Genomic DNA, 230686 nt, shown 5'->3' with positions numbered 1-230686 from the left:
GTCGGCGCTGGCGCCGTGGTGCTGGGCGATCAGCTGGCCGGCCGCAGCAGCCGCGGCTGCAGCCGCGCGGGCACGCAGTTCCTCGACCGCAGCGCGTTCGGCAGCGGCGATTTTGTCGGTCGCCATCTTCTCGCGCCGCGCGATCATCGCGGTGGTGTCCACCTCGGCCTTGGCGATGATCGCCTGGGCCTCGTGGCGGGCATGCTCGACCATCGCCGCAGCGTCGGCTTCGGCGCCGGCGATCTTGGCGGCATATTCGGACCGCAGCGCCTCTGCCTCGGCACGAAGGGCCTTGGCGGCGTCCAGTTGCGCGCGGATCGCGGCAATCTTGGCATCAAGTCCGCCGGCAATCGCGCCGGGGACCTTCTTCCAGATGACGATCGCGAGGAACGCGGTCATCGAGAGCGCAACCCACATGCCAGGGGTAATGAACCCGAAAGCCACTGGCTCAGCGTGCTCCGCACCGTGCTCGGCGATATGTTCGGCGGCAGCCGCCAGCAGAGCAAAATTAGCCATGGAGAACGTCCTTCACCGCCGCGCGAGCGGCATCGGCCGCAACCGTCAGCCCGGCAACGCGGGCGGCGATGTCGGCAGCGGCTTCGGCCGCCACGGTTTCGATTTCAGCCAGCGCGCCGGCACGAGCAGCGGCAATTCGCCCCTCGGCTTCGGCGATCTTCGCCTCGGCGTCGGCACCAGCGACCGCGAGCCGCGCTTCGGCCGCCTTGGCGGCGTCGGCCTTGGCCGCAGCGATCAACGCCTGTGCTTCGCCCCGCTGCTTGGCGGCAGCGGCTTTCCACGCATCGTCCTGTGCTTCGGCTTCGCGGCGTGCCGCTTCTGCGGCCGCGAGGTCCGACGCGATCTTCTGATCGCGGCCTTCCATGGTCTCGAGGACCTTGGGCGCCATGCCCCGGCCAACGAGAAAGAAGACGGCGCCGAAAATGACCAGCATCCAGAAGATCTGGCTGGAGTACGTCGCGGCAAGCTGCGAAATCTGGGGCATTGGAGTTCCCGGGCGAACAGAACGATTGGCAGGTCGCTGAAAAACGGTGGAAGGGCCCGTGCTCCGGACCGAGATCCGGAGCACGGGCCCTTTCCGCAAGATCAGGCGACGAAGATCAGGATCATCGCCACGACGAACGAGAGCAGACCGAGAAGTTCGGCGGCCGCGAAGCCGATGAACAGTCGACCCTGCTGGCCGTCGGCAGCGCCCGGGTTGCGCAGCGCGCTCTCGAGGAACGAACCGAAGACGTTACCCACGCCGATGGCGGCCATGCCGGCGCCGATCGCAGCGAGACCCGCACCGATGAGCTTGGCGCTTGCAGGTTCCATGACTTAAACTCCCTTTTCTCTTAAAATCAGATGGATGGATACGATACTCAAGAACTCAGTGCAGATGCTCGGCGTCGTTGATGTACAGCGACGTGAGCAGCGCAAAGACGTAGGCCTGGATGCCAGCGACGAGGATCTCGAGCGCGCAGATGGCAACCATCAAAATGAAGCTGGGGATCGAGACGAGCCCCATGAAGAACGCGCCGGCGTTGGCGCCGCCTATCACGAAGCTGGAGAGCACTTCGAGCAGCACGTGGCCGGCCATCATCGCAACGAAGAGACGCAGGCCAAGGCTGAACGGGCGAACGAGGAACGAGACCAGTTCGATCACGAAGATCAGCGGGATCATCGGCAGCGGCGTGCCGTGTGGCACGAACAGCGAGAAGAAGTGGAAGCCGTGCTTCCAGAAGCCCACGACCAGAACGATCGCGAACGACATGATCGCCAGCACGCCCGTCGCGGTGAAATGGCTGGTGAAGGTGAAGGGGTGCACGCCGACGAGGCCGAGCGGCAGCAGGCCGAGCAGGTTCGCAAAGAGGATGAACATGAACAGCGAGAAGACGTAAGGAAGGTACTTGCGGCCTTCCTTGCCGACGTTCGCCGAAAGCATGTTTTCGATGAAGCCGGTCATCGTCTCGACCATCATCTGCCAGCGGCCGGGGACGAGCTCGCGCTTCATCCCGCCGAGCATGAAGGCGTAAAGCACCACCGCGGAAATCAGCATCCACAGCGCCGAATTGGTGAACGCGATGTTGAAACCGCCAAGGGCCCAGTGATCGGTGCCGAACAGCGGCTCGATCGTGAACTGGTGCATCGGATCAACTTTGGCTTCGGTTGCCACGCGCGAAAATCCCGTTTCCTGTTATGCCAAAACGGCCTTCCGATGCGGCCCCCGGTCCTGGGGCTCAATCGGAACGCCGGTTCGCAATCCGGATGATGTTTCTGAAGGCGACTGCGATCCCGAGGAACAGCATCACCATCAGGCCCCAGTGGCCGCGTCCGACGAACCAGTCAATGGCCACGCCAACCGCCGCACCCCCGATCATTCCCCCCAGCAGCTCGGCCAGTACCTGGTTGCCAAGGCGGTAGCCCGCGTCGGCGCCTTGCTGGCCGCTGCGCGTCCGCTCCGCTTCGTGACGCTTGGCCGCGGCAAGCCGCGCTTCAAGCGATGCGATCCGGGCATCCGCGCCGATGGGGTCCTCACGGTCAGGGTCGTCAACCATGCCAGCCTTCTTTCGCCTTCAAGCAGCGCAAGGGGCCTGGCGCGGGAAACGGTCCCCCGTCAAGGGCACCGGCCCTTTAGGAAGGGCGGCTTGGCAAGTCAACCGCAGCAGAAGGTGCTGTAAACGGCGGAATTGCGGCATGTGCGAAGACGCGCCCTGGATCATCGACCTGGCGCGCGTCTGTTTTTACCGCGATTTGAACTCAGGGGCAGCGCGAATCGCGCAGCGGCGGTGCGGACGTGCGCGTCTGCCAGCTGCCGTCGGGGCCCTGGTACTTCTCGCCCGGCGTCGTCTGCGAGATCAGCAGGCATCCCGATGTCAGCGCATATTCCTCCACCGTCGCATGGGCTGCAGCGGCCTTGTCGGCATAGACGGCCTTGCGCTTGATGTTGAGCTCGTCGATCACCGCCTTGAGCGAGGGGCTCGGGGGCATGACATAGCCGAGGTAGCCATCAACCTTCTCGCCCACCTGCCCGGCCGCGCGCGCCGCGGCATAGGCCGGATCGCGCTGCGCCTGCGCGGCGGCAGGGATCATGCCGGCCACGGCCAGTGCGGCGCCCGCCAGCCCGAGTTTTCCAAATGTGCGTGCCATCTCAGAAAATGTCCTTGTTATTGTCGATCGTCTGGCTGGCGTCTCCGGCCAGGCGATAGACCACTTCCTGCTTGATGTTGATGTTGAGCTCGATGACGATCGGCTTGTCGGGCGCCTTCACGGTAATGCACCCGCCCGTCAGCATCGAGCCTGCCGCCAACACGGCCGCGAGGCGCAATTGCCGCAGTCGTCTGCCTGTCCCCGCCATTCTGCCCAGCCCCTCAACCTTGATGGGCCACGTGGTTGCAGGGTTGCTGATCAACGTCAATTGCCGGCTCCTTTTGGCGTGGAACTGCTGACCGAAGGCTGAACGCCGCTGGCAGGTGGCTGCAAGGTTCTGGGAAGACCGCGGAACGCTCCCGGCGGCGGCTGCGGGTTCATCGAACTGATCAGGCTGTAGAATGGCGCGTGGATGTTGACGTTGAACTGCAGCGGCACCCTGGCGATCTGCCGGGTCAGGAAATTCTGCTTGGCATCCTTGCCCTGGCGGATGCCACTGAACTGGACGCGCGTGATCACGTCTCCGGCCAGATTGCCGTCCATGCCGATCGTCATGCTCGAATAATCCAGCGATTTCAGCGCGTCGAACGCGAAGTTCGCCATCATCGACAAGTCCTTGTAAGACAGGGCACCGACATAGGAGACGGTGCCGCCGGGCAGGCGCGACACCAGTTCGCCGCCGATGATGCGCCCCCCGCTGGCATCGAATTCCAGCGGCAGCACCCCGTCGAACACGCCGGTCGCCGAAAGGTTGGCCAGTTCCATCCGCTCGAGGAACTTGGCCGCATCGAGGTTCTCGATCTCGATCCGGAAGCGGCGCGGCTCGTTGACCGTCAGCCTGAGGTCCCCCGGTGACAGGCGCAACTTGCCGCCGAGGAACGGCCAGACGCCGCCGTTGATGCGCACGACCTGTCCCGGCAGCAGTTCGATATCGACCACGCCGTCGTTCACTTCGATCCCCGGGTTGGCCGAACCCACATGGAGGATCTGGTGCGGGGCCGTGGCCATGCCGATCAGATCGGTGAAGTGGAGCGTACCCGAAACGGCCTTCACCGGGCCGAATGCCGCCGCGAAATCGAACCCATCGGTGCCGAACGTGCCGGTGCTGGTCAGGGTCCTGTCCGTCCAGTCGACCCGCCCGGTCCCGCGCACCGTTCCTTCGGCGAGCGCGATCACGCCCTTGAACTGCGGCGCCAGCGTATCGACCTGCAGCCCGCCGACCTTGCCGGGCACGATCTTGCGCTTGTCGAAGACAAGGCCATCGACCGCGAGATCGGCGTGGCCGCGTGCCGTGGCGAGATCATGCGCCAGGCTGACCCGCACCACCTCGGCCCTCGAATCCGGTTCGCGCAGCACCGCCTCGGCGGCGATGCGGTTATCCTTCAGCGTGAGGACAGCATTCTCGCCGGCCAGCGTCTTGAACCGCGCCGGCTGGAACCGGTCGGCGGCGGCAAAGTGCACACCGCTGAGGGTCAGCGCGCCCTCGGCAAAGCGCCAGTCGCCCGCCGCATCGGTCAGGTCGATCGGCACGGCGGCGAGCCTCGCGTCGACGCCGCCGAACGTGCCTGCGAAGTCCTTGCCGAGGCGCGCGACCAGATTGGCCAGCTTCACCCGCGTCGCCGCCTCGCCCTGCCCCAGCGTGACGTCCGCGCCGCGCAGCGTCAGCGTGCCGGGCCAGGCAAGGCCAACCGGCCCGGTGCTCAAAACCAGCGGTGTTTCGCCAAGCCGCCCGCTGAGCGCGAGGGCGGACATGCCAAGGGCCGCGCTGAAGCCCCCCGCGCCATAGCGCACGATCGCCTGCCCCCCTGCCGGACAGACCGTCAGCTGCCGCCGGTCCAGCGTGACGGCCCCCACCTGGAGGCTGGTGAACGCCGGCGTCACGCAGCGCTCCCACAGCGCGAGATCGCCGCGCGGGCTGATGGTTCCGGCAATCGGCAGGCTGAGGCCGCTCACCGCGCCGCCGGGGATCGCGCCCGATGCCTCGGCGATACCGCTGAAGGTCAGCGCGCCGCCCGGCCCCTGTGCCACCTCGAGCAAGGGCAGCGCCAGCATGTCCGCCCCGCTGCGATAGGCGGCCATTCGCAGCTTCAGCGCCGGCCGGCCGCCCGCACCCGGCTCCATCCGCCCGGTGATCGGCGGCAGGCCCTCGCCCGCCATCGCGAAATTGCCCGCAAGGCTCGGCAGGCGGCCCGGCTGCGAGGCGACCTGCAGGCGCGACACCGAGAGCAGCGCCGCCCCGCTGCCGCCGCGCACCGCCGCGCTCGGCGCAACGAGGCTCCATTTCACGCCCTCGCGGCGCAGCACCACATCGCCCGCCAGCCGGCTGCCGCGCTCCTCGCGTGCCAGCGCGCCGCGCAGCCGGGCGAGCAACGGCGCGGCCAGTGTGCCTTCTGCGGCGGCGGCGGCCCCGGCAAGGGCGCGTTCGGTCGCGGCCCCTCGCGCGAGTCCCCGGCCCGAAACCGCGCCGCGCAGCACCACGCTCTCCCCGCCCGCCTTCACATCGAGATCGCCGTCAATCCCGAGCGTTCCTGCCACCAGACCTGCCGTGCGCACCCCGGCAGCTTCGCTCACCACGTGCCCGCGCAGTTCGCCCAGCTTGAACACGAGTTCGCCGCCAAGCGCGAGGCGCGAGGCGGCCATGCCCCGCGCGGCCAGCGTGCCCGCTTCCAGCTTGCCCCTGATCGCCGCGCCGCCAAGGTCCTTGTCGCCCGTCACGTCGAGCGCCAGCGCGGCAGGTCCGGTGGACAGGTCCTTGCCGCAGGTCAGCCCGTTCAGCCGCACCGGCCCGGCAAAACGCGGCCGGCCGTCCGCCACCGAGATCGCGCCATAGGCCGTCAGCCGCGCGCCGCTGCATCCGCCCGCCGCCACCTGCGGCATGATCGCGGCCAGCGTGCCCTTGAAACCGCCGGCCAGATTGCCCGTCCCGTCTGCCTTGACGGCCAGACGGCCAAATTCGCTTTCGAGCACGGCGCGGCCGTCGATCACCGTGAGGTCAAGATCGGGCAGTCCTGGCGCGTTGCCCGATGGCGCGTTGGCCAGCACCACCTTGTCGAGCGCGCCAAGGCTCAGGTGGCCCTGGCGGTATGCGCCGTAAAGCCTTGGCCGCACGAGAATGATCTGCCCGATACGCGGCCCCGTCAGCCCATAGGCCAGCCGCACTTCGGCACGCTCGACGGTGAGATCGGGATGTGCAGGATCGCCGATCACGATGCCCCGCAGGATCTGCCGGTCCGCACTGATCGACTCGATCGTATAGCGCCCCGGCAGGCCCATCTGCGCCAGTTGGCGGTCGATCAGGCCACCGGCGATCTGCTCGCGCGCCGACCACAGGCCCACGGCAAGCGCCGCCAGCACTCCCGCCGAAACCAGCGCAAGCCGGCGCCGCTTTCCGGTTTGCCGCACCGCCGGCGCACCGCCCGGCGATTCGTTCATAGGCTCTGCATCGTCCGGCATTGCCGCTCTTGTTGCCCAGCCGGACGGGCGACGCAATGCCGCGGCTTGCACCGCGCGGCAGAGGCAGGCACATTCGCGTTCAGCCCATGGACGATCCGCCCAGCCTCTTTCCCCAGCCCGCGCGCACCCTTTCTGACAAGGACCGCGTGCGCGAAGCGGGGCTCGATCCGTCCGGTCACCGCGCGCGCCTCAGGAAGCGGCTGCTCGAGGGCGGGGACGATGCGCTGGGCGATCACGAGGTCATCGAATATCTCCTGATGACCGCGATCCCCCGGCAGGACGTCAAACCGCATGCGCGCATGCTGCTCCAGCGCTTCGGCAGTCTGGCCGGGGTGCTCAACGCCGATGCGCAGACGCTCATGGGCGTGCCGGGGATCAAGGAGGCGGCGGCGGCCGCGCTCAAGATCGTCGGCATTTCGGCGCGGCGTCTCGCCCGGCAGACCGTGCGCGAGGAGCCGGTCCTGTCCAGCTGGCAGGCGCTGCTCGATTATCTCCACATCGACATGGCCCACCTCAACCACGAACGGGTGCGGGTGCTCTATCTCAACACGCAGAACCGGCTGATCCTCGATCAGATCGTGAGTGACGGCACGCTCGATGAATCGGCGATCTACACGCGCGAGATCATCGCCAAGGCGATGGCCATCGGCGCTGCCGCGCTGATTCTGGTGCACAATCACCCCTCGGGCAGCCCGGAGCCCAGCCGCGCCGATATCCAGATCACGCAGAAGATCATCGAGGCCGGCCGGTTGCTGGGCGTCACGGTCCACGATCACGTGATCATCGGGCGGCAAGGCCATGTCAGCCTCAAGGCCAAGGGCCTGATCTGACATGTGCGTCGCCGCTGCCGCCTTCCGCGTGCACCCGCGTTGGCGCCTTGTCGTCATCGGCAACCGCGACGAGTTCCACGTACGCCCCACCGCGCCGCTGGCCCGCTGGGACAACGGCGTGATCGCCGGGCGCGATCTGCAGGCCGGCGGAACCTGGCTGGGTGTGAATGACGCGGGCCGCTTCGCGCTCGTCACCAACCTGCGCGTCGATGGCTACCCCCTCCCCCACCTCGCCTCGCGCGGCGCACTGGTCACCGACTGGCTGGCGGGACACGAACCCGCCGCGCCGGAAACCATGAACCCGTTCAACCTCTTCATGGCCGATGCTCAGGGGGCCTGGCACCTCACCAACCACCCAGCAGTCCGCCGTCGCTCCCTCGCCCCCGGCATCCACGGACTCTCGAACGGCCCGCATGAGCAGCCCTGGGCCAAGACAACTGCACTCCAGTCTGCGCTCGGCCGGTGGCTGGATACGGGCCGCGATGATCCCGACCCCCTCCTTGCCGCGCTGGCGGATCAGACCGAGCTTGCCGGAGAGGGCCCCGAAGCCCGTTTCTCCTCCGTCTTCATCCGCAATCCGCTCTACGGCACGCGCTGTTCCACCATTCTCACCATCGCGGCAGACGGCGCCGCGCGCATCATCGAGCGCCGCTTCGATGATGCTGGCCAGACCACGGGCGAGACCGACCTCACCTTCACAACCTGAAGCGTGCCCCTCTTGCCTTCCCGGCCACCGCCTCCTAGCGGCTCCCCCACGTAAGCCCGCTTGAGGAGTCGCCCATGGTCCCCCGTTATGCCCGCCCCGCGATGACCGCGATCTGGGAGCCGGAAGCGCGCTATCGCATCTGGTTCGAGATCGAGGCGCACGCGACCGAGAAGCTCGGCGAGCTTGGCGTCGTCCCGCCGTCCGCCGCCAAGGCGCTGTGGGACTGGTGGGCCACCAATCCGGCCATCGACGTTGCCGCCATCGACGCGATCGAGGCGGTCACCAAGCACGACGTCATCGCCTTCCTCGATTGGGTGGCCAAGGAAGTCGGCCCCGAAGCCCGCTTCATGCACCAGGGCATGACAAGCTCCGACGTGCTCGACACCACGCTGAACGTCCAGCTGACGCAGGCCGCCGATATCCTCATCGCGGACATCGACGCGCTGCTGGACGCCATCAAGCGCCGCGCGGTGGAGCACAAGTACACGCCCACCATCGGCCGCAGCCACGGCATCCATGCCGAGCCGACCACCTTCGGCCTCAAGCTCGCGCAGGCCTATGCCGAGTTCGACCGCTGCTGGGCGCGCCTCGTCGCCGCGCGCGCCGAAGTCGCCACGTGCGCCATTTCGGGCGCCGTCGGCACCTTCGCCAACATCGACCCTGCCGTCGAAGCCCATGTCGCCGAAAAACTTGGGCTGAGCGTCGAACCCGTCTCGACGCAGGTCATCCCGCGCGACCGGCACGCCATGTTCTTCGCCGTGCTCGGCGTGATCGCCAGCAGCATCGAGCGCCTCGCCACCGAAGTGCGCCACTTGCAGCGCACCGAAGTGCTGGAGGCGGAGGAATACTTCTCGCCCGGCCAGAAGGGCTCCTCGGCGATGCCGCACAAGCGCAACCCGGTGCTGACGGAAAACCTCACCGGCCTCGCCCGCGTGGTCCGCTCCGCCGTCACGCCTGCGCTGGAGAACGTCGCCCTGTGGCACGAGCGCGATATCTCGCACTCCTCGGTCGAGCGCTACATCGGCCCGGACGCGACGATCACACTCGATTTCGCGCTCGCCCGCCTCACCGGCGTGATCGACAAGCTGCTCGTGTACCCTGAGCGGATGCAGAAGAACCTCGACCGCATGGGTGGCCTCGTCCACTCGCAGCGTGTGCTCCTCGCGCTCACCCAGGCGGGCCTCACGCGCGACGATTCCTACCGGCTCGTCCAGCGCAACGCGATGCAGGTCTGGCAGTCGGACGGCCAGCTCTCGCTGCTCGAACTGCTGAAGGCCGATCCCGAAGTCAGCGCGGTGATGAGCGCGCAGGAACTCGAGGACAAGTTCAACCTCGATTACCATTTCAAGGCCGTCGACACGATCTTCGCCCGCGTTTTCGGGGCGTAAGGCAGGACTCGCCTTGCGCGCCAAAGCGGACTAGCTTGGTCCGAAACAACGCGAGGGGACCCGCATGAAATCACTGCGCACGATCCTGTGGCTTGTGATCGTGGCCGCGCTGGCCGCCTTTTCCGCCGCGAACTGGCAGCCGGTCGAACTTCACGTCTGGCAGGGCCTCGTTCTCGATACCAAGCTGCCCGCGCTCGTCATCGCCGCGTTCCTCCTCGGCCTCGTCCCCATGTGGCTGATCCACCGCACCACGCGCTGGCGGCTCTCGCGCCGCATCGCCAATCTTGAAACCACGCTGGCCGGAAGCGCCTCGCTCTCCTCCACCCAGCTCGACGCCGCATCGAAGAAAGCAAACGAAGCCCCATGAGCAATCCCGTCTATCTCGCGCTTGATCTCCCGCGTCTCGATGCCGCCATCGCGCTGGCGCAGAAGGTCAGGGGCCATATCGGCGGGGTGAAGCTCGGCCTCGAATTCTTCTGCGCGCACGGCCACCACGGCGTCCACGAAGTGGCAAAGCTGGGCCTTCCGGTTTTCCTCGACCTCAAGCTGCACGACATCCCCAACACTGTCGCCGCCGCGATGCAGTCGATCCACGTGCTTGAACCCGCGATCGTCACGATCCACGCCGCCGGCGGCCGTGCGATGATGGAAGACGCCAAGGCCGCTGCGGGCGAGCACTGCAAGGTTGTCGCGGTCACCGTCCTCACCAGCCTCGATGACGATGACCTCGCCGGTGTCGGCGTTCCGGGCGGCGCGCACGATCAGGCGCTGCGGCTGGCCGATCTGGCGCAGGAAGCCGGGCTCGATGGCATCGTCTGTTCGGGCCACGAAGTCGGCGCGATCCACAAGCGCTGGAAGAACGGCTTCTTCGTCGTCCCCGGCCTTCGCCCCGATACCGGGCATACCGCGGACCAGAAGCGCATCGTCACCCCCGCCGCCGCCCGCCGCGATGGGGCCAGCGTCCTCGTCATCGGCCGCCCGATCAGCCGCGCCGAAGACCCCGTCGCCGCGGCCCGCGCCATCGAAGCCACGCTCTGAGTCAGCCCGCCATGATCGCCTACCGGATTGCACAAGCATCTGACGCGCAAAAGCTGCGCGCCCTGATCGAAAGCGGCTACAGGGGCGAAAGCGCGAGACAAGGTTGGACAAACGAGGCCGATCTGCTCGACGGAAACCGCACCACGCCCGAGGAAGTCGCCGCGATGATTGCGGCGCCCGAGAAACGCGTCCTTCTGGCCGAACAGGATGGCACACTGATTGGCACGGTCACGGTCACCGATCTAGGCGACGGCCGCGCGTATATGGGTTTGCTTTGCGTTTCTCCCACCTTGCAGGCCGGTGGCCTTGGGAGCGCCCTACTCAGCGAAGGGGAGGGTCTTGCCGTCAGGGAATTCGGCGCGCGGGTCGTTGAAGGCATGGTACTTCATGTCCGCACCGATCTCATCGCGTACTACGAACGGCGCGGCTACAGCCGCACCGGCGAACTGCGGCCCTTCCCGCTGCCGATGGATGTGCCCTACAAGATGGTCGTGCTCGAGCGGTCCATCTCCTGAAGCACTTCTGTCATCGCGGTTCAGCCCCGCGAAAGGCCCCTCGCCCCACATGGGCGGCCACTTCTCAAGGGGACAAACCGATGACAACCACCTCCACCTCGCTCCTGATGGCCGCCGCGCTTGCTGCTGCCGGTGCCGCCTCGCCCGCCATGGCGCAGAGCATGTCCTCCGCTCCGGTGGTCGCCCCCGGCAATGCGGTTCTGACCCTCAGCGCCGATGGCAAGTCGACCCGCACGCCCGATCTCGCCGTGTTCAGCGCAGGCGTCACCACGCAGGCCAAGACCGCGTCGGCCGCCCTCTCGCAAAACGCCGAGCAGATGAACGCGGTGATTGCCGCGCTCAAGGCCAGTGGCATTGCCGAGCGCGACATCCAGACCAGCAACCTCTCGGTCAATCCGCTCTACGGCCAGCCCCGCGCCGATGCGAACGGCAACGTTTCCGGCGATCCCGTGATCATCGGCTATCAGGCGAGCAACCAGGTCGAGGTCAAGCAGCGCAAGATCGGCAACTACGGCAAGACGATCGACACGCTGGTGAACGCCGGGGCCAATCAGATCAGCGGCCCCTCGTTCCAGCTGGAGAGCCCCGACGCCGCCAGCGACGAGGCCCGCCTCGACGCGATGAAGAAGGCCCGCGCCCGCGCCGAACTCTATGCCAAGGCGGCCGGCCTCACCGTCAAGCGCATCCTCACCATCAGCGAGAGCGGCGGCTATGCCCCGCAGCCGATGGTGATGTTTGCCCGCGCCGAAAAGATGATGGCCGCCGCGCCCAGCCCGGTTGCGGCAGGCGAAGTGCAGGTTGCTGCATCCGTGACGGTGACGTTCGAGCTGGGACAGTAAGGGAAAGCCCACCCCTTCCCCCTCCCGCAAGCTGGAGGGGGAGGGGTGGGACAGCGGTCAGGCGACAGGATTTGACCCGCAAACCCCGACCCCCTATCCGCACGCCATGCCTGCCCCCGAAATCAAGATCTGCGGCCTCACCTCCCCCGCAGCCCTCGAGGCCGCCATCGCCGCGCGCGCCGATTACGCTGGCCTCGTCATCTTCCCGCCCAGCCCGCGGCACCTCGCACTCGCCGATGCCGCCGCACTCGCCGCGCGCGCCGCGGGCCGGATCAAGCTCGTCGGCCTCTTCGTCGATGCCGCCGAAAGCCTTGTCGCCGAAGTGGTCGCCGCAGCCTCGCTCGATGTGATCCAGCTTCACGGCAAGGAAGACCCGGCGCGCGTCGCCGCGATCCGCGCCGCTTTCGGCAAGCCCGTCTGGAAGGCCACCGCCGTCTCCGCCCGTGACGACATCACCCGCGCCGAAACCTTCGCCGGTGCCGCCGATCTCGTCCTGTTCGATGCCAAGCCCCCCAAGGGTGCGGCGATGCCCGGCGGCCTCGGCCTCGTGTTCGACTGGACCTTGCTCGCCGGCTACAAGGCCCCGCTCCCCTGGGGCCTCGCTGGCGGCCTCTCCCCCGCCAACGTCGCCGAAGCCGTCCGCGTGACCAAGGCCCCGCTGGTCGACGTCTCTTCCGGCGTCGAAAGCGCGCCCGGGGTGAAGGACGAGGCCCTGATCAAGCAGTTCTGCCGCGAAGCCCGCGCCATCTGATTGCCCTAAAGCCGCACAAATCTGGACAAGCGCGCGCCCCTCTGCCAAGCGAGGCCGCATGAACGCGCCCATCCCCAACAGCTTCCGCAACCAGCCCGACGCACAGGGCCATTTCGGCCAATTCGGCGGCCGCTATGTCGCCGAAACGCTGATGCCGCTGATCCTCGATCTCGAAGCGGAATATCGCAAGGCCAAGGCCGATCCCGCCTTCCACGCCGAGTTCGATGATCTGCTCGAGCACTATGTCGGCCGCCCCAGCCCGCTCTATTTCGCCCCGCGCCTGACGGAAGAACTGGGCGGCGCGCAAGTCTGGTTCAAGCGCGACGAGCTCAATCACACCGGCGCGCACAAGATCAACAATTGCATCGGCCAGATCCTCCTCGCCATCCGCATGGGCAAGACGCGGATCATCGCGGAGACGGGCGCAGGCCAGCACGGCGTCGCCACCGCCACCGTCTGCGCGCGCTTTGGCCTGCCCTGCACGATCTTCATGGGCGCGACCGACGTTGCCCGCCAGCAGCCCAACGTGTTCCGCATGAAGCTGCTGGGCGCCGAAGTCGTCCCCGTCACCGCTGGCGCCGCCACGCTCAAGGACGCGATGAACGAGGCGCTGCGCGACTGGGTCGCCAATGTCCACAACACCTTCTACATCATCGGCACCGCCGCCGGCCCGCACCCCTATCCGGAGCTTGTCCGCGATTTCCAGAGCGTGATCGGCAAGGAAGCCCGCGCCCAGATGCTTGCCCGCGTGGGCCGCCTCCCCGATCTGCTCGTCGCGGCGATCGGCGGCGGCAGCAATGCCATCGGCCTGTTCCACCCCTTCCTCGATGATCCCAGCGTCAAGATGATGGGCGTCGAAGCTGCGGGCCACGGGCTTGATCAGCTCCACGCCGCCAGCCTCGCGGGCGGCCGCCCGGGCGTGCTCCACGGCAACAAGACCTACCTCCTGCAGGACGAGGACGGCCAGATCCTCGAAGGCCACTCGATCTCGGCGGGCCTCGATTATCCCGGCATCGGCCCCGAACACGCCTGGCTCAAGGAAACCGGCCGCGTGCAGTATACCTCGGTGACCGACACCGAAGCGCTCGATGGCTTCCAGCTGCTCTGCCGCACCGAAGGCATCATCCCCGCGCTGGAACCCGCCCACGCCATCGCCGCGGTCAAGAAGATTGCGCCGACGATGGACAAGGACGCGATCATCCTCGCCAACCTCTGCGGCCGCGGCGACAAGGACATCTTCTCTGTCGCGGAGCATCTGGGGGTGAAGCTGTGACCCGCCTCGCCTCCGCCTTCGCCAAGGGCCACCCCGCGCTCGTCTGCTTCGTCACCGCGGGTGATCCGACGCCCGCCGCCACGCCCGCCATCCTCGACGCGCTCGTCGAGGGCGGCGCCGATGTGATCGAGCTGGGCATGCCCTTCACCGATCCGATGGCCGATGGCCCGGCGATCCAGCGCGCCAATCTGCGCAGCCTCGCCGCCGGGACCAAGACCGCTGATATCCTGCAGATGGCCACCGATTTCCGCGCGCGCCATCCGGATGTGCCGCTGGTCCTCATGGGCTATGCCAACCCGATGATCACGCGCGGGCCCGAATGGTTCGCCGCCGAAGCCGCCAAAGCCGGTGTGGACGGCGTGATCTGCGTCGATATCCCGCCCGAGGAAGACGGCGAGCTCGGCCCCGCCCTGCGCGCCGCCGGGATCAGCCCGATCCGCCTCGCCACCCCCACCACCGATCACGCGCGGCTGCCCGCTGTGCTCGATGGCTCTTCGGGCTTCCTCTACTATGTCTCGGTCGCGGGCATCACCGGCAAGCAATCCGCCGCGCTCGCCTCGATCGAGGAAGCCGTCACCCGCATCAAGCAGACCGCGACGATCCCCGTCGCCGTCGGCTTCGGCGTGCGCACGCCCGAACAGGCCGGCCCCATCGCCCAGGTGGCGGACGGCGTCGTCGTCGGCTCGGCGCTTATCGACATCATCGCCGAACATGGCGACAAGGCCGCCGGCCCGGTGCGCGAACTCGTTGCCGCGCTCGCCCATGCGGTCCACAATGCAAGAAAGGTCGAAGCATGAGCTGGCTGACCCGCGTCCGCAATTCGCTGCCCTTCTCGCCCAAGCGCGACACGCCGGACAACCTCTGGATCAAGTGCCCTTCGTGCAGCGAAATGCTGTTCACCAAGGAGTACGAGGAAAACCTCTCGGTCTGCCCGCGCTGCGATCACCACGGCCGCATCGGCGCGACAGAGCGGCTGTCGCAGCTGCTCGATGCCGGGTTCGAGGTGCTGCCCGCTCCCAAGGTGCGTGAAGACCCGCTCAAGTTCCGCGACACCAAGCGCTATACGGACCGGCTCAAGGCCGCCCGCGCCGCCAACCCGCAGCCCGATGCGCTCACCGCAGCCGTCGGCAAGATCGAGCGCCACAAGGCCGTCGTCGGTGTGCAGGATTTCGGCTTCATGGGCGGCTCGATGGGCATGGCCGTGGGCGATGCCTTCATCGCCGCCACCGAAGCCGCGATTGCCAACAAGTGCCCCTTCATCGCCGTGACGGCGGCGGGCGGCGCGCGCATGCAGGAAGGCATCATCAGCCTCATGCAGATGCCGCGCACCACTGTCGCCATCAACCGCATGCGCGCGGCGGGCCTGCCCTACATTGTCGTCCTCACCGATCCGACCACCGGCGGCGTGACGGCCAGCTATGCCATGCTGGGCGACATCCAGATCGCCGAACCCGGCGCGCTCATCGGCTTTGCCGGCCAGCGCGTGATCCAGGACACGATCCGCGAAAAGCTCCCCGAAGGCTTCCAGCGCGCCGAATACCTCCACGCACACGGCATGATCGATATGGTCGTGAAACGCCACGAGCTGAAGGCCACGCTGGCGAAGACCATCGGCTACCTGATGGCCGCGCAGGCCGCGTAAGCCAGATCCTCCCCATTTTCACAAAGTGCAAATGGGGAGGTGGCAGCCCGAAGGGCTGACGGAGGGGTAAACCTTGCGCGACTTCGCCATTTCCGAAAACCCGCGCGTGCAGGCGCAGCTGGACCGTCTCGGCGCGCTCTCCCTCCCGCAAGGCCGCCTCGGCCTCGATACCGTGCGCGACATCTGCGCCCGCCTCGGCAATCCGCAGCGCCGCCTGCCGCCGGTGTTCCACGTCGCCGGCACCAACGGCAAAGGCTCGACCTGCGCGTACCTGCGCGCGATCCTCGAAGCGCAGGGCCTCGTGGTCCACACCGCCACCAAGCCGCACCTCGTCCGCTACAACGAACGCATCCGCGTCGCCGGCAAGCTCATCAGCGACGGAAGCCTCGCCGATCTCCTCGAACGCGTGCTCGATGCCTCCGCAGACCTCGGCCCCAGCTTCTTCGAAGTGACCACCGTCGCCACTTTCCTCGCGTTTGCGGAAACCCCGGCGGACGCCTGCGTCATCGAAACCGGCCTCGGCGGCCGCCTCGATGCCACCAACGTCCTCGAAAACCCCGCCGTCTGCGGCATCGCCACGCTGGGCATCGATCACGAGGCCTTCCTGCTGGTGCCCGAAGCAGGCACGCCCGCCGATCCGCTAGCCCGCATCGCCTTCGAGAAGGCCAGCATCGCCAAGCCCGGCGCGCCGCTCGTCGTCCAGAGCTACGCCGAAAGCCCCCTCGCCAGCGTCCTTGCCACGGCCAGCCACATCGGCGCGCCCGTCGCCCTGCGCGGCCGCGACTGGTGGGCTGAAACCGGCGAGACCATCGCATACCGCGACGCGAGGGGCACCCTCAGCCTTCCCCTGCCGACGCTGGCAGGCTCGCACCAAGCCGACAACGCCGCTCTCTCCGTCGCCATGCTGCGCCACCAGAACATCGTTCCGGTCAGCCCCGAAGCCATGGCCGAAGGGATCAAGGCCGCCCGCTGGCCCGCCCGCCTGCAGCGCCTCGGTGCGGGGCCGCTCACCGCGCTCGCAGGCCAGCGCACCGTCTGGCTCGACGGCGGCCACAACCCCGACGCCGGGCAGGCCATCGCCCGCCACTTTGCAGACTCCGCGCCGCTTCACCTCGTCATGGGCATGCTGACAAGCAAGGACCCCAGCGCCATCCTGCGCCCGCTCGAAGGCAAGCTCGCCTCGGTCTCCATCGTCCCCGCCCCCGGCCACGAAGCCCACAGCCCCGCAGACTTCGCGCCCTTCACCGCGCTTCCGGTGCGCAGCTTCGCCAATGTTGCCGAAGCCCTCGCCGCACTGCCGGCGGAGGGCGATGTGCTGATTGCAGGCTCGCTCTACCTCGCAGGCGATGTGCTCAAGCGGAACGACGAAGCGCCGGACTAAGCTGCTGCTTCATCAGGGGGTCGCACTGCCGTGTCCCGCGCCACCCGCACCCATTCCGCGCACACGAACAGCACCGCCACCAGCCCCGCCGCCGCCGTCCAGCGAAACACCGTGGCATAGCCGTAGAGGTCAAACGCCTCCCCCGCGATCCCGCGCCCCAGCGAGCCGATCAGGAACGTCAGCGAAGACATCAGCGCATATTGCACCGCCGTGTACTGCTTCGAAACGATTCCGGAGAGATAGGCCACGAAGGCCGCCCCCGCGATACCGGTCGAGATATTCTCGAAGCTGATCGCCAGCAGCAGCCGGATCATGCGCGGATCGAAGCCGAACAGCGCGAAGAGCGTGTGGAGGCCGATGGCCTTGCCCACCGCATCGATATGCACCGCGCCCTCGGCCAGATCGGCATAGACGAAGTTGCCCAGCATCGGCAGCACCGCCCCGATCAGGATCGTCGGCATCCGCCCCAGCCGCAGGAACAGATAGCCGCCCAGGCTGATCCCCGCGATGGTCATGAAAATGCCGAAGACCTTGGAGGCAAACGCCACCTCGTCCTTCGAATAGTGCAGGAAATCGAGGTAGAACGGGAAGGCGAAGCTCGACCACACGTTGTAGCACAGCGTGTAGGTGAGGATCATGCCGATCACCACCAGCACCCCCCAGCCCAGCCGCGCGACCAATTCCGCCAGCGGTGCGATCAGTGCCACGTAAAGGTGGTTCGCCGCCGTCCGCGCCGCCGAACGCCGCGTGTCGGGCGCGGTCAGCACGGCGCGGCCCTGCCTGCGCATGGCATTGGTCACCGCCGCCACCATGAGCGGCACGGCCACCGTCGCCGCCACGATCAGCGGCCCGAACTCGCGCGTGAAATCACCGACCGAGGGGTGCTTCTCCCCCGGCCCCAGCGGGCTCAGCATCACCACCATGAAGCGCACGATGGTGCCGATGGCCCAGGCCCAGCTCGTGCCCACGATCAGCAGCGCGATCCCCCGCGCATTGGGGGTCAGCTCGCCCGGCTGCGCCAGCGCGGCGTGGAGCGTGCCCTGCTCCGGCCTTGGCGTATCGGGCGCGCGCAGGGTCACCACGCAGATTAGGCCGATCAGCCCCGCCATCAGCAGATAAACGAGCGGCCACGACATCCGCCCCGCCATGACCAGCGCCAGCGCGCCCCCGACAATCGAGGCAATCCGGTATCCGAACTGGTAGATCGAAGAGAGCAGCTCGACCGGCGTATCCACGTCAGCCACGTCGATCCGCCAGGCATCGACCGCCACGTCCTGCGTCGCAGACGCCAGCGCGGCGAGAAACGCGAACAGCGCGAACGTCCCGATGGCCTGCGCGGGATCGGTCGCCGCCAACCCCGCAAAGCCCAGCACCAGCACGATCTGGCACAGCAGGATCCAGCTCTTGCGCCGCCCCAGCGCCTCCAGCCCCGGCAGCGCCATGCGGTCCACCAGCGGCGACCACAGGAACTTGAACGAATAGGAAAGCCCGATCCACGAAAGCACGCCGATGGTGGCAAGGTCGATCTTCACCTCGCCAAGCCACGCGTTGAGCGTGCCCAAGAGCAGCGCATAGGGCAGGCCGGAGGAAAAGCCGAAGCCCAGCATGGTCGCAGACTTGCGCGTGCGCAGCGCCACCATCAGCAGGCGAAACCCCTTGGGGCGCGGCGGCTTTTCCGCTTCCGTCGCTGTGGATACCCCGGTCGAAGCCATGCGAAACCCTTGTCCCCGCTGTCAATTTACCCTGCATGCTAAGCGGCAAATTGCGCTATGCCTAGCGCCGGAGAGTGATGAAACCGGGGGAGAGCCGCGAAATGGCCACCACTGAACGAGCGATGCGGCCCACCGTTGGCCAGCTGGAACTGGCCCGCCTGGTCGCGGCAGGCGTCGGCCGCAAGGCTGCCGCGATCACCCACGTGCCCGCCAGCGTCTATACCGATCCCGCCCACTGGGCGCGCGAGAAGGCCGCGCTGTTTGACCGCGCCCCGCAAGTCGTCGCCCCTTCCGCGCTGCTGCCCGATCCCGGCATGGCCGTGCCCCACGATGCCACCGGCAGGCCCCTGCTCCTCACCCGCGACGCCGCCGGCAAGGCGCATGTCTTCCTGAACGTCTGCCGCCATCGCGGCACGCGGCTCGTCGAAGGCGGCGAAGTCCAGTGCACCAAGCGCCTCGTCTGCCCCTATCACGCCTGGACCTACAGCACCGATGGCAAGCTCCTCGCCCTGCCCCGGCCCGATACCTTCCCTGCCTTCGATCAGTCGTCCCACGGTCTGATCGAGCTCCCCAGTCTCGAAGCCGGCGGCCTGATCTGGTTCGCGCCCCAGCAGGCCGATTTCATGCAGGCCGATTTCGCGCAGGCCGCCGAAATCAGCGCCGATTTCGCGGCGGCAGACCTTGGCGCGCACCATCTCTATGCCCGCCGCACGCACCGGGTCGCCTCCAACTGGAAGCTGATCATGGATGCCTTCCTTGAAAGCTACCACGTCCAGCGCCTCCACGCCCGCACCATCGGCCCCTATTTCAAGGACGGGGTGACGGCGGGCGACGAGGTCGGCCCGCACATGCGCTCGCTCGTCGGCCGCGCGACCGAACTCGAGGGCGTCGACCTTGCCGATTGGCCGGCCCTGCGCCGCGTCGCCACGTTCGCCTACCAGCTCTTCCCTGCCACTGTCATCGTCATCAGCCCGGACTACGTGAACCTGATGACGATCATGCCGCAGGCGCACGATCTCACCCTCGTCGAGGATTTCATGCTGATCGCCGAGGCTCCGCAGACCGAAAAGGCGGAGGACCACTGGCGCCGCAGCTGGGACTTGCTGGACGGGCAGGTCTTCGGCGCCGAAGACTTCCGCGCCGCCGAACTTGGCCAGCAGGGCCTGACCTCAGGCGCAATCACGGAGCTTACACTTGGCACGCTCGAAGGCGGCATCCGCCGCTTCCACGAGATCTGCCAGCGCGAGATTGCCGCCTACGAAGCCCCCTGACACGAAGCAGGGTGACGCGGCGCGCGCTCCGGCGTAAGGGCAAGCGATGGCATTCCCCCCCAAAGACAGGAGCGGCCGCCCGGGAAGGCCCGTGGCTCCGACCGGCTCAGGCAAAGGCACCGGCTCGCGCCGCAACCCGGCAGCGCCTGCTCCCTACAAGATCCCCAAGCCGCGCCTGCCCAAGGCGCCAGCGGTTCCGCAGACCCGCGCGCCCGCCGATGATGGCACCCCGCGCGAGGGCGACCGCATCGCCAAGCTCCTCGCCCGCGCCGGCGTCGCCAGCCGGCGCGAGATTGAGCGCTACATCACCGAAGGCCGCATCGCGCTCGATGGCGAGGTCGTGACCACCCCTGCCACGATCCTCAGGAACCTGCGCGGTGTCACTGTCGACGGCAACCCCGTCGCCGCGGCCGAACCGCCACGCCTGTTCATGTTCCACAAGCCTTCGGGCCTGATCACGGCAGAGCGCGATCCCACCGGCCGCCCCACGATCTACACCGCGCTGCGCAATGCCCTGCCCCAGGGCGCGGGCCGCGTGATGCCGGTCGGCCGGCTCGACATCAACACCGAAGGGCTGCTGCTCCTCACCAACGATGGCGAGCTGAAGCGCGCGATGGAGCTGCCTGCCAACGCCGTCCCGCGCACCTACCGCGCGCGCACGTTCGGCGATGTGGCGCAGGGCCAGCTTGACGAGCTGATGCAGGGGATCGAGATCGAGGGCATCCGCTATGGCCCGATCAACGCCAATCTCGAACGCAGCGCGGGCCGCAACAAGTGGATCGAGCTGACCCTCACCGAAGGCAAGAACCGCGAAGTGCGCCGCGTGCTCGAGCATCTCGGGCTCGAAGTCTCGCGCCTTCTGCGCCTGCGCTACGGTCCGTTCGATCTGGGCGAGCTGCCGCGCGGCGCGGCAGAAGAAGTGCCGCAAGTTGTGGTCGAGCGTTTCCGCAAGGGCCTTGCGGGCGATCACGCGACCCGCGTGCAGCAGGCCGTCCACGCCGGCAAGGCGGCGCCGCCGCGCGCGCCCAAGCCCGCGCCGGTTGCCCCGGTGCCCGAACGCGAACCCGAACGCCCCCGCCGCGCCAGCGCGCAGCGCGTCCGTCTCAGCCCCGATGCGGGCAAGCTGGTAGACAGGCCCAGCGGCCGCCCGCCCCGCCGCAGCGGCCCCGGGCCAGCGGGCAAGAGCGGCGGCAAGCCGGGGGCAAAGCGCTGATGCTCAGGATCATCGCCGGCACGTGGCGCGGCCGCAAATTGCAGGCTCCCGCGGGCGACACCACCCGCCCCACCGCTGATCGCACGCGCGAGACGTTGTTCTCGATGCTCACCAGCCGCCTCGGCAGCTGGGAGGAGCTCGCCGTGGCGGATCTCTTCGCCGGCTCCGGCGCGCTCGGCCTCGAGGCGCTCTCGCGCGGGGCGGCCAAGGCCCTGTTCGTGGAGCAGGACGCCGCCGCGATCCGCGCGCTGCGCGCCAATATCGCCGCGCTCCAGGCGCAGGCGCAGTGCGACGTACGCGCGGCCTCGGTCCTCGCGCTCGGCCCTGCGCCCGCGCCGCTCGATGTGGTGATGCTCGATCCGCCATATGGCTCTGGCGCGGGCGCGGTCGCCATAGACCGCCTGCTGCGGCTCGGCTGGATCGGCCCGGGCACCTGGGTCAGCCTCGAAACCCACGCCGATGAACCCGCCGGGGTGCGCGCGCTGGAAATGGATGCGGAGCGCAAGGTCGGCAAGGCGCGGCTCACGCTGATGCGGGTGGGTTCCTGATCCTCCCCGGTTTTGCGCAGCTCGAATGGGGAGGTGGCCTGCCGCCGGCAGGTCGGAGCGGCAATTACCCTCGCGGCGCCGCCAGCACGCCAACCAGCGTCACCAACCCGGCAACCGTCAGCACAAGGCCGGTCCAGATCACCCCGCCATGGGTCGCCAGCCACGCCGCGCCCAGCGGTGCCAGCGCGCCGCCCACGATCCCGCCCATGTTGAACGCCAGCGATATCCCGGTGTAGCGCACCGAAACCGGATAGAGCGAAGGCAGCCACGCGCCGATCGGGCCATAGCATAGCCCCATCACGAACAGCGCGGCCGAGAGGGTCAGGAACAGCACGAGCAGCGATCCCGCCGCCAGCCCCGCGCCAAACACGAAGCCGACCAGCGCGGTGAGCCCTGCGCCTACCGCCATCACTGTGCGCGGGCTTGCGGCATCGGACCACCAGCCCGAAACCACGATGCCGATGGCAAACACCACGTCTGCGCCCAGCTGGATCGCCAGCACCGTCTCGCGTGGGTAGCCCAGCTTGGTCGTCGCGAAGGAAAGCGCGAAAGTCGTCGCGAGGTAGAACAGCGCAAAGCACGCGATCACCCCCATCGTTCCCGCCAGCACCGCGCCGGGATACTCGGCCAGCAGCGTGCCCAGCGGTACGCGCGGCGGCGGCGCGGCATGGAGCGCCGCCTTGAACGCCGGGGTCTCGCCAATGCTGAGGCGGATCCACAGCCCCAGGATCACCAGCAGCGAACTCGCCAGGAACGGCACGCGCCAGCCCCAGCTCAGGAAGTCCGATTCGCTGAGCGTGAGGCCCAGCACCAGGAAAAGCCCGTTGGCGAACAGGAACCCCAGCGGCGCACCCAACGGGGCGGCAATGCCGAAACGGGCCTCCATGCCCTTTGGTGCATTCTCTACCGCGAGCAGCGAGGCACCGCCCCATTCGCCGCCCAGACCAAAGCCCTGGCCAAAGCGCAGCAGGCACAGCAGCGCAGGCGCCACCCAGCCCGCAACCGCGTAACCGGGCAGGAACGCGACCAGAAACGTGGAGATGCCCATCAGCAGCAGGCTCGCCACCAGCGTCGATTTGCGGCCCACCCTGTCTCCGAAATGCCCGAACGCCACTGCGCCTACAGGTCTGGCAAAAAAGGCAATTCCAAAGGTCATCAGCGCCAGCAGCGTCTGTGCCGCCTGGCTTTCGGCGGGAAAGAACAGCGGCCCGATCACCAGCGCGGCAGCGGTGCCGAAGATGTAGAAATCATAAAACTCGACCGCCGTGCCGACGAGGCTGGCCATGAGCACGCGCGCATGGACCACGAACGGATTTTTCGAAGCGGCCATGGCCTTGCTGATCCCCCGCGCTGAAAGGTTAACCTAGTTCTAAGGCCCTTCCCAGCACGTGCCGCTATGCCATCGTTTCCCACATCGTCAATCACCCCGGCCTAGAGGTCCGCGTCGGATCCACGATCGGCTGGGAGAGTTTGGCGACCATGAGCAACTGGTTTGAAAGGCAGGCGCCGATCCGCGCCAAGTTCATGGCCATGTTCTGGGTACATCTCGCTTTCGTCGGCACGGCCGGCCTCGGCACCGCCCTCGCGCTCGCCGGCTTCGGGGCGGCGGCTTTCCTCGCGCCCGCTGCCGCTCTCGCCCTCACCGCCGTGTTTGTCCTGCAAACGCGCCGGATGATCTGCGATCCCTATGTCGCAACCGTCGTCCGCACCGAAGCGCTCGCCGCCGGCGATCTCGACAGCCCGATCGGCCACACCGATTACGGTGATTGCGTCGGCCGCCTCTCCCGCGCGCTCGGCGTGTTCCGCGATCAGGCCGTCGCCTTGCGTGAGGCAACCCGCGTGGAGCGCGAGATCGTCTCGGGCGAACTGACCCGCGCGATGGGCGAGCTGGCGCGCGGCAACCTTGCCTACCGGATCACCAAGCCCTTCCCGGGCGAGACCGAACGCCTGCGCGAGGATTTCAACGCGGCGCTCGGCACGCTCGCCGGCGCCATGGGGGAAGTAACCTCCTCTGCCGGCTCGATCGACACCGGTGCCGCAGAGATCCGCGCTGCCTCGGATGATCTTGCCGCCCGCACCGAACAGCAGGCCGCCCGGCTCGAGGAAGCCAGCGCCGCCATGCAGCAGGTTACCGCCCTTGTCGGCGAAAGCGCCGGGCGCGCGGCCGAGATCACCCGCGCCGTTTCCGAGGCGCGCGGCGAGGCCGCCAGCGGCGATTCTGTCGTCGTCCGCGCGGTCGAGGCGATGAATGCGATCCAGCGCTCCTCGCAGGAAGTCGCCCAGATCATCAGCGTGATCGATGGCATCGCTTTCCAGACCAACCTCCTCGCCCTCAATGCAGGGGTCGAGGCCGCCCGCGCCGGCGAGGCTGGCCGCGGTTTCGCCGTCGTCGCCACCGAAGTGCGCGCGCTCGCCCAGCGGTCGGCTGATGCGGCGCGCGAGATCGGCCAGCTCATCACCACCTCGACCAGCCAGGTCGAGCGCGGCGTCGCGCTCGTGGGCGAAACCGGCGAGGTCCTGCGCCAGATCGTCGGGCGCGTGGGCGAAGTCAGCGTGCTGATCGAAGGCATTTCCGAAAGCGCCCAGCGCCAGTCCGCCATGCTCGCCGACGTTGCCGGCACGGTTGGCGAGCTTGATCGCATGACCCAGCAGAACGCCGCGATGGTGGAGGAAAGCACCGCCGCGGCCCGCACGCTGGCCGGCGTCGCGCAGCAGCTTACCACGCAGACGGCCCGTTTCGATACCGGCAAGGTGGCCACCCTCGCGCCGCACCGCCCTGCTCCTCCCCCGCCGCAACTCGCGCCGGCAGCCCGCGCGCTCCGCACCAGCGGCGCGCTGGCGCTCAAGCCGCAGCCGGATACCGAATGGGCCGAGTTCTGATGAACACACGGTAAACCAGCGCCTGCGGTCAAGCGCGTTGTCAAGTGGAGCGGTTTCGTCAAGTCCTTCCCGCTAGGTAGCAGGGCATCGCAGCAGGATAGACTCCCTATGCTTGAATGGTTCGAAAAACGTGCACCGATCCGGCAGAAGTTCGATGCCCTGCTCGGCGTCCACGTCGGTCTCGTCACCCTGTCCATCCTCGCCACGCTGCTTGCGCTCGGTGGGGCTGGCCCGTTCGTGCTGCTGCTCTCGGCCGCAGCGCTGGTGCTAACGGTCATCACCGTGCGCGTCGCCCGGCGGCGCATCTGCGATCCCTATGTCGGCACCGTGCTGCGCACCGAGGCGCTTGCTGCGGGCGATCTCGACAGCGTGATCGAACGGACCGACTATCAGGATTGTGTCGGCAGGCTCAGCCGCGCGATGGGCGTGTTCCGCGATCAGGCCGTGGCGCTGCGCCTCACCTCGGCCGAGCGCGACGTCATGGTCGGGCAACTCAGCACCGCAATGAACGAACTCGCGCGCGGCAACCTCGCCTATCGCATCACCACGCCCTTTCCCGGCGAATCCGAGGCTCTGCGCAGCGATTTCAACGCGGCGCTGGCGCAGCTGGCCGATGCCATGAGCCAGGTGACGGGCTCGGCCCGCGCCATCGATACCGGAGCAGCGGAAATCCGCACCGCCTCCGCTGATCTTTCCTCCCGCACCGAAGCGCAAGCGGCCCGGCTCGAGGAAGCCAGCGCCGCGATGCAGCAGGTCACCACGCTGGTGCGCGAAAGCGCGGCCCGCGCCGCCGAAATCAACCGCGCCGTTTCCGAAGCGCACGGTGAGGCGGAAAGCGGCGGCAGCGTCGTCGCCCGCGCGGTCGACGCGATGCAGGCAATCCAGCAATCCTCGCAAGGCGTCGCGCAGATCGTCAACGTGATCGACGGGATCGCGTTCCAGACCAATCTCCTCGCGCTCAACGCCGGAGTCGAGGCGGCGCGTGCGGGCGACGCCGGCAAGGGCTTCGCAGTCGTCGCCACCGAAGTTCGCGCGCTGGCCCAACGGAGCGCCGATGCCGCACGCGAGATCGGCCAGCTCATCGCTGCCTCCGGCACCGAGGTTGATCGCGGCGTCGCGCTCGTCGGTGAAACGGGCGCGGTCCTGAACCAGATCGTCGGGCGCGTCGGCGGTGTCAGCGCGCTGGTGGAGGGCATCTCCGAAAGCGCGGAGCGCCAGTCCGCCATGCTCGCCGAAGTCGCCATCACCGTCGGCGAACTCGATCGGATGACCCAGCAAAACGCCGCGATGGTCGAGCAAAGCACCGCTGCATCGCGCACGCTGGCGGACGTGGCGCAGCAGCTCAGCAGCCAGATGCAGCGTTTCGCGGTTGACCAGGTCGCACGTCCGGCCCTCGCCTCTCCTGCGCCGGCCACTGCGCCCTCACCTGCGCCCATGCACCGCGCGGTGCGCAAGGCTGCGCCGCTTCCCGTCACCGGCAATCTTGCGCTGAAGACGGCACCGGACGGCGATTGGGCGGAGTTCTGAAGCCGCTGGAAAGTCGCCGCTGCGCGGTTGCGTCGGACCGCAAAGTTCCCTACTTGTTCCGGTGTGACTCTCGTAACCGCACCCGATTCCAGCTGGCTTGATGGCCTCAATCCCCCGCAGCGCGAGGCCGTGCTGACAACGGAGGGCCCCGTGCTCATGCTTGCAGGCGCGGGCACGGGGAAAACCGCTGCGCTCACCGCGCGCCTCGCCCACCTGCTGCGCGCCCGCCTGGCGTGGCCATCGGAAATCCTCTGCGTCACCTTCACCAACAAGGCCGCGCGCGAAATGCGCGAGCGGGTCGGCCAACTGATCGGCCCTTCGGTCGAGGGGATGCCCTGGCTCGGCACGTTCCACTCGGTCGCCGCGAAAATGCTGCGCCGCCATGCCGAACTGGTCGGCCTGCAATCGACCTTCACGATCATCGACACCGACGACCAGCTGCGCCTCCTGAAGCAGCTCATCCAGGCTGAAGGCATCGACGACAAACGTTGGCCTCCGCGCCAATTGGCTGGCCTGATCGATCGCTGGAAGAACCGCGGCCTCGGCCCAAGGGACCTCGACGCGCTCGACAACGAGGCTTACGCCAATGGCAAGGGCGCGAAGTTCTACGCCCTCTATCAGGACCGCCTGCGCGCGCTCAACGCCTGCGATTTCGGCGATCTCACGCTCCACATGCTCACCATCTTCAAGGCCCACCGCGAAGTGCTCGAAAGCTGGCAGAGCCGCTTCAAATACGTGATGGTGGACGAGTATCAGGACACCAACGCCGTCCAGTACCTCTGGCTCCGCCTCCTCGCGCAAGGGCGCAAGAACATCTGCGTGGTGGGCGACGATGACCAGTCGATCTACTCATGGCGCGGCGCAGAAGTCGCCAATATCCTGCGCTTCGAAAAGGATTTTCCCGGCGCCAAGGTGATCCGGCTGGAGCAGAACTACCGCTCCACCCCGCACATTCTGGCGGCGGCTGGCGGGGTCATCGCGGAAAACAGCCAGCGCCTCGGCAAGAACCTGTGGACCGAGGTCAATGGCGGCGACAAGGTCCGCGTCATCGGCGTGTGGGATGGCCCTGAGGAAGCCCGCCGCGTGGGTGAGGAGATCGAGCGCCTCGAACGCGAAGGCGCGCCCTTGGACCGCATCGCCATCCTCGTGCGCGCCTCGTTCCAGACGCGCGAATTCGAAGACCGCTTCATCCAGATCGGCCTGTCCTACAAGATCGTCGGCGGCTTCCGCTTCTACGAACGCGCCGAAATCCGCGACGCGCTCGCGTACTTGCGCGTCATCGCCTCCCCGCAGGACGACCTGGCGTTCGAGCGCATCTACAACGCCCCCAAGCGCGGCCTCGGTGACAAGACGCTGGAGAAGCTCCACCGCCACGCCCGCGCCCGCAATATCCCTCTCGCCGCCGCCGCGATCGAGCTGTGCGATACCGACGAACTCCCGGCCCGCGCCCGCGCCACGCTTGCCAGCCTGATGCGCAGTTTCATCGGCTGGCGCGATGCCATGGCAACGCTCGTCCCCGCCGAACTCCTGCGCACCGTGCTCGACGAAAGCGGCTACACCGCCGCGCTGCAGGCCGAAAAGAGCACCGAAGCCTCAGGCCGCCTCGAAAACCTCGTCGAACTCGCCCGCGCGATGGAGGAGTACGAGACGCTGGGGGACTTCCTCGAACACGTCAGCCTCGTCATGGACAACGACGCGGCGGCGGATACCGAGAAAGTCACCGTGATGACCATCCACGCCGCCAAGGGGCTGGAATTCGACAACGTGTTCCTCCCCGGCTGGGAGGAAGGCGTATTCCCCTCGCAGCGCGCGCTCGATGAAGGCGGCCTCGCCTCCTTGGAGGAAGAACGCCGCCTCGCCTACGTCGCGATCACCCGCGCGCGCAAACGCTGCACCATCCTCCACGCCGCCAACCGCCGCATCTACGGCCAGTGGACCAGCTCGATCCCCAGCCGCTTCGTCGGCGAACTCCCCGCCGATCACATCGAGGAAGAAACCACGATGAGCGGCGGTGCCTCCCTCTGGCGCGCGCAGTGGTCCGAACACTCCGACCCCTTCGCGCACGTCGCCAGCGTGAACCCCGCGCGCAACCAATCACGCGGCCCCGGCTGGCAGCGCGCCGCCGCCACCACCTATGACCCCGCCCCCAAACGCATCGCCGAACCCAGCCGCAGCGCCGCCAGCTTCGCCGCCAAACCCCGCACCGACATCACCGTCGGCACCCGCGTGTTCCACGACAAGTTCGGCTACGGCACGGTCGCGGCGCAGGAAGGCAACAAGCTGGAGATCGACTTCGAGACCGGCGATCGGAAGCGGGTGATTGACAGCTTTGTGAAGGCGGCTTGAGGGCAAGCGCATTGCGCTAGTGTATGACAGCGTTCACCCTGACCCGGTCGTTCGGTATATGGTCTCCGTTGCTTCAGCCGAAACAGTCAGGCAAATCGGTTGACACCAATCTTGCATGGCTTCTGGGTAGATCGATCATGGGCCTTTTATTCGGGACTTTCTGGCTTGCAATGATTGTATCCTTACCCATAGCATTTGGCATGTTTGTGCTGCAGAAGCGGTGGTCGGCTGCACTTGGCGCTGGCATCTTGTTGGCATGCGTTGGATGTGTATTATGGCTTGGCGCATCCTTGAAGTATGGGTAATTACCTCGATTGGTGCTCATAGGCGAAAGCATCAGCGCGATACTATCGCAGCGGGTGTCCTGTTATTTAAGGCTGCCGCTGCTTTTCAGCCGCACAGGTTATAGCTTCTGATTCCTTGCGCCAAGTCAATGGTCGAGAACACACGACTGACAAGCGCCAGGCGGAGCGGGGAACGGCAGCTTTACAAGTTGTTCTGCGAAGATGCAGACAGATGGCAGGGCACCGAAGGAAATCAGAGAAAGCTGAAAGCAAGGCCTGCACCCCAAACCCCGTCTACCCTGAGCTTGTCGAAGGGCTGCTTTTTCCTTGGATCACGCGCTTGCCTCGCAAGAAAAGGACGGTCCATCGACAAGCTCAGGACAGGCGGGAATGGGGAGAGAATTGCTGTCGTCGAAAGCGACCGGCGCAAAGCCGAGCCTGCCCCTCCACCCCCTGCGGTGGTCCCCCTCCCCGTTTCGGTGAGGAATTACAGCGCCGAAACGCTGAGGAAACCCGGCACCGGCCCGTTCCACTCGCCCGGCTGCGAAGGCAGTTCGGTCAGCACATCCTTGGGCGGACGCGGTTCATCCCGCCTTGCTCGCACCGGTTTTGCCGCAACCTCGCGCGGCGCTTCCACTTCGGCGACCGGCTCAGCAGCAGCCTTGGGCGCGCGCGCCTTGCGCGGCGCCTTCTCAGCCCGCGGTGCCCGCTCGCGCTTTTCCGCCACCGGAACCTCAGCAGCGGCATCCCCGCCATCCAGCGTGAACACCGGGATCTTCATCCCCGTCAGCTTCTCGACATTGGCGATGGCTTCGGCGTCGTCATCGGTCACGAAGGTGAATGCCCGGCCCGAAGCGCCCGCGCGGCCGGTGCGGCCGATGCGGTGCACATAGTCATCCGGGTGCCACGGCGTGTCGTAGTTGAACACGTGGCTCACGCCCTTCACGTCGAGCCCGCGCGCCGCGACGTCCGAGGCGACGAGGATCGAGATCACCCCGTCCTTGAACTTCTGCAGTTCGGCATTGCGCGCGTTCTGGTCCATGTCGCCATGGATCTCGCCCGCCGAAAAACCGCTCTGCTGCAGGCTCTTGGCCAGTTCGCGCACCGTCGTCTTGCGGTTGGCGAAGATGATCGCGGTGCCCACGTTATCGGTGCGCAGCAGGTGCCGCAGCGCCTCGCGCTTGCCGCGCGTGGTGACGTGAATCTTGTGCTGCGCGATATTGGTGTTGTTCGAAGCGGGCCGCGCCACTTCGATATACTTCGGATTGCTGAGGAACTTGTCCGCCAGCTTCTTGATCACCGGCGGCATGGTGGCCGAGAACAGCAGCGTCTGCCGATTCGGCGGCAGCTTCGAACAGATCGTCTCGATGTCCGGGATGAATCCCATGTCGAGCATGCGGTCCGCCTCGTCGATCACCAGCAGCTCGCAGCCCGTCAGCAGGATCTTGCCCCGCTCGAACAGGTCCATCAGCCGCCCCGGCGTCGCGATCAGCACGTCCACGCCGTCCGACAGCGCCTTCACCTGATCGCCCATCTGCACGCCGCCGATCAGCAGCGCCATCTTGAGGTCATGGTTCTTGCCGTATTTCTCGAAGTTCTCGGCGACTTGCGCGGCCAGTTCGCGCGTCGGCTCGAGGATCAGCGAGCGCGGCATCAGCGCCCGCCTGCGGCCATGCGCCAGAATGTCGATCATCGGCAGCACGAAGCTGGCCGTCTTGCCCGTCCCCGTCTGCGCGATGCCGATGATGTCGCGCATCATCAGGACCGAGGGGATGGCCTGCGCCTGGATCGCGGTGGGCGTATCGTAACCCGCGTCGAGAACCGACTGGAGCAATTCGTCAGACAGGCCGAGATCGGCGAATTTCATGTGGGCTGATGATCCGAAAACAGGTGCACGCAAGATTGTCCGGCGCGCGGATGGCCCGGCCTCGCGGCCCGCCGTCGTGAGCCCGCGCCTAGTCCCAAACCCAGCCAAAAGTCAAGGAAAGTGGTTACCGTTCCGGCACGGTCCGTTCAGTTTCCATCGACCGGAACATATTCGCGCACGTCCTTGAGCTTGCAGGTCGTGCCTGCGCGCGAATGGATCTGGTCGCGGCCCACGCACAGCTGGCCGTCTGCCGTCTTCGACATGTAGAAGCCGAGATAGAAGTCTTTGGCGCTGCAGGCCTTTTCCAGCCCTGCCGCCAGCATCCGCCGGTCGCGCATGTAGAACATCAGGCGCCCGTCGGTCACCGGCTGCACCGCCGCGATGCCGAGCGCCGGCATGCACTTGCCGGCCTTGCGTTCACGCACGCGGATCGAGGTGTTGCGCGGCTGCGCCAGCATGGGCTGCATCACCGGCTGCATCGGCATCACCTGGGGCGCCAGGGCATCGCGGCCGGGCTCGCGCGGGGTGATGCGGATGATCACGCGCTGCTCGATCCGCACCTGGTCCCACACGTCATCGGCCAGCGGATTGAACCCCGGCGCGGCGTCAACCGCCCGCTGGCCCGGCTGCGGCTTCACCAGCAGCAGCGAACCCGCCGGCGGCATCGCTTCATCCCAGGCATCGCCAGCCCAGCCTTCGCCATCCTGCGGCGTAAACACGAGCGCGCCGGCCGGAACACCCGGCAGGGCAAGGGCGATGGTCGCGAAAAGGCCAAGAAGCACGGTCATGGCGATGGCAGAAGCAGTGTGGTCCCTCTAAACTGTTGTAACCGGGCGATTTCCCGCTTTCCCCGGGCACATGCCGTGTTTGGCGAGAATCGGCCTCTCGCGTTAGCACTTGCATTTGAACCTTGGCTTAACCCGCTTGCGCGAAAAAATGAATTGCCCACCGCGCCTCGGCGGGATTAGCGCGGCACACGATGTCCGATACCGCTCACGCCCCGTTCCTTGCTGCCGCTGCCGCGCTGCTTGGGCCCCGCGGCTTCACCGCCGATGCCGATCTCATGGCGCCCTGGCTCACCGATTGGCGCGGGCGCTTCACCGGCCGCGCGCTGGCGATGGCCTCGCCCGCCTCAACCGCGGAAGTCGCCGCGCTCGTGCGCCTCTGCGCCGAGCATCGCGTGGCCATCGTTCCCCAGGGCGGCAACAGCGGCATGTCGGGCGGCGCGACGCCGGACACCGGCGGCCATGCGCTGCTCCTCAGCCTGCGCCGGATGGCCAGCATCCGCACGCTCGATACCGAAAACCGCACCGCCACTGCCGAAGCCGGCGTCATCCTGCAGACGCTGCACGAGGCGGCGGAGGCGGCGGGTCTGCGCTTTGCCCTCACCCTCGGCGGAAAGGGCTCCGCCACGATCGGCGGCCTCGTCTCGACCAACGCGGGCGGCACGCAGGTCCTGCGCCACGGCACGATGCGCGCGATGGTGCTGGGGCTCGAGGCGGTCATGGCAGATGGCGCGGTGCTCGATACGCTGACCCCGCTCAAGAAGGACAACCGCGGCTTCGATCTGAAGCAGGTCCTGATCGGCTCGGAAGGCACGCTGGGTATTGTCACCGCCGCCACGCTGCGGCTCGAACCCGCGATTGCGGCGCGCGCCGTGCTCTGGGCCGGCCTTGCCTCCCTCCACGATGCCCGCGCGCTGCTGCTCCATGCCGAGGCTCATGCGGGCGGCGCGCTCGAGGGCTTTGAAGTCCTGCCGCGCCATTCGCTCGAGGCGGTGTGCGATTACCTCCCCTCGGCCCGCGCCCCGCTTGCGGAGCCACATGCCTGGCACGCGCTGATCGAACTCGTCGCCACGAGCGAGGCCGAAGCCGCCACGCTGCCCGACCGCGCCGAGGCGCTGCTCGCCTCCGCCTTCGAGGCCGGCCTCATCGCCGATGCGACGATTGCCACCAGCGAAGCCCAGGCCGAAGCCTTCTGGACCCTGCGCGACAGCATCGCGCCCGCCGAGCGCGCCCTCGGCCCGGCCGTCCAGCACGATATCAGCGTGCCCACGCACAAGATGCCCGATTTCGTGGAAGCGGCGGTGCCGCTGATCGAGGCGGCATGGCCCGGCACCCGCGCGGTCGGTTTCGGCCACCTGGGCGATGGCAACATCCACTTCCACGTGATCGCGCCCGCCGGGGTCGATCCCGCGACCTGGCAGGTGACCGATGGCAAGGCGATCAGCACCCAGGTCCACGATCTCGTCACAAGGTGGGGCGGCTCGATCTCGGCCGAACACGGGATCGGGCAATTGAAGCGCGACGAGCTCGCGCGGCTCGGCGATCCGGTCGCGCTTGGCCTGCTGCGGCAGATCAAGGCGGCACTCGATCCGCACGGCCTGCTCAACCCCGGCAAGCTGATCTGACCGCAGGGTATTCGCGATAATCTGCCGGACTGTGACAGCCGTGTTGCAGGTGCACTTGCGCAGCCTCGGGACAATCCCTAAACGGCGCGCTCCCGCCGGGGTCCCGCGCTGTCAGGCGCGTGTCTGGCGACCAGTCTGACGGAGAGAATCCCATGGCCAGCGCGCCGCAGTCCCTGCCCCTGTTCTACAACGATCTCACGCCGCTCAACCTGCGTGATCATGCCAACTGGAAGGCGCGCAGCGCTGACAAGGCGGTGTGGATGGTGGGCCAGCATGCGGTCCCGCTCACGGTCGAGGAATTCCCCCAGGCAGCGCGCCATTTCCCGATCATCTTCGCCTCGGGCGAAAATCCGGTGCCGCTGGCGCTGATGGGCCTCAACGAAGGTACCAACGTGTTCGTCGATGCCGAGGGCAACGTGGCCCCGGGGGCTTACGTTCCGGCCTATGCCCGCCGCTATCCCTTCCTTCTCGCCAAGCTGACGCCGGAAACCACCGATCTTTCGCTGTGCTTCGATCCGTCCGCGGGTCTGCTCGGCGATTTCGCCGAGGGCGAGCCGCTGTTCGCCGGTGAAGAGCCTTCGGAAGCCACCCGCAACGTGCTCCAGTTCTGCGAGCAGTTCGAGCAGGCTGGCCAGCGCACGCAGGCGTTCGTCGAGGAACTGACCAAGCACGAGCTGCTCATGGACGGCGAAGCCGCGATCCAGCAAGTCGGTGTCGAGCAGCCCTTCGTCTACCGCGGCTTCCAGATGGTGAACCAGGAAAAGCTGCGCGACATGCGCGGCGATGTCCTGCGTGGCTGGGCACAGAGCGGCCTGCTGCCGCTGGTCTACGCGCACATCTTCTCGCTCGAACTGATGAGCACGATCTTCGGCAAGCAGGTGGAACAGGGTGTCGCCCCCATCCCGCCGCTGCCGGCGTTCTGATCACGGCGTAATACCTATTGGACGAGGGGGGCGCATAAAGTCTCGCCATATCGGAGGGCAAAGTCCTTGCGCTGGCGGGCGGCTCCCCTTATCTTCCGTAAGTCGCGACGGTGCTCCCCTCATGGCCCGGCGCGACGGGTGCACCTGGTGCACCTCCTCCCTGAACCTTGGCCACCTGGAGCAATGCTCCAGGTGGTTTTTTCATAATTTCAGTGTTTTACTCGGCAGCTGCACGCCAATGGCCGCGCTCGCGGCCAAGATCCGCCACTGCGATCGCCATGCGTTGCACCAACGCCGACACCACATCGACCGTGGCATCCAGCCCCGGCCCCGGCTCGGCCAGCGCAGGATCAAGATAGGTCCGGCGGTCTATTTCCAATTGCAGGCAATTGACCCCGAGATGCCGCCGCGCATGGCGCTCCAGCACATAACCGCCGGCATAGGGCCGGTTGTGCGCGGCAAGCCGGCGTGCCCCGCCCAGCGCGGCAAACGCTTCGGCCACCAGCGCCCCATCGCAGGCCACACCGAAGCGGTCGCCCACCACGAATTCGGCCACCGGCTCTCCGGCGCGCGCGGGCAACGGCGGCATCGAATGGAGGTCGATCAGCAGCACCGCCCCCCAGCGCGCCCGCGTTTCCTCGAGCATGCGGGTGAGCGCCGCGTGATAGGGTTCGTGCACGCCGGCGATCCGGGCGGACAGCTCTTCGTGCGGGATCGGCCACTTCCACAGCTCGCCAAGCCCCGGCAATCGCCGCGGCACAAGCCCCAGGCCGCTGCGCGCGCGGCGCGCGGTTGAAGGCGTGACCGGCGCACCGCTCGGCTCAATCGGCCGGCCGCCGATCATCTCCCAGTCGACATCATCGCTCGCACGGTTGAGATCGATCATAGCGCGCGGCGCGTGGGCGACCAGCAGCGCGGCGCCGGTGCGCGCGGCCACGGCCTTGCCGACCAGATCGACCAGCCGGTCTTCCAGCCGCGGCGCGCTGTAGGCGGGCTGGCGCATGCGCGAAACGAGGTCGGGAGGATAGCTGCGGCCGGCGTGGGGCACCGCGATGACCACCGGCACCGGCGAGGGATCGTGCTGCCAGATGGAGAAGGCCGGCGCATCGTCCAGCCCGGGGATGCTTCCTCCGCGCACGCAAGCGGCACCGCTGAAGGCCCCGGCTGCGCCGAAAGGCCCGGAATCTGCTTGCGCAGGCGATTCGCCCCGCGATGCGTGCGGCCGGTTCATCGGCGAAAGCTGCCGGGGTTTGGCCTTCATGTCAAAGTGCTCCATAGTGCGCACAAGGCCAAGGCCCGATCTGGACGGAATCTTAACCTGCGAGGGTGTAGGGCGGGTGCAGACAGGGACGCCGTGAGCCACGGCTCGCGGGCAAAATGGCCAGGCCAACTGGCAAGATGAATGAAGGTGACCATGATTCGAATCCTGCTGGCCGAAGATGAAGAAGCAATGCGCACCTACCTTGCCCGCGCGCTCGAGAACGCCGGTTACGAGGTCGTCTCGGTCGATCGCGGCACCGAGGCGGTGCCTCTGCTCGAAACACAGCACTTCGATCTGCTGCTGTCAGACATTGTCATGCCGGAAATGGATGGAATCGAGCTCGCGCAGCGCTGCGCCGAGATCAGCCCGGCCACAAAGGTCATGTTCATCACCGGCTTTGCCGCCGTGACGCTGAAGGCCAACCGCGAAGCGCCGAGCGCGCGCGTGCTGTCGAAGCCCTTCCACTTGCGCGATCTCGTGCTCGAAGTGGAACGGGTGTTTTCCGAATCGCCGATGACCGGCAATCTGCGCTGACAGTTCGGTTCCTCCCCCTTTTCGCGAAGTGCAAACGGGGAGGTGTCGGCCGGCAGGGCAGATGGCGGGGCACTTCCTGACCAAAACCCCCTTGCCAGCCCAGCCGCCCGAGGCTAATGGGCTGCCTCTCCCGGGCGCCAGCCGCTCCGGAGGCCTGATGGTGCGGGCGTATAGCTCAGTGGTAGAGCACTATGTTGACATCGTAGGGGTCGCAAGTTCAATCCTTGCTACGCCCACCATCACGAAGCCTTGAAAAGCCTCGCTTCTGCGGGGCTTTTTCTTGCCTTCCATCCGGCTCCCCGGCGCCGTTTCGGCACTGTTCGCCCATGCGGCCCCGCCCTCTCCCCGGGCCGCGCGCAGAAGGGCTTTGAAGGCGCCTGCCCGAATCTGTACGAGCGCCGGACAGGTTACCGCCATCGCCTCGCTCGTGGCTTTATCGTCCGGCAGCGCAGCCGCAGGCAAACCGTCAGGATAGTGTTGTAGTGCCATGAATTATCGCCATTCCTTCCATGCCGGCAACAGCGCCGATGTCGTGAAGCACAGCCTGCTGATCGCCCTCGTCCGGGCCTTGCAGCGCAAGCAGGGCGCGCTCACCCTGATCGACACCCATGCCGGCTGCGGGCTCTACGATCTTGAGGGCGAAGAAGCCGGTCGCACCGGCGAGGCCGCGCAAGGCGTGCTGCGCGCCCTGCCCGATCCGAACCCGTTGCTGGACGACTACCGCGCCGCCGTACAGGCGGTGAACCCTGGAGCAGACGCGCGCCTCTACCCCGGCTCGCCGCATGTGCTGGCGCAGCTGCTGCGCCCGCAGGATTCGCTGATCCTCAACGAAAAGCACCCCGAGGACGCGCGCGTCCTGCGCGGAGCGATGCGCGGCACACCCGCTGCGGTGCATGAACGCGATGCCTATGAACTCTGGCTGGCGATGCTGCCGCCCCGCACCCCGCGCGGCGTGGTGGTGGTCGACCCGCCCTACGAGCAGCTGGACGAACGCGCCCGCATCACCGCCACCCTCGCGGCAGCCATGCGCAAATGGGCGCATGGCGTGACGGTGATCTGGTATCCGCTGAAGGACCGCGCGGCGCATGTCCGGTGGAAGGAACAGCTCCGCAAGCTCGGCATCCCGAAGCTGCTGTGCGTGGAGCATTGGCTCTACGATGCGGATCAGCCGGGCCTCTACAACGGCGCGGGCCTGTTCATCGTCAACCCGCCCTATGCCTTCACTGAAGACCTGCCGCCCCTTCTGGAAGCCCTGCGTGCCGCGCTGGCACCCGAGGGGCACAGCGGCGCGATCACGGCTGCCTGGCTGGGCGCCTGAAACCAGCCACCATATCCTGGCCCCACCCCTGTTGCAGGTGGCGCGCGATCCGGCCACTGTCCCCGCCCATGGAAACCCTCACCATCAGACTGGCCATCCCAGCCGACGCCCCCGCGATTGCCGCTGTCCACTGCGCAAACTGGCGGGACGTCTATGCAGACGTGCTCGATCCCGCCTATCTGGCCGGGCCGATCGAAGAGGATCGCCGCGAACTCTGGCAGGATCGCCTCGCCTCTCCCTCGCGCTGGCAATCCGTGCTCGTCGCAGACCTCCCCGGCGGCGGCTTGGCCGGGTTCATCTGCCTCTACCGTGATGAGGATGCGCGCTGGGGCTCGCTGGTCGACAACCTCCATGTCGTCCCGGGCCTGCGCGGCCGGTCGATCGGTCGGCAGTTGCTGCGTGCCGGGGCGCAGGCCATGTTGATGGGCAAAGCCTCGGCCCCCGGCCTCCATCTCTGGGTGTTCGAGGGCAATATCGCCGCCCGGCAGTTCTACGCGCGGCTGGGCGGCCGCGAGGTCGAACGCTGCCTCGAAACCGAATTGCCGACGCCGCCGGAAACCTTCATCCTGCGGGTGTTCTGGCCAGACCTTGCCATGCTGGGCGCCTAGCAGCGCTCCCGCGCGCTCATTCCATGCTCGCAAGCAACTCGTCCAGCGTCGGCCACAGCGTATCCTTGCGCCCCATCGGCACGGCATCGCGCATGTAGTACCACCAGAAATAGCCGCCGGCCCAGCGCGCGCCCAGCGCCCGGCGCAGGCCTGCGTCCATGCCGTAGTAGCGCCGCGCGATGCGCTGCTTCTCGGCGAGGTCCGGCTCCTTCGGCAGCCCGTCCACCACGCCCTGCGCACCGATCTCGCCGATGCCCAGCTTCGCGTTCGGAAAAATCACCGCCAACTGCCGGAACATCGCGACGAGTTGCCGCGCGGTCGGCCGCTGCACCGGATCGCAGGCTGTCTCGTAAAGGCTGAGCAGCACAGTATCGACACCGAGCCGCACCCGCTCCGGCATGGCCCGCGCATAGGTCAGCGTCGCTTCCCATGGCTGCCCATAGCACTGCGGCCCCGCCCAGTAATTCAAGGTCAGCGCAGTAGGCTTGCCCAGTTCGCCATGGATCACGTCGAACATCGCGCCGACTTTGGCGTCGATCTCGGCCTGGCTCCTGCCGACCCACGCGCCGTTCACCTCGTTGCCGATTTCCCAGAGGTCGACGCTATCCCGGAACGCCGCGCCGAACATGCGCGCCCGCTGCGCCGCCTCTGCTGCCGAGATATCGGCCATGGCTTCGGAATCAACCAGTTCCGCCATCACCCAGGCAGCGCCGCGCAAGCGGCCCAGCGCCGGGGCATACGTGCCCGGCGTCGTCCCGGGATCGAGCACCAGCCGCACCGTCGGCGCCGCGCGCAGCGCGCGGACCGAGGCAATCATCGCGCTCAGCCGGTCGGTCGTATCGACGGTCACGCCCCTGAGGCTTGCCGGCAACGCACGGCCCGCCGTGGTGAGCAGAGGCGCATGGCCCCATACCGGCGGGGGCGTCATTGGGGGCGCAATCGGAGCGTCTGGCGCGGAGCCGCACAGCGCGAGACACGCCGCCGCCTGCAATATCCGCCAATTCCGAAAAGTGCGCGTGCCCATGCCCGGTCCTTTCGGGCCTCAGGCTAACCCGGCGGCGCCCTGCCCGCCAGACCGGCTTCGCAACCGATCTGGCGACAGTTCAGCGGTTTACTTGCCCTGCCAGTTGGGCTTGCGCTTCTCGGCAAACGCCAGCGCGCCCTCGCGCGCGTCCGCGCTCGTGAACACGGGCGCGATGTAGGCTTCCTGCTTGTCCCACATCTCGGCTTCGGTCCACTCGTGCGAATCGCGCACGATCGCCTTCGAGGCGATCAGCGCCAGCGGGCCATTGGCGGCGACGCGCGCGGCCAGCGCCTTGGCGGCGTCGAGCGCGGGGCCTTCGGTCAGCTCGTTGATGAAGCCCAGCGCATAGGCGCGCGTCGCATCAATGAAGTCGCCTGTCAGCGCCAGTTCCATCGCGATGCGCGGCGGGATCTGGCGCGGCAGCTTGATCAGGCCGCCGGCCGCCGCCGCAAGGCCGCGCTTGGCTTCGGGGATGCCGAACTTCGAACCCTTGCTCGCCACGATCAGATCGCACGAGAGCGCCAGTTCCATGCCGCCTGCCAGCGCATAGCCATCGATCGCCGCGATGATCGGCTTCTTCGGCGTCCACTGCGAAAGCCCGCCAAAGCCGCGGCCCGGCACGCTCGGCCGTTCGCCGCGCAGAAAGCCCTTGAGGTCCATCCCGGAGCAGAACGTGCCGCCGGCGCCCGTCAGGATCGCACAGCGCAGGTCGGTCTCGGCGTCCAGCCGGTCCATCGCCGCCGCAATCCCTTCGGCCGCGGCCTTGGTCATCGCATTCTTGGCTTCGGGCCGGTTGATCGTGACGATCAGGACATTGCCATCGACTTCAGTCAGGACTTCAGGGGCTTCGCTCACGGCATCTCTCCTATGCTGGCGCTTAATCGCTTGGTTAAATGTCTAGAGCCCGCGCCCCGCACCTGTCCAGACTCAAACCGCGCGAATCGCGTGCGCCTTTGCCCTTTGGTGAGATTGCCCCGCTTGCGCGCCGCCAAGCGCCTGCTAAGGAACGGCAAATTTTTTTGAATCACCTCCCCGGGGAAGGCACGCGAACCATGGCAAAGATCAAGGTGAAGAATCCTGTCGTCGAGCTCGACGGCGATGAAATGACGCGGATCATCTGGCAGTGGATCCGCGAACGTCTGATCCTTCCCTACCTCGATATCGATCTCAAGTACTACGATCTCTCGGTCGAGAAGCGCGACGAGACGAACGACCAGATCACCATCGATTCGGCCAATGCGATCAAGCAGTACGGCGTCGGCGTGAAGTGCGCCACGATCACCCCTGACGAGCAGCGCGTCGAGGAATTCCACCTCAAGAAGATGTGGAAGTCGCCCAACGGCACGATCCGCAACATCCTTGGCGGCGTGGTGTTCCGCGAACCCATCGTGATCCAGAACGTGCCGCGCCTCGTGCCGGGCTGGACCGACCCCATCGTCGTCGGCCGCCACGCGTTCGGCGATCAGTACAAGGCGACCGACACCCTGATCCCGGGCCCGGGCAAGCTGCGCCTCGTGTGGGACGGCGATGATGGCCAGAAGATCGACCTCGACGTGTTCGACTTCCCCTCGGCGGGCGTGGCCATGGCGATGTACAACCTTGACGATTCGATCCGCGATTTCGCCCGCGCCTCGTTCAACTATGGCCTCGCGCTCGGCTGGCCGGTCTACCTCTCCACCAAGAACACCATCCTCAAGGCCTATGACGGCCGCTTCAAGGATCTGTTCCAGGAGGTGTTCGACACCGAAGGCTTCGCCGAGAAGTTCAAGGCCGCCGGCATCGAATACCAGCACCGCCTGATCGACGACATGGTCGCCTCGGCGCTCAAGTGGTCGGGCAAGTTCGTCTGGGCCTGCAAGAACTACGATGGCGACGTGCAGTCCGATACCGTCGCGCAGGGCTTCGGCTCGCTCGGCCTGATGACCTCGGTCCTCATGTCGCCCGATGGCAAGACGATCGAGGCCGAGGCCGCGCACGGCACTGTCACGCGTCACTACCGCCAGCACCAGCAGGGCAAGCAGACCTCGACCAACCCGATCGCCTCGATCTTCGCGTGGACGCGTGGCCTCATCTATCGCGGCAAGTTCGACGAGACGCCCGAAGTCGTGAAGTTCGCCGAAACGCTGGAGCGCGTCTGCATCGAAACCGTGGAAAGCGGCAAGATGACCAAGGACCTCGCCATCCTCATCGGCCCCAACCAGCCGTGGATGACGACCGAGCAGTTCTTCGAAGCCATCGTTGAAAACCTCGACGCGGCAATGGCTGCCGAAGCCTGAGCCAAGCCACGCTTGATCAATGAGGGGCGGGACCATCTCCCGCCCCTTTTCTTTATGCGCCAATGCGCCGCTCCCGAAAGCAAGGCGCCGCCGCCGCCGCTTCACCCCAAATCAACCAGTTGTTGCAGGTTTGCGCCTAATACGGCAGCGTAACACCGGAAAGGTGAACGCGTGCAGGCTCTTATCGCCATCTTCGCCATTTTCATCATCAGTGCGCTGGGGCTCCTCGCGCTGATCTGGTACTGGCTGCGCCAGCGCGCGCTGCGGGAACCAAAGCCGCGCAAGGCCAGGCAAGCGAAGCGCCGCAAGGCTGCCGGCGATGCCGCCGAAGCCGCACCGGAACCGGAACTCCCTCCGCAAAAGGTCGGCCGCAGCCGCCTCATCTCCGCCGCATCGCTCGCCGAGGCAGAGGCCGCCAACGCCCTGCCGGCTGCAGACGATCACGCAGCCGAAGCGCTGGACGCGCCCGAACCGGAGGCCCCGCTCCCGGCACCGCCGCTGCCCGCTCCCATTGTCGCCGCAGCCCGGCAGGCCATCGTCCTTCGCCAGCACTTCCCCCCGCACCGCGCACCGGCGGGCGGGTCTTCGGCTCGCAGCTGGTTCGGCGGCAGTCCGGTGCTGCCCGGCGCTGCCGAATGGCCGATCAACCCCGCCACCGGCAAACCGCTGCATTTCCTGCTCCAGCTCGATCTCGCTGACGTGCCGCCCGAAGCCGGCCTCGGCCTGCTCCCGACCGAAGGCGCGCTGGCGGTGTTCCTCGATCTCGATTGGGGCCCGGGCGAGGCGTTCCGCGTGTTCCATGCAGTCGGCTATGCCGGCACCGCGTGGCACGCGCTGGATGTGCCGGAGGGCCTCGCCATGGCCTATGGCGATGAAGCCGCGCTCGTCTGGCCCTGGGCGCTCACCCCGGCCAACGGCACGCAGGTCCTGCCCCGCTGGCCCTTCGCACCGCGCCCGATTGCCGTGCCAGAGAGCGAGGCCCCCGGCTGGCCGCACCGCGCCGAAACCGCGCGCGCCCTGCTCGAGGTGCAAGGCCCTGATCCGATCGCCCCCGCGCTGGGGCCCGAGGATTTCCAGGGCGCGGACGGGCAAGGCTTCGAACCCGCATGGTACGGCTATCCGCAGGACTGGCTATCGGTGCAGATCGCCGCCGCCGCGCTCGTGCACGAAGCGGACCGCGCGCAGCGCACCGTGCTGCACGATCCCTACCCCGGCCTCGACGAGGCCGAACGCGCCGCCCAGCTCAAGACCGTGCGCGAGGAAGCGCAGGCCTGGTTCGACCATGCGCTGAACAACCCCGCGCTTGCCCCGCTCGGCCCGCCCGTGCGCAAGGCGTTCTGGGACTGGCTCTCCACCCACCGCGCCCTTGCCGAACGCGTCATGCCCGAAGCCGTCGAAGCCGCCATCGAAACCACGCTGCACGCCTCGCCCGCAGAAGCCGCCAAGCTGCCCGACGAGATCACCGCCCGTGTCGCCTGGCGCCATGCGCTGGCGATCAGCACCCCCGAAGGCGTGATCGCCCCGCCCCCGGCCCGCCTCCTCGCCCCCGCCAGCGGCGAAGCGGACCTCGCCGCCACGCACCTCCTCCTGCTCGAACTGCCCGACAACCCCGCCCTCGGCCACCACTTCGGCGGCGGCGCGCTGCAATGGTGGATCACGCCGGACGATCTGGCCGACCGGCGGTTTGATGCGGTGATGATGACGCGGACCTGAGGCCCACGCTCACACCACCAGCCGCTCCTCCAGCTGCGCCACCAGCGCCGCATCCGCGCCCAGCACCGCCTCGGCATAGGCCTCGAACGTCCCGTGCTCGCGCTCCATCGCGGCAAAGGCGCTGTCCAGAAACTCCGGCTGGACTCCCATGATCGTGCGCAGCGCCTCGTCCGTCATCGAAGGACCGAAGCTCGCGCGCACATTGGTCGCTGCCGCAGCGATCCGCGCCTCGGAATTGCCCGCCGTGTTGGTGAGGAGGTAGTCCGCCATCACGTCGTCGGCATGCACGCCCAGCAGGCGGTGGACGATGGCCGCGCCCACGCCGGTGCGGTCCTTGCCGGCAAAGCAGTGCAGCAGGCTTGGCCCATGATCCTCGGCCAGCGTCTGGAGATAGAGCCGGAACGTGCCCACCAGCACGGTGCGAAACGGCAGCTTGTCGTAGAGCTTGACCATCGCGGCGCGCGCGTCGTCCGCGGTCCGCACACCGGCCGCGGCTTCGTCATGCACGGCCTTGCCCCCGCTGGACTGGCCATGATCGCCCGCCGTCTCGCCGGGATAAAACACCACCTGCCCGGCCCACTCTTCATGCCGCAGGCAGGGAAACTGCGCGCGCTCGCTGTCCCCGCGCAAGTCGATCACCCGCGCGATGCCGATGCGGTGGACCACATCGAGATCGTCCGTCGTCGCCCCGAAGTGATGCCCCGAACGCCACAGCTGCCCTGTGCGCAGCGTGCCCCCGCGCGCAGTGTAGCCGCCATAGTCGCGAAAATTGTGAATGCCGCTCAGCGGCAGAACCCGGTCTTGCATGGGCTTTTCCTGTCAGATGAGCCCCGCCAATGCCAGTCCTTCAAGACGCTCCGGTTGCACCGCGTACAAAGGGTGTCAGGCAAACCCTTCCGCCAGAAACCGCTCCGCACATCCCGCCAGCACCGCGCTGCCCAGCGGCATCACGCTTTCATCGAGCATCATCCGCGTCGAATGGATCGAACAGCAGCTCTTCCAGTCCGCCCCCTGCGGCGCGACGCCGAGGAAAAACATCGCGCCCGGCGTCTGTTCCAGCACATAGGAGAAGTCCTCCGCGCCCATGATCGGGTGCGAGAGGCGGTGGAACGTGCCTTCACCGGTCAGCGCCTCGGCCACCTTGGCGCCCAGATCGACCGCGCGCGCATCGCAGATCGTCACCGGAAACCCCGGCACAATCCGAGTCTCCGCGGTGAGCCCATGCGCCGCCGCGATATGCTCCGCGAGCCTGGGAAGTGCCTCGTGCAGCTTCGCGCGCGAGGCCGGGGAAAGCGTGCGGATGGTCCCCAGCATATGCGCCGTATCGGGAACCACGTTGTAAGCCGTCCCCGCCTCGATCTTGGAAACCGTCGCCACCACCGGATCGGCGACCGAGAACCGCCTCGTCACCATTGCCTGAAGTGCGCTGACAATCTCGCAAGCGACCGGGATGGGATCCAAAGTGTCGTGCGGCATCGAGGCGTGCCCGCCATCGCCCTTGACCGTGATCTCGAAGCGGTCCGCCGATGCGAGCAGCGGCCCCGCCTTGCCCGCCACGATCCCGTGCGGGCTGTTGGGCATGATATGCAGCGCAAAAGCCGCGTCCGCGCGTGGTTCCAGCAACCCGTCGTCGATCATGAAGCGCGCGCCGTGGTGGCCTTCCTCGCCCGGCTGGAACATGAACTGCACTTCGCCCGCCAGGCTCTCGCGCCGTGCGCACAGCAGCTCCGCCGCGCCTGCCAGCATCGCGGTATGCGCATCGTGCCCGCAGGCGTGCATCCGCCCCGCAAACTGCGAGGCGAACGCGAGGCCCGTCTCCTCGGGCATTTCCAGCGCGTCCATATCGCCGCGCAGCAGCACGCGGCGGCCTTCACCGGCCCCGCCCTTCAAGGTCGCGACCAGCCCCGTCGTCGAAGGCCCCTCGCGCCAGATCAGCGGCAGATGTGCCAGCGCGCTGCGCACCTTGTCCCGCGTCAGCGGCGTATGCAGCCCCAGCTCCGGCTCGGCGTGGATCGCGCGGCGCAGCGCGGTGATCTGCGGCTCGAGGGTTCGCGCCTGCTCCAAGAGGTCGGCGTGCAGCATCGGGGGGCTCCTGTAGGTGAAGTGCGCATAGCATAGGCCTCCCCCCGCTCCGCTGTCGAGGTTCCCCCTTGCACAGGCGCGCGCAGGTGTTTAATCGCTCGATTAACGCATTTGGGAGAGAGTCCATGGCCGAAGCCTATATCATTGACGCCGTCCGCACCCCGCGCGGGGTTGGCAAGCCCGGCAAGGGCGCGCTGTCGCACCTGCACCCGCAGCACCTCGCTGCCACGGTCATGAAGGCGATCGCGGAGCGCAACAACCTCGATACCGGCACGGTGGATGATATCATCTGGTCGACCTCGTCGCAGGTCGGCAAGCAGGGCGGCGACCTTGGCCGCATGGCAGCTCTCGCGGCGGGCTACAACATCACCGCCAGCGGCACCACGCTCGACCGCTTCTGCGGCGGCGGCATCACCTCGGTGAACCTTGCCGCGGCCACCGTCATGTCGGGCATGGAAGATTGCGTGATCGCCGGCGGCACCGAAATGATGAGCTTCACCGCCGCCAACGCCGCCGCTGAAGCCAATGCCGGCTTCCCGCCGCGCCTCATGGGCTCGGGCAACGCGGCGCTCGATGCGCTCCACCCGCAGTCGCACCAGGGCATCTGCGGCGATGCCATCGCCACCATCGAAGGCATCAGCCGCGAAGCGCTCGATGCGCTCGCCCTCGTCAGCCAGCAGCGCGCCGACGTGGCGATCAAGGAAGGCCGCTTCAACAAGTCGGTCGTCCCCGTGCTGAATGAAGACGGCACTGTCGCGCTCGATCACGAGGAATTCCCCCGTCCCGAAACGACCGCCGAAGGCCTCGCCAGCCTCAAGCCCGCCTTTGCCGCGATGATGGACTTCGACCTCGGCGGCGGGATGACCTTCCGCAAGCAGATCAACCGCCGCTATCCGGATGTGGACATCAAGCCCGTTCACCACGCCGGCAATTCCTCTGGCGTCGTCGATGGCGCCGCCGCGCTGCTCATCACCTCGCCCACCTATGCCGAAAAGCATGGGCTCAAGCCTCGCGCGCGCATCGTCGCCTATGCCAACCAGGGCGATGATCCGACGCTGATGCTCAACGCGCCGGTGCCGGCGGCCAAGAAAGTCCTCGCCAAGGCGGGCCTCACCAAGGAAGACATCGACGTCTGGGAAATCAACGAGGCCTTCGCCGTCGTGGCCGAGAAGTTCATCCGTGATCTCGATCTCGACCGCGCCAAGGTGAACATCAACGGCGGCGCCATGGCGCTCGGCCACCCGATCGGCGCCACCGGCTCGATCCTCATCGGCACCGCGCTCGATGAGCTGGAGCGCTCCGGCGGCCGCTATGGCCTCGTCACGATGTGCGCCGCGGGCGGCATGGCCCCCGCGATCATCATCGAACGCCTCTGATCCAACCTGCGCCCCCGCCTCGGCGGGGGCCACTGGCCGGGCCCTGCCCAGCCCCGCGCTACCCAGCCGCACCCCGCTTGCCCCACCGCGCGCTCACCTGTAGAGCGCGCGGCAATTCCTGTTTTTCGAATACGCGAGGACCCCGATGGCCGCCCAGTACGCCTATGTCATGAAGAACATGACCAAGACCTTCCCCGGCGCGCCCAAGCCGGTGCTGAAGGACATCAACCTCCAGTTCTATCAGGGTGCCAAGATCGGCATCGTCGGCCCCAACGGCGCGGGCAAATCCACGCTGATCAAGATCATGGCCGGCATCGACAAGGACTACACGGGTGAAGCCTGGCCCGGCGAGAACATCACTGTCGGCTATCTCGAGCAGGAACCCCAGCTCGACGAGACCAAGACCGTGCTCGAAAACGTTAAGGACGGCGCGCGCGAAATCGCCGACATGGTCGACCGCTTCAACGCCATCGGCATGGAAATGGCCGAGGAGGACGCCGATTTCGATGCGCTCGGCGCCGAGATGGCCGAACTGCAGGACAAGATCGACGCGGTCGATGGCTGGACGCTCGACAACCAGCTCGAAATCGCGATGGAAGCCCTGCGCTGCCCGCCCGGCGATTGGCCGGTGGACAGCCTATCGGGCGGTGAAAAGCGCCGCGTCGCGCTCACCCGCCTGCTGATCCAGAAGCCCTCGATCCTGCTGCTGGACGAACCGACCAACCACCTCGACGCCGAGAGCGTCAACTGGCTGGAAAACCACCTCAAGGAATATGCCGGCGCGGTGCTGATGATCACCCACGACCGCTACTTCCTCGATAACGTTGTCGGCTGGATCCTCGAACTCGATCGCGGCAAGTACTTCCCCTACGAGGGCAACTACTCGACCTACCTCGAAAAGAAGGCCAAGCGGCTCGAGCAGGAAAGCCGCGAGGACGAGGGCCGCCAGAAGGCCATCGCGCAGGAACTCGAATGGATCCGGCAGGGGCCGAAGGGCCGCCAGACCAAGTCCAAGGCGCGTATCAAGGCCTTCGACCAGCTCGTCGAATCCGCCGAGAACCGCCCCATCGGCAAGGCCCAGATCGTCATCCAGGTGCCCGAACGCCTCGGCGGCAAGGTGATCGAGGCCAAGAACATCACCAAGGCCTATGGCGACAAGCTCCTGTTCGAGAACCTCTCGTTCATGCTCCCCCCCGGCGGCATCGTCGGCGTGATCGGGCCCAACGGCGCGGGCAAGTCCACCCTGTTCAAGCTCATCACCGGCAAGGAACAGCCCGACAGCGGCACGATCGAGATCGGCCAGACGGTCCACCTCGGCTATGTCGACCAGAGCCGCGACCACCTCGATCCCAAGAAGAACGTCTGGGAGGAAATCTCCGACGGGCTCGACTACATGAAGGTCAACAAGCAGGACATGTCGACGCGCGCCTATGTCGGCGCGTTCAACTTCAAGGGCCAGGACCAGCAGAAGAACGTCGGCAAGCTCTCGGGCGGTGAACGCAACCGCGTCCACATGGCCAAGATGCTCAAGCAGGGCGGCAACGTCCTCCTGCTTGACGAACCGACCAACGACCTCGACGTCGAAACCCTGCGCGCGCTCGAAGAAGCCATCGAAAACTTCGCCGGCTGCGCCGTGGTCATCAGCCACGACCGTTTCTTCCTCGATCGTCTCGCCACCCACATCCTCGCGTTCGAGGGCAACAGCCATGTCGAATGGTTCGAAGGCAACTTCGAAGCCTACGAGGAAGACAAGCGCCGCCGTCTGGGCGATGCGGCGGATCGGCCGACCAGGCTGGCCTACAAGAAGCTGACGCGCTGAGGGTTCGCCCCGTTCAGGCGGGGCCCGTCACGGCGCGATCCATTCGCCGCGCCACGGCGCACCGGCATCCGGGCGGGCAAAGCGCGCGCGGATGCCGCCTTCGCGGTCCAGCCTGAGCCAGTCGAGGCTGCGCACTTCCACCAGCAGCACGGCAAAGTTGCCGCGTCCGGGCAGCGTCTCGTCCAGCGCCGGACTGCGGCAGGCGAACGCGTCCGGGATGGCGGAGCCGGCAGCCTCCAGCGCGCCGCCGGGCCTGGTCTCCGCAAGGTAGCAGCGGCGGCTCGAGGGCGCGGTCTTGCTCCATGCGGCATCGGCCACAGGGCCCGCGTGCTCGATCCGCCCGGTCCCGCGCATGCGCAGCTGCACGCGGGCGTCGGGATCGTAGGCGAGCACCGAAACCATGCCCCCGCCGCCGATCAATGTGGCCTTGGGGCTGCGCAGATCGGTGTGAAAGCGCAGTACGGCAAGGTCGGCGGTCGCCTCGCGCAGCACCATCATGCGCAGATCGCCATCCGCCGTCCCCACCACGGGCGTGTGCATCGCGTTCCTGCGGTCGCGCACGGCTGTCGCCAACCGCCGGACCGCATCGGCAAGTACGCCATCGAGCGTCACCTCCAATTCCGTTCCTCCTCGAAAATCTGCTTGCCAACCTGAATGGTAGGCCATCCCCTTGGTTCATTCCCGCGACAGCGCGACTCGGATAAATACAATCCTATGACACGCTGAATCGAATTGCGCTTCAGCCAAACCGGAGCCGTCACCATGGCCGCCAAGTCCGTTTTCAAGAGCAGTGCTTCCGCCCTTCTCGCGCTTGCCTTGGGCACGGCGGCGCTCATTCCGGCCTCCGCTGTGGCGCAGGAGCGAGACCAGCGCGGTCCGGCGGCGCGCGGCATGGAGCGCAGCGCGCCGCCTGCCATGCCGCGTCCCAGCATGCCGGCGGTACGGCCCGCGCAGACGCAGGCTCCGGCGTGGCAGAGCCGCAGCCCCGCTGCCAATCCGCAGCCGAGCTGGGCCGGCCGGCCCACCTTCTCGCAAGGATCGCAGGCGCCGCAGCCCTCCCGCCAGCCGTCGGCGAACCCGGGCGGCTGGAATGGCCAGCCTGCATGGAGGGGCGACAGCGGGCGGGGCGACCGCGAACGCGGTGATCGTGGCAACGGCGTGAACCCCGCCGGCCAGCCTGCCTTCGGCCGCCCTGGCGGCTGGGTACAGGGTGGTCAGGGCGGCACCAGCACACCCGCCTGGCAGGACCGCAACCCCGGCGGTCGGCCCAATGATGGCAGGCCCAATGATGGCAGGCCGAACACCGGTCGCCCGAACGATGGCAGGCCCGCCGATGGTCGCGGGCAGTCTTGGAATCAGGACAACCAGGGCCGCTGGTATCACGCCGAAAACGGCACCTGGCGGCAGGACCGCGGCGGGCAGTGGTACCGCGATACCAATCGCGGCGCCAACAGCTGGCGCGACAACAACGGTAATCGCGACCGCAATTGGGATCGGAGCTGGCAGCAGAACCGCGGCAACGGCTGGGGCTACAACAACGGCTGGCGCGGCAACGATCGGGGCTGGGGTTACAACAACGACGGGCGGGCGTGGGACCGCGACGGCTGGCGGCACGACAACCGCTATGACTGGCAGCGTTGGCGCAGCCGCAACCGCACAACCTTCAGCCTCGGCCTCTACTACGCGCCATGGCAGGACTACAGCTACAGCCGCTTCGGCATCGGCGTGATCATCGGCGCGCCGTTCTACGATCAGCGCTACTGGATCGCCGATCCTTACGCCTATCGCCTGCCCCCGGCCTGGGGTCCCTATCGCTGGGTGCGCTACTACGACGACGCGCTGCTCGTCGATATCTACACCGGCGAAGTCGTCGACGCGATCTACGACATTTTCTGGTAGAGCCCCGGTCGCGGCATCATCGAACCATTTGCGGCCCTGTCCGACCTGTCGGGCAGGGCCTTTCTGCGTCCGCGTGGCTCCCTCACAGCAATTGTAACGAACAGGCGCGCCAGAATGCGCTACGTAACGCATGTGGGGCTACAGTCCCTCGGAGGCGCTGGTCGAGCCCCGGACACGATAAGCACGCAGGGATGCCGCGCGCCAATCCCTGCCACCACAAGCGCACGGCCATGGCCGCCGGTCCTGTCGGCCATGGCATCGGATCCTACGACCCATCATTTCCACGGGGGAACGCATGACCATATTCACGGCGAACGAGGCCTTCTTCAGCCTCGACTTCAACATCTCGCAGATCCTGCCAAACAAGACCGGGTTCAAATTCTCGGACAACGTCAACACGGCCATCGACGGGGTCACCTATCAGGATGTTGCCGCCTACGGTTTTCAGACGTTCATCCAGTTGCCCATTGACAGCACTGCCTATTTTCGCGGCACCAGCCTCACCGTTTCCCCGGCCGACAAGCTCACTGGCGGCACGGTGACCGGCCTCGGCCTCTATACTGGCGCGATCGACGATCTGTCGGCCCCGGCCTGGACGATCAAGGGCATCAAGGTCGCCGCAACCGACATTGCCGGCGTCATGGCCTCCACATCGACCAGCGACGACGCGAAGTTCTTCGCCAGCCTGTTTGCGGGCAACGACAGGATCAATCTCTCGTCGACCTACGACTATTTCGACGGCCTCGGCGGCAACGACGTGATCTATGGCAACGGCGGCGATGATACAATTTATGGCGGCAGCGGCGATGATAAGATCTATGGCGGCGCCGGAGACGACCAGCTGGACGGCGGGCTCGGCAACGACGTGCTGTCGGGCGGCGCGGGCACGGACACGGCCTCCTATTTCGATATCGGCGCTGCCGTCACGGTGAACCTTTCGATCAAGACGCAGCAGGATACCGGCGGCGCGGGCAAGGATACCCTTTCCGGCATCGAGCGCCTCTATGGCGGCCGGGCTGGCGACACCCTGACCGGCACCGGCGGCAACAACGAAATCATCGGCATGAACGGTTCGGACGTGATCAACGGCCTTGGCGGCAACGATCTGATCTACGGCGAACTGGGCAAGGACACGCTCACCGGCGGCGCGGGCAAGGACAAGTTCCTGTTCCACACCACCCCGGCGATCAACAACGCCGACACGATAACCGATTTCAGCCACGCCGAGGGCGACAAGCTGGTGCTGAGCGCCTCGATCTATTCCGGGCTGATCGGCAAGGCCGGCTCGGTCCTGACCAAGGGCGAGTTCTACGCGGCAGCAGGCGCCAAGGCGGCGCACGATGCGGATGATCACATCGTCTACAACACCTCCAACGGCACGCTCTACTACGATGCGGACGGTGCGGGCGGAACCGACGCCGTTCTCTTCGCCACGCTGACAGGCAGTCCCACGCTGCTCTACAGCGATATCCTGCTGGATTTCTGATCGCTGACAGGGCGGCCCGCGCGCACGTACCGCCTCAGCGCGGTGCCGTCACCGGTCGCCCGCCCGGCTGCCACGCAATGGGCTGCGGCGCATCGGCCGCCGCTTCGGTCAGCGCGATGAAGAAGCGGTTGAAGTCTGCCGCCGCCTGCCAGTCGATCGGCGTTGTCAGATCGTCCGCCGGGTGGTGGTAGCGCCGCTCGTACCAGTCGCGGTACTTCGCCCGCGAGGCTGCATCGTAGGTCGCGAAGACGAAGCTCGCGCCCGGCACGCCCGCTTCCATCAGCGGCCAGTTGTCGGACCGGCGCAGCAGATTGCGCTCGGGCTCGGGGTCCTCCTGCACCGCAATCCCCCGCGCCTGCGCAACCTGCCGCACCAGATCACCCAGCGTGCTTTCCTTGAGGCCATGCACCGTCAGCAGCTTCAGCGGATAGAGCGGGCGCACCTGATCGAGGTTGATCACCGCAGCCAATGAAGCCAGCGGTACAGTCGGGTGCTCGACAAACCAGCGCGAGCCCCAGAGCCCCTTCTCCTCGCCCGTATAGACCGCGAAGAGCACCGGCCGCTTCAGCCCCTTGCCGCCGCGCAGCGCCGCAAACTGCTCGATCAGCGCGACATAGGCGGCATCATCGAGCGCGCCGTTGTAGATCGCATCGCCCTGCACCGGCTCGCCCCGGCCATAACCATCGAGGTGCGCGGAGATCACGATCACCTGATCGGCAAGCGCCGGATCGGTCCCCGGCAGCAAGCCCAGCACATTGGCCGAGCGCGTCACGCGCCGCGTCACCGCCAGCACCGCCTTGGCCTCGCCCAGCTCCACGCGCGGCAAGTCCGCCCCCGCCGCGCCGCTTGTCAGGATCTCGTCCGCCCGCGCCGTCAGGCGCCCCAGCGCATCGGGATTGAGGATGCCCTGCAGGAACGGCGGCCCGGCCTTGGCTTTCACCACGCTCTCCAGCGGGGTCACGCTGCGCGAATAGGCAAACGGCCAGCGGATCGGTTCCCCCGGCAGCCCCGGCGCGGCAATCAGCAGCATCCCCGCCGCGCCCGCCGCCTGCAGCGCCGCAGCGCGATCAAACCCCTTGAGCCGATCCGGCGCCGGTCTGCCATAGCAGACCACCAGCTTGCCGCGCACATCGCCGAGCTCGCTCTTGCCGCAGTAACCGCGAAAGGTCGCCGCAGCGGAAAGCGCAGCTGGCAGGCTTTCCAGCCCCGAAAGCTGGACCTCCCGATTGAAGCGAAGCCGCTTCCCGGCGATCGTCAGCCGGGAACGCGCCTCGTCCAGCCGCCGGTCCTCGAAAGGGATCGACTGGAACCAGCCGCCACTCTCGCCCGCCGGTTTCAGCCCCGCCGCCGCAAGGCGCTTCGCCACCAGCGCCGCCGCGCGGTCATACCCCGGCGAGCCGGTATCGCGCCCTTCCATCGCATCGGAGGAAAGCTCCTCCGTCAGCGCCCACCACTGCTGGGTCGCGGCATCTGCCGCCCCCTCGGCGCGGGCCGAAGCGGGGAGCAGCGCCGCGAGCGCGGCCAGCAGGACCATCTTGCGCATCACGGCCTCCCTCAGATCCGGTCCGCCTGCGCTACCGCGTCGCTCGCCCTGAGCGCGCTCACGATCCGCGTCAGATGCGCCAGATCGCGCACTTCAAGGTCCACTTCATAGGTATGGAACGGGTTCTCGCGCTGGGTCATTTCCAAGTTCACCACATTGGCGTGGTTCTTGGCAAAGACGCCCGCCATTTCGGCGAGCGTCCCCGGCCGGTTGTAGAGCTCGGCCCGGATGCGCCCCACCGCCCCGTCGGTGCGCGCGTCCCACGAAAGGTCGATCCAGTCGGCATCGATCCCGCTCGCCAGACTGAGGCAGTCGATCGCGTGGACCGTCACCCCCTGCCCCACACGCCTCAGGCCGACGATGCGGTCGCCCGGCACCGGATGGCAGCAGTCCGCCAGCTTGAATGCCATGCCCGGGGTCAGGCCGCGCACCGCGATCGCGCGCTGCTGGCTGGGCCAGTTCTCGCTCGCGGGCAGGTTCTTGGCACTTCCGGGTACGAGCGCTTCCATTACCTGCCGGTCGTCGATCTTGGCGCTGCCGATGGCGACCATCAGCTCTTCCTCGTTCGCATACTTCAGGCGCTTGATCGCATCGGCCAGGGCTTTCTTGCCGATCTTGCTCGGCAGGCGGTCGGCGATTTCCTCGTAGAGCTTGCGTCCGATCTCGGCGATCTCGGCGCGTTCCTTCTGGCGCACCGCGCGGCGGATCGCGGCGCGCGCCTTGCCGGTGACGACAAACGCCAGCCACGAAAGCTGCGGCTCGCTACTGCGGCTCTTGATGATTTCCACCACGTCGCCGTTGCCCAGCGGCGTGCGCAGCGGCACGTGCCGCCCGTTGATCTTCGCCCCCACCGCCTGCGCGCCCAGATTGGTGTGCACGGCAAAGGCAAAGTCGATCGGCGTCGCGCCCTTGGGCAGCTGATAGAGCGCGCCCTTGGGGGTGAAGGCAAAGATGCGGTCCTGATAGATCGCCATCTTGGTGTTTTCGAGCAGCTCGTCCGGATCGTGGCTCGCTTCCAGGATCTCGACCAGATCGCGCACCCAGCCGACCTGCCCGTCGGGCAGCTCGCCCTGCTTGTAGGCCCAGTGCGCCGCAAGGCCGAACTCGTTGATCCGGTGCATCTCGTGCGTCTTGATCTGCACTTCCACGCGCATCGCGTTGTTGTAGATCAGCGAGGTGTGCAGGGATCGGTAGCCGTTCATCTTCGGCGTCGAGACATAGTCCTTGAACCGCCCCGGGATCATCTGCCAGGTCCGGTGCAGCACGCCGAGCGCGGTGTAGCAGTCCTCGACGCTCTCGGTCAGCACGCGGAAGGCCATGATGTCGGTGATCTGCTCGAAGCTCACGTGGCGCTCGGCCATCTTGCGCCAGATCGAGAAGGGGTGCTTCTCGCGGCCCGAAACCTCCACCTTAAGCCCGGCCTCGGCCAGCGCCTGCTTGATCGACAGCGCGATCGAGCCAACCTGCCCGCCTTCCTCGCTCTTGATCGAAGCCAGCCGCCCGGTGATCGTGGCAAAGGCCTCGGGCTCCAGCTGCTCGAAGGCCAGCAGCTGCATCTCGCGCATGTATTCGTACATGCCGACGCGCTCGGCCAGCGGCGCATAGATATCCATCGTCTCGCGCGCGATGCGGCGGCGTTTTTCCTCGCTCTTGATGTAATGCAGCGTGCGCATGTTGTGCAGCCGGTCCGCCAGCTTCACCAGCAGCACGCGCAAGTCTTCCGACATCGCGAGGAGGAACTTGCGCAGGTTCTCCGCCGCGCGCTCCTTGTCGCTCATCGTCTCGATCTTCGAGAGCTTGGTCACGCCGTCGACCAGCCGCGCCACTTCGGGGCCGAACAGGCGCTCCACCTCGTCCACCGTCGCCAGCGTATCCTCCACCGTATCGTGGAGCAGTGCGGTGATGATGGTTTCCTGATCGAGCTTCAGCTCGGTCATCAGGCCCGCCACTTCGACGGGGTGCGAGAAGTAGGGATCGCCCGAAGCGCGCTTCTGCGAGCCGTGTTTCTGCACGGTGTAGACATAGGCGCGGTTCAGCATCGCCTCGTCCGCATCGGGATCATAGGCGAGCACGCGTTCGACAAGTTCGTACTGACGCAGCATTTCCATCCTAGATGGCCCCTGCCCGGCGCTCCCGACAAGGGAAAATGCCTTCGATGCGCAAATCTTTCATGCGCATGTTGCCAATGCGAGACCGCAGCGGCACGTAAGGAGCCGATGAGCGACCAAACCCTCGGCGCAAGGCTCCAGGCAAACCTGCGTACCCTCACCTGGCTCGATGCGGCCCGCGTGCGCGTTTATGCCGCGATGATCCTCGTCGCCTACGTGCCGATGATGGTGAAGGTGTTCCGCGAGGCGACCGGCACCGTGGGCAGCGATTTCCTTGCCTTCTGGGGCGCGGGCCGCCTCCTTGCCACCGGCCCCGCCGCCCGGGTCTACGATCTTGCTGCCGAACATGCCGCGCAGATGGCGGCGGGCACCGGCCAGATGGTCGCTTATGTCAATCCGCCGCCCTACCTCTTCCTTGCCGCGCCGCTGGGCTATCTCTCCTATCCCGCCGCATGGATCGTCTGGGCGCTCGCCGGCTGGGCTGTGTGGTTCCTCGTCGCCCGCCGTGCGCTGCCCGGTGCGGGAGCTGCCGGTGCCCTCGTCGTGCTGGCCTTTCCGGCCGCCTATCTTGCCGCAAGCCACGCGCAGAACGGGTTCATCACCGGCGCCCTCCTCATCGGCGGCGTGCTCGCGCTGCGCCGTTCGCAGGCGCTGTCGGGCGCGCTGCTGGGCCTGCTCGTGATCAAGCCGCACCTTGCCCTCCTCGTCCCCTTCTGGCTCGCCGCCGGGCGCAAATGGACCGCCATCGCCGCCGCCGCCGCGTCGGCTACCGCGCTGTGCCTTGTCTCGCTGCTGGTCTTCGGAGTCGATGCCTGGCGCGCTTATCCGCAGAGCTTGGAGGTCAGCCGGGTCCTCATGGACCAGACCGGCGGCGAGTTCTTCCTGCGCATGTGCACGCCCTACGCGGGCTTCCGCGTCCTCTTCGGCACGACTGTCGCGCTCTATGGGCAGGCGGTCATCACCGTCATCACCGGCGCGCTCACCTGCCTCTACTGGCGCCGCGCCCCCACCATCGAAGCCGCCGGGGCGATGCTGCTTGCCGCCACCGCGCTCGCCTCGCCCTATCTGTTCAGCTACGATCTGCCGTTCCTGATCCTGCCCATCGCCTTCCTCATCGGCATGGGCCGGCGCGAGGGCTGGCGTCCGTGGGAGAAAACCCTGCTGGTGCTGATCTGGCTCTCCCCCCTCGCCACCCGCGCCGCCGCGCTGCCCCTGGGCCTCAACCTCATGCCGATCCCCGCCGCGATTCTCGTCGCGCTCGTCTGGACGACATGGGCACCGCAGCAGGTCAAACAATAGAGCCCAAGAAATAGGGGCAGCCCCCTCTTCGGGGCCGCCCCTCATTTCCCGTCATCCCGGACCGAACTCCGGGGTCCCGCTCGATTACTCCCAGTTCGCTTCCGGCGGCAGGCTCATCAGGATCGCGTCGATGTTCCCGCCCGTCTTGAGGCCGAACAGCGTACCCCGGTCATAGACCAGATTGAACTCAGCATAGCGCCCGCGCCAGGTCAGCTGCTTCAGCTTGTCATCCGGGGTCCACGCCATGCCCATCCGCCGCCGTACCAGCGCCGGATAGACATTCAGGAACGCCTCGCCCACGTCGCGGGTGAAGGCAAAGTTCGCCTCGAACCCGGCGTCGTCCGCGCATTCGAGGTGGTCGTAGAAAATCCCGCCCACACCGCGATGCACCTTGCGGTGCGGAATGTAGAAATAGTCGTCCGCCCAGGCCTTGAACCGGTCGTAATAGGCCGGATCATGCTTGTCGCACGCCGCCTTGTAGCTGGCGTGGAAGTCTGCCGTATCCTCGGCATAGGGGATCGGCGGATTGAGATCGCCGCCGCCGCCGAACCACGCCTTGCGCGTCGTCAGGAAGCGGGTGTTCATGTGGACGGCGGGCACATGCGGGTTCGCCATGTGCGCCACCAGGCTGATCCCGGTCGCGGTGAACGCAGGGTTCTCCGGATCTGCGCCGTTCATCGTCTTGGCAAAGTCCGCGCTGAAGGTGCCGCCCACGGTGGAGACATTGACGCCCACCTTCTCGAACACCTTGCCCTTCATCAGCCCCTGCACGCCCCCCCCACCGTCTGGAACCGGCTCGCCATCATGCTCGCGCTTCCATGGCGTGTAGGTGAAACTGGCGTCGCTCCCCGCCTCGCGCTCGATCGCCTCGAACTCGGCGCAGATCCGGTCCCGCAGGCTTTCGAACCAGACCCGCGCGCGGCCAGTTTCCGCGCTCCAATCCTCTTTCGCGACGGCCTTCGAGGCCTCTTGTGCAGTGCTCATGCTCCAAGTCTTGCCAACCCAAACGCAATCCGGCAAGGCCCGTGCATGGTTCCTGTTTCGTTCACGGCATTTGGCGCCCCGTTTGAATTCGCCGGGCAGGACTTCGCGCTCTCCCCTGGCCGTGCGCTCTATTGGGCCGAAGAACGCGCGCTCATCGTCGCCGATCTCCACCTCGAAAAGGCCAGCTGGTACGCGCAGCGCGGCCAGATGCTTCCGCCCTACGACAGCCGCGAGACGCTTTCCCGAGTCGCGGATGCGCTGCGCGCAACCGGCGCGCGCCGCGTCCTGTGCCTGGGCGACAATTTTCATGACAGCCACGGTCCCGCCCGGCTCGAGCCCCACGCCGCCGGCATGCTCGATGCGCTGATGCGCGCGGTGGACTGGGTCTGGATCACTGGCAACCACGACACCAAGGACACGTCGGCCCACGCTCCGGGCCTCCCCGAACTCGTCGTGCGCGGCATCGCGCTGCGCCACGAAGCCCGCCCGGGCGAAATGAGTCCTGAGCTTTCCGGCCACTTCCACCCCAAGCTGCGCGTCACCGCGCGCGGCCGCAGCGTGGCCCGCCCCTGCGCCGTCGCCAGCGAAAACCGCCTGATCCTCCCCGCCTTCGGCGCGCTCACCGGCGGGATGAACGCCGCCGATCCCGCCATCCTCGCCGCCCTCCAGCCCGCCCGCACGATCGACGCGCTGGTGCCGGCGGCCGGCAAACTCGCCCGCTTCCCCCTGTGGCGCGGGGCGGCAATCCCTTAACGCCAAACCAACCTTCCCGCTTTATCTGCGGCTGCATTGTGATATGAGCGCGCGGGGGCCGGCGCGTAGCCCTCCCCCATTTTTGAAACATCAGGAGCAAGCACTATAGCCCCCCCACCCCGGCGCATGATGGCGCCCCCTGTCAAGACCGGCCCCCGCTACAACCAGCTCATCAGTTCGCCCAAGGTGCGCGTGATTGATGAGAACGGCGAAAATCTGGGCGTCATGTATACCCGCGAAGCGATCGAGCAGGCTGCCGAAGTCGGGCTCGACCTTGTCGAGGTCTCCCCCAACGCCGATCCGCCGGTCTGCAAGTTCCTCGATGTCGGCAAGTTCCGCTACGAAGCGCAAAAGAAGGCCAACCTCGCCCGCAAGAGCCAGAAGACGCAGGAGATCAAGGAGATCAAGATGCGTCCGAACATCGATGACCACGATTACGACACCAAGATGCGTAACGTCACGCGGTTCATCGAGGAAGGCGACAAGGTCAAGATCACCCTCCGCTTTCGCGGCCGCGAGCTTTCGCATCAGCAGCTCGGCATGAACCTCCTGCGCAAGGTGCAGGACGATGTCGCCGAAATCGCCAAGGTCGAAGCCTTCCCCCGCATGGAAGGCCGCCAGATGCTGATGGTTCTCGCGCCGAAGTAAAACGCGCGGCATCCCGCAGAATAAAAACCCAAAAAGAGGCGCGTCGCAAAGACGCGCCTCTTTTTTATGTCTCGGCGCCGCCATGTAGCCCCGATCCGGACCAATTAGCCGGATTAGACCGTTGACGATGCGCAATCCGCCGGTAGCCTTCCCGCAGATTTAAGCAATTTTGGCTCGAAATCACGGGAAGGGGACATCACGTGGTCTATAAAGTCGCGACAGATTTGATCGACATCGGCGTGCAGATCACGCTCGGCAACACCGAAAACCTCTACGTCCCCACGCGCGCTCTGGTCGCCTCGCTGAATACGACGGCCGTTCAGGCAAGCGGAATCAACAAGTCGGTCAAGGTCTTCGGCCAGATCACCGGCGGGACCAACGGGATCGATTTCTTCAATCCGAACTCGGCCGATAGCGACGAGATCAGGGGCCGGCTCATCATCGGGCAGTCCGGCGCGGTGGACGGAGACAGCAACGCCATCTCGTTCAGCGGCTCCAACAACCGCGTGGTCAATTACGGGCAGATCACGGCGGGTAACCGGGGCATCTACATGTTCACGAACTCGGGGCTCGATGCCGGCGCCATCTACAACTACGGCTCCATCACCGGCAAGGACGCCATTGGCTTGAACGTCGCCGGATCGATCAGCATCTACAATTACGGCCGGATCAACGGCAGCGCCAACGCCGTCAGTGTGTTTGGCGGGCTTGGCAGCGCTTACCTGGTCAATCGCGGCCTGATCGACGGCAATATCCTGCGCGACGACGGCCCGTCAACGCTGATCAATCGCGGCACCATCAGCGGCAATGTGCAATTGGGCGGTGGCATCGATTTCCTCGACAACCGGGGCGGCACGATCGATGGCCTCATCAATATGGGCGGGGGGGTGGACACCTACAAACCCGGCACGTCGCAGGAAATCGTCAACGGCGGCGGCCAGGCCGGAGACCTGCTTGATTTCAAGGAGTCCGGAACGGTCCATCTGGCACTTGATGGCAGCATCGCGGCCATCGGCGCGGCCATGGGCGATACCTATACCGGCTTTGATTCGATCACCGGCTCCCTCAATGGCTCGGATATCCTGATCGGCGATGCCCAGAACAATCGCCTGGAAGGCCTCGGCGGAAACGACAGCCTGACCGGCCTTGATGGCGATGACGTGCTTGCCGGCGGCCTTGGCAGCGATACCCTCGATGGCGGCAACGGCACTGACACGCTCAATGGCGGTGATGGCAATGATATCCTGGTGGGCGGTGATGGTACCGACATTCTGGATGGCGGCGCTGGCAACGACACGCTGAACGGCGGCCTTGGCGGCGATTCCCTCACCGGCGGACCCGGGGCCGATAAATTCGTCTTCGGTCCGGGGGAGATTACCAATGCCGATGGCATCCTGGATTTCAACAGTGCCGACAAGGATCGCATCGATCTTTCGGCCATTGATGCCAACACCGCGCTGAAAGGGGATCAGGCCTTCATCTTCATCGGCACCGACCAGTTCCACAATATTGCTGGCGAACTGCGCTATACCTACGGCAACGGCACCGTGCTCCTGCAGGCCGATACCAATGGCGACGGCGTACGGGACTTCTCGTTGGGTCTTTCCGGCCTGAGCGTCATCGCCGCCACTGACTTCGTACTCTAGTCCGCCGCCCGCTCCCCGCAAAACCGTTTTCCTACCGCCCCCCTCATCGCCTATGGCGTCGAGGGGGGCGGCGTGCTGCGCTGGCGGGGCAAAGGGTGGTGGAATGCAGGTCTTGGGCACAGTTTGGCAAATGATCGAGTGGATCGATCAAAACCGCCTTACTGATCGAATGCAATTATTCGCCAGGACAGTGTCAACCGTGTCAACCCCCTCCCGTTTCGGGACAGTCGGGGCCCTCGCATGACCGCCCGCACCGTGGCCCTCCTCGCCGGCCCGCTCGGCCTCCTTGCCACGCTGCTGCTTTCCGCGCCGGCCGGGATGCCGCCCACGGCATGGCACACCGCGGGCCTCGTCTGGTGGATGGCGGTCTGGTGGATGACCGAGGCGATGCCGCTCTCCGCCACGGCCATGCTGCCCTTCATCGTCCTCCCGCTCACCGGCGTGGTCGATGCCAACAAGACCGCGGCGGCCTACTACTCGCCCATCATGTTCCTCTTCGTCGGCGGTGCCTTCCTGGCTCTCGCCATCGAGCGCACCGGGCTCCACCGTCGCCTCGCGCTCACCATGCTGGCCCATGCCGGGGCCAGCCCGGTGCGGCTGCTGCTGGCGGTCATGATGGCCACCGCCGCGATCTCGATGTTCATCTCGAACACTTCGACCGCGCTGATCATGATGCCGATGGCGCTCGCCATTCTCTCCTCCGGCGGCGTCGAGGCGGGCGAGACGGACGGCATGGCCGGCGCGCTGCCGATGGGCGTGGCCTTCGCCGCCACCCTCGGCGGCTATGGCACCATCGTCGGCACGCCCACCAACGCCATCGCCGCAGGCCTGCTCGACCGGACGCTGGGCGTGAAGATCACCTTCCTCGAATGGTCCGCCTTCGGCCTGCCCATCGTCCTCATCGGCGTGCCGCTGGCCGCCTTCATCATCGCGCGGGTCCACCGCCTCGGCCCCGCCAGCTTCGACACCGCCGCCGCACGGGGCGCGATCGAGCATTCGGTGCACTGGACCGTGCCCGAACGCCGCCTCGTGCCCCTGTTCCTCCTCACCGTGCTCGCCTGGGTCACGCTCCCGCTCACCGAGGGGCTGTTTCCCAAGGGCGGCCTCACCGATGGCACCATCGCCGCCATCGCCGGCCTCACCCTGTTCGTCCTGCCCGACGGGACGGGCCGCGCGATGCTGACGTGGAAGGAAGCGAACCGCATGCCCTGGGACGTGATCCTGATGTTCGGCGGCGGGCTCAGCCTTGCGATGGGCATGGACGCCTCGGGCCTCAGCGACTGGCTTGGCACTGCGATGCTCCCGCTGCGCAGCGTGCCGCTGCCGGTCGTCGCCATCGTCCTTGTCGGCTTCGTCGTGATCGTCACCGAGTTTGCCAGCAATATCGCCGCTGCCAGCGGGATCATGCCCGTCGTCGCCGCGCTCTGCGGCGCGCTGGGGGCGGATCCGATCCTGCTTGCCCTCCCCGCCGCGCTGGCGGCAAGCTGGGGCTTCATGCTGCCGGCCGGCACCGGGCCCAACGCGCTCGCCTGGGGCACCGGCCATATCGCCATGCCCCGCGTGCTGCGCGCCGGGTTCATGCTCGATCTGGCCGGTGTTTTCCTGATCGTCGGCACGGTGTGGGGCGTGGCCGCGCTCATGCGGCTGGGCGGCTGACCGCGCATGAACGAGCTCGCCACCTTCTCCAAAGGCGCGGGGCGCGTGCTCGGCTCGCCGCTGCGGCTGCTTTCGGGCACCCTGCTCTACGTCGCGGTCGTCTTCGCGGTCTCGACCATCGGGTATATCCTGTGCGGCTGGCCGGTGGGCGATGCGGCCTACATGGTGCTCCTCACCATCTTCTCGGTCGGCTACGGCGAGGTCCGCCCGATCGACACCGCCTTCCTGCGCCTGTGGACCACCGCCACGATCGTGCTCGGCTGCACCGGCATGATCGTGCTCACCTCCGCGCTCGTGCAGGTCTTCACCCTGTTCCAGTTCCGCCAGCTCCTGGGGGCCAACAAGATGCAATCCGAGATCGACCGCCTCAAGGATCACGCGATAATCTGCGGCATGGGCCGCATCGGCCTCCAGCTCGCCAAGGCGCTGACCGATGCGCGCCACCCCTTCATTCTGATCGAGCGCACCGCCGAAAAGGCCGAAGAAGCCCGCGCCGCCGGCTGGCTCGTGCTGGTGGGAGAAGCGACACAGGAAGAAACCCTGCGGGCCGCCGGGATAGACCGCGCCCGCGTCCTCGCCTCCGTCCTTCCGGATGATGCCGCCAACGTCTTCATCACGCTTTCGGCGCGCAGCCTCAACCCCGCCGTCCAGATCATCGCGCGCGGCGAGGCCCCCACCACCGAGCGCAAGCTGTTCCACGCCGGGGCCGACAAGGTCGTGCTCCCCACTCACATCGGCGCGGAACGCATCACCGAACTGATCCTCTATCCCGCCACCGACAGCCGCATCCACGAAGCCGAACACATGGCCGACGCGCGCCGGTTCCTGCACGATCTCGGCCTCGACGTCGAAGTCGTCACCGCCATCGACAAGGGCGCCCTAACCGGCGCGACCGTCGGCGAGGCGGAACGGCGCGGCGCCGGCGCCTTCTTCATCGTCCAGATCGATCGCGTGAACGGCCAGTCGATCCAGCACCCCGGCGAGGACGTGAACATCGAAGCCGGCGACACGCTCGTGCTGGTGGTGCGCGGCACCCGGCTATCGGCGGGCGCAATCTTCGGCCTGCCCGCCAAGCCGGTAAAGCAGGGGCGGACGTACGTGGGGTGAGGCAACCTTGAAAGCGGACAAGACCACAGAAAATTAACTTGGTTGACACCAATGGCATAGTGACTAGCATCCCTTTGATTTAAGGGAGTATTTTTACCTATGCGTATGATCAGTAGTGCCATTGCATTGTTAGTGGTCACAAGCCAATCGGCACTTGCAGATCCCCAGGCCGGATCGCCGGCACCTGCCTCTTCGGCAACACAGGCCGCCCCGGTTGCTGGCGCTGCACCGGTTGCCGCGCCGCAGCAGGCTGCCGTACTGGAAGCGACACCGGTTCAGAGTGTCCTGCGTTCCGGCACGGAAATCCCGCTCACCGTCCGAGAAGAGCTGACTACCGAAAAGAAAAAACTTCGGGTCGGACAGCGGTTTCAAATGGAAGTGGCCACCCCGATCGATCTGAACGGTACAATAGTGATCCCCGCGGGCACTCCAGCCATCGGCGAAATTACCGATGTGCGCAATAAAGGCATGTGGGGCAAATCCGGGTACATCTCCGCACGCGCTGTTTCACTCAGACTGGGCGATCGCTCCATTCGTTTGACCGGCACGTTCGACGACAAAGGTGTTACGGGAACGGCAGGCGTTGTCGGAGCAGTTGTCTTTGTGCCTATCGCAGGCTTCTTCATGACGGGGACTAGCGCAAAAATCCCGATGGGGTCTGGCGTGAAGGCGTTTCTTGATGAAGATCTGACGTTCAAGACTGTCCCGGTTCAATCGCAAGCGATCGAAGTCCCGGTGGCGACATCGACCGCAGCCGCTGCGCCGGCAGCGACCGCAACAGCGGCGCCCGCAACAGCGGCGCCCGCAACAGCACCAGCCGCACCAAAGCCTTAAGCGGCCGGCCCTTGGGCAACAGGGGAGGTAAGGCGGAGCATCGACGGTTCCGCCGCCGCCTCACCCATGCGCGCCGAAGTGGTTCGCAATCGCCGCTGAAATCCTGAGGTTCAGCGCATGCGCCCGCTCGATCGGGTCGATGAAGCGGGTACGGATTGCGCCGTAGCCTTCGGCGCGGTTGTCCGGGTAGTCGGTGGGTTCGGAGACCGGGAAGTCCTCGATCTCGGGCTCCACCACCGGATACGCGCGCCTGAGTTGCGCCAGCGCCTCGTCCACCCGCAGCGAGAGGACCATTTCCAGCACGTCCTCGCGGCTCACGTCGTTGGAGCGCGAGAACGGGGGAACCTGCACCGCGCGCAGGAACATGTGCATCAAGAGCGCCAGCCGCAGCGCCTGCAGCAGCGCGATGGTGCGGCGCTCCTTCTCGGTCGCGGTATTGCGGGTCTCCTCACGGGGGATCATGGCGAGCAGCCGGTGGAGCTTCATCCAGTCCACCCGGAGCCGTGAAGCAAGCCGCCGGAACACGCCGGCGCGGTCGTCCTTGGTGAGGTATTCGGCCAGCGCAAGGCACGCGTCCTCAAGGCTCGTCTCGGTCCCGCGATAGGGCCGGCTCGCCCAGTAGGCCGAATTGAACAGCTCGCCGAAACAGGCCACCGTCTTGATCGAGGCGAGGCCATTGGCGGCGCGCAGCAGCCGCACCAGCTGCCGCCCACGGCCCGAGCGGCCGAGCAGCTCCGCAACCGCTTCGGTCTCCTCGCCCGCCGCGATGCCCGCGCCCGCGATCACGTTCACCGGATAGCCGATCTGCTGCAGGATCGCGTTGTGCGGGATCGCGCGGATCTGCCTGAGGCTCATCGTGCGGTCGCTGGCGATATCCGATTGCCGGCGCGAAACACGGCTGCCGGTCGTCTTGAGCATTCCGAGCCCGAACGCGGTGACGGCGCGGGCGTAGGTCACGCTTTCCAGCTGCTCGCGCTGCACGCGGCGGATCGCGCGGTAGAAATCGAGGGAGAGGTCGGTGCGATCGTAGAACGGATCGGCCTCGGCATCCCCGCGCAGCGCCTCTTCCGCCTCGATGATCCGTGTCAGCGTGGCGAGCGCGAGTTCATCGCTGCGGAAAAACAGGTAGCCATCGCCGCCCTGGAAACTCGCCTCGGGCTCCAGCACGATCTCGGCCTTGGCAAAGCGCCCCCGCGCCCAGCGGCTGAGCGGCCAGGTCAGCCGGTCCGCGAAGCTCGACGGATGCGCGCCGCGGCCCATGCTCTCGCCGTGGGTGTTGAACACCAGCGCCGCGACATCGGTGAGGCCCGCCGCCTTCATCGCCGCCGCCAGCCGGCCCTGCAGCCGCTCGATGGCAAGCGCGGCGGGGATCTGTCCCATGAACCGCCCGGCATCCGAAAAGCCGGTCTGGATGGCCACGCGTCCGCGCAGGCGCACATAGTCGCGGTAGGCAGGCTCGGCGAGCAAGGCTTCGAGAAACCGCCCGCCATGCTCGAGCGCGGCTTCGGTCTCGAACAGCGGCGAGACATCGACCTTGCCTTCGATGCCCAGCAGCCGCGCGAAATAGAGCGCGGCGAGCACCGTCTGCGGCTGCTCGCACTCGGCGATCAGCATGCGGATCGGCGCATCGGCATCGATGTGGTGGAGGATCTGCGCCATCACGAGGAACTGGCGCATCGCGGTCGAGGTCTCGATGGCAAGCGCGGCGAAGTTCGCGCGCAGCGGCTTCACCTCGGCCAGCAGCTCACGCAGCCTGGACAGCGCGCTCTTGCTGGCAAGGTCCATCGTGCCTTCGGGATCGATCCGCCGCCTGAGGGCATTGAGCAACTGCGAGGCATTCACGCGGAAGTGGATCCAGCCCATGCCGAGCCCGTCCGCGCGCATCGTGCCCGCCAGCACGGCGAGTGCGATGGCGGCTTCGCCCGCCGCGGACTTCGCCTCGGTTTCCAGCGCGGCGATCACGGGCGAGAGCGTCAGCAACTTGTCGGGATGCTCCGCCGTCAGGGCATTGGCGGCGGCGGCAAGCGCCTCCGGCTCCGCGCCGAGCCCGGTGAAATGGGCGGCCATCTCTGCCGCGTGGGTCGCCGCGCCGCGCAGGGTGGCCAGCAGCGCATGATCGGGCACCACGGCCGCAAGCTGCGCTGCATAGCCTTCGAGCCGCCGCGCCTTTTCCTGCAGGCGATAGGCGATGGAGGTGGACCACGAAATGTCGGTCCGCCCATCCATGTCATAGCCGACCCAGCTCGCAAAACGGAACGGCAGCGGGCGGAAATCAAGCCAGCGCCCCGGCCAGCGCGCCCGCGCATGGGCGAGCAGCGCGGCGTTGATCCGGTCACGCGCGGCGCCGGCGCGTTCGATCGCAGCGAGCGCTTCGTCATGTTCGTAATCGAGCGTCACCTGGGGGCTCGCGCCGGGCACCTGGCAGACGGTCGCTGCCATCGGATCCTCGGCCAGTGCCGCTTCGGCAACGGCATCGGATTCGGCAGGGCTCAGCAGGAACGTCGGGTGCGCCGTGAACACGGCATGGAGCAGCGGGCGCTCCCAGCGGCGGCGGAATTCGGCAAAGCCGTCTTCCTCGTTCAGCAGCGCCGCCATGCGGGCAAGGTTATCGGCCGGACCTGTCGGTGCGATGAGCGCCCGCAGCCGCGCGGCGCGGGCCTGCAGCCCTTCGCATTCGAGAGCTGCGACCAGCCCTTCGATGGCGGCAAGATCCAGCGCCCCGCTTTCCAGCTGGCGCGACAGGTCGTGGCTCAGCTGGAAGACCGGATTGAACAGCGGGGTTTCGGCAGTCCTTGCATGCAGTTGCTGCAAGCGGTCACGCAATGTGTCGACCGTATTCATGGGCTTGGCCTTCCCCGATTTGCGTATCACCCTTGCGGCAGTGCCGCTGCCGCGCGCGCCGCCGCTTCGATGGCGGCGCTATCGGGAGCGCTACCAGGGGCGACTTTGCCCACCACCCAGGAGCCGCCGACGCACAGCACAGGCGCAAAGCCCAGCCATTCCGGCGCGCTTTCCAGCGTGATCCCTCCCGTCGGGCAAAACTGGCACTGATGGAAGGGCGCCGCAAGCGCCTTGAGCGCGGGCAATCCGCCAGATGTGGCGGCAGGGAAGAACTTAAAGTGCGTAAGCCCCAGATCAAGCCCGCGCATGATGTCACCCGCATTGGTGACACCGGGCAGATAGGGAATGCCCGAGGATACCGCAGCCGCGCCGAGCCGCTCGGTCAGGCCAGGCGAAACAATGAACTCCGCCCCGGCATCGATCGACGCCTTGAGCGTGGCAGGATCGGTCACCGTGCCCGCGCCGACAATCGCGCCCTCGACACTGCGCATCGCCCGGATCACATCGAGCGCCACGGGCGTGCGCAGCGTCACTTCAAGGACGCGCAGACCGCCGGCCACCAGGGCGCGCGCCACGGGCACGGCGTGGGCCACGTCCTCGATCACCAACACCGGAATGACCGGAGCCGTGCGCATGATGGTTTCGATAGGCTTCATGGGAACTCGCTGGGGCTGTGAAGAATGCGCCCTGACCTAACGCGCGGGGGCCTGCCATGCAGCCTGCAATCGGCGGGGTGCATAGCTATTCTTCGCTGGGCTGCTTCCCCAACTCGCCAACCTCGCCACCCGCGAGCATAACCCTCAGATCGCCGAGCTGAAGCTGCGCTCCTCGCTGCGGTAGGCATCGAACACCGCAGCGATGGCGCGGGCATAGGGCGCCGCGCCTGCTTCCAGCCGCAGCCAGCCGCGCTCAAGCGAGACAAGGCCTACCGCAGCAAACGGTTCCAGCCTGGATCGCACCGCGTTCAGCAGATCCGCGTCGATCTTCGCCGCCCCCTTGCAGAGCAGCGCCTCGATCAGCGCGGCGCGGCGCGCGTCCTCCGCCGTGGTCTCCAGTCCCTTGCGCCCGGCGAGTTGATCCGCACCGATCAACATGCGGTAACGCCCGGGGTTCTTTTCGTTCTGCACCATAAGCCCCGGCATTTCGCTGATCGCCGAGGCGCCCAGCCCGATCAGCGTCGAGGCGGGATCTTCGGTAAAGCCTTGGAAATTGCGCCGCAGCGTGCCGCTCCGTGCCGCGCGGGCGAGCGGATCGTCCGGCAGCGCAAAATGGTCGAAGCCAACTGCCTGATACCCCGCATCCATGAGCTGCCGCGCGCCGCGCGCCGCCATGCGGAACCGCCCGCGCTGGTCGGGCAGGTCAGAGCCGTCGATCCGGCGCTGGCGCGGGATCATGTGCGGCACGTGGGCATAGCCGAACAGCGCGATGCGATCGGGCCCCATGCGGGCGCTCTGCGCCAGCGTCTCGGCCAGCACGGCATCGTCCTGATGCGGCAGGCCGTACATGAGATCGAAGTTGATCGAACCGACCCCGGCTGCGCGCAGACCTGCCACCGCCGTCTCGATCATCTCGATCGGTTGCACGCGGCCAATCGCTTCCTGCACGGCGGGGTTCAGCGTCTGCACGCCCAGGCTGACGCGGGTGACGCCGATGCCGCGGATCGCGGTCAGCCAGTCGCGCGTCAGGGTGCGCGGATCGAGCTCGACCGAAAGCGCCGGGCGCACGAAGCGGAACGCCAGCACGAGCGCATCGATCAGCCGCACGAACTCGGTGGGCGGCACGGCGTTGGGGCTGCCGCCACCGAACGCGATGTGCTCGATATGCACCGAAGGATCGAGCATGTCCGCCACCAGCGCGATCTCGCGGTGGAGCGCCTCGAGATAGGCGGTCAGGCGGTGGCGCTTGTTGGCCGCACCCGTGTTGCAGCCGCAATACCAGCAGATTTCTTCGCAATAGGGGATGTGGAGGTAGATCGAGACAGGCCCGGTGAGGGCACCAAGCGATATGCGCTGGCGCAGCTCGAAGCTCTCTTCGACGAACTCCGCCGCGGTGGGATAGCTGGTATAGCGCGGCACCGGCCGCGCGAGCAGTTCCGGATAGTAGGCCCAGTCGGCAAACTGCTCCGCTTTGATTGGCCCGCTCATTGCCCGGTGTCCTCTTCCTCGTCATTCTCCCCGCAGCACGTGCCACCGCCGAAACGCTTGCGCATTGCGCTATGGCAAATCTTGCAACACGGCTTGTCCGCATCGTGATTTTTCATGGGCAACGGAATCGGCGCGCCGCCGCCGCACAATGCGATCATGGTGGGGGGCGCGGCCTGTGCCGGAATCGCCAACTGAAGCACGGCGAACGCGCTGAGCAAGGCAAAGGCGCGCTTCATAGCGGCTGATCCTCATCGATCAGGATGCGCGCCGCAGCGCCATCGAGATCGCTGAACTGCCCAGCCCGCAGCGCCCAGAAAAAGGCTGCGAGACCAAGAAGTCCCATGCCGAGCGCGATAGGGATGAGGATCAGGATCGAGGTCACGTTGTTCTCCTCATCGGGCGGCTCCTGCAAGGCGGAGCGAATTGCCCACCACGATCAATGACGAGGTCGCCATGGCAATTGCCGCCATGAGAGGCGTGACCAGCCCCGCCATCGCCAGCGGCACGGCAAAGGCATTGTAGAGGATCGCGGCGGCGAAGTTTTGGCGCACCACGCGCATCGTCCGGCGGCTGGCGCGCACGGCGCGCGGCAGGGCGAGCAGCGACTCGCCGGTGAATACGAAATCGGCAGCCTGACGTCCGACGTCGCTCGCGCTTCCCGGCGCGATCGAAGCATCGGCTGCGGCCAGCGCGGGGCCGTCGTTGATCCCGTCGCCCACCATCAGCACGCACTTGCCGCTGCGCTGCAGCCGCTGGATTGCCTCGAGCTTGTCCGCGGGGAGCGCGGCAGCCTGCCCGGTAAGCCCCGTCTCGCGCGCGGTCACGCGGACGGCCTCGGCATTGTCGCCGGACAGGATCGAGGCCTGGATGCCGAGCGCGGCAAGATCGGCGAGCGCTTCGCGCGCCTCGGGCCGCAGCCGGTCGGCAAAGCCGATCACCCGCACCGGCCCTGCACCGATGGCAAGCGCGGCAGAGGTACCGACACTTTGCGCAGGCCGCCCCAGCGAAACCGCAAGGCCCCGCCACATGCCGGACACCCCGCGCCCCGCCGTCTCGCGCACGTTTTCAACCGTCGCCGCCCGCACGCCGCGCGCTGCCAGCGCAAGGGCAAGTGCCTGCGACAACGGATGGCGGCTGTGGCTGGCGAGCGCGAGCGCGACGGCGGCTTCCTCCTCGCCCATGGCAGCCAGCACCGCGGCATCGGGCAAAGGACGGCCCATCGTCAGGGTCCCCGTCTTGTCGAGCAGCACGCGGTCGACCTTGGCAAGGCGCTCGATGGCACTGCCGTCCTTCACCATCACGCCCTGCTTCAGCAGCGCGCCTGCGGCCACAACCTGCGCCACCGGTACGGCAAGGCCCAGCGCGCAAGGGCACGTGATGATCAGCACCGCAATGCCCACCACCAGCGACTGGTGCAGCCCCGCGCCCGCCATCAGCCAACCGGCAAAGCTCAGTGCCGCCAGCGTGTGGACAGCGGGTGCATAGAGCCGCGAGGCGCGGTCCGCGATCCGGACAAAGGCGCTCTTGGCCTGCCCGGCGCTTTCCATCGCCTGCGCGATCTCGGCAAGTGCAGTGCCCTGCCCGGCCGCCGTGACGATGATATCGACCGGGCCGTCCAGATTGAGCATCCCTGCCAGCACCGCCTGGCCCGGGCCTGCCGGAACCGGTGCGGTCTCGCCCGTCAGCAGCGACTGGTCGAAACGGCTCAGGCCGCTGGCGATTGCGCCATCGGCCGCAAGCCGCTCGCCCGCCGCGACGCGCATCAGCATCCCCGGCACGAGCGCGGCGGCGGCGGTCCAGTGGAGCGTGCCATCCGCGCCGACCACCATGGCCCCGCTGGCCGCCTGCCGCAGCAGCGCCGCCACGCCGGCGCGCGCGCGGTCGCGCATCATCGCATCGAGCGCGCGCCCAGCGAGAAGGAACAGCAGCAGCATCAAGGTGCCGTCGAACCAGGCTTCCTTGCCGCCGGTCAGCGTCTCGTAGCAGGAAAGGCCGGTCGCCAGCATCACACCGATGGAAATCGGCACGTCCATGTTGGTGCGCCCGCGCTTCAGCGCGCCCCAGCCCGAGCGGAAGAACGGCTGCCCCGCAAAAAGGATCGCCGGCACGCCGATCAGCGCCGAAAGCCAGTGAAACAGATCGCGGGTGCTGCCATCCGCGCCCGACCAGACGCTAACCGAAAGCAGCATTACGTTCATGCAGGCGAACGCCGCCACCGCGAGCGGTGCGAGCAGTTCGCGCGTGGCAGATGGCGGCTCGAGCGCATCCTCGCGCGGCTCGGCGGCAAAGCCCGCTCCGGCAAGTGCCGCGACCAGCGCCGGAATGTCTGCCTCTGGCGCATGATCGACCGCGATCGTGCGCGCCGTCAGGTTCGCCCGGGCCGCAGCGACGCCGGGCACGGCGCCAAGCGCGCGCTCGACCTTGCCCATGCAGCCTGCGCAGTGCATCCCCGGCACGGCGAGTACTGTCCGGCTGATCTCGGGGGCGAGGCGCGCTGCGGAGGCGTTCACAGCGCGTCATCCTCGGCATGCCACACGTGGTCATGCGCCCGTACCTCGATCCCCACGTGCCAGCGCCCGGCGGGCAGCGCCGCTTCATAGACACCCGGCGCGACTTCTCGCGGGTTCATCGCGACCGGTGCGCGGGCGCCAAGCGGGTGATCCGCCTGCGCCCGCACTGCAGCGCCCGTCAGCGGCCGCCCGCTCGCATCCATGAGGGTAAAGCGCACCGTACCCGGCCCGGCCCGCGCAATGTCAAGCTTCCAGCCCAGCGCCTTGTCGGCCTTCGCCGCGCCTAGCCAGCGGTTGAATTCCTGGCTCGCAACATAGGAGTTGTCGACGACCGTCCCGCTGAAGGTGGAGACCGCGAGGTTGGCGAGCAGCACATTGACCGCGATCACCACGCCGAAGAAGCCCGTCATAACGAGCGCCATGTGCCGCCCGGTAAAGGGCCGTGCCGAAAGCTGTGCCATCACTCGTGCTCCTCGTGTTCTTCGTGTTCGCTTTCCGGCGCTGCGAAATGCGTCTCGCGGCGCACGGGCCGGCCCTCGTGATCGAGTGGCGCCGCCTGCAAGGTGAAGTCCTGCTGCCGCGCGTGGGCGGCCGGAACCACGGCATAGAGCCGGACCTTCGCCGTGCTGTCCGCCGGGACCGCGACGTCGATCGTGGCCCTCGCCGCACCCGGCGCCATATCGTCGGTATAGAGCGCCGCACCCGGCAGCCCTTCGGCAGCGATCCGCAAGGTGCGCGGGCGGTCTTCCATGTTGCGCAGTGCCAGCGTGAAGGCATTGCGCACCGCGCCGCCCGAAAGCTGGACGAATTCCGGATTGCGCTCGCGCGCAACCGACAGCGTCAGCCGCTCGCGCGCGCCGAGCAGGAAAAGCAGCGACAGGCCGATCCCGCCCCACACGGCGAAGTAGGCGATCAGGCGCGGGCGCAGCAGCACCTTGCGCACCGGCCGCACCGCCTCGCCCTTGATCTCGCGCTCGGCGTCGATCAGCGTGCAATAGTCGATCAGGCCGCGCGGACGGCCCACCGAGGCCATCGCCTTGTCGCAGGCATCGACGCACAGCGCGCAGGTGATGCAGCCGATCTGCGGCCCCTCGCGAATGTCGATCCCCGTCGGGCACACCGCCACGCACTGCTTGCAATCGATGCAGTCACCCAGCGGGTTTGCAGCCCCTTTCGCTTCCTTGAGCGAACCACGCGGCTCGCCCCGCCAGTGCTTGTAGGTGACGGTGAGCGAGTTCTCGTCCAGCATCGCGGTCTGGATGCGCGGCCAGGGGCACATGTAGATGCACACCTGCTCGCGCATGAAACCGCCGAGCCAGAAGGTGGTGAAGGTCAGGATGCCGGTCGAGGCATAGGCCACCGGGGCCGCCGTGCCGGTCCAGAATTCGCGCTGGAGCGTGGGCGCGTCGGCAAAGTAGAAGATCCACGCGCCGCCCGTCACGAAAGCGATGCCGAGGTAGACGCTCCACTTGAACATCCGCCGGGCAAACTTCGCCGGGGTCCAGGGCGCCGCATTCAGCCGCAGCTGCGCATTGCGGTCGCCGTCGATCAGGCGGTCGACATGCTGGTAGAGGTCGGTCCACACCGTCTGCGGGCAAGCATAGCCGCACCACGCCCGGCCCACCGCGCTGGTGACGAGGAACAAGCCGATCCCCGCCATGATCAGCATTCCGGCGACGAAGTAGAACTCCTGCGGCCAGATCTCGATGGCGAACATGTAGAACCGGCGGTGCGCCAGATCGATCAGGACCGCCTGATGCGGGGCATGCGGCCCCCGGTCCCAGCGGAACCACGGCGTGCCCCAGTAGACTGCGAGGCACACCGCCATGACCAGCCACTTGAAGCGGCGGAACGGCCCGTCGACCCGCTTCGGCAACACCGCCGTGCGCTTCGCATAGAGCGGGGCTGGTGCTGCCGTCATGTTGGGATCCATCATGTTCATGGGGGTTACTGCGCTGCGCCCGCTGCAGGGGTTGCGGGTGCTGCCGGAGCCGGAGCCGGAGCCGCCTCGCCACCGCCCAGCGAGTGGACGTAGACAGCGAGCATCTTGATCGTCACCGGATCGAGCCGCCCGGTCCAGGCCGGCATCACGCCGGCATGGGCATTGGTGACGGTGTTGGTCAGCGCCGCGCGGTCCCCGCCATAGAGCCAGATCTTGTCGGAGAGCCTGGGCGCGCCGACGCTGCGGTTGCCCTCGCCATTGGCACCGTGGCAGACAGCACAGTTGTTGGCAAAGAGCACCGCCCCGCGTGCCGAGGCAGCGCTGGCCGGGTCCTGCTTGCTGATCACCCGGACGTGGCTCACCACGTCCTGCACTTGGGCCGCCGTCAGGATCCCGTCGCGCCCGAAGCTCGGCATCAGGCTGCTGCGGGTCTGGTCGTTGCCCGGATAGCGGATGCCATTGATCAGCGTCTGCTGGATGGTATCGAGGTCGCCGCCCCACAGCCAGTCGTCATCGTTGAGGTTGGGATAGCCTTTCGCGCCCGCCGCGCCCGCGCCGTGGCACTGGACGCAGTTCACCTTGAACGCCGCGCGCCCGCCTTCGATCGCCGCACGCTGAAGCGAGGGATTGGCGGCCAGCGCCTCGATCGGCGTTGCGGCGATGGCATTGCGGACGGCCTGATGCTCGGCCTTCTCGTGCGCGAGATCGCCCGCCAGCGCGCCGCGGCTCGTCCAGCCCAGCGTTCCGGTGCTCGCCGAATGCAGCATCGGGATCGCCGGATAGAGCACGACATAGACCAGTGCGAAGGCGATGCTCGCGTAGAAGGTCCACAGCCACCAGCGCGGCAGCGGCGTATCGAGTTCCTCGATCCCGTCCCATTCGTGGCCGACCTTGGCCGTGCCGGTCGCGTGATCGATCACCTTACCATGGTGTGAGCTGTCATGCGTCATCGCTGTCATCCTCGAAGATCGAGAGGGCCGCATCGCGGCTCATCGCGCGCCCGCCGGGGCGGAACGGCCAGAGGCACAGCGCGAGGAAAACCAGCGCCATGATCATCAGGCCCCAGCTGTCGGCGAGATGCCGCAGCAGGTCGTATGTCGAATGGGTGGAGAGCTGGAAAAAGCGGATCACCGGCCCTTCTCCTTCGCCAGGTGTTCCTGCGCCGCCGGCGCATTCACATCGACCATCGTGCCGAGTACCTGGAGATAGGCGACAAGCGCATCCATCTCGGTCAGGCGTTTCGGATCGCCATCGAAATCCCGCGCGGTGGCACCTGGGTAGTGCTTGAGGAAGGCGGCGTGATCGGCATCTGGATCGGCCTGCGCCTTCATGTCCTCGTTGGCAGCGGCGATCTCGTCCTTGGTATAGGGCACGCCGACCCGTTCCAGCGTCTGCAGCGCGGCCGACATGTCGCCCTGATCGAGCGGCTGCTCCTTGAGAAAGCCGTAGGTCGGCATGATCGATTCCGGCACAACGGAGCGCGGGTCGGTCAGATGCTGGACGTGCCACTCATCCGAATACTTGCCGCCCACGCGCGCCAGATCGGGCCCGGTGCGCTTCGATCCCCACTGGAAAGGATGGTCGTACATCGATTCCGCGGCGAGGCTGTAGTGGCCGTAGCGCTCCACCTCGTCGCGGAAGGGGCGGATCATCTGGCTGTGGCAGACGTAGCAGCCCTCGCGGACGTAGATGTCGCGCCCGGCCTGCTCGAGCGGAGTGTAGGGACGCATCCCCTGCACTTTCTCGATCGTGTTATCGATCCAGAACAGCGGGGCGATCTCGACGATCCCGCCGACAGTCACCGCCGCGAAAGCCAGCACCGCCAGCAAGGTGACGTTGCGCTCCAGCTTCCGGTGGCGTTCCATGAAAGTAGCCATGTCGATATCTCCTGATCGGCCGGGTCAGATGGCAGCTGCGGGGGCGAGCGGCACGTCGCGCGCCGGATCGAACGCGGCCGAGTGCAGCGGTTCTTCCTGTCGGTAGTGGCCGAGGATCGTGCGGGTGATGTTGGTGGCCATCACCGCCGCGCCCGAGAGGTAGAGCAGCCCGCCAAGGACACGCAGCGCATACATCGGGTGGAGCGCGGCGACGGTATCGGCGAAGGAGTTCACGAGGTAGCCGTCGGGCCCGTATTCGCGCCACATCAACCCTTGGGTGATCCCCGCCACCCACATCGCGGCGGTGTAGAAAACGATCCCCAGCGTCGCGAGCCAGAAGTGCCAGTTCACCATGCGCAGGCTGTAGAGCCGGGTGCGGCCCCACAGGCGCGGCGTCATGTAGTAGAGGCAGCTGAACGTGATCATCCCGTTCCAGCCCAGCGCGCCCGAATGCACGTGGCCGATGGTCCAGTCGGTGTAGTGCGAGAGCGAGTTGACCGACTTGATGCTCATCATCGGGCCCTCGAAGGTGCTCATGCCGTAGAAGGCGAGCGCGAGGACCATCATGCGCAGGATCGGATCGGTGCGGATCTTGTCCCAGGCGCCGTTCAGCGTCATCAGGCCGTTGATCATCCCGCCCCAGCTCGGCATCCACAGCATGACCGAGAAGACCATGCCCAGCGTCTGCGCCCAATCGGGCAGCGCGGTGTAGTGGAGGTGGTGCGGACCCGCCCAGATGTAGAGAAAGATCAGCGCCCAGAAGTGGATGATCGACAGCCGGTAGGAATAGACCGGGCGTTCGGCCTGCTTGGGCACGAAATAGTACATCATCGCGAGGAAGCCGGCGGTGAGGAAGAAACCCACCGCATTGTGGCCGTACCACCACTCGACCAGCGCGCCCTGCACACCGCCGAACAGCGGATAGCTGCGCGATCCGAACCACGAGACCGGCACGTTGATGTTGTTGACGAGGTGAAGCATCGCCACCGTCAGGATGAAGGCGAGGTAGAACCAGTTGGCCACGTAGATGTGCGGTTCCGAGCGCTTCAGCAGCGTGCCGACGAAAACCGCGAGATAGGCGACCCACACCACCGTGAGCCACAAGTCAACGTACCATTCCGGTTCAGCGTACTCCTTGCCCTGGGTGATCCCCATCAAGTAGCCGGTCGCCGCCAGCACGATGAAAAGCTGGTAGCCCCAGAACACGAACGTGGCGAGGCCGGGGAAGGCAAGCCGCGTGCGGCAGGTGCGCTGGACCACGTAGAACGAGGTCGCGATCAGCGCGTTGCCGCCGAATGCGAAGATCACCGCCGATGTGTGCAAGGGCCGAAGCCGCCCGAAATTGATCCATTGCAGCCCCAGGTTCATCTGCGGCCAGGCCATCTCCAGCGCGATGTAAAGCCCCGCGAGGAACCCTGCCATGCCCCAGAACACCGTGGCAATCACGCCCAGGCGGATCAGGTCGTCATCGTAACGTCCTGTATCGACCGGGCGAATCGTGGCCGCGGGATCCCAGCCCCGCACCGTGACGACAAGACCGATGAACGCGGCAAGGCCGCAGATCATCATGTGGACGGCAAAGCCGGTGTCGGCCGCCAGTGCGGTAGCGATCACCGCGAAGAACAACGCGCCAAGCCAGAGGCCACTGCGCGGGAGTACGGAGTCCATGGGAAGCACCCTTCCATGTGGATGATGGGATCAAGTCCTCGACCGTCCCTGCCCCGCGTTCGCCTTTGCAACATTGACCGGTGTCAATTTGCCACCGGCAATTGCGCATCATCTGAATTCATTCGCCTTTCCGGTTATTTTTTCTCTTCGCAAATTGCGCTTCGTCAATGTTGGCAGGACGCCGCCGGGCCATTGCACCCTCGTGCTGCGAGGCTTGGCAGTCCTGCATGGGGCAGGACCCGCGCAGCGTGGGAGCCCTGCTCATGAAGACATTCCATCTGGCCGCCATCGGTGCGACGCTCGCCTCCGCCGCGCTTGTCGCAGCCCCCGCCCATGCCGGTTCCACCGAAGGCAAATGGCAGATCAAGGTGCTCGGCTCCGCCGTCCTGCCCGATGGCAAGATCAGCCGCGTCGACAAGGACCTGATCGGCCTGCCTGCAGGATCGCAGACCAAGGCCAATAACAACGGCGTGCCGACCCTCGCGGTCGAGTATTTCTTCACGCCGAACATCTCGGCGGAGACGATCTGCTGCACCAGCTCGCACCATGTGACGGGCGCGGGTCCGCTCGCCGGTGCGGCAATCGTCGATCACGCGGTGCTGATCCCGGCCACCTTGACCCTGAAGTACCATCTGCCGCTGGCCGGTGGCATCAAGCCCTATATCGGCGCGGGCCCGGCGCTCTATCTCTGGCTGGGTGAACGCCCCGGCGCCGCTGCCGCCGGGCTCGGCGCGGCGCGTGTGCGCCTTTCCAATGAAGTGGGCGCGGCGGTCCAGGGCGGTGTCGACATCGCGCTGGGCAAGTCAGGCTACGGCCTCAGCCTCGATGCGAAGAAGTACTGGGTGAACACCACCGCCCACTTCACCACCGCCGGCGGGGTGGAGGCGCTGACCACGCGCCACAAGATCAACGCCTGGATCCTCAGCGCGGGCGTCTCCTACCGGTTCTGATACGGCATCACTCAGAGCGATCCTCCCCCGGGAGGCCGGCGGCGGAAAGCAGGGCGCGGGGCCCGCTTCCGCCGCCGTTGCATGCGCACTGGCTAAAAGAACACCGAAGCATTCGCGGAGATGTATTTGGTCACATGCCCACCCGGCGAATTGGGCGCGCTGCGCAGGAAGCGGCCCTTGGCAAGGAATGTCGTGCACAGTTCCAGCCGGAGCTTTTTCGGCAGGGCCCACCAGCGCACATCCGCGTCGATCTGGTGCCCTGCAAAGCGGCCGGACCGGCCCGAGGGATCACGCACGCCCGTTGTCGCGAAGGCATCGGCAGCTTCCGCCAGCCACATCGGGCGATAGTAGACGAACCCATCGAACCGGGGGCTGGGTGCCGCCTCCAGCTTCACCCCGGGGGCAATGAGGTTGCCCCGGTTGATCGCGGTATAAAGCCCCGCCGGCGCGAAATCGGCGCGGCGCTGGCCGAACAGGGTGTCGAACCGGCCGTAGGTGCGGTTGCCAGGCCCATCGCCGCTCGCCCGGTCGAAATCGAACGCGAGATGCGGCTTCCACGCACCGCGAAACGAATAGCCCAGCCGCAGATGCACGAACGAAGCGCCTACCGGCACCAGCGGCGCTCCGACGGCAAGCGTGGTCGCGGTCTGGCCGAACTGGCCCATGACTTCGGCCTCGCCGTCCCACCGTCCCGGCGCGGGTGGCACCAGCGCGCGCAGGCCGAGCGTGTTGAGCGACCGGTCGCGGGTTGGCCGCCCCGGCGTGTCATGCTCGCCGAAGTGGTAGGCGCTCGCCTCCACCGTCACCCCGCGCCCTGCGCCAAAGGTCTTGCCCGCCATGCCGCCCCACAGAACCTGGGCAAAACTTTCACGATCCCACACGATCCGCTGGCTGACGAGCCCTGGCCGGTCGTCGGGCAGGCGCACTTGCGGCAGCATGTACATGGCCATGAACGTCACGCGCCCCGGCAGCGCCAGATCGGCCTTCACGCCGGTATAGCCCTGGGTCGTGTTGCGATAATCATCCGAAGCGATCAGCCGGCGCGATCCCAGGTTGAGCATGGTGCGCCCTGCCAGCACCGTCAGCTTGCTGCCCTTGCCGAGTGCCGCGCCGAAATCGACCACGGCGTGGAGTTGCGCGAGCTCGGCCGTGTTGATCTCGCCCGTGGTCAGGGGCGTATTGGCGTCCTCGCCCCACACCCGGCTGTCGAACAGCTCGGCCACCAGTTGCACCGGCTTCGTGCGATATTCGGCAAGCACGCGCAGCCGAGTGCCGATCAGGCTGTCGGTATCGCCGAAACCGACGCGCGGCTGGCCGTCGATCGTCTCGGCGCGAACGCGCAGACTGCCGGAAAGGTGAAAGCCTTCCGCGTCCTCGGCATGGGCCGCCTGGCCAGCCGTGAACAGCGCAACCAGGCCCGCGCCCCATCGCAGCACGGACCCCATCGCCAGATTCAGCCTGCAAGCATTTCCAGCGCGGCGCGGTCGAGGATCTCGACATCGCGGCGGCTCGGCAATGCGACGACCCCATCGGCCTTGAGTTTGGTGAACTGGCGGCTGACGGTCTCGATCGTGAGACCAAGCAGATCCGCCACCTGCTGGCGCGAGAACGGCAGCGTGAACTGCCGTGCCGGGCCGGTGTGGGCCATACAACCGTTGTCCGCCAGCCGCTCGGACATATCGAGCAGGAAGGTCGCGATCTTTTCCGGCGCGCTCTTGCGGCCCAGCAGCATCATCCACGCCCGCGTGCGGTCAAGCTCGGCCAGTGTGCGCTCGAGCAGTTTGTGCTCTAGTTCGGGGTGTTCACGGGCAAAGCGGTCGAAATCGTTGCGCGCGAAGACGCAGACGCGCGCGTCGGTGAGCGCGACAACGCTGGCCGCGCTCGTCTGGCCGAAAGGACGGCCGATGAAATCGGAAGGATAGGCCACACCCACGATCTGCTCGCGGCCGTCTGCCGTGCTGGTGGTGAGCTTGAGAACGCCTTCAATCACGTTGGCGACGAGAAGCGAATCGTCGTCTTCCCAGATCAGCGGTTCACCGGCGGAAACGGTGCGGCGGCGCCCCATGGTACTGAGAGCCGTTATCTCGGGGTGTTCGAGACCGGCACAAATCGCCCGATTGCGGACTATGCAAGTGTCACAGGCGCTCATCCGATCCGGTTCTACCACCCGGATAGGTCTGCGGCAATCATGCATCCGTCTAGCTACCTAAAAAACATCACGAAAAGAGGGCGGCCAGGGGTGCTGGCCGCCCGAAGTCGGGGAGAAATCGGCGGAAGGGGGAATGACAGTCAGTCCTTCCGCGCCCCATCTTTCTGGCAACGGTGGACGGCGCGCTCCTTGACCCAGATCAAACTGGCGCCCGGATATCAAATTTTTCTACTGATCGGTAGAAAGACGCAGGGCGCGCGGGACCTCAGTCGGCCAGCAACGCCAGATCGTGATACTGCCCGCGAAAGAACAGCAGCGGGGTGCCCTCGCCATCTTTGCCCAGCGCTTCCACCGCGCCGACCACCAGCCAGTGGTCGCCCACCTCGGTCACGCGTTCGATGGTGCAGTCGATCCAGGCAATGGCCTTATCGAGCACCGGCAGGCCGGCGGGGCTATGCCCATGGGCCAGTTCGCCAAACTTGTCCTCTGCCCGCGCGGCAAACCGGCGGCACAAGGCCAGCTGGTCGGCACCGAGCACATTCACGCAGAACCGTCCGGTCTCCGCGATCTTCGGCCAGGTGCCGGAGCGCTTGTCGGGAAAGAAGCCCACGAGCGGCGGGTCGAGCGAGATCGAGGTGAACGAGCCGACGACGAGACCAAAGCGCTCGCCGGTATCGGCCAGCGCAGTGATCACGCAGACCCCGGTCGGGTAGGCTCCAAGCACGTCACGGAATTGGCGGGGGTCGATCATCTTCTCTCACCCGTGTCTGCAAAGCCGCAGCCGGTCAAGCCTCGATTGCCGCCACCGCACCAAGGACCTGGCTTGCCCATTCGCGGCGGCAGATGAGCAGATCCGGCAGGTACGTATCGCGGTTGTTGTAGACGAGCGGCGCGCCATCGATGCGCGAGACATGAAGGCCGGCTGCTGCGGCCACGGCCACCGGCGCGCAATTGTCCCATTCGTACTGGCCGCCCGAGTGGAGGTAGATTTCCGCCTCGCCGCGCACGACCGCCATCGCCTTGGCGCCCGCCGAGCCCATAGGGACCAGTTCGCCGCCCAGCACCTTTGCCACCTCGACCGCTTCATGCGCGGGCCGGGTGCGGCTGACGAGGAGGCGCGGGATCGCTGCCATCTGCGGCAAGGGCTGCGGCGCGCCGCTGTCGAGCACGAGGCCCAGACCCGGCAGGGCCACGGCACCCAGCGTGGCCACGCCGTCCACCGCCAGCCCGACATGAACCGCCCAATCGCTGCGACCCTCGCCATACTCGCGCGTTCCGTCGAGCGGATCGATGATCCACACGCGCGACTTGGCAAGTCGCTCGGGCGTGTCCTGGGTTTCTTCCGAAAGGACCCCGTCATCCGGCCGATGCGCGGCCACTTCGGCCATAAGCCAGCCATTCGCGCGCGCATCGCCTTCGGCGCCAAGCGCCTTGCCCTCATGCGTGCCCGCCGCGCGCAGATCCAGAAGGATTCCCGCCGCGCCCGCCGCCAGATGCCGCGCCAGTTCGATATCGTCCATCACCACCCCGACCTCGGATCACAATCTCAGATGACCGGCATCCACTCGCCAGTGATCAGCGCCACGATCCGCTCTGCCGCCTCTTCGGGGGTTTCGCGCATGGTGTCCACGCGGATCTCCGGGTTTTCCGGCGCTTCGTAGGGGCTGTCGATCCCGGTGAAGTTCTTGAGCGTGCCAGCCCGCGCCTTCTTGTAGAGCCCCTTCACGTCACGCCGCTCGGCTTCCTCCAGCGGCGTATCGACGAAGATCTCATAGAACTCGCCCGCGGGCAGCAGGGCGCGCACCATCTGGCGTTCGGCGCGGAACGGGCTGATGAAGGCGGTCAGCACGATGAGGCCGGCATCGGTCATCAGCCTGGCCACCTCGCCCACGCGGCGGATGTTCTCGATGCGGTCGGCCTCGGTGAAGCCGAGGTCCTTGTTGAGCCCATGGCGCACATTGTCGCCATCGAGCAGGAATGTGTGCTTGCCGAGCGCGTGGAGCCTCTTCTCCACCATGTTGGCAATCGTCGACTTGCCCGAGCCCGAGAGGCCCGTGAACCAGAGCACGGCCGGTCCCTGGCCCTTCAACCGCGCATGCGCCTCGCGCGTCACGTCGAGCGCCTGCCAATGCACGTTCTGCGCCCGCCGCAGGCTGAAGTTGAGCATCCCTGCGGCAACGGTCGCGTTGCTGATCTTGTCGATCAGGATGAAACCGCCGAGCGTGCGGCTCTCGGCATAGGGTTCGAACACGATGGCGCGGTCTGTGGTGATCTCGGCAAGGCCGATCGCATTGAGATCGAGTGTCTTGGCCGCGAGCCGCTCCATCGTGTTGACGTTGATCGTGCACTTGGGCGGCGAGACGGTCGCCGAAACGGTCTGGCTGGCCAGTTTGAGCCAATAGGCGCGGCCGGGCACAAGCGGCTCATCGGCCATCCACACGAGGCTTGCCTCGAACTGGTCGGCAACCTGCGGCGGGGCATCGGCTGCGGAGAGGACGTCCCCGCGCGAGCAGTCGATCTCGTCGGCAAGGCAGAGCGTGACCGACTGGCCCGCAACCGCCTCCTCCAGATCGCCATCCAGCGTGACGATCCGCGTCACGGTGCTGGTCTTGCCCGAGGGCAACACCCGCACAGCATCTCCCGGTTTCACCGTGCCATTGGCGATCAGGCCCGAGAAACCGCGGAAATCAAGATTCGGGCGGTTCACCCACTGCACCGGCATCCGGAATGGGCCGGCCGCCTCGGCTGCCGTGTTCACGTCCACCGTCTCGAGGTGCCCCATCAGCGTGGGGCCGGTGTACCACGGCGTATTCTCGCTCGGCGCGGTGATGTTGTCGCCCTTGAAGCCCGAGATCGGCATGGCGGTGAACCGCGTGATCCCGATGCTGGCGGCAAACGCCGAATAGTCCGCCACGATGGCATCGTACCTGGCCTGATCATAGGCGATCAGGTCCATCTTGTTCACCGCCAGCACGATGTGGCGGATGCCGATGAGGTGGCAGAGATAGCTGTGACGCCGCGTCTGGGTGAGCACGCCCTTGCGCGCATCGATCAGGATCACCGCGAGATCGGCCGTGCTCGCGCCGGTCACCATGTTGCGGGTATACTGCTCGTGCCCCGGACAATCGGCGACGATGAACTTGCGCTTCTCGGTGCTGAAGAAGCGGTAGGCGACATCGATGGTGATGCCCTGCTCGCGCTCGGCGGCGAGTCCGTCGACGAGCAGCGCGAAATCGATCTCCTGCCCCTGCGTGCCGACCTTCCTGCTGTCGGTCTCGAGCGCTGCGAGCTGATCCTCGAAGATCATCTTCGAATCATAGAGCAACCGCCCGATCAGCGTCGATTTCCCGTCATCCACGCTGCCGCAGGTAATGAAGCGCAGCATCGACTTGTGCTGGTGCAGATCGAGGTAGGCCTCGATGTCCTCGGCGATCAGGGCCTCGGTCTGGTAGATCACATCGCTGCCCGACATCAGAAGTACCCCTGCTGCTTCTTCACTTCCATGCCCGCGCCGCCGGCATCCTTGTCGATCACGCGGCCCTGCCGCTCGCTGGTGGTCGTCAGCAGGGTTTCCTGGATCACTTCGTCGAGCGTGGTCGCCTCGCTTTCGACCGCGCCCGTCAGCGGGAAGCAGCCAAGGGTGCGGAAGCGGATCGAACGCTCGGTGATCTCGGGCCGGTAGCCCAGCACCTTCTCGAGCCGGGGCAGGTCGTCGGCCATGAACAGGCCGCCTTCCCACTCGAACGTCGGCCGCCGGGCCGCGAAGTAGAGCGGCACGATCGGCACGTCGTTGAGGCGGATGTACTGCCAGATGTCGAGCTCGGTCCAGTTCGAGATCGGGAAGACGCGGATGCTCTCGCCCTTGTTCTTGCGCGCGTTGTAGATGTTCCACAGCTCGGGGCGCTGGTTCTTGGGGTCCCAACCGTGGCTGGCGGTGCGGAAACTGAAGATGCGCTCTTTCGCCCGGCTCTTCTCCTCGTCGCGCCGCGCACCGCCAAAGGCGGCGTCGAAGCCGTATTTGTCGAGCGCCTGCTTGAGCCCCTCAGTCTTCCACATGTCGGTGTGGAGGGAGCCGTGGTCGAACGGATTGATCCCGCGCTCCGCGGCTTCGGGGTTCTGGTAGACGAGCAGCTCCATGCCGCTCTCCCTGGCCATGCGCTCGCGCAGCTCGTACATTGCCTTGAACTTCCAAGTCGTATCGACGTGGAGGAGCGGGAACGGCGGCGGGCTTGGGTAGAAGGCCTTGCGCGCCAGATGCAGCATCACCGCGCTGTCCTTGCCCACCGAATAGAGCATCACGGGATTGGTCGCCTCGGCCACGACCTCGCGCATGATGTGGATCGCCTCGGCTTCGAGCCGCTGGATATGGGTGAGCGTGGACTTGGCTACAGGATCAGACATCGCGTGCTCGCGCCTCATGGATTGCGAGCTGCAGATGGCCCCTTGCCTTGTCCTGCAAAGCTCCCATATGGGAGCAAGACGCCATGGCATTCCTTTCGACCGATCAACGCGAGCTTTACCTCCCGCTCATGGAGGGTCTGCTGGAGGATCCGCCGTGGCAGCGCTTCCTTGCCAACCTGCTCCAGCGCACAGGCGCGCGCCGGGCCGCACTGGCGCTGGCACCGCCCGGCTCGGCCGAGCCGGGGCTCACCGTGCGCGCCGATGCCGCGCGCGCGGCAAGTGATCCCCCGCTCGATCTGGTCCGCCTTGCCGCACTGGGTCTGTTCCCCGGCATCGCCATGCGCACGGCCCGCGTCTACACGCTCGGCGAGATGCTCGATTTCGACAGACCCGCGCACCTCGGGGCACAGCGCGCGGCGCTGGGAGCCATGCGCATCAACCATGCGCGCGCGGTCCACGTCGCGGCTGCTTCAGGCGGCGATGCCTGGCTGCTCCTCACGCGCGAGCGAGAGGATCTGGGCGCAGCGGACAGCGCGCTCCTTGCCGCCCTCGCCCCGCATCTGACGGCCGCGCTCACCGTCCGCGCCGCGCTCGGCCGCGCCGAACTGCGCGCCGGGATCGCCGAAAGCGCCCTTGTCCTTCTGGGCATCGGCGAAGTCGCCTTCACCGCCAGCGGGCAGGTCCTCGCCGCCGACCCCGAGGCCGAACGGCAGCTCGCCTTCAGCGCAGACCCGGGCCCGCTGCGCCGCCTCCAGCTTCTGCCCGAGACCGCCCGCGCGCTGGAAGCCGCCTGCCAGGCACTCACCGAAGCCTCGTCTGAAAACCGCCGCCTGATCCCGCTTGGCACGCGCCACCTCCTACTGCGACCGGCGCCGTCCGGATCGGGCGCCGCCGTGATCGGCGTGATCCGCAGCGAGTCATCTGCCCTGCCCGCCAACGCTGCGCCGATCCTTGCCGCCATCCACGGCCTGTCCCCGCGTGAAGCTGCACTCGCCATCGGCCTCGCGCAGGGCGAAACGATCCTCGAGGCCGGAGGCCGCCTCGGCCTGACGCCGGAGACCGCACGCAACTATTCCAAGCGGCTCTATGCCAAGACCGGCACGAGCGGGCAGGCCCAGCTTGTCGCGCGGGTGCTCGGCAGCCTTGCGCCGCTGGGCTGAGGAAGGCCTATCGCGCCAATACGGTGCGGATCGCGTGCCGCATCGGGTCTGCGCGCGCTTGCATGCGGCTTGCTTTGCGGCATGATCAGACCGCGCCGGGCACATGGTTCCGGCCGCTACGGAGCATACCCCTTGCGTCCAGCCTTGCAGATTCTCGCCGCCGGCACGGTTCTCGCCGCGGCTTTCCCCGCCCCTGCCACTGCTGCGGCCCCGGCGACCGATGCGCCGAACGCAGCCGCCAACAACGAGGTGCAGCGCGCACCCGCCCCGGCCTGGGCCAAGGCTTCCGAACCGCTGCCGGTTCCGGAGAACGCCGGCGGCCCGCTGTTCATGCGCTATCAGGACGTGATCGTGCACGTCGATGCGAAGGGTGAGCAGGACTATACCGGCTACCGCGTGCGCCTGCTCAATTCGGCCGCGCTGCAGATGGGCAATCTCGCCCTGGGCTGGAACCCGGCGAACGGCCCCACCACCGTCCACACGATCAAGGTCTACCGCAACGGCGAGGTGATCGATGTGCTGGCGCAGGCGAAGTTCGAGGTTCTGCGCCGCGAGGACCAGCTCGAAGCCGCCAAGCTCGACGGCATGCTCACCGCCGTGCTCCATGTGCCGGATCTGCGCGTGGGCGACGAGCTGGAAGTGGCGATGACCACCACCGTGTCCGATCCCACGCTGGGCCGCAACGTATCGGGCCTGCTGTTTCTGGCGCCGACACCGCCGCCCGGCCGCTACCGGATCGAGCTGAACTGGGACAAGGATCGCAAGCCCGCCTATGCGCTTACGCCCGATCTTGCCCCGGCCGCCAGCGTGAGCGCGGACCGGGTGGTGCTTCGCATGGACAATCCGCCCGTGCGCCAGCCGCTCAAGGACGCGCCGCCGCGCCTGCAATGGCAGCGCATTCTCGAATACTCGACCTTTGCCGACTGGCCCGCCTTCTCGCGCCAGTTCGCCCCGCTGTTCACCCGCGCCGCCACGCTCGCGCCGGATTCGCCGCTGCGCAAGGAAGCCGCGCGGATCGCGGCCGCCCATGCCGATCCGCTGGAGCGGGCCGCCGCTGCGCTCAAGCTGGTGCAGCAGGACGTGCGCTACATTTACGTCGGCCTCAACGGCGGCAATTTCACGCCCGCTGCGGCGGATGAAACCTGGCAGCGCCGCTTCGGCGATTGCAAGGCCAAGACGGCGCTGCTCCTGGCGCTACTGGGCGAACTGGGCATCGCCGCCGAACCGGTGATCGCCAGCACGCAGGGCCTCGACGACGGACTGGCGGCGCATCTGCCCAACGCGAAGCTGTTCGATCACGTGTTCGTGCGCGCGCGGATCGGCGGCAAGACCTACTGGCTCGATGGCACGCTGCCGCCGGTCTCAGGCCCGGCGCTCGACCCGGTGCTGCCGCTGCGCGGCGTGGTGCCGGTGACGAGCGAGGGCAGCCCGATCCTCGATATCCCGTGGCAGCCGCCTACCCGGCCCGACGAGATCACCCTGTTCGACGTCGATGCCCGCGCCGGGTTCGACAAGCCGGCGCATATCACCAGCACCGCGATCGTGCGCGGGCTGGCCGGCCTGCAGCTGCAGCAGCAGTTTTCGGCGGTGCCGCCCGCCCAGCTGCTCGACGCCATGCGCCAGCGCCTCACCGGCGATACCTGGCAGACCATCGAGGACGTCCAGTGGCGCTATGACGAAAAGGCCGGGGCCAGCGTGCTGAAAGTCGTCGGCTCGGGCACGGTGGACTGGGAAGGCACCGGCGGCGGCGGGCACCAGCTGGCGCTTGCCGGCGGCGGCTTCAGCCCGCCCGAAAAGCGCGTGCGCCCGCCCGAGCAGGATCAGCAGGCGCCGTGGGCGCAGGCATCGAACTACTCCTGCTACGTCACCACACTGCGCGTGCCGACCAGCACCAAGCCCGGCGAATGGACCTCGAAGCCGGGCTTCAACACCCGCATGTTCGGTCGCCAGTACTACCGCGCGTTCGAATTCCGCGACGGCGCGATCCGCATGGTGCGCGGCTCACGCATCGAAGCGCGGGAAATCACGGCCGCGCTTGCCCGCGCCGACAACGCGCGCATCCCCGATTTCGACAACAGCATGGCCTATGTGTTCCACGAGCCGAGCGACGTGAAGGGCCGCATCTTCACCGGCACCAAGGTTCCCACCACCGACGAGATCGACTGGCTGGCCCCGGATGTGCCCTGCCTGCCCCCGGCAAAAGCGGTGCCCTAGGCGCTATTCGAAAAACGCCACCCCGCGCACTTCGATGCTTTCACGGATCTTCGCATCGGGGAAGCTGGTATCGTGGAAGGCGGTGTGCGGGCAGCGCCAGGTGACCGAATGGTCGCTGTCCTGGAACTTGAACAGCAGGACGTCGTCCTTCGCCATGTTAGAGAAATACCACCAGCGGTGCTCGGGCCGATGGCGGAAGATCGTCGCTGCGGTCATCTGGTCCTCGCCCTCGACCGGCGCGGTCAGTGCATCGCCTTCGGGAAATTGATCGACCACGAACAGGGTGTTGGAGGCGGTTTCCGCGTCCGACACCGTTCGCCCGTCGCAGACCGCCAGCGGCCAGTCCTGCGGGCCAGGCGAAAACGTGCGCCACAGCGAAAAGCAGACATAGCGCTTGTAGCCCGGCCCATCCGGAAAGGCCTGGCCATAGACGCGTGCGGCGATGCGCTCGCCGGTCAGCACGTTGTAATCGACATGCGCCTCGCCCGCCGGGGGCTGGATCCCGCCCGAATGGACGTAGCCCTCGACCTTCTCCTGCGCCCGAGCCGTCAGATCGCCCGAGGTGCGGATCATCCACCCCTGCGTCGCCACCTTGTCCGCGCCCGTCAGCTTCGCGACGAGCGCCTCGACTTCGCGCTGGTACCCGGCATCTACAGCGGCCTTGTCGTGGAAGTCCGCGATCGCGGTCTCGTGACTGGCAATGAGGAAGCCATGCGTATCGAGCGAAAAATGGTCGCGGATCGGCATCCCGTCGCGCACGACCGCCGGATAGTCGCGGTAGTCGCCGGTGTTGATTTCCGCGCCCTGGCTCACATAGCGCCGGGTGACGAACGCACCCTCATCGAGATAGCGGATCAGCGCCGGAGCCTGCCGCGCGGTTTGTTCGATATCATCCGTCGCCAGCGTCACCATCACCCTCTCCGATTATAGTTAGGTGCACGAACTATATCGGCTGCGGCTCCGCTGTCCACCCTGCACGCGGCGCGGTTTCGGGAATGCGCCAGAGCACCGGCAGGATCGCCAGCGCCACCACCGCAATCATCGCACCGGGCACCGGGGGCCAGCCCGTCCCTTCCAGGAGCATCTGCGCGACCAGCGGCGTCACCCCGCCAAACAGGGCGGTCGCGCTCGTGACGCCCAGCGCCAGCCCCGAAAGCCGCGCCTCGCCCGAAAACTGCTCCGCCGTCGCCACCGCGCCCACCGCGCTCCACGCACCGCCGAGCGCGGCCAGCAGCACCGCCCCCACCAGCGCCGGCCAGACCCCGCCATGCGCCATCAGCGCAAACAGCGTGCTCGGCCCCGCTGCGCAAAGACAGGCAATGCCGATCAGCACCGGCCTGCGCCCGATCTGGTCGGAAAGCGCCCCCACCAGCGGGGTCACCGCGATCACCACGAAAGCCGCCACGGTCGAAAGCGCGAGGCCTGCGCCCTCGCCCACCGCGCCGACCGAGGCGAGGAAGGCCGGCACATAGGTGATCCCGACATAGTAGCTGATCGAGCCCAGCGCGGAGATCGCGAAGCCGCGCAGGATGCCCTTGCGCTGGTGCGTGATGGCATGGCGCAGCGGGCTTTCGGGCACCGTGCCCGCCGCGCGCTGGCGTTCGAACTCGGGCGATTCGTCCATGTTTGCCCGGGCCAGCAGCACGCCGCCAGCCAGCATCGCCCCGACCAGAAACGGGATGCGCCAGCCCCACGCGTCGAGCGTGGTCGCCGGCAAAGCCCAGCTCGTCAGCGCCGCCACACCGACAGCCAGCAGCGCCCCCACTTCGCTCGCCGCCGAAGCGCAGCTGGTGATCAGACCGCGCCGGTGCGGCCCCGCCCCCTCGATCAGATAGGCGACCACGCCGGTGTATTCGCCGCCCACCGCAAAAGCCATCACGCAGCGCAGCGCGAGCAGGAGGAAGCCAGCCGCCGGGCCGATCTCGGCATGGGTGGGCATCACCGCGCAGCCGAGCATGGCTGCCGTCATCACCGCCATTGAAAGCAGCATGGCGCGTCGCCGCCCGTGCCGGTCGCCATAGTGGCCCATGGCCAGCGCGCCCAGCGGCCGCATCAGGTAGGAAATGGCAAAGCCCGCCAGCACCGCCGCCAGCGAGCCCTCGCCGCCGCCGAACATCACCCGCGAAAGGATCGTCGCGACATAGATGTAGAGGGTGAAATCGTACCACTCGACGACGGTCGAGAAGCCCGCAATCAGCATCGAGCTGCGCGAGATCGTCTGATGGGCGGGGGCCATGCCGCCATCTTGCCGCAACGCCCCCGCCTTGCAACTGCTTTCAGCCGACCCCTTCGGTCACCATGACGCGGTACGACGCGCCCTTGAGGCGGTGAACCTTGGCGTCCTGATAGGCCGGGCTGTTGTACCAGGCCTTCGCCGCCTCGATATCGGGAAACTCGATGATGACGAGGCCTTCGGCCGTGGGGCCCTCCCAGGTTTCATTGGGGCCATAGAACGCCAGCGGCTTCAGCGGATGCCCTGCGATCGAAGCGCCCGCCTTGGCATTGTACTGGTCCAGTTCCGCCTGATCGTTCACGCCGTCCTTGATGAACACAACATAGGCCGTCATTCGGTCTTCCCTCTCCGGTTGTTGACCGGAGAAGTCTTGCGGCACCCATCCCCGCGGCGCAAGGGCTTCACGCGGCGGCTCCCCGGCTTCAGGTCACCGCAGCGCGCACCTTCCAGCGCGGATCGTCCCAGGCACGGGCTTCGCACACCTCGCGGATCAGCGAGACGGCATCCAGCATGTCGGCATAGCGCAGATAAAGCGGTGTCAGCCCAAAGCGCAGCACATCGGGCGCGCGGAAATCGCCGATCAGGCCGCGCTCCTTCAGCGCCTGCATGATCCCGTATCCGTGCGGATGCGCATAGGCGATCTGGCTGCCGCGCTGCGCATCATCGCGCGGGCTCACCAGCGTGAACCCCAGCCCTGCGCACTGTTCGTCCATCAGGTCCATGAACACGCGCCCCAGCGCCAGCGACTTGGCGCGGATCGCCGCCATGTCCGCCTCGGCCATCAGGTCGATCCCGCATTCGAGCGCGGTCATCGCCAGCACCGAAGGCGTGCCGCAGAGGAACCGCTCGATCCCGGCCGCCGGGCGATAGTCGTCCTCGAAGGCGAACGGTTCGGCATGGCCCATCCAGCCCGACAGCACCGGCATGGCCGCCGCCTGATGGCGCTGCGCCACGAAGATATAGGCCGGCGCGCCCGGCCCGCCGTTCAGGAACTTGTACCCGCAGCCGACGGCGAAGTCCGCGTCCGCGCCATTCAGGTCCACCGGCAGCGCCCCCGCGCTGTGGCTGAGATCCCAGACCACCAGTGCCCCGGCCTCATGCGCGCGCCGGGTCACGGCGGCCATGTCGCGCACCGCGCCGCTCTTGTAGTGGACCTGCGTGAGCACCAGCACCGCCACGTCGCTGTCCAGCCGCGCCAGCACCGCCTCCGGTGCCACGGTTTCCGCGCGCACCCGTCCGCCCGAAAACGCGGCGATGCCTTGCATCATGTAGACATCGGTGGGGAAATTGCCCGCCTCGGACAGGATCACCCCGCGCTCGGGCCGCAGCGAGAGCGCGGCGGTGATCGCCTTGAACAGATTCACCGAGGTGGAATCCGCCACGATCACTTCCCCCGGCGCGGCACCCAGCAGCGCGGCGATCTTGTCGCCCACCCGGCGCGGAGCGGTGATCCACTCGGCTCCGAGCCATGACGTGATGAGGCCCTCGCCCCATTCGCCGCGCACGGTCTGTTCAAGCCGGGACATGGTCCGCTGCGGCAGCGCGCCGAGCGAATTGCCGTCGAGGTAGAGCAGCCCCTCGCGCAGCTGAAAGCCCGCGCGAAACCGCGCCAGCGGGTCATCGCGGTCCAGTGCCTCGAGCGCCGCGCGGCTCCACCCGCTCATGCCGCGATCTCGCGCAGCACCGCCCGCACCGGGCTCGCATCCGCGCCGGCGAGCGGCAGCGGCAGGGCAATCAGTTCGTAGACCCCAGCCGCCACGCCATCGAGAACCAGCCCTTCCAGAATGCGCATATCCGCCGCTCGAACGGCGTGATGCGCCTCCATCGTCTTCGAATCCTGCGGATCGAGCGAGGCCGCATCGGTGCCGACCAGCACGACGCCAAGGCCCGCAAGGCGCCGGATCACCTCGGCCGAGACGGCACGGAAGCCGGCATCCCAGGCCGCATGAGGAAAGCCTTCATAAGTCCGCAGCAGCACACGCGGCGCCGCTGCCGCAGCGAGCGTAGACCAGTCGATATCGCCGACGTCCACCGCGCTTCCGGCACAGCGGCGGACATCCACCACCACGCAGCGTCCGATATAGGGCTCCAGCGCGGTCTCGGCGCTCGACTGCCCGGCCACGTCATAGTGGAACGGCGCATCGGCATGGGTGCCGGAATGCAGCGCCATGTGGACCGCGCCAACGTTCACCGAACACGTCTCGCTGATCCGGGCGTGATGGCTGACGACGAGGGCCGGTTCGCCCGGCCAAAGCGGCGTCGATGCATCAAGCCGCTGCGAGATATCGATAATGCGCACGTGCCTGCCCCCTGCCGGCCCGCGCATCCGCAGGCTGCCAAGGCGTTCTAGCCGCAAGACAGGGCAAGGCAAGGCACCACCGATGCCCCTTTCCCCGCTCGCACCATCGGTCGGGCGCAGCGGAGGATACATGCCTTATACTTGCGCCGTATTATCAAATCATGCGCAAATCACGCACGAAGGGGCCTTCACACTGCAATCTTTGCGCGGACGATGCATGGCCTTTCCGCTATGATTGCCCCGCAAATCAGGAACGAGGGAGACGCACGGTGAACGCCCAGACCAGCACGACCGATCTGTTCGACAATCCTATGGGCCTCGACGGCTTCGAGTTCATCGAGTTTTCCGCGAGCCAGCCCGGCCTGCTCGAACCCGTGTTCGCCGCGATGGGCTTCACCCATATCGCCAACCACCGTTCCAAGGCGGTGCAGCTCTGGCGGCAGGGTGGTATCAACCTCATCGCCAACTACGAACCGAAAAGCCCCGCCGCGTGGTTCGCCGCCGAACATGGCCCCTCGGCTTGCGGCATGGGCTGGCGCGTGCGCAATGCCGCGCAGGCCTATGCCATGGCGCTGGCGCGCGGCGCAGAGCCGGTCGAGGTGCGCACCGGGCCGATGGAACTCAGCCTGCCTGCGATCCGCGGCATCGGCGGCGCGATCATCTACCTGATCGACCGCTACGAAGGCTCTCCGCTCGGCGATCTTTCGATCTACGACATCGACTTCGTCTATCTGCCCGGCGTCGACCGCCAGCCCAGGGGCGCCGGCTTCCACACCATCGATCACCTCACCCACAACGTCTACGGCGGCCGCATGGCGCACTGGGCGGCGTTCTACGAGCGCATCTTCAATTTCCGCGAAATCCGCTATTTCGACATCAAGGGCGAATACACCGGCCTCACCAGCCGCGCGATGACCGCGCCCGATGGCAAGATCCGCATCCCGCTCAACGAAGAGGCCAAAGCCGGCGGCGGCCAGATCGAGGAATTCCTGCGCGCCTACAATGGCGAGGGCATCCAGCACATCGCCTTTGCTTGCGACGACCTCATCGGCGCATGGGACCGGCTGAAGGCGCTCGGCACCCCGTTCATGACCGCCCCGCCCGCGACATACTATGAGATGCTGGACGAGCGTCTGCCCGGGCACGGCGAGCCGGTCGAGGACCTGCAGCAGCGCGGCATCCTGCTCGATGGCTCGACCGAAGCCGGCGATCCGCGCCTGCTCCTCCAGATTTTCTCCGAAACGCAGATCGGCCCGGTGTTCTTTGAATTCATCCAGCGCAAGAAGGACGAAGGCTTCGGCGAGGGCAATTTCACCGCGCTGTTCCAGTCGATGGAGCGCGATCAGATGCGCCGGGGGGTTTTGGGCGGCGTCCTGCAGGTCGAGGAGAGCGCAGCATGATCCCGCCCCTCCAGCGCATCCACCATGTCGCCTACCGCTGCCGCGACGCGAAGGAGACCGTCGAGTGGTACGAGCGCGTGATGGGCATGCGCTATACCACCGCCTTTGCCGAGGACACCGTGCCCTCGACCGGCGAGCATGATCCCTACATGCACGTGTTCCTAGAATGCGGCGGCGGCAATGTGCTGGCCTTCTTCGAACTGCCGAACCAGCCGGAGATGGGCCGCGATCCCAACACCCCCGCGTGGGTGCAGCACCTCGCGTTCGAAGTGGCCGACGAAGCCGCGCTCCATGCGGCCAAGGCCCATCTGGAGGCGCAGGGGATCGCCGTGCTCGGGCCGACCTACCACGGCGTGTTCCGCTCGATCTATTTCTTCGATCCCAACGGCCACCGCCTCGAGCTGGCCTGCAACATCGGCACGGCGGAGCAGTACGAGGCACTCGCCGCGCTCGCCCCGCTCATGCTCGAGGAATGGAGCCGGACCAAACGCGCCCCGCGCCACGCGGAGTGGCTGCACAAGGAGCCGGGCGCCTAGGCTGCCCGGCGCGCCTCACTCCTCGCCCATCCTGAGCGCGGCGATGAACGCCTCCTGCGGGATGGTGACGTTGCCGTATTCGCGCATCCGCTTCTTGCCCTCTTTCTGCTTTTCGAGGAGCTTCTTCTTGCGGCTGATGTCACCGCCGTAGCACTTGGCGGTCACGTCCTTGCGCATCGCGCTGATCGTCTCGCGCGCGATCACCTTGGCGCCGATCGCGGCCTGGATCGGGATCTTGAACATGTGGCGCGGGATGAGGTCCTTGAGCCGCTCGACGAGGTGGCGCCCGCGCGGGTCGGCCTGGCTGCGGTGGACGACCATCGAGAGCGCATCGACCGGCTCGTTGTTGACGAGGATGTTCATCATAACGAGATCGCCCTCGCGCAGGCCGATCTGCTCATAGTCGAAGCTGGCGTAGCCGCGGCTGATCGACTTGAGGCGGTCGTAGAAATCGAACACCACTTCGTTGAGCGGCAGTTCATAGCTCACCTGTGCGCGGCCGCCGACATAGGTCAACCCGGTCTGGACGCCGCGGCGGTCCTGGCAGAGCTTGAGGATCGAGCCGAGGTATTCGTCGGGCGTGTAGATCGTCGCCTTGATCCACGGCTCCTCCATTTCGCGGATCTTGACCGGATCGGGCATGTCCGCCGGATTGTGCAGTTCCTTCACCGTGCCGTCGGTCATCGTCAGGCGGTAGACCACCGAGGGCGCAGTGGTGATGAGGTCGAGGTCGTATTCGCGGCTGAGGCGTTCCTGGATGATTTCCAGATGCAGCAGGCCAAGGAAGCCGCAGCGGAAGCCGAAGCCCAATGCCGCCGAGCTTTCCATCTCGAACGAGAAGCTGGCGTCGTTCAGGCGCAGCTTGCCAATGCTCTCGCGCAGCTTTTCAAAGTCCGCCGCATCGACCGGGAACAGGCCGCAGAACACCACCGGCTGGACTTCCTTGAAGCCAGCCAGCGCCTGCGTCGCGCCCTGCTTCACGGTGGTGATCGTATCACCCACGCGGGCCTGCGCCACTTCCTTGATCTGTGCGGTGATGATGCCAATTTCACCCGGCCCCAGTTCATCGAGCACCTGCAGCTTGGGCCGCATGCAGCCGACGCGGTCGATCAGGTGCTCGGTGCCGCCAGCCATGAACTTGACCTGGAGGCCCTTCTTGATGACGCCGTCGATGACGCGGACGAGGATGACGACGCCGAGGTAGGGGTCGTACCAGGAATCGACCAGCATCGCCTTTAAGGGCGCGGTCCGGTCGCCCTTGGGCGGGGGAATGCGCGCGACCACCGCATCCAGCACTTCCTCGATGCCGATGCCGGACTTGGCGCTGGTCAGCACAGCCTCGCTCGCATCGATGCCGATGACTTCCTCGATCTCGGCGCGCACCTTCTCGGGCTCGGCGGCGGGCAGGTCGATCTTGTTGATGACGGGCACGATCTCGTGGTCGTGCTCGATCGACTGGTAGACGTTGGCCAGCGTCTGCGCCTCGACGCCCTGCGCCGCATCGACCACCAGCAGCGCGCCCTCGCAGGCGGCGAGACTGCGGCTGACCTCATAGGCGAAGTCGACGTGGCCGGGGGTGTCCATCAGGTTGAGCTGATAGGTCTTGCCGTCCTTGCCGGTGTAGTCGAGCCGGACCGTCTGCGCCTTGATGGTGATCCCGCGCTCGCGCTCGATGTCCATGTTGTCAAGCACCTGCTCGCTCATCTCGCGTTCGGAGAGCCCGCCGGTGTACTGGATCAGCCGGTCGGCAAGGGTCGACTTGCCGTGGTCGATGTGCGCGATGATGGAGAAGTTACGGATCAGCGAAAGGTCGGTCATGCGGGCCCGTTAGCAGTGTGCGACGCCAGTGTCATCAGGCCCATCCGGACGGGTCCGCACCCGCGAGGTTGACACGGTTGACACTGCCCTAGGGAATAATTGCATTCGATCACTGCAAGCCTTTTGATCGAGCCGGTCGATCAAGCGGGTCATGCTGGCAAAGAGCGCGGAAACCATCGGCAGATCCTGACAGACTTGCGCGTTGTAGGACAGACCGTTGCCCAGACGCACCACCTCCGACGCCCTGTTCCGCGCTGCTTCGGGGGCCGTATTGACGTCCGTTTCGGATACCCGTATTAGAATGAGCATTACTAATCTAATTCTATCAAAAGATTCCAATTCAAGGGGAGACTCCATGAAGGCCACCACTGCTGTTTCTTTCCTGCTGGGCGCCAGCCTGTTCGCACTGGCCGCCCCTGCCGCCGCGCAGGAAACCGCCGCCACCGATGCCGCAAAGCCTGCAGAAGGCCTTGGCGAGATCGTCGTCACCGCGAACCGCGTTGCCTCCAGCGCGCAGGACACCCCGATCGCGCTCAACGTCTACACCGGTGCCAAGCTGGCAGAGCAGGGCGTCAACACCGTGCGTGACCTCGCCCAGATCGACCCCAGCGTGAACGTGACGAACTCGACCGGCGCGGCTTACGTCGCGGTGCGCGGCATCGCCTCGACCGACGTCACCGAAATCGGCGACCCTTCCGTGCCGATCACCCGCGACGGCTTCTTCACCAACCGTTCGTTCGCGATCAGCTCGTCGTTCTATGACGTGGCGCGCATCGAAGTGCTCAAGGGCCCGCAGGGTACGCTGCAGGGCCGCAACTCGACGGGCGGCCTTGTCAGCATCGTGACCAACCGCCCCGAAATGCGCACCGGCGCCTATGGCAGCATCGAGGCCGGCAACTACAAGACCTTCAACGGTGAAGCGGGCATCAACGTCCAGCTCGCATCGGGCTTTGCGGTGCGCGCCTCGGGCACGATCCTGAGCCACAAGGGCTATCGCAGCTCGACCGGCCCTGCCTTCGATGGCGACGACGAGAACTTCAAGTCGGGCCGCATCCAGGCGCTCTACAAGGGCGACAACGGCCTTTCGCTGTGGGTTTCCTATCAGCACGACAACCGCGACGTGAACGGCGACGCGCAGTTCCGCGGGCCCCTTGGCGGCCCCGCGCCCGATTTCGGCAAGGCCAAGACCTTCACCAGCTTTGCCCCGACCCTGACCAAGCTCGACACCGACCGCGTGCGCTGGGAAGCGGCCTACAGCGCCGACATGGGCCTCAACTTCATCTATTCCGGCGGCTATGACAGCGCCGACTGGCGCAACCGGCTCGATGCCACCGGCGGCTATCCCGCCAACCGCCAGTTCCGCCAGCAGGAAACCCCCAAGACCTGGAACCACGAATTCCGCGTGAGCAACGACAAGGGCGGCAAGCTCTTCTTCCAGGCCGGGTATTTCTATTTCCAGGAAAAGAACGTGGTCAATTCGGGGATCTTCAACCTCGACATGACCGGCCCGCTGTTCGGCCCCGGCGGCTTCCTGACCGGCGCGCCCAATGCCGACCAGTCGAACCGCTACGGCATCAAGTTCGATTACAACATCCTGACCCGTTCGCAGGCGCTGTTCGGCCAGATCGAATACGCTCTGACCGATCAGCTGCAGCTGAGCCTCGGCGGCCGCTATACGTGGGACAAGAAGGTGCGCACCGGCAATGCCGTGCTCAGCCTGCCCGCGCTCGCCTTCCCGCTCTGCGGCAACGGCTTCCCGGCGCCGGGCACCTGCCCGCCCTTCCCGTTGACGACGCCCGGCAACGGCAACCTCGACAAGGGTGAACCGACTTGGCACGCGGGCCTCAACTACCGCCCAGCCCCGGGCACGCTGGTCTATGCCAAGTATGACCGCGGCTACAAGTCGGGCGGGTTCAACTCGAACGGCAGCGCGCCCTCGGTCGACTACGGTCCGGAGCGGCTGGATGCGTTCGAGCTCGGCACCAAGAACTCGCTGATGGGCAATACCCTGCAGCTCAACGCGAGCGTGTTCTACTTCAATTACAAGGGCTATCAGGGCTCGCAGACCACCGACGCCGTCTCAAGCGGTTCGGGCGTGTTCAACGTGGGCAACGCCAAGGTGTTCGGCATCGAGGGCAGCCTGACCGCACTTGCGAGCAAGAATACCCGCGTGAACCTCAATGCGGCCTATCTCCACACCAAGTTCGGTGACGGGATCAAGATCACCAACGGCGCCAATCCGCCGGTTGCGATCGACATCGGCGGCAACCGCCTGCCCAACGCGCCGGAGTTCACCGCATCGGGCTCGATCGAGCAGGACCTTCCCGTCTCGTTCGGCACATTCACCGCGCACGTCGATGCCAAGTATTCCTCGGACTTCTACTATTCGGTGTTCAACACCGTCGACACGCGCTCGTCGGACTACGTGCTGGCCAACGCCAGCCTGAAGTTCAAGCCGGAGGCCAGCTTCTGGGAAGTCTCCGCCTATGTGCGCAACGTGTTCGACAAGCAGGTGCTGGCCTATGCGGCGCAGAACTTCAACGCGGGCGCTGATACCTATCAGTTCCAGGCCCCGCGCACGTTCGGCGTGCGCGGCAGCGTGAAGTTCTGATCGGCTGACAATCGAGGACAGCATGACGGGGCGGTGGCCGGAAGGCTGCTGCCCCGTTTTTGCATTGGGATCAGGCTTTTTGCGCCGCCTTTGCCGCGAGGAACGCCGGGCGCGCGCTGGCCCGCTCCCAGTAGGCCGCGATTTCGGGGCTGAACTTGTAGTCGAGGCCAAGGTCCTTCGCGAGGAGCAGCGCATAGGCGGTGCACACATCGGCCATCGTGAAGCGGCCGGCGCAGAGCCATTCGCGCGGCTCTGCCAGCGCGCGCGTGAGGTGCTTGAGCCGCGAGAAGAACCACTGGGTGTAATCGTCGGCCGCTTGCTGCAGCCTGCGCTCCTCAGGCTCCAGCCGCGTGTAGCGCAGCACGATCGTCTGCGGGAACGTGAGCGTCGCCTCGCTGCGGTGGAGCCAATCGAGGTAGAGGCCGTAATCGGGCTCGTCCGGCGCGACGGCGAGCGGGCTCGGGCCGTGGCGCGTGGCCAGATAGTGCGGGATCGCGCTGGATTCGGTCATCCGGGTCTCGCCGTCGACAAGGAGCGGAATCGTGCCCAGCGGGTTCTGAGCAAGATACTCCGGCACCTGAAAGCGCGGCGGGAACGGCATGGTGTGGAGCCTGTAGGGCAGCCCCATTTCCTCGAGCGCCCAGAGCGCGCGGAACGAGCGCGCATCGCGGCAGTGGTAGAGTTCGATCAAATGAGCCCCCGGCTGATGAGGCATTCCTGGACGGCACGTTCGCCCATGTCGATGGCGGTATTGGTGAAGGCGCTGCCGGCGGCGTCGGCGTTGGCGATGGCGATGCGGCCGAAGGTCTGGCGGCCGAGGACGTGGGGGCGCAGTTCATCGGGCACGTCGGGATCGCCCAGCGTGTCGTAAGTATAGGCATAGCCGTGGGGCCAGCGGTTGACCGTGATCGCGGCGATATCGCGTGCGGCGTTGAAGCCGGCCCCGCCCAGCATGCGCTGGAGCTGGCTGCGGATCTCGCGCTCGATGGCGGGGTATTCCTCCGCCAGCATGGCCGCGCGGCCCAAGCGGTTCTGCTCCTTGCGCGGGAGGCCCGGCTGGTTGGGATTGCGCACCATGTGGATCACCACCGGCTCGTCCGGCGTGAGCGCGCTCTTGTACCCTCCGATATCCATCGGCGTATCGAGCGAGGCGCCGATATGGTAGCCATTGGGCGCGCCGATGGATTTGACGCCGAGCCTGGCCCAGGGCCGCCAATTCTTCACCAGCACGTTGGTATACTGCATCGGCACCTTGGACGCGTAATGCAGCGCCTCCTTCTGCGCGGCCGGAAGATCGGGCACGATGAAGGGGATCACCATGTTGAAGCAGGCCATGATGACGTTGGCGCCCGTCACCGAGACGCGCTTGCCGTCCTTCACGTAGACGACGCGGACGGCCTTTTCGGTCTGGCGGGCCACCTTGCCGATATGTTCGGCGCGGATCACCATGCTGGAGAGGCGGATGCGCGTGGGGTTGGCCGGATTGTCGAGCGCGGCGTAGCGCGCGGGCGCGAGGACCACGCTTTCCTGATCGAGCGTGCTTGAGGGAAAGGCGCCGGGGATCAGGCGGCTGACGAGGAGGCGCGCGACGGTGGCGTTGCCATCGGGCCAGTGGAAGTGCTGCGCCTCCGCCGTGATCTGCTCGGGCAGATCCATGCCCGCAAAGCCCGGCATCCGCCCGCCCAGCGCGGCTTCCCACGCGGGCAGCGTATCGACGCGCTTGTTGTTGCGGAAATAGTGGCCGAAGAAGAACGGCAGGCTTTCGGGCAGGACCCCGGCGTGCTTGGTGAGGTAATCCTGGTAGCCGATGTGGCGCAGGTATTCCGCGCGCGCTTCAGGGGTCAGGTCCGGCAGGTAGTTCTTCTTCTCGCTGTAGAGCCGGGTGAGGTCCGCGCGCACCGCCCCGGTGAGCGGGGCTTCGGCGAAGAACTGCGGCCAGGGCTTGGCGCCGGTACCCGTCACCAGCCGGTCGGCAAGGAAATGCTCCTTGTCGAAGAAGGTGGCCGAGCCGAGGCCCTCGTAGGCCTTGGTCTCGTAGCGCGCATAGCTGGTGAGATCGACGCCGAGGTCCGCCAGCAGCTTCTTCGAGGTGAAGCTGTAGGGGAACGGCGATTCGATGCTCATCGTGCCGCCGTAGGCAAGGATGGTGCGGCCCTCGTACGTAAACTCGTTGCGCTTGGCGTGCCCGCCGAAATCGTCGTGGTTGTCGAGGATGAGGATGCGGCGGTCGTCCCCCAGTGCCTGCCGGTAGAACCAGGCGGCGGACAGGCCGGAGATACCACCGCCGACAATGACGAGATCATAGTGCTCGCCGCTGTCTTCGGCCGGAAGCGCGCCGGTGAAATCGCCATCGCGCGCCATATGGGCCGCTTCGAACGACCCCGGATACTGGCCGCGCAGGCCCTGCTTGAGCGGGGGATAGCCGGCAGAAGGATCGGCGGGCGCATCGGCGAGCGCCTTTGGTGCCGCCGCGAGTGCGGCGCCTGCCGCGACCCCGCCGATGAAATCGCGTCGGGCAATCGGCAGATGAAGCCCCAGTTCCTTGTCAGACCATTCGCCCATCGCATACCCCCGTTCCAGCGCGCCGCCCTGCGGTGATGTGTAATGGCAATGCGGCCTTGCGCAATCGCCCAAATTGCGGCCTCATCGCCGCGATCCGCACAGGAGATTGCCGATGCATCGTTCGCTTCTCGCCGCCGTCCTCACCCTGCTGCTTGCCGCACCGGCCGCCGCGCAGACGGCGGACACCTGCCGCAGCGACGCCAAGTTCCGCGAGCAGGATTTCACCCTCGGCAGCTGGGATGTCTACAGCGGCGACAAGAAGACCGACGAAGTGACGATGAGCCTGATACTCAACGATTGCGTGATCGAGGAACACTGGAAGCGCGCCGACGGGCGGCCCACCGGCAATGGCATCGGCTTGTTCAACTATTCGCGGCTGCTGGGTTCGTGGGGCTATACCTGGGCCACCGACGACGGCGCGGCCACGGTGTTTCGCGGCAATCTCGTGAAGCCGGGCGAGATGCTCTTCGTGACCGAGAAGCCGCTGCCGGGCGGGAAGGTGCGGCTGCGGCACTGGGCGCTGATGCTGATGCCGGACGGGACGATCCGCGAACTCGCCACCGGCACCGAGGATGGCGGCAAGACGTGGACGACGGACTATGACCTCAAGTGGGTGCGGCGCAATTAGGGCGATCTAGCGCCCGCCGAAGAACGGCAGCGGGGCCCCTGCCCCGGCATCGAACGCCTGCCAGTTCTCGCCCAGCGCGGTGAGCGCGCTGGCGGCGATCTGGCTCTGGGTGAGGCAGGCGGTCTTGAGCGAGAGGAGCGGTGCCGGGTGGACGCCGGGGCCGATGGCGGCGAGCCAGATCGCATCGGAGCCGGGGAAGCCCTCGGGATCCGCGATCGTGTAGTCCTGCGGCGCGAGCTTCCATGCGGCGGCGCTGCCGTGTTCGGTCCACGCCGCACCGGGCTTTGCGCCGCGGCCGTGATCGGTGGTGACGATCAGCGTGGTGCGCCCGCGCCATGCCGGGTCTGCCTGCGCCATGCGCCACAGCTCGGCGATGAAATCATCGTCGCGGTTCATCGCGGCGAGAACTTGCGCATAATCGCCCTCGTGCGCGAATTCGTCGGTATCGCCGAGCGCGACATAGAGCACGCGCAGATTGGCCGCGCTGCGCAGCGCATCCTGCGCCATGCGCATCGTGCGGGTCTCGGTCGGCAGCGCGCCGGGGGCTTCGCCGTTCACCGGAACGCCGCTGCGCTTGTCGTTGATGATATAGGGAAACACATCCCAGGTGCCGTACATGCGGACCTCACCGGCAAAGCCGGGACGGTGGTTCAGCCATTCGAGAAAGGTGACGTTGCGGTTCCAGGCCTTGTCGTTGCTGGTGATCGCGGGATCGGGGCGGCCGGTCAGGATCTCGTTGTAGCCGGGATAGGAAAACCACATCGGATTGGTGACGCGCATGCATTCGCCCGCATCGCGGTTGCCGTAAAGCACGCCGCCCTGTGCGGCGAGGCCGTGTACGAACGGCATTACCCCGGCCCCGGTGTTCCAGACCTTTTCCACGGTCTCCTTCCAGTCCGGATGGGTGAACTTCGGATCGGCCACGAGCGCCTTGTCGGCCCCGCGAAACACTTCCTGCCAGCGCGTGCCGTCCATCGTGACGAGGATCAGGCGCTGGCCCGCGGCTGGCGCTTCGGCGCGCGCCAGCATCGGCACGAGGGCAAGCGCAAGCGCCAGAAACGTGCGGAACATATCCTTCCCTCCCATCAGAACCGCCGCCCGACACGCAGACTGACGAAGCGCGGCCGCAGCGGATAGACCACGACCGAGCCCGGACCGCACAGCGAGATCGAACAGGTGGACGTGCGGCTTTGCTGCGCGCGCCGATCAGCCACGTTCTCGACGCTGAGCGAGGCCGACCACGTCTCGCGGCTAACGCCGGCGGAGAGGTCGACCGTGGTGTAGGTCGGCTGGTGCCCGATCAGCCGCGCTTCGGCCACATCGAGCGAGGACGCGACCGTGGACTGGTGGAACGCCGAGGCCTGGATGAAGGCATCGAGCTTGCCCATCGCGAATTCGTAGCGCGCCATCGCCGAGAGCTTGAAGCGCGGGCTGCCGGCAAAGCGCGTGCCGGCGGGCGCGCGCCGTTCGTTGGGATTTCCGGCCTCGCTGGGGATCGTGCAATCGAACGCGGCATTGGTGTATTTGCACAGGTCCGTGGTGATGACCGCATCGACCAGCGTGCCCGAGGCCTGCACCGAAAACCCGCGCGAGGGGCTGACAGTGAGGTCCGCCTCGATACCCTTGGACCGCGCGCGGCCAGCGTTGACGATATCGGTGATGCCGTTCTGATCGCTGGTGACGGCGAACTGCGCCTCGCTGAGCTTTTCGAGGAACAGCGCGCCGTTGAACAGCACCTTGCCGCCGAGCCAGCTCGTTTTCCAGCCGACCTCGTAATTGGTGAGCTTCTCCACCGCATAGGGCGGCGCGGTGGGGCGGCGGTTGATGCCGCCGGGGCGGAAGCCGGTGGACCAGGTGGCATAGACGAGCTTGCCGGGGGCGGCCTTCCAGCTGAGGTTGAGCTTGTGGCGGGTGCCCGAGCCGGTCGCCTTCGTGTTGATGTTGTCGCAGGGGCGCCCGGAGTCGCCGGACGTGCCATAGGCGCCGATAGTGCCGGGGAAGCAGAGCGCCTCACCCACCGCCGAGCGGTTCGCATTGAAGCCGAAGAAGCCGATCACGTTGTTGTCGTACTTGTAGGCGCGCAGGCCGCCGGTCACCGTCAGGGTCGGCACGATATCGAACGCCGCTTCGGCGAAGGCGGCATAGTCGCGGTCGGTGCGGAACTGGATGTTGGCGTAGTTGACGCCGGGAAGGCCCGTGACGGACTGCGCATCGGCAAGGCCGGGCACGGTGTAGAGGTTGCGCCAGTTGTTGGTCTGGCGCTGGTAGAACAGGCCCGCCACGATCCGCAGCCGGTCGCTCGAGGGGGAGGCGATGCGCAGTTCGTGGCTCTGCTTGGTAAACCGCTCGTCTTGGCTGACCACTTGCGCCGGATTGATCAGTTTCCCGGCGTTGTTCCTGAAATTGTTGCCGAAATAGTCCGGCGTGCTGGCGTAGTAGGTATCGTAGAGGAAGGCGTAGTCCGAATAGTCGGAGGTGTACTGCGCCTCGCGCGCGAAATAGGCACCCGCGTAGGTCAGGTCGAAATGGCCGAGCTTGCCCTCGATGGCGAGGCTGGCCTGATACCATTTGTCCTGCTGCGCTTCGGGCAGGAAGCGGCTGATCACGAGATCGCCTTGCGAGGGCTTGTAGGCGAAGGTGCCGTTCGAGGTCTGATGCTGGGCCATCGCGCCGAGCGTCGCGGTCCAGTTGTCGTCGAGATCGACCTTCAGCGCGGCGCGGCCGCCATAGGCCTCGACCGAGTTCTGGTCCTTGCCGACAAGGTCCTTGTTATCGCGCACGATCCCCGAGGTGGGGTAGCGCACGCCCTGCGGCGCGCGGATATTGTCGATGTAGCCGCCGTCGTACTGATAGAAGCCGACCACGCGCAGCGCCGCGCGGCTGGAGAGCGGGATGTTGAGCCAGCTTTCGGCGATGCCGCCCGCCTTGCCGTGCGCCACCGTGTTGGCGGTGAGATCGACCGCGCCGGCAAGGCCCTTGGTATCGGGCTTGTTGGTGATGATGCGCAAGGTGCCCGCCTCGCTGCTCGCGCCGAACAGCGTTCCCTGTGGCCCGGCGAGCGCCTCGACCCGCGCGATATCGTAGACGTGGACATCGAGCGTCGAGCCGATCGTGGTGACGGGCTGTTCGTCGAGATAGACGCCGACGGTGGGGAGCGAGCCGGTCGAGAGGCGGTTGCCATTGGACAGGCCGCGGAAATAGACCTCCGCCTGGCCCGGGCCATAACTGGAATAGGAAACGCTGGGCAGGAACTTGGCGTAATCGTTGAAGCTGCGCACGTTGCGCTCGGCCAGCGCCTCGGTGTTCAGCGCGACGATCGACAGCGGCACGTCCTGCAGTTTCTGCGCGCGCTTCTGTGCGGTGACGACGATCTCGTTCGGCATTGCCGGCGCATCGGAAACTGGCGCATCCGGAGGCGGCGGGGCATCGGCGGTCTGCGCCAGCGCCGGTCCTGCCGCCGCCAGCGCGAGGAGCGAGGCACCGCCCGCCAAAGTCCGCACATTGATCATGATCGGGTACCCCTCACCGCGCTGAGCTCTGGATATCTACCGAGGGTGACGCCGGGATTACAGCAGAGTTTCACGGCCGCGCGGCCTTTTCGCGCGGCGGTTTGAATGTCCGTCCGCATCGGCGCGAAATGCCTTTGGCCTGCGAGGGCACCTTCGCCTACTCTGTGAGGCGGGACGGACCGCCCGCGAAACCCCCGGCCTGCCTGCAGGGGGTCTGGAGGCGCCGTGCCCGGGAGGACGCGGCCGCCATGGCAAACACGATCACCGGCACCAGCCAGAACGACAACCTGCTGGGTTCGACCGGCGACGAGATCATCAACGCGCTCGGCGGCTTCGACACGATCACCGACTACGGCGGCAACGACACCCTGAGCGGGGGCGACGACCGCGACGTGCTGGTCTACGTCACCGACAACCTCGGCGTGACGGTCGACCTGGCGCGCAAGACCGCGCAGAACACCGGCGGCGCTGGGCTCGACACGCTCTCCTCGATCGAGGACATCACCTTGCTGACCGGGCGCGGCAACGACACCGTGTTCGGGACCAGCGGTGCCAACGTGATCAGCACCGGCCTCGGCAACGACACCGTCAATGCCCGCGGCGGCCTCGACATCATCATTGGCGGCAACGGCACCAAGCTGATCGACGGCGGCGACGGTTTCGACATGTTCGTATACCAGGCGGCCAAGGCGGCCGGGGTCTATCAGGGCGTCACGCTGTCGCTTGCGCTGCAGGGGACGGCGCAAGTCTCGGGCGGCCTGACCGTGACGCTGACGAACATCGAGTCGCTGATCGGCGGGCGCGGCGCCGACACGCTCACCGCCAGCGATGCCGGCAACTACCTCGGGGGCAATCTTGGCAACGATGTGCTGCAAGGCGGCGCGGGCAACGACTATCTGACCGGCGACGGGTACGTGACCACCTATACCCTCACGTACCCCAACTATATCGAGCCCGACGGCGGCGGCGACGACAAGCTCTATGGCAACGGCGGCAACGACCGGCTGTTCGGCGGCACGGGAGCCGATCTGCTTGATGGCGGCGCGGGCAATGACCAGCTCGACGGGGGCGCGGGCACCGACACGCTGGCGGGCGGTGCCGGCGATGATCTCTATTTCATCGACGGCAGCGGCGACACGATCACCGAAGCGGCGGGCGAAGGCACCGATACGGTTCGCAGCACCATAAGCTACACGCTGGGGGCCAACCTCGAGGTGCTGGTCCTGCTGGGCAAGGCGGCCAACGCCACCGGCAACGACGAGGACAACACGATCACCGGGACGGCGCTCGCCAACGTGCTCGACGGCGGCAAGGGCGCGGACACGATGTCCGGCGGCGGCGGGGCGGACATCTACTATGTCGACAACGTGGGCGACAAGGTGATCGAGGCAGGCCGGGGAACCGATCTGGTGATCGCCTCGACCGACTTCACACTGGCGGACAATGTCGAAAACCTCACGCTGACTGGTGCGGCCATCGCTGGGACGGGCAACGCCCTGAAGAACGTGCTGACCGGCACCGATGCCGACAACGTACTCGACGGCGGCGCGGGCCGCGACACGCTGATCGGCGGCGCGGGCAACGATACCTACCGGGTCGACATCGCCTCCGACAAGGTGGTGGAACTGGCCGGCGGCGGCATCGACACGGTCGAGTCGAGCGCCTTTTCCTTTGCGCTGGGCGCCCATACCGAGAACCTCACGCTGCGCGATGGTGCGGTGCGGGGCCTCGGCAACAGCCTCGACAACGTGCTGACCGGCAATGCTGCCGCCAATGTGCTCGACGGCAGGGGCGGCGCCGATACCATGGCGGGCGGCGCAGGCAACGACACCTACTACGTCGACCGCACCGGCGACACGGTGATCGAGACCGCGGACGGCGGATCCGATACGGTCTACGCCCGGACGAACTATGTGCTGGGCGCCAATGTCGAGGACCTTGTCCTCGTCGGCTCGGCGCGCAGCGGCACTGGCAACGATCAGGCCAACACGATCACCGGCAACGATCTTGGCAACGTGCTGGACGGCCGGGGCGGCGACGACACGCTGGTCGGCGGTCTGGGCGATGACACCTATGTGGTCGATTCAACCGGCGACGTGGTGGTCGAACTGGCCGGCCAGGGCAACGACACGCTCGTCACCTCGATCGGCGGCTACATGGGCGACTCCATGGAGAACATGACGCTGGTCGGTGGCGCGTTGTCCGGCGACGGCAACGATCTGGCCAATCACATCATCGGCAGCGATGGCAGCAACCGCATCGACGGCGGCGACGGTGACGACCTGATCGAAGGCCGCGGCGGCAACGACACCCTGATCGGCAACTACGGCTTCGACACGCTACTCGGCGGCGCGGGGGACGATATCCTCTATGATTCGATCCAGGCCGATACGCTGAAAGGCGGCACGGACAACGATACCTACCGGATCTTTGAAGACAGCAACACGATCATCGTCGAAAATGCCGGTGAAGGGACAGACACCGTCGAAGCCGCCATGCCCTGGACGCTCGGGGACAACATCGAGAACGGCGTCGCGATCGGGAACGATCCGCTTCATGGCAACGCGCTCGACAATGTGCTGAAAGTGGTTTCGGACCAGTTCGGCTATCTGTTCGGCGGAGACGGGAACGACACCCTGATCGGCGGCCGCGGCGCAGACAGCCTGCACGGCGAGGGCGGCGCGGATCGCTTCGTCATGCTGGCCGCCGCCGATTCCGGCACCACCCAGCTCTTTCCGGACGAGATCTTCGATTTCAGCGCGGCGCAAGGTGACAAGATCGACCTCAGCGCAATCGATGCCAACGGCGGCGCCGCCGGTGAAGGCAGGTTCCGTTTCATCGGTGCCTTCGACGGCACCGCCGGTGCCCTGATCGTGGTCGCCAAATCCGGAAACTGGGAAGTCAGCGCCGATATCAACGGCGACAAGTTGGCCGACATGAAGATCCTGGTCCACAGCGCGACGGCGCTGGTCGCTTCGGACTTCGTGCTTTAGCCGGCGACGCTTCCGGGCAGCCTCAGGGGCGCACCAGCATGTTGCCGGTGTGGCCGCCGGCAAACAGCAGCAGCAGCGCCTCGGCGAAGTGGTCGATGCCTTCGACCACGTGTTCGGGCAGCGTGAGCTGGCCCGCCTGCATCAGCGCGGCGATTTCCGCCTTCGCTTCCGGGAAGCGCGCGGCGTGGTGGGTGACGACGAAGCCCTTCATCACTGCGTTGCGTTCGGCGAGCTTGAGATAGTTGCGCGGCCCGCGCACGTTGCCGAGATCGGAATACTGCGAGATCGCACCGCAGATGGCGATGCGCGCACCAGCCGGGGCAAGGTTGGCGAGCGCCACGTCGAGGATCTCGCCGCCGACGTTGTCAAAGAACACGTCGATACCACCGGGTGCGGCGGCCGCGACTTCGGCGGCGAGATCGGCGTTCTTGTAGTCGATCGCGACGTCGGCCCCGAGCCTGTCCAGAAGATAGCGGCACTTGTCGGGCCCGCCGGCGGTGCCGATAACGCGGGCGCCGCGCGCCTTGGCGAGCATCACCACCATCGAGCCGACAGCGCCCGCCGCCCCCGAGACGAGCACGGTGTCTCCGGACCTGACCTCGGCCACCGCAACGAGGCCGACCCATGCGGTGAGCCCCGTGGTGAGGCCGAGGGGGCCGACGTAGTCCGCCGGCTGGAGGCTGTTCGACAGGTCGAGCCTGGTAAGCGCTGCGGCGGGAACCAGCGCGCGGGTCTGCGCGGCGAGCATGCCATAGACCCAATCGCCGACCGCGAGGGCCGGATCAGCGCTTTCCACCACCTGCCCCACGCCGAGCGCGCGGATGGTCGAGCCGAGATCGGCGGTTTCGTGGAAGCTGCCGGGGGTCAGGGTCGTGCGGATCCAGGCGTCCATCGAGAGCGTATCGACCCTCACCACGGCATGGCCCGCGGGCACATCCGCGATCGTGACATCCTCGATGCCGAAGTCCTCGAGCGCGGGCATCCCTTCGCGGTACTGCCGGATGAACACGCGGCGGTTGGTATGCGGCATGGGAAGCTCCGTGACAGGAGGGCAGATGCGCTTGGCTAGGTGCCGGCTGCTGGCACCGCCATTGCCATTTTGACTAGCGGAGCGCGGCCTTGCGGCGCAATGTGCCGTAACGGCTGCAGGAGAGGACCATGGCCATGCGGGCAAAGGCGATTGGAATGGGCGGAATGGGCGCATTGGCCGCCGGGATCGCGGTGCTTGCGGCAAGCAGCGCAGCGGCGCAATCGGCGCAGGATGCCGGCAGCCTGCTGGGCGCGATCCTGGGCCAGAGCGGCACCTCGAGCCCCGCGACCACCGCCGCGCCACCACCGGGCGTGACCCGCGACGAAGCCTCGGGCGGGCTCCGGCTCGCGCTCGGCAAGGCAGCGGAGCGGGTGGTGGCGCAGCTGGGCAGACCGGGCGGCTTTGCCGATGATCCGCGGGTGCGCATCGGCCTGCCGGGGGCGCTCGGCAAGCTGGACGGGCTATTCTCCGCGCTCGACCGCGCCGGCGTGGGGGGCGGGCTTTCGGCCAAGCTCAACGCGGCGGCCGAAGGCGCGGTGGGCAAGGCGCTGCCGCTGCTGAAAAGCGCGATCACGCGGATGACGCTGACCGACGCGCTCGGCGTTGTCACCGGCGGAGACACCTCGGCCACCGACTATTTCCGGCGAACGATGGGCCCGGACCTGCAGCAGGCAATGACCCCGGTGGTGGCGAAATCGCTCTCAGGCGTAAAGGCGTTCCAGGCGCTCGACAGCTTTACGGCGCGGAACAGCCTGATCGCGGGGCCGTTCGGCGCGCGGGACCTGACCGGCTATGTCACCGGCAAGGCGAGCGAGGCCGTGTTCCTCTGTCTCGGCGAGCAGGAGCGCGAGATACGGCGCAATCCGCTGGGCACCGGCAGCAAGCTGATCGCGAAGATCTTCGGGAAGGGATAGGTTTTTGCAAGACGCGCGGAAAGGGCGCGTTTTGAAGCGGCACCGGCCCGCTGCCCTTCACCCCACCTTGCGCTGGCCTGCGAACGGATCGGGCGGCGGCAGGGTAGACTTAATCGCCACCGCGGCAATGCGGCCATCCTCGTCGAGCCGCAACGGCTGCGAGAATTCGACACCCATGCGGTCGTCGCTCGCCCATCGGCATGTGGCGGTGACGATGTGGCCATCCGAGAGCTGGATGCGGAAGATCGTGCCCGGCGGGACGTTCCACAGGCCTTCGATAAGCGCGCCCGTGAGCGACATGTTGCGCACCGTGCCGTTGTAGCGGTGGCCGCCGTGATCGAGCACGACACGGCGCAGCATGGCCTGCCGCGTGGCACGGGCCGAGCGGGGACCACGTGCGATGGCGATGAGGCCGGTGGCAAGGCGGCTCGCGGTGTTTTCGGCCGAGAGCGGGCGTTCATAGATATAGCCCTGCACGTGGCTGCAGCCGAGCATGCGCACGAGATCGAGTTCGTCGAGCGTTTCCACGCCTTCCGCAGTCGTTTCCATGCCGAGCGCCTCGGCAAGGCTGACGATCGAGGCGATGATCGCGCCGTTGCGGCTGCCGGCCTGGGTTGCCCCGCGCACGAAGGACTGATCGATCTTGATCTTGTCGAACGGCGCGCGCTTGAGATAACCGAGCGAGGAGTAGCCGGTGCCGAAATCGTCGAGCGCGAGGCGCACGCCGATACCCTTGAGGGCGCGGAACATCGCCTCGGTCGCGGTATCATCGCCGAGGAACACGCTTTCGGTGATTTCCAGTTCGAGCCGTTCGGGCTCCACGCCGGCCGAGGCCAGCGCGCTGGTGACCATCGAAGGCAGCGCCGGATTGGCGAACTGCAGCGGCGAGACGTTGACCGCGACGCGCACGTCGGACGGCCACCGGGCGAGGTCCTGGCAGGCCGTGCGCAGCGCCCATTCGCCGATGGTGACGATGAGCCCTGCGTCTTCCGCAATCGGCACGAACTTGCCGGGCGAGATGAAACCGTGCTGCGGATGGTTCCAGCGCAGCAGCGCCTCGAAGCCGGTGATCCGCTCGGTCGCGGTCTGCACGACGGGCTGGTAGTAGAGCTCGAGATTGCCGTGGGTGATCGCGTCGCGCAGGTCTTCCTCGAGCTGACGGCGTTCCTCGGCATCGCTGTGGAGATCGGCGGCGTAGAAGTGGTAGCGGCCACGCCCGGCATCCTTGGCAGCATAGAGCGCAAGGTCGGCGTTACGGATCAGCGCTTCGCTGGTGACGCCGTCGTCCGGTGCGAGCGCGATGCCGACCGAAGCGCCGATCATCACGCGGCTGCCGTCGATGGAATAGGCCTGGCTCAATTGCTCGATGATGCGCCCGGCCAGATGGGCGAGCTGCTCACGCGCGATCTTGCCGGCTAGGATGACCTGGAATTCGTCGCCGCCGAGGCGCCCGACCCGGCCGACCGTGCCGATCACCCGCTCCAGCCGCTGCGCCACCTGCTTGAGCAGGGCATCGCCCGCAGGGTGGCCGAGCGTATCGTTGACCTGCTTGAAGCGGTCGAGATCGAGGAGGAAAACGGCGCAGGCGCGGTGCTGCTCGCCCGGCGCGGTGAGGATCTTCTCCAGCGTCTGCGACATCTGGAAGCGGTTCGAGAGGCCGGTGAGCGAATCGAAATGGGCAAGGCGCGAGGCGTGTTCCTGGGAGCGCCGCTTTTCGGTCAGATCGGTGCCCGAGCCGCGGAACCCCTGGAAATTGTTGAACGCATCGTAGGTCGGCCGGCCAGTGACCGACCACCAGCGCTCTTCGTCGCGGGCCGCCGCGCGCACCGCGAGTTCGCTGAAGCTGGAGCGGGCCGAGAGATGGAAGGCCAGCGTGCGTTCGCCCTCGCCCGATTGTTCGGAGAGGTTGAACAGTTCGGCAAACGGGCGGCCGATGAAATGGTCCACGTCGCGGCCCAGCACGTCTGCAACCGGGCGCGAGAGATAGGTGATAAGGCCGCGCCGGTCGGTTTCCCAGAACCAGCCCTGCCCGGTCTCCTCGTAATCGGCGAGGATTTCCTCGGCGCGGGTCTGGAGCCGCACGCCTTCCTCGACCGCGATGCGCAGCTTGAGATCGATCTCGCGCTGACGCAGGTAGGCCGCGACCGCGATGACGCCGCCGATCACCATCGATGTGATGCCGCCTGCCAGACTGTTGACCCAGGTGACACCGGACCACATGGCGACTTCGGCGGTGAGCATACCGGCCAGACGGCCCGATTCCGTGACGGTGGCCAGCAGCGAGATGGTCACGAGCAGCGCGAGCGCCTGAACCCATGGCAATTGGCCACTTGCCGCCCACAGCCCGATGGCAACGCCATAAATGAACAGCGGAATGCCGATCGACGCCCCCATCAGCAGCATGCGCACTGCTGTCGGGTGCTCCCTGCTTTCCTCGTAGGTCGAAGTGAAGCGCGCGACAAACAGCAGCGCGGAGGCGAGCAGCGCAAGGGTAGGCGCAATGATCGGCCAGATCGACCAGTTCGCGATGGCAAGGCCTAGTACCCCCAGTACCATCGGCAGGGCCATGTGCGGCCATTCGCGCGCGATCAGCCCGCGCCCGGGCCCGGTCCCGAAGAGGAAGGCCGCCCCCGCGACATCGGCCCGGCTGACCGGCGCACTCGGCACGCGCTCGCGCCGGCGCTGCGTCCGCGCGAAATCGCGTGGCACGCGCGTCGGTTCGGCCGGCAAAGCGGCGGGATCCGCGGGCGGTTGGTTCATCAAGGTCAAATGCGCTTAACTGCTTTGAGAAACCGTTAAACGCCTGCCCGATTCGGACCTTTTTCCCGCAGATTTCCGGAGGTTTTCTTTTGCTTGGCACGACAGGCTGCTAGGGGGACAGGCAAGCCTCTGTTCTGCATGATTGCCAAGGATTTCGCGTGGCCACGACCGCCAGTTTTACGATGATCGGCGTTGCCGGACGGCGGCTCCGGGTGGGGCATTGGTACGCACAAGGCGGGGGACATGCCCAGCCGGCCGGACGAGCCACGGGCGCAAGGCCGCCCGCCCGCCCGCTCGTGATCCTGGGCGGCATCGGCATGAACATGGAAATGCTCGAGCCCATCGCGAGCCGCCTGCCGGACCGCCGCGTGCTGAGTTTCGACATGCCCGGGATCGGCGGCTCGCCCGATCCGATCTTTCCCTACACGATCCCCCACATGGCGCTGACGCTGGCCGCGCTGCTCGACCGGCTGCGGATCGACCAGGTAGATCTGCTCGGCATCAGCTGGGGCGGCGCGGTGGTGCAGCAGTTCGCTTTCCAGCACCGCACGCGCACCGGCAAGCTGGTGCTGGCGGCGACGTCCGCCGGGAGCACGATGATCCCCGGCACCCCCTCTCTCCTGAGCCAGATGCTTGATCCGATGGAATATTCCGTCGAGAAAGCACTGCGCCGCAATCTTGCGATGTTCTACAATGGCGGCGGCGCGGACCGCGTTTCGCTGAACGCCGCAACGGCCCCTTCCCCGCTTGGCTGGAGCTGCCAGCTGGCGTCCTTCGCGGGGTGGAGCAGTGCCGCGTTCCTCCCGCTGCTGGGCATGCCCGTACTCGTCATGGGGGATACGGACGATCAGCTGATCCCGCCGGCGAACATCCATTTCCTCCACAATGCGATCCCCGGCAGCAAGCTGGAGATGACCGAAGGCGGCGGGCACCTGTTCATGCTGGCACGGCCGGACGCCTTTATCAGCAAACTGACCGGGTTCCTTGACGGGTGAGCCCAGGCGGACGTTGACCGGAGGGCCAACCTCTGACTTAATCGTTCAGTTAAACGTGTATGCCGCCACGATGAGTCGGCAGCGCGGGGAAAGAGGAGCCTGCCGATGCCGAACTTTGGGCCGAGCTATGATCTCATCATCCGGGGAGGAACCATCGTTGATGGTACTGGCCGTCCGCGGTTTACCGGCGATGTCGCCGTGCAGGGCGGCCTGATTGCCGCCGTGGGCAAGGTGACCGGCACAGCAAAGCGCGAGATCGATGCCGAGGGCAAGGTCGTTGCGCCGGGCTGGGTCGACATTCACACGCACTATGACGGGCAGGCGACCTGGGACCAGGAAATGGCGCCAAGCTCGTGGCACGGCGTGACCACGGTGGTGATGGGCAACTGCGGCGTGGGCTTTGCGCCTGCCGCGCCGGACCGCCACGAATGGCTGATCGGGCTGATGGAAGGCGTGGAGGACATCCCCGGCACCGCCCTTGCCGAAGGGCTCAAGTGGGACTGGGAGAGTTTCCCCGAATACCTCGATGCGCTGGAGCGCCTGCCGCGCAGCGTGGACGTGGCGACCCACGTGCCGCACGGTGCCGTGCGCGCCTATGTGCTGGGCGACCGCGAGAAGCCGGGGGCGATCCCGACGGACGAAGACATTGAAGCCATGGCGAAAATCGTCGAGGACGGGGTGCGCGCGGGCGCGCTCGGCTTCTCGACCAGCCGGACGGTGATCCACAAGTCCATCGACGGCGAAGTGGTGCCCGGCACAACGGCAACCGCCGAGGAGCTGATCCGCATCGGCCGCGCCATGGGCCGCGTCGGCCACGGCGTGTTCGAAATGGCGAGCGACATGAAGCGCGAGTGGGACGAGTTCGGCTGGATGGGCGCGCTGAGCCGCGAGACCGGCCTCCCCGTCACGTTCGCGGCGCTGCAATCGATCGCAAAGGAACTGCCGCTTTCGGAGCAGATCGAGGAAATGACCCGCCAGAACGCAGCGGGCGCCAACATCGTTGCCCAGATCGCGCTGCGCGGCAACGGCATCGTGATGAACTGGCGCGGGACAGTGCATCCCTTCATGTTCCGGCCGACCTGGACCGCACTTGCGGCGATGCCATGGGAAGACCAGCTCGCCCACCTCGCCGATCCGGTGATCAAGAGCACCCTGCTCGCGGAAACCAATGCCTATCCCGAGAGTGACATCGTCCACCTCTATCGCGTGATCGGCGAAGGCTGGGCCAACCAGTACGAGATGGACGCGGATTTCGACTACGAGCCGCAGGCCGATGCGAGCATCGCCGCGCGCGCGGCAGCCAAGGGCGTCACGCCCGAAAGTTATGCCTATGACCTGATGCTGGCGGACGGCGGCACCGGCTTCATCTATCTGCCGATCCTCAACTATGCCGATGGCAACCTCGATTTCCTCGAGGCGCTCCAGACCCGGGACGATTGCGTGAACTCGCTTTCGGACGGCGGCGCGCATTGCGGCACGATCTGCGATGCGGCCTCGCCCACCTTCATGCTCCAGCACTGGGTGCGCGATCGCAAGCGCGGTGGGCGGCTTTCGCTGGAGCAGGCGGTGAAGCGGCAGTGCCACGATACCGCGAGGCTCTACGGCATGAACGACCGCGGCGTGATCGCGCCGGGTGCGCTCGCCGACCTCAACGTGATCGACATGGAGGCGCTGAAGCTCGGCAAGCCGTGGCTGGCGTTCGACCTCCCCGCAGGCGGCAAGCGGCTGCTGCAGAAGGCGGATGGCTACGTCTACACGATCAAGTCGGGCGAAGTGACGTTCGAGAATGGCATCTGGACGGGCGCGGTGCCCGGCGTGCTGGTGCGCGGGCCGCAACAGGCCGAAATGCTGGAGGCAGCAGAATAATGAGTATTTCCGCAATCCGTATCGGCGCCCCGGCGACACTCGACAGCCTGCATCTCGACAAGCTGCCCGACGTTGGCGATCCCGGCCCGGGCGAGATCCGCGTGCGGCTGCGCGCCTCCTCGCTCAATTTCCACGATTTCGCGGTGGTGACCGGCATGCTGCCCGCCGCGCCTGGGCGCATTCCGATGTCGGACGGCGCGGGCGAGGTCGTGGCGGTAGGCGAAGGCGTGACGGCCTATGCGCCGGGCGACCTCGTGGTCTCGACCTTCTTCACCAACTGGGATGACGGCACTCCGCCTGCAACCGCCTTCACCACGGTGCCGGGGGATGGCATCGACGGCTATGCGCGCGAGGAAATCGTCGCGCCTGCGAACTGGTTCACCCGCGTGCCCAAGGGCTATTCAGCGGCCGAGGCGGCGACACTGACCTGCGCCGGGCTGACCGCATGGCGCGCGCTGTTCGTGGACGGCGTGGTAAAGCCCGGCTCGACCGTGCTGGTGCAGGGCAGCGGCGGCGTTTCGATCTTCGCGCTGCAGTTTGCCAAGGCCGCGGGCGCGCGGGTGATCGCGACCAGCTCGTCCGATGCCAAGCTGGAGCGGATGCGCGCGCTGGGAGCGGACGAGACAATCAACTACAAGGACGTGCCCGCCTGGGGCCTCAAGGCGCTGGAACTGACGGGCGGCGCGGGCGTGGACTGCGTGGTAGAGATCGGCGGCGCGGGCACGCTCGACCAATCGATGATGGCCAGCGGCGTGGGCGGCCATGTCGCGCTGATCGGCGTGCTGGCGGGCTTTGCGGGCCCCGTGCAGACCGCGCTGCTGATGGCCAAGAACCTGCGCGTGCAAGGCCTCACCGTGGGCAGCCGCGCGATGCAGGAGGGCATGATCGCCGGGGTGGAGGCGAACGGCATCAAGCCGGTGATCGACAGTCACTTCCCGCTGGCGGATCTGGCCGGGGCCTTCCGCCATCAGGCAAGCAACACCCACTTCGGCAAGATCGTCGTCGATATCTGAGGCCGCCGCAAGGTCTGGCAATCGGATCGGGGCCAGCCGAGGGGGCAGGCCCCGTTCCGGTTGCCCCGGCCCGATTTCTAGGCCACGCGCCGCAGCGCCTGCAACCGCTCCGCGCTCTCCAGCTTGAAGAAGCTCACGAGGCTGGCCATGCGGTCGGCCTCGTTGGCCAGGCTGCGCGAGGAGGCGCTGGCTTCCTCGACCATGGCCGCATTCTGCTGCGTCATGCGGTCGAGTTCGCGCACGGTTTCGCGCACTTCGCTGATGTTGGTGGCCTGTTCGCTGGCAGCGCTGGCAATCGTGCTGGCGAGCCCCGCCACTTCGCCGACCTTGCTGACGATGCGGGCGAACGTATCGCCGGTCTGGCCGACCAGCGCGACGCCGCGCTCGACCTGGCTGGCGCTATCACTGATCAGTTTCTTGATATCGAGCGCGGCATCGGCCGAGCGCTGGGCGAGCGCGCGCACTTCATTGGCGACGACCGCAAAGCCGCGGCCCGCCTCCCCTGCGCGGGCGGCCTCGACCCCGGCGTTGAGCGCAAGCAGGTTGGTCTGGAACGCGATCCCGTCGATCAGCGCGATGATCTGGCCGATTTCCTGCGCGGAACTGCGGATATCCCGCATGGCACCGACAGCGTCCTCGACAACCGCACCGCCAGCGCGCGCTTCGGTGTGCGCCTGCTCGATCGAATCGTGCATGTGGATGGCATCCTGCGCCGTCTGGGCAACCGAATCCGAGAGATTGGCGGTGGCTGCCGAGGCCTGTTCGAGGCTGGCGGCCTGCTGCTCGGTCCGGCGGGACAGATCGAGCGAGGCCTGCCGGATATCGCGCGCACCGACATCGACAGCCTCGGACGCCGCGCCGGTCTGCAGCAAGGTCTCACCGACCTTGCGGCGCATTTCTTCGAAATCGCGGTGGACCTCTTCGTATCCTGGACCGAGCGCCTCGAGCGGGGTGGCGAAATCGCCGCCGGCCATGCGCCGCAGCGCGGTGCCGAGCGTTTCGGTCACCAGCGTGCGGGCCTTCTTCTCGGCCGCCTCGAAGTAGGTCGAAAGCGCGATGTCCATATCGAGCATGGCCATCTTGATGAGCGTGCCGATCAGGCGGGCATGGCGGCGGCCGATTGCGCCCGACATCGCGACGACGACTTCATCCAGCACGGCGGCATAGGCACCGATATACCATTGCGGCTCCAGCCCGATACGCGAGTGGACGTGGCCGATCTTGGCGCCGCTTTCGAAGGTGTGAGCATCGACCCGGCGCGAGAACATCTCGGCCCAGTGCTCCATCTGCTTAGCCTTGGCATGCTCCATCATGCCGCGCGATGAGAAGAACCCGGCGGTTTCGGGTGTTGCGTCAATCTGGCGGTAAAGCCGTTCAAGAGCCGCAGGCGCGTGGCGTTTGACCTGCTTGCCAACCTCGGCGAAGCGGCCGGTATCGTCCTCGGAAATGTTGAAGAAGGCGACTTTGCGGCTGACTTCCTGATGATCCATCTGAAGTACCTCGGGTGCGGAATAGACCTCGACGCCATACCCGACATCAACTTACGACGCTCTTCGGCCCAATTCGGGGGAAACCCGCATCGGATCGACTGGAGCGCGTTAACCAGCGGCGCTCACGCCGCGCGGCGCAGGGACGCTTCGCCGGGCGGAGCGGCACTGTCATTGAGCGCAAAGCGGCCGACAAGCGCGGCCATGCGGTCTGCCTCTCCTGCAAGATTGCGCGAGGCGGCGGTCGCTTCCTCGACCATTGCGGCGTTTTGCTGGGTCATGACGTCAAGTTCGCGCACGGTCTCGCGGACCTGGCCGATATTGGCGGCCTGCGTGCTGGCGGCCTGCGTGCTGGCGGCCTGCGCAATGTTGCTGGCAAGCGCCGCTATCTCGCCGACCTTGCCGACAATCCGGGCGAACGTGTCGCCGGTCTGGCCGACCAGCGCGACACCGCGCTCGACCTGGACCGAGCTCTGCCCGATCAGTTTCTTGATATCAAGCGCAGCCTCGGCGGAACGCTGGGCGAGCGCGCGCACTTCGTTGGCAACAACGGCAAAGCCGCGTCCGGCATCTCCGGCGCGCGCCGCCTCGACCCCGGCATTAAGCGCCAGCAGGTTGGTCTGGAAGGCAATGCCATCGATCGTGGCAATGATCTTGCCGATTTCCAGCGCGGAATCGTGGATGTCGGTCATGGCGTGAACCGCCTCGTCGACCACACCGCCGCCCGCCTGCGCATCGCCATGCGCGGCCTGCACCGAATCATGGAGGTGCGCGGCATCGCTGGCCGTGCTGCCAACACTGGCGGCAAGCGCGGTCATCGCGGCGGAGGCTTCCTCGAGACTGGCGGCCTGCTGCTCGGTGCGGCGCGCGAGATCATCCGACGCCTGGCGAATTTCCTGCGCGCCGACATCGACCGCGCGGGACGTCTGCGTGACATCTCCGAGCGCAGCGCCGACTTGCGCGCGCATCGTCTCGAAATCATCGTGGATGGAGGCGAATTCCGGCGGCAGCGCTTCCAGCGGGGAGCTGAAATCGCCATCGGTCATGCGCTTCAGCGATGCCCCCATGGCATCGATCACCTTGCTGCGGCGCTCCTCCTCGACCGCAAAATAGGTCTCGACCGCAATTTCCATGTCGAGCAACGCCATTTTGACGAGCGTGGCGATCTTTCGGGCCTGGCCTTTCGCGAGGGGGCCTGCCAGCCCCTCGATGATCGGCCCGAGCACGCTTGCGTAAGCCCCGATGTACCACTGCGGCGCGAGGCCGATGCGGGCGTGGACTTTGCCCACCTTCTCGGCACGCGCGAAATAGGCTGCGTTCGCGCCACCGCTGAAGAGCGTCTGCCAATGTTCGATCTGCTTGGCACGGGCCGACGCCATCGCCACCTGCGAGGAGAACTGGCGCGCTGTCTCGGGTGTGGCGGCGATGCGCGCGTAAAGCTGATCAAGCGCCTTGGGGCCGGTTCGCGCAACGACAGCGCCAACGTTCGGGAAGGCTGCCCGATCCTTCTCACCGATCGAGAAGAAGGCGAGCTTGGCCGCTATGTCGCGCTGTTCCAATGGGAGGTTCCTTTCTCGGAAGCGTCCCGGAAACGATACGACACATCTTGTCCGTATGCCTGAAAGGGCAACTAGTATGCATACCAGAGCTTGCGTGACTTGCTCCGTTAAGCACGATGCTGGCGAAGCGCCCCCGAAACGGGGGCGCTCCCTGCCAGAACTACACCCGCATCGGCATCAGCACATAGAGCGCGGCCGACTTGTCATCCTTGCGGATCAGCGTCGGCGCGCCGGCGTCGGCGAGGTGCAGTTCCACGATGTCGCCGTCGATCTGGCTGAGGATGTCCTTGAGATAGTTGGCGTTGAAGCCGATCTCGAAGCCGGCCGCACGGTACTCTGCGGCGATTTCCTCGGCTGCGGTGCCGTTTTCCGGGCTGGTGACCGAGAGCGTGACCTTGTCGTTCTCGAGCGCCATCTTGACCGCACGGGTCTTTTCCGTGGCGATCGTGGCGACGCGGTCAACGCCTTCGAAGAAGCTGCGCGGATCGAGGCGGAGCAGCTTGTCGTTGCCGGTGGGAATCACGCGGCTGTAATCGGGGAATGTGCCGTCGATCAGCTTGCTGGTGAGCACGACGCCGTGTTCACCGCCAAGCGTGAAGCGCACCTTGCTGGCCGAGAGATCGACGAGCACGGCGGTATCGAGCACGTCTTCGAGCAGCTTCCTGAGTTCGCCCACGCATTTGCGCGGCACGATCACGTCGGGCATGCCCTCGGCGCCATCCGGCCGGGCAATGGTGTAGCGCGCGAGGCGGTGGCCGTCGGTTGCGGCGGCCTTGAGCACGGGCTGCGCCTCATCCGCGACGTGGAGGAAGATGCCGTTGAGGTAGTAGCGGGTTTCCTCGGTCGAGATCGCGAAGCGGGTGCGGTCGATCAGTTCGGCCAGCGTGCGCGCCGGAATCTCGAAGCTGGTCGGCAGATCGCCTTCGACGATGACCGGGAAATCGTCACGCGGGAGCGTGGGCAGCTGGAAGCGGCTGCGCCCGGCCTTGACGACCATGCGGCCATCGGCGGCATCGAGGCTGACCTGGCTGCCATCGGGCAGCTTGCGCGCGATATCGAAGAGAAGGTGTGCGGACACGGTGATCGCGCCGCCGCGCTCAACCTCGCGCGCGGGCATCGTCTCGATGATCTGCAGATCAAGGTCCGTCGCCATCACCCGCACCGAGCCATCGGGCGAAGCCTCGATCAGCACGTTCGAGAGGATCGGAATGGTGTTGCGCCGCTCCACCACCGATTGCACATGGGACAGGCAGCGTAGCAAGGTCGCGCGTTCGATCGTGGCCTTCATTCTCGTCTCGTGTCCCCCGCCCGGGCCGATCCGCATCGAGGACCGGTCAGGGCCGTCTGGCTGGCAGCTTCGCAGCGGCGGAATCGCCCGCGAAGACTGGTTGTTGCTGGACCACCTTCCTTAACGCGCGCCCCGGCGCGGGCAAGCGCAACCCGCCTCAGCAACGGCGAAGCTGTGCATAAATGCAACGAAATCGGCGAGGTTGGTGTGAAGGGTCAATCAAGCGCGCGCAAGGCATCGAACATCTGCGCGGTGGCGGCGATCCACGCGGTAATCAGACCCCAGCCGACCGGGGTCACCTTGGCCGGATCCTTGCCGGTTTCGGCAAGCGCATTGGCGATGCGGCGCAGATCACCTTGCGTGACCTGCGTGGCCGGATTGTTGGCATTGCCTGGGCCGATATCGAGCGCCTTGTCGATGAGACCGGAGGGGATGCCTTCAGCCTTGAGCCGTGCATCGAGCCCATCGCGCGCCATGCGGCCGAGCACATAGCCGAAATAGGCACTGCGCTCCTTCTCGCCAAGGAACTGGTCGGCCGCACAGCGATCGACGAGGGCATGCAGCACATCGAGCGCAGGCTTGTTCTTCGCTTCGTCGAGCGTGAGCAGGGTGTCGGCAAGCTGCGCGTCGAGCCCCTCGGGCGCGGCGAGGACCGCGCAGGCAAGCGCCTGCGGCGCGCGGGCCTGTGCCGTGAGCGGCGTGGCGGCCAGCGCCAGAAGGAGCGCGGCGCGCCACATGGAAAGGTCAGGACAGCATCGCCATGCCGCCGTTCACATGCAGCGTCTGCCCCGTCATGTAGCCCGCATCGCGGCTGGCGAGATAGGCGACCGCAGCGCCGATATCGGCCCCCTCGCCCATGCGGCCCATCGGAATGCGCGCATTGAGGGCATCCTTTTGCGCATCGGGGAGAACGTCGGTCATCGCGGTGCGGATGAAGCCTGGAGCGACGCAGTTTACCGTGATGCCGCGCGTGGCGAGTTCCTGCGCGAGGCTCTTCGACATGCCAACGAGGCCGGCCTTGGCGGCGGCATAGTTGATCTGCCCGGGATTGCCCGTCGCGCCAACCACGCTGGTGATCGTGATGATGCGGCCGAAGCGCGCCTTCATCATCGGCTTGGACGCTGCGCGCATGAGGCGGAAGGCTGCTTCGAGATTGACGCGGATGACCGCATCCCACTCCTCATCCTTCATGCGCATCGCCAGGTTGTCACGCGTGATGCCGGCATTGTTGACGAGAATGTCGACCTTGCCGAGTGTGTCGATCGCGGCGGGCACGAGATGCTCGACCTGTTCGGTGTTCGAAAGATCGCAGGTGATCTCGACGTGATCGTGACCGTACGTGTCGTTGAGCTCTTCGCGGAACGCGCGCAGCTTGGACGGATTGGTACCCGAGAGCGCGAGGCGCGCGCCCTGCCGGGCAAGCGCGTGGCTGATCGCCGAACCGATGCCGCCGGCGGCGCCGGTGACGAGGGCAGTCATGCCGGTCAGATCGAAGAGGCGGTTTTCCATGCTTAGAGTTCCTTCGCGAAGGCTTCGATATCGGCCATGCTGACGACGCTGGCAACCGCGACGTCGGCGACCGTGCGGGTGATCATCGGGCCGACGACCTTGCCGCCGAGTTCGGCGAAATGCGTGACGCCCGCCGCGCCGAGCGCGATCATGCTTTCGCGCCAGCGGACGCGGCCGGTTACCTGCTCGACGAGCAGCCGGCGGACTTCGGCGGGGTCGGTCACGGGGGCAGCGGTGACATTGGCCATGAGGGTGACGCGCAAGGGGCCCGGGGGGGTGCGCTCCAGCGCCTCAGCCATCGCCTCGGCTGCCGGCTGCATCAGCGGGCAGTGGAAGGGAGCCGAGACCGGCAGCAGCATGCCGCGCTTGATACCGTGGTCCTTGACCATGGCAATCGCGCGCTCGATCGCGCCGGTGTGGCCCGAGAGCACGACCTGACCGGGTGCGTTGTCGTTGGCAACGGTACAGACCTCGCCCTCGGCAGCGGCGGCGGCCAGCGCGGTGGCCTGGTCGATTTCGGCACCAAGCAGCGCGCACATCGCGCCTTCGCCCACCGGCACCGCGGCTTGCATGGCTTGCCCGCGCAGGCGCAGCAGGCGGGCGGTATCGGCAAGAGAGAAGGCGCCGGCGGCGCAGAGCGCGGTATATTCGCCAAGGCTGTGGCCGGCGACGAACTGCGCCTTGTCGGCCAGCACGAGGCCGCATTCCTTTTCCAGCACGCGCAGCACGGCGATGGCATTGGCCATGATCGCGGGCTGGGCGTTGGCCGTGAGCGTGAGTTCGTCCGCGGGCCCTTCGGTCATCAGTGCGAAGAGCTTCTGGCCGAGCGCGTCATCGACTTCCTCGAAAACCTCGCGTGCGGCGGCGCTGGCGGCGGCAAGCTCTGCCCCCATGCCCAGCTTCTGACTGCCCTGCCCCGGAAAAACGAATGCCCGCATCAAAACACTCCTGCTGTGAAGCAGCGCGCCTAGTGTTTCGCGGGGGGTGGCTCAAGCCCGAACATGACAATCCTGTTATCAACATCGTGCCCGATATCGGCCCGGCCAAGGTAGGGAATGCCGCCGCGGGCGCACCAATGGCGGGCGATGGCTTCAGCGTCGCAGCCGAAGGGGACGTCGTTTTCAGGCACATCGCCGAGGCGGCCGAGGCGCAGGCCGGCCACGCCGCGCAGCTGCGCGGTGACGTGGAAGAACAGGCGATCGACGGCGTAGAGGTGTTCGGACACCTCCTCGACCATCACGACATGGCCGGAAAGATCGGGCATCAGCGGGGTGCCGCAGAGCATGGCGAGCGTGGTGAGGTTGAACGCGGCGCGGGGGCAGCCTTCGTCCTCGGCAGGCGCTTCGCCCGCGCGGTCTCCGGCCACCCAGCGCAGCGCGCGCAGGACCGCCTCCGCCCCGCCTTCGCGGCGGATATCGCCGGGCATGGGCGCGTGGACGGGCCGGCCGATCCCGGCGCGGTAGAGGGCGGCGAGGAGGTAGCCGGTATCGGAATAGCCAAGGAAAGCCTTGCCGCGCGCGGCTTCGCCCAGCTGCGCGGTGGCCGCCTCGGCAATGCGGTTGGAGCCATAGCCGCCGCGCGCGAACCACACCGCATCAAACGCGGGATCGTTCGCGCAGGCGGCAAAGGCGGCGAGGCGCTCCTCATCGCTGCCGGCGAAGTGGCCCTGTTCCAGAAAGCACTGCGGGTGGAAGTCGAGCTCGACACCGGGCACCTCGGCCGCCAGCGCGGAGACGGCGGCGGCATCCTGCCGGGTGATCGGCCGGGCCGGCGCGCAGATGGCGATGCGAACGGGTGAGCGGGGCATGACGTTTCCTAACCCGGTTGCGCTCGGGCACAAGGGCGCATACCGCTTTGCCCCATGAGCACGGACGCGCCCGCAGACCTTACCGCACACCCCTGGTTCTTTTGCGGCATCGGCGGTTCGGGAATGCTGCCGCTGGCGCTGATCCTGAAAGGCAAGGGCGCGGTGGTTGCCGGATCGGACCGCAGCCGTGATCAGGGGCGCACACCGGAAAAGTTCGCCTGGCTGGAAAGCCTGGGGTTCGTACTCCACCCGCAGGACGGCAGCGGCATCACCTCGGCCGATCAGATCCTGGTCGCCTCCGCCGCCGTGGAAGACACCGTGCCCGAGATGGTCCGCGCCGCCGCCCTGGGATGCCGGCGGATGCGGCGGGCGGACCTGCTCTCGGCTTTATTCAACGCGGCGCCGATCGGCATCGCCGTGGGCGGGACCAGCGGCAAATCGACCGTGACGGGGATGCTGGGATGGATCCTCACCGCCTGCGGGCGCGATCCGACGATCATGAACGGCGCGGTGATGAAGAACCTCGCCAGTCCCGATGCGCCCTTTGCGAGCGCGCGGGTGGGCGGCGCGGAGGCGCCGTTCGTATCCGAGGTGGACGAGAGCGACGGGTCGATCGCCGCCTACCGGCCGACGATCGCGGTGCTCAACAACGTGAGCCTCGATCACAAGAGCATGGAGGAACTGCGCAGCCTGTTCGGCGACTTTCTGGCGCGGGCCGGCACGGCGGTGGTCAACGGTGACGATCCGGAAAGCGCGGCACTCGCCAGCCGGGCGTTAGGCGGTGCGCTCACTTTTGGCATAGGCCGCAGCGATGTGGACTTTGGCGTGGCGGAGGGCAGCGTGGCCGAATCGCCGCTGGGGATCGACGCGGTGATCGAACATCGCCGGACCGGCGAGCGGCATCCCCTCGCGCTCAAGGTGCCGGGGCGCCACAACCTGGCCAATGCGCTGGCGGCGCTGGCGGCAGCCCATGCCGCCGGGGTGCCGCTGGGCGATGCGGTGCGGGCGCTGGAGGGCTATGCCGGCCTTGCGCGGCGGTTTGACGTGGTGGGGACGAGCCCTGGCGGCGTGACGGTGATCGACGACTTCGGACACAATCCGGAAAAGGTCGCCGCGACACTCGCCACCCTGAAGGCGCATCCTGGCCGGGTGATCGCGTTCTTCCAGCCGCACGGGTACGGCCCGCTGCGCCAGATGGGTGCGGAACTGGCCGAGGTGCTGGCCACCCGGCTGGGGCCGGACGACCGCACGATCCTGTGCGATCCGGTCTACTTCGGCGGCACGGTCGACCGGTCGGTTGGCAGCGAGCGCATCGTCGAGCTGGTCCGGGCACAGGGCGGCACGGCGGAGCATATCCCGGCCCGCGAGGACTGCGCGGCCCGCATCGCCGCGGTCGCCCGGCCGGGCGACCGCGTGGCGATCATGGGCGCGCGGGATGATACGCTGACGGCGTTCGCCCTCGATCTGCTGGCCCGGCTGCCCTGAAAAGGGAGCCGCCGGGCGCAATTTTCAACCGATTGAACCGATGGCGTCGAGCAATGACGTCGTCAGCCGGAGGCCGCGCGTTGTCAGGTTGACGTAGCGGCGGCGGGCATCATCCTGGTCCGCCACGCGCACGATCAGGCCCTCGCTCTCCAGCCGCGCGATCCAGCGCAGGACCGTGGTGGAAGGCAGCCCCGCAGCGGCGCAGACGCTCGACACCTGCAGCGCCGTCCGCGTTTTGCGGGCAATGTACAGGTCCAGCAGGATATCCCAGCCCGGCTCTCCGAAGAGCCCCTTGATCGGGCTTGCCGCATCGCGGCGGCGACGCGCTTCATACAGCAGTTTTGCGATGCGAAGGGTTTCCGCATCCAAGTCAACATGACCGTCCAAAGCCAACTCCTCGCTTTCCAAGGAAACGTTAGTCTCCGGATCCCGTTCGCCCCGCCGCTGGGCTCTCGGTGATCCGACCCTGACTGCTTTCACGGTCAGCATCCATCGTTACGTAAATCTTGGTAATGTCATGATCAATAAACCATCAACCATGAGATATATGTAACCATATTGCGCAATATTGGTAAGCCTGCAGCGCAAAAATATGGTCCGCAACGGTTTTAACTTTAGTTATCTTTGGTAACTTAAAAATAGCAGGATACTGTTACGCGGGAACGACCCGGGTTTACCTCGTGCCACTTGGCAGCGCAGGGCGGCTGCGGCATGAGCAGCGCATGATCGGATTTCGTCGCGCCCGGCCCGCCCATCAGGATGCCCCTGCGCTCGCCAAAGTGGGCGAACGGGTGCGCGCGCGGCTGGAGGCAGACCCCAGCGTCTACCGCCTGCCGGTCGACGCCATCGAGATCTACGGCGTCGCCGATTTCTTCACGGCGGAGGAATGCACCCGGCTGATCGGGATGGTCGATGCGGTGGCGCGCCCCTCCCCCACCTATCACGGCAACGCCGACAGCGGGCGGACGAGCTACAGCGGCGATGTCAATCCCGGCGATCCGTTCATCAAGATGCTGGAGCGGCGGATCGACGACCTCATGGGCATCGAGCCCGCGCATGGCGAGGTGATCCAGGGCCAGCGCTATGAACCCGGCCAGCAATTCCGCGCGCACTTCGATTACTTCGATACCGCCGCCAGCTACTGGCCGACCGAGGAAGGCCGCGGCGGGCAGCGGACATGGACGGCAATGGGCTACCTCTCGGACGTGGAGGCCGGCGGCGCGACGGAGTTCCCCAAGGTGCCGATCTCGGTGCCCCCGCAGAAGGGCGCGCTCTTGGTGTGGAACAACATGGGCCGCGACGGGAAGCCGAACCCGCTGACGCTCCACGCCGGGCGGCCGGTGGAGCGGGGGGTGAAGTATATCGTGACGAAGTGGTACCGCGCACGGCCTTGGTATTAGGGGGCGATCACGCCGCCGGCAGTTCCATGCCCTCCAGCGCTTCCGCGATCAGCCGCCGCGTGCCCTCGATGCCGTAGAGCGCGATGAAGCTGCCCATGCGAGGGCCCTGAGCCGAACCGAGCAGGGTTTCGTAGAGCGCCTTGAACCAGTCGCGCAGGCTTTCGAAGCCGTAGTGCGGGTCCTTGCCGATCTCGTAGACGAGGTTCTGCAGCAGCTCCGCCGTCGCATCGTCGCTGGTCGCGGCGAGTTCCTCGTCGAGTGCGGCGAGCGCGCGGGCTTCGTTGGCCTCGGGCTTGCGGCGCTTGAGCGTCGGGGCGACGAAATCGCGGTTGTACGCCAAGGCAGACGTGACCAGCGTATCGAGCGCGGGGTGCGCGGCGGGATCGGCGTTTTCGACGTAGTTCGCCAGGTACGACCAGACCTGCGCCCGTGTCGCCTGCGCCCCCAGCACGCCGACAAGGTTGAGCAGGAGGCCGTAGGTGACGGGGAGCGTATCTGCCCCAGAATCATTGGCCCCGCCGTGGTAGCCATTGGCACGCAGGAGGTGCCAGACGGGGTTGCCGAGCTGCTGTTCGATGGGCTGGCTGGGCAGCTTTTCGCGGAACTGCCAGTATTCATCGACCGCGCGGGGGATGATCCCGGCGTGGAGCGACTTGGCGCTCTTGGGCTCGCGGAAAAGATAGAAGCCTAGGCTTTCCTCGCTGCCATATTCCAGCCACTGCTCGATGGTGAGGCCATTGCCCTTGGACTTGGAGATCTTCTCGCCGTTCTCATCGAGGAACAGCTCGTAGATCAAACCCTCCGGACGCCGGCCGCCGAGGACCTGCGCGATGCGACCCGAATAGAGGTGGCTATCGGTGAGGTCCTTGCCGCACATCTCGTAATCGACGCCAAGCGCCGTCCAGCGCATGCCCCAATCGACCTTCCATTGCAGCTTGGACTTGCCGCCGAGGATCGACTGGACGACTACCTCGCCCTGATCCTCGAAGCGCACGAGCCCGGCTTCGGCATCGACGACTTCGAGCGGGACCTGCAGCACTTCGCCGGTCTTCTCGCTGATCGGCAGGACCGGCGAATAGGTGCGGCGGCGCTCTTCGCGCAGGGTGGGCAGCATGATGTCCATGATCGCGCCGAAATTGCGCAGAACGTTCCGCAGCGCATCGTCGAACTGGCCGGAATTGTAGCGGTCGCTGGCGGAGACGAATTCATACTCGAAGCCGAAGCGGTCGAGGAAGTCGCACAGCATCGCATTGTTGTGGTGCGCGAAGCTCTCGAACTTTTCGAAGGGATCGGGGATGCGCGTCAGCGGATGGCCGAGCTTTTCGGCCAGAACCTGCTTGTTGGGCACGTTGTCCGGCACCTTGCGCAGGCCGTCCATGTCGTCCGAAAAGGCGATCAGGCGCGTGGGGTGGCCACCTGTGAGTGTCTCATAGGCGCGGCGGACCAGCGTGGTGCGCAGCACTTCCTGAAAGGTGCCGATATGCGGCAGGCCCGAGGGGCCATAGCCGGTCTCGAACAGCACGGGCACGAGATCGCCAGCCGCATCGCGCTTGCCGCCCGGGAAGCGTTTGACCAGCTTGCGCGCTTCCTCGAACGGCCAGGCCTTGGAGGTCTGGCTGGCGGTGAAGGGATCAAGCGGGGCGGGGTTTTCTGCGTTTTCCATAGCGCCGTCCCTTTTGCGGATGGCCCCCCAAAGCGCAAGAGAAAGCAGCGCAAGGAAAAGGTTGTGCGCAGGGGGGCGAGGTCGCTACCGATCAGGAAAGAACTTTGGGGGAGCACTACATGGAATACGATGAGGTCATGCTCGGGCGGCGCAGCATCCGGGGCTACAAGCCCGATCCGGTGCCGCAGAAGCTGATCGAGGAAATCCTGGCGCTGGCGATGCGCGCGCCGACTTCGATGAACACGCAGCCGTGGAATTTCTACGTGATCACCGGCGAGCCGCTGGCGCGCATCCGTCAGGGCAACACCGAGCGCATTCTCGCAGGCGTTCCGGACAGCCGCGAGTTCCGCAAGGGCGAGCCCTTTGCCGGTGTGCACCGCGAACGCCAGATCGGCGTCGCCAAGCAGCTGTTTGCCGCGATGGGCATCGCGCGGGATGACGCGGCGATGCGGCAGGATTGGGTGCTGCGCGGCTTCCGCCAGTTCGATGCGCCGGTCTGCGTGATCGTGACCTACGACAAGGTGCTGGAAGGCAGCGACGACACCCCGTTCGATTGCGGCGGCGTGGTGAATGCGCTGGTCAATGCGGCATGGTCGCGCGGGCTCGGCACGGTGATCAACAGCCAGGGCATCATGCAGAGCCCGGTGGTGCGCGAACATGCCGGGATCGCGGACGATCAGGTGATCATGAAGAGCATCGCGCTCGGCTGGCCGGACGACAGTTTCCCTGCCAATGCCGTTGTATCCGAGCGCAAGTCAGTGGCCGAGGCGGCGACCTTCGTCGGGTTCGCGTGAGGCTGTAACGCCGTCCTAACCGCCGCGTGGCATGATCGGCAGCATGACGACGCTGATGTCACCGCCCGCGCCCGAACTGGAAGCGATCCTGCAGCGCGAGCTTCTGCCCGGGGAACGCCTGCTGTGGAGCGGCAGGCCCGATCCCTCGCGGCTGCGCGCGATCTTTGCGATCTGGTTCTTCGCGGTGCCGTGGACGGCCTTCGCGCTGTTCTGGGAGGCGATGGCGCTGCTGCCGTGGATGGCGAGCTCGCACACGCCGCTGGGCATCCAGTGGAGCTTCGGCATCGTGTTCCCGCTGTTCGGCCTGCCTTTCATCGGCATTGGCCTTGCGATGCTGTGGATGCCGTTCAAGGCGCAGCGCAAGGCCGCGCAGACGATCTATGGCCTTACCGACCGGCGGTTGCTGCGGGTAACCGCGTGCGGCAAGCGCGAAAGCGCCAGCGTGATGCTGGACCAGATGGGCCCCATCGACGTGACCGCCGATGCCGACGGCTACGGCACCTTGCGCGTCCAGACCGGCACCCGCGTGGACAGCGACGGCGACAAGGTGACCGAACGCTTCGAAGTGGCCGCCGTGCCCGAGGTGAACCGGCTGGAAGGCCTGCTGCTGGAAAAGCAGGCCAGGATCGCCTGATTTCCCCCTCTCCCAACCCTCTCCCCTCAAGGGAGGGGGTCTAGATACGTTACTTCAGCAGCGACAGCACGTTCTGCTGCGCCTGGTTGGCCTGCGCGATCATCGCGGTCGAGGCCTGGCTCAGGATCTGGGCCTTGGCCATGGCCGTCGTCTCGGCCGAATAATCGGTATCGAGAATGCGGCTCCGCGCGTCGGAGAGGTTGGTCACGTTGTCGGTGAGGTTGTTGATCACCGATTCGAGGCGGTTCTGGCCCGAACCGAATTCGGCGCGCGCGACATTGATCGCGGTGAGTGCGGCATCGACGTTGTCCATCGTGGTGCCGGCCTGCGTTGCCGTGCTCACGTCGATCGCCTGCGGCGTCGTCGTCGGATCGTAGGTGGTGTTGGTGCCGCCGAAGAGCTTGGTGCCGTCGATCGCCTTGCTGCGCAGGTCGACCGTATCGGTGGTGTTGCTGCCGGTCTGGATCGAGAACGTCGCATCGTCCGAACCATCGGCAGCCGGCGCCGCGCCGATGACGGTGAACAGCTTGGTGCCGTTAAACGTCGTCTTTTCCAGCACTTCGCTGATCTGCGAGGTGAGGTTGGCAACTTCGGACTGCATCGAGGTGCGGTCGGTATCGGTATAGGTGGCCGACTTGGCCTGGATCGCCAGTTCGCGGATCCGCTGCAGCATGGCGGTCACTTCGTTCAGCGCACCATCGGCGGTCTGGGCAAAGCTGATGCCGTCGTTGGCGTTGCGGATCCCCTGGCTCATGCCCTTGATCTGCGAGGTCATGGTGGTGGTGATCGCGAGGCCCGCCGCATCGTCCTTGGCGCCGTTGATGCGCTTGCCGGTCGACAGGCGCTCCATCGCGACGCCCGCCATCTTCGACGCAGAGTTCGAGGCGTTCGAGGCGCGGATCGCGCTGATATTGGTATTGATGACTGCCATGATTCCCATTCTCCACTATGGGCCGGAGCGTGGGGCTCCGTTCATGTCCCGAAAGGCCAGAACGGCCGAACCTTGCCGGGTTTAAGGCAAGCGCCCTGCAACGGGGTGTTTGGCCCATATGGGGAACCACGTAAGCGGGGCGCTTGCCCCGACCCCGCCTTTCCTCTCTAGTGGCCGGGCGATGGCTGCCACTTCAATCCCCGCAATCCATGCCAGCCACAGCGGCTGCTGGCTGCGCGACGCGCATGAGAAAGGAATTGGGGGCACGCGCCCTGTCGGCAAGGGCGAGGCGATCATGGCGGCGGCCGATACGCCGCTGCTCATGCTCAATGCGCCTCTGGTGGCGAGCCGGCTGGGCTACCCCGATCTTTCCGGGCTCGATCTGCTGGAGCTGTTCGCCTTTATCCACCCCGCGCGGTTCATGGTGCCCACGCCCAAGGGGCTGGCGCAGGCGCTGGGGCTGGCAGAGCCGGTCAGCGATGCCGGTGTGCCCGCTTTGCTGCAGGCGGCAGCGCAGGCCTTGCTCGCGGTGTGCGAGGACCCGGCCTGGCCCGAACGCGAGGGGGCATGGAGCGCGCTGCAATCGCTGGTGCGGCTGCGCTGGCCGTGGGCCGGGCTGCTAAGCCCCCGCATCGCGCAGCCGAGCCGCGCCGAGCGCTGGCTGTTCGCGCGCCTGCCGGAATGGGAGGAAGCGCCCGAGCGGCCACAGCCCGCGCAGATCGTGCTCGATGACGCGGCGATCACCGCAAGGCTTGCCGAATTGACCGGCAGCGGCGCGGAAGCACGCCCGGCGCAGCAGGCCTATGCCCGGGCGGCGGGCGCAATGTTCTCGCCGCGCGGGGGCCAGCGCCAGCCGCACATGGTGCTGGCTCAGGCGGGCACCGGCACCGGCAAGACCTTCGGCTATCTTGCGCCCGCCTCGCTCTGGGCGGAGCGGTCGGGCGGAACGGTCTGGGTCTCGACGTATACCAAGGCGCTGCAGCGCCAGCTGCGGCGCGAAAGCCGCGCGGCCTTCCCGCCGGACCGCGCGGCGCAGGCGGGGCGCGTCGGCCCTCCGGTGGTGGTCCGCAAGGGGCGCGAGAATTACCTCTGCCTGCTCAATCTGGAAGACGCGCTGCAGGGCGGGTTCACCGGGCGGCCGGCGATCATGGCGCAGCTCGTCGCGCGCTGGGCGGCCTATAGCCAGGACGGCGACATGATCGGCGGCGATTTGCCGGGCTGGCTCGGCACGCTGTTCAGGAAACGCGGGATCACCGCGCTGACCGACCAGCGCGGCGAATGCGTCTATGCGGGGTGCCCGCATTTCCGCAAATGCTTCATCGAGCGCGCGGCGCGCGCCTCGGCCGGGGCGGAACTGGTGATCGCCAACCATGCGCTGGTGATGATCAACGCCGCCCGCGCGCGCGAGCCTTCGCAGCGGCCGACGCGCATCGTGTTCGACGAAGGCCATCACGTGTTCGAGGCGGCGGACAGCACCTTTGCCGCCGCGCTCACCGGCGCGGAGACGGTGGAACTCAGGCGCTGGGTGATCGGGCCCGAGGGCAACCAGCGCGGGCGGCGGCGGGGCCTTGCCGCGCGTCTGGCGGATGTGGCGAGCTACGACGACGACGGGGCGCGCGCGATTGCCGATGCACGCGAGGCGGCGAGCGCCCTGCCCGGCGATGGCTGGCTGGCGCGCGTGGTCGAAGGCGAGCCGTTCGGGCCGCTGGAGGACCTGCTGGCGGAAACGCGCGAACTCGTGCTCGCGCGCGACGAGAGCGGCGGGCAGGAAGCGGGCTATGGGCTGGAGACCGAGGCAGCGCAGCTGGGCGGCAGCTTCATCGAGACGGCCGGCCGCGCGCAGGAAGCGCTGGAGGCGCTGCGCCAGCCCTTGATGCGCCTTGCCCTGCGGCTGGAAGCGCTGATCGAGGACGGGCCGGACTGGCTCGACGGACCGGCGCGGGCGCGGATCGAAGGCGCGCGCGGGGCCATCGGCTGGCGCACGGACCTGATCGCCGGGTGGATCAGTCTCCTCGCGCGGCTGGGCGGGCCGGGCGACCCTGAATTCGTCGACTGGCTGGCGCTCGAACGCTCCGAAGGGCGCGAGTGGGATATCGGCCTGCACCGCCGCTACCTCGATCCGATGAAGCCCTTTGCCGAGGCGGTGCTGGCGGGCGCGCACGGGGTGATGATGACCTCCGCCACGCTGACCGACGGCGCGGAGACGCAAAGCGGCGACTGGTCGAGCGCCGTCCTGCGCAGCGGAGCGCCGCATCTCGATGTGCGGCCGCAGGTGTTCACGGCGGCAAGCCCGTTCGACTATGCGCGCAACGCCGAAGTGCTGATCGTGACCGATGTGCCGCGCGGCGATATTCCCGCGCTTGCCAATGCCTATGGGCGGCTGATCGAGGCTTCTGGCGGCGGCGCGCTCGGCCTGTTCACCGCTATCCGGCGGCTGCGCGCGGTCTACGGCCGGATTGCCGACCGGCTGGCGCGCGGGGGCCTGCCGCTCTTTGCCCAGCATGTCGATCCGATCGATACGGGCACGCTGGTCGATATCTTCCGCGATGATCCGCGCGCCTCGCTGCTCGGCACCGATGCCTTGCGCGACGGGGTGGACGTGCCGGGCCATTCCCTGCGGCTGGTGGTGATGGAGCAGGTGCCCTGGCCCAAGCCTTCGATCCTCCACCGCGCACGGCGGCTGGCCCATGCGGAGAAGTTCGGAGGCGGGGGACAGGCCCATGACGACCGCATCATCCGCGCGCGGCTGGCGCAGGCCTTCGGGCGGCTGATCCGCACCGGCACCGACAAGGGGCATTTCGTGGTGCTCTCCTCGGCCTTCCCCTCACGGCTGCTCACCGCGTTCCCGCCCGGAACGCCCGTGCGCCGCGTCACGCTCGATGCGGCTTTACAAAGCGTGGCGGGCCGTGTTTCAGAAGGCGCCGACGCACCCGCGCCGGCCAGCCCGATCAACGAGACCCGCCCTTGAAAAAGCTCGCTCTTCTGCGCCATGCGAAGTCCGACTGGTCGGATGCACGGGCCCGCGATTTCGACCGGCCGCTGAACGCGCGCGGGGTGCGCGGTGCGCGGGCGATGGGCGAATACATCAAGAGCACCTGCCTGACATTCGAGCGCATCATCGCCTCACCCGCCGTGCGCGTGGCCGAGACGATCGAGGAAGCGAGCAAGGCCTGGGGGCACAGCTTTCCGGTCGAGTGGGACCGCCGGATCTACCTCGCGAGTTCCGCAACGCTGATCGACCTCTTGCGCGAGCTATCGGGCGAGCCCGAAAGCGTGCTGATGATCGGCCACAATCCGGGCCTTGAGGACCTGATCTTCGACCTCGTGCCCGATGACGGCACCAGCCCGCTGCGCGAGGACGTGGAAGTGAAGTTCCCGACCGCGACCTTCGCTGTGATGGAACTCGCCATCGAACGCTGGGCCGATCTGGATGAACGCTGCGGGAAGCTGGTGGCCATGAAGCGGCCACGCGATCTCGACCCGGCGCTGGGGCCGACGCTCAACGATTGAGTGCGAGGCTTACCAACTCTCGAAATCCAGCACACGCGGCCGCAGAGATTTCGCACAAAACCACAGTTCGTTCAGGCGAGGCGGATGGCCCGCGGGCTGATGAGGATGCGTGCCAGCGCATAGCTAAGGGCTGTGGCTGCCACGAGAGCGACAGCAAGCAGGCCGTAGCGTACGATCGCCGAAGCTGCATGGCCGGAGGCCATCCAGAAATAACCGCGGCCAATGGCCATTCCCGCGACAGCAGCCAGAGCCACCGTCGCCACAATCCATGACGAGGACAGTCTATAGCCGCCATGGACGGCCGCATTCATGGTCCTCAGGTTCGCAACGCCACTGCGAAGACAATAGGCAAGGCAGGCAATGGCGGCGATCCAAACGAGTGGACCGCCAGTTTTCGAGGACAGGGACATTGTTGCCCATGCAACACCAAATCCCGCACCAGCGACGCTTGCGAACATGCCGAATGCATCGAGCATGACGTTACCGGCAAACAAATCGCGGAAATCGAAATCGTCGTCATGACCCGCGACCCTTCGCCCCGCGATCCGCAGCAACTTCAGCTCGGGATGGAGTTTGACCCTCGGATCCGCCACGCCTTTCTGACGTTCGACAAGCTCCTCCAGATCGCTGTGGCGCCCGGCCTCATTGATCGCCTTGAACGCAGGATCATTGAGCCCATGATCTTCGAGAAAGTCATAGGCGATTTCTGAACGGATATAGCCGGTCGTATTGAAGCGCTCGGAGATGTATCGCAGCATTGGCGCAACGGCGTAGACGTCTTCTCCCATTTGCGCTTCTTCGGTCTCGTAGTCGTAGCCCGTTGGACAGCCCTTCCAAAAGATCAGCAACGCCGTAGCCTTGTCGCATTCCGGCTGACTGACAATCCAGTAAAGCCCGTCCAACCGATCATCCCAGTTGTGGTTCAGCGCATAACGATGCCAAACATCGGGCGAGGCGTTTTTCAAATATGTAATGAGACTGGCGCGATATTCGTCATCGCTGCTTGCCCAATCGAGCATGTTTTTCACTCGGCCCCGGCTTTCCGACTATCGGAAACGTGCCGCAGAACTAGCAGATCCGCACTAAGGCACGGTAAACGCCTCGGCGGATATCGCAACAGACCGATGGCGGAGTTACCTGCACTGCAGCATGAGGCGGTGGGACCATATGGAAACTGCAAAGATCCCAAGCCCGCGGCTCCGCGCGGGACAGCCCAGCGCTCTCAGTCCTCCAGTGCATCCGCCAGACGGTGACGGATCGTTTGGAGATGGCGGCGCAGGATGCGGATGGCGGCGATGATTTCGTCTTCGGCGGGCATGCCGGGGGTGCGCGGTGCCGGTTCCGGGCCAGCTTCGGGCGCGGCAGCCGGCGCAGGCCTCGCCGGGGCCTTGCCCGAAAGCGCCTGGCGGGCTCCGCGGATGGTGTAGCCTTCGCGGTGGAGAAGCTGGTCGATCCGCGCGACGAGCGCGACGTCTTCCGGGCGGTAGTAGCGGCGGCCGCCGGCGCGGGTCAGCGGACGGAGCATCGGGAACTGCTCTTCCCAGTAGCGCAGGACGTGCTGTTTCAGGCCAAGCGCTTTTGCGACTTCGCCGATCGTGCGCAGGGCATCGGGCTCCTTGCCATCAGCGAAGGCAGGAGGGGCAGGCGGCACCGATCCCGGGGTATCAACTGCTTGCAGCAATCCGGTCCTTCAGCATCTGGCTTGCGCGGAACGTCATGACGCGGCGCGGGGTGATGGGCACTTCGACACCGGTCTTGGGATTGCGACCGATGCGCTGTGCCTTGTCGCGTAGCAGAAAGGTTCCGAATCCGGAAATCTTTACATTCTCGCCCTCTGCCAGCGCCTCGCACATGTGATCGAGAATGGATTCGACCATGCCCAGCGAATCCGCCCGCGACAGGCCGACACGGCGATTGATGCTCTCTGCAAGATCAGCGCGAGTAAGAGTCCCTACTGAACGCATCCCTGATTCCCCCGATAAAAAAGCGACAAGCTGGCTTGACACAATACAGTGTCCGCCACGCTTTACAATCCGCTTTCCATATTATTTTATCGGCCAATCCATTGGTCCGCAACGAAAACTGCATCGCGAACCGTTCGAGATTGGGGAAATCACACGCGGACGAGGCTGGCTCCCCAGGTGAATCCGCCGCCCATCGCCTCGAACATCACGAGATCGCCGGGCTTGATCCGGCCGTCGCGCACCGCGGTATCGAAGGCGAGCGGGACCGAGGCCGCGCTGGTATTGGCGTGGCGATCGACCGTCACCACCACCTTTTCCCCCGGCAGGCCGAGCTTGCGCGCGGTCGCATCGAGGATGCGCGCATTGGCCTGGTGCGGGACCACCCAATCGATATCCGCCGGCACATGGCCGGTGGCCTCGAGCACTTCCTCGAGGACGGCGGCAAGGTTGACCACGGCATGGCGGAACACCTCGCGGCCCTTCATGCGCAGCTTGCCGACCGTACCAGTGCTGGAAGGGCCGCCGTCCATGTGGAGCAGTTCGTTGTGCGCGCCATCGGCGTGGAGCCGGGTGGCCAGAATGCCGGGCGCGGACGGATCGCTCTCGTCCACATCGACCGCTTCGAGCACGATCGCGCCAGCGCCGTCGCCAAACAGCACGCAGGTGGTGCGATCTTCCCAATCGAGCAGGCGGCTCATGGTTTCGGCGCCGATGACCAGCGCACGCTTTGCCATGCCGGTGCGCAGCAGCGCATCAGCCGTGCCCAGCGCATAGAGGAAGCCCGAGCAGACCGCGGCGACATCGAACGCGATACCGCCGCGGCAACCGAGCGCGTTCTGGACGATCGTCGCGGAAGCCGGGAAGGTCTGGTCCGGGCTGCACGTGCCAAGCACGATGAGATCGATCGAGGCCGCTTCGATGCCGGCCGCTTCGAGCGCCTTGCGGCAGGCCTCGGTGGCCAGCGTCGCCGTTGTCTCGCCCGCGCCCGCAATGTGGCGGTTGCGGATGCCGGTGCGCTCGACGATCCACTCGTCGGTCGTGTCGACCATGCTGGCAAGCTCGGCATTGGGAACCGCGCGGACAGGAAGCGCGGAACCGCTGCCGCGAATGACCGAACGTAGCGTCATGCACCGGCTCCCGGTGCTTCGGGAGCGGGCCGCACCCGCGCTGCGGTGCCGCGCATGGTTTCCTCGCCAACCCGGGCAAGGTCTGCCGCGATGCGTTCCGTCAGCCGTTCGGACAGCAGGCGCGCGGTGACCGCGACCGCATGGGCGACGCCGAGCGCAGAGGCGCTGCCGTGGCTTTTCACGACGACACCGTTGAGACCGAGGAACACTGCGCCATTGTGATTGTTGGGATCCAGATGATGTTTGAGCAGTTCGGTCGCCGGCTTTGAAATGAGGAAGCCGAATTTCGAACGCAGCGAGCTCGAAAAGCTGCGACGCAGGAGATCGGCGACGAAGCGCGCCGCGCCTTCCATCGCCTTCAGCGCGATATTGCCGGTGAAGCCGTCGGTGACGACGACGTCGATGTCCCCGCGCGAGAGCTTGTCCGCCTCGGTGAAGCCATCGAAGCGGAAGGCCAGCGCCTCACCCGCCTGCTTGAGCATCGCGGCCGCCTCGCGCAGCTCGTCGGTGCCCTTGATGTCTTCGGTGCCGATATTGAGCAGCCGCACGCGGGGCTCGTCCTGCCCGTGGACGACGCGCGCATAGGCCGCGCCCATGATCGCGAACTGGACAAGATTGCGCGCGTCGCATTCGGTGTTGGCACCGAGATCGAGCATGACGAGATCGTGATCACCGAGCGTAGGCACCAGTGCGGCCAGCGCCGGCCGGTCGATGCCCGGCATCGTGCGCAGCGCGACTTTCGACATCGCCATGAGCGCGCCGGTATTGCCAGCGCTTACGGCTGCCCCCGCCTCGCCGCTCTTCACCGCCTCGATCGCGAGGCCCATCGATGTGGTGCGGGCGCGGCGCAGGGCCTGGGTCGGTTTTTCATCACCAGCCACGACATCAGGCGCGTGAAGGATTTCGGAAGCCGCGCGCAGGTTCGGGTGAGCTTCGAGGGCCTGCTTGATCGCGCCCTCGTCTCCCACCAGCAGGAACTTGAACTGGTCATGTTGACGGCGCGCAAGCGCGGCGCCTTCAACCATGACGCGCACGCCTACATCGCCGCCCATCGCATCGACGGCGATACGCGGCAAAGCCATAGCCCGGCTGTCTCCCCCTCAGCCGAAATCAGAGGCCGACGGCGATGATCTCGCGGCCGTTGTAGTGCCCGCAGGCACCGCACAGCATGTGCGGGCGCTTGAGTTCACCACAGTTGGAGCATTCGTGGAAGGCTTCGGCCTTCAGCGCATCGTGGCTGCGACGCATGCCCCGGCGAGAGGGCGAGGTCTTTCTTTTGGGGACGGCCATCGCGGCACCTGTTCCTGATCTAAAAGTCGTCTACGGGCTAGCGCGATAAGCAAATCCCGCCCTGCACACAACCCCTGTTGGGACGCCCTGAAGATGGCGGCCCAACGGGAATTCGGCAGCAGGCTGGAGTCGCCAATCGCGGGCGAAGGCGCGCCTATACGGATTTCTGGATGCTTTGCAAGCGCCGCTCCGCTAGGAGGACGCGGGGTGCAATACCATAAACCAAAAAAGGGGATACCTGAACATGACTTTACCTCTCGTGCTGCCCATCACGCTGGGCGCCGTGGCCGCGGCCGCGCTCATCAACATCTGGCTCTCGATCCGCTGCGGCCAGGTGCGCACGGCCGAAAAGGTCTCGGTCGGCGACGGCGGGAACGACAAGCTGATCCGCCGCATGCGCGCCCATGCGAACTTCAACGAGAACACCCCGATCGTGCTGGTGCTGATTGCCGCGCTGGAACTGGCCAACCCCGGCAGTCCTGCGCTGGCGGTGGTGGCGGGCGTCTATCTGGCGGGCCGGGTGATGCATGGCCTTGGCATGGATGGCGGCAGCTTTGCCATCGGGCGCATGATCGGCACCCTCATCACCTTGCTCACCCTGCTTGGCCTTGCGATCTGGGCAATCATGAGCGCGATGGCCTAAGGCTCAACACACCAGACATCACTGCATCAGATTGTAATCGCTGACGAAGCTGTTGGTCTGGCGTTCCCGGCCGAAGGTGCTGTTCGGCCCATGGCCGGGAACGAACATGATATCATTGCCCAGCGGCCAGAGCTTCTCGGTGATCGAGGCGATGAGCTGGGCATGGTTGCCCATGGGAAAATCGGTGCGCCCGATCGAACCCTGGAAGATGACATCGCCCACCACCGCAAAGCGCGAGGGCTGGTGGACGAAAACCACGTGGCCTGGCGTGTGACCGGGGCAGTGGATCACATCGAGCTCGACCTCGCCCACGGTGACCGTGTCGCCGTCGTTCAGCCAGCGCGTCGGCTCGAACACTTCGCCCTGGATGCCCCAGCGCTTGCCGTCCTCGTCCAGCCGCGAAATCCAGAAGCGGTCCGCCTCGTGCGGGCCCTCGATCGGCACACCGAGTTCCCTGGCGAGGACGCCGGTGATGCCGCAGTGGTCGATATGGCCGTGGGTGACGAGCAGCTTCTCGATCGTGACGCCCGACTTTTCGATCGCGGCGCGCAGCCGCTCGATATCGCCGCCGGCATCGATGAACGCGCCGCGCATCGTCCTGGTGCACCAGATCAGCGTGCAGTTCTGCTGGAGCGGCGTGACGGGGATGATGGCGGCCTTGAGCGGCTGCTGGATGGCGGTCTCGGTCATGGCCTGCAAGGTGGCGTCTGGAGGCGGGCAAGGCAACCCCTCCGTCAACGCTTCGGGGGGCGAATGCGGGTCAGAAAGGTAAAAATCCTAGACGCGTCCACCCTTCCAGACGACGCGGCCGAGCACGGCAACATCGGCGCGGGGGCGTTCCAGACGCGGGTAGGCGGGATTGTCGCTGATGATCTGGATCGCGCCTGCAGAGCCCGGCTCCAGCCGCTTGACCAGCAGCACATCATCGACCCGGATCACGTGAAGCCCGCTAAGCAAGGGCCGCGCGGAGCGGTCGACAAGAATCTCGTCGCCATCGCGCAGGGTGGGCTCCATGGAATCGCCCTCGACCTCGATCACGCTGAGCATGGCGGGTTCAAGCCCCTGCTGGCGCAGCCAGCGGCCGGAAAAGCGCAGCCGGTCAACCGGCGCGGGATCGAGCGCAACGGTGCCGGGACCGGCTGAAGCACCGAGCGGAAGGCGCGGGATATCCGCCCAATCGGCCGCGCGAACGGGCGCCCCCGCTCCAACCGTCAGGACAGTTTCGCGCGAGGGAGCACCGAGTTCGGCCTCCTCCACACCGAAGAATTCGGCGAGGGCGCGGCGGTCATTTTCCTCCAGCTTGCGCGGGGACCCCTTGCGCACGAACTGCTGGAGATAGGCGGCGTTGCGGCCCAGCAGACCCGAGAGCGCGGCAAGGCTGACCCCGCGCTCCGCCGCCAGCGCGACAAGACGGGCACGGGCCGGATCCATCGCCGGATCAACGGGCCCGGCGGAGCCTTGTTGCGTCTCGATTCGGGAATTCATCGCCTTCCTCCATATTCGAAGGATTTTTCCTAGACCTGTAGGAATAATCCGTCAACATAAGAAAAATCTTATTTCGACTCATCCCGCATTCCACTTCACCGACGGAGGCCCTGCCATGTTGATCAGGAAGATCGAACGGTTCCTTTCCCACCACGGCATGCCGCGCACGCGCTTCGGCCGCCTTGCCGCGCAAGACCCGCGCTTCGTCGATGATTTGCGCAATGGCCGCGAACCCCGCCCCGCGACGGAAGCACGCGTGGAACATTTCATGAACAATTATCGGAGCACCAGCCATGTGGCTTGATCACCTGTTCCCCGCCCAGATCCTTTCCCAACGGCCCTTCGAGCGCAAATCGGCTCAGGAAGACGGGCTGCCGGGCACTCCGCATCCGCGCGTGCGGATCAGCCCCGGGACCCGCCTCCTGCGCGCCGTCCTCGCGCTGGCCGGGCCCGAAGCCGAACTGATGCAGCACAGCGAGGCCCCCTGGGCCAGCGTGACCTTCGCGGGCACGCGCCACACCATCGTGCTGTGCTATGATGGCTGGGAAGCCTGCGACGCCGCCGAGGCGCTGATGGCCACCCTGCCCGAGCACGAGTTCACGATCCCGCGCACGCTGGTAGCCGATGCCGCGGTGGTCCGGCTCGACCAGAGCCTGCTGCCCGAACCGAAGATGACGCTGGAGCTGGCGCTGCTGCTGCTCGATGATGTGTGACGATGGGGCTCAGGGCCGCGCCGCCAGCAGCGGCGCGGGCCTGGCACCGACCCACAGGCTCATGTCCACCGCGTTGCTCACCTTGAACGGCTGGCCGGCCTTGTTCAGGAACAGCGCTTCCATCTCCTGCCGGGTGAACGGGCGCGAGCCGAGGCGGCCGAACACGGCGATCTGGCCGCCGGTTTCATCGACGCCGCGATCCCGGTCGAGGCCCTTCGAGAGCGCCAGCGCCGGGCTCGGCGTGTGGGCCCAGGCGATCAGTTCGGGCCTGGGTTCGGGCGAGAAGCCGTAGAAATTGGGCTGGCTGGCGGGCGAGGTCAGCTGGAGGACCTTCACGCCGTTGATCCCGTCCGCGACATAGGCAAAGAGCGAGGCATTGGTCGAGGCGACGATCACGTCCTCGGCATCGGTGAGTGCGCCATCGGCGGTGAAGGTCTGATAGATCGAGGGCCGCGTCGGCGCCGTGATATCGACGATGACAAGACCCTGCTTCTTCGCCGCGACATAGGCATAAGTGCGCGCGAGATAGACGCGGCGCGCGTCTTCCAGCGGGACGGTGGCCGAAGGCACCGGCTGGGGCCTCGCAAGATTGGTCACGTCCATCAGCTCGAGGCCGTTCGCCGTCGTCACCCACAGATAGCGGAACTGCACGGCGGTTGCGCGCGGATCACGCAAGGGCACGACCGAAGTGACCTTGGGATCGAGGCAGGTCTCGCCGCCCTTCTTGTCCGAAACCTCGCAGGGCGCAGCGGGGGACCACGGCTTTGTCAGGTGGACCGTCACCAGCGCCTTGTCGGTGACGATATAGGCATAGTCACCCGCCAGCGTGATGTGCCGCGCGCCCTTCAGCACGCCGTCCGGATTGAAGGTCAGGGCGCGGTGGAAGAAGTTGTTGCGGAACTCGCCATCGGCCAGCGTATCGACGTTGACCGCGATCAGGCCTTCCACCGCATCGGTGATGAAGGCGTAGTGGTAGATCGGCGAGAACGGCTGTTCCTGGTTCGCCTCGCGCATTTCGGGCGTGTTGCGCGTGGGCGCAATCGACTGGTTGGTGGGCAGCGCCATGCAGGTCGCGTCGGTCGTAGCAACATGCGTGTCGTGGCCGAGGGGCGAGAACGGCGCGGTCACGATGCGTTCGGAGAAGCCCTTGTCGCCGATGGCGGCGATATCATAGGCGCGGAAGCCCCCCTTGCCTTCGGCGACGAACATGTATTCGCCGCGCATCTGCAGGCAGTGCACCGCATCCGAAGTGCCCTTCGTGATATTGGTGAACTCCTCGCGGCCGGTCGTCTCGCCCGCCAGATGCTTGTCGACAATCGCGCCGCGGGTCCAGTTCTTGAGTTCGCGGTTGTTCTTCTCGACATGCTGCCGGTAGAAATCGGGGTAGGCATAGCGGTGGAGGTAGCTGCCGATCACGGCCTGCGGCTCGTCCCACTCGGTGACGCGCACCGCCTCGAACCCGCCGTCCAGCCCGAACCACGCGTTCATGCCGACGAAGTTGACGGTGTTGGTGCCGAGCAGGAGCAGCTGCGCCATGATGGCGTTGTTGTCATCATCCTTGCTGAGGTGGCAATCGGTGCATTGCTTGGTCTCGGCCGTTCTGACGGTATGCGGGAAGTGCGGCGCGAAGGCCTGTGACGAATAGCCCGGCGAGGAAATCGGCGGCTGCTGCACGTAGATCCGCTCGCGGTTGATGTTCGTCGAGGAGAGGATCAGCGCCGAGGTCGAACGGATCGGCGCGGTTATGGCCTTGCCCGATATCGGATTGCCCGAAGCATCGAACTGCACCGGATCGGAACCCGACGACTTGTTCCGCTGGTGCTTGCCGAGCTGGAACATGTCATCGCGCGCGACTTGCGGATTATAGGTCGCGTAGTTGCGGGTATAGTCTTCCTCGTACTTGTGCGTGGCGGACTTCCAGTTGGCCTCGATGGGGAGGTGGCAGCCGGCGCACGAAGTGGTCCACGAGAGGTGGCAGGTGAAGCAGGCCATGTCGTCATCGCCATGCGCGCGCTCCGCCTTGGGGACGCCGAGGCCGAAGCGGAACAGGCCGTCCTCCGCGCCCGACTTGCCCATCAGTTTGGCGCGCGCCGCCTTGGGGTTGAACACGGGCTTGCCGGAGGGTTCGGTAACGCCCTGATACTGCGGATCGACCGATTCCTTCACGAGGCTGACGCGCCACGACAGCTTCGGATCGATGATCGAACGCTGGGTCAGCACGCGGCGGCCGTTCTCCATCGACCACTCGAAGCGGCGCTGGCCATCCATGTTGCGCAGCAGCGCGAGGTTTTCCCCCTTCTCCGGCGCGGCGAGGTTCGAGGTCATCAGTGTCGGGTAGGCGTCCGGCGTGCCATGGCAGTCCTTGCAGCCGATGGAGACGGCATTGGCGACTTCGCCGTAGATGAGGCCATTGCCGTGGCTGTCCTGCGCGAAGTGGCAATCGGCGCACTGCATGCCGAGCTGCGCATGGATATCCATCATGTGGACCGACTTGCCGGGATTGTCCGGCCCGACATCGACGAACTTGCCCTCGCCGTTCTTGCGCCACTTCTCCGGATCGTCCGGCGCAATGATGTGCGCCTTGTCGGTGCCGTAAGTGGACATGTCGCCATCGGCATCGAGCAAGTTGCCGCGCCGGTCACGCTTCAGGATCGCGCGGAAGTTCCAGCCGTGGCCGTGGTAGTCGGCGAACTGGGTGTCCTTGTTGTCCTTGTTGAGATCGTAGACGTTGCGCAGGAATTCGACATCGCGCCACAGGCCGTGCGTGCTCGCGCCCTCGGGGTTGCGATCGAGCACCTCGCGCGCTTCGGCCATGTTGGGGTGGAACTGCGTCTTGAACGCACGCTTCCAGTCGGCATCCGAAATGCCGGCGGGGCGAGGCGCGGTATTCTCCGGCCCGGGCCACATGCGCGGCGCATCGGACTCATAGTCCCACATCGTGTAGCCGAGGAACGAGTTCAGGAAGATGTTGGGCTGGTGCATGTGGCAGTTCATGCACTGCGCGGTGGGGATCGCGCGGGTGAAGGCGTGGACCAGCGGATGGCCGCGCTCGCGCTCCGCCATCGGCACCGGACCATCGGATGCATGGCCGCCCGCATCGAGGCCTGCGGCGGCATGGGCCTCAGCCTGGCTCATCCGGTGCTCGTCCATCGTGCCGTGCGGCGCGGGGCCTTCGGCCGGCGCGTAGACCAGCTGCTCGGCGCTCGCGATGGCGCGGGCGCAATCGCCTTCGCGGTCGGCAGACTCTTCGGGATCGGTCGCATCGCCGCCCATGTACGTGCCGCGCCCGCCCAGCACGGTGCCGCGCACGCGGGTTTCGTGGCCGTGCTTTGCCGCATCATAGGTGCCGTAAGCGCCGGTGCGGTGCTCTCCTTCGCGCAGGCCATTGATCGTCGGGTCCGCCGTAATCGTCTGCCCGTCGCGCCCGCACTTGGCGTAGTTCAGGCTGTGGCGCGGCTCGCGGTCGTTCGCATAGATCACGTGGCACGAAGCGCAGCCCGAGGAGCGGTAATCGCCCGGCTGATCGTTGGTGCCCATCTGGAACAGGAACGGATCGTTGAGGCGTGTCTTGTGGATGTTGAGCACGGGAATCGCGACGCGCAGGCCGGTGGCCGGGCCGCGGTTCGATTGCTTGAGATCGGGGCGGCCCGGCTCTTCCAGCCGCTGGATCAGGCCAGTCGAGTTGGGCAGGCCGATTTCGGGGAACTGCGGGTTGATCGTGCGCCCGCCATCCTCGAACACCCGGAACACATCGCCCGGCGGGATCGTGTGCCACTTGGGGAGCGGATAGAGGATCGGCAGCGCCCCGCGCGCCTTCTCCGCCGGGGTCACGGTGCCCCACATCGGCTTGCCATCGGGGCCGATCTGCTTCGAGGCGGACTTGAGCAGCGCCGGCTCGCCGCCGCGCGTGAAACTCTCGCCGAACATGTAGTTCTTGAAGGGCACGATGCCGTTGTTATAGGCCGCGCCGCCCCACAGCATCGCGCCGGTGCTCATCAGCGAGCGCTCCGACGCCTCGATGATGGACATGTGGCAGGCCCCGCAGGAATCGCGCGCGACGCGGTAGTCCGATGGGTTCACGAAGCGGATGAACTCGGGGCTTTCCTTGGCGAGCAGCGCATAGGAGCGCTTGGGGTTTGCCGAACTCGGCCAGCCCCACGCGACCGGGTACCTGGGCAGGACATGCGCGTCCTTCATCGCCGCGACATAGTCCATCGAGCCGCGCGCCCAGCGCCGGTCAGCGACGACCTGCGTGTTCCCGCCGTGGCAATCGGCGCACGACAGCACGACGGCGGGGCTGGCGTGCATGGTGCGGTGGTCGCTCCTGGTATGGCAACTCACGCAGCCCGCGTTCTGCTTGTCGACATAGGCCCATTGCTCGGCCGCCGTCTCGCCCGGCTGGCCGCGCGGCGCGGGCGGTGCGCGGGTGTAGGTGATCTTCTGCGCGATCTCCTCGCCCGAGGCCCAGAGCGCACTCGGCACGCCCAGCGCAGTCATCAGCAGGGCCAGCCAGATCAGCCATGTTTTGCGGGGTGAGGTGTGCATGGCCATGCCCATCAGAACGAGAGAGTCGCGTTGGCGAGGACCGAGTAGAACTGCCGCCCGTGTCCCTGCTTGTCGAAGAGATCCTTGAACCCGTCGCCGGCCTTGAGCACCGCGCCCGAGAGGCGGAAGACCACGTTCTGCGCCGCCTTGGGCCGCCAGGTGCTGGCGACCGACAAGTCCCAGCCGATCGAGCGCGGGATCGAGCCTTCGTTGCGCAGCACTTGCAGCACACGGGTGTTGGCAAACCAGAGGTGGTTGGCGTTGGTCGAGACCCGCACGGTGGGCGTGAGATCGAAATCGCCGCCCAGCCCCACCAGCGCGGTGCCCGGGTTGATGAAGTTCGACTGCCCCTGCTCCTTCGACGAGCGCAGCGAATTGAGAATGCCGTTTCGGCCATTGATCGAAATCACGCGCCCACCACCGGCAAAGGGGATCGTCTGGCGGATCCAGTAGGAGGTATCGGCCCCGGCGAACTGCGGGTTCTCGAAGATCGCGTCGAAGCCCTTTTCGGTCTTGTCGTAAGGGTTGCTGTCGCCGCTGGCATAGAGCGCGGAGGCCCGCAGCCGCGCCCAGTTGCGATCGTAGCTCACTTCCGCCGCGCCAAAGAAGGCGCGGATCGTCGCGGGCTCGCTGGTGAGGTAGTTGTTCCGGTCCTTGCCGAACGCGCCATAGATCTGGCCCGTGAGGTTGAGCCGGCCGATATGGCCGTCCACCCCGTAGCCGAGGTAGAGCACCTGATACTTGCGCGGCCTGAGATCGCCGATCAGCGCAGGCCGGACCGGGAAGCCGTTGGCATCGGCAACGATGCGCGTGTCGTGGTTGATGTTCCAGGTCGCCGAAATCTGGCTGGTGAGGCCCACCACCGGGAAATCCTGGCGATAGAGGTTGCCGGTCAGGATCCAGTCCTGCCGCAGCGGCGCGGCGATATTGTTGAGCCCGGAATTGGTTTCCTTCTCGATCCGCCAGAACGCGGCGAGATTGAACTGCATGCGGTTGTTGTCGCGGTTTCCGAAGAGGCGCACGCCGAGCTGGTTGTCGTTGAACAGAAAGCCGCGGAAGTCCGACTGGAACGGCTGGATGCCGACGCGCAGGGACATGAAGTCGAACCGCTTCGTGTCGAACCGGCCGAGGTGATAGTCGATGAAGGCTTCCTGCAGGCCGATGAAGCCATCGGTGCGCTTGGTGCCCTTGGAGGGTTCGACATAGAGCACGCGCCGCTCGGGCACTTCGACATGGTTGATGTTGCCCGCAATCGCCACGCGGTATTCGACGATCGGCGGCTTGAACGCGGTCTCGCCCTTCAGCAGCGAGAAGCCGGCAATGAAGGTCTGGGACAGCACCAGGCTATGGCTGCGGCCGAAGGTGTCGTTGGAATCGGGATCGGTCGTCGTCTGGTTGCCCACGGGAATGGGGAAGCTGCGCGGCTCGATCACCGTGTCGGACACGCCGTTGGCGATGAAGAACCAGTCCTCGCCCTTCAGAAAGCCCGGCTTCTTGCCCGCGGCCAGCGGCCGGTCGCCCTTCAGCGTGTTGTGGTGGAAGGGATCGAGCTTCGAATGGCACATGTACGCGAGGCGCGGGAACAGCGTGTAGAGCGCGGTGTTCACCCGGCCCGTCGCGGTGTCCTTCCTGGGGCACAGCGACGAGGTGATGCGCCAGCGGTCCGGCACGCCGGTATCGACGACGAGGTCGGAAGGGCTGCCCTCCCCGTCCCACTTGTCGTAGAACGCCTCGGGCGGCGGGGCATTCACCGCACCGGGGTTGTCCTGCTCGACCTTGTCGGGAAGCGTCTTCTGATAGCCGGGACGGCGGCGGCCATCGAGCAGCGCGCCCTCGGCGGTGGTGGGTGCGGCGGCTGGCGTGGCGGCGGGCGTCCCGGCAGGCGTCCCAGCAGGCGCCTCGGCCGTCGCGGCGGGCATCGTAGACGGCGCTGCCGCGGCGGCCGGTGCCGCAGCAAGGCCCAGCAAGGGGGCAAGCAAGGCACCGAGAAAGCTCACAGCCCCTCGCAGACATTCTGGGCAGAGCTGCCGAGGAACGGGGCGAACGGGCAGTTCACGAAGCGCAGCCGGACGCCCTGACCGACCTTGACCACGATGCGGTCCGCGCGCGCGGCCCTGGGCGCATTGCCGATCCCGCTGCCCGCCTTCTGGCCGCCGTTGTTCGCGCCGAGGAAGGCAATCATGTCATCCTGGTCGATGCCGTCACCCGAAACGCCGATGGCGCCGACGAGGGTGTCCCCGCGATAGATCGGCACCGAGCCGGGGAAGATCTGGATGCCGTTGGCCAGCCGCTGCTGGCCGCTGGGCGCGAGCGGGATATTGGTGCAGCGATCCGCACCCAGCGTCTGGGCGATCAGCGCGGTCTGGAGCCCGGTGGCGAAGGGGCTGAACCTGGCGATCGGCACCGAAAGCGGGCCATTGGGGCGGCCGACTTCGCCATCGGGGAAATAGGGCCGCGCCAGATTGCCGATGGCGCGCGCGCTGAACGCGGTCTTGCCGGTGAGCGCGGCGCTGTCACCAAGGAAGGCGCGCATGGCCTGCGCCGTCGCGGCAACGCCCGGATCGGGATCCCCCTGGAGCAGCGCGGCCGCGCGGGGGTTGGAGAAGAACGCGGTGGTGCGCGCCTTCTGCAACGAAACGTCGGTGCCGAAGATCGGCGCATCGGGGCTGCGCACCAGCCCGAGCACGGTGCCCCAGCTGTCGACGACCGAAATCGTCACCTGCGCCGGCGTATCGAGCGGGCGGCGGATCTGCGCGCGCGCCCGTCTCATCACCTTGAAGGCCTCCTCCAGCACGCTGCGCACTTCGGCGCTCGTGAGCGCGGTGCCGACCTCGCCGGCATCGGTGCCGCCCCGGATCGGGAAGCGATTGGTGCCTCTCCCGTCGCTCAGCACGAAGGCATCGGGAATCGCGAACTCGGCAGCCTTGGCAAAGCGGAAGCCGCTGCGCTCGGTGCCATAGGCGGTGCCGGCCAGGATCGCGCCGCCGGCATAAAAACCCGGCACCGCGATCAGCGCGCCGGCATTGGAGGATAGCGCGGCGAAGCTCGACTGCAGTGGGTGAAGCTGGCCGGTGTCGGCATCGGCAAAGCGCAAGGTGGAGCCATCGACCGGGATGCGGTCGGCGCGGATCGTGGTGGCGGGCGAAAAGCCCTGCAGGCCAGCCAGCGCGATCACCTCGTCGAGATCGCGGTCGATATCGAGCACATTCGGATCAAACGCATAGATCCCGTCGGCCATCACGCCGACCCCGCCCACGACGACGCCGTTCTTGTAGAGCGGCAGTCCGCCCGGGTCCGCCGCCAGCCCCAGCGGGGAGCGCTTGGGGCCGATCATCGCAGCGGGCGCCGTGGCCGATCCCGGAAAACGCGTGTTGAGATCGGAGCACGGCAGCTGGCTGAACTGCACGCCGAACAGCGGCCCGCTCTCCAGCCCCGGCGTGCTCGGCGCGGGCGGGAAATGCTGCTGCACGATCATCGAGGCGGTGCGGGTGGAAAAGGCGTTCCCGCTCGAGGAGAGATAGGCGGCGGTAACCGCCTTGGCGATGGCACCGGCTTCGGCGGGAAACGTCGTCGCCGGCAGCTGGGTCACGGCCGCGATGCGCATGACCGGATTGGCGCCGGTCATCCGGTAGACCGCCAGCACGTTGCCCACCCGGTCGACCACCGCGATGGTGGCCTTGGCGCCGCGCGCCTTCGCCTCGCCCACCGTCTGTGCGATAACCTTCTGCACGTCGGCAATCGTCAGCGCCTGCCGGGAGGGAGCCTTGTACGGAGCCGCCGAAGCGCTCGCCACGGCCGCCGGGGCAAGGCTGCCCAGCACCATGCCGAGCAGCGCCAGCCAGGCAGCGGCGTGTCCGCCAAGGCGGCTCTGGCCCATCAGCGCAGGCTCCGGATCGAACGCACGGCGCCGCCCAGCGCGCGGCGGAAGGCAATCGGCTGGAACCCGTTAGGATCGCGCACCGCGGCATAGGCCTGGTTGATCTGGAGCCGCAGGTTCCCCGCGCCGCCCGCGCTGACCATGCCCGCATTGACCATTCCGCCCAGCAGCGTGTCGAGCGCCATGACCGACTGGACCGAGCCTTCGTAATCGGTGAAGCGCTCGGAGATGGCGTCGCTGGCGATCGTGTCGATCACCGCGAAGGCCTGCTCGCGGGTGAAGGGCGTGGCGGCAAAGCGCGCGGAAAGGCCCTGCGCGGCCTGCCGCAGCGCCTGCGCCGCCGCCACGGTTTCGCTGCGGCCCACGCCCATGGCGCGGTGGAACGCCTTGGCCCGGGCATCGAAGGTGGCGGCTTCACCGGGCGCGGCGACACGCGCGGCGGCGAGCAGGAGGATCATGTTCTCGTCGTTCCACGGCGGCATGCCGGCGTGGATCGGGCGGCCCGGATTGGGCACCGCGGTCACGTTCGCCTCGTCGCTGTCGATGATGCGGCGGTGGCACGAATGGCAATCGTAGAACGTGAACTCGGGAAACACGCCGTCGTTCGCCTTGGCGGGCTGCATGTAGAGCGCGAGGCTGCGCGACACCGCCTCGGCCTGCCCGATCGCCCACATCTGCAGCGAATTGGTCTTGTGCCCCTTGCGCGCCACATAGTCGGCGTCCTCGTCGTGGTGCTGCTGCAGCGTGCTGAACAGATCGAGCTCGAACGCGATGCGCGGATGGCCGCCCGCCATGATGCGGTGCGCGATGAACTGGCCCGGCCCGTCGCCCGAGAGGTGGCAATCGAGGCAGACCCCGGCGCGGACACGGGGAACCGTGAGGTCGGTCATGCCCTGTGCGACATTGCGCGCATGGCTTGTGCCGACGGTGTAGTGCGTGGCCAGCCAGCCGCCGCCGGTGCCCGCGCCCGCATTGCCGTGGCAGGCCTCGCAATCGACTCCATCGGCAAGGTGTTCGGCGCCCCGCGAGGCGTGGCATCCGGCGCATTCCCGCACGACGCCGGCGCTATCGAGCCCGAGGCGGCGCGCGATGGACTGTCCGCGCGGCTCGCCGATCACGCGCCAGGCGCGGCTGTGCGCACCGGTGGGGGAGCTTTCCTCCTGCCAGCGCAGCACTTCGTCCTGCCGGACCGGGGTGCCGCTGGCGACGCTGCGGCCATGGCAGGTCGAACCGGCGCAACTGGCGACGCCCATGTGCGCGCGCAGCGAGCCGGCTTCGGCACCGGCTTCGGCCTTCAGCGGTGCGGGATGCAGGGCCAGCGCCGAACCGAGCGCCGTGACTGCCAGCGCAAGGCACGCAAGGCCGGCCAGAAACGGAGCCCCCGCCCCGCGACGGAGGGTAGCCAGGAGTGGCCGCGCCAGTTTCGAAATGCCCCGCATTGCCCCTCGTTCCATACGCCCGGCGCAAAGTGCGGAGGAACCGTTGCGGCCCTCACCGCGCGCAGGACGAGACCTAACAGGGCGACCCTTGTCGCCTTGGTTATGCCAGAGCGCGCGTGCCCTTCAAGCGCGGATTTGCCTCAGGCCAGCGCCACAAACACCAGATACCGCCACCTGTCCCGGCCCGGGACGACGTGCGCCAGACTATCTGCGCTAGGCCCGGCGGATCACAAGATTGCGGATCTCGCTCATGTCTTCCATGGCAAAGCGCACGCCTTCGCGGCCGAGGCCCGAATCCTTCACCCCGCCATAGGGCATGTTGTCGACCCGGTAGCTCGAGACGTCGATGACGACGACGCCGCCGACCTCGAGGTGGTCCCAAGCCTCAAGTACCTTGTGAATATCACGCGTGAAGATACCGGCTTGCAAGCCGAATTTGCTGTCATTCACTTCCTCGAGCGCCGCATCCCAGTCGCTAAACTTCGAGAGGATGACGACCGGACCGAAGGCTTCCTCGGTATGGACCGCCATGTCGCGCGTGCAGCCTTCGAGGAGCGTGGCCTCGAGCATCGCGCCCTCGCAGCCACCGCCTGCCAGCACCGTCGCCCCGCCCGCCACCGCTGCGTCGATCCAGCCCTTGAGGCGCTGGGCTTCCTTGGCCGAAATCATCGGACCGATGAAGGTATCGCGCGCCTTGGGATCGCCGGATACAAGTGTTTTTACCTTTTCAGCCAGCATGTTGCGGAAAGTTTCATAGATGCTTTCGTGGATGATCACGCGCTGCACGTGGATGCACGATTGGCCCGATTGGTAATATCCGCCGAACACGATGCGGGCGAGCGCGTGATCGAGATCGGCATCGGCATCGACGATCACCGCGGCATTGCCGCCCAGTTCAAGCACGACCTTCTTCTTGCCGGCCTTGGCCTTGAGCTCCCAGCCCACCCCCGGCGAGCCGGTGAACGAGAGGAGTTTCAGTCGTTCATCGGTAGTGAACAGATCGGCGCCATCGCGGCTCGCCGGCAGGATCGAAAACGCGCCTTCGGGGAGGACGTCGCATTCGGCCAGCACCTCCCCCATGATGATCGCGCCCAATGGCGTGAGGCTCGCAGGCTTCATCACGAAAGGACAGCCCATGGCGATGGCGGGCGCGATCTTGTGCGCGGCAAGGTTCAAGGGGAAGTTGAACGGCGAGATGAAGCTGCAAGGCCCGATGGGAACCCGCTTCCACATCCCCATGTAACCCTTTGCCCGCGCGGAAATATCCAGCGGCTGGACTTCGCCGTAGTTGCGGGTCGCCTCTTCGCTGGCAATGCGGAAGGTGTCGATCAGGCGGGTGACCTCGCCTTCCGCATCGGCGATCGGCTTGCCGGCCTCCACGCAGAGCGCATAGGCCAGTTCATCGAAGCGCTCGATGAACCGCCCCACGCAATGCGCGAGGACGTCGCGCTTCTCGTAGCTCGCCAGCCGCGCCATCGGCTCCGCCGCGCGGACGGCACCGGCGATGGCTTCGTCGATCACGTCGGGCGTCGCCAGCGCGGTGCGGAAGGCGATCTCGCCGGTGAACTTGTCGGTCACGGCCAGATCGGCGTTGGGTTGCACCGCCTTGTTGTTGAGATAGAGCGGATAGACGTCTTTGAGTTGAACCATGGTCGATTGCTCCCCCCTCCCGCCATTTTGACTCATTGGCTTGGGAGGGGTCGGGGGTGGGCCTGCCTTACAGCGCCTTCGACAGCGCCTTGATATCCTTGTTCAGGATCTGGTCGTTCTCCGAATAGTCGACCGGACAATCGATCAGGTGGACGCCCGGCGTATCGCGGCAATGCGCGAGCAGTTCCTTGAGGTGCGCCGCGCTTTCCACCCGGTGGCCCTGCGCGCCGTAGCTTTCGGCGTACTTCACGAAGTCCGGGTTGCCATAGGTCAGCCCGAAATCGGCAAAGCCCATGTTGGCCTGCTTCCAGCGGATCATGCCGTAGCTGCTGTCGTTGAGGATCAGCACGGTGAGATTGAGGCCGAGGCGCACCGCGGTTTCCATCTCCTGGCTGTTCATCATGAAGCCGCCGTCGCCGCAGATCGCCATGACCTTGCGCTCGGGGTACAGCATAGCGCTCATCATCGCCGAGGGCAGCCCCGCCCCCATCGTGGCGAGCGCATTGTCGAGCAGCACGGTGTTGGGCCGATAGGCGGTGTAGCCGCGCGCGAACCAGATCTTGTAGACGCCGTTATCGAGGCAGATGATGCCGTCGTCCGGCATCGCCGCGCGGACCTGGCGGACGAGATGCGGCGGGAAGATCGGAAAGCGCGCGTCGGCCGCGAGCGGGGCGGTGTGCGCCACTTCGGCGGCGCGATATTCCAGCATCTTGCCGCAGGTCCAACTGCCGGAGGGCACGATGTCCTCCTTCATCTGCCAGATCGCGTTGGCGATATCGCCGATCACTTCGATATGCGGGAAATAGACCGGATCGACTTCGGCCGTCTTGGACGAGACGTGGATCACCGTCGGTCCACCATCCCGCATGAAGAACGGAGGCTTTTCAATCACATCATGGCCAATGTTCACAATGCAGTCGGAGTCTTCGATCGCGCGGTGAACAAAGTCTCCGGCAGACAGTGCGGCGCAGCCGAGGAACTTGGGATGCCGCTCGTCGATCACGCCTTTGCCGAGCTGGGTGGTGAGGAAGGGAATGCCGGTCTTCTCGACGAACTGGAGCAGCATGCGCCCCGTCATCGTGCGATTCGCGCCCGCGCCGATCACCAGCACGGGTGACTTGGCGTTCTCCAGCGCATTGACGGCCTGCCGCACGGATTTGGGATCGGCGCTGGGGCGGCGCACCTGGCTGCGCTTGAGGGGCCGCGAATCGGTGTGCTCGTCGGCGATGTCCTCGGGCAGCTCGATATGGGTCGCGCCCGGCTTTTCCTCTTCGGCGAGGCGATAGGCCTCACGCACCCGGCTCGGGATATTGTCGGAGCTGGCCATCTGGTGGGTGAACTTGGTGATCGGGCCCATCATCGAGACGACGTCGAGGATCTGGAAGCGGCCCTGCTTCGATTTCTTGATCGGCTTTTGGCCGGTGATCATGAGCATCGGCATGCCGCCGAGCGTGGCATAGGCCGCAGCGGTGACGAAGTTGGTCGCGCCCGGCCCCAGCGTGGCGATGCACACGCCGGTCTTGCCGGTGTGACGGCCATAGGTCGCGGCCATAAACCCCGCGCCCTGCTCATGGCGGGTCAGCACCAGCTTGATCTTCGTGGAGCGCGAGAGCGAATCGAGGAAATCGAGGTTCTCTTCCCCCGGCACCCCGAAGATGTATTCGCAGCCCTCTTCCTCGAGGCATTCGATGAACAGGTCCGAAGCCTTCTTGCCGCCCGAACCCCTGGCACCTTCGCTCATGTGATCGCTCCCCCAGCGGAGAGCCCGCAGCAGCGCCTCTCCTCAGCCCAACACGGTCGCGACCAGCCGGCGGTTACAGCACGCGCCGTACCGCCTTGGCAGCAGGGGTATCAAAGCCCCGCGCACGAGTCACCCCCGCATGCATCCGGGGCGGCACGATCAGTAGCCGAGCGAGAAATCGACCTGGTGGGTGAGCGGCTCGCCGCGGTGGTAGCGGTCGAGATTGCCGAGGAAGCGCTCGACCGCGCGCTTGAACATCTTGCCCTGCGCCCGGCCGGACAGGTGCATGGTGATGTGAACGTTCGGCATCGACCACAGCGGGTGCTCGGCCGGAAGCGGTTCAGGCGTGGTGACATCGAGGAACGCGCCCGCCAGCTTTTGTGCGGTGAGCGCCGCGACCAGAGCGGCCTGATCGACGACGCTGCCGCGCGCGACGTTCACCAGCACGGCCGAGGGCTTCATCGCGGCAAGCTCGGCCGCCCCGATCATGCCTTCGGTCTCCGCCGTGCCCGGCACCGCAAGGATCACCCAGTCGAACTCGGCGAGCTGCGCGCGCCATTCGCTTGGCAGCAGCGTGCCCTCGCCCGCCGAACGGCGCACCTTGGTCACCTCGACGCCGAAGCCCTGCAGCGCCCGGTCGACCCGCTGGCCGATCTCGCCATAGCCGAGGATCAGTGCCTTGCTTCCGTCCAGTTCGAGCTTGCCGGGCGAATCGGTCAGCCACTCGTGCCGGTCCTGCGCGCGCACCACCTCGCGGTAGCCCTTGGCGATGTTCAGAATCCCCATCACGACATATTCGGCGATCGTCACCGCATTGATGCCCGCACCATTGGTCATGACCACGCCGCGCTCGGCCATGAGCGAGAGCGGCAGGCCATCGACCCCGGCGTAGATGCTGGTCAGCCACTTGAGCTTCGTGGCGCGGCGGATCGCCTCTGCCATCGGCTCGGTGTCCTCCAGATCGAACCAGCCGATCTCGGCCTCGGGCGCGAGGTCCATCAGCTCTTCGGTGTGGCGGAAGAAGCGCGGCTCGATCCACGCCGGCAGATGCGGCTGCACCAATGGTGCGGCGAGCGCGTTCATCACGAGAATGGTCATCGAAGCTGATCCTCTTGATCTAGGTTTGTTTGCGCAAGCCGATGTCCGCCGCCGTCGTCCAGATCAGACTGGCGCGCAGGCCGCCGCGAAAGCCGCTCGCGAACATGTCATCCACCAGCCAGCGCCTGCCCGAACGCTCGAGCAGAAAGCGCAGGGTTTCGCGGCGGCCTGGCGCCTTGCCGAGGCGCACCGTGATCAGGCGCCGCGCGGGGGCCAGCACGCGGCGGGCGGTGATCCGTTCGCCGAGCCCGCCGGCATCCCAATCCTGGCACTGGCAGAGCCAATCGAAGTCCGAGAGGTCGTCAACTTCGTCCGTGGGGGTAACCGCCCGCCAGCGCGCGATCAGGGCCTTGAGGCGCGGCGTGAAGATGGGGCGCTCCCACGCCGCATCGCGCATGTCCGCCTGCCGGAACGGGGCATAGATCGCCGCAATCGCCGCATCGGGGGTCGCCGCAGGGGCGGCCGCGAGGGCGAGCGCGGCGAGGATCATCCGAGCTTCCACTCCCAGCCGAGCGGATCGCCGTCCATGACCTCGACGCCTTGCGCGGCGAGTTCATCGCGCAGCGCATCGGAGCGGGCGAAGTCCTTGGCGGCGCGGGCTTCCCTGCGGGCGGCGAGGATGGCTTCGATTTCGTCGTCGGTGATCGTGGCGGACTTGGGGCGGATGCGCAGATCGGCGCGGGTGAGGTTCAGGAGGTCGAGGCCGAGGACGGCGTCATACTCTTCGACAATCGCCCTTTTGACCTCGTTGGGTTGAAGGCCTGCAAGGACATCTTCAAGCGCCGCGATGGCTTCCGGGGTGTTCAAGTCATTCGAGATCGCCGTCTCGAACCACGTCCTGTTCGCGGCTAGCTCGGTCGCGTCTTGGCGCTGCTTCTTGGTCGAAGGCTGATCAAGTTTTCCAACCGCCATCACCAGCCGCTTCAGCCGCGTCAGCGCCGCTCCCAGCCCTTCCCAGCTGAACTCAAGCTCGCTGCGGTAGTGCGCCTGCAGGCACAGCAGCCGGTAGGCCAGCGGGTGATACCCCTTGTCGATCAGCAGCTGGAGCCGCAGGAACTCGCCCGAGGACTTCGACATCTTGCCGGAGCGTTCGACGAGAAAGTTGTTGTGCATCCACACCTTCGCGCCCGAATTGGCCGCGTCGTCGAGGCCGTTCGTGCAGCAGTGCGCCTGGTTCTGCGCGATCTCGTTGGGGTGGTGGATCTCACGGTGGTCGATCCCGCCGGTGTGGATATCGAACGGGAAACCCAGCACCGCACCCGACATGACCGAGCATTCGAGGTGCCAGCCCGGCGCGCCCTTGCCCCATGGGCTGTCCCATTCCATCTGGCGCGTCTCGCCGGGCGGGGTCTTGCGCCAGATCGCGAAGTCGGCACCGTTGCGCTTGCCTTCCACGGCTTCAATGCGGCCCTCGCCTTCATCGGTTTGGGCGCGGGCGAGGCGGCCGTAGTCGGCCACGGTCGAAACATCGAAGTAGAGCCCGCTTTCCAGCTCGTAGCAGTGCTTTGCCGCGATACCCTTCGCAAAGTCGATCATCTGTTCGACGTAGTCCGTCGCCACCGTCCACTGCGCCGGCTGGCGGATATTGAGCGCACGCACATCGGCCCAGTAGGCCTGCTTGTAGTGCTCGGCGATATCCCAGATTGACTGCTTCTGCGCCGCCGCCATGCGCTCCATCTTGTCCTCGCCCGCATCGGCGTCATCGGTCAGGTGGCCGACATCGGTGATGTTGATGACATGGGTGAGCCTGTAGCCCTTGAAGCTCAGCGTCCGCCCCAGCACATCGGCGAAGACATAGGCACGCATGTTGCCGATGTGGGGGTAGTTGTAGACCGTCGGCCCGCAGGTATAGACGCGCGCCTCGCCTTCATGGACCGGCTGGAAAGGCTCGGCGCGGCGGGTCAGGCTGTTGAACAGGGTCAGCGGGGCAGAAGGTTCCATGCCCCGCGCTCTGCCAGCCTGCGCCTTGCCGGGTCAAGCGCGACAGTTCACTCCGCCGCCGCCGGGGCGTTCGCCAGCACGTCGATCTGCGCGGTGCAGCCCTTCTCCGCCAGCAGCGCGGCGACGGCCACGGGATCTTCCGGCACGTCCGCCAGCAGCCGCGTGGTGATCTTGACCGTCTGGCCTACCGGGCTGGTGAAGCGATAGGTCTGCCCATCGACCACCGGCATGGTGGCAATCGGCCAGAGCTTGATCGCGCTGCCGGCGCGGAAGGTGACTTCGGCGGGCGTATTGTCCGCGCCATAGAGCGTGCCGTTGCCCGTCTCGGCGCGGTTGGGCCGCCACAGCACGACTTGCGCCGGGTCCGCGATGCACACGGTGCCGCCCCGGCTGACGTCGACATACCAGACGTTGTCCGGACGGACGGCTTCGGTCGGCACTTCGGTATCGCCGCGGACGGCCCCGGTGCGCGTGCGCGCGCCGCCCCGCGCGATGAGCGCGGCAAGCGCGGTGTTCGCGCCGCCCGCGGCATCGCGGTTGACGGCATTGTCCATGCGGAAAGACCCGGGGCCGGAGAGGACGCGCGAGCCGGCCTGGTCGATCACCGTGACAGAATCGCCCGCCTTGAGCGTGACCGCCGCGCCTGCGGGCAGCTTGCGCCCCATCGGATAGACCGCCGCCGAGGGCCCGGTCGAGCGGATCACAACGGCCTGCGCATGGGCCACAACGCTCCAGCCGATGCTCATCGCGATCAGCGTTGCTGCAGCAAGGGTGCGACTAGCCAAGGACATAGCTTTCTCCATCATCCAGTTCCGCAAGGCGGCGCGCCAGATTGGCCAGCGCGGGATCCTTGTGGCTGCCTGCCTCGATTCGCGCTGTGAGCGCCTGCACAGCCGCGCGATTTCCCGCAGCATGCGCGGCCACCAGGTCCTCTGCAAGCGTGTGCGCGTCGGGCGCGCCCTCGGGCACGGGCTCGAAGACCTCGACCGGCGTGGCACGCCCGCGCAAGCCGACCTTGCCCATCGGGCGGAAGCCGTCGAGGCCGGAGCGCTCCATCGCCTCCCGGCTGACGAGGATCGTCGTATCGAGCGGCTTGTTCGCGCTTTCCAGCCGTGCCGCCGTGTTCATCGCATCGCCCAATGCGGTATACTGGATGCGCCCGTCGCCGCCGAAATTGCCCACGATTGCTTCGCCGAAATGGACGCCGACGCGGGTGCGGCCGATCGGCGGGACACCGGCGGGGGCACTGCGGCGGAAGTCCTCGCCCGCCTGGTACATGGCGATGGCAGCCTTGACCGCGCGCGCGCCATCATCGGGATAGGCGATCGGCGCGCCCCAGAACGCGACGACCGCATCGCCGACAAACTTGTCGAGCGTGCCGCCGTGTTCGAGCACGACCGCCGAAAGCCTGTCGAGATAATCGTTGAGCAGCCGCGCGATCATTTCCGGTTCGACCGCGTGGGTCAGCTTGGTGAAGCCTTCGAGATCGCTGAACAGGCAGAAGATTTCGCGCTTCTCCCCGTGGAGGCGCAGCCGCTCCGGATTGCGCAGGATTTCACTGGCGACCGAGCGCGGCAGGTACTTGCCCAGCGCGCCTTGCGCGAACTCGCGCTGCGCCGCGTTGATCGCGCGCAGGGCGGAACTCACCGCGACATAGGCGATCAGCCACCCGGCGGGCCAGCCGACAGCGGGAAAACCGAGCGTGTCGAAGCCCGCCTGCGCGACGAGCAACGGACATGCGGCAAACACCGCGATCTGCACGGCAACACCCAGCGCAAGCTGCCAGGGCCGCGCCCGCAGCGCGGCCGTCACCATGCCGAGCAGCACCGCAAGCACGGCGCCCAGGGCCTCCGCCCAGCCCGGCACGCTGCGCGGGAGCGCCTTGTCGAGCAACTGCGCCAGCATCGCGGCGTGCACTTCCACCCCGATCATCCGCGATTGCCCCCCGCGCGGATCGGCGGAGAGACCGGTGCGGGTGAAAGGCGTATCGAACTGGTCGAAATCGGCAAAATCGCCGCCGATCAGCACATAGCGCCCGCGGATCGTATCGGCGACGAGCGGCGCGGTGGCGGGATCGGCGAGGAGATCGATGGGGATCTTCTCGAACACCGGCCGGTCCTTCGCGGTCGGCAGGCGGTAGCGGATCGGCCCGGTGAACCCGGCAAATTGCGGCGCGGCATCGCTCGTCCCTTGCGTCAGCGCCTCGGAGAGGAGCGGCGGCAGACCCGGATAGCGGCGCGGCCAGCGCCGCGCGGCGCCATCACTGTCGGTAACGAGGAGAATGCTGGCGGGCTTGGTCGTATCGGTGCGGACCGCCGCGATATAGCGCCGGAGGTCCTGCTCCTGCTCCCAGGTGATCGCCTCGGGATTGGTGCGGTTGCTGGCAAAGGCGAGGTAGACCGGCGTCGTCATGCCGCGCAGTGCGGCTTGCAGCAGCGGGTCATCGTCCTGCACGCTGTCCATCAGCACGTCGATGCCGATGCCCTTGGCGCCCTCCCCCGTCTGCTTGAGGCCTTCGATCTGCGCCAGCGCCTGCGCCAGCACCGTGCGGTCCACCGGCGAGATCTGCCCGGTCTTGCGGTTGGTCTCGTCGGTATAGACGACCAGGACGATGCGCTTGTCGGTATCGGTACGCGGGGCAAAGCCGGCGGCGCGGACATCGTAGAGCGTGTTTTCGGCAGCGCTGAGGAGCGGCAATTGCCAGCTGCGCAGCGCGGTATAGGTCGCCAACGCAACCAGCAGCGCTGCCACGAGCAGGCGCTGCCAGCCGAGCTGGCGCAGGCCCTGCTGCACCGCCTGTGCCGAAGATCCTCTGGAATCAGGCATCGCCCACCCCCTGCTCTGTGCAGGTGATTAGCGGCCTTGTGCGCTGCTGCCTATGCCGCAGCGCACTTTACCCCATCAGAAGCCCAGGAACTTCACGTTGCCGTCGATCGGCTCACGCTCGCGCTCGAAGTTGTTAACCGGGGACTCTTCCTCGCGGTAGCCGATGGCGATCCCGCAAAAGAAGATATGCGTTTCATCCGAAACGCCGAGGAACTCCTTGATGAGCTTGGCGTATACGGACAGGAACTCCTGCGGGCAGCTGTCCAGCCCCTCACCGCGCAGCAGCAGCATCACCGTCTGCAGCCACATGCCGACGTCCGACCACTGCGGCGGTCCCATGCGGCGGTCGAAATAGCACATCAGCACGGCGGGCGCGCCGAAGGAGACAAGGTTGGCACCCATAAACTTGGTGCGGGCTTCCACATCCTCGCGGCCGATGCCCATCGCAGCGTACATCGCCTTGCCCACACCGTGGAGCCGCGCCTTGCATTCGGGGATCACCTCGGGATCGTCCCAGCTGTATTCGCGCGGGTCCTGCGGCGGCGTTACCGCCATCTGCGCCTGCAGCTGCTTGAGCGGCTCGCCGGTCACGATGGTCGCTTCCCAGGGCTGGAAGTTGCAGCCCGAAGGTGCCCAGCGCGCGGCATCCATCACCCGGCGCAGCACGTCGAGCGGAACCGGCGTATCCTTGAACACGCGGATCGAACGGCGCGACAGTACGGCTTCGGCAACATCCATTGGCATGAATTCCCCCAGTATTTGAGATTTTTCAGTCGTCGTCTTCAAACAGGCCCGCCAACTGCTCGACCATCGTGCCGCCCAACTGCTCGACATCCATGATCGTGACGGCACGGCGATAGTAGCGCGTCACATCGTGCCCGATGCCGATGGCGACAAGCTGAACAGGCGACTGCTTCTCGATCCAGTCGATCACGCGGCGCAGGTGCTGCTCGAGATACCCGGCGGAGTTCACCGAGAGCGTCGAATCGTCGACCGGCGCGCCGTCCGAGATGACCATGAGGATGCGGCGGTCCTCGGGCCGCGCCAGCAGCCGCGTGTGCGCCCAGAGCAGCGCCTCGCCGTCGATGTTTTCCTTGAGCAGGCCTTCGCGCATCATCAGGCCAAGGTTCTTGCGCGCCCGGCGCCAAGGCTCGTCCGCCTTCTTGTAGATGATATGGCGCAGGTCGTTGAGGCGGCCCGGATGTGCGGGCTTGCCACCCGAAAGCCATGCCTCGCGCGATTGGCCGCCCTTCCACGCACGGGTGGTGAAGCCCAGCACTTCGGTCTTCACCCCGCAGCGCTCCAGCGTGCGCGCCATGATGTCCGCGCTGATCGCGGCAATCGAGATGGGCCGCCCGCGCATCGAGCCCGAATTGTCGATCAGCAAGGTGACGACGGTGTCCTTGAACTCGACGTCGCGCTCGATCTTGTACGACAGCGAATGTCCGGGCGAGATGACGACGCGGGCGAGGCGCGCGGCATCGAGCAGGCCTTCCTCCTGATCGAAATCCCACGATCGGTTCTGCTGCGCCATGAGGCGGCGCTGCAGGCGGTTGGCAAGGCGCGTGACGATGCCCTGCAGGCCCTTCAGCTGCGCATCGAGATAGGCGCGCAGGCGGGTGAGCTCCTCCTCGTCGCACAGCTCGGTGGCGGAGACCACTTCGTCGTACTGGGTGGTATAGGCCTTGTATTCCCAGCTTTCCGGGAGATCGGTCCAAGGGCGATTGGGGCGCGTGGGGAGCATGCCCTCCTCGCCCTCGTCGGCCATGTCGGCATCGGCGTCCTCGTCCGAAGCCTCGGTCTGCTCCTGATCCTCGCCTTGCTCGTCGCCTTCGGTGGTCTCGCCCGCCACTTCGCTCGGCTGCTGTTCAGCGCCGTCGTCTGAGGCATCGGGCTGGTCCTCGGCCTGATCGTCCGCCTGCTCGCCCTCGTCTTCGTCGCCGCCGTCATCGGCCTCGTCGGGAGACTTGGTCAGATCGAGGTGGCCGAGCATTTCGAGCGCGAGGCTCTGAAACGCCTTCTGGTCGCCCATCAGATCGGCGAGCCCTTCAAGATCGGCCCCGGCGCGGGCCTCGATCCAGCTGCGCACCATCGCGGTGCCGACTTGCGCGGCCTCGGGCACGGCCTGCCCGGTGAGCTTTTCGCGCAGCAGCATGGCGAGCGCGGTGGGCAGCGGCACGTCTTCCGGCCGGATCGCACGGGTGATCGGGTCGGAAGCGATCCGCACCGTCGTCGCGGCATCGAGGTTGCCGCGGATACCGGCATAGCCATCCGAACCCAGCGCCTCGTAGCGCACCTGCTCGATCGCATCATAGCAGGCGCGCGCCAGAGGTTCGATCGGTGCGGCGCGGCCATGCATCGCCTCGTTATGCAGGCGCAGCTTCAGCGCCATGCCATCGGCAAAGCCGCGCGCTTCGGCCACTTGTGCAGCGGGCAGCGCCCTCCCCGGCATAGGCAGACGCAGGTTCGTTCCCGTCTGGCTCGGCCCGTCGGCGGTCCAGGCGACTTCGAGTTCGGGCACTTCGGCCACCGCGCGCGCGGTGCCGGCGAGAACCGAGCGGAACTGGTCGAGGGGGCTTTCGTCAGGCAAGGTCTGTCTGCATCCGTCGGATTGGGTTTCAGCCGATAGTCTGGCCGGTCTTGGCCCAGTCCGCAAGGAAGCCCTCTATGCCCTTGTCGGTGAGGACGTGCTTGAACAGGCCCTTGATGACGGCGGGCGGCGCGGTGATCACGTCGGCGCCGATCTTGGCGCTTTCGAGAACGTGGACGCCGTGGCGGATCGAGGCGACGAGGATTTCCGTACCGAACGCGTAGTTGTCGTAGATCAGGCGGATATCGCGGATAAGGTCCATGCCGTCGAAGCCGTTATCGTCGTGCCGGCCCACAAAAGGCGAGACGAAGGTCGCGCCGGCCTTGGCCGCGAGCAGCGCCTGATTGGCCGAGAAGCACAGCGTGACATTGACCATCGTGCCCTCACTGGTGAGCGCCTTGCAGGTCTTGAGCCCGTCGATCGTCAGCGGCACCTTGATGCAGACGTTGTCGGCGATCTTCCGCAGGATTTCAGCCTCGCGCATCATGCCTGCGTGATCGAGCGCGACCACTTCGGCCGAGACCGGACCGCTGGTGAGGGCGCAGATCTCGCGCGTCACCTCGATGAAATCGCGGCCCGCCTTGGCGATGAGCGAGGGGTTGGTGGTCACGCCGTCGAGCAGGCCGGTGGAGGCAAGGTCGGCAATCTCGGCAGTGTCGGCGGTGTCGACGAAAAACTTCATGGGAGACGTATCCTGTATGCGATTCTGCGAACCCTATAGCGCGAGGGCGGGCGCTGTGTAGCCTGTCATTCTTCCCCAGACCGGTGGCGGCGAGGCTTTGCCCCCAAGGGCGCGAGTGCCTAGATGGGTTCCATGTCGCGCGTCCGCTGCCTCGTCTTCAATGCCGCGCTCGGCGCGCTCGACTACCGCGTGCCCGAGGGGATGGATGCGCCGGCGGGGAGCGTGGTGGTGCTGCCGCTGGGGCCGAGGCAGATCCTCGGCGTGGTGTGGGACGATGGCGAACTGCCGGGCGACGACTACCCGGCACACAAGCTGCGCGCGGTGCTGGAAGTGCTGCCGGTGCCGCCGCTGCCTGCCCCGCTCAGGCGCCTGATAAGCTGGTGTGCCGACTACTATCTCGCGCCGCTCTCCGCCGTGGCGCGCATGACGCTCTCCAGCAGTGCGGCGCTCAAAGGGGGCGGCACCGTCACCGAATACCGCCTCACCGGCGTGGAACCGGCGCGGATGACGCCGCAGCGGCTGCAGGCGCTCGATCTGCTGCAGGGCGAGCAGGCCACAATGCGCGAGCTGGCGGAGATCGCAGGGGTATCGGAAGCCGTGCTGCGCGGCATGCTGGGGCAAGGGCTGCTGGAGGCCGTGCTGGTCGACAGCGACCGGCCTTACCCGGAGCCCGATCCGCGCTTTGCCCAGCCGGCGCTTGAAGGCGAGCAGGCAGCAGCGGCGGCGGAGATGGTGGCGGCGGTCTCGGCCCATGCGTTCCAGCCGTTCCTGCTCGACGGGGTGACCGGCTCGGGCAAGACCGAGACCTATTTCGAAGCCGTGGCGGCGGCGCTGGAGGCGGGGCGGCAGGTGCTGGTGCTGCTGCCGGAAATCGCGCTGACGGCAGCGTTCCTCGGGCGGTTCGAGGCGCGCTTCGGGGTGGCGCCGGTCACCTGGCATTCCTCGCTCAAGGCTTCGGAGCGGCGGCGGGCGTGGCGGCAGGTGGCGTTCGGCGGCGCGAAAGTGGTGGTCGGCGCGCGGTCCGCGCTGTTCCTTCCGTTTGCCGATCTCGGGCTGGTGGTGGTCGACGAAGCGCACGAGGTGGCGTTCAAGCAGGACGACGGTGTGCGCTACAACGCGCGCGATGTGGCGGTGATGCGCGGACACTTCGAGCAAGTGCCTGTCGTGCTGGCCAGCGCGACGCCGGCGCTCGAAAGCCTGCAGATGGCCGAGGCCGGGCGCTACAGGCGGCTGGTGCTGCCAAGCCGCTTCGGCGGGGCGACGCTGCCGAAGATCGAGATCGTCAACCTCACCGAAATGCAGCCGCCGCGCGGGCGCTGGCTGGCGCCGCCGCTGGTGGAGGCCCTGGCGGACCGGCTGGCCAAGGGCGAGCAGAGCCTCCTGTTCCTCAACCGGCGGGGCTATGCGCCGCTCACGCTGTGCCGCCACTGCGGCTTCCGCTTCAAGTGCCCCAACTGCTCGGCCTGGCTGGTCGAGCACAGGCTCTCGCAGCGCCTCGCCTGCCACCACTGCGGGCATGAAGTGCCGCCCCCGCCGGTCTGCCCGGAATGCGGCGAGCCCGATTGCCTTGTCGCCTGCGGGCCGGGTGTGGAGCGCATCGCCGACGAAGTGGGTGAACTGCTGCCCGGCGCGCGGGTGGCGGTCGTCACGTCCGATACGCTGGCAAGCCCTGCCGCCGCCGCCGAGTTCGTAGCGCAGGCTGAGGCGAAAGCGATCGACGTGATCGTCGGTACGCAGCTCGTCACCAAGGGGTTCCACTTTCCCGAGCTGACGCTGGTCGGCGTAGTCGATGCCGACATGGGGCTCGATGGCGGGGACCTGCGCGCCGCCGAACGCACCTACCAGCAGATCGCGCAAGTTGCCGGCCGCGCGGGCCGCGGGGCCAAGGCGGGAGCCGTGCTGATCCAGACGCGCCACCCCAAGGCCGCGGTGATCGCCGCGCTGGCAAGCGGCGAGCGCGACGCGTTCTACGCCGCCGAGACCGAGGCGCGGCGCGAGGCCGGGGCGCCGCCGTTCGGGCGGTGGGCGGCGATCATCGTCTCGAGCGAGGACGAGGCCGAAGCGCGCGAGGCGGCCCGCGCCATCGGCGGCACCCGGCCTGACGAGCCCGGCGTCCTCATCCTTGGCCCCGCCCCGGCTCCGCTTTCGTTGCTGCGCGGACGGCACCGCTACCGCCTACTGATCGCGGCACGCCGCTCCGCCGAAGTGCAGAAGCTGATCCGCACCTGGCTGGCCCCGCTCAGAATGCCGCCGGGGGTACGCGTGGCGGTCGATATCGACCCCTATTCCTTCGTCTGAATTCCAACGCAGGTTGACACTGTTGACACAGTCCTGAGCGAAAAATCCGATCCGGTTTTATCATTTTCTTTCAAAGGCTTGACGATTCAAAGAGCAGATGGGGAACCTGCCACAAGCGGATGCATGTAGGAAAATGGAATCTGGTTATTCCCCTCTCCCAACCCTCTCCCCTGAAGGGGAGAGAGCTTAATAGCGAGGCGTGCCGATGGTGTGATCTGCGGCGAGCGGGATGAGGATATCGGCGCGCGGCGGAAGGTCTGCGAGGAGGTGCCGCGTCAGGCGTTCGTAGTGCATCACGAAGCGGGCGAGCTGGGCGTCCGACATCCCGCCGCCGGTGCGGGCGCGCAGCTTGGCTTCCTGCAACTGCCGCCAGCCGAGGACGGCATCGAAGCCGGGGGCCTGCAGCATGACCAGCACATCTGGCGCATCGAACAGCGCGCGGTAAGGTCCGGCGAGCGCAGCGTTGACATGGGCGCGCCAGATGCTTTGCGCATCCTCCTCCGCTTCCAGCCGGTTGATGGGCGCGACGAGATCTGCCTCGGCCTGCGGGCGCGCGCCCATGCACCAGCCTTCGAACAGAAGCACATCGACCGGGGCGGCAAAGGCCGGCCATGCGCTTTCCGGCGCTCGGTCGTCGCTCGCCTTGTCGAAGCGCGGAAGGACAGGGCCCGCCTGCCCTGCCCGCACGCCCGCCAGCACTGCAAGGCCTAGCGCGACATCGTGCGTGCCGGGCACGCCGCGCGTGGCGAAGAGCGGATGGACGGTGCGGGCGAGGTCCGCACGTGCGGACCGCGTGAGGTAGAGATCGTCGAGCGAAAGCGTGGCGGCGTGAAGGCCGTGTTCGCCCGCCAGCAGCTCTTCCAGCATGCGGCAAAGCGTGCTCTTGCCGCTCCCCTGCGAGCCGCTGACGCCGACGATGAGCGGTCTGCCCGCCGCGACCGCACGCGCGGCGATCCCTGCGGCGAGCGGGCGCCAGTGCGCTTCGATGGTGGCGCGGTAGCTGGCGGGGAGGCCTTCAGCGGCAATCAGCGCAGCGATTGCCGCCCCTGCGCCGCTCACCCCTCCAGCGCGGATTCGAGCAGGGCGGCGGCCTGCAGCAGTCGGTTGCCGTGGTCGGTTTCCTCCTTGCCGTTGGCGCGCAGCAGCGCGGCGGCTTCTGCGTTGCCGATGCTCAGCGCCCAGCCTTCATACAGCGTCTCGCCGTCGAACTCGGTCTGGGCGAGCTTGCGCAGGGCGGGCGGGGTCAATTCGCCGATGGGGAAAATCCCGCTGGCGAGATAGGGGTTCTCGTCCGCTTCGGGGGGCGTGAAGTCTTCGCCCGTCAGCACCTTGAGCACGGCAGCCGCGCGGCGGGCGTGGAGAAATTCCTCATCGCCATTGGTGCGCAGCAAATCGGCGACGGCGGGGTTCTCGGCATTCGCGGCAGTGGCGCGGTAGAGTTCCTTGCTCGCCGCTTCGATGAGGCACATGACCTTGATGTCCATGACCGTGGGCGCGGTGACCGTGCCGATGTGGGCGAAGGCCTCGCCGATGGTCTGCGGCATTCCCGGCTCGAGCGTGACGGTGGGCATGTGAGGTCTCCCTTGATGGTCTGATTCCGCGCGAGGGTACATCACGCTCGCCAACGATGGGAAGGCAATTTAATCGCGCGGCTAAATCAGCAGGAGCGCGCCTTCGCGCTGGAGCAGCTTCGCCTTGATCTCCAGCCCCCAGGCATAGCCGCCGAGGCTGCCGTCGGTGCGGATCACGCGGTGGCAGGGGATCAGCAGCGAGACATGATTGGCCCCGTTGGCCGAGCCCGCCGCGCGCACCGCGCCGGGCCGGCCGACTTCGGCGGCGAGCTGGGCATAGGTGCGCGTCTCGCCCTTGGGGATGCGGCGCAGCGCCTGCCAGACGGCTTCCTGAAAGGGCGTGCCCGCGACGTCGACGGGGATCTGCGTGAAGTCCACCTCGCCGGGGGCTTCGGCGGCCCTGACGATGTCGGCGAGCACCGCGGGGAATGCGCCGCCGCCCTGCGCCCGTTCGGCCTGCGGGAAGCGCCGGGCGAGGACGGCGGGATCCTCGCCGAACGAGAGGCGCACGACGCCCTTCTCGCTGGCGGCGACGAGCATGGGGCCGAGCGAGGTGGGCGCGACATCCCAGCGGATCAGCGCGCCGCGGCCACCATCGGTCCAGGCAGAAGGGGCGGCGTGGGACGGGCTCATGGCAATGCTCCTGCAGCGGGGGTGTGCCGGCTGCCTAGCGCCCTTGCTGGCAGCAGGCTTCCCGCCGCTTGCGGTCAATTTACCGGATCGGTGCGGTGGATGGACTGGGCAACGGCACGGGCATCGGCCAGCATGGCGGTGATATCCGCGCCGGGGCGGGAATCGTAGAGGTTCACATTGACCAGCTTCTGGCCGACCACCGTCATGCACAGGGCGACCATGCCCGCAGCCGGCTGCTTGTCGGTATTGAGCCCGATGGACACTTTGCCGCCCATGTAGACGCAATCAGCATCGCGCCGGATGTAGCCGAAGTCGCTCTTCACCGTGGACTGGCCGCCGATGACCTTGTCGATACCTTCCTTGACCTGGCTGTCGATGCCGGCCCCGAAATACCTGGGCGAATCCGGGCCGGACAGCATTTTCTCGAACATGTCGAGCGCAGAGGCCTTCTCGATGCGCACCAGCAGCGCCTGGGTCGGGACCTTGATGATAAGGTAGCGTTCGGCAGCCTTCTCGGGCGCACCGCACGTCCAGAAATCGGTGACGGTGACGTTGCGGGTATCGGCGGCGCTGGTCATCTGCGAGAGGGCCGCCGTCTGCCCGGTCGGGACGCAAAGCCCGGCCGGAACGGGCATCGCCATCGCGGCTTCGCCGACGCGGAAGGGTACCTCGACCGGCTGGTCGGCCGCGCGTGCGGCAAACGGCGCGGCAAGAAGAAGCGCGGCAAAGGCCGCCCCGGACGTGATCGCGCGCTTGTTCATTGCCTCTCCCCTGCCTTGCACACCACAAGGTCTAATGCGAAACCCGGCCATCGCAATCCCGGTCGTCAAAGGAATCTTGCCGGAATGGACCTGCTGCGCCGAATCGCCCGCCTCGCCAGCGCGCTGCTTCTGCTGGTCGCCGGCCCCGCCTGCGCCGATCCCGCCGATATCGCCGCCGCCAGCCGCGGCGTCGTCAGGGTAGTGCTGATCCAGTACGACGGGGGCACCGCGCGGCTCGTCAGCCACGGAACCGGCTTTGCCATCGCGCCCGACCTCGTGGTGACCAATGCCCATGTGGTGGAGGACCTGCGCACGGGCGACGGGATCGTGGCGGGGGTTGTCCCCTCCGAAGGGCGCGGCGCCTTTGCGGCCACGATCGCGGCCTATTCGCCGGGGCGCGATCTTGCCCTGCTGAAGCTGCGGCCGGGCGCGACGATCAGCGCGCTGACGCTGTTCAGCGGCGCGGCGACCGACAGCGAGGAAGTCTATGCCGTGGGTTATCCCGGCAATGTCGATATGGCCGAGGGGCTTTCGATGAGCGACCTCGTCAGCCCGCAGGCGGCGGTGAAGACGCGCGGCTATGTCTCGGCCGGGCGCTCCTCGAAGGAATTCGACACGATCCTGCACACCGCGCCGATCGGAGCGGGCAATTCGGGCGGGCCGCTGCTCGATGCCTGCGGGCGGGTGCTGGGGGTGAACAGCTTCGGCACGGTCAGCCAGAACACGACCGATTCGGCGTTCTACTTCGCGATCTCGATGCGCGAGTTGGCGGCGTTCCTGCAGGAGGCGGGGGTGAGCGCGCATGCCAGCGGCCTGCCGTGCACCTCGCTCGCCGATCTCGACAAGGCCGATGCCGCCCGCAGCGCCGAGGATCAGGCGCGGCTCGCCGCCGAGGCCGAAGCGCGCAAGGCGGCGCAAAGCGCGTTTGCCGCCAAGGCGCAGCACGATGCCGAACTCGAGATTCTGGGCGAGCGCGACAACGCGCTTGCGCTGGCGGCCGTGCTGCTGGTGGCGGCGGTGGCGGCCGGCGCGGCGGCCTATGCGTTCCTGCAGCGTGGCAAGCAGCGCGAACTGCGGATCGCGGGGGGCGCGGCCGGCCTGCTGGTGCTGGCGGCGGTGGGCACCTGGCTGCTGCGCCCGCCGCTGAGCCTGATCGACGAAAGGGCCAAGGACATCGTCGCCGAAGGCAAGGCGAAGGCCGAGGCCAGAACCGAAGCCGCCCCGGCGGCAGATGCCAGCGCCGCGCCCGCCGATGCGCCGCAGAAGCTGGTCTGCGTGCTCGATACGGCGCGCAGCCGGGTGACCGTTTCCGACGTGACCGACGTGCCGCTGACCTGGGCGCCGGGTGGCTGCGTCAACGGGCGCACGCAGTACGGCCTTGCCGGCGATGGCTGGAGCCGCGTGCTGGTGCCGCAGGGCGAAGCGACGATCTCGGTCACGAAGTTCGATCCCGACAAGCGCGAGTACACCGTGGAGCGGTTCCTGATGGGGCTCGACGCGATGACCGCCGCGCGGGCGGCGCGGACCAGACTGACTCCGCCGGCCTGCGGGGCGGGCGATGCGGCGGCGCGGGCTCTGGGCGAAGCGCAGGGGGCGATCCGCGCGTTGCTGCCCGCCGAACCCAACGAACGGCTGCGCTACACCTGCCACCCTGCGCCCTGATCGCGCCCTGATCCAGCCCTGACCGGGCCCTGATCGGACACCGCAGCGGGGGGTAATTCCCCCTGGCGCATTGAATGCCCTTTTGAATCGGCATGTGGTATCTTGTCAGGCCGGTACTTGGTTGCTAGGCGCGCCCCCATTGCGGGCGGCCGTGCTGCATGTGCGGCATATCGCCCGATGCAATGAAAATTGCGATCCATCCTGGACGAAGGGAACCAAGGCGCGTGGAGATTTCCGGCGGGATTACGGCCAGCTTGGCGGGACGTTATGCGGCCGCGCTCTATGACCTGGCGGGCGAACAGGGGGTTGTGACGGCGGTCGAAACCGACCTCGACACCCTTGCGGCTGCTGTGCGCGAATCGGCTGATCTTGCGGCGCTGCTCAAAAACCCCGAAGTCTCCCGCGATGTCGCCGCCAAGACGGTCGACGCTGTGGCCGACTATCTGAAGGTCGGCGACCTCACCCGCAAGTTCCTCGGCGTACTGGCGGCGAACCGCCGCCTCGCCTCGCTGCCCGACGTGGTGCGCGCCTTCACCGCGATCGCCGCCGCCGCGCGCGGAGAGGTGACCGCCGAGGTGACCACCGCGCACCCGCTCGACGAAGCGCAGATCGCGCTGCTTGCCGACAAGCTCAAGGCCCGCGAGGGCCGTTCCGTCACGGTGAAGGCACATGTCGATCCGGCTATCCTGGGCGGCCTTGTCGTCCAGATCGGCAGCCGCATGATCGACAGCTCGATCCGTACCCGTCTCAATTCGCTCGCCCAGGCCATGAAGGGCTAACGACCCAGGGCTAAGCCAAAGTCGCTTTTTGAAAGGCTGAAAATGGAAATCCGCGCCGCTGAAATCTCGAAGGTCATCAAGGACCAGATCGCCAGCTTCGGCACCGAGGCCCAGGTCTCGGAAGTCGGCTCCGTGCTGTCCGTCGGTGACGGTATCGCCCGCATCTACGGTCTCGATCAGGTCCAGGCCGGCGAGATGGTCGAGTTCTCGAACGGGGTGAAGGGCATGGCCCTCAACCTCGAAGCCGACAACGTCGGCGTCGTGATCTTCGGCTCGGACGCCGAGATCAAGGAAGGCGACCAGGTCAAGCGCACCGGCACCATCGTGGACGTGCCCGTCGGCAAGGGCCTGCTCGGCCGCGTGGTCGACGCGCTGGGCAACCCGATCGACGGCAAGGGCCCGATCGTCGCCGACAAGCGCACCCGCGTCGAAGTCAAGGCGCCCGGCATCATCCCGCGCAAGTCGGTGCACGAACCCGTGCAGACCGGCCTCAAGGCGATCGACGCGCTGGTTCCCGTCGGCCGCGGCCAGCGCGAGCTGATCATCGGTGACCGCCAGACCGGCAAGACCGCCGTCGCGATCGACACCTTCATCAACCAGAAGGCCGTGAACGCGGGCGACGACGAATCGAAGAAACTCTACTGCATCTACGTCGCCGTCGGCCAGAAGCGCTCGACCGTCGCGCAGATCGTCCGCCAGCTCGAAGAGAACGGCGCGATGGAATACTCCATCGTCGTTGCCGCGACCGCTTCGGAGCCCGCGCCGCTGCAGTACCTCGCGCCCTACACCGGCGCGACGATGGGCGAGTTCTTCCGCGACAACGGCATGCACGCCGTGATCGTGTACGACGACCTTTCCAAGCAGGCCGTGGCCTATCGCCAGATGTCGCTGCTGCTGCGCCGCCCGCCGGGCCGCGAAGCCTACCCCGGCGACGTGTTCTATCTCCACTCGCGCCTGCTTGAGCGCGCGGCGAAGATGAACGACGAGAACGGCAATGGCTCGCTCACCGCGCTGCCGATCATCGAGACGCAGGCTGGCGACGTTTCGGCCTACATCCCGACCAACGTGATCTCGATCACCGACGGCCAGATCTTCCTGGAAACCGGCCTGTTCTACCAGGGCATCCGTCCGGCCATCAACGTCGGTCTCTCGGTGAGCCGCGTGGGTTCGTCGGCACAGACCAAGGCGATGAAGAAGGTCGCCGGCTCGATCAAGCTCGAGCTCGCGCAGTACCGCGAAATGGCGGCCTTCGCGCAGTTCGGGTCTGACCTCGACGCCTCGACCCAGAAGCTGCTCAACCGCGGCGCGCGCCTGACCGAGCTGCTCAAGCAGGCGCAGTTCTCGCCGCTGGGCTTCGAGGAGCAGACCTGCGTGATCTTCGCGGGCACCAACGGCTACCTCGACGGTATCGCGGTGAACCGCGTGGGCGAGTACGAAGCGGAGCTGCTGAGCTTCCTGCACTCCAGCCACGCCGACCTGCTGCAGCTGATCCGCGACACCAAGGACCTCGGCGACGAGGCTAAGGGCAAGCTCAAGGCCGCGCTCGACGCGTTCGGCAAGCAGTTCGCCTGAGGCGCCTTCCTCTCCGCTCCCGGACATCGTGCCGGGAGCGGAGATGACGATTAAGAGGAAACAAGAGTGGCTTCGCTGAAGGAACTCAAGGGCCGGATCAACTCGGTCAAGTCGACCCAGAAGATCACCAAGGCCAAGCAGATGGTCGCGGCGGCAAAGCTGCGCAAGGCGCAGAGTGCCGCTGAAGCCGCGCGCCCCTATGCCAGCCGCCTCGCCGCGGTGATGGGCAGCCTTGCCGGCAAGGTCGCCGGTCAGGACAGCGCGCCGCTGCTGATGCGCGGGACGGGCTCTGACCAGCGCCACCTCCTCGTTGTTGTCAACACCGACAAGGGCCTGTGCGGCGGTCTCAATTCGAACATCGTCAAGGAAGCGAAGCTGCAGGCCCGCGCGCTCGAAGCCGCCGGCAAGCAGGTCAGCTTCTACCTCGTCGGCAAGAAGGGCCGCGCCCCGATCCGGCGTGACTTTCCGGCTGCCGCTGCCGCCGGATATGACACCAGCCTGGTGCGCACGCCCGGTTTCGACGAGGCGAGCGCCATCGCGCACGAATTGATCGCCATGTTCGAGGCCGGCAAGTTCGATGTCGCGCATCTGGTCTCGCCCGTGTTCAAGAACGCGCTGACGCAGGAACCCGTGACGCAGCAACTGATCCCCGTACCCGCGCCCGCCGTGGCTGCTGGCGGAGACGCTGTTGTGGAATACGAGCCCGGCGAGGAGGAAATCCTCGAGGCGCTGCTGCCGCGCTATGTCACCACGCAGGTCTTCGGTGCGCTGCTCGAGCGCGAAGCATCCGAACAGGGCGCTTCGATGACCGCAATGGACAACGCCACGCGCAACGCGGGCGAGCTGATCAGCAAGCTGACGATCCAGTACAACCGCAGCCGTCAGGCCGCGATCACGACCGAACTCATCGAAATTATCGCGGGCGCCGAAGCGCTCTAAGAACTTCAAGGCAAGGAACGAACAATGGCCACCGCAGCCGTCCTCAACCAGACCACCACTGGCAAGATCAGCCAGGTCATCGGCGCCGTCGTCGACGTGACCTTCACCGGCGAACTGCCGGCGATTCTCACCGCGCTCGAAACCGACAACAACGGCAACCGCCTCGTTCTCGAAGTTGCGCAGCACCTTGGTGAAAACACCGTCCGCACCATCGCGATGGACGCGACCGACGGCCTGACCCGTGGCCAGACGGTGAAGAGCACCGGCGCGCAGATCTCGGTGCCGGTCGGCCCGATGACGCTGGGCCGCATCATGAACGTGATCGGCGAGCCGATCGACGAGCAGGGCCCGGTGAACGCCGAGAAGTCGGCTCCGATCCACGCCAAGGCTCCGGAATTCATCGACCAGTCGACCGAAGCGGCCATTCTCGTCACCGGCATCAAGGTCATCGACCTCCTCGCGCCTTATGCGCGCGGCGGCAAGATCGGCCTGTTCGGCGGCGCGGGCGTGGGCAAGACCGTGCTCATCCAGGAACTGATCAACAACATCGCCAAGGGCCACGGCGGCGTGTCGGTTTTCGCGGGCGTTGGTGAACGCACCCGCGAGGGCAACGACCTCTACCACGAGTTCCTCGACGCCGGCGTTATCGCCAAGGACGCCGACGGCAACCCGACCCCGGACGGCTCGAAGGTGGCGCTCGTGTTCGGCCAGATGAACGAGCCGCCGGGCGCCCGCGCCCGCGTCGCGCTTTCGGGTCTGACCATGGCCGAATACTTCCGCGACGAGGAAGGCCAGGACGTGCTGTTCTTCGTCGACAACATCTTCCGCTTCACGCAGGCGGGTTCGGAAGTGTCGGCGCTGCTCGGCCGTATTCCTTCGGCGGTGGGCTACCAGCCGACCCTCGCGACCGACATGGGCGCGCTGCAGGAGCGCATCACCTCGACGACCAAGGGTTCGATCACCTCGGTTCAGGCGATCTACGTGCCCGCGGACGACCTTACCGACCCGGCGCCGGCTGCCTCGTTTGCCCACTTGGACGCGACGACCACGCTGAACCGCGCGATCTCGGAACTCGGCATCTATCCGGCGGTGGACCCGCTCGACTCGACCAGCCGCGTTCTCACCCCGGCCGTCGTCGGCCAGGAGCACTACGAGACCGCCCGCCGCGTTCAGGAAACCCTGCAGAAGTACAAGTCGCTGCAGGACATCATCGCCATTCTCGGCATGGACGAGCTTTCGGAAGAAGATAAGCTGATCGTGGCGCGCGCGCGCAAGATCCAGCGCTTCCTCTCGCAGCCCTTCCACGTCGCCGAAGTGTTCACCGGCATCTCGGGCAAGTTCGTGCAGGTCGAAGACACCGTCCGTTCGTTCAAGGCGGTTGTCGACGGCGAGTACGACCACCTGCCGGAAGCCGCGTTCTACATGGTCGGCGGCATCGACGATGCGATCGCCAAGGCCAAGAAGCTGGCTGACGAAGCCTGATTTTGCTTTGCCCTCTCCCGCCCGGCGGGAGGGGGCCTTAGGAACCCGACATGTCCCTGCACTTCGAACTCGTCACCCCGGCCCGCCTCGTCCGTTCGGAAGAGGTTTTCATGGTCGAAGTCCCCGGCTCCGAAGGCAACTTCGGCGTGCTGGAAGGCCACGCGCCGTTCATGTCGACGATCCAGGACGGTGCGCTTCGGGTGTACCGCACCAATGGCGCGGCGCCTGAGGACATCCGCATCACGGGCGGCTTTGCCGAAGTGAGCGAAAAGGGCCTGACGGTCCTCGCCGAGCACGTCGAGGGCTGATTCCAGCTCCATGTTCAGCCAAGGGGCCGGTCCGTTTGGGCCGGCCTTTTGCGTTTGGGCGATCTGAAATGTTGTTTGCGATCGCCCCCGTTGATATCCCGTCAAGGTCGGCAGGGAGTACCCGCATCAATGAGCAAGTTCGGGCCCGCGAACGGGGTGATCACCTTCCTCATCGTTCCGCTGGTCATTGTCATATGGGCCGTCCTCGCAGCCGTTTATGCCCTACCCCGAACGATCGCGATGCTCGTCTTGCCAAATGGCGCTTGCGCCTTCTTTATCCGGCTGACCTGGACGGGGCTAAAGACCGGCGCAATATCAGATAGATATCATCGCTACACGCGTTCAGCTAACCCTCTTTCGTATTGGTACACGATGAGTGTTGTCGGTCTCGGGTCTGCCATCAGTGTCTTGTTGGCAGTCCTCATTGATTCCGCCCTGTGGCGCAGCTGGGGCCAATAGATTTCAGGCACCACGACAGTTTGTACCTGGCCCGGCTCCTGCAAACAGGTACCAACTTTTTTCGCCATTTCACATAACTGAACTTTTCAGCCGGATGAAATTGAGGCATGGCAGACGGGTAACCGCATTTCGGGAGAGCCCTGTCGTGACCCAGTCCCTTGAATCCGTGATCGCTGGCCAAAGCGATCTCGTCCACTTCCTGCGCAACCAGCAGGTCGGCCCCAATGTCTATCCGGGCGTGCCGGCCGAATACTCCAACTGGCGCGCGGAGCAGTGGGCCTGGGGGCACACGGCGGTGCTGTACAACCAGTCCTACCACATGGTCGATCTGGCGGTTAAGGGCCAGGATGCCTTCGCGATGCTCGAGCACCTCGGCATCAACTCATTCAAGAACTTCCAGCCCGAACGCGCCAAGCAGTTCGTGCCCGTCACGCCCGACGGTTACGTGATCGGCGACGTGATTCTGTTCTATCTCGACGAGAACCACTTCAACCTCGTCGGCCGCGCGCCGACGATCGAGTGGGTGGAATACCACGCCGCCACCGGAAACTGGAACGTGACGGTGGAGCGCGACGAACGCTGGGCAATGCGCAGCGACGGCAAGCGCAATTCGTACCGCTTCCAGGTCCAGGGCCCCAACGCGATGAAGATCATCGAGAAGGCCATCGGGGCGACCCCGCCCGAATTGAAGTTCTTCCACATGTGCCGCCTGACCATCGGCGGCAAGGAAGTGCGCGCGCTGCGCCATGGCATGGCGGGCCAGCCGGGCTTCGAGCTGTTCGGCCCCTGGGAAGATTACGGCGCGGTCCATGCCGCGCTGGTCGAGGCGGGCAAGGAGTTCGGCATGGCGCTCGTCGGCGGCCGGGCCTATTCCTCCAACACGCTGGAATCGGGCTGGATCCCCTCCCCCTTCCCCGCGATCTACACCGGCGAGGCGCTGGCGCCTTACCGCGCGTGGCTGACGGCCAATTCCTATGAGGCGAAGTGCTCGGTCGGCGGCAGCTGGGTGCCCGAGACGGTCGAGGGTTACTACACCACGCCGTGGGACCTCGGTTACGGCCCGTTCGTGAAGTTCGACCACGAGTTCATCGGCCGCGCCGCGCTCGAAAAGATGGCGGCGGCGGGCAACCACCGCACCAAGGTGACGCTGGCGCTCGACAACGAGGACGTGATGCGCGTGCAGTCGTCCGCGCTGTCGAACGGCGAGCGGGCAAAGTTCATGGAATACCCGAGCTCGGTGTACTCGATGCACCCGTTCGATCAGGTGCTCTCGGGCGGCAAGCAGGTCGGCCTCTCCACCTGGATCGGCTACACCGCGAACGAGGGCAAGTTCCTGACGCTCGCCATGATGGAGCCGGGCTTCACTGCGCCGGGCACCGAAGTGACGCTGCTGTGGGGCGAGCCCGATGGCGGTACCAGCAAGCCCACCGTCGAGCCGCACGTGCAGACCGAGATCAAGGCCGTCGTTGCGCCGGTGCCCTATGTGGCGGCGGCCCGCGACAACTACGCCGAAGGCTGGCGCACGCGCAAAGCCTGAGGTTTCAGCGGCTAGGACACAGTGCAAAGCGCCGGCTCCGGAGATGCGGAGCCGGCGCTTTTCGCTTGGTCGAGAGCGCGAAAATAGTTTGTGTTACTAACAATCTCTGGCAGATTGCAGGCAACGAGAAACCAGAGGAGCCCCCATGGCCGCCAACAACACGATCACATTCTACGACCTTGCGCTGAGCACGGGTGCAACGATCAGCCCGTTTGTGTGGGCCACCAAATATGCCCTGAAGCACAAGGGCTTCGATCTGGACGTGGTGCCCGGCGGGTTCACCGGAATTCTGGAACGGACCGGCGGCAAGACCGAGCGTCTGCCCGCGATTGTCGACGATGGCGAATGGGTGCTCGATAGCTGGGGGATCGTCGAATACCTCGACGCCAAGTACCCGGACCGCCCTGCCCTGATCCCGCATCCCTCGGTCGCCGCGACCCTGAAGGCGCTGGATCACTGGTTCTGGAACGCCGCCGTCGGCCCGTGGATGTTCTGCTTCTGCGCCGACTACCGCGATCTCTCGGTGCCGCAGGACCACGAATATGTGACGCACAGCCGCGAGAAGATGCTGGGGCGCAAGCTGGAGGATGTGCAGGCCGGACGCGAGGATCGCCTGCCCAAGATTTCCGCCGCACTGGAGCCGCTGCGCGCCGCGCTGGGGCAGAGCGAATGGCTGGGCGGCGATTCGCCCAACTATGCCGACTACCGCATCCTCGGCGGCATTCTCTTCACCGCCTCGGTGTGCAAGACCCCGGTGCTCGCGGAGGACGATCCGCTGCGGGGCTGGATCGAGCGGTGCCTTGATCTTTACGGCGGTCTGGGCCGGCATCCGGGGCTGTTTCCGCTGTTCGGGCTGGAGCAGCGTGAGGGTGATCCGGACCTGTTCAACCGCGCGGGGGGCCAGGGCGGCATCTACAAGCGCAACACCGGGCCGGCCTCGACGCAGGCGGAAACGCAGCGGATCACCGAAGGGATGAAGAAGTAAGCTGCCCCTCCGATCCGCCTGCGGTAGGCCACCTCCCCGAGGCAAACTCGGGGAGGAATTTCAGGCCAGCGCCGCAGCTGCGCGCAGGAGCGCTTGCCTTACACGGGCTTCCAGCGCGGTGTCGAAGCGGACAGCCGGGATCGCGACGCTGAACGCGCCGACGAATGCCCCGTCAAGCCGCGCCGGTGCGGCGGTGCCGATGATGCCGACCGTCGCTTCCTCACGCACCACGGCCACGCCGTCCACCGCAATGCGGGCCATGTCGGCCGTAAGGTCAGCCTCGCTCGTGCGCGTGGCGGGCGTGAAGGCGACGCGGGTGGTTTCGGCGAAGTAGCGGGCGCGTTCGGCCTCGGGCAGCGCGGAGAGGATGACCTTGCCGGCGGCCAGCGCGTGCAGCGGCCGCCGCGTGCCGGGATCGACGGCATAGCGCAGCGCCTGGTCGCTCGCTTCCGTCACGAGGGCCTCAACATCCCAGCCGCGCTGCACCATGAACGAGGCCGTCTCGTTGAGCTCACCCTTGAGCGCGCGGACAAGCGGGCCGACGCGGTCGGCCAGCGGCAGGGCATTGGCGCTTGCCCGAAGGCGGTTCAGGCCCGGCCCGGGCAGATAGCGGCGCCCTTCGCGCACCAGATAGCCCCGGTCCGCCAGCGTGGTGAGCAGATAGGACAGGCTGCTGACCGGAATGCCCAGCGCGCCGGCAATTTCCTGCGCCACGACGCCCTGCCGGTGTGCGACGACGAACTCGATCACATCGAGCGTGCGCAGCGCGGATTTGACCGGCGGGGCGGCGGCAGATGCATTCATCCGGGTGCGCCGATCAGGGGGCGAATGTGAGCGAGCCGCGCCGCTCGGCGAAGCGCCAGCCTTCGGCAGTGCGCACGAACCGGTCGTGGAACGAGCCCACCAGCGGCGCGGCGGCACCGGTGAAGAGGAGCATCGCGCTGACCCCCCTCGCGGTATCGGCGCTCTCCAGCGTGATCACGACATTGCTGCACACGTGCCGGGTGGTGCGCGCCGGCCGGCTCTTGAACGCGGCAAGGATCGCCTCGCGCCCGTGGATCGGCGCGTCGGGCGCGGTGGGACGAACCATCACGCCGTCTTCGGCATAGAGCGCGACCACCTCGTCCCAGCGCGCCTCGTCATTGAGGTTGGCGTAGAGCGCGATGAGGCGGGCGCAGTCGGCCTCGGCAGCGCGGCGTTCCTCGTCCGTCACAGGCGCGCCGCCGCGATATCGGCGCCCTCACGCAGATTGCGCAGCTTGCGCCAGGTGACGATGGGATCGATCTTGCCATAGCCCGCGAAGGTGCCGAAGCCGCAATCGGTACTGCCGACGACCCGGTCCGGCCCGACGATGGCGGCAAAGCGCTCGATGCGCTGGGCGATCAGTTCGGGATGCTCGATGTAGTTCGAGCAGGTGTCGATCACGCCGGGCGCGAGGATCTTGTCGGAGGGCAGCCTGGCGTCCTTCCACACCTTCCATTCATGCTCGTGGCGCGGGTTGGCCGCTTCGAACAGCACGGTGGAAGGCCGTGCCTTCAGCACGATGTCGATCACGCGCTCGAGCGGGATGTCGTGGTCGTGCGGGCCCTCGTAATTGCCCCAGCACACGTGCATCCGCATCCGCTCGGGCGGGATATTGGCGGTGGCGGCGTTGAGCGCCTCGACGTTGGCGGCGGCGACCTTCAGGAAGTCTTCCTCGCTCATGTCCTGATAGCCGGTGTGGCGGCTCATCGCGAGATCGGGGCAATCGAGCTGGAGGTAGAAGCCCGCGTTCACGATGGTCTCGTATTCCTCGCGCATCGCGTCTGCCAGATCGGCGAGATAGGCTTCGTGGCTGGGATAGTGACGGTTGACCTGGAAGGCGGTGATGAGGCCGGGCGACGCGGCGTTCATGAAGGCCTCGGTATCGGGCGCGGCGTGCGCGTCGAGAGCGGCGCGGAAGCGGCGGATATCATCGTGCAGCGGCTGCAGCGAAACCAGCCGCACATCGCCGATGCACGAGGCGCGCACGAATTCCTGGCTGCCCATGATGGCGGAGAGCTTCTTGGCGAGGTTGGGCACTTCGGCGAGGTCCGCCGCAGGCTTGCGGTCGATATGGCCGCCAAAGCCGGAAAGGCGCTCGATCATGTAAGTCGAGTAGCCGACCTTGCCGAGCTCGCCATCGGAAACCACGGAAACGCCAGCTTCGACCTGCGCCTTGACCGCGGCATCGACCGCAGCGGAAACGGCGGTGTCGAACGCTTCGGCGTCATAGGCCTCGCCCTTGTCGCGCGCGAGGAGCAGCGGGGTGAGTTCATCGCCGCGCGGCAGGCTGCCGACGTGTGAGGTCTTGATCTTGGCCATAACGCTCCGCTCCAGTTCATACTTGTGAACTTTTCATAGAGGATGGGGCGGGCGTGGCAAGGGCGGAACTAGCCCCGCTCCTCGCCGGGACGCCTGCCGGTCATGCGCAAGTAGAAGCGCGAGAAGTACGACGGATCTTCGAAGCCGAGTTCAGCGGCGACCTGCGTAGCGGTGGCGTTGGTGTAGCGCAGCAGGCGCTGGGCTTCGAGCGCAAGGCGGCGGTGGATGAGCTCTTGCGGCGAGCAGCCGAGCCGCGCGGCGGTGAGGCGCGAGAGCGTGCGGCGGGTGAGGCCGAGCGCGCCGGCGTAGAAATCGAGCTCGCGGTGCTGGCGATAGTGCAGTTCGACAAGCTGGCGGAAGCGGGCAAGGCGCTGGTCGGCGGTGATGGCGCTTGCCCCGGCCCCGGCGCCGGCCACGCCCTCATCGCGCCCCAGCGTGCGCACGAGGCTTTCGGCGAGCGCGAGGAACAGCGGGTCCTGTTGCTGCCATTCTTGTTGCAGCCCCAGCATCTCGCGCGCCAGCCACAGGGCGCGGGTGGCCGCCGAGGGCGAAAGCGGCGCGATGCCGCCGCGCGCGAGCATGGCGATCAGGGGGTCCGCCGCACCTGCCGCGCGTGTGGAAAAGTCGGTGGACAAGGTGAGGACAAAGCCGCGCGTGCCCTGGCGGAAGCGGAAGCCGTGGACGGCGGCGGCGGGGACGATCACCCGGCCCGGCGCGCCCAGCCCGGTGGCCACGCCTTCCAGCGTCACTTCGGCCTGTCCTTCTTCTACCAGCAGAACCTGAACGAAGTGATCGTGCCGGTGGACCCCGATTTCCCAATCATGCAGCGCGCTGCGTTCCGCAATCGTCTCGATATGTGCAAAGCCGCCGGGGGCCTGCGCCCAAAATTCCAGAGGGCCTTCGCCATAGAGTGCGTAGCGAGGAATTGCCTCTGCCATGTCCTGAAAGTACCAGATGTTTGTCCCGCCCCTGCCTTCCGCTGCCCCGCCGGCGATGTCAAATGGCGAAACGTGATCCGCCGCCGCTGCGGACAAGGGGAGAGACGTTCATGGACACCCGGGTTGCCATCATCGGTGCAGGGCCAGCCGGCCTGCTGCTGGGCCATCTGCTCAAGGCCGAAGGCGTGGACTGCGTGGTGATCGAGCGCCAGACGCCCGACTACGTCCTCTCGCGCATCCGCGCCGGGGTGCTGGAACAGATCACCGTGGGGCTGATGGAGCGGCTGGGGCTCGATGCGCGGCTGAAGGCGGAAGGGCTGGTTGAGGAAGGCTTCAACCTGGCCGACGGCGAGCGGCTGATCCGCATCGATGTGGCGAAGTTCACCGGCAAGACCGTGACCGTCTACGGCCAGACCGAAATCACCCGGGACCTGATGGACGCAGCGCCCGCGCGCGGCCTCGAGGTGATCTACGGGGCCGAGGACGTGGCGCTGCACGATATCGATAGCGATGCGCCCTCCGTCACCTTCCGCAAGGACGGCCGCGAGGCGCGCGTGACCGCGCGCTTCATCGCCGGCTGCGACGGGTTCCACGGGCCTTCGCGCAAGGCCATTCCGGCAGGAGTGGGCCGCGAATACGAACGGGTCTATCCCTTCGGCTGGCTGGGCATTCTGGCAGACGTGCCGCCGTGCAACCCCGAACTGATCTACGCCAACCACGAACGCGGCTTCGCACTGGCCTCGATGCGCAGCCACACGCGCAGCCGCTACTACATCGACGTGCCGCTGACCGAGAAGATCGAGGACTGGAGCGACGCGCGGCTGTGGGACGAGCTGGCGGTGCGGCTGGGGCCCGAGGCGGCGGCGAACATGACGCGCGGGCCCTCCATCGAAAAGTCGATCGCCCCCTTGCGCTCCTACGTGTTCGAACCGATGCGCCATGGCAGCCTGCTGCTGTGCGGGGACGCCGCGCATATCGTGCCGCCCACCGGGGCCAAGGGGCTGAACCTGGCCGCAAGCGACGTGCACTATGCAGCCGAAGCGCTCACCGGATGTTTCAGGCGGAGCGACAATGATGCGGTTGCCGCCTATTCGGCGCGCGCCCTCGCCCGCGTGTGGAAATGCGAGCGCTTCAGCTGGACGCTGACCAAGCTGATGCACCGCTTCCCCGATGACGGGCCATTCGAGCGCGCAATGCAGGTGGCGGAGCTGGACTACATCGCCTCGAGCGATGCGGCGCAGGCGAGCATTGCCGAAAACTATGTGGGGCTGCCGGTCTAGGGTCTTGGCCTGTTCTGGCCTGACTTTGCTGCGCCGCACTGTCACATCGTCATGGCGTCGTCACAGTGGGGCGACAAAGAGCCGCTCGTGATGTTCGGCCCCCTCGCGGAGCCGGGCAGGGAGAACCGGCTTCGATGCGGCAGATCGACATTCTTCTGACCGATGCGCTTCCCGGCGGACAGGACACGTTCGCGCACGGCGACTTGCGCGTGGTGTTCCACGGCTGGAACTGGACGGCACCGCTGCCGCTGCTCGATGGCAGCCCCTGGGCGTTCATCGACTGGCTGCTGCCCGAGCTTTCGGGGCTGGAACTGTGCCGCCGGCTGCGCTGTGACGTGCAGACCGAAGCCGCGCATATCACCATGGTGCTGGAAGAGGACGATGCCGACGTCAAGCGCCGCGCGCTGCGCGCCGGTGCGGACGACTACATCATCGGCCCGATCGACCGCGCCGCTGTGCTCGACCGCGTGCTTTCGGTCCAGCTTCCCGAACGCGATGCCCCGGCCCGCGCGCTGCGGCTGGGCGACCTCTCGCTTGACCTCACCGCGCTGCAGGCCCGCTGGCGCGACCGGCCCGTACCGCTGATGCCCAATGAGCTGCGCCTGTTGCGCTATCTGATGGAGCAGCCGGGCCATGTCTTCAGCCGTTCGCAGCTGATCGCGGCGCTGGGCAAGAAGGACCAGCCGATCGACGAACGCACCGTCGATGCCTGGGTCAGCCGCCTGCGCCGCGCCTTGCGCGAAGCGGGTGCCGGCTATCCGCTGCGCACCGTCCGTTCTCTGGGATACGTGCTCGACAGACCTTGATGTGTTCCCCTGACGGGGAAGGCGGTACCGGCCCGCCCCCCCACCTGCCACCCAACGGAATTGTCCGTTATGGGTGGCAGGTGGGGGAGCGGGCCGGTACCGCCTCTGTTTCAGCTAGGCTGAAACAGCCATCAAAGATCGTGGCCGAGCTTGATGCCGAACACCTGCGGCTTGATCGGATAGAACCGGCGGCCGGCACCGCAGATCGACGGCGTGCAGACCGTGTTGATGCTGAGGATGCCGCGCTTGTCGAAGGCGTTCTCGATGAAGGCCGAGACATCGAAGCCCGAGACCTTGGCACCGAGCGAGAAGTCGAACGTCTCGAACCCCTTGGTGCGGCCCAGCAGATCCGCCTCGCGCGTGGTGAGGTAGGAGCGCGTGCCCGACTGGTGGTTGAGCGAGCCCTGGATGAAGGCCTTGGCCTTGCCCATGGCGAACTCGTAGCGCGCGGTCATGTTGCCCTTGAACTTCGGCTGGATCGGCAGCGGCGTACCCTTGGCCGCAGCGATCACGCCGAGCGTGCAATCAGGGTTGCCGTTGGCATCGAAGGAGCAGAAGTCGGTCGTCAGCTTGCCATCGATCAGCGCGCCCGAACCCGAGAGGCTGAGCCCGCCGAGGCGCAGGTTGAAGTCCATTTCCGCACCGTACACGCGCGCATCGCCCGCGTTGTAGATGTTGGTCACGCCGAACGAGCCGACCGGGCTCAGGCCGTACTGCAGCTTGTTCCACTTTTCGTAGAACACCGCGCCGTTGAGACGCAGCTTGCGGTCGAACCACGAGGTCTTGAAGCCCAGCTCGTAGTTGTTGAGCGTATCGGCGACATAGGGGTTCACGTTCGGACGGCGGTTGTTGCCGCCGGGGCGATAACCGGTCGAGTAGGTCGCGTAGACGAGGCGATCCGGATCGATCTTCCACGTGAGGTTGACGCGGTGCGTCTCGCCGCTCTGCTTGGCCTGGCGTTCGAAGTTGTTGCAGACGCGGTCGTCGGCCACCACGGGAACGCAGTTTGCCGCCGTGGTGCCCGACTTGAAGCCCGAGAAGCCAACGAAGGTGTTGTTGACCTTGAACACGCGGATGCCGCCGGCCAGCGTGAGCTGGGGGGTGATGTCGAACGAGCCGTCGGCGAAGGCGGCGTAGTCGCGGTCGACACGATAGGCGCGCGTGGCGAAGAGGTCATCGCCCGCCTTGGGCACCGCCGGCGAATTGGGAATGCCGGAAATGCCGTTGATGTAGTAGTCGGCCACGATGCGGTCGGTCTGGCGCTGATAGAACAGGCCCGCGACGAGCTTGAAGCGGTCCCCCGTCGGCGAGGCGATGCGCAGTTCGTGGCTCTGCTTGGTGTAGTCGTCGTGGTTGTGGACCTGCTGGGTCGGATCGAGGAAGGTGCCGTCAGCGGCCTGGAAATAGGTGTAGAACCCGCCCTGGAACTGGTCATAGGCGACCGAGTATTCCGAGTAGTCGGCGAGGTTTTCGACCCGGCGGTCGAAGTAGCCGCCGGCATAGGTCAGGTCCCAGCTGCCGATCTTGCCGTTGATCGTCATCGTCGCGAGCGCCCAGGCATCGCGGTTATAGCCGGGGCCGAAATCGGTGACCTTGAGATCGCCGTAGCGCGGATCGAACAGGAACGAGCCGCGCGTGGTCTGGTGCTGGTAGAGCACCGAGGGCTGGACCGTCCAGTTGTCGTCGAGATCGACCTTGAGCGCGGCGCGGCCGCCGGCGGTATCGGTCTTGTTGACGTTGTCCTTGACGTACTTGGCGTTGTTCACCGTGACGTTGGTGTCCGGGTTGTTGTCACCCAGCGTAAAGGTGCGCGTACCGGGCACGCTGTCGATATAGCCGCCGTCGTGCTGGTAGAACGCCATGACGCGCAGCGCCGCGCGCTCGCTCAGCGGAATGTTGACGAAGCCTTCGGCGCTGCCGCCGCCGGTGCCCTTGCCGACCTTGTTGCCCGACACGTCGATCCGGCCCGCAAAACCGTTGGTTTCAGGCTTGTTGGTGATGATGCGCAGGGTGCCGGCGAGCGAGCTCGAACCGAACAGCGTGCCCTGCGGACCCGAGAGCGCCTCGACCCGCTGGATGTCGTAGACGTGAAGGTCGACCGCACCGGCAATCGTGGTGACGGGAACTTCGTCGAGATAGAGCGCCGCGGTGGGCTGCGAACCGCCGTGGAGCCCGTCGCCGCCGCTGGTGATGCCGCGGAACGAAAGCTGCGTCTGGCCCGGACCGAACGACTGGAAGCTGACGCTGGGGAGCGCCTTGGCGTAGTCGTCGAAGCTGGCGATGTTGAGTTCGTCGAGCTTCTTGGTGCCGAAGGCCTGGATCGAGATCGGCACGTTCTGCAGGTTCTCGCTGCGCTTCTGCGCGGTCACGATGATTTCGGTGCCATCGAGCGTGGCGCCGGCCCCAGTCGTCGCCTCTGTCGCGGCCTGCGGTGCGGTCTGTGCAAGTGCGACCGGCGCGGCAAAAGCCGCCGTCGCCATGAGAATGCTGCGCGAAACGCGCACGTACGCCGTCTTCATTTTATGAGCCAACCCTTTTGCGCCCCTGAACGTTTCAACTCGTGGTCCGCATTGCCCGAAATTTCAACCGTGTTTCAGCCCCGTGCCAGCATGCGACCATGTGCGTGGCCGATTTGCAACGTACTGTTGCCCGGCAAACCTACCATCCGGAGGGGGCTGCGGGGTAGCTTTCCAGCACATTGCCAAGCGCGGCCTTGAGGGGATCGAGCCACGGTTCGAACGCCTTCCAGCCCTCGGTGCCTTCGCGGAAGATCGGCTGGCGCACCTGTTCGGAGCTGGGCGTGCGGACTGCCCGCTCGGTTTCGTAGAAGACAAGGCACGCCGGCTCGAACGGCAGGCCGCAGAAATCGAGCAGCGCGCGCACTTCGGCTTCGGTGTCATCGACCATGCGTTCGTAGATCACGCGGTGGACCGCGCCAGGCAGCACGCGATCAAGGTGCGCCATCAGCCGGACGTAGTCACGGTAGTAGGCGCCCATGTCCTCCAGCGCATAGGAAAAGCCCTGCCCCCGCGCGAAGTGCTGCTTGAAATTCGAAAAGCAGCAGGACAGCGGATGGCGCCGCGCGTCGATGATCTTAGCATTGGGCAGGATCAGCCGGATGAACGGCACGTAGAGCCAGTTGTTGGGCAACTTGTCGATGAACAGCGGCCGCTCCGTATGGCGCTGGACGCGGGTCCGCTCGAGGTACTGCTCGCCCAGATCGCGCAAGCCCCCCGGATCGAGGCCGGCCAGCGCGGCGGGATAGTCGGTGACCGTGCGCACGAGCATGCCGATATCGGGCAGTTCGCTGGTGCCTTCGACCCGGCTGTGGCTGGAGAGGATCTGCTCCACCAGCGTGGAGCCCGCGCGTGGCATGCCAAGGACGAAGATCGGATCGGGCGCGGGGCACCCTGCCCCGGCGTGGCGCGCGAACAGCTCCGGCGTGGCGGCGGCAATCGCGGCATCGACGGCGGCGGTCGTGTCCGCGGCCTTGTAGGGCAGGCGCTTGCGGCGCAGCGCATTGCCGGCCGCATAATGCGCGAAGGCGGCCTCGGCCTCGCGCCGATCCTCGTGCGCCTTGCCGAGTGCGAAGTCGAGGTGCCAGCGGTCTTCGGGCGTGATCCGGTCGCTGGCAAGCGCGGCGCGCATCAGGGCCATGTCGTCATCGCTGAAGCGGACGGTCTTGAGATTGGCAAGGCTCCACCACACCTCGCCGAGGCCCGGCTGGATGGCGAGCGCGTGGCGATAGGCGGCAATGCCCTCCTCCAGCCGCCCGACCGTCTTGAGCAGGTGGCCATAGCTCATCCACACCTTGGGCTGGTTCGGCGCGTCCTTCAGCACCCGGGCATAGAGCGCCAGCGCCTCGTCGAATTCGCCGATCCGGCCGAAGGCGGCGGCCTGCAGATTGGCGTTGCCGAGGTTCTCCGGATCCTCGGCATTGACCTGCTCCAGCTCCGCCAGCGCTTCTGCGGTGCGGTTGGTGCGATAGAGCACGAGCGCGAGGTTGGCCCGCGCCGGGGTGAAATCGGGGGCGAGTTCGATGGCCCGGCGCAACAGGTTCTCGGCATCCTGATAGCGCCCGATGCGCCCGGCCAGTTCGGCAAACAGGCGGATCGCGCGCACGTCGAAGGGGTTTTCCTTGAGCAGGCCGCGCAGCAGGGGCTCGGCCTCATGCAGCCGGTTTTCGTTCATCGCCATGGCGGCGCGAACGAGGCGGGGGTCGTAACTGGTGACGGATGATGGAAGGGTGGCCATGGCGGCGGACAAGAAACACGGTGACGCGGCGCGATCAAGCGTTAGTCTGTGCGACGAAACGGGAATGGGTGGATTGATGAGCAAGGAGCCGCGCGGCCTCAACTTCTGGATGGTGCTGGCGCTGTGCGTGGGCAACATGGTCGGCTCGGGCATCTACCTGCTGCCCGCCACCCTTGCCCCGCTCGGCACCAACCAGTTGCTGGGCTGGATGGTTACGATTGCGGGGGCGACCGCGCTCGCCGCCACCTTCGCGCGGCTGGGGGCGCGGCTGCCGGGTTCGGGCGGGCCCTATGCCTATGTGCAGGCCGCCTTCGGGCCGTTTGCCGGGTTCGTCGCGGCATGGAGCTACTGGGTGCTGCTGTGGAGCGGCAACGGGGCCATCGCGGTGGCGGTGGTCAGCAATCTCAGTCTCGTCGCGCCGTGGATCGGCAAGACGCCGGGGGTGCCCGCGCTTCTGGCGGTGGCCTGCGTGTGGGGCATGACCGCGATCAACATTCGCGGCGTGCGCGCGGCGGGCGCGTTTTCGGTGGTGACGACCGCGCTCAAGCTGCTGCCGCTGGTGCTGCTCATCGGCCTCGCGCTGTGGTTTGCCGCCAGCGGCACACCGCGCGTGGCGCCGGCGGCGGTGAGCATCGCGCCGGGCGCCATCGCGGCGGCGGCGGGGCTCACGTTCTGGGGCTTTCTCGGCCTTGAATCCGCGACCGTCCCGGCGGGCCGGGTGGAGAACGCCGCGCGCGTGGTGCCGCTCGCCACGATCATCGGCGTGCTGCTGACAGGCGCGGTCTATTTCGGCATCAGCCTGGCGTTCTGGGCCTATATGCCCGCAGCCGAAGCGGCGGCCTCCCCTGCTCCGGTGGCCGATTTTCTCGGGCGCACCTTTGGCGGAAACATGGCCTCGGTCGTCGCCGTCTTCGCCGCGATCAGCGCGTTCGGCACGCTCAACGGCTTTATCCTGCTGCAGGGCGAGATGCCGCAGGCCATGGCGCGCGGCGGGGTGTTTCCGGCGTGGTTCGCCAAGGACGGCGCGCGCGGAACGCCGGTGCGCGCGCATGTCGTCTCCTCGCTCCTCCTCAGCGCGGTGACGCTGCTCAATTATGGGCGGGGTCTTGGCGATCTCTTCCAGTTCATCGCCTCGGTAAGCCTTGCGGCGGGCATGCTGGCCTATTTCATGAGCATGCTGGCGGCGATCCGCCTGCTGCCCGAAGAGCGCGGGCTGATCCTGCTGGCGCTGGGCGGCGCGGCCTTCATCGGCTGGGCAACCTGGGGCCTAGGCGCGAGCGCGGTGGGCTATGGCCTCGGGCTCGTGGCGGCGGGCGTGCCGGTCTACCTCGCGGTGCGGCGGGGGCAGGAGGCGGTGGCGGCGGGGCTGGTCATGCCCTCCACCCCGCCCACGCCGAACGCGCCATGACGGCGGCGGCATAGTAGACCACCCCGATCACCAGCCAGCGCAGCATGGCAACGTCCATGCTCCTCACCACGAACGCCGCGACAAGAACCGCCGGGATGCCGCCGAGGATGATGCCCGTCACCACGCGCAGGTCGATCTCGCCGATGCGGATGTGGCTGATGCTCGCGCCCGCTCCGGCAATCGCCGCGCTGCCGGCCATCACCGGGAAAGCATAGCGCGGGTCCATGCCCATCAGGCTGAACATGATGAGCGTCGGCGCATAGTTGCCGATGCCGAAATTGACGAGCACGCCGAGCGTGAAATTGACCGCGAAGGCCAGCAGCATCAGCGGCAGCGGCAGGGTCGAGGCACTGCCCCCGCCCGGCATGAGGTGAAGGTTGATCGCCATGAAGATCGTCGCCGCGATGACGAGACCGAGCGCGACGGTGAGCTGCACCAGCCAGACCGCCGCCTGGGTAACGAGCCGCGCCCCGATCAGCGCGCCCGTCAGCAAAGACAGGATGCAGCCGACCAGCAGCACCGGATCGACATCCGCGCCGAGCAGCAGCAGGAACACGATCCCCTGCATGATCGAAGGCCCGGTATGCCCGACGAGCAGGGTGCTGGGGATCAACTTGTCCGGCAGGAGATGGCGGAACTTCACCCAGGCAGTGGAGGGCGCGAACGAGCCGATACCCAATGTATCGAAGAAGTTGGTGACCGCGCCCAGCAGCGCCGCTTCGGCATTGGGCACGATGCGCTGGGTGATGGCCGCGCGCAGCAGCACGGCCAGATAGAGTAGGGCCGTCAGCCCGAGCAAGACCAGCAGCGCCGCCAGCATATCCTATCCCCCCCGACCCTTGGCGGGAAGGCTAGACGATAATGGCGGCGCTGCAATGGGTTGGTATCAGATCACTTGGCGCGATGGAGCACCTTCCACAGCGTGCCGCGGTCGCGGATGATTTCCGCCGCCGCATTGTGGCCCGGTGCGCCCGTCACGCCGCCGCCCGGGTGGGTGCCCGAACCGCACATGTAGAGGCCCTTGATCGGCGAGCGATAGTCGCCGTGGCCCAGCACCGGGCGCGCCGCCCAGAGCTGGTCGAGCCCCATGTTGCCGTGGAAGATGTCGCCGCCGATCAGGCCGAACTTGCGCTCGAGATCGAGCGGCGAGTGGATCTGCCGCGCGATGACCGCGTTCTTGAAGTTGGGCGCGTGGTCGTTGACGGTGTCGATGATGAGGTCCGCCACCTTTTCGCGCACGTCGTCCCATGTCTGGCCGTCTTTCAGTTCGGGCGAGAACTGCTGGCAGAACAGGCTGGCGACATGCTGCCCCGGGGGGGCGAGGCTGTCGTCGATGGTCGAGGGCAGCTTGATCTCGATGATCGGCTTCTTCGACCAGCCGAACTGCTGCGCATCGATGAAGGCCTGGTCCATGTAGTCCATGCCCGGTGCGATGATGATGCCGGCGGTGTGGTGCTCGGCCTTTTCCTTGCCCGGCAGCACGGTGAAATCGGGCAGTTCGGACAGGGCCACGTTCATGCGGAACGTGCCCGAGCCGGTCTTGTAGTTCTTGATGCGGCGGTTGAAGTCCGCGTCGAGGTCGCTGCTGTCGACCAGCTGGCGGTAGAGCAGCGCGGGGCCGACGTTGGCGGCGATGGTCGGCGCGTAGAGCTCCTCGCCGCTTTCGAGCTTCACGCCCTCCGCCTTGCCGTTGTTCACCAGCACCTTGGAGACGGGCGATTCGAGGCTGATCTCCACGCCATATTCGGCGCAGGCGCGCGCCATGGCCTGCGTGATCGCGCCCATGCCGCCGACCGAGTGGCCCCAGGCGCCGAACTTGCCGTTCACTTCGCCGAACACGTGGTGGAGCAGCACATAGGCCGAGCCGGGGGTGGAAACGCCCGCGAAGTTGCCGACCACAGCGTCGAAGCCGAACGCGGTCTTCACATGGTCGTCCTCGAACCAGCCATCGAGAAAATCGCGCGCGGACTTGGTGAAGATATCAAGGAGGTCGCGCTGCACCTCGAGGCCGAGGCCCGCAATCGGCCAGCCCTGCTGCGCGGCGGCAAGCAGCGAGCGCACCCCGCCGCCGACATTGGGCGGGCACTTCAGCGCGATATCGCGCAGCACTTGCGCCACTTTCTCAAGTGCAGCGTCGTAGTGCTTGTAAGTGTCCGCGTCCTTCTGGCTGAAGCGCGCAAACTCCGCCTCGGTGCGCCCTGCCCCGCCGCCGAGCTTGAGGTAGGTGTCCTCGAAGGGGAAGAAGTTGCTGATCGTGCGTTCGATGATGCGGAAGCCGCGCTCGTGCAGCTTCATGTCGGCGATCACCTTGGGGCGCAGCAGGCTGACCGTGTAGCTCGCAGTCGAGTTGCGGAAGCCGGGATGGAACTCCTCGGTGACGCAGGCGCCGCCGACAATGTCGCGCCGTTCGAGCACGCGGACCTTCATGCCGGCGCGGGCGAGATAGAAAGCGCAGGTGAGGCCGTTGTGGCCGCCACCGATGATGATCGCGTCGTAGCGGTTGGACATTGGATTTCTTCCCTTGATGTTCTGTTATGCGCCCCTTGCGGAGCTTGATATCAGGCCTTCGACCACCCCGCCGGCGGGGCCTTGTGCAGCCTTGCCTCGGGGGTCAGCGCGCGGATCTTGCGGGCAAAGCTGCGCAGGCAGACCTCGCTCTTGCCGATGGGGCCGGCGCCGTACGTGTCGGAGGCCATGCCTTGCTGCACGCGCTCGATCAGCCAGGTGTCTTCCTTGTTGACCACGCGGTTGATGCGCCAGTTGGCATAGCGCACCAGCTTCATGGTCCGGCTTTCATCGGGCAGCGCGAAGGCCATTTCGCGCAGCACGCAGGTGGTCGGGCTGATCGGCAGCCACTGCATGAAGTCGATCTGGTCGGCGTAGATATCAAAGGCGATATTGGGCCAGAGCTTGTAGTAGAGCCAGCGGCGCTGGCTTTCCTCGGGCAGGTGATCCACCCGCGGCAGATGTGTCTGGTAGAAGCGCTCCCAGAAGTTGCCGGAAGGCTTGTCGACCAGATCGCCCTTCAGGCGGTCCACCCAGTCGTCCGCGCCGATTTCATAGGACTTGCCGAAGATGCGCACGAGGCCGTCATGCGCGACGGGGATGTGGAGGTTATCGGAATAGTTGTCGCCGACGTTCTTCCAGTTGACGTCGCGGGGGCGCAGCCGGGTTTCACTGATCGTGCGCATGTCCGCAAAGCGGTAGGGCGCAACCTCGGCTTCGTAGGGCGCCATCATTTCGCCCACGGTCGGGAACACGCCGGGCTTGAGGCACACGAACACGAAGCCGTGCCACACCTCGAGCGCGACGGGGGCGAGGCCGTTTTCTTCCAGCTTCAGCGCGGGATAATCGCCCTTCATCGGAACCCCGGTAAGGCGGCCGTCGGTTTCGTAGACCCAGGCGTGATAGGGGCAGACGAGCTTCTTGGCGCAGCCCTTGCCGCCCTCCACCAGCCGCATCGCGCGGTGGCGGCAGACATTGGTAAAGGCGCGCAGTTCCATGTCGTCGCCGCGCACGACGATCACGCTTTCGCCGATATAATCGATCGTGCGCCAGTCGCCGGGCTTGGCGAGGTCGCTGACATGGCAGACGATCTGCCACGAAGGGCGGATCACCCGCTCCATTTCCAGCGCATGGTATTCGGGATCGGTGTAGAGCCAACCCGGAAGGCTCCAATCGGCATCGGGATCATGTTCGGCCGCCGAAAGGGCCGCGATGACAGACTGGTGGCCCATGCCGAATCTCCGGGGGTCGAAATTGCTTGTTGGACGATCGTACAACAACAGATAGGATGTGCAAGATGAAAGCGCCCGCCTTCCGCCGCATCGAACCCGACGCGCGCCGCCTTGCGCTGATCGAGGCGTGCGCGCGCGTGCTGGCCCGGCTGGGCGCAGCGGGCGCAAGCGTGCGGGCGATAGCGGTGGAGGCCGGGGTCTCGCCCGGTCTGGTCGGCCACTATTTCAGCGGAATCGAAGCGCTTGTCGCGGCGACTTACGCGCATGTCGAAGAGCGCGTGAACGAGGCGATCGATCGCGCCGTGGAAGCCGCGGGCCCCGCGCCGCGCGCGCGGCTGGATGCTTTCGTGACCGCGAGCTTCGCGCCCGGTATCGCCGATCCGCAGCTGCTCGCCACCTGGATCGCGTTCTGGAGCCTCGTCACCGCGCGGCCCGCGATTGCCGCGCAGCACGACGAGCAATATTCGGGATCACGCGCGCGGCTGGAAGCGCTTCTGGGGGCCTGCGGGATTCCGGCAGAGCGTCAGCGCCGCGATGCCATCGCGGTTTCGGCGCTGGTCGACGGGCTGTGGCTGGAACTGTGCCTTTCGCCCGGCTGCTTCACGGCCGAGGAAGCGGGCGCCATCGCGCGCCGCTTCCTCGATACCCTTACTTCGCCAGATCGGTAAGAAGCGACAGGTAATAGGTCACGCCGGGGCGGATATTCTCCAGCCGGACGCGTTCGTTGAGGCCGTGCGAGAATTCCTCGCTGTCCTTGGTGAACGTGGAGCTCGCGCCATAGGCCGGGATGCCGAGGCGGCGGAAGTACATGCTGTCGGTCGCGCCGGAGCTTTGCGAGGGGACGACGGCGAGGTCCTTGCCCCAGGCCTTGCGGATGGCCTTGGTGGAGGCCGCGACGAAATCTGCTCGCATGGGAGAGGCCGCGGTTTCGAACGAGCCTTCGGTGACATCGATCAGCTTCACCTCGGGCTGGTTCACCACCTTGGCGAGCTCGTCCATGATTTCCGCCCGGGTATGGCCGGGGAAGATGCGGCAGTTGATGTAGGCGGCGGCGCGCTGGGGCAGCGCATTGAGCGCATGGCCGGCATCGGCCATGGTCGGCACGCAAGTGGTGCCCACCTTGCCCACCGTGGCGGGATTGGCGCGCAGGACGGCGATGGCATTCTCATCGGTGATGCTGGCGGCAAAGGCGCGCATGGCGGCCGCGATCTTCGGATCGGCCTCGAACGGAGCGGCCTGCGTGAAATAGGCCTTGGTCAGCGCATTCTGTTCGGCCGGGAACTTGTAGGCACCGACTTTGACCAGCGCCTGTGCCAGTTGCACGATGGCGTTTTCCGGGCGCGGAGCGGAGCTGTGGCCGCCGGGGTTGGTGACCTCGAGCTTGAAATCGGCGTAGGTCTTCTCGGCGCCGTCCCACACCCAGTAGAGCGGCTTGCCGGTCGCCTCGTCCAGCTTGCCGCCGCCGGCATCGGCATTGATGACGAGTTCGGCGTTCTTCAGCTTTTCGGACAGGAGCCCGGTGGTCTTCATCACCGTTTCCTCGTCACCCGAAAACTCGATGACGATGGTGCGGCGCGGCTTGAAACCGGAGCGGCGCAGCTCGATCAGCGAGGAAACCGCAACGGCGCCGTTGAACTTCATGTCGGTCGCGCCGCGGCCATAGAGAATGCCGTCCTCGACCACGGGCGTGAAGGGATCGCGCTTCCAGTCCGACGGCTTCGCCTCGACCACATCCATGTGGCCGGAGATGACCAGCGGCTTCAGCTTGGGATCGGAGCCGGGCCAGGTGGCGATGATGTAGGCGGTGTCGTCAACCGGGGTGATCTCGATATCGCTGTCCTTCCAGCCGCCCGCCAGCAGCGCCTGCTTGTAGAGCTTGGCGACGTCGATGGTGCGGTTGTTCTCTCCGCGCACAGAGCGGATGGCGATGGACTTGGTTGCCAGATCAAGCACTTGCGCTTCGGCGGCGGGATAACCGGCCGGCGCGGCGGCAAGCGCCGGAAGCGGGGACAGTGCGAGAACGGAAGCGATGGCGATACGAGAAAGGGACATGGCGTTGTGGGACTCCTGAGGTGGAGCCTTGCTGGCCATGTCTGCCGGGCGGCGCAAGATGTTTTGTTGCGCCTTGTGCCGGGTGGGCGAGGCACCGGGGCCCATCCCACACCCCTCCCGCGTGCGGGAGGGGTGTGGGGTCGGCAATCAGCCCTTGACCTTGGTCACGTCGAAAGTTTCCAGCCCCGGCTTGAAACTCTTCTCGTCGAGGAACTGGCGGGTGGCTTCCTTGCGCGCGGCTGCGCCGCCGAAGCTGTGCAGCGCTTCCTGCGCGCGGATCTGGTATTCGAGGCCGTTGTCGTAGGTCATGTCGACCATGCGGCGCATCGTCCACTTGGTGGCGCGCAGGGCGTGGCTGTCCTTCTTCTTGAGGACGTTGGCGATCTCCAGCACGCGCTCGCGCAGCTTCTCGGCCGGCACAGCCTCGGTCACGAGCCCCTGCTCCTCGGCCTGCTTGCCGGAGAGGTTCTCGCCCATCATCGCGTGGTACATCGCCTTGCGGAAGGGCATGAGTTCCTGCGCCACCTTGGACGCGCCGCCGCCCGGGAGGATGCCCCAGTTGATTTCGGAAAGGCCGAACTGCGCGTCCTCGCTGGCGATCGCGATATCGCAGCCGAACAGCGGGCCGTAGCCGCCACCGAAGCACCAGCCGTTGATCATTGCGATCGTGGGCTTTTCATACCAGCGCAGGCGTTCGAACCAGCCGTAGCTTTCGCGCTGGGACTTGCGGATCGCGCCGAGACCGAGCGCCTCGGTCTCGCGGAAGTATTCCTTGAGGTCCATGCCCGCGGTCCAGGCTTCACCCTCGCCGGTCAGCACGAGCACGCGCACGTCGTCACGGAACTCGAGCTCTTCCAGCACCGCCTTCATGCGGCGGTTGAGCTTGGGGCTCATGCAATTGCGCTTCTCCGGCCGGTTGAAGGCCACCCAGGCGATGCCGTCCTCGACGCAATAGGCGACGGTATCTTCTTCGCTGCGCTCGGGCTTCGGGGCCATCGGGGTCTGGTCGGTCACTGCGGGTCCTCTCGGGTCAAACAGGCTTGTTGGTTATGCTGTATAACACTTTCTGAGTCGGTGCAACGTGGCCCCAAAAGTTCCGACACGCGGTCAGATGCCGCCCTCCGGATGGTTTCAACCGCAACGGACCCAAAACCTGCACGAAAGGACAGGGGGCCGGAGAAACCGCCCGCGAACCCCCACCGCATACGAATGCAGCAATTGATAATAATGCAAAATTCGTTCGCTGAAATCGCTTGAAACGGCGCTTTTGCGTGCATAAATTGCAATTATTGCAACTGCCAACTCGCGTTTCGCACTTGCGAAGACTCGGGGTCGAGCGCAGTACGAGCAGGCCTTTCAGGCATCCTCTCCCAAACTTTCAAAGGGCCATCCGGCAACGGGTGGCCCCTTTTTTTGGTCTGGTTTTGGAGGCTCGCGTCAGGCCTGACCTTGCTGAGCGCGAACACATTTGCGAATGAAACGCCATGAAGCGATATTGGCTCATCCTTTTCGCTATCGCAGCCATACTCTCAGGCCTGATCTACCGTCACCAGGCTCGGCCCTTTTCGGAAGCGGAATGGACCGCGGACTGGGATGGTGGGCCAGATCGCGATAGCCGAGAGTATCAGGCTTCGATTGCCGCTGGGCGAAGGCTGGCCAGTGATCGCCAAGACGCGGCTTTCGTCGAAGCTGCACTTCTGTTTGTTTTCGTTGTTTCCATTGGTGTGGTTTGGCGAGTGGGGAGCGGGAGCTTAGCAAGGCGTAAGCAATAGCGTTCTTATGCCCTCTCTCCTTCAGGGAAGAGGGTTTTTCTCACCCGTGCGGCAGGATCACCGTGCGCCCGATCACACGCCGCTCGCGCATCGCGAGGTAGGCCTCGCGCCAATCGGCGAGCGGCACGGCGGAATGGACATGCGGGCGGATGCGGCCTTCCTCGGCAAGGCGCATCACCGCAGCCATGTCCTCGCGGCCGCGTTCGGGGAACCGGCGACCATATTCGCCCGCGCGCACGCCGACGACCGAGAAGCCCTTGATCAGCGGGATATTGGTCCGCACCTCCGCGATGCGCCCGCCGGCAAAACCCACCACCAGCAGGCGACCACCGAACGCGGTGTAGCGGCAAGCCTCGTCGAACACGTCGCCGCCAACAGGATCGTAGACAAGGTCCGCGCCGCGCCCGCCGGTGAGTTCGAGGACTTGCTCGCGAATGCCAGTCGGGCCGGCGAGGACATGATCGGGCGCATAGAGGCGCTGCACCGCCGCGCGCTTTTCGGCGCTGGAGGCGACGGCGATGACCGTGAGGCCGAGCGCCTTGCCAAGATCGACCGCGGCAAGACCCACCCCGCCCGCCGCGCCGTGGACCACCAGCGTCTCGCCCGGCTGGGCCTGACCGATGCGCGCGATGGCGGTGTAGGCGGTGATGTAGGCGGCGCGCAGGGCGGCACCCTCGGCAAAGGACAGCGCCGCCGGGAGCGGGGTGAGCGCGGCGTCGGCGTAGACGCCGTATTGCACCACGGCGCCCGTCAGGGTGGCGATGATGACCTTGTCGCCCGCCTGCCAGCGGCTCCCCTCGCCCGGCCGGACGACCACGCCGGCCGCTTCCATGCCGGGCACGAAGGGCAGCGGGGGTTTGGCCTGATAGAGCCCCTCGGTCATCAGCAGGTCGGGAAAGCCAAGCGCGGCGGCCTCGACGCGGACCAGCGCCTGCCCCGGGCCCGGCTGCGGCACGGGCCGCGGCGCCAGCGCGACGCCAGCCAGATCGGGGGCCAGCGCCTGTACTTCCAGAACCTGCATTGCGGCTGGCACGGCATCGGTCATCGGCGCAAATCCTCTCGTTTCCGGTCTCGCCGGGTTTCTATGCGAAGGGAGCGGCGCAGCTGCAATCGTATTCCTGCAAGATATTCCTGCCGCAGCAGGGCTCGCCGCTTCTGATCGCTTGCGGCGGGCGGCATCCCTCGCCTAGGTTCAACCCAGTAAGGCCGGGGGAGGCTGGACAGCGAACGGGCCATTCGGGGCCGAGGGCCGCACAAGACGCCCCGCGCCTCGCCATGCCCGGCAGGTGGAGTGATGTTCCGTGCGCCTCGACGAGAGAGACCAGACAGCCGGCGGTGCCAGCTCCGACATGCAGGCCCATATCCTCGATGTGCTCCGCCACCGCGTGGGCAAGGACGTCCATTCCGCCACCCCGCACGACTGGTTCACCGCCACCGTCCTCGCGCTGCGCGACAAGGTGATCGACCAGTGGATGGAATCCACGCACCGCACCTATGAGGCGGGCGGCAAGCGGGTCTATTACCTCAGCCTTGAATTCCTGATCGGCCGCCTTCTGCGCGATGCGCTCTCCAACATGGGGCTGACGCGCGAGATGGAAAAGGCGCTGCGCTCCTACGGCTTCGATCTTTCGGTGATCGAGGATCTGGAGCCCGACGCGGCGCTCGGCAACGGCGGGCTCGGGCGGCTCGCGGCTTGCTTCATGGAAAGCCTCGCCAGCCTCGACATCCCCGCCTACGGCTACGGCATCCGCTATGTGAACGGCATGTTCCGCCAGCGGCTCGATGATGGCTGGCAGGTGGAACTGCCGGAAACCTGGCTGAGCCACGGCAACCCTTGGGAATTCGACCGGCGCGAGAGCGCCTACCGCATCGGCTTCGGCGGCGAGGTGGTGGACAAGGGCGACCGGGTCGAGTGGATCCCGGCCGAGCAGGTCGAAGCCTCCGCGGTCGACACCCCGGTGGTCGGCTGGCGCGGCAAGCGGGTCAACACCCTCAGGCTCTGGACCGCGAGCGCGCTCGATCCCATCCGCCTCGATGCCTTCAACGCGGGCGACTACGCGGGCGCGCTCGCCGAGGAAGTGCGCGCCGAGACGCTGGTGCGCGTGCTCTATCCGGCGGATTCCAGCCCCGCCGGGCAGGAGCTGCGGCTCCGGCAGGAGTACTTCTTCACCTCCGCCTCGATCCAGGACATCGTGCGCCGCCACGTGCAGACCTACGGCGATATCGCAAGCCTGCCCGACAAGGCCGCGATCCAGCTGAATGACACGCACCCGGCGGTCGCGGTCGCCGAGATCATGCGGCTGCTGGTCGATGTCCACGGGCTCGATTTTGGCGAAGCCTGGGACCTCACGCGGCGCACTGTCGGCTATACCAACCACACCCTGCTGCCCGAGGCGCTGGAAAGCTGGCCGCTGCCCCTGTTCGAGCGGCTGCTGCCGCGCCACATGCAGATCATCTACGCGATCAACAGCCGCGTGCTGCGCGAGGCACGCAAGAGCGGGCTCGATGACCGCGCGATTGCCGCGATCAGCCTGATCGACGAGGGCGGCGAGCGGCGGGTGCGCATGGCGAACCTCGCCTTCGTGGGCGCGCACAGCGTCAACGGGGTGGCGGCGCTCCACACCGATCTGATGAAGTCGACGGTTTTTGCCGATCTCCACGCGCTCTACCCCACGCGGATCAACAACAAGACCAATGGCGTGACCCCGCGCCGCTGGCTGCAGCAGTGCAACCCGGGGCTGACGGGCGTGATCACCGATGCGATCGGCCCGGGTTTCCTCGATGATGCGGAGAAGCTGGCCGAGCTCAATGCCTTGGCCGGCGATGCCGCGCTGGGCGAGCGGATCGCGGAAGTAAAGCGCGCCAACAAGGTCGCGCTCGCGGCCTATGTGCGCCAGACGATGGGCCTCCGGCTCGATCCCGATGCGCTGTTCGATGTGCAGATCAAGCGCATCCACGAATACAAGCGTCAGCTGCTGAATCTTGTCGAGACGGTGGCGCTCTACGACCAGATCCGCAGCCACCCGGAGCGCGACTGGGTGCCGCGGGTCAAGATTTTCGGCGGCAAGGCGGCTTCGAGCTATCACAATGCCAAGCTGATCATCAAACTGGCGAGCGACATCGCGCGGCGGGTGAACGCCGATCCTTCGGTGGGCGGGCTGCTCAAGGTGGTGTTCCTGCCAAACTACAACGTGTCCAAGGCCGAGCGGATCATCCCTGCGGCAGACCTTTCGGAGCAGATCAGCACCGCGGGCATGGAAGCCTCGGGAACCGGCAACATGAAGTTCGCCTTGAACGGCGCGCTCACCATCGGCACGCTCGACGGCGCGAATGTCGAGATCAAGGACCGCGTGGGGGACGACAATATCGTGATCTTCGGCCTCACCGCCGATGAGGTCGCCGAAAAGCGCGCCGGAGGATACAATCCCCGCGCCGTGATCGAGGCGAGCCGCGAATTGCAGCAGGCGGTCTCCGCCATCGCAACCGGCGTGTTCTCGCCGGATGACCCCACCCGCTATGCCGGGCTGATGGGCGGCATCTATGACCACGACTGGTTCATGGTCGCCGCCGATTTCGACAGCTACCACGCCGCGCAGCGCCGGGTGGACCGCTTGTGGGAAGATCAGGCGGGCTGGCGCGAAAAGGCGATCCGCAACATCGCCAATGTCGGCTGGTTTTCCTCCGACCGCACCATCGGCGAATATGCCCGCGAGATCTGGGGAGTGAGTCCGGCGTGATTTGGGCGACCTCATGAAGCCCTCCCCCGCCGCGCTAGAGGCCCTGCTGAACGGGACCCACGCCGATCCTTTCGCCTTGCTGGGGATTCACGAGGGGCCGGGCGGCGCGTTCGCCCGTGCGGTGCTGCCGGGGGCGGAGACGGCGCAGGCGCACGCGCTTGATGGCAAGGTGCTGGGCACGCTGACGCGGATCGACGCGCGCGGCCTGTTCGAGGGCACGGTCAAGGGCCCGCGCCAGCCGGTGAAGTATCGCTGCACGGCGGCAGGGCACGAATGGTGGGTGACGGACGCCTATTCGTTCGGCCCGGTGCTGGGGCCGCTCGACGATTTCCTGATCGCCGAGGGCACGCACCTCAGGCTGTTCGACAAGCTCGGCGCGCATGTGATCGAGCACGAAGGCGCGAAAGGCGTCCATTTCGCGGTCTGGGCGCCCAATGCCGAGCTCGTCTCGGTGGTCGGCGATTTCAACGATTGGGACGCACGCCGGCACCCGATGCGCCGCCGCGCCGATATCGGCGTGTGGGAAGTGTTCCTGCCCGATATCGAGGCCGGGCGCGCCTACAAGTATCGCGTGGTCGGCCCGGGCGGCGCGGTGCAGCCGCTGAAGGCCGATCCCTTCGCCTTCCGCTCCGAACTCAGGCCCGCCACCGCCAGCGTGATCGACGCGCCCGATGCGCATGAATGGGGCGATGCGGCACACCGGGCAAGCTGGGCCACGACCGATCCGCGCCGGGTGCCGATATCGATCTATGAAGTGCATCCGGGATCGTGGCGGAAACCGGGTGATGGCCGGGAGTTCTATTCGTGGGACGAACTGGCCGACCGGCTGATCCCCTACGTGGTCGAGATGGGCTTCACCCATATCGAATTCCTGCCCGTCTCCGAGCATCCCTTCGATCCCAGCTGGGGCTACCAGACGACCGGGCTATTCGCACCGTCAGCCCGCTTCGGCGAGCCCGAGGGCTTTGCCCGCTTCGTCGACGGGGCGCACCGGGCGGGCGTGTGCGTGCTGATCGACTGGGTGCCGGCACACTTCCCGGTCGATGCGCACGGCCTTGCACGGTTCGACGGCACGCATCTTTACGAGCACGCCGATCCGCGCCTCGGCTTCCATCCGGATTGGCAGACCGCGATCTACAACTTCGGGCGGCGCGAGGTGCTGAGCTTCCTCGTCAACAACGCGCTCTACTGGGCCGAGCGCTATCATGTGGACGGCCTGCGCGTCGATGCGGTCGCGTCGATGCTCTACCGCGATTACAGCCGCAAGGACGGCGAGTGGATCCCCAATGCCGAAGGCGGGCGTGAGAACTGGGAGGCGGTGGCCTTCCTTCAGGCGATGAACCGCGCGGTCTATGCCAGCCACGCCGGGTTCCTGACCGTGGCGGAGGAATCGACGAGCTGGCCGGGCGTGACGCTCCCCACCGATGCGGCAGGCCCCCCGCGCGGCGGTCTCGGCTTCGGCTTCAAGTGGAACATGGGCTTCATGCACGATACGCTCGCCTACATGGCGCGCGATGCGGTGCACCGTCGCTATCACCACGACGAGATCACCTTCGGGCTGATGTACGCCTTCAGCGAAAACTTCGTGCTGCCGCTGAGCCATGACGAAGTGGTCCACGGCAAGGGCTCGCTGCTCGGCAAGATGAGCGGCGCGGATGCCTGGCAGAAGTTCGCGACCTTGCGCGCCTATTACGGGCTGATGTGGGGCTATCCGGGGAAGAAGCTGCTGTTCATGGGGCAGGAGTTTGCCCAGGGGCGCGAATGGAGCGAGGCGCGCGAGCTTGACTGGTATCAGCTCGACCTTGCCGAGCACGCCGGGGTGCAGCGCTGGGTCAAGGACCTCAACCACGCCTACCGCACCCTGCCCGCACTCCACGCCCGCGATTGCGAGGGCGAGGGTTTCGAGTGGCTGGTGGTCGATGATGCCGCCGCCTCGGTCTTTGCCTGGGCGAGGCTGGCGCCGGGCGCGCCGACGGTGGTCGTCGTCAGCAACATGACGCCGACGCTGCATGGGCAATACCGCCTGCCCTTCCCGCAAGACGGCACGTGGCGCGAGGCGCTCAACAGCGATGCGGGGCTTTATGGCGGGTCGGGCCAGGGCAATCTGGGCGGCGTGACGGCGCAGCACGGCGCGGCGCTGGTCGTCCTGCCGCCGCTGTCGACCGTGATGTTCGTGTTCGAAGGGTAACGAAAAAATTCGTAGCAACGGGGGAGTCTGGCGATGAGAGATACCTACGCACAGCCGCTGGCGCGTGATGCCATGGCCTATGTTCTGGCAGGCGGGCGCGGCAGCCGCCTGTGCGAACTGACCGACAACCGCGCCAAGCCGGCGGTCTATTTCGGCGGGGTCAGCCGGATCATCGATTTCGCGCTGTCGAACGCGATCAATTCGGGCATCCGCCGCATTGGCGTCGCCACGCAGTACAAGGCGCATTCGCTGATCCGCCACATGCAGCGCGCGTGGAACTTCATGCGGCCCGAGCGCAACGAGAGCTTCGACATCCTCCCCGCCTCGCAGCGCATTTCCGAGCATGCGTGGTATGAGGGCACGGCGGACGCGGTCTACCAGAACCTCGACATCATCGCGAGCCATGCGCCCAAGTACATGGTCATCCTCGCGGGCGATCACATCTACAAGATGGACTACGAGCTGATGCTGCAGCAGCACGTCGCGACCGGCGCGGACGTGACGATCGGCTGCCTCGTGGTGAAGCGCGAGGAAGCCAAGGGTTTTGGCGTGATGGCGGTCGATGCCGCCAGCGTGATCACCGATTTCGTCGAGAAGCCCGAGGACCCGCCCGCGATCCCCGGCGATCCCGAGCATTCGCTGGCTTCGATGGGCATCTACGTGTTCGAGACGAAGTTCCTGTTCGAGGCGCTGCGTCGCGATGCGGAAGACCCCAATTCCAGCCGCGATTTCGGCAAGGACATCATCCCCTACATCGTGAAGAACGGCAAGGCGGTGGCGCACCGCTTCACCGACAGCTGCATCCGCGCAGCCGAGGAAATCGGCGAATACTGGCGCGATGTCGGCACGGTCGACGCCTATTTCGAGGCGAACCTCGATCTGACGGACGTCGTTCCGAAGCTCAACATGTATGACCGCGACTGGCCGATCTGGACCGATCAGGTCGTCGCCGCGCCCGCCAAGTTCGTCCACGATCAGGACGGGCGGCGCGGCATGGCGATTTCCTCGCTGATCTCGCAGGATTGCATCGTCTCGGGCGCGATCGCCCGCCGCTCGCTGCTGTTCACCGGCGTGAAGATGGGCTCGTTCTCCAGCGTCGATGAGGGCGTGATCCTGCCCTATTGCAACATCGGGCGCGGCGCGCGGCTCAGCCGCGTGATCCTCGATTCAGGCGTGCGCATTCCGGAAGGGCTCGTGGTGGGCGAGGACCCGATCCTCGACGCCAAGCGCTTCCGCCGCACCGAAAGCGGCGTGTGCCTGATCAACAAGGCGATGATCGAGCGGCTGAAGTGATGGGGGCTGCGTATGTGGCTGCCCGCCCCCAACCCCTCCCGCAAGCGGGAGGGGAGAATGACGCGACAGGTTTGCAGTCCCCCTCCCGCTTGCGGGAGGGGTTAGGGGTGGGCGCAGCATGACCCTCAACGTCCTCTCCGTCGCCTCCGAAGCCGTGCCACTGGTCAAGACCGGCGGCCTCGCCGACGTGGTGGGCGCGCTGCCCGAGGCGCTGGACCCGCACGGCGTGGCCATGACGACAATGCTGCCGGGCTATCCGGCGGTTGTGGCCACGCTCGGCAAGAAACCCAAGGTGCTCCACAAGTGGGACAGCCTGCTGGGCGAACCGGCGCGGCTGCTGGCGGGCAAGATCGGTACCCACACGCTGCTCGTGCTCGATGCGCCGGGGCTTTTTGCGCGCGGCGGTGGGCCTTATGGCGATGCCACCGGGCGCGACTGGGCGGACAACTGGAAACGCTTCGCCGCATTCGGCCGCGCGGCGGCGGATCTGGCGGGGGGCGCGGTGAAGGGCCTTTCGTTCGATCTCGTCCATGCGCACGATTGGCAGGCGGGGATGACGCTGGCCTATCAGCGGTTCGCGCCGGCAGGGCCGCAGCTGCCCTCGATCATCACCATCCACAACATGGCGTTTCAGGGGCACTACGGCGCGGACCTGTTCCCCGCGCTTGCCCTGCCGCCCGAGGCGATGGCGATCGACGGCATCGAATATCACGGCGGGATCAGCTTCCTCAAAGCAGGCCTCGCCTCGGCCAGCCGCATCACCACGGTGAGCCCGACCTACGCGCGCGAAATCCGCGAGCCGGGCTTCGGCATGGGCCTCGAAGGGCTCATCCGCGCGCGCGAAGCCGATGTCAGCGGGATCGTCAACGGGATCGACCCGGCCTTGTGGAATCCGGCCAGCGATGCGGCGCTCAAGGCGCCCTTCACGGCCAAGGCACTCGGCAAGCGCGCGGCGAACACGCGCGCGCTGGAGGCCGAATTCGGGCTCGAGCGCGGCGAAGGCCCGCTGTTCATCGTCATCAGCCGCCTCACCTGGCAAAAGGGGATGGACGTGCTGCTCGAAGCCTCCGACCACCTCGTCGGCATCGGCGGACGGCTCGCGCTGCTGGGTTCGGGCGATGCGGCGCTGGAGAGCGGCTTCCACGCCGCCGCCGCGCGCCATCCGGGCAGGATCGGCGTGCGCATCGGCTATGACGAGGCGCTTTCGCACCGCATGCTGGGTGGCGGCGATGCGATCCTTGTGCCGAGCCGGTTCGAGCCTTGCGGCCTGACCCAGCTCTATGGCCTCGCCTATGGCTGCGTGCCGATTGTGAGCCGCACCGGCGGCCTTGCCGATACGGTGATCGACGCCAACCTTGCCGCGCGGCAGGCAGGCGTGGCAACCGGCGTGCAGTTCGATGGGGTGCGGTATCAGACGCTCGCCGATGCCCTCACCCGCACGGTGCAGCTCTATCACCAGCGCAGTGTGTGGAGCGCGATCCAGCGCGCCGGCATGAAAGCCGATTTTTCCTGGGATGGCAGCGGCAAGGCCTATGCCGATCTCTACCAGAACCTTGTGGTGGCAGCATGATCCAGACAGTTTCGACAACACCCTTTGCCGATCAGAAGCCGGGCACCTCCGGCCTGCGCAAGAAGGTGCGGGTGTTCGCGCAGCCCAACTACGCCGAAAACTTCATCCAGTCGGTGTTCGATGCGGTGCAGCCCGAGGCGGGGTCGACGCTCGTGATCGGGGGCGACGGGCGCTATCACAACCGGACGGTGATCCAGACGGCGATCCGCATTGCTGCCGCCAATGGCTATGGCCGCGTGCTGGTGGGCCGGGGCGGCATCCTCTCGACCCCCGCCGCCAGCCACGTGATCCGCAAGTATGGCGCGAGCGGCGGGCTGATCCTTTCGGCCAGCCACAACCCCGGCGGGCCGGACGAGGACTTCGGCATCAAGTACAACATCGCGAACGGCGGCCCCGCGCCCGAAGCGGTGACCAATGCGATCTTCGCGCGGACCAAGGTGATCGACCGCTGGCTGACGGTGAACGCCGCCGACCTCGATCTCGACACACTCGGCACGCAGACCGTGGCGGGCATGACGGTCGAAGTGATCGACTCCGTGGCCGATTGGGCCGACCTCATGGAAACGCTGTTCGATTTCCCCGCGATCCGCGCGGCGGTGGCGGGCGGGCTCACCATGGCCTTCGATGCGATGCATGCCGTCACCGGCCCTTATGCCATCGAAGTGCTGGAAAAGCGGCTCGGCTTTGCAGCGGGCACGGTGCGCAACGGCGTGCCGCTGGAGGACTTCGGCGGGCACCATCCCGATCCCAACCGCGTCCATGCGCACGAACTGTTCGAGACGATGTTCGGCGCGCACGCGCCTGATTTCGGTGCGGCTTCGGATGGCGACGGCGACCGCAACCTGATCGTGGGCAAGGGCATCTTCATCACCCCGTCCGACAGCCTCGCGATGCTGGCGGCCAATGCGCACCTCGCGCCGGGGTATGCGGGGGGCCTCGCCGGGATCGCCCGCTCGATGCCGACCAGCGCGGCAGCGGACCGGGTGGCCGAGGCGCTGGGGATACCTGCGTTCGAGACACCGACGGGCTGGAAGTTCTTCGGCACGCTGCTCGATGCCGGAAAGGCGACGATCTGCGGCGAGGAAAGCGCCGGCACCGGTTCGGACCATGTGCGCGAGAAGGACGGCGTGTGGGCGGTGCTGCTGTGGCTCAACATTCTGGCCGCGCGCGGCGAGAGCGTGGAAGCCATCGCGCGGGCGCACTGGGCGAAGTTCGGCCGCAACTACTACGCGCGGCATGATTACGAGGCGCTGCCCAAGGACGTGGCCGAGGCGCTGATGGCGGCGCTGGAAGCCTCGCTGCCCATGCTGCCGGGCAAGGCCTTCGGCCCGCTGACGGTCGAGACGGCGGACAGCTTTGCCTATGACGATCCGGTCGATGGCTCGCACAGCGCCAATCAGGGGCTGCGCGTGCTGTTCGTCGGCGGATCGCGCATCGTCCTCAGGCTTTCGGGCACGGGCACCGAAGGCGCGACGCTGCGGCTGTACCTCGAGCGCTACGAGCCTGCCGGCGGCAACCTCGATGCCGATACCGATGCGATGCTGGGCGATCTGATCGCGGCGGCGGAGGCCATTGCCGGGATTGCCGCGCGCACCGGCCGGACGGCGCCCGACGTGATCACATGACACAGCTTTCGGTGCGCGCGCCGCGCGCCGAGGCGGTCATGCTCTGCCTGTTCAAAGGCGATGCCGAAACCCGCGTGCCAATGGTGCGCGCAGGCGATGCCTGGATTGCCGAGGCCCCTCCCCCCGGCACGCGGTATGGCCTCAGGGCCGAGGGCGAATGGGCGCCGGAGCGCGGGCTGTGGTTCGATCCCGCCAAGCTGCTGGTCGATCCGCGCGCTGTCGAGCTGGACCGGGCCTTCACCTACAGCCCGGCGCTCTCGGCCTATGGCGTCGATACCGCCGGGCTGGTGCCGCGCGCGGTCTGGCCGCATGCGCTGCCCGAAGTGACGCTCCAGCCGCCGGTGTTCCGACGCGGCGGGCTGATCTACGAAGTGAACGTGCGCGGGTTCACCATGCTGCACCCGGATGTGCCGGAAGCGCAGCGCGGCACGGTGGCGGCCTTGGCGCACCCCGCCGTGCTGGCGCATCTCGAAAAGCTGCATGTCAGCGCGGTCGAGCTGATGCCGATCACGGCGTGGATCGACGAGCGGCATCTTCCGCCGCTGGGTCTCCGCAATGCCTGGGGCTACAACCCCGTCGTGCCGATGGCGCTCGATCCGCGTCTCTGCCCGGGGGGCGTCGCGGAACTGCGCGAGACAGTGGCCGCGCTCCATGCCCGCGGGATCGGGGTGATCCTCGATCTCGTGTTCAACCACACCGGTGAAAGCGATGTCCTCGGCCCGGTGCTCAGCTTTCGCGGGCTCGACGACGCCGCCTATGCGCACAATGCCGATGGTTCGCTGATCAACGATACCGGCTGCGGCAACACGCTCGATTTCGCGAATCCGGCGGTGCGCGCGCTCGTGATCGAAAGCCTTCGCCATTTCGTGCAGCATTGCGGGGTGGACGGGTTCCGCTTCGATCTGGCGACCGTGATGGCGCGCGGGCCCGGCTTTGCGGCGGATGCGCCGATCTTTGCAGAAATCGCCGCCGATCCGTGGCTGGCGGACCGCGTGATGATCGCCGAGCCCTGGGATATCGGCCCCGGCGGCTATCAGCTGGGACGGTTTCCGCCGCACTGGCTCGAATGGAACGACCGCTACCGCGACGACGTGCGGCGGTTCTGGCGAGGGGACGCGGGGGTCGGTCTCCTCGCGACGCGGATCGCGGGTTCATCCGACATTTTCGGGCCGGACTGCCGCGCGGTGAACTACCTTGCCGCGCACGACGGGTTCACGCTCGCCGATACGCTCGCCTACGAAGAGCGGCACAACCACGCCAACGGCGAGGACAATCGCGACGGGCATGGCGAAAACTTCAGCTGGAACAACGGTGTCGAGGGGCCGAGCGACGATCCTGCCGTCCGCGCGCGCCGTGCCGCGCTGGCCCGTGCCATGCTGGGCACGCTGTTCGTCTCGACCGGCACGATCATGCTGACGGCGGGCGACGAGTTCGGCCGCAGCCAGCAGGGCAACAACAATGCCTACGCGCAGGACAACGCCCTGACCTGGATCGACTGGGCGCACCGCGACCGCGCGCTGGAGGACCATGTGGCGGCGCTGGCGGCCTGGCGGGCCGGGCAGGACCTGGCGCAGTTTCCCGAAGGCGGCGCGTGGCAGGCGCTGGACGGCGCACCGATGGATGCCGCGCGCTGGGAAGACCCGGCGACGCAGGGGTTCAGCTGGCGGCAACAGGGTGAGACGGCGCGACCGACGGGATTGCGGATCGATCGCGCCGCCCCTCATGCCGGGCCCGGTGAGGGTGCCGAGCCTGGGCCTTGCTCAGGCGCGCTGCCAGAGTAGCGCCTGATCGAAGTCCTCGCGCTGGACTGCCGGCGCGCGCGGGGTATCCTGCACCACCGGCAGCGGCTGCGGCAGCAGCGTGTTGAGCAGCAGGCGGCCGAACGCCCAGTCGCCCAGCCCGGAAGCCGCATTGATGTGCCCCGCCTCACCCGCATCGGCCAGCCGCGCACCCCAGCGCCGCGCGAGGCTGCGGGCCTGCGCCATCGTCAGATAGGGATCGTTGCGGCTGGCAACGAGCACCGTGGGAAACGGCAGCGCGCTTTCCGGCACCGGGGCGAAGCGCGTCAGCCGCCGGTCGAGCGGGCGCTCCTCGACATCGGGCGGCGCGACCAGCAGCGCGCCGACTACCTTGCCGCCTTCCACCGGTCCGCCCGGCCGCTCATACTCTGCCCACCACGCCACCGCGAGGCAGCCGAGGCTGTGCGCGGCGAGCACGACCGGCCCTTCCGCGCGCTGGATCGCGAGGTTGAGCTTGTTCACCCAGGTGTTGCGGTGCGGATCCTCCCACAGCCCGAGATCGACCCGGCGGCATCCCGGCAGACGTGCTTCCCACTCCGTCTGCCAGTGGCCGGGGCCGGAATTGCCCAGGCCCGGAACGGTGAGGATCACGGGTGGAGAGGCATTGTTCAAACTGTTGATTTCATGGGCCATAATACATCTCCGAGAGAAGAATGGCCGGTCGACTCGGTGCACGTCCCGACGCATCTGACTTTAACTCAACATTTTTGATAGACAATCGCCGTGCGATGAAGTGCGCGGGGAATTGGCCGATCTGTGGCCGACAGCCCCGCGCTTGTGGTTTGATCGCGCGGCTGCCATGTCCTCGCCGCAGTTGGCGGGCACAAGGCACCGCAAGAGGTCGATCGGAAACCACGCGCAGAAGGGCCACAGCCATGAAGACAATCGTCAGCGCGGTGCGGGTGCGACTTGCGGCGGCGCAGCATGTGGTGATACCGGCGCGCGGATGACTGCTTCCGCGCCTTCTTCTGCTGTTTCCGCGCGGCGGCTGCCGGAAAAGCGGCTCGTCGTATCGATCCACGACGTTTCGCCGCGGTTCGAACGCCAGGTCGATGCCCTCGCCGAACGGTTGGCGCGGCATGTCGGCCCGGCCAATTTCGCCATGCTGGTGATCCCCGATCATTGGCGCGGCGCGCCCATCGCGGGCAACGCGGCCTTTGCCGCACGCCTGCGCGGCTGGGCGGATCAGGGCATCGAGATGTTCCTCCATGGCTGGAGCCACAAGGACGAGACCCCGGCGACCGAGGGCCTTGCCGCGATCAAGGGCAAGCACATGACCGCCGGCGAGGGCGAGTTCCTCAACCTCCCCCATGCCGAGGCTCTGGCGCGCATGCGCGACGGGCGTGCGCTGGTGGAAGACGTGATCGGCCGCCCGGTGGCAGGCTTCATCGCGCCGGCCTGGCTCTATGGCGAAGGCGCCCATGCGGCGCTGCGTGAGCTCGGCTTTGCGCTGGCCGAAGACCACATGAAAGTTTGGCGCCCGGCCAGCGGCGAGGTGCTGGCCAAGGGCCCGGTGATCACCTGGGCCAGCCGCAGCAAGGCGCGCATCGCCAGCTCGCTTTTTGCCGCCGCGCTGGGCCGGGCCGCCCTGCCCTTCACCCGCACGATCCGCGTCGCGGTCCATCCGGGCGACACCACAGTGCCCGCGCTGCTCGACAGCATCGACCGGACCCTCGCGCGCTTCGTGCGCACCCACACGCCCTCGCGCTATGCGGCGCTGGGGAGCGCCGCATGAATGCGCTGGCGCCCGAGGGGCTGCGCACCGCGGCAGAAACACCGCCGCCGCTGCGCATCCTGACGTTCCTGCACAGCTTCGAACCCGGCGGGGTCGAGCGCGTGGCGCTGCGGCTGCACGAGGCGTGGCGCGCGCAAGGGCGCGATGCGCGGCTGGTTATGGGGCGCACGGCAGGCGCGATGAAACGCGAGTGGCCCGATCTGAACAAGGGGGGGCTCGGCTACGAGATCCTCGGCAGCGAGCGCATCCCGAGCTCGGGGTGGGAAACGCTGTGGATGATCATCCACCTGCCCCGCGCGATCCGGCGGATCCGGCCCGACGTGCTGTTCTGCGCGGGCAATTCCTATACCATCGTGGCGGTGATGATGCGGGTGCTGCTGGGCAAGGCCTGCCCGCCGGTCGTCGCCAAGATCAGCAACGACCTCACCCGCAGCGATCTGCCCGCCCCGGCCCGGCCGTTCTACCGGCTGTGGTTGCGCATCCAGGGCCGGATGCTGGATCGGCTGGTCGGCATGGCGCCGCCGATGCGGGCGGAGATCGGCACCCTGATGGGCGCGGACAACGCACGGATCGCGGTGATCGACGATCCCTCGCTGGCCGAGGCGGATATCCAGCGCCTTGCCGCCGCGCGTGCAGAAGCGCGGGCCGCGCCGCAGGCGCCCGGACGGCGCTTCATCGCCATCGGCCGGCTCGCGGCGCAGAAGAATTTCGGCCTGCTGATCGATGCGTTCGCGCGCATGGCGGGTGAGCATGACCGTTTGGCCATCATTGGCGAAGGCGCCGCGCGCCGCGCGCTGGAGGCCCAGATCGAACGGCTGGGGCTGGCGGACAAGGTGCGTCTGCCGGGGCATGTCAGCCCGCTCGATGCCGAGCTGGCTGCCGCCGACGCGCTGGTGCTTTCTTCGGAATATGAAGGCGTTCCCGCCGTTGTTGCAGAAGCGCTGGCCGCAGGGCTGCCGGTGGTCGCAACGCGCTGCAGCGTCAGCATGGAAGACATGCTGGGGGGCGGCCGGTTCGGCCTGCTGGTGCCGGTAGGCGATGCGGCGGCGCTGGCCGGGGCCATGTCGGACATTGCCAAGTTGAAATTTGACGAAACCGCCGCGCGCGATCAATCACGCCGGTTCACCGTGGAGATAGCTTCGCATCGCTATCTCGCGCTGATGGAGGACCTCGCCCGTGCTTAACCCCGATGGCGAGGCGGGGCCCTCGAAGGATACGTCTCCCATGGTTCCACCCGAAGCGATGACAGAGACCCTGCCGCCGGTTCTGCCCACCGCGCTGCCTTCGTCCGCGCCGCTGGAGCGGTCCCTGCGCAAGTGGAGCGGCTGGATCGGTCCGGTCATCTCGATCGCCATTCTGGTTGCCGTCCTGTGGCAGCTGCGCAAGATCGACTGGGCGCAGGTCTGGTCGATCGTGCCGACATCCCCGTGGATCTGGCTCGTGCTCGCGGCGAGCTATTTCGCCGGTCCGGTCGCGGACTGGGTGATCTTCCGCAAGCTGTGGAGCATTCCGCTCTCGGGCATCTTCCCGCTGCTCAAGAAGCTGATCGGCAACGAACTGCTGCTGGGCTACGTCGGTGAAGTCTACTTCTACGATTGGGCGCGCCGCCACGTGAAGATGGAAGGCTCGCCGTTCGGCGCGGTCAAGGATGTCGCCATCCTCTCCGCGCTTGCCGGCAATATCATGACCGTGATGCTGCTGATCTTCACCTGGCCGATCATCAGCAAGCTGGGGCTTGGCGGCGCGGACAGCAGCGACGGGCACGTGCTGGCAACCTCGATCGGCGTCGTGCTGGTCACCAGCCTCGTGATCATGTTCTTCCGCAACGGCCTGCTCAGCCTCCCCCGCGCGGACCTCGGCTTCGTCTTCGTCGTCCACACCTTGCGCATCGTTGCCAATACCGGCCTTTCCGCGCTTGCGTGGCACCTCATCCTGCCCAGCGTGGGGATGGGGTCATGGCTCCTTTTCGCAACCGTTCGGCTCCTCCTGTCACGTCTTCCGCTCATTCCCAATAAAGACATCGCGTTTGCCGGGATCTCGACGCTGCTTGTCGGAAGTCAGGTTCAGACTAGCGACATGATTGCCATGATATCACTCCTTATCGTGGCGACGCATGTGGTGTTGTTCATTGGCTTGGTGCTGCTTGATCTGGTGCAGAAGGAGAAGAATGCATGAGGAAGGCCGTGCTCAGGGCGGGGTTACTTGGAACTGTGCTGGTGTTGCTTGCCGGCGCCGCGCCGATCCCCTCGTCGCCCGAACTCGGCAAGGCCGAAGGCCAGTGCCGACCGGGCGAGCCAGGCCCCGCCTTTCTGGTCGACATGATCGGCCTCAAGGACCGCAGAGGCCGCCTCAAGCTCGAGGTCTATCCGGCCAACGACACCGACTTCCTGGCCGACGACAACGTGCTGGTGATGGCGGGCAAGACCTTCCGCCGGGTCGAGGTGGCCGTCCCGTCCGATCCGGTGCCGCGGCTGTGCGTGCGCCTGCCGGGCCCGGGGACCTATGCCGTCACCGTGCTGCATGACCGCAATGCCGATCGCAAGTTCAGCCTGAGCCACGACGGGTTCGGCTTTTCGGCCAATCCCCAGCTCGGCTGGTCGAAGCCCAAGGCGGCCGCCGTAGCGGTCAATGCGGGCGGCGGGCTAACCACATTGCGTATTGTGATGAATTACCGTACCGGCCTGTTCTCGTTCGGACCGCTCAAACGGACGTAGGTGCCCTTCATGAAACTTGTCGATGTCTGCGCCTTCTACGCGCCCAAGGGTGGCGGCGTGCGCACCTACGTGGACCGCAAGCTCAAGGCCGGTGCGGCCATGGGCCATGAAGTCGTGGTCATTGCGCCGGGCGAGGAAGACCGCATCGAGGAACGCGGTCCGAATGCACGCATCGTCTGGCTCAAGAGCACGGTGTTCCCGCTCGATTTCAACTACCGCTACTTCAACGACGTGCCCGCGCTCTATGCCGCGCTGGACCGCGAGGCACCGGACATGGTCGAGGCCTCCTCGCCTTGGCGCAGCGCCAGCCTTGTCGGCGAATGGCCCGGCGAAGCGCCGCGCGCGCTGATCATGCATGCCGATCCGCTTTCGGCCTATGCCTACCGCTGGTTTGACGGCGTCGCGCCGCGCCCGGTGATCGACAAGGCGTTCGACCGCTACTGGCGCCACCTGCGCAAGCTCGACACCCAGTTCGACATGATCGTCAGCGCGAGCCAGGGCCTGTCGGACCGGCTCACGAAGGGCGGGCTGGCCGGTGTCGTCACCAACCCGATGGGCGTCGATCCGGGCGTGTTCGCGCCCGCGCACCGCGATGTGCGCCTGCGCAAGGGCCTGCTCGAACTGTGCGAGCTGCCCGAGGAGGCCACGCTGCTGATCGGCGTGGGCCGCTTCGCTCCGGAAAAGCGCTGGCCGATGCTGGTCGATGCCATCACCGCCGCCGGCACGCGCCGGCCGGTGGGCATGGTGCTGGCCGGGCAGGGCCGCGACCTCAAGGCGATCGAGAAGCGCATCGCGGGCAATCCGCATATCCGCATCCTTGCCCCGATCACCGACCGGGCCGAACTTGCCCGCGTGATGGCCAGCGCCGATGCGCTGGTTCATGGCTGCGAGGCGGAGACGTTCTGCATGGTTGCCGCCGAAGCCCGCGCCAGCGGCCTGCCACTGATCGCGCCGGACGAAGGCGGCGCCGCGGATCAGGCGCGCGCCTCTGCCGGGTGGATCTATGAATCCGCCAATGCCGCCGCCGCTGCGGAAACGATTGTGGAATATTGCATCGCCCGCGAAAGCGGGATCGATGGTCCGCGCGCCGAGATCCCTGCCCCGCGCGTGATGGACGACCACTTCGCCGAGCTGTTCGCCAGCTATGAACGGCTGGTACAGGACAACCGCAGCAAGCCCGGCCCGCGCCGCGCAGCCTGATCGCGCGCTCACTTTTCAGAATGATCGAACAATTTGATTGAACTTATCCGGATTTTCCGGAGCCTCGGACAGGCCTAAGACCGTTGCAACAGGACCGGACGACCTCTCGCCCGGTTTCGCTCGCAAAGGACTTCGCCATGACCACCACTACTGCCCCGGCCACCAACGAAACAGGCCACCTCCTCGCCGCCACCGGCCGCGTGCTGATTGCCGCCATTTTCGTGCTGAGCGGCATCGGCAAGATCGCCAATCCTGCGGCCACCATCGGCTATATCGCCAGCGCCGGCCTGCCCTTCGCGCCCGCCGCGCTGATCGCTGCGGCGCTGATCGAGATCGGCGGCGGGCTTGCCCTCATCGCGGGCTTTCGCACGCGGCTGGTGGCGCTCGTTCTGGCCGGGTTCAGCGTGGTCGCCGGGCTCGCCTTCCACGCGCATTTTGCCGACCAGAACCAGCTCATCCACTTCCTGAAGAACCTCGCCATGGCGGGCGGACTGCTGCAGGTCGCGGCATTCGGCCCGGGCCGCATCGCCCTCGACCGCCGCTGACCGCCGCCTCGCCCCTCACAATCGAAAACGGCGGCCGGATCGCTCCGGCCGCCGTCTTTCGTTTGTGCCCTCGGGCAGCGGATCAGAAGTTGACCGTCGCCTCGATGCCGTAGGTGCGCGGTGCGTTCCAGTTGCCGTAATCGCCCAGCACGGCGCCGTTCGCGTTCGAGCGGCGATAGACATAGGACGTGTTGAGCAGGTTGCGCGCCCAGCCCGCCACCGTCAGCTTCTGGCCGCCCTCGCCCATCCGGATATCGGCGAGCGCGATGCGACCGTTCACGACGAAGCTCTTGTCCGCCTTCACGTTTTCGTTGTCGAAGGTGTAGGCGGCATCGGCGAAGTTGCCATCGAGGTGCAGCTTCAGCGAGGTGCCGTTGCTGCCGATCGGGTAGTCATAATCGATCGTGCCCGAAAGCGCGTTCTTGGGCGTGTAGACGATATACACATCCTGGAAGATCTGCGCGGTGTTGGTCGGATCGATCTGCTGGTTGAGCTGCTCCTGCACCGTGTTGCGCGCCGGCGGCACCTTGGTGTCGGTGTAGACATACGAGAGACCGAGCGCGAGGCCATCGACCGGGCGCACGTTCAGATCGGCTTCCACGCCGCGGATCTTGGTGGTGCCGAGCGCGTTCACGGTTTCCAGCGTGTTGCGCACGGTGCCATCGGGCTGCGGCACGAAGAAGTTGAAATCGACCTGGCTGTTGTTGCGGTCCATGATGTAGCCCGCGAGGTTGAAGCGCACCTTGCGGTCGAACAGTTCGGTCTTGAGACCCAGTTCGTAGGACTTCACTTCTTCCGGCCCGAACGAGCGGTAGTTGAGGCTGCGCGAGCTGGCGCCGCCGGCACGGTAGCCGGTGGCGTACTTCGCGTAGACGTTCACACCCTGCGCCACGTCATAGGCCAAGACAGCAAGCGGATCGAACCGGTTGTTGTCCTGCTTGAACGTGAAGTTGGTCGCCGCACCGTTGACCGTGAACAGCGCGCCGTTCTTGCGGTCCGCGGTGTAGCGGCCGCCGAGCGTGATGTGCAGCGGGCTGATCGGTGTCCAGGTCGCCTGACCATAGGCGGCATAGCTCTTGGCATAGGCGATGCTGGCGCGCGCGGTGGTGGCGAGCGGATACTGGCTGGGATCGTTGATCGTGTAGCCGGTGGCGAGCTGGGTCACCGGATCGGAGACCCACTTGTTGGTGTTGGGCGTGCGGGCCGCATCGTTGGCGCGCTCGCTGAAGTAGTAGAGGCCAAGCACGTAGTCGACGTTGGCAAGGCTGCCCACTGCCTGCAGTTCCGTGCTGAACTGGCGCTGGTCGAGCGTCGCGAGGCTGTAGCGGCTGAAGTTGCCGTTCGGCACGTAGACCGGGGTGCGGTGCGCGCCGCCCGAGTTGTCCCACTGCTCATCGCTCACCGTGCGCCACGAGGTAATCGAGCGCAGTTCGAGCGAGGGGCTGACCTTGTATTTGATCGTGGAGGTGAACCCTTGCGTCTTGTCGATCGAGGGCTGCTGCGGCACGCCGATATCGGCGACATCGGGGCGGAACCAGCCGGCCTTCACCTGGCTCGGCAGCGGGGCGATGCCCTTGGTCTTGAGCGTGGCGTCGGTGTACCAGGCCTTGGTGGCGTTGTCGTAGACGGTGCCGACCGGCTTGCCGAGCGGGTTGTAGTTCAACAGCTGGCTGTAGAACGGGGTGTTCTCGTCGCGGCTCTTGTCGAACGCGAGATCGACGGTGAGGCCGTCCACCGGCTTCCAGCGCGCCGCGATGCGGCCACCGTAACGCTGATACTGGTTCCAGCCGGCCTGGCCCGCGAGCGGGTTCCTGGTGGTCGGATCCTGATGCGCGACCACGCCGTCAACCTTGAACGCAACCGAGCCGAGGGGCGATTCGATCGCCGGCAGATCGAGGTGCAACGCGCCGGTGTACGAACCGTAGTTGCCGAAGCCGGCCGTGGCGCGGCCGCCGAACTCGCCGGTGGGGGCCTTGAGCACCATGCTCAGCGCACCGCCTTCGGTGTTGCGGCCGAACAGCGTGCCCTGCGGACCCTTGAGCACTTCGATGCGCTCGATATCGAACAGCGCGGCGTTAAGGCCATGCTGGCGGCCGAGGTAGACGCCGTCGAGATAGACGCCGACGCCCTGCTCGCGCGCGGGCTGGTTGGCATCGCCCGGGACGATGCCGCGCAGACCGATGGTGAGCGCGGACTGGCGCGCTTCGAAGGTGGCGACGCGAAGGCTGGGAACGGCGCCGTCGGCAAGGTCGATCAGGCTCTGGACGTGGCGGTTCTTGACGTCGGCCGCGCCGACCACCGAGATCGAGATCGGGGTCTTCTGGAGGTTGGTTTCGCGCTTGGTGGCGGTGACGACGATTTCCTCGATCGGCACGCCATCGGGCAGCGCGGCGGCGGGCGCCGGTGCGGCTTGTGCGGCCTGCGGCTCGTCAGCAGCAAAAGCGGGCGAGGCGGCCAGAGCGATGATGCCCGCACCAGCCAGCAGGCCGGAACGGAGGGAATGGGCGAGCTTCATGATATAACCTCAGTTAGGTGTTTACAGTCGTATCTGAGGCGCACCTAGGTCTTTATAATGACATTTTTTTGACATTTTTACACGCGCGGTCACGCAAAAAAGCCCGTTTTCCGGGCACTTTTGGCATACTGTGGCGGGAAATCCACGCAGATATATAAATTGTGAAATATAATGTGACGAAGGCCAACCGGTCATCGTGGGTTCAGCTTTAATCGTTCGTTAGCGCATCTACACCTTTCGTTGAGATTTCCTGACCTTCAGCGCCACCCAACGGCACAATGCAGTCCAGCAGCGGCGTTTCAACGGTCAGCGGCACAAAGGCCACGCTTCGTCGCAACGGCACGGCCCAGGGGGTTGGATCATCAACGATTGCCTGCCTTAGTTACCGTTGGGATCGCAGACCCGTGCAGGACAAGCGGAAACAATGACCATGAATCGGCGCCATTTTCTGGGTGCCCTGGCCGTATCAGCCGCATCGCTCGCGCTTCCGCGCGATGGTTTGCAGGCGCAGGAAGCCGAATTGCCCGGCGGTACCTTCTGGGGAACCGTGCCTGTGGCAGAAGCGGATGCGGCCTCGGTGCAGGGTGCGCCGATCACCATCGCCCGTTCGGGCATCCTCCCGCTCATTCCCCGCGCGCTCGCCGCGCTTGACCAGCATGGCATGGCGATTGCGGTGCGGGACAGGATCGGCATCGTCGATTTTTCGCAGCCCTCACGCGAGGCGCGCTTCCATATCGTCGACCTCGTCGGCGGTACGGTTTCGGCACCGCTGCTGGTAGCCCATGGCAGGGGCTCCGACCCGGCCAATCGCGGCATCGCCGAACACTTTTCCAACCAGGTCGGCTCGGACGCCTCCTCGCGCGGCAGCTTTGTCACCGGCGAAGTCTACTACGGCAAGCACGGCCGCTCGCGCCGCCTCGTCGGGCTCGATCCGGAAAACGACCGCGCGATGGAGCGCGGCATCGTGATCCACGCCGCGAGCTATGTCTCGCCCGCCGTCGTTGCCATGCAGGGCCGCGTCGGCCGCAGCCAGGGCTGCTTTGCGGTCAACCCGCGCGAGATCACGCAGGTCCTCGAACAGCTCGGCCCCGGCCGCCTGCTCTTCGCGACAAGCTAGGCCGGCTTCTTCGCCAAGAGCGCCATGCGCAGGCACCGGCAGACCACTTCGTCCCGCTGGTTGAGCGCCTCGTGCGCAAAGGTGACGATCCCCGCATCGGGCCGTGACTTGCTGGCGCGCAGCTCCACCACCTCGCTGGTCGCGCGCAGGGTATCGCCGAGGAACACGGGTTTGGGCATCACCAGCTTGTCGTAGCCCAGATTGGCAACCAGCGTGCCGACGGTCGTATCGCCCACCGAAAGCCCCACCATCAGCGCGAACGTGAAAGTGCCGTTGACGAGGATCTGCCCAAACTCGCTCGCCCGCGCCGCCTCGGCATCGATATGGAGCGGCTGCGGATTGTGCGTCATCACCGAGAACAGGAGGTTGTCCGTCTCGGTCACGGTGCGGCGGATTTCGTGCGCGAGCTTGTCGCCCACCTGCCATTCATCGAAGTAGCGCCCTGCCATTTTCCCAATCCCCAAAAACCCAACCCGTTCATGTCGAGCGAAGTCGAGACACCACACGCAGCGTTTTGTGTCTCGACTTCGCTCGACACGAACGGATGTGGGCTATTCCGCCTTCTCCACCCGCACCAGCAAGGCTTCCACCTGCACCTGCGCACCCACTGCCACGGTCAGTTCCGCCACCGTCCCATCAAACGGCGCGGTGAGCGCGTGTTCCATCTTCATCGCTTCGAGGACGAGGAGCTTCTGGCCCTTGGCGACTATGTCGCCTGCCGCGACTTCGACCGCGATGACCTTGCCGGGCATGGGGGCGAGGATGGCGCCGTCGGAGGCGGCGCCGCCAAGGCCGCCGCTGACGCGTTCGGGCGCGAGCCGCCACGTAGCGCCTTGCATGGTGACCAGCAGCGCGTCGCCTTCGTCGGTCACGATGGGGTATGCTTCCTGATCGTAGCTGACGCGGCCATCCGTCCGGCCAGTCCATGCGATAGCGCGGTCGCTGAAGCGGACCGTCGTCTGGCTGAGTGCATTGAGCCGGAAGCCGAATGTCGCGGGAGCAGGATCGCGGCTTGCGAGCCGCTGCGCGACGAGATCACAGAGCCATTCGGGCATTTCGACATCGGCAGTCACTTCATCGAGATGCCGGTCGATGAAGCCGGTATCGATCATGCCGCGCGCGAAATCCGGCATGACAACCAAGGTTCCGAGAAAGGCAGCGTTGGTCTTCACCGGCCAGATACGCGTGCTCCACGCCATCTTTGACAGCCCGACGATAGCCTCCACACGCGTTTCGGCATGACAGATCAGCTTCGCGACCATCGGGTCGTACCACGGCGAAATCGTATCGCCTTCCGCAACCCCGGTTTCGACGCGCAGACGGACCTGAGGCGCGGTTTCCATAGGCGCTGTGCCGCCTTCGTGGAGCCATCGGGTAGGACGAACGGCTGAAGGAATGGCGAAACGTTCCAGCCTGCCGGTGACAGGCAGGAACCCCTTCGCCGGATCCTCCGCATAGAGCCGCGCTTCCATCGCCCAGCCGTTGATGCTCAGTTCATCCTGCTGCTTCGGCAGCGGCTCCCCGCTCGCCACCCGCAGCTGCCATTCCACCAGATCGACGCCGGTGATTTCCTCCGTCACCGGATGTTCCACCTGCAGCCGCGTGTTCATTTCCATGAACCAGATTCGGTCGGCACGCAGGCCTTCGCTGGCGTCGGCGATGAACTCGATGGTCCCCGCACCGACATAGTCGACCGCCTTGGCCGCCTTTACCGCCGCCCCGCAGAGCGCCTCGCGGGTCGCTTCGTCCATGCCCGGCGCGGGGGCTTCCTCGATCACTTTCTGGTGGCGGCGCTGGAGCGAGCAGTCGCGCTCGAACAGGTGCACCACGTTGCCGTGGGTATCGCCGAAGACCTGCACCTCGATATGGCGCGGGCGCTGGATGTACTTCTCGATCAGCACATGCGCGTTGCCGAACGAAGCCAGAGCCTCGCGCTGGCAGGAGGCGAGCGCGTCGGCAAAATCGGCCGCCGCCTCCACCCTGCGCATGCCCTTGCCGCCCCCGCCCGCAACCGCCTTGATCAGCACCGGGTAGCCGATTTCGGCAGCGCGCTGCGCAAGGAAGGCCGGCTCCTGATTCTCGCCCATATAGCCCGGGGTGACAGGTACCCCCGCCGCCGCCATCAGCGCCTTGGCCGCATCTTTCAGGCCCATCGCGGTGATGCTGGCGGGCTTCGGCCCGACCCAGATCAGCCCCGCGTCAATCACCGCCTGCGCGAATTCGGCATTCTCGGAGAGGAACCCATATCCCGGATGGATCGCCTCCGCGCCGGTGGCCTTGGCGGCGGCGATGATCTTTGCGCCGACGAGGTAGCTTTCGCGCGCCGGGCTCGGCCCGATGTGGACCGCTTCGTCTGCCTGGCGCACATGCAGCGCCTTGGCATCGGCATCGGAATAGACCGCCACGGTGCGGATACCCAGGCTGCGCGCCGTGCGGATGATGCGGCAGGCAATCTCGCCGCGATTGGCGATGAGGAGGGACTGGATCATGCGCCGCACCCTTCCGTGCGCGAGGAAAACGTGAGGTTCATCACCTTCCACTGGCCGTTCTCGCGCACCAGATCGAAGTGATCAAAGCCGCAGCTGACCAGCTTGCCGCCCATCAGAATCGTGAACGGCGCCCAGACCATCGCGACATCTCCGTCCTGCTCGATGACCGGATTGGTTATCCGCTCGATAAACCCTGAACCCGGCACCATCCGCGCTGCATATTCGGCAAAGCTGCGGCTGCGCAGGCCGCTCGCGCCGCCCACGAAAGTGCCGCGCCCGGTGACGCGGCCTTCGGGATAGACGAGCTTCAACAGCGCGGGCGCATCGCCGGTCTCCAGCGTGGCAAGCAGCGCATCGACAGTGGCGGCGATAGCCTTGTCGCCGAAATCGGGCGGCGGCAGGCGCTCCCCTTGCGGCAGCGGCGCGGCGGCAAGGGCAAGGGCGGAGAGGACGGTGATCATCGGCATCACATCCGGAACACCCCGAAGCGGGGCGCCTCCGCAATCGGGGTTTCCAGACACACGCCCAAAGCCAGCCCCAGCACATCGCGCGTCTGCACCGGATCGATCACCCCGTCATCCCACAGCCGCGCGGTCGCGTAATAGGGGTTTCCCTCGTCCTCATACTTCTGCCGGATCGGGGCCTTGAACGCCTCGGCTTCTTCTGCCGTCCACTTCTCCGCATCGCGGTGGACGGTCGCCAGCACGCTCGCCGCCTGCTCCCCGCCCATCACGCTGATGCGCGCATTGGGCCAAGTGAACAGGAAGCGCGGGTCATAGGCCCGCCCGCACATGCCATAGTTGCCCGCGCCGAAGCTGCCGCCGATCAGCACCGTCAGCTTGGGGACTTGCGCGGTGGCAACCGCCGTCACCAGCTTGGCGCCGTGCTTGGCAATGCCTTCCGCCTCATACTTGCCGCCCACCATGAAGCCCGAGATGTTCTGGAGGAACAGCAGCGGAATGCGGCGCTGGCAGGCGAGTTCGATGAAATGCGCGCCCTTCTGCGCACTTTCGGAAAACAGCACGCCGTTGTTGGCGAGGATGGCGACTTCCATGCCCCAGATCCGCGCAAAACCGCAGACGAGCGTGGTGCCATAGACCGCCTTGAACTCGTGGAACTCGCTGCCGTCCACGATCCGCGCGATCACTTCGTGGACATCGTAAGGCGCGCGGACGTCTTCGGGGATGATCGAGTAAAGCTCTTCCGCATCGTACTTCGGCGGGCGCGGCGCGACGGCGCCCTGCACGCCAGCAGGCCCCGGCCCCAGATGGCTCACAATATCCCGCACGATCGTCAGCGCGTGCTCGTCATTGTCCGCCAGATGATCGACCACGCCGGACTTGCGCGCATGGAGGTCCCCGCCCCCCAGCGCCTCGGCGGTGATTTCCTCGCCCGTCGCGGCCTTCACCAAGGGCGGGCCGGCAAGGAAGATCGTGCCCTGCTCGCGCACGATCACGCTTTCGTCGCTCATCGCCGGCACATAGGCGCCGCCTGCGGTGCAACTGCCCATCACGCTGGCGATCTGCGGGATGCCCTGCGCACTCATCTGCGCCTGATTGTAGAAGAACCGGCCGAAGTGGTCGCGGTCCGGAAAGACCTCCGCCTGGTTGGGCAGGTTCGCGCCGCCGCTGTCGACGAGATAGACACACGGCAGTCGGTTTTCCCGAGCAATGTCCTGCGCGCGGATGTGCTTCTTCACCGTCATCGGGAAGTAGGTGCCGCCCTTCACCGTCGCATCGTTGGCAAAGATCATGCACTGGCGGCCCGAAACGCGGCCGATGCCGGTAATGATCCCCGCGCCGGGCACTTCATCGCCATACATGCCATTGGCCGCCAGCTGGCCCAGCTCCAGAAACGGCGAGCCCGGATCGAGCAGCCGCTCGACCCGATCCCGCGGAAGCAGCTTGCCGCGCGCCACATGGCGGGCGCGGGACTTCTCATCCCCGCCAAGTGCGACCTTGGCCACCCTGGCGCGCAGCTCCGCCGCCAAAGCGCGGTTGTGCGCCGCGCGGGCCTGCGCCTCCGGGCTGGAAAGGTCGAGATTGGTGGAAAGGATTGGGGCGCTCATGCGCAGGTCTCCAGATCAATCACGCACCAGCTCCCGAATTTCGACCGTGCCGCCCGCGGCCAGCACCGGATTGCCATCCAGCAGGGCTTCGGCCCCGGCCCAGTCCGCCGCCCGCACGCGCAAGAAGCCGGTCAGCCGCGCCGCCGCAGCCGGTGCGCCAGTGCGGCGGTAGCAGCGCGCATCGCCAAGCGAACTCCCGCCCTCGAACGCGCCGGAGGCATGGAGAAACCCGAAATAGGCGTCCCATGCCGCACCGTCTTCGGGCGCGGTGGTATCACCGTGCATCAGCAGCAGAAAATCGGCCATCACGCCGCCCCGATCAGTTCGCGCCCGATCAGCATGCGCCTGATCTCGTTCGTCCCCGCGCCGATATCGAGCAGCTTGGCATCCCTGAGATAGCGTTCGACCGGCCAGTCCTTGGTATAGCCCGCGCCGCCCAGCGCCTGCACCGCTTCGCCCGCCACGCGGAACGCCGCCTCGCTGCCCAGCAGGATCACCCCCGCCGCATCGAAGCGCGTCGTCTGCCCCGCATCCGCCGCCCGCGCGACGGCGTAGGTGTAGGCCCGCGCCGATTGCAGAGCGACATACATGTCCGCCACCTTGCCCTGCATCAGCTGGAACGCGCCGATGGGTTTGCCGAACTGCTTGCGCTCGCGGACATAGGGGATGACCGTGTCGAGGCAGGCCTGCATCAGCCCGAGCTGGATACCCGCCAGCACCACGCGCTCGTAGTCAAGGCCGCTCATCAGCACGCCGACACCGCCATGCAGCGGGCCCATCACGTTTTCCTCGGGCACGAAGCAATCGTTGAAGACGAGTTCGGCGGTGGGCGAGCCGCGCATGCCCATCTTGTCGATCTTCTGGCCGATGGAGAAGCCCGGCATGCCCTTCTCGATCAGGAACGCGGTGATGCCCCGGCTGGCCGCTTCGGGTGCCGTCTTCGCGTAGACCACGAGGGTATCGGCGTAAGTGGCGTTGGTGATCCAGAATTTCGTGCCGTTGAGGCGGAACCCGCCGGGGACAGCATCGGCCTTCAGCTTCATCGAGACGACGTCCGAACCCGCGCCCGCTTCCGACATCGCGAGGCTGCCGAGGTGTTCGCCGGAGATCAGCTTCGGCAGATACTTGGCCTTCTGCTCGTCATTCCCCCAGCGGCGGATCTGGTTGACGCAGAGGTTGGAATGCGCGCCGTAGCTGAGGCCCACCGAAGCCGAGGCGCGGCTCACTTCCTCGACCGCGATGACGTGATCGAGATAGCCGAGACCGAGCCCGCCCCATTCCTCTTCCACCGTGATGCCGTGGAGGCCAAGCGCGCCCATCGCAGGCCAGAGATCGCGGGGAAACCAGTCTTCCGCATCGACCTTGGCAGCCAGCGGCGCGATCTGCTCGTCGGCAAAGCGGCCCGCCGCCTCGCGGATCATCAGGGCGCTTTCGGGCAGGGCGAAATCAAGCTCGGGCGTGGCGCGCATTCCAGTCAGACTCCTCTTCTCCCGCGGCAGTCTATGGGATTTGGCAGGTTCGGAAAAATTGAATTTTCGCGAGAGGTATTATAGGAAAAATCTATGCTGAACCGCCGCCATCTCCGCCAGTTCCTTGCGCTTGTCGATACCGGCTCATTCACCGCCGCCGCGAACCAGCTGCATGTGGCGCAGCCCACATTGTCCGCCGGAATCGCCGAGCTGGAACGCGCGCTGGGCGCCACCGTGATCCTGCGCGAGCGGCGTGCGCTGCGGCTGACCGAGGCGGGCAACCGCCTGCTAATCCACGCCCGCGCGATCGAGCGCGAGTTCGGCCTTGCCGAGCGCGGGGTGCTGGCCGCGCCCGCCCCGGCCCCGCCGCTGCGGCTGGGCGTGATCGCCTCGCTCGCCACGCGCATGGTGGCGGGGATCGCCGCGCGGTTCGCGGCGGCAGGGGATGGCCGGGCGCGGCTCACGCTGACGGAAGGCGCCGACGCGGACCTCAGGCGGCGGCTTGCCGAACACCGGCTCGATGCGGTGCTGACCACGCTGCATGGTCCAGAGACCGGAGCAGAGACCGGGCCGGAGATGCTGCTCGAGGAAGGCTATGCGATGATCCTGCCCGCCGCGCATCGCCTTGCCGGACGCGACAGCCTGCTGCCCGAGGAACTGGCGGGCGAGACGATGATCGCGCGCCGGTCCTGCGAAATTCTTGCCGAGACCAGCCGCTTCTTCACCGCGCGGGGAGTGCGGCCGCACTTTGCCTTTCGCGGGGGAAACGATGATCGCTGCCTTGCGCTCGTGGCATCGGGCGCAGGGGTGACGACAGCGCCGGTTTCGCTCGCCGCGCCGGGCACGGTGGCGGTGCGCTTGCAGGGTTATGACTATCGCCGCCGGATCGGGCTGATCGTGGCGGGCGGGCAGGAAGACCTGATCGCGGCCAGCGGGCTGCGGCCGGTCCTGCGCGCGGTGCTGGCCCCGGCGGACTGAACCGCTCGATTCCGGGGGTATCCGTGCTTGCGGGAAGGCTGGGCACCATGACACCCCCCGGGCATGAGCCTTGCCGAACCCCCTTCGTCCCTGCCATCCTCTTCCCCTCCCTCCCCGCCCCGGCGGATCGCGCTGCTCAATGTGAAGTACAGCCCGAATCTGGGTGACGGGCTCCTGTCCGAATGCCTTGAGGCGGAGCTGGCGCGCACCTTCCAGACGATTGCGCCGGGCACCGAGGTGTTTTCGATCGATCTGGCGGGGCGGCGCGCCTATCCGCCCATCGCGCCCAGCCGCCGCGCCGCGCAGATCGCGGTGCTGGAGGCGCTGCCCGCTTCGGCGCGGCGGCTGGCGACGCGGATCGCGCTGGCCGCGCTGGTCCACCTGCGGCTGCGGCGGCATGTCCGCACGCGCCTTGCGGGGTGTGACGCGGTGGTGCTGGGCGGCGGCAATCTGCTGACCGATGCCGATCTCAATTTCCCGATGAAGATCGCCGGGGCGCTGGATCAGGCGGCAAGGCTCCGCCTGCCCGCAGCGGTCTACGGTGTCGGTGCCAATCGCCAGTGGTCCGCGGCCGGCAAGCGCCTGTTCGGCCGTGCGCTGGGCAGGGCCAAGCTGGCCTATGCCGCGGTGCGCGATGCGCGCAGCCAGGCGGCCTGGCGCGATCTGCTCGTGCCGCAAGGCGTGCGCCCCGCTGCGCTGAGCGGCGATCCGGGGCTGCTCGCCAGCTGCCATTTTCCGCGCCCGCCGCTGCCGTTCGATGCGCCGGTCGCGGGCCTGTGCGTGACCGCGCCGATGGCGCTGCGCTACCACGCCACGGGGCCCGACGGCGCCGCCGCGAGCGCAGCCTGCGCGGCGCTCGATGCCTGGTATGCCACCGCCGCGCGCGCGCTCGTCGATGCGGGCTTTCGCGTCGCGCTGTTCACCAATGGCAGCCCGGAAGACCGCGATTATCTCCACGCGATGGGGCCGGACTGGATCCTTTCCGCCAAAGGCCCGGTGACGATGACCAATCCTTTTGCCGATCCGGCGGAGATGATCCGGTTCATCGCCGGTTGCCAGCTGATCGTGGCGCACCGCATGCATGCCTGCATTGCCGCGCATTCCTTTGCCATTCCCACCATCGGCTTGCGCTGGGATGTGAAGCTCGACAGCTTCTTCGCGCTGGCCGGGCGCGGGCAATTCATTGCCGATACGGCCTCGCTCGATGGCCCGGCGCTGACGGCGCTGGCCCGGCAGGCCGCGGCCGAAGGGGTGGACCGCGCCGCGCTCGAAGCGCTGATCGCCGGCACGCGCGGCGATATTGCGCGCATGGCCGCCGCGCTGGCCCGCGCGATGCAGCCCATCGGCCCATCAGGCGGGCAACCGGTCGGAGCGGCGGCATGAACGGCGCGCCGCACCGGATCGTGGTGATCAACGATCTCTCGCACCCGATGGGCGGGGCAAGCGCGCTGGCGGTCGGCTCGGCGCGGCGCCTGGCCGAGCGCGGGCACCGGGTCGCTTTCCTGTCTGGCGATGCGCCCGATCCGGCGCTGGCCGAGGCCGGCATCGCCGCCGTGGGGCTTGGGCAGGCGCGACTGCTGGGGCGCGGCAGCACCTTGCTCGACGGGGTGTGGAACCGTGCCGCGGCGCGCATGGTGCGGCGCTGGATCGCCGAAAACGATGCGCCGGGGACGGTCTATCACCTCCACGGCTGGTCGCAGATCCTCTCGCCCTCGGTGTTCGCCGCGCTGGCGCCGGTGCGCAGCAGGCTGGTGATCTCGGCGCACGATTTCTTCCTCGCCTGCCCCAATGGCGCCTTCACCAACTTCGCCACCGGCACGCCCTGCCCGCATGATCCGCTCTCCCGCGCCTGCCTTGCCGAAGCGTGCGACCGGCGGGGCCATGCGCACAAGCTGTGGCGCGTGGTGCGCCATGCGGTGCAGCGCCATGTCTTCCGGCCGCACAGTTCGCCGCCCGTGCTCGCGATCCACGCCGCGATGCGCCCGATGCTGGCGCGCGCGGGCATTCCCCTTGATGCGATCCATCCCCTGCCCAACCCGGTCACGCCCTTCAGCACCACGCGCATCGCGGCAGAACGCGGCGAGGAAGTGCTGTTCGTCGGCCGGATCGAGGCGACCAAGGGCGCGGACCTGGCGCTCGCCGCCGCCCGGCGCGCAGGGGTGCCGATCCACCTTGTCGGCGATGGGGCAGATCGCGCGCGGCTGGCGGCGGAGTATCCCGAGGCGCACTTTGCCGGACGCCTTCCGCCCGCCGCCATCGGTGCGCTCGCGGCCACAGCGCGGGTGCTGGTGATGCCGAGCCGCTATCCCGAACCCTATGGCCTCGTCGCGATGGAGGCCGCGCTGGCCGGCCTGCCGGTGATCCTGCCGCCCAGCGCCCTGCTGGCGCCCGATCTGGTCGCGGCGGGCGCGGGGCTGGCGGTCGATCCGCGCGATACCGCCGCCTTTGCCGCCGCGCTGGCGGCCCTTGCCACGGACGACGCGCGCGTGGCGGCGATGAGCCACGCGGCCTTCACCGCCACGCGCGGGCTCGCCCTGTCACCGGAGCAATGGATCGACGCGCTGCTCGCGCACTACGCCGCACGGCTCGGCACGCTTCAGGCCCCCGCGCGGCTCGGCGCGCCTCAGACCCCGCCTGGCGCCAGGCCCGCCTCGCCCACCGGATCGCCGCAGGTCGCGGTCAGCGCGGCCGGGACATAAGGCGCCGGCTTGGCAACCGGTGCAGGCGGCGTCCACACCCGGCGGTAAAGCTCGCCCAGCGGCTGATAGGGGTTGGTGCGGGCCAGCTGGCGCAAGTGCTGGACCTTGATCGGCACGATCACCAGCGAAAGCGTCGCCAGCACCACGGCCCAACGCCACAGATCGAAATGCCCGCTCTGGATCGCGGCCATGAACTCGGCATAGGTCAGCCAGATCGCCAGTGCACCGAGCAATTCGGAGCTGCGCTGGCCAGGCAGCGCCAGCAGCGTGGACACCGCGAGGAAAAACGCGCCGACCCCGGCATGCTCCAGCGTAAGCCGGTCGGTGACGTAGTCCATGGTGAGCGCAAAGGCGATCAGCAGCGCCGCGATCCGCGCGAATTGCGCGACGTGGCCGGGCGTGAGGCGGGAGAGCAGGGCGTCCATGGCACAGCGGTATGCAATGCGCCGGTTCAAGGAACGCTTTCCCCCCTTGGTTAATGGCGCGCCAAGGGCTGGCCGGTTTCGGCGCTGATACACGGAAGATTGCTCAGATACGGGGCTAATTGCACGATTGCCGGGCGGCAAAGAATGGTACCCGGCCGGGTGTAAGACAGACACGGCGCAGGATCGGGGATCGGGCTATGGGCAGCAGGACAGCCAGCGAGGGAGCCAGCGGGGGTGAACACCGGCAGCACACCGCCTCCATGGCGCGTCCGGCGGCACTTTCGTGCTGCCTGCTGGGCCTGATCGCCCCGATGGCGCAGGCACAGGC

General features: G+C 66.8%; 194 protein-coding genes, 1 tRNA gene and 2 pseudogenes (2 of these 197 cut by a window edge). 89 read left to right on the top strand and 108 right to left on the bottom strand.

Annotated features, from left to right (window positions below; translation table 11 throughout):
* The 8 genes from AQZ52_RS17290 to AQZ52_RS17255 all read right to left on the bottom strand — a co-directional run.
* A protein-coding gene (locus tag AQZ52_RS17290; protein WP_205626507.1) for a F0F1 ATP synthase subunit B family protein crosses the window boundary here: on the bottom strand, positions 1-516 show its 5' portion. The gene continues 42 nt to the left of window position 1, outside the view; the window shows 516 of its 558 coding nt (coding positions 1-516); its start codon is at positions 514-516; its stop codon lies off the left edge, out of view.
* Positions 509-1000: a F0F1 ATP synthase subunit B family protein gene (locus tag AQZ52_RS17285; RefSeq protein ID WP_067913862.1), complete on the bottom strand. Its 492-nt coding sequence runs from the start codon at positions 998-1000 to the stop codon at positions 509-511. Before AQZ52_RS17285 ends, AQZ52_RS17290 begins: the two co-directional genes overlap by 8 nt.
* A gap of 101 nt (positions 1001-1101) precedes the next feature.
* A complete protein-coding gene (locus tag AQZ52_RS17280) occupies positions 1102-1329 on the bottom strand; it encodes a F0F1 ATP synthase subunit C (protein ID WP_054122335.1) in 228 nt (75 codons plus the stop codon).
* A 55-nt stretch (positions 1330-1384) separates the two neighbouring features.
* Positions 1385-2170, bottom strand: a complete 786-nt coding sequence (locus AQZ52_RS17275; RefSeq protein WP_067913859.1) for a F0F1 ATP synthase subunit A — start codon at positions 2168-2170, stop codon at positions 1385-1387.
* 64 nt (positions 2171-2234) lie between these two features.
* Entirely contained in the window at positions 2235-2552 is a 318-nt protein-coding gene (locus AQZ52_RS17270) for an AtpZ/AtpI family protein (RefSeq protein WP_067913856.1), read from the bottom strand.
* Between the two features lie 202 nt (positions 2553-2754).
* The gene (locus AQZ52_RS17265; protein WP_067913853.1) at positions 2755-3144 is read right to left on the bottom strand and encodes a DUF1318 domain-containing protein; all 390 of its coding nucleotides are present in this window, start codon (positions 3142-3144) and stop codon (positions 2755-2757) included.
* Position 3145: 1 nt separating this feature from the next.
* Positions 3146-3412, bottom strand: a complete 267-nt coding sequence (locus AQZ52_RS17260; RefSeq protein WP_240481738.1) for a YnbE family lipoprotein — start codon at positions 3410-3412, stop codon at positions 3146-3148.
* A complete protein-coding gene (locus AQZ52_RS17255; RefSeq protein ID WP_067913849.1) occupies positions 3409-6576 on the bottom strand; it encodes an intermembrane phospholipid transport protein YdbH family protein in 3168 nt (1055 codons plus the stop codon). The genes AQZ52_RS17260 and AQZ52_RS17255 overlap by 4 nt, the downstream gene beginning before the upstream one ends.
* Before the next feature lie 107 nt (positions 6577-6683).
* On the opposite strand from AQZ52_RS17255, the gene radC reads away from it, so the two are divergent.
* From radC to AQZ52_RS17195, 12 genes are all read left to right on the top strand, one after another.
* Positions 6684-7427, top strand: a complete 744-nt coding sequence (gene radC, locus AQZ52_RS17250; RefSeq protein WP_067913846.1) for a RadC family protein — start codon at positions 6684-6686, stop codon at positions 7425-7427.
* Between the two features lies 1 nt (position 7428).
* Positions 7429-8133 carry an NRDE family protein gene (locus AQZ52_RS17245; protein ID WP_067913843.1) on the top strand — a complete coding sequence of 235 codons (705 nt, stop codon included), beginning with the start codon at positions 7429-7431 and terminating at the stop codon, positions 8131-8133.
* 74 nt (positions 8134-8207) lie between these two features.
* Positions 8208-9521, top strand: a complete 1314-nt coding sequence (purB, locus tag AQZ52_RS17240) for an adenylosuccinate lyase (RefSeq protein ID WP_067913840.1) — start codon at positions 8208-8210, stop codon at positions 9519-9521.
* 64 nt (positions 9522-9585) lie between these two features.
* Positions 9586-9888, top strand: a complete 303-nt coding sequence (locus AQZ52_RS17235; RefSeq protein ID WP_067913837.1) for a DUF1049 domain-containing protein — start codon at positions 9586-9588, stop codon at positions 9886-9888.
* Positions 9885-10559 (top strand): orotidine-5'-phosphate decarboxylase, encoded by a 675-nt coding sequence (gene pyrF, locus AQZ52_RS17230; protein ID WP_067913834.1) that lies wholly within the window; start codon positions 9885-9887, stop codon positions 10557-10559. Before AQZ52_RS17235 ends, pyrF begins: the two co-directional genes overlap by 4 nt.
* Positions 10560-10570: 11 nt before the next feature.
* Complete coding sequence (locus AQZ52_RS17225; protein WP_067913831.1) at positions 10571-11074, top strand: GNAT family N-acetyltransferase; 504 nt, start codon at positions 10571-10573, stop codon at positions 11072-11074.
* 80 nt (positions 11075-11154) lie between these two features.
* Positions 11155-11913 (top strand): SIMPL domain-containing protein, encoded by a 759-nt coding sequence (locus AQZ52_RS17220; protein WP_067913828.1) that lies wholly within the window; start codon positions 11155-11157, stop codon positions 11911-11913.
* Positions 11914-12019: 106 nt separating this feature from the next.
* Positions 12020-12664, top strand: a complete 645-nt coding sequence (locus tag AQZ52_RS17215) for a phosphoribosylanthranilate isomerase (protein ID WP_067913825.1) — start codon at positions 12020-12022, stop codon at positions 12662-12664.
* A 58-nt stretch (positions 12665-12722) separates the two neighbouring features.
* Positions 12723-13937 carry a tryptophan synthase subunit beta gene (trpB, locus tag AQZ52_RS17210; protein ID WP_067913822.1) on the top strand — a complete coding sequence of 405 codons (1215 nt, stop codon included), beginning with the start codon at positions 12723-12725 and terminating at the stop codon, positions 13935-13937.
* Positions 13934-14734, top strand: a complete 801-nt coding sequence (trpA, locus tag AQZ52_RS17205; protein WP_067913819.1) for a tryptophan synthase subunit alpha — start codon at positions 13934-13936, stop codon at positions 14732-14734. Before trpB ends, trpA begins: the two co-directional genes overlap by 4 nt.
* The gene (gene accD, locus AQZ52_RS17200) at positions 14731-15579 is read left to right on the top strand and encodes an acetyl-CoA carboxylase, carboxyltransferase subunit beta (protein ID WP_067913816.1); all 849 of its coding nucleotides are present in this window, start codon (positions 14731-14733) and stop codon (positions 15577-15579) included. The genes trpA and accD overlap by 4 nt, the downstream gene beginning before the upstream one ends.
* A gap of 73 nt (positions 15580-15652) precedes the next feature.
* Complete coding sequence (locus AQZ52_RS17195) at positions 15653-16960, top strand: bifunctional folylpolyglutamate synthase/dihydrofolate synthase (RefSeq protein WP_067913813.1); 1308 nt, start codon at positions 15653-15655, stop codon at positions 16958-16960.
* Here AQZ52_RS17195 and AQZ52_RS17190 read toward each other — a convergent pair.
* The gene (locus AQZ52_RS17190) at positions 16957-18672 is read right to left on the bottom strand and encodes an AmpG family muropeptide MFS transporter (RefSeq protein ID WP_067913810.1); all 1716 of its coding nucleotides are present in this window, start codon (positions 18670-18672) and stop codon (positions 16957-16959) included. The genes AQZ52_RS17195 and AQZ52_RS17190 overlap by 4 nt on opposite strands.
* Positions 18673-18773: 101 nt before the next feature.
* Here AQZ52_RS17190 and AQZ52_RS17185 point away from each other — a divergent pair, with 101 nt between their 5' ends.
* The 3 genes and pseudogenes from AQZ52_RS17185 to rsmD all read left to right on the top strand — a co-directional run bounded on the left by AQZ52_RS17185 (position 18774) and on the right by rsmD (position 21704).
* On the top strand, positions 18774-19943 hold the full coding sequence (locus AQZ52_RS17185; protein WP_240481736.1) for an aromatic ring-hydroxylating oxygenase subunit alpha: 1170 nt from the start codon (positions 18774-18776) through the stop codon (positions 19941-19943).
* A gap of 46 nt (positions 19944-19989) precedes the next feature.
* Positions 19990-20901, top strand: a pseudogene (locus AQZ52_RS17180) (pseudouridine synthase); the annotation flags it as partial.
* 254 nt (positions 20902-21155) lie between these two features.
* The gene (rsmD, locus tag AQZ52_RS17175; RefSeq protein ID WP_067913804.1) at positions 21156-21704 is read left to right on the top strand and encodes a 16S rRNA (guanine(966)-N(2))-methyltransferase RsmD; all 549 of its coding nucleotides are present in this window, start codon (positions 21156-21158) and stop codon (positions 21702-21704) included.
* 64 nt (positions 21705-21768) lie between these two features.
* Here rsmD and AQZ52_RS17170 read toward each other — a convergent pair whose 3' ends face one another.
* The gene (locus AQZ52_RS17170; protein ID WP_067913801.1) at positions 21769-23034 is read right to left on the bottom strand and encodes an MFS transporter; all 1266 of its coding nucleotides are present in this window, start codon (positions 23032-23034) and stop codon (positions 21769-21771) included.
* A 149-nt stretch (positions 23035-23183) separates the two neighbouring features.
* Between AQZ52_RS17170 and AQZ52_RS17165 the strand changes: the two genes are divergently transcribed.
* The 3 genes from AQZ52_RS17165 (at position 23184) to AQZ52_RS17155 (ending at position 28457) form a co-directional block, all read left to right on the top strand.
* Positions 23184-24584 carry a methyl-accepting chemotaxis protein gene (locus AQZ52_RS17165; RefSeq protein WP_067913798.1) on the top strand — a complete coding sequence of 467 codons (1401 nt, stop codon included), beginning with the start codon at positions 23184-23186 and terminating at the stop codon, positions 24582-24584.
* A 108-nt stretch (positions 24585-24692) separates the two neighbouring features.
* Positions 24693-26111, top strand: coding sequence for a methyl-accepting chemotaxis protein (locus tag AQZ52_RS17160; protein ID WP_067913795.1), 1419 nt, complete (start codon positions 24693-24695; stop codon positions 26109-26111).
* A 63-nt stretch (positions 26112-26174) separates the two neighbouring features.
* Positions 26175-28457 carry an ATP-dependent helicase gene (locus AQZ52_RS17155; protein WP_067913792.1) on the top strand — a complete coding sequence of 761 codons (2283 nt, stop codon included), beginning with the start codon at positions 26175-26177 and terminating at the stop codon, positions 28455-28457.
* Between the two features lie 771 nt (positions 28458-29228).
* Here AQZ52_RS17155 and AQZ52_RS17150 read toward each other — a convergent pair.
* Positions 29229-30608 carry a DEAD/DEAH box helicase gene (locus tag AQZ52_RS17150; RefSeq protein ID WP_067913789.1) on the bottom strand — a complete coding sequence of 460 codons (1380 nt, stop codon included), beginning with the start codon at positions 30606-30608 and terminating at the stop codon, positions 29229-29231.
* A 146-nt stretch (positions 30609-30754) separates the two neighbouring features.
* On the bottom strand, positions 30755-31396 hold the full coding sequence (locus AQZ52_RS17145; RefSeq protein ID WP_067913786.1) for a hypothetical protein: 642 nt from the start codon (positions 31394-31396) through the stop codon (positions 30755-30757).
* A 191-nt stretch (positions 31397-31587) separates the two neighbouring features.
* Between AQZ52_RS17145 and AQZ52_RS17140 the strand changes: the two genes are divergently transcribed.
* Together AQZ52_RS17140 and AQZ52_RS17135 are read left to right on the top strand one after the other, a co-directional pair.
* Positions 31588-33018, top strand: a complete 1431-nt coding sequence (locus AQZ52_RS17140) for an FAD-binding oxidoreductase (protein WP_067913783.1) — start codon at positions 31588-31590, stop codon at positions 33016-33018.
* Positions 33019-33170: 152 nt separating this feature from the next.
* Entirely contained in the window at positions 33171-33941 is a 771-nt protein-coding gene (locus tag AQZ52_RS17135; RefSeq protein WP_067913781.1) for a SapC family protein, read from the top strand.
* 217 nt (positions 33942-34158) lie between these two features.
* Here AQZ52_RS17135 and AQZ52_RS17130 read toward each other — a convergent pair whose 3' ends face one another.
* The gene (locus AQZ52_RS17130; protein ID WP_240481734.1) at positions 34159-35202 is read right to left on the bottom strand and encodes an N-formylglutamate amidohydrolase; all 1044 of its coding nucleotides are present in this window, start codon (positions 35200-35202) and stop codon (positions 34159-34161) included.
* 153 nt (positions 35203-35355) lie between these two features.
* On the opposite strand from AQZ52_RS17130, the gene cpdR reads away from it, so the two are divergent.
* The 4 genes from cpdR (at position 35356) to AQZ52_RS17110 (ending at position 37662) form a co-directional block, all read left to right on the top strand.
* Positions 35356-35736: a cell cycle two-component system response regulator CpdR gene (gene cpdR, locus AQZ52_RS17125; RefSeq protein WP_067914196.1), complete on the top strand. Its 381-nt coding sequence runs from the start codon at positions 35356-35358 to the stop codon at positions 35734-35736.
* Positions 35737-35900: 164 nt separating this feature from the next.
* A tRNA-Val gene (locus AQZ52_RS17120) sits at positions 35901-35975 on the top strand.
* 248 nt (positions 35976-36223) lie between these two features.
* The gene (locus tag AQZ52_RS17115) at positions 36224-37054 is read left to right on the top strand and encodes a 23S rRNA (adenine(2030)-N(6))-methyltransferase RlmJ (RefSeq protein ID WP_067913778.1); all 831 of its coding nucleotides are present in this window, start codon (positions 36224-36226) and stop codon (positions 37052-37054) included.
* Positions 37055-37122: 68 nt separating this feature from the next.
* A complete protein-coding gene (locus AQZ52_RS17110; RefSeq protein ID WP_067913776.1) occupies positions 37123-37662 on the top strand; it encodes a GNAT family N-acetyltransferase in 540 nt (179 codons plus the stop codon).
* Positions 37663-37678: 16 nt separating this feature from the next.
* Here the strand turns inward: AQZ52_RS17110 and AQZ52_RS17105 are convergent, their stop codons facing one another.
* Together AQZ52_RS17105 and AQZ52_RS17100 are read right to left on the bottom strand one after the other, a co-directional pair.
* Positions 37679-38590, bottom strand: coding sequence for a Tat pathway signal sequence (locus tag AQZ52_RS17105; RefSeq protein ID WP_156425011.1), 912 nt, complete (start codon positions 38588-38590; stop codon positions 37679-37681).
* A 183-nt stretch (positions 38591-38773) separates the two neighbouring features.
* Positions 38774-39541 (bottom strand): crotonase/enoyl-CoA hydratase family protein, encoded by a 768-nt coding sequence (locus AQZ52_RS17100; RefSeq protein WP_067913773.1) that lies wholly within the window; start codon positions 39539-39541, stop codon positions 38774-38776.
* Between the two features lie 197 nt (positions 39542-39738).
* On the opposite strand from AQZ52_RS17100, the gene AQZ52_RS17095 reads away from it, so the two are divergent.
* On the top strand, positions 39739-40962 hold the full coding sequence (locus AQZ52_RS17095; protein WP_067913770.1) for an NADP-dependent isocitrate dehydrogenase: 1224 nt from the start codon (positions 39739-39741) through the stop codon (positions 40960-40962).
* A gap of 171 nt (positions 40963-41133) precedes the next feature.
* On the top strand, positions 41134-42675 hold the full coding sequence (locus AQZ52_RS17090) for a DUF1963 domain-containing protein (protein ID WP_067913768.1): 1542 nt from the start codon (positions 41134-41136) through the stop codon (positions 42673-42675).
* Between the two features lie 9 nt (positions 42676-42684).
* On the opposite strand, the gene AQZ52_RS17085 is transcribed toward AQZ52_RS17090, so the two are convergent.
* Together AQZ52_RS17085 and AQZ52_RS17080 are read right to left on the bottom strand one after the other, a co-directional pair.
* On the bottom strand, positions 42685-43482 hold the full coding sequence (locus AQZ52_RS17085; protein WP_067913765.1) for a tyrosine-protein phosphatase: 798 nt from the start codon (positions 43480-43482) through the stop codon (positions 42685-42687).
* A gap of 75 nt (positions 43483-43557) precedes the next feature.
* Entirely contained in the window at positions 43558-44757 is a 1200-nt protein-coding gene (locus AQZ52_RS17080) for a M20 metallopeptidase family protein (RefSeq protein ID WP_067913762.1), read from the bottom strand.
* Between the two features lie 125 nt (positions 44758-44882).
* Here AQZ52_RS17080 and AQZ52_RS17075 point away from each other — a divergent pair, with 125 nt between their 5' ends.
* Positions 44883-46133: an acetyl-CoA C-acetyltransferase gene (locus tag AQZ52_RS17075; protein WP_067913759.1), complete on the top strand. Its 1251-nt coding sequence runs from the start codon at positions 44883-44885 to the stop codon at positions 46131-46133.
* Between the two features lie 145 nt (positions 46134-46278).
* Positions 46279-47952: an energy-dependent translational throttle protein EttA gene (gene ettA, locus AQZ52_RS17070; protein ID WP_067913755.1), complete on the top strand. Its 1674-nt coding sequence runs from the start codon at positions 46279-46281 to the stop codon at positions 47950-47952.
* A 27-nt stretch (positions 47953-47979) separates the two neighbouring features.
* On the opposite strand, the gene AQZ52_RS17065 is transcribed toward ettA, so the two are convergent.
* A complete protein-coding gene (locus AQZ52_RS17065) occupies positions 47980-48564 on the bottom strand; it encodes a PNPOx family protein (protein WP_240481763.1) in 585 nt (194 codons plus the stop codon).
* Positions 48565-48714: 150 nt separating this feature from the next.
* Here AQZ52_RS17065 and AQZ52_RS17060 point away from each other — a divergent pair, with 150 nt between their 5' ends.
* A complete protein-coding gene (locus tag AQZ52_RS17060) occupies positions 48715-49851 on the top strand; it encodes an RcnB family protein (RefSeq protein ID WP_156425009.1) in 1137 nt (378 codons plus the stop codon).
* A gap of 295 nt (positions 49852-50146) precedes the next feature.
* Positions 50147-51337, top strand: coding sequence for a calcium-binding protein (locus tag AQZ52_RS17055; RefSeq protein ID WP_067913747.1), 1191 nt, complete (start codon positions 50147-50149; stop codon positions 51335-51337).
* 34 nt (positions 51338-51371) lie between these two features.
* On the opposite strand, the gene AQZ52_RS17050 is transcribed toward AQZ52_RS17055, so the two are convergent.
* Positions 51372-52880 carry a M28 family peptidase gene (locus AQZ52_RS17050; RefSeq protein ID WP_205626506.1) on the bottom strand — a complete coding sequence of 503 codons (1509 nt, stop codon included), beginning with the start codon at positions 52878-52880 and terminating at the stop codon, positions 51372-51374.
* A gap of 11 nt (positions 52881-52891) precedes the next feature.
* Complete coding sequence (locus tag AQZ52_RS17045; RefSeq protein ID WP_067914190.1) at positions 52892-54982, bottom strand: RelA/SpoT family protein; 2091 nt, start codon at positions 54980-54982, stop codon at positions 52892-52894.
* A 114-nt stretch (positions 54983-55096) separates the two neighbouring features.
* Between AQZ52_RS17045 and AQZ52_RS17040 the strand changes: the two genes are divergently transcribed.
* Positions 55097-56287, top strand: coding sequence for a glycosyltransferase family 87 protein (locus tag AQZ52_RS17040; protein ID WP_067913745.1), 1191 nt, complete (start codon positions 55097-55099; stop codon positions 56285-56287).
* 84 nt (positions 56288-56371) lie between these two features.
* Here AQZ52_RS17040 and hemF read toward each other — a convergent pair whose 3' ends face one another.
* On the bottom strand, positions 56372-57271 hold the full coding sequence (gene hemF, locus AQZ52_RS17035) for an oxygen-dependent coproporphyrinogen oxidase (RefSeq protein WP_067913743.1): 900 nt from the start codon (positions 57269-57271) through the stop codon (positions 56372-56374).
* A gap of 45 nt (positions 57272-57316) precedes the next feature.
* Here hemF and pdeM point away from each other — a divergent pair, with 45 nt between their 5' ends.
* From pdeM to AQZ52_RS18265, 6 genes are all read left to right on the top strand, one after another.
* Positions 57317-58024 carry a ligase-associated DNA damage response endonuclease PdeM gene (gene pdeM / locus AQZ52_RS17030; RefSeq protein ID WP_067913740.1) on the top strand — a complete coding sequence of 236 codons (708 nt, stop codon included), beginning with the start codon at positions 57317-57319 and terminating at the stop codon, positions 58022-58024.
* A 126-nt stretch (positions 58025-58150) separates the two neighbouring features.
* Positions 58151-58672: a translation initiation factor IF-3 gene (gene infC, locus AQZ52_RS17025; RefSeq protein WP_067913737.1), complete on the top strand. Its 522-nt coding sequence runs from the start codon at positions 58151-58153 to the stop codon at positions 58670-58672.
* A gap of 200 nt (positions 58673-58872) precedes the next feature.
* On the top strand, positions 58873-60318 hold the full coding sequence (locus AQZ52_RS19235; RefSeq protein WP_276203282.1) for a calcium-binding protein: 1446 nt from the start codon (positions 58873-58875) through the stop codon (positions 60316-60318).
* 240 nt (positions 60319-60558) lie between these two features.
* On the top strand, positions 60559-61974 hold the full coding sequence (locus tag AQZ52_RS17015) for an SLC13 family permease (protein ID WP_067913731.1): 1416 nt from the start codon (positions 60559-60561) through the stop codon (positions 61972-61974).
* Positions 61975-61980: 6 nt separating this feature from the next.
* Positions 61981-63081: a potassium channel family protein gene (locus tag AQZ52_RS17010; RefSeq protein WP_067913728.1), complete on the top strand. Its 1101-nt coding sequence runs from the start codon at positions 61981-61983 to the stop codon at positions 63079-63081.
* 99 nt (positions 63082-63180) lie between these two features.
* Positions 63181-63915: a hypothetical protein gene (locus tag AQZ52_RS18265; protein WP_205626505.1), complete on the top strand. Its 735-nt coding sequence runs from the start codon at positions 63181-63183 to the stop codon at positions 63913-63915.
* A gap of 60 nt (positions 63916-63975) precedes the next feature.
* Here AQZ52_RS18265 and AQZ52_RS17005 read toward each other — a convergent pair whose 3' ends face one another.
* From AQZ52_RS17005 to ccoN, 12 genes are all read right to left on the bottom strand, one after another.
* A complete protein-coding gene (locus AQZ52_RS17005) occupies positions 63976-66756 on the bottom strand; it encodes a phosphoenolpyruvate carboxylase (RefSeq protein ID WP_067913725.1) in 2781 nt (926 codons plus the stop codon).
* Between the two features lie 26 nt (positions 66757-66782).
* Entirely contained in the window at positions 66783-67412 is a 630-nt protein-coding gene (eda, locus tag AQZ52_RS17000) for a bifunctional 4-hydroxy-2-oxoglutarate aldolase/2-dehydro-3-deoxy-phosphogluconate aldolase (RefSeq protein ID WP_067913722.1), read from the bottom strand.
* A 144-nt stretch (positions 67413-67556) separates the two neighbouring features.
* Complete coding sequence (hemN, locus tag AQZ52_RS16995; RefSeq protein ID WP_067913719.1) at positions 67557-68900, bottom strand: oxygen-independent coproporphyrinogen III oxidase; 1344 nt, start codon at positions 68898-68900, stop codon at positions 67557-67559.
* Positions 68897-69136 (bottom strand): hypothetical protein, encoded by a 240-nt coding sequence (locus AQZ52_RS16990; RefSeq protein WP_067913717.1) that lies wholly within the window; start codon positions 69134-69136, stop codon positions 68897-68899. Before AQZ52_RS16990 ends, hemN begins: the two co-directional genes overlap by 4 nt.
* Positions 69133-69282 carry a cbb3-type cytochrome oxidase assembly protein CcoS gene (gene ccoS / locus AQZ52_RS16985; RefSeq protein ID WP_067914188.1) on the bottom strand — a complete coding sequence of 50 codons (150 nt, stop codon included), beginning with the start codon at positions 69280-69282 and terminating at the stop codon, positions 69133-69135. Before ccoS ends, AQZ52_RS16990 begins: the two co-directional genes overlap by 4 nt.
* Before the next feature lie 10 nt (positions 69283-69292).
* Entirely contained in the window at positions 69293-71410 is a 2118-nt protein-coding gene (locus AQZ52_RS16980; RefSeq protein WP_067913714.1) for a heavy metal translocating P-type ATPase, read from the bottom strand.
* Positions 71407-71871 (bottom strand): FixH family protein, encoded by a 465-nt coding sequence (locus tag AQZ52_RS16975; protein WP_067913711.1) that lies wholly within the window; start codon positions 71869-71871, stop codon positions 71407-71409. The genes AQZ52_RS16980 and AQZ52_RS16975 overlap by 4 nt, the downstream gene beginning before the upstream one ends.
* Positions 71871-73331 carry a cytochrome c oxidase accessory protein CcoG gene (gene ccoG / locus AQZ52_RS16970; protein WP_156425007.1) on the bottom strand — a complete coding sequence of 487 codons (1461 nt, stop codon included), beginning with the start codon at positions 73329-73331 and terminating at the stop codon, positions 71871-71873. The genes AQZ52_RS16975 and ccoG overlap by 1 nt, the downstream gene beginning before the upstream one ends.
* A gap of 26 nt (positions 73332-73357) precedes the next feature.
* The gene (gene ccoP / locus AQZ52_RS16965) at positions 73358-74302 is read right to left on the bottom strand and encodes a cytochrome-c oxidase, cbb3-type subunit III (protein WP_067913708.1); all 945 of its coding nucleotides are present in this window, start codon (positions 74300-74302) and stop codon (positions 73358-73360) included.
* Positions 74292-74483 (bottom strand): cbb3-type cytochrome c oxidase subunit 3, encoded by a 192-nt coding sequence (locus AQZ52_RS18645; protein ID WP_067913705.1) that lies wholly within the window; start codon positions 74481-74483, stop codon positions 74292-74294. Before AQZ52_RS18645 ends, ccoP begins: the two co-directional genes overlap by 11 nt.
* A complete protein-coding gene (gene ccoO / locus AQZ52_RS16955) occupies positions 74480-75229 on the bottom strand; it encodes a cytochrome-c oxidase, cbb3-type subunit II (RefSeq protein WP_067913701.1) in 750 nt (249 codons plus the stop codon). Before ccoO ends, AQZ52_RS18645 begins: the two co-directional genes overlap by 4 nt.
* 24 nt (positions 75230-75253) lie before the next feature.
* Positions 75254-76897 carry a cytochrome-c oxidase, cbb3-type subunit I gene (ccoN, locus tag AQZ52_RS16950; RefSeq protein ID WP_067913699.1) on the bottom strand — a complete coding sequence of 548 codons (1644 nt, stop codon included), beginning with the start codon at positions 76895-76897 and terminating at the stop codon, positions 75254-75256.
* Positions 76898-77160: 263 nt separating this feature from the next.
* On the opposite strand from ccoN, the gene AQZ52_RS16945 reads away from it, so the two are divergent.
* Positions 77161-77847: an OmpW/AlkL family protein gene (locus AQZ52_RS16945; RefSeq protein WP_067914181.1), complete on the top strand. Its 687-nt coding sequence runs from the start codon at positions 77161-77163 to the stop codon at positions 77845-77847.
* A 92-nt stretch (positions 77848-77939) separates the two neighbouring features.
* Here the strand turns inward: AQZ52_RS16945 and AQZ52_RS16940 are convergent, their stop codons facing one another.
* From AQZ52_RS16940 to cysD, 6 genes are all read right to left on the bottom strand, one after another.
* On the bottom strand, positions 77940-79283 hold the full coding sequence (locus AQZ52_RS16940) for an alginate export family protein (RefSeq protein ID WP_240481731.1): 1344 nt from the start codon (positions 79281-79283) through the stop codon (positions 77940-77942).
* Positions 79284-79300: 17 nt separating this feature from the next.
* Positions 79301-79996: a Crp/Fnr family transcriptional regulator gene (locus AQZ52_RS16935; RefSeq protein ID WP_067913692.1), complete on the bottom strand. Its 696-nt coding sequence runs from the start codon at positions 79994-79996 to the stop codon at positions 79301-79303.
* Between the two features lie 265 nt (positions 79997-80261).
* Entirely contained in the window at positions 80262-80747 is a 486-nt protein-coding gene (locus AQZ52_RS16930; protein ID WP_067913689.1) for a flavin reductase family protein, read from the bottom strand.
* A gap of 34 nt (positions 80748-80781) precedes the next feature.
* On the bottom strand, positions 80782-81516 hold the full coding sequence (locus AQZ52_RS16925; protein ID WP_067913687.1) for a 3'(2'),5'-bisphosphate nucleotidase CysQ: 735 nt from the start codon (positions 81514-81516) through the stop codon (positions 80782-80784).
* A 26-nt stretch (positions 81517-81542) separates the two neighbouring features.
* Positions 81543-83468, bottom strand: a complete 1926-nt coding sequence (gene cysN / locus AQZ52_RS16920) for a sulfate adenylyltransferase subunit CysN (protein WP_067913684.1) — start codon at positions 83466-83468, stop codon at positions 81543-81545.
* Entirely contained in the window at positions 83468-84397 is a 930-nt protein-coding gene (cysD, locus tag AQZ52_RS16915) for a sulfate adenylyltransferase subunit CysD (RefSeq protein ID WP_067914179.1), read from the bottom strand. Before cysD ends, cysN begins: the two co-directional genes overlap by 1 nt.
* Positions 84398-84480: 83 nt before the next feature.
* Here cysD and AQZ52_RS16910 point away from each other — a divergent pair, with 83 nt between their 5' ends.
* Positions 84481-85557: a helix-turn-helix transcriptional regulator gene (locus tag AQZ52_RS16910; RefSeq protein ID WP_067913681.1), complete on the top strand. Its 1077-nt coding sequence runs from the start codon at positions 84481-84483 to the stop codon at positions 85555-85557.
* A 132-nt stretch (positions 85558-85689) separates the two neighbouring features.
* On the top strand, positions 85690-87771 hold the full coding sequence (locus tag AQZ52_RS16905; protein WP_240481729.1) for a DUF3857 domain-containing protein: 2082 nt from the start codon (positions 85690-85692) through the stop codon (positions 87769-87771).
* A 3-nt stretch (positions 87772-87774) separates the two neighbouring features.
* Here AQZ52_RS16905 and AQZ52_RS16900 read toward each other — a convergent pair whose 3' ends face one another.
* The 5 genes from AQZ52_RS16900 to kynB form a co-directional block, all read right to left on the bottom strand.
* On the bottom strand, positions 87775-88683 hold the full coding sequence (locus tag AQZ52_RS16900) for a CmcJ/NvfI family oxidoreductase (RefSeq protein ID WP_067913678.1): 909 nt from the start codon (positions 88681-88683) through the stop codon (positions 87775-87777).
* A 31-nt stretch (positions 88684-88714) separates the two neighbouring features.
* Entirely contained in the window at positions 88715-90007 is a 1293-nt protein-coding gene (locus AQZ52_RS16895; RefSeq protein ID WP_067913675.1) for an MFS transporter, read from the bottom strand.
* A gap of 40 nt (positions 90008-90047) precedes the next feature.
* Positions 90048-90338: a DUF1330 domain-containing protein gene (locus tag AQZ52_RS16890; protein WP_067913673.1), complete on the bottom strand. Its 291-nt coding sequence runs from the start codon at positions 90336-90338 to the stop codon at positions 90048-90050.
* Between the two features lie 88 nt (positions 90339-90426).
* Complete coding sequence (gene kynU, locus AQZ52_RS16885; protein WP_067913671.1) at positions 90427-91668, bottom strand: kynureninase; 1242 nt, start codon at positions 91666-91668, stop codon at positions 90427-90429.
* On the bottom strand, positions 91665-92303 hold the full coding sequence (gene kynB, locus AQZ52_RS16880) for an arylformamidase (RefSeq protein WP_240481727.1): 639 nt from the start codon (positions 92301-92303) through the stop codon (positions 91665-91667). Before kynB ends, kynU begins: the two co-directional genes overlap by 4 nt.
* Before the next feature lie 311 nt (positions 92304-92614).
* Here kynB and hppD point away from each other — a divergent pair, with 311 nt between their 5' ends.
* A complete protein-coding gene (gene hppD / locus AQZ52_RS16875) occupies positions 92615-93703 on the top strand; it encodes a 4-hydroxyphenylpyruvate dioxygenase (RefSeq protein ID WP_067914173.1) in 1089 nt (362 codons plus the stop codon).
* Complete coding sequence (locus AQZ52_RS16870; RefSeq protein WP_067913663.1) at positions 93700-94239, top strand: VOC family protein; 540 nt, start codon at positions 93700-93702, stop codon at positions 94237-94239. Before hppD ends, AQZ52_RS16870 begins: the two co-directional genes overlap by 4 nt.
* Positions 94240-94254: 15 nt before the next feature.
* Here the strand turns inward: AQZ52_RS16870 and lepA are convergent, their stop codons facing one another.
* Positions 94255-96057 (bottom strand): translation elongation factor 4, encoded by a 1803-nt coding sequence (gene lepA, locus AQZ52_RS16865; RefSeq protein WP_067913660.1) that lies wholly within the window; start codon positions 96055-96057, stop codon positions 94255-94257.
* Positions 96058-96412: 355 nt separating this feature from the next.
* Between lepA and AQZ52_RS16855 the strand changes: the two genes are divergently transcribed.
* Positions 96413-98668: a TonB-dependent receptor gene (locus tag AQZ52_RS16855; RefSeq protein WP_067913656.1), complete on the top strand. Its 2256-nt coding sequence runs from the start codon at positions 96413-96415 to the stop codon at positions 98666-98668.
* 70 nt (positions 98669-98738) lie between these two features.
* Here the strand turns inward: AQZ52_RS16855 and AQZ52_RS16850 are convergent, their stop codons facing one another.
* Positions 98739-99359 (bottom strand): glutathione S-transferase family protein, encoded by a 621-nt coding sequence (locus AQZ52_RS16850; RefSeq protein ID WP_067913648.1) that lies wholly within the window; start codon positions 99357-99359, stop codon positions 98739-98741.
* Complete coding sequence (locus AQZ52_RS16845) at positions 99356-101230, bottom strand: NAD(P)-binding protein (protein ID WP_067913646.1); 1875 nt, start codon at positions 101228-101230, stop codon at positions 99356-99358. Before AQZ52_RS16845 ends, AQZ52_RS16850 begins: the two co-directional genes overlap by 4 nt.
* Before the next feature lie 112 nt (positions 101231-101342).
* On the opposite strand from AQZ52_RS16845, the gene AQZ52_RS16840 reads away from it, so the two are divergent.
* The gene (locus tag AQZ52_RS16840; protein ID WP_067913643.1) at positions 101343-101858 is read left to right on the top strand and encodes a hypothetical protein; all 516 of its coding nucleotides are present in this window, start codon (positions 101343-101345) and stop codon (positions 101856-101858) included.
* A 6-nt stretch (positions 101859-101864) separates the two neighbouring features.
* Here the strand turns inward: AQZ52_RS16840 and AQZ52_RS16835 are convergent, their stop codons facing one another.
* Together AQZ52_RS16835 and AQZ52_RS16830 are read right to left on the bottom strand one after the other, a co-directional pair.
* Entirely contained in the window at positions 101865-102929 is a 1065-nt protein-coding gene (locus tag AQZ52_RS16835) for a hypothetical protein (RefSeq protein WP_067913640.1), read from the bottom strand.
* A gap of 14 nt (positions 102930-102943) precedes the next feature.
* Positions 102944-105367 (bottom strand): TonB-dependent receptor, encoded by a 2424-nt coding sequence (locus AQZ52_RS16830; protein ID WP_067913636.1) that lies wholly within the window; start codon positions 105365-105367, stop codon positions 102944-102946.
* Positions 105368-105615: 248 nt separating this feature from the next.
* On the opposite strand from AQZ52_RS16830, the gene AQZ52_RS16825 reads away from it, so the two are divergent.
* Entirely contained in the window at positions 105616-108360 is a 2745-nt protein-coding gene (locus tag AQZ52_RS16825) for a beta strand repeat-containing protein (RefSeq protein ID WP_067913633.1), read from the top strand.
* A 22-nt stretch (positions 108361-108382) separates the two neighbouring features.
* Here AQZ52_RS16825 and AQZ52_RS16820 read toward each other — a convergent pair whose 3' ends face one another.
* Positions 108383-109390 carry an NADP-dependent oxidoreductase gene (locus tag AQZ52_RS16820; protein ID WP_067913630.1) on the bottom strand — a complete coding sequence of 336 codons (1008 nt, stop codon included), beginning with the start codon at positions 109388-109390 and terminating at the stop codon, positions 108383-108385.
* A 128-nt stretch (positions 109391-109518) separates the two neighbouring features.
* On the opposite strand from AQZ52_RS16820, the gene AQZ52_RS16815 reads away from it, so the two are divergent.
* Positions 109519-110304, top strand: coding sequence for a DUF4197 domain-containing protein (locus AQZ52_RS16815; protein WP_067913627.1), 786 nt, complete (start codon positions 109519-109521; stop codon positions 110302-110304).
* Between the two features lie 57 nt (positions 110305-110361).
* On the opposite strand, the gene AQZ52_RS16810 is transcribed toward AQZ52_RS16815, so the two are convergent.
* Positions 110362-113064, bottom strand: coding sequence for an EAL domain-containing protein (locus tag AQZ52_RS16810; protein WP_067913624.1), 2703 nt, complete (start codon positions 113062-113064; stop codon positions 110362-110364).
* A gap of 158 nt (positions 113065-113222) precedes the next feature.
* Here AQZ52_RS16810 and AQZ52_RS16805 point away from each other — a divergent pair, with 158 nt between their 5' ends.
* The 3 genes from AQZ52_RS16805 to AQZ52_RS16795 all read left to right on the top strand — a co-directional run bounded on the left by AQZ52_RS16805 (position 113223) and on the right by AQZ52_RS16795 (position 116938).
* Entirely contained in the window at positions 113223-114059 is an 837-nt protein-coding gene (locus AQZ52_RS16805; RefSeq protein WP_240481725.1) for an alpha/beta fold hydrolase, read from the top strand.
* Positions 114060-114164: 105 nt separating this feature from the next.
* Positions 114165-115925 (top strand): N-acyl-D-amino-acid deacylase family protein, encoded by a 1761-nt coding sequence (locus tag AQZ52_RS16800; RefSeq protein ID WP_067913621.1) that lies wholly within the window; start codon positions 114165-114167, stop codon positions 115923-115925.
* A complete protein-coding gene (locus tag AQZ52_RS16795; RefSeq protein ID WP_205626504.1) occupies positions 115925-116938 on the top strand; it encodes a zinc-dependent alcohol dehydrogenase family protein in 1014 nt (337 codons plus the stop codon). Before AQZ52_RS16800 ends, AQZ52_RS16795 begins: the two co-directional genes overlap by 1 nt.
* A gap of 77 nt (positions 116939-117015) precedes the next feature.
* Here AQZ52_RS16795 and AQZ52_RS16790 read toward each other — a convergent pair whose 3' ends face one another.
* The 7 genes from AQZ52_RS16790 to AQZ52_RS16760 form a co-directional block, all read right to left on the bottom strand.
* Complete coding sequence (locus AQZ52_RS16790) at positions 117016-118428, bottom strand: globin-coupled sensor protein (RefSeq protein WP_067913620.1); 1413 nt, start codon at positions 118426-118428, stop codon at positions 117016-117018.
* A gap of 122 nt (positions 118429-118550) precedes the next feature.
* On the bottom strand, positions 118551-119984 hold the full coding sequence (locus tag AQZ52_RS16785) for a methyl-accepting chemotaxis protein (protein WP_082698211.1): 1434 nt from the start codon (positions 119982-119984) through the stop codon (positions 118551-118553).
* Between the two features lie 160 nt (positions 119985-120144).
* Complete coding sequence (gene dnaN / locus AQZ52_RS16780; protein ID WP_067913619.1) at positions 120145-121272, bottom strand: DNA polymerase III subunit beta; 1128 nt, start codon at positions 121270-121272, stop codon at positions 120145-120147.
* Between the two features lie 215 nt (positions 121273-121487).
* On the bottom strand, positions 121488-122009 hold the full coding sequence (locus tag AQZ52_RS16775; RefSeq protein WP_067913618.1) for a hypothetical protein: 522 nt from the start codon (positions 122007-122009) through the stop codon (positions 121488-121490).
* A gap of 7 nt (positions 122010-122016) precedes the next feature.
* A complete protein-coding gene (gene fabG, locus AQZ52_RS16770) occupies positions 122017-122781 on the bottom strand; it encodes a 3-oxoacyl-[acyl-carrier-protein] reductase (protein ID WP_067913617.1) in 765 nt (254 codons plus the stop codon).
* A gap of 2 nt (positions 122782-122783) precedes the next feature.
* Positions 122784-123719, bottom strand: coding sequence for an ACP S-malonyltransferase (fabD, locus tag AQZ52_RS16765; RefSeq protein ID WP_067913616.1), 936 nt, complete (start codon positions 123717-123719; stop codon positions 122784-122786).
* Positions 123720-123748: 29 nt separating this feature from the next.
* Complete coding sequence (locus AQZ52_RS16760) at positions 123749-124588, bottom strand: LD-carboxypeptidase (protein WP_067913614.1); 840 nt, start codon at positions 124586-124588, stop codon at positions 123749-123751.
* A 54-nt stretch (positions 124589-124642) separates the two neighbouring features.
* On the opposite strand from AQZ52_RS16760, the gene AQZ52_RS16755 reads away from it, so the two are divergent.
* Positions 124643-126073: a glutamate ligase domain-containing protein gene (locus AQZ52_RS16755; RefSeq protein WP_067913612.1), complete on the top strand. Its 1431-nt coding sequence runs from the start codon at positions 124643-124645 to the stop codon at positions 126071-126073.
* 24 nt (positions 126074-126097) lie between these two features.
* Here AQZ52_RS16755 and AQZ52_RS16750 read toward each other — a convergent pair whose 3' ends face one another.
* Positions 126098-126562, bottom strand: coding sequence for a helix-turn-helix domain-containing protein (locus AQZ52_RS16750; RefSeq protein WP_240481723.1), 465 nt, complete (start codon positions 126560-126562; stop codon positions 126098-126100).
* 233 nt (positions 126563-126795) lie between these two features.
* Between AQZ52_RS16750 and AQZ52_RS16745 the strand changes: the two genes are divergently transcribed.
* Positions 126796-127473, top strand: a complete 678-nt coding sequence (locus AQZ52_RS16745; RefSeq protein ID WP_067913599.1) for a prolyl hydroxylase family protein — start codon at positions 126796-126798, stop codon at positions 127471-127473.
* Between the two features lie 7 nt (positions 127474-127480).
* Here the strand turns inward: AQZ52_RS16745 and AQZ52_RS16740 are convergent, their stop codons facing one another.
* Positions 127481-129136: a lysine--tRNA ligase gene (locus AQZ52_RS16740; protein WP_067913597.1), complete on the bottom strand. Its 1656-nt coding sequence runs from the start codon at positions 129134-129136 to the stop codon at positions 127481-127483.
* Between the two features lie 119 nt (positions 129137-129255).
* Here AQZ52_RS16740 and AQZ52_RS16735 point away from each other — a divergent pair, with 119 nt between their 5' ends.
* Entirely contained in the window at positions 129256-129930 is a 675-nt protein-coding gene (locus AQZ52_RS16735; protein ID WP_067913594.1) for a nitroreductase, read from the top strand.
* 43 nt (positions 129931-129973) lie between these two features.
* Positions 129974-130564: a hypothetical protein gene (locus AQZ52_RS16730; RefSeq protein ID WP_156425005.1), complete on the top strand. Its 591-nt coding sequence runs from the start codon at positions 129974-129976 to the stop codon at positions 130562-130564.
* A gap of 49 nt (positions 130565-130613) precedes the next feature.
* On the opposite strand, the gene AQZ52_RS16725 is transcribed toward AQZ52_RS16730, so the two are convergent.
* Positions 130614-131495, bottom strand: coding sequence for a flagellin N-terminal helical domain-containing protein (locus AQZ52_RS16725; RefSeq protein WP_067913588.1), 882 nt, complete (start codon positions 131493-131495; stop codon positions 130614-130616).
* Between the two features lie 181 nt (positions 131496-131676).
* Between AQZ52_RS16725 and AQZ52_RS16720 the strand changes: the two genes are divergently transcribed.
* The gene (locus tag AQZ52_RS16720; protein WP_067913584.1) at positions 131677-134463 is read left to right on the top strand and encodes an ATP-dependent DNA helicase; all 2787 of its coding nucleotides are present in this window, start codon (positions 131677-131679) and stop codon (positions 134461-134463) included.
* Positions 134460-135005, top strand: a complete 546-nt coding sequence (locus AQZ52_RS16715; protein ID WP_067913581.1) for a SixA phosphatase family protein — start codon at positions 134460-134462, stop codon at positions 135003-135005. The genes AQZ52_RS16720 and AQZ52_RS16715 overlap by 4 nt, the downstream gene beginning before the upstream one ends.
* Positions 135006-135076: 71 nt before the next feature.
* Here AQZ52_RS16715 and AQZ52_RS16710 read toward each other — a convergent pair whose 3' ends face one another.
* The 6 genes from AQZ52_RS16710 to rpmF all read right to left on the bottom strand — a co-directional run bounded on the left by AQZ52_RS16710 (position 135077) and on the right by rpmF (position 139386).
* Complete coding sequence (locus AQZ52_RS16710) at positions 135077-136024, bottom strand: DUF4274 domain-containing protein (RefSeq protein WP_067913578.1); 948 nt, start codon at positions 136022-136024, stop codon at positions 135077-135079.
* A gap of 203 nt (positions 136025-136227) precedes the next feature.
* A complete protein-coding gene (locus AQZ52_RS16705; RefSeq protein ID WP_420806457.1) occupies positions 136228-136683 on the bottom strand; it encodes a MerR family transcriptional regulator in 456 nt (151 codons plus the stop codon).
* The gene (locus tag AQZ52_RS16700; protein ID WP_067913574.1) at positions 136670-136969 is read right to left on the bottom strand and encodes an integration host factor subunit alpha; all 300 of its coding nucleotides are present in this window, start codon (positions 136967-136969) and stop codon (positions 136670-136672) included. Before AQZ52_RS16700 ends, AQZ52_RS16705 begins: the two co-directional genes overlap by 14 nt.
* Before the next feature lie 149 nt (positions 136970-137118).
* Positions 137119-138096, bottom strand: a complete 978-nt coding sequence (locus AQZ52_RS16695) for a beta-ketoacyl-ACP synthase III (protein ID WP_067913572.1) — start codon at positions 138094-138096, stop codon at positions 137119-137121.
* Positions 138093-139178 (bottom strand): phosphate acyltransferase PlsX, encoded by a 1086-nt coding sequence (gene plsX, locus AQZ52_RS16690; protein WP_067913569.1) that lies wholly within the window; start codon positions 139176-139178, stop codon positions 138093-138095. The genes AQZ52_RS16695 and plsX overlap by 4 nt, the downstream gene beginning before the upstream one ends.
* Before the next feature lie 28 nt (positions 139179-139206).
* Complete coding sequence (rpmF, locus tag AQZ52_RS16685; protein WP_054121704.1) at positions 139207-139386, bottom strand: 50S ribosomal protein L32; 180 nt, start codon at positions 139384-139386, stop codon at positions 139207-139209.
* A gap of 244 nt (positions 139387-139630) precedes the next feature.
* On the opposite strand from rpmF, the gene AQZ52_RS16680 reads away from it, so the two are divergent.
* Positions 139631-140029 carry an MAPEG family protein gene (locus AQZ52_RS16680; RefSeq protein ID WP_067913566.1) on the top strand — a complete coding sequence of 133 codons (399 nt, stop codon included), beginning with the start codon at positions 139631-139633 and terminating at the stop codon, positions 140027-140029.
* A gap of 18 nt (positions 140030-140047) precedes the next feature.
* On the opposite strand, the gene AQZ52_RS16675 is transcribed toward AQZ52_RS16680, so the two are convergent.
* Together AQZ52_RS16675 and AQZ52_RS16670 are read right to left on the bottom strand one after the other, a co-directional pair.
* Positions 140048-140719: an MBL fold metallo-hydrolase gene (locus AQZ52_RS16675; RefSeq protein WP_067913562.1), complete on the bottom strand. Its 672-nt coding sequence runs from the start codon at positions 140717-140719 to the stop codon at positions 140048-140050.
* Between the two features lie 87 nt (positions 140720-140806).
* Positions 140807-141514 (bottom strand): S24 family peptidase, encoded by a 708-nt coding sequence (locus AQZ52_RS16670; protein ID WP_067913556.1) that lies wholly within the window; start codon positions 141512-141514, stop codon positions 140807-140809.
* 115 nt (positions 141515-141629) lie between these two features.
* On the opposite strand from AQZ52_RS16670, the gene AQZ52_RS16665 reads away from it, so the two are divergent.
* Together AQZ52_RS16665 and AQZ52_RS16660 are read left to right on the top strand one after the other, a co-directional pair.
* A complete protein-coding gene (locus AQZ52_RS16665) occupies positions 141630-141818 on the top strand; it encodes a hypothetical protein (protein ID WP_067913553.1) in 189 nt (62 codons plus the stop codon).
* Positions 141808-142227, top strand: coding sequence for a hypothetical protein (locus AQZ52_RS16660; protein WP_240481721.1), 420 nt, complete (start codon positions 141808-141810; stop codon positions 142225-142227). The genes AQZ52_RS16665 and AQZ52_RS16660 overlap by 11 nt, the downstream gene beginning before the upstream one ends.
* Positions 142228-142236: 9 nt before the next feature.
* Here AQZ52_RS16660 and AQZ52_RS16655 read toward each other — a convergent pair whose 3' ends face one another.
* The 14 genes from AQZ52_RS16655 to fsa all read right to left on the bottom strand — a co-directional run bounded on the left by AQZ52_RS16655 (position 142237) and on the right by fsa (position 164616).
* Positions 142237-146778: a hypothetical protein gene (locus AQZ52_RS16655; RefSeq protein WP_420806453.1), complete on the bottom strand. Its 4542-nt coding sequence runs from the start codon at positions 146776-146778 to the stop codon at positions 142237-142239.
* Positions 146779-146783: 5 nt separating this feature from the next.
* Positions 146784-148691, bottom strand: a complete 1908-nt coding sequence (locus AQZ52_RS16650; RefSeq protein WP_420806456.1) for a hypothetical protein — start codon at positions 148689-148691, stop codon at positions 146784-146786.
* Positions 148692-148765: 74 nt separating this feature from the next.
* Positions 148766-150595: a heme-binding protein gene (locus AQZ52_RS16645; protein WP_420806455.1), complete on the bottom strand. Its 1830-nt coding sequence runs from the start codon at positions 150593-150595 to the stop codon at positions 148766-148768.
* 53 nt (positions 150596-150648) lie between these two features.
* Positions 150649-152088: a multiheme c-type cytochrome gene (locus AQZ52_RS16640; RefSeq protein WP_156425003.1), complete on the bottom strand. Its 1440-nt coding sequence runs from the start codon at positions 152086-152088 to the stop codon at positions 150649-150651.
* A 213-nt stretch (positions 152089-152301) separates the two neighbouring features.
* Positions 152302-153738 carry an aldehyde dehydrogenase family protein gene (locus AQZ52_RS16635; protein WP_067913546.1) on the bottom strand — a complete coding sequence of 479 codons (1437 nt, stop codon included), beginning with the start codon at positions 153736-153738 and terminating at the stop codon, positions 152302-152304.
* Between the two features lie 67 nt (positions 153739-153805).
* Complete coding sequence (locus tag AQZ52_RS16630) at positions 153806-155479, bottom strand: acetolactate synthase large subunit (RefSeq protein WP_067913543.1); 1674 nt, start codon at positions 155477-155479, stop codon at positions 153806-153808.
* A 159-nt stretch (positions 155480-155638) separates the two neighbouring features.
* Complete coding sequence (locus AQZ52_RS16625) at positions 155639-156577, bottom strand: D-2-hydroxyacid dehydrogenase (RefSeq protein WP_067913540.1); 939 nt, start codon at positions 156575-156577, stop codon at positions 155639-155641.
* Between the two features lie 19 nt (positions 156578-156596).
* The gene (locus AQZ52_RS16620; RefSeq protein WP_067913537.1) at positions 156597-157067 is read right to left on the bottom strand and encodes a YqhG/Tai3 family protein; all 471 of its coding nucleotides are present in this window, start codon (positions 157065-157067) and stop codon (positions 156597-156599) included.
* Positions 157064-158518, bottom strand: coding sequence for a cysteine--tRNA ligase (cysS, locus tag AQZ52_RS16615; RefSeq protein ID WP_067913534.1), 1455 nt, complete (start codon positions 158516-158518; stop codon positions 157064-157066). The genes AQZ52_RS16620 and cysS overlap by 4 nt, the downstream gene beginning before the upstream one ends.
* Before the next feature lie 47 nt (positions 158519-158565).
* Positions 158566-159303: a hypothetical protein gene (locus tag AQZ52_RS16610; RefSeq protein WP_156425002.1), complete on the bottom strand. Its 738-nt coding sequence runs from the start codon at positions 159301-159303 to the stop codon at positions 158566-158568.
* Entirely contained in the window at positions 159296-161344 is a 2049-nt protein-coding gene (locus tag AQZ52_RS16605) for a CHASE2 domain-containing protein (protein ID WP_067913529.1), read from the bottom strand. Before AQZ52_RS16605 ends, AQZ52_RS16610 begins: the two co-directional genes overlap by 8 nt.
* Positions 161345-161419: 75 nt before the next feature.
* Positions 161420-162088, bottom strand: a complete 669-nt coding sequence (locus AQZ52_RS16600) for a nitroreductase (RefSeq protein ID WP_338045537.1) — start codon at positions 162086-162088, stop codon at positions 161420-161422.
* Between the two features lie 25 nt (positions 162089-162113).
* The gene (gene cobT / locus AQZ52_RS16595) at positions 162114-163934 is read right to left on the bottom strand and encodes a cobaltochelatase subunit CobT (RefSeq protein WP_067913525.1); all 1821 of its coding nucleotides are present in this window, start codon (positions 163932-163934) and stop codon (positions 162114-162116) included.
* A gap of 28 nt (positions 163935-163962) precedes the next feature.
* Complete coding sequence (fsa, locus tag AQZ52_RS16590; protein WP_067913524.1) at positions 163963-164616, bottom strand: fructose-6-phosphate aldolase; 654 nt, start codon at positions 164614-164616, stop codon at positions 163963-163965.
* A 132-nt stretch (positions 164617-164748) separates the two neighbouring features.
* Between fsa and AQZ52_RS16585 the strand changes: the two genes are divergently transcribed.
* On the top strand, positions 164749-166914 hold the full coding sequence (locus AQZ52_RS16585; RefSeq protein ID WP_067914147.1) for a primosomal protein N': 2166 nt from the start codon (positions 164749-164751) through the stop codon (positions 166912-166914).
* Positions 166915-167100: 186 nt separating this feature from the next.
* Here AQZ52_RS16585 and AQZ52_RS16580 read toward each other — a convergent pair whose 3' ends face one another.
* The 4 genes and pseudogenes from AQZ52_RS16580 to AQZ52_RS16565 form a co-directional block, all read right to left on the bottom strand.
* On the bottom strand, positions 167101-167901 hold the full coding sequence (locus AQZ52_RS16580; RefSeq protein ID WP_205626512.1) for a kinase: 801 nt from the start codon (positions 167899-167901) through the stop codon (positions 167101-167103).
* A 68-nt stretch (positions 167902-167969) separates the two neighbouring features.
* Positions 167970-168485 carry a ferritin family protein gene (locus AQZ52_RS16575; protein WP_067913521.1) on the bottom strand — a complete coding sequence of 172 codons (516 nt, stop codon included), beginning with the start codon at positions 168483-168485 and terminating at the stop codon, positions 167970-167972.
* A gap of 81 nt (positions 168486-168566) precedes the next feature.
* A pseudogene (locus tag AQZ52_RS16570) lies at positions 168567-169097 on the bottom strand (methylated-DNA--[protein]-cysteine S-methyltransferase); the annotation flags it as partial.
* A 95-nt stretch (positions 169098-169192) separates the two neighbouring features.
* Positions 169193-169879 carry a hypothetical protein gene (locus AQZ52_RS16565; RefSeq protein WP_067913518.1) on the bottom strand — a complete coding sequence of 229 codons (687 nt, stop codon included), beginning with the start codon at positions 169877-169879 and terminating at the stop codon, positions 169193-169195.
* Between the two features lie 84 nt (positions 169880-169963).
* Here AQZ52_RS16565 and AQZ52_RS16560 point away from each other — a divergent pair, with 84 nt between their 5' ends.
* From AQZ52_RS16560 to AQZ52_RS16520, 9 genes are all read left to right on the top strand, one after another.
* Positions 169964-171541, top strand: coding sequence for a S1 family peptidase (locus AQZ52_RS16560; protein ID WP_067913515.1), 1578 nt, complete (start codon positions 169964-169966; stop codon positions 171539-171541).
* A 224-nt stretch (positions 171542-171765) separates the two neighbouring features.
* Positions 171766-172320 carry a F0F1 ATP synthase subunit delta gene (locus AQZ52_RS16555; RefSeq protein ID WP_067913512.1) on the top strand — a complete coding sequence of 185 codons (555 nt, stop codon included), beginning with the start codon at positions 171766-171768 and terminating at the stop codon, positions 172318-172320.
* Positions 172321-172362: 42 nt separating this feature from the next.
* Positions 172363-173892: a F0F1 ATP synthase subunit alpha gene (gene atpA, locus AQZ52_RS16550; protein WP_067913509.1), complete on the top strand. Its 1530-nt coding sequence runs from the start codon at positions 172363-172365 to the stop codon at positions 173890-173892.
* 66 nt (positions 173893-173958) lie between these two features.
* The gene (locus AQZ52_RS16545; RefSeq protein WP_067913506.1) at positions 173959-174831 is read left to right on the top strand and encodes a F0F1 ATP synthase subunit gamma; all 873 of its coding nucleotides are present in this window, start codon (positions 173959-173961) and stop codon (positions 174829-174831) included.
* A gap of 24 nt (positions 174832-174855) precedes the next feature.
* Complete coding sequence (gene atpD / locus AQZ52_RS16540; RefSeq protein WP_067913500.1) at positions 174856-176313, top strand: F0F1 ATP synthase subunit beta; 1458 nt, start codon at positions 174856-174858, stop codon at positions 176311-176313.
* 50 nt (positions 176314-176363) lie between these two features.
* Complete coding sequence (locus AQZ52_RS16535) at positions 176364-176621, top strand: ATP synthase F1 subunit epsilon (RefSeq protein WP_054121972.1); 258 nt, start codon at positions 176364-176366, stop codon at positions 176619-176621.
* Positions 176622-176750: 129 nt separating this feature from the next.
* Positions 176751-177080 carry a hypothetical protein gene (locus tag AQZ52_RS18815; protein WP_067913497.1) on the top strand — a complete coding sequence of 110 codons (330 nt, stop codon included), beginning with the start codon at positions 176751-176753 and terminating at the stop codon, positions 177078-177080.
* 145 nt (positions 177081-177225) lie between these two features.
* Positions 177226-178617: a syringate O-demethylase gene (desA, locus tag AQZ52_RS16525; protein ID WP_240481720.1), complete on the top strand. Its 1392-nt coding sequence runs from the start codon at positions 177226-177228 to the stop codon at positions 178615-178617.
* Between the two features lie 145 nt (positions 178618-178762).
* Positions 178763-179602: a beta-etherase gene (locus tag AQZ52_RS16520; protein WP_067913477.1), complete on the top strand. Its 840-nt coding sequence runs from the start codon at positions 178763-178765 to the stop codon at positions 179600-179602.
* 60 nt (positions 179603-179662) lie between these two features.
* On the opposite strand, the gene AQZ52_RS16515 is transcribed toward AQZ52_RS16520, so the two are convergent.
* From AQZ52_RS16515 to AQZ52_RS16500, 4 genes are all read right to left on the bottom strand, one after another.
* The gene (locus tag AQZ52_RS16515) at positions 179663-180406 is read right to left on the bottom strand and encodes an IclR family transcriptional regulator (RefSeq protein ID WP_067913471.1); all 744 of its coding nucleotides are present in this window, start codon (positions 180404-180406) and stop codon (positions 179663-179665) included.
* Between the two features lie 13 nt (positions 180407-180419).
* A complete protein-coding gene (locus tag AQZ52_RS16510; protein WP_067913469.1) occupies positions 180420-180815 on the bottom strand; it encodes a nuclear transport factor 2 family protein in 396 nt (131 codons plus the stop codon).
* Positions 180812-181945 carry a cobalamin-independent methionine synthase II family protein gene (locus AQZ52_RS16505; RefSeq protein WP_067913468.1) on the bottom strand — a complete coding sequence of 378 codons (1134 nt, stop codon included), beginning with the start codon at positions 181943-181945 and terminating at the stop codon, positions 180812-180814. The genes AQZ52_RS16510 and AQZ52_RS16505 overlap by 4 nt, the downstream gene beginning before the upstream one ends.
* Before the next feature lie 68 nt (positions 181946-182013).
* The gene (locus AQZ52_RS16500) at positions 182014-182883 is read right to left on the bottom strand and encodes a helix-turn-helix domain-containing protein (RefSeq protein ID WP_067913467.1); all 870 of its coding nucleotides are present in this window, start codon (positions 182881-182883) and stop codon (positions 182014-182016) included.
* Between the two features lie 110 nt (positions 182884-182993).
* Between AQZ52_RS16500 and pobA the strand changes: the two genes are divergently transcribed.
* Together pobA and AQZ52_RS16490 are read left to right on the top strand one after the other, a co-directional pair.
* Positions 182994-184163 carry a 4-hydroxybenzoate 3-monooxygenase gene (gene pobA, locus AQZ52_RS16495; RefSeq protein ID WP_067913465.1) on the top strand — a complete coding sequence of 390 codons (1170 nt, stop codon included), beginning with the start codon at positions 182994-182996 and terminating at the stop codon, positions 184161-184163.
* Positions 184164-184297: 134 nt separating this feature from the next.
* Positions 184298-184969 carry a response regulator transcription factor gene (locus tag AQZ52_RS16490; protein WP_067913463.1) on the top strand — a complete coding sequence of 224 codons (672 nt, stop codon included), beginning with the start codon at positions 184298-184300 and terminating at the stop codon, positions 184967-184969.
* A 131-nt stretch (positions 184970-185100) separates the two neighbouring features.
* Here the strand turns inward: AQZ52_RS16490 and AQZ52_RS16485 are convergent, their stop codons facing one another.
* Together AQZ52_RS16485 and AQZ52_RS16480 are read right to left on the bottom strand one after the other, a co-directional pair.
* Positions 185101-187488 carry a TonB-dependent receptor gene (locus tag AQZ52_RS16485; RefSeq protein ID WP_067913461.1) on the bottom strand — a complete coding sequence of 796 codons (2388 nt, stop codon included), beginning with the start codon at positions 187486-187488 and terminating at the stop codon, positions 185101-185103.
* Between the two features lie 139 nt (positions 187489-187627).
* Complete coding sequence (locus AQZ52_RS16480; protein WP_067913459.1) at positions 187628-189223, bottom strand: tetratricopeptide repeat-containing sulfotransferase family protein; 1596 nt, start codon at positions 189221-189223, stop codon at positions 187628-187630.
* 76 nt (positions 189224-189299) lie between these two features.
* On the opposite strand from AQZ52_RS16480, the gene AQZ52_RS16475 reads away from it, so the two are divergent.
* The gene (locus AQZ52_RS16475; RefSeq protein ID WP_240481719.1) at positions 189300-190631 is read left to right on the top strand and encodes an amino acid permease; all 1332 of its coding nucleotides are present in this window, start codon (positions 189300-189302) and stop codon (positions 190629-190631) included.
* On the opposite strand, the gene AQZ52_RS16470 is transcribed toward AQZ52_RS16475, so the two are convergent.
* From AQZ52_RS16470 to AQZ52_RS16460, 3 genes are all read right to left on the bottom strand, one after another.
* A complete protein-coding gene (locus tag AQZ52_RS16470; protein ID WP_067913456.1) occupies positions 190594-191451 on the bottom strand; it encodes a hypothetical protein in 858 nt (285 codons plus the stop codon). The genes AQZ52_RS16475 and AQZ52_RS16470 overlap by 38 nt on opposite strands.
* Positions 191452-191522: 71 nt before the next feature.
* Complete coding sequence (locus AQZ52_RS16465) at positions 191523-193139, bottom strand: phytoene desaturase family protein (protein ID WP_067913455.1); 1617 nt, start codon at positions 193137-193139, stop codon at positions 191523-191525.
* A gap of 50 nt (positions 193140-193189) precedes the next feature.
* Complete coding sequence (locus tag AQZ52_RS16460; protein WP_067913453.1) at positions 193190-194368, bottom strand: aromatic ring-hydroxylating oxygenase subunit alpha; 1179 nt, start codon at positions 194366-194368, stop codon at positions 193190-193192.
* Between the two features lie 65 nt (positions 194369-194433).
* On the opposite strand from AQZ52_RS16460, the gene AQZ52_RS16455 reads away from it, so the two are divergent.
* The gene (locus AQZ52_RS16455; RefSeq protein WP_067914144.1) at positions 194434-195036 is read left to right on the top strand and encodes a TetR family transcriptional regulator C-terminal domain-containing protein; all 603 of its coding nucleotides are present in this window, start codon (positions 194434-194436) and stop codon (positions 195034-195036) included.
* Here the strand turns inward: AQZ52_RS16455 and AQZ52_RS16450 are convergent.
* From AQZ52_RS16450 to AQZ52_RS16440, 3 genes are all read right to left on the bottom strand, one after another.
* Positions 195017-196420 carry a M20/M25/M40 family metallo-hydrolase gene (locus AQZ52_RS16450; RefSeq protein ID WP_082698197.1) on the bottom strand — a complete coding sequence of 468 codons (1404 nt, stop codon included), beginning with the start codon at positions 196418-196420 and terminating at the stop codon, positions 195017-195019. The genes AQZ52_RS16455 and AQZ52_RS16450 overlap by 20 nt on opposite strands.
* Positions 196421-196567: 147 nt before the next feature.
* Positions 196568-197416, bottom strand: a complete 849-nt coding sequence (locus tag AQZ52_RS16445) for a p-hydroxycinnamoyl CoA hydratase/lyase (protein ID WP_067914139.1) — start codon at positions 197414-197416, stop codon at positions 196568-196570.
* An 816-nt stretch (positions 197417-198232) separates the two neighbouring features.
* Positions 198233-199237, bottom strand: coding sequence for an NADPH:quinone oxidoreductase family protein (locus AQZ52_RS16440; RefSeq protein WP_420806452.1), 1005 nt, complete (start codon positions 199235-199237; stop codon positions 198233-198235).
* A gap of 304 nt (positions 199238-199541) precedes the next feature.
* Between AQZ52_RS16440 and AQZ52_RS16435 the strand changes: the two genes are divergently transcribed.
* From AQZ52_RS16435 to glgX, 6 genes are all read left to right on the top strand, one after another.
* Positions 199542-201929: a glycogen/starch/alpha-glucan phosphorylase gene (locus tag AQZ52_RS16435; protein WP_067913451.1), complete on the top strand. Its 2388-nt coding sequence runs from the start codon at positions 199542-199544 to the stop codon at positions 201927-201929.
* Between the two features lie 13 nt (positions 201930-201942).
* A complete protein-coding gene (glgB, locus tag AQZ52_RS16430; RefSeq protein ID WP_067914132.1) occupies positions 201943-204117 on the top strand; it encodes a 1,4-alpha-glucan branching protein GlgB in 2175 nt (724 codons plus the stop codon).
* A 33-nt stretch (positions 204118-204150) separates the two neighbouring features.
* A complete protein-coding gene (gene glgC / locus AQZ52_RS16425; RefSeq protein WP_082698195.1) occupies positions 204151-205410 on the top strand; it encodes a glucose-1-phosphate adenylyltransferase in 1260 nt (419 codons plus the stop codon).
* A gap of 118 nt (positions 205411-205528) precedes the next feature.
* A complete protein-coding gene (gene glgA, locus AQZ52_RS16420; RefSeq protein ID WP_067913449.1) occupies positions 205529-206980 on the top strand; it encodes a glycogen synthase GlgA in 1452 nt (483 codons plus the stop codon).
* Complete coding sequence (locus AQZ52_RS16415; protein ID WP_067913446.1) at positions 206977-208605, top strand: alpha-D-glucose phosphate-specific phosphoglucomutase; 1629 nt, start codon at positions 206977-206979, stop codon at positions 208603-208605. The genes glgA and AQZ52_RS16415 overlap by 4 nt, the downstream gene beginning before the upstream one ends.
* Positions 208602-210386 (top strand): glycogen debranching protein GlgX, encoded by a 1785-nt coding sequence (glgX, locus tag AQZ52_RS16410; protein WP_067913444.1) that lies wholly within the window; start codon positions 208602-208604, stop codon positions 210384-210386. The genes AQZ52_RS16415 and glgX overlap by 4 nt, the downstream gene beginning before the upstream one ends.
* Here glgX and AQZ52_RS16405 read toward each other — a convergent pair.
* A complete protein-coding gene (locus tag AQZ52_RS16405; RefSeq protein ID WP_082698192.1) occupies positions 210366-211037 on the bottom strand; it encodes an RBBP9/YdeN family alpha/beta hydrolase in 672 nt (223 codons plus the stop codon). The genes glgX and AQZ52_RS16405 overlap by 21 nt on opposite strands.
* Positions 211038-211350: 313 nt before the next feature.
* Between AQZ52_RS16405 and AQZ52_RS16400 the strand changes: the two genes are divergently transcribed.
* The 6 genes from AQZ52_RS16400 to AQZ52_RS16375 all read left to right on the top strand — a co-directional run bounded on the left by AQZ52_RS16400 (position 211351) and on the right by AQZ52_RS16375 (position 216598).
* Positions 211351-212139, top strand: coding sequence for a DUF2334 domain-containing protein (locus tag AQZ52_RS16400; RefSeq protein ID WP_082698190.1), 789 nt, complete (start codon positions 211351-211353; stop codon positions 212137-212139).
* Complete coding sequence (locus tag AQZ52_RS16395; protein WP_156425000.1) at positions 212136-213323, top strand: glycosyltransferase; 1188 nt, start codon at positions 212136-212138, stop codon at positions 213321-213323. Before AQZ52_RS16400 ends, AQZ52_RS16395 begins: the two co-directional genes overlap by 4 nt.
* Before the next feature lie 40 nt (positions 213324-213363).
* On the top strand, positions 213364-214314 hold the full coding sequence (locus AQZ52_RS16390; RefSeq protein ID WP_240481718.1) for a hypothetical protein: 951 nt from the start codon (positions 213364-213366) through the stop codon (positions 214312-214314).
* Entirely contained in the window at positions 214311-214853 is a 543-nt protein-coding gene (locus AQZ52_RS16385) for a DUF2141 domain-containing protein (RefSeq protein ID WP_067913442.1), read from the top strand. Before AQZ52_RS16390 ends, AQZ52_RS16385 begins: the two co-directional genes overlap by 4 nt.
* Positions 214854-214862: 9 nt before the next feature.
* A complete protein-coding gene (locus AQZ52_RS16380) occupies positions 214863-216053 on the top strand; it encodes a glycosyltransferase (protein WP_067913440.1) in 1191 nt (396 codons plus the stop codon).
* Between the two features lie 137 nt (positions 216054-216190).
* Complete coding sequence (locus AQZ52_RS16375) at positions 216191-216598, top strand: DoxX family protein (protein ID WP_067913437.1); 408 nt, start codon at positions 216191-216193, stop codon at positions 216596-216598.
* 82 nt (positions 216599-216680) lie between these two features.
* Here AQZ52_RS16375 and AQZ52_RS16370 read toward each other — a convergent pair whose 3' ends face one another.
* Entirely contained in the window at positions 216681-219113 is a 2433-nt protein-coding gene (locus tag AQZ52_RS16370) for a TonB-dependent receptor (protein WP_082698187.1), read from the bottom strand.
* A 424-nt stretch (positions 219114-219537) separates the two neighbouring features.
* Here AQZ52_RS16370 and AQZ52_RS16365 point away from each other — a divergent pair, with 424 nt between their 5' ends.
* On the top strand, positions 219538-220230 hold the full coding sequence (locus AQZ52_RS16365) for a murein L,D-transpeptidase catalytic domain family protein (protein ID WP_067913434.1): 693 nt from the start codon (positions 219538-219540) through the stop codon (positions 220228-220230).
* Here the strand turns inward: AQZ52_RS16365 and AQZ52_RS16360 are convergent.
* From AQZ52_RS16360 to AQZ52_RS16335, 6 genes are all read right to left on the bottom strand, one after another.
* Positions 220227-220679, bottom strand: coding sequence for a MaoC family dehydratase (locus AQZ52_RS16360; protein WP_067913429.1), 453 nt, complete (start codon positions 220677-220679; stop codon positions 220227-220229). The two genes, AQZ52_RS16365 and AQZ52_RS16360, sit on opposite strands and share 4 nt — an antisense overlap.
* Before the next feature lie 102 nt (positions 220680-220781).
* A complete protein-coding gene (locus AQZ52_RS16355) occupies positions 220782-222719 on the bottom strand; it encodes an acetyl/propionyl/methylcrotonyl-CoA carboxylase subunit alpha (protein ID WP_067913426.1) in 1938 nt (645 codons plus the stop codon).
* Complete coding sequence (locus AQZ52_RS16350; protein ID WP_067913423.1) at positions 222716-223186, bottom strand: nuclear transport factor 2 family protein; 471 nt, start codon at positions 223184-223186, stop codon at positions 222716-222718. The genes AQZ52_RS16355 and AQZ52_RS16350 overlap by 4 nt, the downstream gene beginning before the upstream one ends.
* Complete coding sequence (locus AQZ52_RS16345) at positions 223186-224787, bottom strand: carboxyl transferase domain-containing protein (RefSeq protein ID WP_067913420.1); 1602 nt, start codon at positions 224785-224787, stop codon at positions 223186-223188. Before AQZ52_RS16345 ends, AQZ52_RS16350 begins: the two co-directional genes overlap by 1 nt.
* A 15-nt stretch (positions 224788-224802) precedes the next feature.
* Positions 224803-225093 (bottom strand): YciI family protein, encoded by a 291-nt coding sequence (locus tag AQZ52_RS16340; RefSeq protein ID WP_067913417.1) that lies wholly within the window; start codon positions 225091-225093, stop codon positions 224803-224805.
* Positions 225093-226256: an isovaleryl-CoA dehydrogenase gene (locus AQZ52_RS16335; protein ID WP_067913413.1), complete on the bottom strand. Its 1164-nt coding sequence runs from the start codon at positions 226254-226256 to the stop codon at positions 225093-225095. The genes AQZ52_RS16340 and AQZ52_RS16335 overlap by 1 nt, the downstream gene beginning before the upstream one ends.
* 93 nt (positions 226257-226349) lie before the next feature.
* On the opposite strand from AQZ52_RS16335, the gene AQZ52_RS16330 reads away from it, so the two are divergent.
* The 3 genes from AQZ52_RS16330 to AQZ52_RS16320 all read left to right on the top strand — a co-directional run bounded on the left by AQZ52_RS16330 (position 226350) and on the right by AQZ52_RS16320 (position 229933).
* A complete protein-coding gene (locus AQZ52_RS16330; protein WP_067913410.1) occupies positions 226350-227234 on the top strand; it encodes a LysR family transcriptional regulator in 885 nt (294 codons plus the stop codon).
* A gap of 63 nt (positions 227235-227297) precedes the next feature.
* Positions 227298-228617, top strand: coding sequence for a polysaccharide pyruvyl transferase family protein (locus tag AQZ52_RS16325; RefSeq protein ID WP_067913407.1), 1320 nt, complete (start codon positions 227298-227300; stop codon positions 228615-228617).
* Positions 228614-229933 carry a glycosyltransferase gene (locus tag AQZ52_RS16320; protein ID WP_082698185.1) on the top strand — a complete coding sequence of 440 codons (1320 nt, stop codon included), beginning with the start codon at positions 228614-228616 and terminating at the stop codon, positions 229931-229933. The genes AQZ52_RS16325 and AQZ52_RS16320 overlap by 4 nt, the downstream gene beginning before the upstream one ends.
* On the opposite strand, the gene AQZ52_RS16315 is transcribed toward AQZ52_RS16320, so the two are convergent.
* A complete protein-coding gene (locus tag AQZ52_RS16315; protein ID WP_067913404.1) occupies positions 229858-230358 on the bottom strand; it encodes a hypothetical protein in 501 nt (166 codons plus the stop codon). The genes AQZ52_RS16320 and AQZ52_RS16315 overlap by 76 nt on opposite strands.
* A 260-nt stretch (positions 230359-230618) precedes the next feature.
* On the opposite strand from AQZ52_RS16315, the gene AQZ52_RS16310 reads away from it, so the two are divergent.
* On the top strand, positions 230619-230686 hold the beginning of the coding sequence (locus AQZ52_RS16310) for an outer membrane beta-barrel protein (RefSeq protein ID WP_067913402.1). Its footprint extends 1204 nt past the window's final position; 68 of the gene's 1272 nt are visible here — the first part of the coding sequence; it begins with the start codon at positions 230619-230621; the stop codon falls past the right edge of the window.

The sequence above is a fragment of the Novosphingobium fuchskuhlense genome (genome assembly GCF_001519075.1).
GTDB lineage: Bacteria > Pseudomonadota > Alphaproteobacteria > Sphingomonadales > Sphingomonadaceae > Novosphingobium > Novosphingobium fuchskuhlense.
This window is presented reverse-complemented; position numbering and strand designations above follow the sequence as displayed.

Bases quoted from the DNA above. Each gene is read 5' to 3' on its own strand.
- AQZ52_RS17285 (WP_067913862.1), bottom strand. From the start codon at position 1,000: ATGCCCCAGATTTCGCAGCTTGCCGCGACGTACTCCAGCCAGATCTTC.
- AQZ52_RS17280 (WP_054122335.1), bottom strand. From the start codon at position 1,329: ATGGAACCTGCAAGCGCCAAGCTCATCGGTGCGGGTCTCGCTGCGATC.
- AQZ52_RS17270 (WP_067913856.1), bottom strand. From the start codon at position 2,552: ATGGTTGACGACCCTGACCGTGAGGACCCCATCGGCGCGGATGCCCGG.
- AQZ52_RS17265 (WP_067913853.1), bottom strand. From the start codon at position 3,144: ATGGCACGCACATTTGGAAAACTCGGGCTGGCGGGCGCCGCACTGGCC.
- AQZ52_RS17255 (WP_067913849.1), bottom strand. From the start codon at position 6,576: ATGAACGAATCGCCGGGCGGTGCGCCGGCGGTGCGGCAAACCGGAAAG.
- radC (WP_067913846.1), top strand. From the start codon at position 6,684: ATGGACGATCCGCCCAGCCTCTTTCCCCAGCCCGCGCGCACCCTTTCT.
- AQZ52_RS17245 (WP_067913843.1), top strand. From the start codon at position 7,429: ATGTGCGTCGCCGCTGCCGCCTTCCGCGTGCACCCGCGTTGGCGCCTT.
- purB (WP_067913840.1), top strand. From the start codon at position 8,208: ATGGTCCCCCGTTATGCCCGCCCCGCGATGACCGCGATCTGGGAGCCG.
- AQZ52_RS17235 (WP_067913837.1), top strand. From the start codon at position 9,586: ATGAAATCACTGCGCACGATCCTGTGGCTTGTGATCGTGGCCGCGCTG.
- pyrF (WP_067913834.1), top strand. From the start codon at position 9,885: ATGAGCAATCCCGTCTATCTCGCGCTTGATCTCCCGCGTCTCGATGCC.
- AQZ52_RS17225 (WP_067913831.1), top strand. From the start codon at position 10,571: ATGATCGCCTACCGGATTGCACAAGCATCTGACGCGCAAAAGCTGCGC.
- AQZ52_RS17220 (WP_067913828.1), top strand. From the start codon at position 11,155: ATGACAACCACCTCCACCTCGCTCCTGATGGCCGCCGCGCTTGCTGCT.
- AQZ52_RS17215 (WP_067913825.1), top strand. From the start codon at position 12,020: ATGCCTGCCCCCGAAATCAAGATCTGCGGCCTCACCTCCCCCGCAGCC.
- trpB (WP_067913822.1), top strand. From the start codon at position 12,723: ATGAACGCGCCCATCCCCAACAGCTTCCGCAACCAGCCCGACGCACAG.
- accD (WP_067913816.1), top strand. From the start codon at position 14,731: ATGAGCTGGCTGACCCGCGTCCGCAATTCGCTGCCCTTCTCGCCCAAG.
- AQZ52_RS17190 (WP_067913810.1), bottom strand. From the start codon at position 18,672: ATGGCTTCGACCGGGGTATCCACAGCGACGGAAGCGGAAAAGCCGCCG.
- AQZ52_RS17185 (WP_240481736.1), top strand. From the start codon at position 18,774: ATGGCCACCACTGAACGAGCGATGCGGCCCACCGTTGGCCAGCTGGAA.
- rsmD (WP_067913804.1), top strand. From the start codon at position 21,156: ATGCTCAGGATCATCGCCGGCACGTGGCGCGGCCGCAAATTGCAGGCT.
- AQZ52_RS17170 (WP_067913801.1), bottom strand. From the start codon at position 23,034: ATGGCCGCTTCGAAAAATCCGTTCGTGGTCCATGCGCGCGTGCTCATG.
- AQZ52_RS17165 (WP_067913798.1), top strand. From the start codon at position 23,184: ATGAGCAACTGGTTTGAAAGGCAGGCGCCGATCCGCGCCAAGTTCATG.
- AQZ52_RS17160 (WP_067913795.1), top strand. From the start codon at position 24,693: ATGCTTGAATGGTTCGAAAAACGTGCACCGATCCGGCAGAAGTTCGAT.
- AQZ52_RS17150 (WP_067913789.1), bottom strand. From the start codon at position 30,608: ATGAAATTCGCCGATCTCGGCCTGTCTGACGAATTGCTCCAGTCGGTT.
- AQZ52_RS17145 (WP_067913786.1), bottom strand. From the start codon at position 31,396: ATGACCGTGCTTCTTGGCCTTTTCGCGACCATCGCCCTTGCCCTGCCG.
- AQZ52_RS17140 (WP_067913783.1), top strand. From the start codon at position 31,588: ATGTCCGATACCGCTCACGCCCCGTTCCTTGCTGCCGCTGCCGCGCTG.
- AQZ52_RS17135 (WP_067913781.1), top strand. From the start codon at position 33,171: ATGGCCAGCGCGCCGCAGTCCCTGCCCCTGTTCTACAACGATCTCACG.
- AQZ52_RS17130 (WP_240481734.1), bottom strand. From the start codon at position 35,202: ATGAAGGCCAAACCCCGGCAGCTTTCGCCGATGAACCGGCCGCACGCA.
- cpdR (WP_067914196.1), top strand. From the start codon at position 35,356: ATGATTCGAATCCTGCTGGCCGAAGATGAAGAAGCAATGCGCACCTAC.
- AQZ52_RS17115 (WP_067913778.1), top strand. From the start codon at position 36,224: ATGAATTATCGCCATTCCTTCCATGCCGGCAACAGCGCCGATGTCGTG.
- AQZ52_RS17110 (WP_067913776.1), top strand. From the start codon at position 37,123: ATGGAAACCCTCACCATCAGACTGGCCATCCCAGCCGACGCCCCCGCG.
- AQZ52_RS17105 (WP_156425011.1), bottom strand. From the start codon at position 38,590: ATGACGCCCCCGCCGGTATGGGGCCATGCGCCTCTGCTCACCACGGCG.
- AQZ52_RS17095 (WP_067913770.1), top strand. From the start codon at position 39,739: ATGGCAAAGATCAAGGTGAAGAATCCTGTCGTCGAGCTCGACGGCGAT.
- AQZ52_RS17085 (WP_067913765.1), bottom strand. From the start codon at position 43,482: ATGCAAGACCGGGTTCTGCCGCTGAGCGGCATTCACAATTTTCGCGAC.
- AQZ52_RS17080 (WP_067913762.1), bottom strand. From the start codon at position 44,757: ATGCTGCACGCCGACCTCTTGGAGCAGGCGCGAACCCTCGAGCCGCAG.
- AQZ52_RS17075 (WP_067913759.1), top strand. From the start codon at position 44,883: ATGGCCGAAGCCTATATCATTGACGCCGTCCGCACCCCGCGCGGGGTT.
- ettA (WP_067913755.1), top strand. From the start codon at position 46,279: ATGGCCGCCCAGTACGCCTATGTCATGAAGAACATGACCAAGACCTTC.
- AQZ52_RS17060 (WP_156425009.1), top strand. From the start codon at position 48,715: ATGGCCGCCAAGTCCGTTTTCAAGAGCAGTGCTTCCGCCCTTCTCGCG.
- AQZ52_RS17055 (WP_067913747.1), top strand. From the start codon at position 50,147: ATGACCATATTCACGGCGAACGAGGCCTTCTTCAGCCTCGACTTCAAC.
- AQZ52_RS17050 (WP_205626506.1), bottom strand. From the start codon at position 52,880: ATGCGCAAGATGGTCCTGCTGGCCGCGCTCGCGGCGCTGCTCCCCGCT.
- AQZ52_RS17045 (WP_067914190.1), bottom strand. From the start codon at position 54,982: ATGCTGCGTCAGTACGAACTTGTCGAACGCGTGCTCGCCTATGATCCC.
- AQZ52_RS17040 (WP_067913745.1), top strand. From the start codon at position 55,097: ATGAGCGACCAAACCCTCGGCGCAAGGCTCCAGGCAAACCTGCGTACC.
- hemF (WP_067913743.1), bottom strand. From the start codon at position 57,271: ATGAGCACTGCACAAGAGGCCTCGAAGGCCGTCGCGAAAGAGGATTGG.
- pdeM (WP_067913740.1), top strand. From the start codon at position 57,317: ATGGTTCCTGTTTCGTTCACGGCATTTGGCGCCCCGTTTGAATTCGCC.
- infC (WP_067913737.1), top strand. From the start codon at position 58,151: ATGATGGCGCCCCCTGTCAAGACCGGCCCCCGCTACAACCAGCTCATC.
- AQZ52_RS17015 (WP_067913731.1), top strand. From the start codon at position 60,559: ATGACCGCCCGCACCGTGGCCCTCCTCGCCGGCCCGCTCGGCCTCCTT.
- AQZ52_RS17010 (WP_067913728.1), top strand. From the start codon at position 61,981: ATGAACGAGCTCGCCACCTTCTCCAAAGGCGCGGGGCGCGTGCTCGGC.
- AQZ52_RS18265 (WP_205626505.1), top strand. From the start codon at position 63,181: ATGCGTATGATCAGTAGTGCCATTGCATTGTTAGTGGTCACAAGCCAA.
- AQZ52_RS17005 (WP_067913725.1), bottom strand. From the start codon at position 66,756: ATGAATACGGTCGACACATTGCGTGACCGCTTGCAGCAACTGCATGCA.
- eda (WP_067913722.1), bottom strand. From the start codon at position 67,412: ATGAAGCCTATCGAAACCATCATGCGCACGGCTCCGGTCATTCCGGTG.
- hemN (WP_067913719.1), bottom strand. From the start codon at position 68,900: ATGAGCGGGCCAATCAAAGCGGAGCAGTTTGCCGACTGGGCCTACTAT.
- AQZ52_RS16990 (WP_067913717.1), bottom strand. From the start codon at position 69,136: ATGAAGCGCGCCTTTGCCTTGCTCAGCGCGTTCGCCGTGCTTCAGTTG.
- AQZ52_RS16975 (WP_067913711.1), bottom strand. From the start codon at position 71,871: ATGGCACAGCTTTCGGCACGGCCCTTTACCGGGCGGCACATGGCGCTC.
- ccoG (WP_156425007.1), bottom strand. From the start codon at position 73,331: ATGACGGCAGCACCAGCCCCGCTCTATGCGAAGCGCACGGCGGTGTTG.
- ccoP (WP_067913708.1), bottom strand. From the start codon at position 74,302: ATGACGCATGACAGCTCACACCATGGTAAGGTGATCGATCACGCGACC.
- ccoO (WP_067913701.1), bottom strand. From the start codon at position 75,229: ATGGCTACTTTCATGGAACGCCACCGGAAGCTGGAGCGCAACGTCACC.
- ccoN (WP_067913699.1), bottom strand. From the start codon at position 76,897: ATGGACTCCGTACTCCCGCGCAGTGGCCTCTGGCTTGGCGCGTTGTTC.
- AQZ52_RS16945 (WP_067914181.1), top strand. From the start codon at position 77,161: ATGAAGACATTCCATCTGGCCGCCATCGGTGCGACGCTCGCCTCCGCC.
- AQZ52_RS16935 (WP_067913692.1), bottom strand. From the start codon at position 79,996: ATGAGCGCCTGTGACACTTGCATAGTCCGCAATCGGGCGATTTGTGCC.
- AQZ52_RS16930 (WP_067913689.1), bottom strand. From the start codon at position 80,747: ATGATCGACCCCCGCCAATTCCGTGACGTGCTTGGAGCCTACCCGACC.
- AQZ52_RS16925 (WP_067913687.1), bottom strand. From the start codon at position 81,516: ATGGACGATATCGAACTGGCGCGGCATCTGGCGGCGGGCGCGGCGGGA.
- cysN (WP_067913684.1), bottom strand. From the start codon at position 83,468: ATGTCGGGCAGCGATGTGATCTACCAGACCGAGGCCCTGATCGCCGAG.
- cysD (WP_067914179.1), bottom strand. From the start codon at position 84,397: ATGTCTGATCCTGTAGCCAAGTCCACGCTCACCCATATCCAGCGGCTC.
- AQZ52_RS16910 (WP_067913681.1), top strand. From the start codon at position 84,481: ATGGCATTCCTTTCGACCGATCAACGCGAGCTTTACCTCCCGCTCATG.
- AQZ52_RS16900 (WP_067913678.1), bottom strand. From the start codon at position 88,683: ATGGTGACGCTGGCGACGGATGATATCGAACAAACCGCGCGGCAGGCT.
- AQZ52_RS16895 (WP_067913675.1), bottom strand. From the start codon at position 90,007: ATGGCCCCCGCCCATCAGACGATCTCGCGCAGCTCGATGCTGATTGCG.
- AQZ52_RS16890 (WP_067913673.1), bottom strand. From the start codon at position 90,338: ATGACGGCCTATGTTGTGTTCATCAAGGACGGCGTGAACGATCAGGCG.
- kynU (WP_067913671.1), bottom strand. From the start codon at position 91,668: ATGAGCGGGTGGAGCCGCGCGGCGCTCGAGGCACTGGACCGCGATGAC.
- hppD (WP_067914173.1), top strand. From the start codon at position 92,615: ATGGGCCTCGACGGCTTCGAGTTCATCGAGTTTTCCGCGAGCCAGCCC.
- AQZ52_RS16870 (WP_067913663.1), top strand. From the start codon at position 93,700: ATGATCCCGCCCCTCCAGCGCATCCACCATGTCGCCTACCGCTGCCGC.
- lepA (WP_067913660.1), bottom strand. From the start codon at position 96,057: ATGACCGACCTTTCGCTGATCCGTAACTTCTCCATCATCGCGCACATC.
- AQZ52_RS16855 (WP_067913656.1), top strand. From the start codon at position 96,413: ATGAAGGCCACCACTGCTGTTTCTTTCCTGCTGGGCGCCAGCCTGTTC.
- AQZ52_RS16845 (WP_067913646.1), bottom strand. From the start codon at position 101,230: ATGGGCGAATGGTCTGACAAGGAACTGGGGCTTCATCTGCCGATTGCC.
- AQZ52_RS16840 (WP_067913643.1), top strand. From the start codon at position 101,343: ATGCATCGTTCGCTTCTCGCCGCCGTCCTCACCCTGCTGCTTGCCGCA.
- AQZ52_RS16835 (WP_067913640.1), bottom strand. From the start codon at position 102,929: ATGTTCCGCACGTTTCTGGCGCTTGCGCTTGCCCTCGTGCCGATGCTG.
- AQZ52_RS16830 (WP_067913636.1), bottom strand. From the start codon at position 105,367: ATGATCAATGTGCGGACTTTGGCGGGCGGTGCCTCGCTCCTCGCGCTG.
- AQZ52_RS16825 (WP_067913633.1), top strand. From the start codon at position 105,616: ATGGCAAACACGATCACCGGCACCAGCCAGAACGACAACCTGCTGGGT.
- AQZ52_RS16820 (WP_067913630.1), bottom strand. From the start codon at position 109,390: ATGCCGCATACCAACCGCCGCGTGTTCATCCGGCAGTACCGCGAAGGG.
- AQZ52_RS16815 (WP_067913627.1), top strand. From the start codon at position 109,519: ATGGCCATGCGGGCAAAGGCGATTGGAATGGGCGGAATGGGCGCATTG.
- AQZ52_RS16810 (WP_067913624.1), bottom strand. From the start codon at position 113,064: ATGAACCAACCGCCCGCGGATCCCGCCGCTTTGCCGGCCGAACCGACG.
- AQZ52_RS16800 (WP_067913621.1), top strand. From the start codon at position 114,165: ATGCCGAACTTTGGGCCGAGCTATGATCTCATCATCCGGGGAGGAACC.
- AQZ52_RS16795 (WP_205626504.1), top strand. From the start codon at position 115,925: ATGAGTATTTCCGCAATCCGTATCGGCGCCCCGGCGACACTCGACAGC.
- AQZ52_RS16790 (WP_067913620.1), bottom strand. From the start codon at position 118,428: ATGGATCATCAGGAAGTCAGCCGCAAAGTCGCCTTCTTCAACATTTCC.
- dnaN (WP_067913619.1), bottom strand. From the start codon at position 121,272: ATGAAGGCCACGATCGAACGCGCGACCTTGCTACGCTGCCTGTCCCAT.
- AQZ52_RS16775 (WP_067913618.1), bottom strand. From the start codon at position 122,009: ATGTGGCGCGCCGCGCTCCTTCTGGCGCTGGCCGCCACGCCGCTCACG.
- fabG (WP_067913617.1), bottom strand. From the start codon at position 122,781: ATGGAAAACCGCCTCTTCGATCTGACCGGCATGACTGCCCTCGTCACC.
- fabD (WP_067913616.1), bottom strand. From the start codon at position 123,719: ATGCGGGCATTCGTTTTTCCGGGGCAGGGCAGTCAGAAGCTGGGCATG.
- AQZ52_RS16760 (WP_067913614.1), bottom strand. From the start codon at position 124,588: ATGCCCCGCTCACCCGTTCGCATCGCCATCTGCGCGCCGGCCCGGCCG.
- AQZ52_RS16755 (WP_067913612.1), top strand. From the start codon at position 124,643: ATGAGCACGGACGCGCCCGCAGACCTTACCGCACACCCCTGGTTCTTT.
- AQZ52_RS16750 (WP_240481723.1), bottom strand. From the start codon at position 126,562: ATGCTGACCGTGAAAGCAGTCAGGGTCGGATCACCGAGAGCCCAGCGG.
- AQZ52_RS16745 (WP_067913599.1), top strand. From the start codon at position 126,796: ATGATCGGATTTCGTCGCGCCCGGCCCGCCCATCAGGATGCCCCTGCG.
- AQZ52_RS16740 (WP_067913597.1), bottom strand. From the start codon at position 129,136: ATGGAAAACGCAGAAAACCCCGCCCCGCTTGATCCCTTCACCGCCAGC.
- AQZ52_RS16735 (WP_067913594.1), top strand. From the start codon at position 129,256: ATGGAATACGATGAGGTCATGCTCGGGCGGCGCAGCATCCGGGGCTAC.
- AQZ52_RS16730 (WP_156425005.1), top strand. From the start codon at position 129,974: ATGACGACGCTGATGTCACCGCCCGCGCCCGAACTGGAAGCGATCCTG.
- AQZ52_RS16725 (WP_067913588.1), bottom strand. From the start codon at position 131,495: ATGGCAGTCATCAATACCAATATCAGCGCGATCCGCGCCTCGAACGCC.
- AQZ52_RS16720 (WP_067913584.1), top strand. From the start codon at position 131,677: ATGGCTGCCACTTCAATCCCCGCAATCCATGCCAGCCACAGCGGCTGC.
- AQZ52_RS16710 (WP_067913578.1), bottom strand. From the start codon at position 136,024: ATGCTCGATTGGGCAAGCAGCGATGACGAATATCGCGCCAGTCTCATT.
- AQZ52_RS16700 (WP_067913574.1), bottom strand. From the start codon at position 136,969: ATGCGTTCAGTAGGGACTCTTACTCGCGCTGATCTTGCAGAGAGCATC.
- AQZ52_RS16695 (WP_067913572.1), bottom strand. From the start codon at position 138,096: ATGACGCTACGTTCGGTCATTCGCGGCAGCGGTTCCGCGCTTCCTGTC.
- plsX (WP_067913569.1), bottom strand. From the start codon at position 139,178: ATGGCTTTGCCGCGTATCGCCGTCGATGCGATGGGCGGCGATGTAGGC.
- rpmF (WP_054121704.1), bottom strand. From the start codon at position 139,386: ATGGCCGTCCCCAAAAGAAAGACCTCGCCCTCTCGCCGGGGCATGCGT.
- AQZ52_RS16680 (WP_067913566.1), top strand. From the start codon at position 139,631: ATGACTTTACCTCTCGTGCTGCCCATCACGCTGGGCGCCGTGGCCGCG.
- AQZ52_RS16675 (WP_067913562.1), bottom strand. From the start codon at position 140,719: ATGACCGAGACCGCCATCCAGCAGCCGCTCAAGGCCGCCATCATCCCC.
- AQZ52_RS16670 (WP_067913556.1), bottom strand. From the start codon at position 141,514: ATGAATTCCCGAATCGAGACGCAACAAGGCTCCGCCGGGCCCGTTGAT.
- AQZ52_RS16665 (WP_067913553.1), top strand. From the start codon at position 141,630: ATGTTGATCAGGAAGATCGAACGGTTCCTTTCCCACCACGGCATGCCG.
- AQZ52_RS16660 (WP_240481721.1), top strand. From the start codon at position 141,808: ATGTGGCTTGATCACCTGTTCCCCGCCCAGATCCTTTCCCAACGGCCC.
- AQZ52_RS16655 (WP_420806453.1), bottom strand. From the start codon at position 146,778: ATGGCCATGCACACCTCACCCCGCAAAACATGGCTGATCTGGCTGGCC.
- AQZ52_RS16650 (WP_420806456.1), bottom strand. From the start codon at position 148,691: ATGCCCGCCGCGACGGCCGAGGCGCCTGCTGGGACGCCTGCCGGGACG.
- AQZ52_RS16645 (WP_420806455.1), bottom strand. From the start codon at position 150,595: ATGGTGCTGGGCAGCCTTGCCCCGGCGGCCGTGGCGAGCGCTTCGGCG.
- AQZ52_RS16640 (WP_156425003.1), bottom strand. From the start codon at position 152,088: ATGCGGGGCATTTCGAAACTGGCGCGGCCACTCCTGGCTACCCTCCGT.
- AQZ52_RS16635 (WP_067913546.1), bottom strand. From the start codon at position 153,738: ATGGTTCAACTCAAAGACGTCTATCCGCTCTATCTCAACAACAAGGCG.
- AQZ52_RS16630 (WP_067913543.1), bottom strand. From the start codon at position 155,479: ATGAGCGAAGGTGCCAGGGGTTCGGGCGGCAAGAAGGCTTCGGACCTG.
- AQZ52_RS16625 (WP_067913540.1), bottom strand. From the start codon at position 156,577: ATGACCATTCTCGTGATGAACGCGCTCGCCGCACCATTGGTGCAGCCG.
- AQZ52_RS16620 (WP_067913537.1), bottom strand. From the start codon at position 157,067: ATGATCCTCGCCGCGCTCGCCCTCGCGGCCGCCCCTGCGGCGACCCCC.
- cysS (WP_067913534.1), bottom strand. From the start codon at position 158,518: ATGGAACCTTCTGCCCCGCTGACCCTGTTCAACAGCCTGACCCGCCGC.
- AQZ52_RS16605 (WP_067913529.1), bottom strand. From the start codon at position 161,344: ATGCCTGATTCCAGAGGATCTTCGGCACAGGCGGTGCAGCAGGGCCTG.
- AQZ52_RS16600 (WP_338045537.1), bottom strand. From the start codon at position 162,088: ATGCCAATGGATGTTGCCGAAGCCGTACTGTCGCGCCGTTCGATCCGC.
- fsa (WP_067913524.1), bottom strand. From the start codon at position 164,616: ATGAAGTTTTTCGTCGACACCGCCGACACTGCCGAGATTGCCGACCTT.
- AQZ52_RS16585 (WP_067914147.1), top strand. From the start codon at position 164,749: ATGTCGCGCGTCCGCTGCCTCGTCTTCAATGCCGCGCTCGGCGCGCTC.
- AQZ52_RS16575 (WP_067913521.1), bottom strand. From the start codon at position 168,485: ATGCCCACCGTCACGCTCGAGCCGGGAATGCCGCAGACCATCGGCGAG.
- AQZ52_RS16565 (WP_067913518.1), bottom strand. From the start codon at position 169,879: ATGAACAAGCGCGCGATCACGTCCGGGGCGGCCTTTGCCGCGCTTCTT.
- AQZ52_RS16560 (WP_067913515.1), top strand. From the start codon at position 169,964: ATGGACCTGCTGCGCCGAATCGCCCGCCTCGCCAGCGCGCTGCTTCTG.
- atpA (WP_067913509.1), top strand. From the start codon at position 172,363: ATGGAAATCCGCGCCGCTGAAATCTCGAAGGTCATCAAGGACCAGATC.
- atpD (WP_067913500.1), top strand. From the start codon at position 174,856: ATGGCCACCGCAGCCGTCCTCAACCAGACCACCACTGGCAAGATCAGC.
- AQZ52_RS16535 (WP_054121972.1), top strand. From the start codon at position 176,364: ATGTCCCTGCACTTCGAACTCGTCACCCCGGCCCGCCTCGTCCGTTCG.
- AQZ52_RS18815 (WP_067913497.1), top strand. From the start codon at position 176,751: ATGAGCAAGTTCGGGCCCGCGAACGGGGTGATCACCTTCCTCATCGTT.
- AQZ52_RS16520 (WP_067913477.1), top strand. From the start codon at position 178,763: ATGGCCGCCAACAACACGATCACATTCTACGACCTTGCGCTGAGCACG.
- AQZ52_RS16515 (WP_067913471.1), bottom strand. From the start codon at position 180,406: ATGAATGCATCTGCCGCCGCCCCGCCGGTCAAATCCGCGCTGCGCACG.
- AQZ52_RS16505 (WP_067913468.1), bottom strand. From the start codon at position 181,945: ATGGCCAAGATCAAGACCTCACACGTCGGCAGCCTGCCGCGCGGCGAT.
- AQZ52_RS16500 (WP_067913467.1), bottom strand. From the start codon at position 182,883: ATGGCAGAGGCAATTCCTCGCTACGCACTCTATGGCGAAGGCCCTCTG.
- pobA (WP_067913465.1), top strand. From the start codon at position 182,994: ATGGACACCCGGGTTGCCATCATCGGTGCAGGGCCAGCCGGCCTGCTG.
- AQZ52_RS16490 (WP_067913463.1), top strand. From the start codon at position 184,298: ATGCGGCAGATCGACATTCTTCTGACCGATGCGCTTCCCGGCGGACAG.
- AQZ52_RS16485 (WP_067913461.1), bottom strand. From the start codon at position 187,488: ATGAAGACGGCGTACGTGCGCGTTTCGCGCAGCATTCTCATGGCGACG.
- AQZ52_RS16480 (WP_067913459.1), bottom strand. From the start codon at position 189,223: ATGGCCACCCTTCCATCATCCGTCACCAGTTACGACCCCCGCCTCGTT.
- AQZ52_RS16475 (WP_240481719.1), top strand. From the start codon at position 189,300: ATGAGCAAGGAGCCGCGCGGCCTCAACTTCTGGATGGTGCTGGCGCTG.
- AQZ52_RS16470 (WP_067913456.1), bottom strand. From the start codon at position 191,451: ATGCTGGCGGCGCTGCTGGTCTTGCTCGGGCTGACGGCCCTACTCTAT.
- AQZ52_RS16465 (WP_067913455.1), bottom strand. From the start codon at position 193,139: ATGTCCAACCGCTACGACGCGATCATCATCGGTGGCGGCCACAACGGC.
- AQZ52_RS16460 (WP_067913453.1), bottom strand. From the start codon at position 194,368: ATGGGCCACCAGTCTGTCATCGCGGCCCTTTCGGCGGCCGAACATGAT.
- AQZ52_RS16455 (WP_067914144.1), top strand. From the start codon at position 194,434: ATGAAAGCGCCCGCCTTCCGCCGCATCGAACCCGACGCGCGCCGCCTT.
- AQZ52_RS16450 (WP_082698197.1), bottom strand. From the start codon at position 196,420: ATGTCCCTTTCTCGTATCGCCATCGCTTCCGTTCTCGCACTGTCCCCG.
- AQZ52_RS16445 (WP_067914139.1), bottom strand. From the start codon at position 197,416: ATGGCCCCGAAGCCCGAGCGCAGCGAAGAAGATACCGTCGCCTATTGC.
- AQZ52_RS16440 (WP_420806452.1), bottom strand. From the start codon at position 199,237: ATGACCGATGCCGTGCCAGCCGCAATGCAGGTTCTGGAAGTACAGGCG.
- AQZ52_RS16435 (WP_067913451.1), top strand. From the start codon at position 199,542: ATGCAGGCCCATATCCTCGATGTGCTCCGCCACCGCGTGGGCAAGGAC.
- glgB (WP_067914132.1), top strand. From the start codon at position 201,943: ATGAAGCCCTCCCCCGCCGCGCTAGAGGCCCTGCTGAACGGGACCCAC.
- glgC (WP_082698195.1), top strand. From the start codon at position 204,151: ATGAGAGATACCTACGCACAGCCGCTGGCGCGTGATGCCATGGCCTAT.
- glgA (WP_067913449.1), top strand. From the start codon at position 205,529: ATGACCCTCAACGTCCTCTCCGTCGCCTCCGAAGCCGTGCCACTGGTC.
- AQZ52_RS16415 (WP_067913446.1), top strand. From the start codon at position 206,977: ATGATCCAGACAGTTTCGACAACACCCTTTGCCGATCAGAAGCCGGGC.
- glgX (WP_067913444.1), top strand. From the start codon at position 208,602: ATGACACAGCTTTCGGTGCGCGCGCCGCGCGCCGAGGCGGTCATGCTC.
- AQZ52_RS16405 (WP_082698192.1), bottom strand. From the start codon at position 211,037: ATGGCCCATGAAATCAACAGTTTGAACAATGCCTCTCCACCCGTGATC.
- AQZ52_RS16400 (WP_082698190.1), top strand. From the start codon at position 211,351: ATGACTGCTTCCGCGCCTTCTTCTGCTGTTTCCGCGCGGCGGCTGCCG.
- AQZ52_RS16395 (WP_156425000.1), top strand. From the start codon at position 212,136: ATGAATGCGCTGGCGCCCGAGGGGCTGCGCACCGCGGCAGAAACACCG.
- AQZ52_RS16390 (WP_240481718.1), top strand. From the start codon at position 213,364: ATGGTTCCACCCGAAGCGATGACAGAGACCCTGCCGCCGGTTCTGCCC.
- AQZ52_RS16385 (WP_067913442.1), top strand. From the start codon at position 214,311: ATGAGGAAGGCCGTGCTCAGGGCGGGGTTACTTGGAACTGTGCTGGTG.
- AQZ52_RS16380 (WP_067913440.1), top strand. From the start codon at position 214,863: ATGAAACTTGTCGATGTCTGCGCCTTCTACGCGCCCAAGGGTGGCGGC.
- AQZ52_RS16375 (WP_067913437.1), top strand. From the start codon at position 216,191: ATGACCACCACTACTGCCCCGGCCACCAACGAAACAGGCCACCTCCTC.
- AQZ52_RS16370 (WP_082698187.1), bottom strand. From the start codon at position 219,113: ATGAAGCTCGCCCATTCCCTCCGTTCCGGCCTGCTGGCTGGTGCGGGC.
- AQZ52_RS16365 (WP_067913434.1), top strand. From the start codon at position 219,538: ATGACCATGAATCGGCGCCATTTTCTGGGTGCCCTGGCCGTATCAGCC.
- AQZ52_RS16360 (WP_067913429.1), bottom strand. From the start codon at position 220,679: ATGGCAGGGCGCTACTTCGATGAATGGCAGGTGGGCGACAAGCTCGCG.
- AQZ52_RS16355 (WP_067913426.1), bottom strand. From the start codon at position 222,719: ATGATCCAGTCCCTCCTCATCGCCAATCGCGGCGAGATTGCCTGCCGC.
- AQZ52_RS16350 (WP_067913423.1), bottom strand. From the start codon at position 223,186: ATGCCGATGATCACCGTCCTCTCCGCCCTTGCCCTTGCCGCCGCGCCG.
- AQZ52_RS16345 (WP_067913420.1), bottom strand. From the start codon at position 224,787: ATGAGCGCCCCAATCCTTTCCACCAATCTCGACCTTTCCAGCCCGGAG.
- AQZ52_RS16340 (WP_067913417.1), bottom strand. From the start codon at position 225,093: ATGGCCGATTTTCTGCTGCTGATGCACGGTGATACCACCGCGCCCGAA.
- AQZ52_RS16335 (WP_067913413.1), bottom strand. From the start codon at position 226,256: ATGCGCGCCACGCCCGAGCTTGATTTCGCCCTGCCCGAAAGCGCCCTG.
- AQZ52_RS16330 (WP_067913410.1), top strand. From the start codon at position 226,350: ATGCTGAACCGCCGCCATCTCCGCCAGTTCCTTGCGCTTGTCGATACC.
- AQZ52_RS16325 (WP_067913407.1), top strand. From the start codon at position 227,298: ATGAGCCTTGCCGAACCCCCTTCGTCCCTGCCATCCTCTTCCCCTCCC.
- AQZ52_RS16320 (WP_082698185.1), top strand. From the start codon at position 228,614: ATGAACGGCGCGCCGCACCGGATCGTGGTGATCAACGATCTCTCGCAC.
- AQZ52_RS16315 (WP_067913404.1), bottom strand. From the start codon at position 230,358: ATGGACGCCCTGCTCTCCCGCCTCACGCCCGGCCACGTCGCGCAATTC.